At 64.8% G+C, this 225,433-nt stretch carries 208 protein-coding genes, 1 tRNA gene and 4 pseudogenes (2 of these 213 cut by a window edge); 110 read left to right on the top strand and 103 right to left on the bottom strand.

Annotated features, from left to right (window positions below; genetic code table 11):
• Positions 1-1,605, bottom strand: partial view of an acyl-CoA dehydrogenase C-terminal domain-containing protein gene (locus BRAGE_RS0141745; protein ID WP_027561945.1) — the 5' portion only. 186 nt of this gene lie to the left of the window's left edge; the window shows 1,605 of its 1,791 coding nt (coding positions 1-1,605); its start codon is at positions 1,603-1,605; its stop codon lies beyond the left edge, outside the window.
• Between the two features lie 39 nt (positions 1,606-1,644).
• The gene (locus BRAGE_RS0141740; protein ID WP_035730637.1) at positions 1,645-2,028 is read right to left on the bottom strand and encodes a nuclear transport factor 2 family protein; all 384 of its coding nucleotides are present in this window, start codon (positions 2,026-2,028) and stop codon (positions 1,645-1,647) included.
• Between the two features lie 204 nt (positions 2,029-2,232).
• On the opposite strand from BRAGE_RS0141740, the gene BRAGE_RS0141735 reads away from it, so the two are divergent.
• The gene (locus tag BRAGE_RS0141735; protein WP_027561943.1) at positions 2,233-2,823 is read left to right on the top strand and encodes a PadR family transcriptional regulator; all 591 of its coding nucleotides are present in this window, start codon (positions 2,233-2,235) and stop codon (positions 2,821-2,823) included.
• Between the two features lie 8 nt (positions 2,824-2,831).
• Here BRAGE_RS0141735 and BRAGE_RS0141730 read toward each other — a convergent pair whose 3' ends face one another.
• Positions 2,832-3,593, bottom strand: coding sequence for an outer membrane protein (locus BRAGE_RS0141730; protein WP_027561942.1), 762 nt, complete (start codon positions 3,591-3,593; stop codon positions 2,832-2,834).
• 455 nt (positions 3,594-4,048) lie between these two features.
• Between BRAGE_RS0141730 and BRAGE_RS0141725 the strand changes: the two genes are divergently transcribed.
• The 3 genes from BRAGE_RS0141725 to BRAGE_RS0141715 all read left to right on the top strand — a co-directional run bounded on the left by BRAGE_RS0141725 (position 4,049) and on the right by BRAGE_RS0141715 (position 9,544).
• Positions 4,049-7,510 carry a tetratricopeptide repeat protein gene (locus BRAGE_RS0141725; protein ID WP_028146501.1) on the top strand — a complete coding sequence of 1,154 codons (3,462 nt, stop codon included), beginning with the start codon at positions 4,049-4,051 and terminating at the stop codon, positions 7,508-7,510.
• A gap of 349 nt (positions 7,511-7,859) precedes the next feature.
• Positions 7,860-8,777 carry a sulfite exporter TauE/SafE family protein gene (locus tag BRAGE_RS0141720; RefSeq protein ID WP_027561941.1) on the top strand — a complete coding sequence of 306 codons (918 nt, stop codon included), beginning with the start codon at positions 7,860-7,862 and terminating at the stop codon, positions 8,775-8,777.
• A complete protein-coding gene (locus BRAGE_RS0141715) occupies positions 8,774-9,544 on the top strand; it encodes a TIGR02186 family protein (protein WP_027561940.1) in 771 nt (256 codons plus the stop codon). The genes BRAGE_RS0141720 and BRAGE_RS0141715 overlap by 4 nt, the downstream gene beginning before the upstream one ends.
• Positions 9,545-9,654: 110 nt before the next feature.
• Here the strand turns inward: BRAGE_RS0141715 and BRAGE_RS0141710 are convergent, their stop codons facing one another.
• Complete coding sequence (locus BRAGE_RS0141710; RefSeq protein WP_027561939.1) at positions 9,655-10,428, bottom strand: MBL fold metallo-hydrolase; 774 nt, start codon at positions 10,426-10,428, stop codon at positions 9,655-9,657.
• A 12-nt stretch (positions 10,429-10,440) separates the two neighbouring features.
• Complete coding sequence (locus BRAGE_RS0141705; protein ID WP_027561938.1) at positions 10,441-11,349, bottom strand: DMT family transporter; 909 nt, start codon at positions 11,347-11,349, stop codon at positions 10,441-10,443.
• A 96-nt stretch (positions 11,350-11,445) separates the two neighbouring features.
• Here BRAGE_RS0141705 and BRAGE_RS0141700 point away from each other — a divergent pair, with 96 nt between their 5' ends.
• Positions 11,446-12,309 carry a LysR family transcriptional regulator gene (locus tag BRAGE_RS0141700; protein ID WP_027561937.1) on the top strand — a complete coding sequence of 288 codons (864 nt, stop codon included), beginning with the start codon at positions 11,446-11,448 and terminating at the stop codon, positions 12,307-12,309.
• Between the two features lie 19 nt (positions 12,310-12,328).
• On the opposite strand, the gene BRAGE_RS0141695 is transcribed toward BRAGE_RS0141700, so the two are convergent.
• A complete protein-coding gene (locus BRAGE_RS0141695) occupies positions 12,329-12,562 on the bottom strand; it encodes a hypothetical protein (protein ID WP_027561936.1) in 234 nt (77 codons plus the stop codon).
• 209 nt (positions 12,563-12,771) lie between these two features.
• On the opposite strand from BRAGE_RS0141695, the gene BRAGE_RS51045 reads away from it, so the two are divergent.
• Both BRAGE_RS51045 and BRAGE_RS0141685 read left to right on the top strand, forming a co-directional pair.
• Positions 12,772-15,297, top strand: coding sequence for a glycogen/starch/alpha-glucan phosphorylase (locus BRAGE_RS51045; RefSeq protein ID WP_051378298.1), 2,526 nt, complete (start codon positions 12,772-12,774; stop codon positions 15,295-15,297).
• A gap of 129 nt (positions 15,298-15,426) precedes the next feature.
• A complete protein-coding gene (locus BRAGE_RS0141685; protein ID WP_027561935.1) occupies positions 15,427-16,242 on the top strand; it encodes an acyl-CoA thioesterase in 816 nt (271 codons plus the stop codon).
• Between the two features lie 208 nt (positions 16,243-16,450).
• On the opposite strand, the gene BRAGE_RS0141680 is transcribed toward BRAGE_RS0141685, so the two are convergent.
• From BRAGE_RS0141680 to BRAGE_RS0141670, 3 genes are all read right to left on the bottom strand, one after another.
• The gene (locus BRAGE_RS0141680) at positions 16,451-18,067 is read right to left on the bottom strand and encodes a phosphoenolpyruvate carboxykinase (protein WP_027561934.1); all 1,617 of its coding nucleotides are present in this window, start codon (positions 18,065-18,067) and stop codon (positions 16,451-16,453) included.
• A 296-nt stretch (positions 18,068-18,363) separates the two neighbouring features.
• Positions 18,364-20,952, bottom strand: a complete 2,589-nt coding sequence (locus BRAGE_RS0141675; RefSeq protein WP_027561933.1) for a CHAT domain-containing tetratricopeptide repeat protein — start codon at positions 20,950-20,952, stop codon at positions 18,364-18,366.
• 78 nt (positions 20,953-21,030) lie between these two features.
• Positions 21,031-21,765, bottom strand: a complete 735-nt coding sequence (locus BRAGE_RS0141670) for a HugZ family protein (protein ID WP_027561932.1) — start codon at positions 21,763-21,765, stop codon at positions 21,031-21,033.
• Positions 21,766-22,005: 240 nt separating this feature from the next.
• Here BRAGE_RS0141670 and BRAGE_RS0141665 point away from each other — a divergent pair, with 240 nt between their 5' ends.
• From BRAGE_RS0141665 to BRAGE_RS0141645, 5 genes and pseudogenes are all read left to right on the top strand, one after another.
• The gene (locus tag BRAGE_RS0141665; RefSeq protein WP_008542552.1) at positions 22,006-22,707 is read left to right on the top strand and encodes a response regulator transcription factor; all 702 of its coding nucleotides are present in this window, start codon (positions 22,006-22,008) and stop codon (positions 22,705-22,707) included.
• A 203-nt stretch (positions 22,708-22,910) separates the two neighbouring features.
• Positions 22,911-24,707, top strand: a complete 1,797-nt coding sequence (locus BRAGE_RS0141660) for a sensor histidine kinase (protein WP_027561931.1) — start codon at positions 22,911-22,913, stop codon at positions 24,705-24,707.
• Positions 24,708-24,718: 11 nt separating this feature from the next.
• Positions 24,719-25,186: pseudogene (locus BRAGE_RS0141655) on the top strand (HPr kinase/phosphorylase).
• Positions 25,187-25,376: 190 nt separating this feature from the next.
• Positions 25,377-25,778 carry a PTS sugar transporter subunit IIA gene (locus BRAGE_RS0141650; protein WP_024339151.1) on the top strand — a complete coding sequence of 134 codons (402 nt, stop codon included), beginning with the start codon at positions 25,377-25,379 and terminating at the stop codon, positions 25,776-25,778.
• Complete coding sequence (locus BRAGE_RS0141645) at positions 25,775-26,092, top strand: HPr family phosphocarrier protein (protein WP_027561929.1); 318 nt, start codon at positions 25,775-25,777, stop codon at positions 26,090-26,092. The genes BRAGE_RS0141650 and BRAGE_RS0141645 overlap by 4 nt, the downstream gene beginning before the upstream one ends.
• 128 nt (positions 26,093-26,220) lie before the next feature.
• On the opposite strand, the gene BRAGE_RS0141640 is transcribed toward BRAGE_RS0141645, so the two are convergent.
• Positions 26,221-27,846: a glycosyltransferase family 39 protein gene (locus tag BRAGE_RS0141640; RefSeq protein WP_027561928.1), complete on the bottom strand. Its 1,626-nt coding sequence runs from the start codon at positions 27,844-27,846 to the stop codon at positions 26,221-26,223.
• Positions 27,847-27,960: 114 nt separating this feature from the next.
• On the opposite strand from BRAGE_RS0141640, the gene lepA reads away from it, so the two are divergent.
• The 5 genes from lepA (at position 27,961) to BRAGE_RS58115 (ending at position 33,728) form a co-directional block, all read left to right on the top strand.
• Complete coding sequence (gene lepA, locus BRAGE_RS0141635) at positions 27,961-29,772, top strand: translation elongation factor 4 (protein ID WP_027561927.1); 1,812 nt, start codon at positions 27,961-27,963, stop codon at positions 29,770-29,772.
• A gap of 469 nt (positions 29,773-30,241) precedes the next feature.
• Positions 30,242-31,462 carry an MFS transporter gene (locus BRAGE_RS0141630; RefSeq protein ID WP_027561926.1) on the top strand — a complete coding sequence of 407 codons (1,221 nt, stop codon included), beginning with the start codon at positions 30,242-30,244 and terminating at the stop codon, positions 31,460-31,462.
• A 10-nt stretch (positions 31,463-31,472) separates the two neighbouring features.
• Positions 31,473-31,793 carry a hypothetical protein gene (locus tag BRAGE_RS55440; protein ID WP_141263303.1) on the top strand — a complete coding sequence of 107 codons (321 nt, stop codon included), beginning with the start codon at positions 31,473-31,475 and terminating at the stop codon, positions 31,791-31,793.
• Positions 31,794-32,141: 348 nt separating this feature from the next.
• Positions 32,142-33,326 carry a GNAT family N-acetyltransferase gene (locus tag BRAGE_RS0141625; protein ID WP_035732006.1) on the top strand — a complete coding sequence of 395 codons (1,185 nt, stop codon included), beginning with the start codon at positions 32,142-32,144 and terminating at the stop codon, positions 33,324-33,326.
• A 150-nt stretch (positions 33,327-33,476) separates the two neighbouring features.
• On the top strand, positions 33,477-33,728 hold the full coding sequence (locus tag BRAGE_RS58115) for a DUF6894 family protein (protein WP_028146499.1): 252 nt from the start codon (positions 33,477-33,479) through the stop codon (positions 33,726-33,728).
• Positions 33,729-33,872: 144 nt separating this feature from the next.
• On the opposite strand, the pseudogene BRAGE_RS57815 reads toward BRAGE_RS58115, so the two are convergent.
• A pseudogene (locus tag BRAGE_RS57815) lies at positions 33,873-34,004 on the bottom strand (LysR family transcriptional regulator); the annotation flags it as partial.
• 153 nt (positions 34,005-34,157) lie between these two features.
• Complete coding sequence (locus tag BRAGE_RS0141615; RefSeq protein ID WP_028146498.1) at positions 34,158-34,847, bottom strand: aspartate/glutamate racemase family protein; 690 nt, start codon at positions 34,845-34,847, stop codon at positions 34,158-34,160.
• Positions 34,848-35,019: 172 nt separating this feature from the next.
• On the opposite strand from BRAGE_RS0141615, the gene BRAGE_RS51040 reads away from it, so the two are divergent.
• Together BRAGE_RS51040 and BRAGE_RS0141605 are read left to right on the top strand one after the other, a co-directional pair.
• Entirely contained in the window at positions 35,020-35,472 is a 453-nt protein-coding gene (locus BRAGE_RS51040; protein ID WP_108914706.1) for a cupin domain-containing protein, read from the top strand.
• A gap of 192 nt (positions 35,473-35,664) precedes the next feature.
• Entirely contained in the window at positions 35,665-37,197 is a 1,533-nt protein-coding gene (locus BRAGE_RS0141605) for an FAD-dependent monooxygenase (RefSeq protein WP_027564250.1), read from the top strand.
• Between the two features lie 14 nt (positions 37,198-37,211).
• On the opposite strand, the gene BRAGE_RS0141600 is transcribed toward BRAGE_RS0141605, so the two are convergent.
• The 3 genes from BRAGE_RS0141600 to BRAGE_RS0141590 form a co-directional block, all read right to left on the bottom strand.
• Positions 37,212-37,628, bottom strand: a complete 417-nt coding sequence (locus BRAGE_RS0141600) for an SRPBCC family protein (protein WP_027564249.1) — start codon at positions 37,626-37,628, stop codon at positions 37,212-37,214.
• Positions 37,629-37,859: 231 nt separating this feature from the next.
• The gene (locus BRAGE_RS0141595; RefSeq protein WP_027564248.1) at positions 37,860-38,378 is read right to left on the bottom strand and encodes a hypothetical protein; all 519 of its coding nucleotides are present in this window, start codon (positions 38,376-38,378) and stop codon (positions 37,860-37,862) included.
• A gap of 6 nt (positions 38,379-38,384) precedes the next feature.
• Complete coding sequence (locus BRAGE_RS0141590; RefSeq protein WP_027564247.1) at positions 38,385-39,338, bottom strand: tetratricopeptide repeat protein; 954 nt, start codon at positions 39,336-39,338, stop codon at positions 38,385-38,387.
• A gap of 223 nt (positions 39,339-39,561) precedes the next feature.
• Here BRAGE_RS0141590 and BRAGE_RS0141585 point away from each other — a divergent pair, with 223 nt between their 5' ends.
• The gene (locus BRAGE_RS0141585; protein ID WP_027564246.1) at positions 39,562-39,831 is read left to right on the top strand and encodes a hypothetical protein; all 270 of its coding nucleotides are present in this window, start codon (positions 39,562-39,564) and stop codon (positions 39,829-39,831) included.
• 82 nt (positions 39,832-39,913) lie between these two features.
• Here BRAGE_RS0141585 and BRAGE_RS51035 read toward each other — a convergent pair whose 3' ends face one another.
• Positions 39,914-41,503: an amidase family protein gene (locus BRAGE_RS51035; RefSeq protein WP_231164164.1), complete on the bottom strand. Its 1,590-nt coding sequence runs from the start codon at positions 41,501-41,503 to the stop codon at positions 39,914-39,916.
• A gap of 79 nt (positions 41,504-41,582) precedes the next feature.
• On the opposite strand from BRAGE_RS51035, the gene BRAGE_RS0141575 reads away from it, so the two are divergent.
• From BRAGE_RS0141575 to BRAGE_RS0141565, 3 genes are all read left to right on the top strand, one after another.
• Positions 41,583-42,044 (top strand): GNAT family N-acetyltransferase, encoded by a 462-nt coding sequence (locus BRAGE_RS0141575; protein ID WP_027564245.1) that lies wholly within the window; start codon positions 41,583-41,585, stop codon positions 42,042-42,044.
• 278 nt (positions 42,045-42,322) lie between these two features.
• Complete coding sequence (locus BRAGE_RS0141570; protein WP_027564244.1) at positions 42,323-43,480, top strand: acyl-CoA dehydrogenase family protein; 1,158 nt, start codon at positions 42,323-42,325, stop codon at positions 43,478-43,480.
• A gap of 204 nt (positions 43,481-43,684) precedes the next feature.
• Complete coding sequence (locus BRAGE_RS0141565; protein WP_231164431.1) at positions 43,685-44,089, top strand: hypothetical protein; 405 nt, start codon at positions 43,685-43,687, stop codon at positions 44,087-44,089.
• A gap of 109 nt (positions 44,090-44,198) precedes the next feature.
• On the opposite strand, the gene BRAGE_RS0141560 is transcribed toward BRAGE_RS0141565, so the two are convergent.
• Positions 44,199-46,355: an EAL domain-containing protein gene (locus tag BRAGE_RS0141560; RefSeq protein WP_027564242.1), complete on the bottom strand. Its 2,157-nt coding sequence runs from the start codon at positions 46,353-46,355 to the stop codon at positions 44,199-44,201.
• Between the two features lie 491 nt (positions 46,356-46,846).
• Between BRAGE_RS0141560 and mepA the strand changes: the two genes are divergently transcribed.
• The 5 genes from mepA to modC all read left to right on the top strand — a co-directional run bounded on the left by mepA (position 46,847) and on the right by modC (position 51,055).
• Complete coding sequence (gene mepA / locus BRAGE_RS0141555; protein WP_027564241.1) at positions 46,847-47,791, top strand: penicillin-insensitive murein endopeptidase; 945 nt, start codon at positions 46,847-46,849, stop codon at positions 47,789-47,791.
• A gap of 389 nt (positions 47,792-48,180) precedes the next feature.
• Entirely contained in the window at positions 48,181-48,684 is a 504-nt protein-coding gene (locus tag BRAGE_RS0141550; protein ID WP_027564240.1) for a hypothetical protein, read from the top strand.
• Positions 48,685-48,869: 185 nt separating this feature from the next.
• On the top strand, positions 48,870-49,655 hold the full coding sequence (gene modA, locus BRAGE_RS0141545) for a molybdate ABC transporter substrate-binding protein (RefSeq protein ID WP_027564239.1): 786 nt from the start codon (positions 48,870-48,872) through the stop codon (positions 49,653-49,655).
• Positions 49,656-49,694: 39 nt separating this feature from the next.
• Positions 49,695-50,390: a molybdate ABC transporter permease subunit gene (gene modB / locus BRAGE_RS0141540; RefSeq protein WP_027564238.1), complete on the top strand. Its 696-nt coding sequence runs from the start codon at positions 49,695-49,697 to the stop codon at positions 50,388-50,390.
• 2 nt (positions 50,391-50,392) lie between these two features.
• Positions 50,393-51,055, top strand: a complete 663-nt coding sequence (gene modC / locus BRAGE_RS0141535; RefSeq protein ID WP_027564237.1) for a molybdenum ABC transporter ATP-binding protein — start codon at positions 50,393-50,395, stop codon at positions 51,053-51,055.
• A 160-nt stretch (positions 51,056-51,215) separates the two neighbouring features.
• On the opposite strand, the gene BRAGE_RS0141530 is transcribed toward modC, so the two are convergent.
• Positions 51,216-51,476: a PepSY domain-containing protein gene (locus tag BRAGE_RS0141530; RefSeq protein WP_027564236.1), complete on the bottom strand. Its 261-nt coding sequence runs from the start codon at positions 51,474-51,476 to the stop codon at positions 51,216-51,218.
• A gap of 173 nt (positions 51,477-51,649) precedes the next feature.
• Entirely contained in the window at positions 51,650-53,443 is a 1,794-nt protein-coding gene (locus BRAGE_RS0141525; RefSeq protein ID WP_027564235.1) for a potassium/proton antiporter, read from the bottom strand.
• A 207-nt stretch (positions 53,444-53,650) separates the two neighbouring features.
• On the opposite strand from BRAGE_RS0141525, the gene BRAGE_RS0141520 reads away from it, so the two are divergent.
• Both BRAGE_RS0141520 and map read left to right on the top strand, forming a co-directional pair.
• Entirely contained in the window at positions 53,651-54,967 is a 1,317-nt protein-coding gene (locus BRAGE_RS0141520; RefSeq protein WP_028146497.1) for a mechanosensitive ion channel family protein, read from the top strand.
• 120 nt (positions 54,968-55,087) lie between these two features.
• A complete protein-coding gene (gene map, locus BRAGE_RS0141515; protein ID WP_027564233.1) occupies positions 55,088-55,906 on the top strand; it encodes a type I methionyl aminopeptidase in 819 nt (272 codons plus the stop codon).
• 7 nt (positions 55,907-55,913) lie between these two features.
• On the opposite strand, the gene BRAGE_RS0141510 is transcribed toward map, so the two are convergent.
• Positions 55,914-56,528, bottom strand: a complete 615-nt coding sequence (locus BRAGE_RS0141510) for an Ada metal-binding domain-containing protein (protein WP_231164165.1) — start codon at positions 56,526-56,528, stop codon at positions 55,914-55,916.
• 40 nt (positions 56,529-56,568) lie between these two features.
• On the opposite strand from BRAGE_RS0141510, the gene BRAGE_RS0141505 reads away from it, so the two are divergent.
• Both BRAGE_RS0141505 and radC read left to right on the top strand, forming a co-directional pair.
• Positions 56,569-57,576 (top strand): DMT family transporter, encoded by a 1,008-nt coding sequence (locus BRAGE_RS0141505; protein WP_231164166.1) that lies wholly within the window; start codon positions 56,569-56,571, stop codon positions 57,574-57,576.
• Positions 57,577-57,617: 41 nt separating this feature from the next.
• Positions 57,618-58,331 carry a RadC family protein gene (gene radC / locus BRAGE_RS0141500; protein ID WP_027564230.1) on the top strand — a complete coding sequence of 238 codons (714 nt, stop codon included), beginning with the start codon at positions 57,618-57,620 and terminating at the stop codon, positions 58,329-58,331.
• A 101-nt stretch (positions 58,332-58,432) separates the two neighbouring features.
• Here the strand turns inward: radC and BRAGE_RS0141495 are convergent, their stop codons facing one another.
• Positions 58,433-60,064 carry a GMC family oxidoreductase gene (locus tag BRAGE_RS0141495; protein ID WP_027564229.1) on the bottom strand — a complete coding sequence of 544 codons (1,632 nt, stop codon included), beginning with the start codon at positions 60,062-60,064 and terminating at the stop codon, positions 58,433-58,435.
• A 142-nt stretch (positions 60,065-60,206) separates the two neighbouring features.
• Here BRAGE_RS0141495 and BRAGE_RS53890 point away from each other — a divergent pair.
• Both BRAGE_RS53890 and BRAGE_RS0141485 read left to right on the top strand, forming a co-directional pair.
• Positions 60,207-60,440, top strand: a pseudogene (locus tag BRAGE_RS53890) (JAB domain-containing protein); the annotation flags it as partial.
• 27 nt (positions 60,441-60,467) lie between these two features.
• A complete protein-coding gene (locus tag BRAGE_RS0141485) occupies positions 60,468-61,253 on the top strand; it encodes a DUF4239 domain-containing protein (RefSeq protein WP_027564228.1) in 786 nt (261 codons plus the stop codon).
• 18 nt (positions 61,254-61,271) lie between these two features.
• On the opposite strand, the gene BRAGE_RS0141480 is transcribed toward BRAGE_RS0141485, so the two are convergent.
• Positions 61,272-61,592: a hypothetical protein gene (locus BRAGE_RS0141480; RefSeq protein WP_027564227.1), complete on the bottom strand. Its 321-nt coding sequence runs from the start codon at positions 61,590-61,592 to the stop codon at positions 61,272-61,274.
• 339 nt (positions 61,593-61,931) lie between these two features.
• On the opposite strand from BRAGE_RS0141480, the gene BRAGE_RS51030 reads away from it, so the two are divergent.
• Positions 61,932-63,848 carry a PQQ-binding-like beta-propeller repeat protein gene (locus BRAGE_RS51030; RefSeq protein ID WP_108914704.1) on the top strand — a complete coding sequence of 639 codons (1,917 nt, stop codon included), beginning with the start codon at positions 61,932-61,934 and terminating at the stop codon, positions 63,846-63,848.
• 76 nt (positions 63,849-63,924) lie between these two features.
• Here the strand turns inward: BRAGE_RS51030 and BRAGE_RS0141470 are convergent, their stop codons facing one another.
• Positions 63,925-64,233 carry a hypothetical protein gene (locus tag BRAGE_RS0141470; RefSeq protein WP_027564226.1) on the bottom strand — a complete coding sequence of 103 codons (309 nt, stop codon included), beginning with the start codon at positions 64,231-64,233 and terminating at the stop codon, positions 63,925-63,927.
• A gap of 113 nt (positions 64,234-64,346) precedes the next feature.
• Positions 64,347-64,724 carry a hypothetical protein gene (locus BRAGE_RS0141465; protein ID WP_027564225.1) on the bottom strand — a complete coding sequence of 126 codons (378 nt, stop codon included), beginning with the start codon at positions 64,722-64,724 and terminating at the stop codon, positions 64,347-64,349.
• Positions 64,725-65,008: 284 nt separating this feature from the next.
• Here BRAGE_RS0141465 and BRAGE_RS0141460 point away from each other — a divergent pair, with 284 nt between their 5' ends.
• The 3 genes and pseudogenes from BRAGE_RS0141460 to BRAGE_RS55425 all read left to right on the top strand — a co-directional run.
• Positions 65,009-66,397: a peptidoglycan-binding protein gene (locus BRAGE_RS0141460; protein WP_027564224.1), complete on the top strand. Its 1,389-nt coding sequence runs from the start codon at positions 65,009-65,011 to the stop codon at positions 66,395-66,397.
• 170 nt (positions 66,398-66,567) lie between these two features.
• Entirely contained in the window at positions 66,568-67,722 is a 1,155-nt protein-coding gene (locus tag BRAGE_RS0141450; protein ID WP_141263356.1) for a hypothetical protein, read from the top strand.
• A gap of 549 nt (positions 67,723-68,271) precedes the next feature.
• A pseudogene (locus BRAGE_RS55425) lies at positions 68,272-68,634 on the top strand (peptidoglycan-binding protein); the annotation flags it as partial.
• Here BRAGE_RS55425 and BRAGE_RS0141440 read toward each other — a convergent pair.
• From BRAGE_RS0141440 to BRAGE_RS0141420, 5 genes are read right to left on the bottom strand one after another with little or no spacing between them, the layout of a single operon-like run.
• Entirely contained in the window at positions 68,618-69,310 is a 693-nt protein-coding gene (locus tag BRAGE_RS0141440) for an AprI/Inh family metalloprotease inhibitor (protein ID WP_027564222.1), read from the bottom strand. The pseudogene BRAGE_RS55425 and the gene BRAGE_RS0141440 overlap by 17 nt on opposite strands.
• Entirely contained in the window at positions 69,310-70,299 is a 990-nt protein-coding gene (locus BRAGE_RS0141435) for a 2-hydroxyacid dehydrogenase (RefSeq protein WP_027564221.1), read from the bottom strand. Before BRAGE_RS0141435 ends, BRAGE_RS0141440 begins: the two co-directional genes overlap by 1 nt.
• Positions 70,299-71,117 carry an ABC transporter permease gene (locus BRAGE_RS0141430; protein WP_027564220.1) on the bottom strand — a complete coding sequence of 273 codons (819 nt, stop codon included), beginning with the start codon at positions 71,115-71,117 and terminating at the stop codon, positions 70,299-70,301. Before BRAGE_RS0141430 ends, BRAGE_RS0141435 begins: the two co-directional genes overlap by 1 nt.
• Positions 71,114-71,929, bottom strand: a complete 816-nt coding sequence (locus BRAGE_RS0141425; RefSeq protein WP_027564219.1) for an ABC transporter ATP-binding protein — start codon at positions 71,927-71,929, stop codon at positions 71,114-71,116. The genes BRAGE_RS0141430 and BRAGE_RS0141425 overlap by 4 nt, the downstream gene beginning before the upstream one ends.
• A 10-nt stretch (positions 71,930-71,939) precedes the next feature.
• Positions 71,940-72,962 (bottom strand): ABC transporter substrate-binding protein, encoded by a 1,023-nt coding sequence (locus BRAGE_RS0141420; protein WP_027564218.1) that lies wholly within the window; start codon positions 72,960-72,962, stop codon positions 71,940-71,942.
• A gap of 139 nt (positions 72,963-73,101) precedes the next feature.
• On the opposite strand from BRAGE_RS0141420, the gene BRAGE_RS0141415 reads away from it, so the two are divergent.
• From BRAGE_RS0141415 to BRAGE_RS0141405, 3 genes are all read left to right on the top strand, one after another.
• Positions 73,102-73,908 carry a creatininase family protein gene (locus BRAGE_RS0141415; protein WP_027564217.1) on the top strand — a complete coding sequence of 269 codons (807 nt, stop codon included), beginning with the start codon at positions 73,102-73,104 and terminating at the stop codon, positions 73,906-73,908.
• Positions 73,909-74,047: 139 nt separating this feature from the next.
• A complete protein-coding gene (locus tag BRAGE_RS0141410; protein WP_027564216.1) occupies positions 74,048-74,311 on the top strand; it encodes a hypothetical protein in 264 nt (87 codons plus the stop codon).
• Positions 74,312-74,720: 409 nt separating this feature from the next.
• The gene (locus tag BRAGE_RS0141405) at positions 74,721-76,691 is read left to right on the top strand and encodes a carbohydrate porin (RefSeq protein ID WP_027564215.1); all 1,971 of its coding nucleotides are present in this window, start codon (positions 74,721-74,723) and stop codon (positions 76,689-76,691) included.
• Between the two features lie 6 nt (positions 76,692-76,697).
• Here BRAGE_RS0141405 and BRAGE_RS0141400 read toward each other — a convergent pair whose 3' ends face one another.
• Positions 76,698-77,429: a sulfite exporter TauE/SafE family protein gene (locus BRAGE_RS0141400; protein ID WP_027564214.1), complete on the bottom strand. Its 732-nt coding sequence runs from the start codon at positions 77,427-77,429 to the stop codon at positions 76,698-76,700.
• A 212-nt stretch (positions 77,430-77,641) separates the two neighbouring features.
• Positions 77,642-79,717, bottom strand: a complete 2,076-nt coding sequence (locus tag BRAGE_RS0141395) for a methyl-accepting chemotaxis protein (RefSeq protein WP_027564213.1) — start codon at positions 79,715-79,717, stop codon at positions 77,642-77,644.
• 226 nt (positions 79,718-79,943) lie between these two features.
• Between BRAGE_RS0141395 and BRAGE_RS0141390 the strand changes: the two genes are divergently transcribed.
• A complete protein-coding gene (locus BRAGE_RS0141390) occupies positions 79,944-81,239 on the top strand; it encodes a hemolysin family protein (protein ID WP_027564212.1) in 1,296 nt (431 codons plus the stop codon).
• A gap of 197 nt (positions 81,240-81,436) precedes the next feature.
• Here BRAGE_RS0141390 and BRAGE_RS0141385 read toward each other — a convergent pair whose 3' ends face one another.
• From BRAGE_RS0141385 to BRAGE_RS0141375, 3 genes are all read right to left on the bottom strand, one after another.
• Positions 81,437-81,676, bottom strand: coding sequence for a PilZ domain-containing protein (locus BRAGE_RS0141385; protein WP_027564211.1), 240 nt, complete (start codon positions 81,674-81,676; stop codon positions 81,437-81,439).
• Between the two features lie 108 nt (positions 81,677-81,784).
• Positions 81,785-83,473 carry an FMN-binding glutamate synthase family protein gene (locus tag BRAGE_RS0141380; RefSeq protein ID WP_027564210.1) on the bottom strand — a complete coding sequence of 563 codons (1,689 nt, stop codon included), beginning with the start codon at positions 83,471-83,473 and terminating at the stop codon, positions 81,785-81,787.
• 421 nt (positions 83,474-83,894) lie between these two features.
• Complete coding sequence (locus tag BRAGE_RS0141375; protein ID WP_027564209.1) at positions 83,895-84,668, bottom strand: ferredoxin--NADP reductase; 774 nt, start codon at positions 84,666-84,668, stop codon at positions 83,895-83,897.
• Between the two features lie 376 nt (positions 84,669-85,044).
• Here BRAGE_RS0141375 and BRAGE_RS0141370 point away from each other — a divergent pair, with 376 nt between their 5' ends.
• The gene (locus tag BRAGE_RS0141370) at positions 85,045-85,875 is read left to right on the top strand and encodes an ATP-grasp domain-containing protein (RefSeq protein WP_027564208.1); all 831 of its coding nucleotides are present in this window, start codon (positions 85,045-85,047) and stop codon (positions 85,873-85,875) included.
• A gap of 131 nt (positions 85,876-86,006) precedes the next feature.
• On the opposite strand, the gene BRAGE_RS0141365 is transcribed toward BRAGE_RS0141370, so the two are convergent.
• Both BRAGE_RS0141365 and BRAGE_RS0141360 read right to left on the bottom strand, forming a co-directional pair.
• Entirely contained in the window at positions 86,007-86,927 is a 921-nt protein-coding gene (locus BRAGE_RS0141365) for an amino acid ABC transporter substrate-binding protein (protein WP_027564207.1), read from the bottom strand.
• A 12-nt stretch (positions 86,928-86,939) separates the two neighbouring features.
• Complete coding sequence (locus BRAGE_RS0141360; RefSeq protein WP_027564206.1) at positions 86,940-88,235, bottom strand: dicarboxylate/amino acid:cation symporter; 1,296 nt, start codon at positions 88,233-88,235, stop codon at positions 86,940-86,942.
• A gap of 211 nt (positions 88,236-88,446) precedes the next feature.
• Between BRAGE_RS0141360 and BRAGE_RS0141355 the strand changes: the two genes are divergently transcribed.
• From BRAGE_RS0141355 to BRAGE_RS0141335, 5 genes are all read left to right on the top strand, one after another.
• The gene (locus BRAGE_RS0141355) at positions 88,447-89,448 is read left to right on the top strand and encodes an NADP-dependent oxidoreductase (RefSeq protein WP_027564205.1); all 1,002 of its coding nucleotides are present in this window, start codon (positions 88,447-88,449) and stop codon (positions 89,446-89,448) included.
• 211 nt (positions 89,449-89,659) lie between these two features.
• A complete protein-coding gene (locus BRAGE_RS0141350; RefSeq protein ID WP_027564204.1) occupies positions 89,660-90,460 on the top strand; it encodes a hypothetical protein in 801 nt (266 codons plus the stop codon).
• Between the two features lie 130 nt (positions 90,461-90,590).
• Complete coding sequence (locus tag BRAGE_RS0141345) at positions 90,591-90,806, top strand: hypothetical protein (protein ID WP_027564203.1); 216 nt, start codon at positions 90,591-90,593, stop codon at positions 90,804-90,806.
• Positions 90,807-90,996: 190 nt separating this feature from the next.
• Positions 90,997-92,151, top strand: a complete 1,155-nt coding sequence (locus tag BRAGE_RS0141340) for an FAD-dependent monooxygenase (protein ID WP_027564202.1) — start codon at positions 90,997-90,999, stop codon at positions 92,149-92,151.
• Positions 92,148-93,761, top strand: coding sequence for a benzoate-CoA ligase family protein (locus BRAGE_RS0141335; protein WP_027564201.1), 1,614 nt, complete (start codon positions 92,148-92,150; stop codon positions 93,759-93,761). The genes BRAGE_RS0141340 and BRAGE_RS0141335 overlap by 4 nt, the downstream gene beginning before the upstream one ends.
• Before the next feature lie 157 nt (positions 93,762-93,918).
• Here BRAGE_RS0141335 and BRAGE_RS0141330 read toward each other — a convergent pair whose 3' ends face one another.
• Together BRAGE_RS0141330 and maiA are read right to left on the bottom strand one after the other, a co-directional pair.
• A complete protein-coding gene (locus tag BRAGE_RS0141330) occupies positions 93,919-94,431 on the bottom strand; it encodes a MarR family winged helix-turn-helix transcriptional regulator (RefSeq protein WP_027564200.1) in 513 nt (170 codons plus the stop codon).
• The gene (maiA, locus tag BRAGE_RS0141325) at positions 94,421-95,053 is read right to left on the bottom strand and encodes a maleylacetoacetate isomerase (RefSeq protein WP_027564199.1); all 633 of its coding nucleotides are present in this window, start codon (positions 95,051-95,053) and stop codon (positions 94,421-94,423) included. Before maiA ends, BRAGE_RS0141330 begins: the two co-directional genes overlap by 11 nt.
• Before the next feature lie 174 nt (positions 95,054-95,227).
• Between maiA and gtdA the strand changes: the two genes are divergently transcribed.
• Entirely contained in the window at positions 95,228-96,268 is a 1,041-nt protein-coding gene (gene gtdA / locus BRAGE_RS0141320) for a gentisate 1,2-dioxygenase (protein ID WP_027564198.1), read from the top strand.
• A gap of 147 nt (positions 96,269-96,415) precedes the next feature.
• Here gtdA and BRAGE_RS0141315 read toward each other — a convergent pair whose 3' ends face one another.
• The 4 genes from BRAGE_RS0141315 to BRAGE_RS0141300 form a co-directional block, all read right to left on the bottom strand.
• Complete coding sequence (locus BRAGE_RS0141315) at positions 96,416-97,237, bottom strand: ABC transporter permease (RefSeq protein WP_027564197.1); 822 nt, start codon at positions 97,235-97,237, stop codon at positions 96,416-96,418.
• Positions 97,230-98,003 carry an ABC transporter ATP-binding protein gene (locus BRAGE_RS0141310; RefSeq protein WP_027564196.1) on the bottom strand — a complete coding sequence of 258 codons (774 nt, stop codon included), beginning with the start codon at positions 98,001-98,003 and terminating at the stop codon, positions 97,230-97,232. The genes BRAGE_RS0141315 and BRAGE_RS0141310 overlap by 8 nt, the downstream gene beginning before the upstream one ends.
• Before the next feature lie 109 nt (positions 98,004-98,112).
• Positions 98,113-99,117 (bottom strand): ABC transporter substrate-binding protein, encoded by a 1,005-nt coding sequence (locus BRAGE_RS0141305; protein ID WP_027564195.1) that lies wholly within the window; start codon positions 99,115-99,117, stop codon positions 98,113-98,115.
• Positions 99,118-99,149: 32 nt separating this feature from the next.
• Positions 99,150-100,514 carry an FAD-dependent oxidoreductase gene (locus BRAGE_RS0141300; RefSeq protein WP_027564194.1) on the bottom strand — a complete coding sequence of 455 codons (1,365 nt, stop codon included), beginning with the start codon at positions 100,512-100,514 and terminating at the stop codon, positions 99,150-99,152.
• 111 nt (positions 100,515-100,625) lie between these two features.
• Between BRAGE_RS0141300 and BRAGE_RS0141295 the strand changes: the two genes are divergently transcribed.
• Positions 100,626-101,510: a LysR family transcriptional regulator gene (locus BRAGE_RS0141295; RefSeq protein WP_027564193.1), complete on the top strand. Its 885-nt coding sequence runs from the start codon at positions 100,626-100,628 to the stop codon at positions 101,508-101,510.
• Positions 101,507-101,917, top strand: coding sequence for a hypothetical protein (locus BRAGE_RS0141290; protein WP_231164167.1), 411 nt, complete (start codon positions 101,507-101,509; stop codon positions 101,915-101,917). The genes BRAGE_RS0141295 and BRAGE_RS0141290 overlap by 4 nt, the downstream gene beginning before the upstream one ends.
• 3 nt (positions 101,918-101,920) lie before the next feature.
• On the opposite strand, the gene BRAGE_RS0141285 is transcribed toward BRAGE_RS0141290, so the two are convergent.
• Positions 101,921-102,724: an enoyl-CoA hydratase-related protein gene (locus tag BRAGE_RS0141285; RefSeq protein WP_027564191.1), complete on the bottom strand. Its 804-nt coding sequence runs from the start codon at positions 102,722-102,724 to the stop codon at positions 101,921-101,923.
• 168 nt (positions 102,725-102,892) lie between these two features.
• Between BRAGE_RS0141285 and BRAGE_RS0141280 the strand changes: the two genes are divergently transcribed.
• Positions 102,893-103,867 (top strand): ketopantoate reductase family protein, encoded by a 975-nt coding sequence (locus BRAGE_RS0141280; RefSeq protein WP_027564190.1) that lies wholly within the window; start codon positions 102,893-102,895, stop codon positions 103,865-103,867.
• Here BRAGE_RS0141280 and BRAGE_RS0141275 read toward each other — a convergent pair.
• Complete coding sequence (locus tag BRAGE_RS0141275; RefSeq protein ID WP_027564189.1) at positions 103,855-104,547, bottom strand: alpha/beta hydrolase family protein; 693 nt, start codon at positions 104,545-104,547, stop codon at positions 103,855-103,857. The genes BRAGE_RS0141280 and BRAGE_RS0141275 overlap by 13 nt on opposite strands.
• Before the next feature lie 126 nt (positions 104,548-104,673).
• On the opposite strand from BRAGE_RS0141275, the gene BRAGE_RS0141270 reads away from it, so the two are divergent.
• Entirely contained in the window at positions 104,674-105,819 is a 1,146-nt protein-coding gene (locus tag BRAGE_RS0141270) for an acyl-CoA dehydrogenase family protein (protein WP_027564188.1), read from the top strand.
• Between the two features lie 415 nt (positions 105,820-106,234).
• The gene (locus tag BRAGE_RS0141265; RefSeq protein ID WP_141263354.1) at positions 106,235-107,221 is read left to right on the top strand and encodes a hypothetical protein; all 987 of its coding nucleotides are present in this window, start codon (positions 106,235-106,237) and stop codon (positions 107,219-107,221) included.
• 57 nt (positions 107,222-107,278) lie between these two features.
• Here the strand turns inward: BRAGE_RS0141265 and BRAGE_RS0141260 are convergent, their stop codons facing one another.
• Entirely contained in the window at positions 107,279-108,163 is an 885-nt protein-coding gene (locus BRAGE_RS0141260; RefSeq protein WP_027564186.1) for a LysR family transcriptional regulator, read from the bottom strand.
• Between the two features lie 103 nt (positions 108,164-108,266).
• Here BRAGE_RS0141260 and BRAGE_RS0141255 point away from each other — a divergent pair, with 103 nt between their 5' ends.
• From BRAGE_RS0141255 to BRAGE_RS0141245, 3 genes are read left to right on the top strand one after another with little or no spacing between them, the layout of a single operon-like run.
• The gene (locus BRAGE_RS0141255; RefSeq protein ID WP_027564185.1) at positions 108,267-108,698 is read left to right on the top strand and encodes a DoxX family protein; all 432 of its coding nucleotides are present in this window, start codon (positions 108,267-108,269) and stop codon (positions 108,696-108,698) included.
• 19 nt (positions 108,699-108,717) lie between these two features.
• Positions 108,718-109,179 (top strand): DsrE family protein, encoded by a 462-nt coding sequence (locus tag BRAGE_RS0141250; protein WP_027564184.1) that lies wholly within the window; start codon positions 108,718-108,720, stop codon positions 109,177-109,179.
• A complete protein-coding gene (locus tag BRAGE_RS0141245; protein ID WP_027564183.1) occupies positions 109,172-109,756 on the top strand; it encodes a TlpA family protein disulfide reductase in 585 nt (194 codons plus the stop codon). The genes BRAGE_RS0141250 and BRAGE_RS0141245 overlap by 8 nt, the downstream gene beginning before the upstream one ends.
• A gap of 7 nt (positions 109,757-109,763) precedes the next feature.
• On the opposite strand, the gene BRAGE_RS0141240 is transcribed toward BRAGE_RS0141245, so the two are convergent.
• From BRAGE_RS0141240 to BRAGE_RS0141230, 3 genes are all read right to left on the bottom strand, one after another.
• Positions 109,764-110,903 (bottom strand): amidohydrolase/deacetylase family metallohydrolase, encoded by a 1,140-nt coding sequence (locus BRAGE_RS0141240; protein ID WP_027564182.1) that lies wholly within the window; start codon positions 110,901-110,903, stop codon positions 109,764-109,766.
• Positions 110,904-111,090: 187 nt separating this feature from the next.
• On the bottom strand, positions 111,091-112,551 hold the full coding sequence (locus BRAGE_RS0141235) for a catalase (RefSeq protein WP_027564181.1): 1,461 nt from the start codon (positions 112,549-112,551) through the stop codon (positions 111,091-111,093).
• Positions 112,552-112,666: 115 nt separating this feature from the next.
• Positions 112,667-113,308 carry an HD domain-containing protein gene (locus tag BRAGE_RS0141230; protein WP_027564180.1) on the bottom strand — a complete coding sequence of 214 codons (642 nt, stop codon included), beginning with the start codon at positions 113,306-113,308 and terminating at the stop codon, positions 112,667-112,669.
• A 105-nt stretch (positions 113,309-113,413) separates the two neighbouring features.
• Between BRAGE_RS0141230 and BRAGE_RS0141225 the strand changes: the two genes are divergently transcribed.
• Positions 113,414-114,397 carry a GlxA family transcriptional regulator gene (locus tag BRAGE_RS0141225; RefSeq protein WP_027564179.1) on the top strand — a complete coding sequence of 328 codons (984 nt, stop codon included), beginning with the start codon at positions 113,414-113,416 and terminating at the stop codon, positions 114,395-114,397.
• Between the two features lie 58 nt (positions 114,398-114,455).
• On the opposite strand, the gene BRAGE_RS0141220 is transcribed toward BRAGE_RS0141225, so the two are convergent.
• Both BRAGE_RS0141220 and BRAGE_RS51020 read right to left on the bottom strand, forming a co-directional pair.
• Positions 114,456-114,532, bottom strand: a tRNA-Arg gene (locus tag BRAGE_RS0141220).
• A gap of 230 nt (positions 114,533-114,762) precedes the next feature.
• Entirely contained in the window at positions 114,763-115,161 is a 399-nt protein-coding gene (locus BRAGE_RS51020; protein WP_027564178.1) for a hypothetical protein, read from the bottom strand.
• A gap of 458 nt (positions 115,162-115,619) precedes the next feature.
• On the opposite strand from BRAGE_RS51020, the gene BRAGE_RS0141210 reads away from it, so the two are divergent.
• Positions 115,620-117,149 (top strand): peroxidase family protein, encoded by a 1,530-nt coding sequence (locus tag BRAGE_RS0141210; RefSeq protein WP_159073974.1) that lies wholly within the window; start codon positions 115,620-115,622, stop codon positions 117,147-117,149.
• Positions 117,150-117,178: 29 nt separating this feature from the next.
• Positions 117,179-117,679: a hypothetical protein gene (locus BRAGE_RS0141205; protein ID WP_027564176.1), complete on the top strand. Its 501-nt coding sequence runs from the start codon at positions 117,179-117,181 to the stop codon at positions 117,677-117,679.
• A 9-nt stretch (positions 117,680-117,688) separates the two neighbouring features.
• Here the strand turns inward: BRAGE_RS0141205 and BRAGE_RS0141200 are convergent, their stop codons facing one another.
• Positions 117,689-119,728 (bottom strand): BTAD domain-containing putative transcriptional regulator, encoded by a 2,040-nt coding sequence (locus BRAGE_RS0141200; RefSeq protein ID WP_159073973.1) that lies wholly within the window; start codon positions 119,726-119,728, stop codon positions 117,689-117,691.
• 94 nt (positions 119,729-119,822) lie between these two features.
• Positions 119,823-120,866, bottom strand: a complete 1,044-nt coding sequence (locus tag BRAGE_RS0141195; protein ID WP_245161749.1) for a YcaO-like family protein — start codon at positions 120,864-120,866, stop codon at positions 119,823-119,825.
• A 487-nt stretch (positions 120,867-121,353) separates the two neighbouring features.
• Between BRAGE_RS0141195 and BRAGE_RS51015 the strand changes: the two genes are divergently transcribed.
• Complete coding sequence (locus BRAGE_RS51015; RefSeq protein ID WP_051378292.1) at positions 121,354-122,088, top strand: adenylate/guanylate cyclase domain-containing protein; 735 nt, start codon at positions 121,354-121,356, stop codon at positions 122,086-122,088.
• Between the two features lie 38 nt (positions 122,089-122,126).
• Here the strand turns inward: BRAGE_RS51015 and BRAGE_RS0141185 are convergent, their stop codons facing one another.
• From BRAGE_RS0141185 to BRAGE_RS0141170, 4 genes are read right to left on the bottom strand one after another with little or no spacing between them, the layout of a single operon-like run.
• Entirely contained in the window at positions 122,127-123,083 is a 957-nt protein-coding gene (locus BRAGE_RS0141185; protein ID WP_027564173.1) for a tripartite tricarboxylate transporter substrate-binding protein, read from the bottom strand.
• Between the two features lie 49 nt (positions 123,084-123,132).
• Positions 123,133-123,504, bottom strand: a complete 372-nt coding sequence (locus BRAGE_RS0141180) for a dimethylsulfonioproprionate lyase family protein (protein ID WP_027564172.1) — start codon at positions 123,502-123,504, stop codon at positions 123,133-123,135.
• Between the two features lie 28 nt (positions 123,505-123,532).
• Entirely contained in the window at positions 123,533-124,171 is a 639-nt protein-coding gene (locus BRAGE_RS0141175; RefSeq protein ID WP_027564171.1) for an RraA family protein, read from the bottom strand.
• 24 nt (positions 124,172-124,195) lie between these two features.
• Positions 124,196-125,713 (bottom strand): AMP-binding protein, encoded by a 1,518-nt coding sequence (locus tag BRAGE_RS0141170; RefSeq protein WP_027564170.1) that lies wholly within the window; start codon positions 125,711-125,713, stop codon positions 124,196-124,198.
• A 230-nt stretch (positions 125,714-125,943) separates the two neighbouring features.
• Between BRAGE_RS0141170 and BRAGE_RS56245 the strand changes: the two genes are divergently transcribed.
• The gene (locus BRAGE_RS56245) at positions 125,944-126,561 is read left to right on the top strand and encodes a hypothetical protein (protein ID WP_027564169.1); all 618 of its coding nucleotides are present in this window, start codon (positions 125,944-125,946) and stop codon (positions 126,559-126,561) included.
• Positions 126,562-126,715: 154 nt separating this feature from the next.
• On the opposite strand, the gene BRAGE_RS53885 is transcribed toward BRAGE_RS56245, so the two are convergent.
• Both BRAGE_RS53885 and BRAGE_RS0141160 read right to left on the bottom strand, forming a co-directional pair.
• A complete protein-coding gene (locus BRAGE_RS53885; protein WP_084334953.1) occupies positions 126,716-126,919 on the bottom strand; it encodes a hypothetical protein in 204 nt (67 codons plus the stop codon).
• Positions 126,920-126,936: 17 nt separating this feature from the next.
• Positions 126,937-127,944, bottom strand: coding sequence for a 2-dehydropantoate 2-reductase (locus BRAGE_RS0141160; protein WP_027564168.1), 1,008 nt, complete (start codon positions 127,942-127,944; stop codon positions 126,937-126,939).
• Positions 127,945-128,109: 165 nt separating this feature from the next.
• Here BRAGE_RS0141160 and BRAGE_RS0141155 point away from each other — a divergent pair, with 165 nt between their 5' ends.
• Both BRAGE_RS0141155 and BRAGE_RS0141150 read left to right on the top strand, forming a co-directional pair.
• Positions 128,110-128,712, top strand: coding sequence for a YidB family protein (locus BRAGE_RS0141155; protein WP_027564167.1), 603 nt, complete (start codon positions 128,110-128,112; stop codon positions 128,710-128,712).
• A 120-nt stretch (positions 128,713-128,832) separates the two neighbouring features.
• Positions 128,833-129,105, top strand: coding sequence for a GlsB/YeaQ/YmgE family stress response membrane protein (locus BRAGE_RS0141150; protein WP_027564166.1), 273 nt, complete (start codon positions 128,833-128,835; stop codon positions 129,103-129,105).
• 151 nt (positions 129,106-129,256) lie between these two features.
• On the opposite strand, the gene BRAGE_RS0141145 is transcribed toward BRAGE_RS0141150, so the two are convergent.
• The gene (locus BRAGE_RS0141145) at positions 129,257-130,042 is read right to left on the bottom strand and encodes an SDR family NAD(P)-dependent oxidoreductase (RefSeq protein ID WP_027564165.1); all 786 of its coding nucleotides are present in this window, start codon (positions 130,040-130,042) and stop codon (positions 129,257-129,259) included.
• 244 nt (positions 130,043-130,286) lie between these two features.
• On the opposite strand from BRAGE_RS0141145, the gene BRAGE_RS0141140 reads away from it, so the two are divergent.
• Genes BRAGE_RS0141140 through BRAGE_RS0141130 form a run of 3 tightly spaced genes read left to right on the top strand, consistent with a single transcriptional unit; the run spans position 130,287 to position 133,363 of the window.
• The gene (locus BRAGE_RS0141140; RefSeq protein ID WP_027564164.1) at positions 130,287-131,351 is read left to right on the top strand and encodes an acyl-CoA dehydrogenase family protein; all 1,065 of its coding nucleotides are present in this window, start codon (positions 130,287-130,289) and stop codon (positions 131,349-131,351) included.
• 16 nt (positions 131,352-131,367) lie between these two features.
• Positions 131,368-132,528, top strand: coding sequence for an acyl-CoA dehydrogenase family protein (locus BRAGE_RS0141135; RefSeq protein WP_027564163.1), 1,161 nt, complete (start codon positions 131,368-131,370; stop codon positions 132,526-132,528).
• 16 nt (positions 132,529-132,544) lie between these two features.
• Positions 132,545-133,363: an enoyl-CoA hydratase/isomerase family protein gene (locus BRAGE_RS0141130; protein WP_027564162.1), complete on the top strand. Its 819-nt coding sequence runs from the start codon at positions 132,545-132,547 to the stop codon at positions 133,361-133,363.
• Positions 133,364-133,472: 109 nt separating this feature from the next.
• Here the strand turns inward: BRAGE_RS0141130 and boxB are convergent, their stop codons facing one another.
• From boxB to BRAGE_RS0141105, 5 genes are all read right to left on the bottom strand, one after another.
• Positions 133,473-134,924 (bottom strand): benzoyl-CoA 2,3-epoxidase subunit BoxB, encoded by a 1,452-nt coding sequence (gene boxB / locus BRAGE_RS0141125; RefSeq protein ID WP_027564161.1) that lies wholly within the window; start codon positions 134,922-134,924, stop codon positions 133,473-133,475.
• Between the two features lie 100 nt (positions 134,925-135,024).
• Positions 135,025-136,713, bottom strand: a complete 1,689-nt coding sequence (gene boxC, locus BRAGE_RS0141120) for a 2,3-epoxybenzoyl-CoA dihydrolase (RefSeq protein ID WP_027564160.1) — start codon at positions 136,711-136,713, stop codon at positions 135,025-135,027.
• 118 nt (positions 136,714-136,831) lie between these two features.
• A complete protein-coding gene (locus BRAGE_RS0141115) occupies positions 136,832-137,356 on the bottom strand; it encodes a DUF309 domain-containing protein (protein WP_027564159.1) in 525 nt (174 codons plus the stop codon).
• An 18-nt stretch (positions 137,357-137,374) separates the two neighbouring features.
• The gene (locus tag BRAGE_RS0141110; RefSeq protein ID WP_027564158.1) at positions 137,375-138,187 is read right to left on the bottom strand and encodes an alpha/beta fold hydrolase; all 813 of its coding nucleotides are present in this window, start codon (positions 138,185-138,187) and stop codon (positions 137,375-137,377) included.
• Between the two features lie 252 nt (positions 138,188-138,439).
• Entirely contained in the window at positions 138,440-139,981 is a 1,542-nt protein-coding gene (locus BRAGE_RS0141105) for a benzoate-CoA ligase family protein (RefSeq protein WP_027564157.1), read from the bottom strand.
• A 150-nt stretch (positions 139,982-140,131) separates the two neighbouring features.
• On the opposite strand from BRAGE_RS0141105, the gene BRAGE_RS0141100 reads away from it, so the two are divergent.
• The 3 genes from BRAGE_RS0141100 to BRAGE_RS0141090 all read left to right on the top strand — a co-directional run bounded on the left by BRAGE_RS0141100 (position 140,132) and on the right by BRAGE_RS0141090 (position 142,431).
• Positions 140,132-141,040 (top strand): helix-turn-helix transcriptional regulator, encoded by a 909-nt coding sequence (locus BRAGE_RS0141100; RefSeq protein ID WP_027564156.1) that lies wholly within the window; start codon positions 140,132-140,134, stop codon positions 141,038-141,040.
• Positions 141,041-141,241: 201 nt separating this feature from the next.
• Positions 141,242-141,637: a group II truncated hemoglobin gene (locus tag BRAGE_RS0141095; protein ID WP_027564155.1), complete on the top strand. Its 396-nt coding sequence runs from the start codon at positions 141,242-141,244 to the stop codon at positions 141,635-141,637.
• Between the two features lie 113 nt (positions 141,638-141,750).
• A complete protein-coding gene (locus BRAGE_RS0141090) occupies positions 141,751-142,431 on the top strand; it encodes a transglutaminase-like domain-containing protein (RefSeq protein ID WP_027564154.1) in 681 nt (226 codons plus the stop codon).
• A gap of 25 nt (positions 142,432-142,456) precedes the next feature.
• Here the strand turns inward: BRAGE_RS0141090 and BRAGE_RS0141085 are convergent, their stop codons facing one another.
• The 4 genes from BRAGE_RS0141085 to BRAGE_RS0141070 all read right to left on the bottom strand — a co-directional run bounded on the left by BRAGE_RS0141085 (position 142,457) and on the right by BRAGE_RS0141070 (position 145,673).
• A complete protein-coding gene (locus tag BRAGE_RS0141085; RefSeq protein ID WP_027564153.1) occupies positions 142,457-142,723 on the bottom strand; it encodes a hypothetical protein in 267 nt (88 codons plus the stop codon).
• Complete coding sequence (gene ybaL, locus BRAGE_RS0141080; protein ID WP_027564152.1) at positions 142,674-144,410, bottom strand: YbaL family putative K(+) efflux transporter; 1,737 nt, start codon at positions 144,408-144,410, stop codon at positions 142,674-142,676. The genes BRAGE_RS0141085 and ybaL overlap by 50 nt, the downstream gene beginning before the upstream one ends.
• 84 nt (positions 144,411-144,494) lie before the next feature.
• Positions 144,495-144,827, bottom strand: coding sequence for a PRC-barrel domain-containing protein (locus BRAGE_RS51010; protein ID WP_027564151.1), 333 nt, complete (start codon positions 144,825-144,827; stop codon positions 144,495-144,497).
• Positions 144,828-144,887: 60 nt separating this feature from the next.
• Entirely contained in the window at positions 144,888-145,673 is a 786-nt protein-coding gene (locus BRAGE_RS0141070; protein ID WP_027564150.1) for an IclR family transcriptional regulator domain-containing protein, read from the bottom strand.
• 128 nt (positions 145,674-145,801) lie between these two features.
• Here BRAGE_RS0141070 and BRAGE_RS0141065 point away from each other — a divergent pair, with 128 nt between their 5' ends.
• Complete coding sequence (locus BRAGE_RS0141065) at positions 145,802-147,160, top strand: aromatic ring-hydroxylating dioxygenase subunit alpha (protein WP_027564149.1); 1,359 nt, start codon at positions 145,802-145,804, stop codon at positions 147,158-147,160.
• A gap of 130 nt (positions 147,161-147,290) precedes the next feature.
• Positions 147,291-148,727, top strand: coding sequence for a glutamine synthetase family protein (locus tag BRAGE_RS0141060; RefSeq protein ID WP_027564148.1), 1,437 nt, complete (start codon positions 147,291-147,293; stop codon positions 148,725-148,727).
• A 9-nt stretch (positions 148,728-148,736) separates the two neighbouring features.
• Here BRAGE_RS0141060 and BRAGE_RS51005 read toward each other — a convergent pair whose 3' ends face one another.
• Together BRAGE_RS51005 and BRAGE_RS0141050 are read right to left on the bottom strand one after the other, a co-directional pair.
• Complete coding sequence (locus BRAGE_RS51005; protein ID WP_084334951.1) at positions 148,737-150,182, bottom strand: MFS transporter; 1,446 nt, start codon at positions 150,180-150,182, stop codon at positions 148,737-148,739.
• Between the two features lie 3 nt (positions 150,183-150,185).
• Entirely contained in the window at positions 150,186-150,662 is a 477-nt protein-coding gene (locus tag BRAGE_RS0141050; protein WP_027564147.1) for a MarR family winged helix-turn-helix transcriptional regulator, read from the bottom strand.
• Between the two features lie 383 nt (positions 150,663-151,045).
• Between BRAGE_RS0141050 and BRAGE_RS0141040 the strand changes: the two genes are divergently transcribed.
• Positions 151,046-151,402, top strand: coding sequence for a hypothetical protein (locus BRAGE_RS0141040; protein WP_027564146.1), 357 nt, complete (start codon positions 151,046-151,048; stop codon positions 151,400-151,402).
• A gap of 4 nt (positions 151,403-151,406) precedes the next feature.
• Here BRAGE_RS0141040 and BRAGE_RS0141035 read toward each other — a convergent pair whose 3' ends face one another.
• The 9 genes from BRAGE_RS0141035 to BRAGE_RS0140995 form a co-directional block, all read right to left on the bottom strand.
• The gene (locus BRAGE_RS0141035) at positions 151,407-153,698 is read right to left on the bottom strand and encodes a TonB-dependent siderophore receptor (RefSeq protein WP_027564145.1); all 2,292 of its coding nucleotides are present in this window, start codon (positions 153,696-153,698) and stop codon (positions 151,407-151,409) included.
• 104 nt (positions 153,699-153,802) lie between these two features.
• On the bottom strand, positions 153,803-154,678 hold the full coding sequence (locus tag BRAGE_RS0141030; protein ID WP_027564144.1) for a helix-turn-helix transcriptional regulator: 876 nt from the start codon (positions 154,676-154,678) through the stop codon (positions 153,803-153,805).
• Positions 154,679-154,817: 139 nt separating this feature from the next.
• Entirely contained in the window at positions 154,818-155,531 is a 714-nt protein-coding gene (locus BRAGE_RS0141025) for an ABC transporter ATP-binding protein (protein WP_027564143.1), read from the bottom strand.
• The gene (locus BRAGE_RS0141020; RefSeq protein WP_027564142.1) at positions 155,524-156,291 is read right to left on the bottom strand and encodes an ABC transporter ATP-binding protein; all 768 of its coding nucleotides are present in this window, start codon (positions 156,289-156,291) and stop codon (positions 155,524-155,526) included. The genes BRAGE_RS0141025 and BRAGE_RS0141020 overlap by 8 nt, the downstream gene beginning before the upstream one ends.
• Positions 156,284-157,228 carry a branched-chain amino acid ABC transporter permease gene (locus BRAGE_RS0141015; RefSeq protein WP_027564141.1) on the bottom strand — a complete coding sequence of 315 codons (945 nt, stop codon included), beginning with the start codon at positions 157,226-157,228 and terminating at the stop codon, positions 156,284-156,286. Before BRAGE_RS0141015 ends, BRAGE_RS0141020 begins: the two co-directional genes overlap by 8 nt.
• Complete coding sequence (locus BRAGE_RS0141010; RefSeq protein ID WP_027564140.1) at positions 157,225-158,142, bottom strand: branched-chain amino acid ABC transporter permease; 918 nt, start codon at positions 158,140-158,142, stop codon at positions 157,225-157,227. The genes BRAGE_RS0141015 and BRAGE_RS0141010 overlap by 4 nt, the downstream gene beginning before the upstream one ends.
• A 490-nt stretch (positions 158,143-158,632) precedes the next feature.
• A complete protein-coding gene (locus tag BRAGE_RS0141005) occupies positions 158,633-158,851 on the bottom strand; it encodes a hypothetical protein (protein ID WP_027564139.1) in 219 nt (72 codons plus the stop codon).
• A gap of 1 nt (position 158,852) precedes the next feature.
• On the bottom strand, positions 158,853-159,512 hold the full coding sequence (locus BRAGE_RS0141000) for an acyl-homoserine-lactone synthase (RefSeq protein WP_027564138.1): 660 nt from the start codon (positions 159,510-159,512) through the stop codon (positions 158,853-158,855).
• Between the two features lie 88 nt (positions 159,513-159,600).
• Positions 159,601-160,329 (bottom strand): LuxR family transcriptional regulator, encoded by a 729-nt coding sequence (locus tag BRAGE_RS0140995; protein ID WP_027564137.1) that lies wholly within the window; start codon positions 160,327-160,329, stop codon positions 159,601-159,603.
• Between the two features lie 167 nt (positions 160,330-160,496).
• On the opposite strand from BRAGE_RS0140995, the gene BRAGE_RS55415 reads away from it, so the two are divergent.
• From BRAGE_RS55415 to BRAGE_RS0140945, 10 genes are all read left to right on the top strand, one after another.
• Positions 160,497-160,673: a hypothetical protein gene (locus tag BRAGE_RS55415; RefSeq protein WP_035730623.1), complete on the top strand. Its 177-nt coding sequence runs from the start codon at positions 160,497-160,499 to the stop codon at positions 160,671-160,673.
• Positions 160,674-161,060: 387 nt separating this feature from the next.
• Positions 161,061-161,999: a LysR family transcriptional regulator gene (locus BRAGE_RS0140985; RefSeq protein ID WP_027564136.1), complete on the top strand. Its 939-nt coding sequence runs from the start codon at positions 161,061-161,063 to the stop codon at positions 161,997-161,999.
• Positions 162,000-162,142: 143 nt separating this feature from the next.
• Positions 162,143-163,021, top strand: a complete 879-nt coding sequence (locus BRAGE_RS0140980) for a shikimate dehydrogenase (RefSeq protein WP_027564135.1) — start codon at positions 162,143-162,145, stop codon at positions 163,019-163,021.
• Positions 163,022-163,076: 55 nt separating this feature from the next.
• On the top strand, positions 163,077-164,207 hold the full coding sequence (locus BRAGE_RS0140975) for an ABC transporter substrate-binding protein (RefSeq protein ID WP_027564134.1): 1,131 nt from the start codon (positions 163,077-163,079) through the stop codon (positions 164,205-164,207).
• 237 nt (positions 164,208-164,444) lie between these two features.
• The gene (locus BRAGE_RS0140970; RefSeq protein ID WP_027564133.1) at positions 164,445-165,320 is read left to right on the top strand and encodes a branched-chain amino acid ABC transporter permease; all 876 of its coding nucleotides are present in this window, start codon (positions 164,445-164,447) and stop codon (positions 165,318-165,320) included.
• Positions 165,317-166,315: a branched-chain amino acid ABC transporter permease gene (locus BRAGE_RS0140965; protein ID WP_027564132.1), complete on the top strand. Its 999-nt coding sequence runs from the start codon at positions 165,317-165,319 to the stop codon at positions 166,313-166,315. Before BRAGE_RS0140970 ends, BRAGE_RS0140965 begins: the two co-directional genes overlap by 4 nt.
• Positions 166,312-167,055, top strand: a complete 744-nt coding sequence (locus BRAGE_RS0140960; RefSeq protein ID WP_027564131.1) for an ABC transporter ATP-binding protein — start codon at positions 166,312-166,314, stop codon at positions 167,053-167,055. Before BRAGE_RS0140965 ends, BRAGE_RS0140960 begins: the two co-directional genes overlap by 4 nt.
• Positions 167,056-167,067: 12 nt before the next feature.
• A complete protein-coding gene (locus tag BRAGE_RS0140955) occupies positions 167,068-167,805 on the top strand; it encodes an ABC transporter ATP-binding protein (RefSeq protein WP_027564130.1) in 738 nt (245 codons plus the stop codon).
• Positions 167,802-168,860, top strand: coding sequence for a Gfo/Idh/MocA family protein (locus BRAGE_RS0140950; protein ID WP_027564129.1), 1,059 nt, complete (start codon positions 167,802-167,804; stop codon positions 168,858-168,860). Before BRAGE_RS0140955 ends, BRAGE_RS0140950 begins: the two co-directional genes overlap by 4 nt.
• On the top strand, positions 168,857-170,728 hold the full coding sequence (locus BRAGE_RS0140945) for a bifunctional sugar phosphate isomerase/epimerase/4-hydroxyphenylpyruvate dioxygenase family protein (protein WP_027564128.1): 1,872 nt from the start codon (positions 168,857-168,859) through the stop codon (positions 170,726-170,728). The genes BRAGE_RS0140950 and BRAGE_RS0140945 overlap by 4 nt, the downstream gene beginning before the upstream one ends.
• Positions 170,729-170,784: 56 nt before the next feature.
• Here the strand turns inward: BRAGE_RS0140945 and BRAGE_RS0140940 are convergent, their stop codons facing one another.
• Entirely contained in the window at positions 170,785-171,957 is a 1,173-nt protein-coding gene (locus tag BRAGE_RS0140940) for an ABC transporter substrate-binding protein (protein WP_027564127.1), read from the bottom strand.
• A 310-nt stretch (positions 171,958-172,267) separates the two neighbouring features.
• Here BRAGE_RS0140940 and BRAGE_RS0140935 point away from each other — a divergent pair, with 310 nt between their 5' ends.
• The gene (locus BRAGE_RS0140935) at positions 172,268-173,533 is read left to right on the top strand and encodes an NAD(P)/FAD-dependent oxidoreductase (protein ID WP_027564126.1); all 1,266 of its coding nucleotides are present in this window, start codon (positions 172,268-172,270) and stop codon (positions 173,531-173,533) included.
• 164 nt (positions 173,534-173,697) lie between these two features.
• On the opposite strand, the gene BRAGE_RS0140930 is transcribed toward BRAGE_RS0140935, so the two are convergent.
• The 3 genes from BRAGE_RS0140930 to BRAGE_RS0140920 form a co-directional block, all read right to left on the bottom strand.
• A complete protein-coding gene (locus tag BRAGE_RS0140930) occupies positions 173,698-174,909 on the bottom strand; it encodes an ABC transporter substrate-binding protein (protein WP_027564125.1) in 1,212 nt (403 codons plus the stop codon).
• 69 nt (positions 174,910-174,978) lie between these two features.
• The gene (locus BRAGE_RS0140925) at positions 174,979-175,302 is read right to left on the bottom strand and encodes a 2Fe-2S iron-sulfur cluster-binding protein (protein WP_027564124.1); all 324 of its coding nucleotides are present in this window, start codon (positions 175,300-175,302) and stop codon (positions 174,979-174,981) included.
• A gap of 11 nt (positions 175,303-175,313) precedes the next feature.
• Positions 175,314-176,534: a cytochrome P450 gene (locus BRAGE_RS0140920; RefSeq protein WP_027564123.1), complete on the bottom strand. Its 1,221-nt coding sequence runs from the start codon at positions 176,532-176,534 to the stop codon at positions 175,314-175,316.
• Between the two features lie 83 nt (positions 176,535-176,617).
• On the opposite strand from BRAGE_RS0140920, the gene BRAGE_RS0140915 reads away from it, so the two are divergent.
• Complete coding sequence (locus BRAGE_RS0140915; RefSeq protein WP_027564122.1) at positions 176,618-177,124, top strand: MarR family winged helix-turn-helix transcriptional regulator; 507 nt, start codon at positions 176,618-176,620, stop codon at positions 177,122-177,124.
• 270 nt (positions 177,125-177,394) lie between these two features.
• Here the strand turns inward: BRAGE_RS0140915 and BRAGE_RS0140910 are convergent, their stop codons facing one another.
• Positions 177,395-178,336: an IS110 family transposase gene (locus BRAGE_RS0140910; RefSeq protein WP_028146490.1), complete on the bottom strand. Its 942-nt coding sequence runs from the start codon at positions 178,334-178,336 to the stop codon at positions 177,395-177,397.
• Between the two features lie 263 nt (positions 178,337-178,599).
• The gene (locus BRAGE_RS0140905) at positions 178,600-180,447 is read right to left on the bottom strand and encodes a feruloyl-CoA synthase (protein ID WP_027563164.1); all 1,848 of its coding nucleotides are present in this window, start codon (positions 180,445-180,447) and stop codon (positions 178,600-178,602) included.
• 149 nt (positions 180,448-180,596) lie between these two features.
• Here BRAGE_RS0140905 and BRAGE_RS0140900 point away from each other — a divergent pair, with 149 nt between their 5' ends.
• Both BRAGE_RS0140900 and atzF read left to right on the top strand, forming a co-directional pair.
• Positions 180,597-181,091, top strand: coding sequence for a MarR family winged helix-turn-helix transcriptional regulator (locus BRAGE_RS0140900; RefSeq protein ID WP_027563165.1), 495 nt, complete (start codon positions 180,597-180,599; stop codon positions 181,089-181,091).
• A 193-nt stretch (positions 181,092-181,284) separates the two neighbouring features.
• Positions 181,285-183,090, top strand: a complete 1,806-nt coding sequence (gene atzF, locus BRAGE_RS0140895) for an allophanate hydrolase (protein ID WP_027563166.1) — start codon at positions 181,285-181,287, stop codon at positions 183,088-183,090.
• 200 nt (positions 183,091-183,290) lie between these two features.
• On the opposite strand, the gene BRAGE_RS0140890 is transcribed toward atzF, so the two are convergent.
• From BRAGE_RS0140890 to ugpB, 12 genes are all read right to left on the bottom strand, one after another.
• Positions 183,291-184,013 (bottom strand): GntR family transcriptional regulator, encoded by a 723-nt coding sequence (locus tag BRAGE_RS0140890; protein WP_027563167.1) that lies wholly within the window; start codon positions 184,011-184,013, stop codon positions 183,291-183,293.
• A gap of 4 nt (positions 184,014-184,017) precedes the next feature.
• On the bottom strand, positions 184,018-184,410 hold the full coding sequence (hpxZ, locus tag BRAGE_RS0140885) for an oxalurate catabolism protein HpxZ (RefSeq protein ID WP_027563168.1): 393 nt from the start codon (positions 184,408-184,410) through the stop codon (positions 184,018-184,020).
• Between the two features lies 1 nt (position 184,411).
• Positions 184,412-185,806, bottom strand: a complete 1,395-nt coding sequence (locus tag BRAGE_RS0140880; protein ID WP_027563169.1) for an AtzE family amidohydrolase — start codon at positions 185,804-185,806, stop codon at positions 184,412-184,414.
• 7 nt (positions 185,807-185,813) lie between these two features.
• On the bottom strand, positions 185,814-185,993 hold the full coding sequence (locus BRAGE_RS0140875) for a DUF4089 domain-containing protein (protein WP_027563170.1): 180 nt from the start codon (positions 185,991-185,993) through the stop codon (positions 185,814-185,816).
• 14 nt (positions 185,994-186,007) lie between these two features.
• A complete protein-coding gene (locus tag BRAGE_RS0140870; protein ID WP_027563171.1) occupies positions 186,008-187,777 on the bottom strand; it encodes a dipeptide ABC transporter ATP-binding protein in 1,770 nt (589 codons plus the stop codon).
• A 94-nt stretch (positions 187,778-187,871) separates the two neighbouring features.
• Positions 187,872-188,771: an ABC transporter permease gene (locus tag BRAGE_RS0140865; RefSeq protein ID WP_027563172.1), complete on the bottom strand. Its 900-nt coding sequence runs from the start codon at positions 188,769-188,771 to the stop codon at positions 187,872-187,874.
• A gap of 9 nt (positions 188,772-188,780) precedes the next feature.
• Entirely contained in the window at positions 188,781-189,794 is a 1,014-nt protein-coding gene (locus tag BRAGE_RS0140860; RefSeq protein WP_027563173.1) for an ABC transporter permease, read from the bottom strand.
• Between the two features lie 115 nt (positions 189,795-189,909).
• Positions 189,910-191,532, bottom strand: a complete 1,623-nt coding sequence (locus BRAGE_RS0140855) for an ABC transporter substrate-binding protein (protein WP_027563174.1) — start codon at positions 191,530-191,532, stop codon at positions 189,910-189,912.
• Positions 191,533-191,815: 283 nt separating this feature from the next.
• A complete protein-coding gene (locus BRAGE_RS0140845) occupies positions 191,816-192,793 on the bottom strand; it encodes an aminoglycoside phosphotransferase family protein (RefSeq protein ID WP_027563175.1) in 978 nt (325 codons plus the stop codon).
• 18 nt (positions 192,794-192,811) lie between these two features.
• Positions 192,812-193,087, bottom strand: coding sequence for a protealysin inhibitor emfourin (locus tag BRAGE_RS0140840; RefSeq protein ID WP_028146492.1), 276 nt, complete (start codon positions 193,085-193,087; stop codon positions 192,812-192,814).
• A 31-nt stretch (positions 193,088-193,118) separates the two neighbouring features.
• Positions 193,119-194,150 (bottom strand): M4 family metallopeptidase, encoded by a 1,032-nt coding sequence (locus BRAGE_RS0140835; RefSeq protein WP_027563177.1) that lies wholly within the window; start codon positions 194,148-194,150, stop codon positions 193,119-193,121.
• Between the two features lie 237 nt (positions 194,151-194,387).
• Positions 194,388-195,716 carry a sn-glycerol-3-phosphate ABC transporter substrate-binding protein UgpB gene (ugpB, locus tag BRAGE_RS0140830; protein ID WP_035730616.1) on the bottom strand — a complete coding sequence of 443 codons (1,329 nt, stop codon included), beginning with the start codon at positions 195,714-195,716 and terminating at the stop codon, positions 194,388-194,390.
• A gap of 196 nt (positions 195,717-195,912) precedes the next feature.
• Here ugpB and BRAGE_RS0140825 point away from each other — a divergent pair, with 196 nt between their 5' ends.
• The 10 genes from BRAGE_RS0140825 (at position 195,913) to BRAGE_RS0140780 (ending at position 207,551) form a co-directional block, all read left to right on the top strand.
• Positions 195,913-196,908 carry a TRAP transporter substrate-binding protein gene (locus BRAGE_RS0140825; RefSeq protein ID WP_027563179.1) on the top strand — a complete coding sequence of 332 codons (996 nt, stop codon included), beginning with the start codon at positions 195,913-195,915 and terminating at the stop codon, positions 196,906-196,908.
• Positions 196,909-196,914: 6 nt separating this feature from the next.
• On the top strand, positions 196,915-198,993 hold the full coding sequence (locus tag BRAGE_RS0140820) for a sensor histidine kinase (RefSeq protein WP_231164168.1): 2,079 nt from the start codon (positions 196,915-196,917) through the stop codon (positions 198,991-198,993).
• Positions 198,963-200,708 (top strand): ATP-binding response regulator, encoded by a 1,746-nt coding sequence (locus BRAGE_RS0140815; RefSeq protein ID WP_027563181.1) that lies wholly within the window; start codon positions 198,963-198,965, stop codon positions 200,706-200,708. The genes BRAGE_RS0140820 and BRAGE_RS0140815 overlap by 31 nt, the downstream gene beginning before the upstream one ends.
• 40 nt (positions 200,709-200,748) lie before the next feature.
• Positions 200,749-201,486, top strand: a complete 738-nt coding sequence (locus BRAGE_RS0140810; RefSeq protein WP_027563182.1) for a response regulator — start codon at positions 200,749-200,751, stop codon at positions 201,484-201,486.
• Positions 201,487-201,927: 441 nt separating this feature from the next.
• Positions 201,928-202,539, top strand: coding sequence for a sigma-70 family RNA polymerase sigma factor (locus BRAGE_RS0140805; RefSeq protein WP_027563183.1), 612 nt, complete (start codon positions 201,928-201,930; stop codon positions 202,537-202,539).
• A 564-nt stretch (positions 202,540-203,103) separates the two neighbouring features.
• Positions 203,104-203,802, top strand: coding sequence for a cytochrome c biogenesis CcdA family protein (locus BRAGE_RS0140800; RefSeq protein ID WP_027563184.1), 699 nt, complete (start codon positions 203,104-203,106; stop codon positions 203,800-203,802).
• Between the two features lie 23 nt (positions 203,803-203,825).
• Positions 203,826-204,413, top strand: coding sequence for a thioredoxin family protein (locus BRAGE_RS0140795; RefSeq protein ID WP_027563185.1), 588 nt, complete (start codon positions 203,826-203,828; stop codon positions 204,411-204,413).
• A gap of 84 nt (positions 204,414-204,497) precedes the next feature.
• Positions 204,498-205,472 (top strand): hypothetical protein, encoded by a 975-nt coding sequence (locus BRAGE_RS0140790; RefSeq protein ID WP_027563186.1) that lies wholly within the window; start codon positions 204,498-204,500, stop codon positions 205,470-205,472.
• Between the two features lie 361 nt (positions 205,473-205,833).
• On the top strand, positions 205,834-206,427 hold the full coding sequence (locus BRAGE_RS0140785) for a L,D-transpeptidase family protein (protein ID WP_027563187.1): 594 nt from the start codon (positions 205,834-205,836) through the stop codon (positions 206,425-206,427).
• An 86-nt stretch (positions 206,428-206,513) separates the two neighbouring features.
• Positions 206,514-207,551, top strand: a complete 1,038-nt coding sequence (locus tag BRAGE_RS0140780) for an amino acid ABC transporter substrate-binding protein (protein WP_027563188.1) — start codon at positions 206,514-206,516, stop codon at positions 207,549-207,551.
• A gap of 221 nt (positions 207,552-207,772) precedes the next feature.
• Here BRAGE_RS0140780 and BRAGE_RS0140775 read toward each other — a convergent pair whose 3' ends face one another.
• Both BRAGE_RS0140775 and BRAGE_RS0140770 read right to left on the bottom strand, forming a co-directional pair.
• Positions 207,773-208,912, bottom strand: a complete 1,140-nt coding sequence (locus BRAGE_RS0140775; protein ID WP_027563189.1) for an acyl-CoA dehydrogenase family protein — start codon at positions 208,910-208,912, stop codon at positions 207,773-207,775.
• Positions 208,913-209,043: 131 nt separating this feature from the next.
• A complete protein-coding gene (locus tag BRAGE_RS0140770) occupies positions 209,044-210,243 on the bottom strand; it encodes an acyl-CoA dehydrogenase family protein (protein ID WP_027563190.1) in 1,200 nt (399 codons plus the stop codon).
• Positions 210,244-210,379: 136 nt separating this feature from the next.
• Here BRAGE_RS0140770 and BRAGE_RS0140765 point away from each other — a divergent pair, with 136 nt between their 5' ends.
• Positions 210,380-210,925 carry a carboxymuconolactone decarboxylase family protein gene (locus BRAGE_RS0140765; RefSeq protein WP_027563191.1) on the top strand — a complete coding sequence of 182 codons (546 nt, stop codon included), beginning with the start codon at positions 210,380-210,382 and terminating at the stop codon, positions 210,923-210,925.
• A gap of 90 nt (positions 210,926-211,015) precedes the next feature.
• Positions 211,016-211,510, top strand: a complete 495-nt coding sequence (locus tag BRAGE_RS0140760; protein WP_027563192.1) for a VOC family protein — start codon at positions 211,016-211,018, stop codon at positions 211,508-211,510.
• Positions 211,511-211,599: 89 nt separating this feature from the next.
• Here BRAGE_RS0140760 and BRAGE_RS0140755 read toward each other — a convergent pair whose 3' ends face one another.
• Entirely contained in the window at positions 211,600-212,835 is a 1,236-nt protein-coding gene (locus BRAGE_RS0140755) for an MFS transporter (protein ID WP_027563193.1), read from the bottom strand.
• 263 nt (positions 212,836-213,098) lie between these two features.
• Positions 213,099-214,346: an MFS transporter gene (locus tag BRAGE_RS0140750; RefSeq protein WP_027563194.1), complete on the bottom strand. Its 1,248-nt coding sequence runs from the start codon at positions 214,344-214,346 to the stop codon at positions 213,099-213,101.
• A gap of 197 nt (positions 214,347-214,543) precedes the next feature.
• Between BRAGE_RS0140750 and BRAGE_RS0140745 the strand changes: the two genes are divergently transcribed.
• Complete coding sequence (locus BRAGE_RS0140745; protein ID WP_027563195.1) at positions 214,544-216,610, top strand: prolyl oligopeptidase family serine peptidase; 2,067 nt, start codon at positions 214,544-214,546, stop codon at positions 216,608-216,610.
• Between the two features lie 122 nt (positions 216,611-216,732).
• On the opposite strand, the gene BRAGE_RS0140740 is transcribed toward BRAGE_RS0140745, so the two are convergent.
• Complete coding sequence (locus BRAGE_RS0140740) at positions 216,733-217,407, bottom strand: DUF938 domain-containing protein (protein WP_027563196.1); 675 nt, start codon at positions 217,405-217,407, stop codon at positions 216,733-216,735.
• A 259-nt stretch (positions 217,408-217,666) separates the two neighbouring features.
• On the opposite strand from BRAGE_RS0140740, the gene soxX reads away from it, so the two are divergent.
• The 7 genes from soxX to BRAGE_RS0140705 all read left to right on the top strand — a co-directional run bounded on the left by soxX (position 217,667) and on the right by BRAGE_RS0140705 (position 222,393).
• Positions 217,667-218,023 (top strand): sulfur oxidation c-type cytochrome SoxX, encoded by a 357-nt coding sequence (gene soxX / locus BRAGE_RS0140735; protein WP_027563197.1) that lies wholly within the window; start codon positions 217,667-217,669, stop codon positions 218,021-218,023.
• A 25-nt stretch (positions 218,024-218,048) separates the two neighbouring features.
• On the top strand, positions 218,049-218,540 hold the full coding sequence (gene soxY / locus BRAGE_RS0140730; protein WP_027563198.1) for a thiosulfate oxidation carrier protein SoxY: 492 nt from the start codon (positions 218,049-218,051) through the stop codon (positions 218,538-218,540).
• 15 nt (positions 218,541-218,555) lie between these two features.
• Positions 218,556-218,867, top strand: coding sequence for a thiosulfate oxidation carrier complex protein SoxZ (soxZ, locus tag BRAGE_RS0140725; protein WP_027563199.1), 312 nt, complete (start codon positions 218,556-218,558; stop codon positions 218,865-218,867).
• Positions 218,867-219,730 carry a sulfur oxidation c-type cytochrome SoxA gene (soxA, locus tag BRAGE_RS0140720; protein ID WP_027563200.1) on the top strand — a complete coding sequence of 288 codons (864 nt, stop codon included), beginning with the start codon at positions 218,867-218,869 and terminating at the stop codon, positions 219,728-219,730. The genes soxZ and soxA overlap by 1 nt, the downstream gene beginning before the upstream one ends.
• A gap of 8 nt (positions 219,731-219,738) precedes the next feature.
• Positions 219,739-220,044: a hypothetical protein gene (locus BRAGE_RS0140715; RefSeq protein WP_027563201.1), complete on the top strand. Its 306-nt coding sequence runs from the start codon at positions 219,739-219,741 to the stop codon at positions 220,042-220,044.
• 148 nt (positions 220,045-220,192) lie between these two features.
• A complete protein-coding gene (gene soxB, locus BRAGE_RS0140710) occupies positions 220,193-221,938 on the top strand; it encodes a thiosulfohydrolase SoxB (RefSeq protein WP_027563202.1) in 1,746 nt (581 codons plus the stop codon).
• A 2-nt stretch (positions 221,939-221,940) separates the two neighbouring features.
• Positions 221,941-222,393, top strand: coding sequence for a hypothetical protein (locus tag BRAGE_RS0140705; protein WP_027563203.1), 453 nt, complete (start codon positions 221,941-221,943; stop codon positions 222,391-222,393).
• 150 nt (positions 222,394-222,543) lie between these two features.
• Here the strand turns inward: BRAGE_RS0140705 and BRAGE_RS50995 are convergent, their stop codons facing one another.
• Positions 222,544-222,921 carry a VOC family protein gene (locus BRAGE_RS50995; RefSeq protein ID WP_035730611.1) on the bottom strand — a complete coding sequence of 126 codons (378 nt, stop codon included), beginning with the start codon at positions 222,919-222,921 and terminating at the stop codon, positions 222,544-222,546.
• Positions 222,922-223,296: 375 nt separating this feature from the next.
• On the opposite strand from BRAGE_RS50995, the gene BRAGE_RS0140700 reads away from it, so the two are divergent.
• The 3 genes from BRAGE_RS0140700 to BRAGE_RS0140690 all read left to right on the top strand — a co-directional run.
• Positions 223,297-224,334, top strand: coding sequence for an MBL fold metallo-hydrolase (locus tag BRAGE_RS0140700; protein WP_027563204.1), 1,038 nt, complete (start codon positions 223,297-223,299; stop codon positions 224,332-224,334).
• 80 nt (positions 224,335-224,414) lie between these two features.
• Positions 224,415-224,576 carry a hypothetical protein gene (locus BRAGE_RS55405; protein ID WP_035730608.1) on the top strand — a complete coding sequence of 54 codons (162 nt, stop codon included), beginning with the start codon at positions 224,415-224,417 and terminating at the stop codon, positions 224,574-224,576.
• 162 nt (positions 224,577-224,738) lie between these two features.
• Positions 224,739-225,433, top strand: the 5' portion of a protein-coding gene (locus BRAGE_RS0140690; protein WP_027563205.1) for an MFS transporter. 517 nt of this gene lie beyond the right edge of the window; the window shows 695 of its 1,212 coding nt (coding positions 1-695); it begins with the start codon at positions 224,739-224,741; its stop codon lies beyond the right edge, outside the window.

Raw genomic sequence — 225,433 nt, 5'->3', positions numbered from 1 at the left:
CATGTAGCCGAGGGCGACGAAGCCGAAGAGATGCAAATAGTCGGTCGCGGCCGCACCGGCATTGTCGGGCTTCATCATCGCATTCTGCATCAGCCAGGTGGTGGCCTGCTGGAGATGGCCGAGCGAAGCCGAGAGCGGCGTGATGAACGGCTTCATCGCCTCGTCGCCGCCGTTCTCCTTGGCGAAGGCCATGACCTCGCCGAAGAAGGCCATGATGGCGCGGCCGCCGTCGCGCGGCAGCTTGCGGCCGACGAGATCGAGCGCCTGGATGCCGTTGGCGCCTTCATAAATCATCGCGATGCGGGCATCGCGGACGAACTGCTCCATGCCCTGTTCGGCGATATAGCCGTGGCCGCCATACATCTGCTGCGCCTGCACCGCGTTGGCAAAGCCGTAGTCGGTGAGGAAGCCCTTCAGCACCGGCGTCATCAGACCCATGTGGTCGTCGGCGGCCTGGCGGTCCTTCGGGTCCTCGGAGCGATGGGCGACGTCGCTCTTCAGCGCGGTCCACATCACGAAGGCGCGCGCGGCCTCGTTGAAGGCGCGGATCGAGAGCAGCGTGCGGCGCACGTCGGGATGGACGATGATCGGATCGGCCATCTTGTCCGGCGCCTTGGCGCCGGTGAGCGCGCGGCCCTGGATACGCTCGCGGGCATAGGCAACGGCGTTCTGATAGGCGACCTCGGATTGCGCGAGACCCTGAACGGCGACACCGAGGCGGGCCTCGTTCATCATCACGAACATGCCTTGCATGCCCTTGTTCTCTTCGCCGATCAACCAGCCGGTGGCGTTGTCGTAGTTCATCACGCAGGTGGAGTTGCCGTGGATGCCCATCTTGTGCTCGATCGAGCCGCAGACGACGCCGTTGCGCTGCCCGACCGAGCCATCGGCATTGACCAGGAATTTCGGCACGACGAACAGTGACACGCCCTTGATGCCGGCGGGCGCGCCCTCGATGCGGGCGAGCACGAGGTGGATGATGTTGTCGGCGAGGTCATGCTCGCCGGCCGAGATGAAGATCTTGGTGCCCGTGATCTTGAAGCTGCCGTCGGCCTGGCGCACCGCCTTGGTGCGCAGCATGCCGAGATCGGTGCCGCAATGCGGCTCGGTCAGGTTCATGGTGCCGGTCCACTCGCCCGCCACCATCTTCGGCACGAAGGTCTGCTTTTGCTCCGGCGAGCCATGAACGATCAGCGCTGCGGTCGCGCCCATGGTGAGGCCGCCGTACATCGAGAACGCCATGTTGGCGGAGATCTGGAATTCGTTGACGGCTTGCGAGAGCGTCACCGGCAGGCCCTGGCCGCCGAGCTCGGTCGGCGCCGAGAGACCAAGCCAGCCGCCCTCGGCGACCTGCTTGAAGGCGTCCTTAAAACCCTTCGGCGTGGTGACGCTGCCGTCCTCAGTGCGCTTGCAGCCTTCGAGATCGCCGACGCGATTGAGCGGCTGGAGCACCTCTTCGGCGAGCTTGGCGGCCTCGCCCAGGATCGCCTCGCGCACGTCGCTCGAGGCATCGGAGAAGCCGGCGAGGTTGTCGTAGCGGTCGATCTGGAAGACGTCGTTGAGCAGGAAGTTCACGTCTTCGACGGGGGCTTTATAGATCGGCATTGCGTTCTCCCGGCATGGGGCTTGAAGTGGCGGAATTCTCTAGGATTGGGCGGCGAGCTGCTCCGCCATCAGGCGGTGCAGCATGTTGATCGCCTTGAGCGGACGCACCATCACCTTGAAATGGGTGATGCGTCCCTCGGCATCGAAGGTGATGATGTCGACGCCGTTGATCTCGATGCCGTCGATGATGGTCTTGAATTCGAGCACGGCGCCGCTCGCGTTCTTCCACTCCCCGACATAGGTGAAGCCGGGACCACCGAGCACCTTCTCGGCGCTCGCGAGATATTTGAAGGTGATGTCGCGGCCGCGCTGGGGTGAATGCACGACGGGGCTTTCGAACACGGCGTCAGGATGCAGCAGGTCCCAGAGCGCGGCGCGGTCATGGGACTTCATGAAGGCGTACCAGGAATCGAGGCCGGTCATGGTCAGGATGCCTCCCTAGATAAAAGCCTTGGCAAGAAACTCGAAAACAACCCCATGCACAGTAGCGAGGGGTTGATTCGGCTGGGTTTTCCGGTCGGGTCTCGAACCCCGACCTTGGGTCACCTCATATGCACATTGACGCATATGCACCAATGCGCATAAAGTCAAGTCAATTGGTCGGGACTTCAAGAAGGAGCTGGTGCCATGGCGCTGGGCGACGCAATCCTCGCATGCCTGACGGAACGTCCGATGACGGGCTACGAGCTCGCCAAGACATTCGACTCCTCGATCGGCTTCTTCTGGAAGGCCGATCACCAACAAATCTACCGCGAACTCTCCAAGCTGCGCGACCGCGGCTATATCCAGGGGCGCGAGGTCGTACAGTCCGGCAAACCCAATAAGCTCATCTATACGCTCACTCCGGAGGGCCGAACAGCGCTGCGGCACTGGGCCGCGCGGCCGAGCACCCCGCCCTCGATCAAGGACGACCTCTTGGTGCGGCTGCATGCGCTCGACAGCATCGATATCGAGCCCATGCGCACCGATTTGATGGACCGGCTGGAGCACCACCGCGACCGTCACGCCAATTACGAGCGCATCCTGAAGAAGCGTTTTCCGGACGGCACGGCGGAGGGCAGGCTCGACCTCGGCAATCTGCTGCTGCTCCGCCTCGGCGCCCGCCACGAGCAGATGGTGGCCGATTTCTGCGAAGAGGCGCTCGAGGCGCTGTCGGCCATGAGCGGCAAAGGCACGGTGGTGCCGCTGGAGGACAGCAAGCGCGAGGGCAAGGGCTAGGCCCAGGCTTAGAACTTCGTCACGACGGGCTTGTCATCCCAGTTGAAGCGGACGTTCACGCCGGCGCGAACGATGTCGTCGGTCAACCGGACATCGCGGGTGCTGACGGTGAGTGCACCAGTCGGGACGGCCGGGTCGACATATCGCTTGCTGCCGAAATCGACGTGAACGTATTCGAGCTTGAAGCTTACCGCGCCCCAGCTATCGGTCCACGCCGCCCATTCGCCGCCAAGACCAGCCGCGAGGCCGGTGCGGGTCTTGGAGTCCGTGACCTGCCCCTCCGGACTGGACACGGTGACCTCCGTGCCGGCGAATGCGACGCCGGCGGTGCCATAGATCAGGAACTGATCGATCGCATAGCCGATGCGGCCGCGAAACATGTCGATCCAGCGCTCCCGCGTGCTGCTCAAGGCTGTGCGATTGAAGGGTGGCAGGTCCTGCGCGGAGCCGTGCGTGTTGGTCCATGAGGCGTCGTTCTCGAATCCGAGCACCGTCTTCTCGATCTGAAAATCGCAGCCGAAAGCCCCGCCCGCGACCCCGCCGGTGAGATTGAAGGTACCTGTGAGCGTGGGACCGACGGCATCGCCGGCGCGCGCGACGTGCTCGCTCTTGCCCCAGGAGCCGCCACCCTGGACGCCGACATAGCAACTCGTCCAGTTGAAGCCTGCGGGCGCCGGCGCTTTCACCACGGGCTTTGCCGCCGGGGCATCGGCGGCAAAGGCGGACGATACCAGTCCGGCCGCCATCGCGGCCACGAGCAACCATTTCATCTCAGCAACAATCCGCTCAGGCGGAGCGCAAAACGCAGCGCTCGCTATCCCTGAGACGGGCCGGCGATGCCGGCGGCGAAATTTTTGTCGAAGGCACGCCGGTCGTTCACTCCCTCTCCCGCTTGCGGGAGAGGGTCGGGGTGAGGGCTTTCTCCTCTTGGGGGTTCTCGCCTAGAGGAGCCACCCTCTCCCCAACCCTCTCAGCGCGAGCGAAGCTCGTCGCGCCCCGCACACGGGGGAGGGAGCACACCGACCCCCGCGGTGGCGCCGCGGTTCCCGCCGCCCAACTTTAAGACACCGGCGCCGCATTCCTTAACCCGTTATTTACCGTAACAGGAAAAAGTCGGTTTTCGAGGCAGACGACCCGCGCCAAATCCGATTGTCTTTGCAACCGGCACGCGAGGGAAGGCTGGAGGCGCCGGGGTGGGGCGCTGAAGTCGGAACCGGACAGAGTCATGAATTCGCGCGTATCGTGGAGTGTTGACGGCATCGATCCATCCGTCAGGGAGCGGGCCGAAGCTGCTGCGCGTCGTGCCGGCATGTCACTCAACGATTGGCTGAACTCCACGCTCGGCGAGACTGCACCGCCGAGCTTTCGCCCGCCTTACGATCAGCGCCAGCAACAGCAGCACATGCCGAGTCAGGAGAGCCGCGAAGTCGCGGACATTCACCAGCGGCTCGACGCGATCACCCAGCAGATCGAACGGATCTCGAAGCCCGCGCCGCGCCAAGACTCTTCTCGTGAAAGAGACGTCGCGCGCGAGCAGGGCGTCGCGCGCCAGCTCAACGACGCGATCTCGCGGCTCGATGCGCGGCTGTCGCAAATCTCCCGCCCGCAGCAGCCGCAGCAAGCTCAAGCGCCGCGGCCCGCGCCCGCGCCGTCACCGGTCGAAATGCGCCAGCGCCAGGCCGATGCGGTCGAGCGTGCGGCAACACAGGTCTATCGCAGCTCACCACCCCTGAGCCCTGCCTCGTTCGACGTCGCGGTCGCCGAGATCACCGCACGCCAGAGCGAGCTCGACGGCTTTACGCCGAGGCAAATGCCGCCGCGCGCCGCGCCCTCGATTGCACCCGCAGCACCTTACGCGCCGGCCATGGCACCGCCCCCGCCCGCCTATGCGCCGCCGCAGCCGGCGCCGGATTTCTCGGCGCTCGAGCGCCATCTGCTCAAGATCACGAGCCAGATCGAATCGCTGCAGCGCCCCGACAATACCGAGCAGGCCATCTCCGCCTTCCGCGGCGAGCTCGCCGAGATCCGTCAGGCCATCACCGAGGCGATGCCGCGGCGCGCGATCGAATCGATCGAGAACGAGATTCGCTCGCTGCACCGTCGCATCGACGAGACCCGCTCCAACGGCACCGACGGCCAGGTGCTGTCGGGCATCGAGCGCGCGCTGTCCGACATCAAGCAGGTGCTGCGCACGCTGACGCCGGCCGAACAGCTCACCGGCTATGACGAGGCGATCCGCAATCTCGGCGCCAAGCTCGATCTGATCCTGCGCGCCAATGACGATCCCTCGACGGTGCGCCAACTGGAGGACGCGATCTCGGCGCTGCGCGCCATCGTCTCCAACGTCGCCTCCAACGAGGCGCTGGCACGGCTGTCCGAAGACGTGCAGCTGCTGTCGTCCAAGGTCGACCAGATCACCCGCGCGTCCGGCCACAGCGACAGCTTCGCGGTGCTCGAGCAGCGCATCGCCGCCCTCACCGCCGCGCTGGAAACGCGCGAGCGGCCGCAGCCGTCCGAAAGCACCGAGCATCTGGAAGCCGCGATCCGCGCATTGTCGGACCGCTTCGACCGCATGCAGGTCGGCAACGATTCCGCCTCGACTTTCGCTCATCTCGAGCAGCGGGTCTCGTACCTGCTGGAGCGGATCGAGGCCGCCGCCGATCCGCGCAACGGCAACTTGAGCCGCGTCGAGGACGGACTGCACGACATCCTGCGCCACCTCGAGCGGCAGCAGGCGACCTATTCCGCACTGGCCGAGAGCCGCAATTCGGCGCCGGCGGCCGATACCGGCGTGGTCGATCTCGTCAAGCGCGAACTCTCCGACATCCGCTTCAGCCAGGCCGAGACCAACCGCAGCACGCAGGACTCGCTCGAAGCCGTCCATAGCGCGCTCGGCCACGTCGTCGACCGCCTCTCGATGATCGAGGGCGATCTGCGCGCGGTGCGCTCGGCACCGCCGGCCCCTGCGCCGCAGCCGATGCCCATGTCGTCGATGCCCATGGCGTCGATGGCGATGCCGATGACCGCGCCCATGGAGTCCGCGCCGATGGTGCGCGAGCCGTGGCAACAAGCGCAGCAGCAGCCGAAATACGATCCGAAGCCCGAGCTGCCGAATCCCGCCGCCGCGCAGCACCCGCCGCATTCCGCCTTCGTCGCCGCGCCGCGCGAATTCCACGCCGCTGCTCCGGCCGCGCCGCCGCCGGTACCGGCTGCCCCACCCGTTCCGCCGCGCGCAATCAGCGAGATCCTGGAGCCGCACACGGCGCCGGCGCGCGCCGCGATCGCACCGGAATTGCCGCCGGATCATCCGCTCGAGCCGGGCACCCGGCCGGGCGGGCGCGCCGCGACGCCCTCGGAGCGCATCGCCGCCTCCGAAAGCGCGATCAGCGAAATCCCCGCCGCACCGAAAGAGCCGGTGTCGTCGTCGAGCTTCATCGCGGCCGCGCGCCGCGCTGCCCAGGCCGCAGCGGCGCAACCGCCGGAGAAGCCCGCCCGCGGCGTCAAGGCCGCGCTCGCGTCCCGTGCGAAGGACAAGGGCCAGAGCCAGGAAGGCGGCTCGACCATCACCTCCAAGATCCGCTCGCTGCTGGTCGGCGCGAGCGTGGTCGTGATCGTGCTCGGCACCTTCAAGATGGCGATGAACCTGCTCGAGGGCGGCGGTCCGGCGCCAGCGCCACAAGCGATGGAGAATTCGTCGCCCGCACCCGCGCCGCAGCCGGCACCGCCGCCGGTCGAGACCAAGCCCGCCGCGCCCGAGCAGATCACGCCGTCAATGACCTCGCCGACGCCGATCGGCCGGCAGTCGCAGAACAATGCCGCGCCGGCCCCCATGAATAATTCCGGCGGCACTGCTTCGGTCGAAATCCCGCCCGCGCCCACAGTGCCGCCTCCGCCCGCTGCGTCGAGCGATGTGACTGGCGCGCTGTCGGGCACGAGCCGCGCGAAGCTCGGAACGATCCAGGTGCCGCCGAGCGAAAAGCTGCCTGATGCTATCGGCGGTCCCGGCTTGCGCACCGCCGCCATGAAGGGCGATGCGACCGCAGCCTACGAGATCGGCCTGCGCTTTGCGGAAGGCAAGGGCGTCGCCACGAATTACGACGAAGCCGCCAAATGGTACGACCGCGCGGCGCAGGCCGGCGTGGTGCCCGCGACCTTCCGCCTCGGCACGCTCTATGAGAAGGGCCTCGGCGTGAAGAAGGACGCCGACATCGCCCGCCGCTACTACACCCAGGCCGCCGAGCGCGGCAACGCCAAGGCCATGCACAATCTCGCGGTGCTCGATGCTGACGGCGGCGGACGCGGCGCCAATTACAAGAGCGCGGCGCAGTGGTTCCGCAAGGCGGCCGATCGCGGCGTCGCCGACAGCCAGTTCAACCTCGGCATCCTCTATGCCCGCGGCATCGGTGTGGAGCAGAACCTCGCCGAGTCCTACAAATGGTTCAGCCTCGCGGCCGCCCAAGGCGATGCGGATGCCGCCGGCAAGCGCGACGATGTGGCCAAGCGCCTCGACCCGCAATCGCTCGCCGCCGCCAAGCTCGCGATCCAGACTTTTAGCGCAGAGCCGCAGCCTGACGATGCCGTCAACGTTCCCGCCCCGAACGGCGGCTGGGACAGCGCGCCGCAGGCGAGCGCCAAGCCCGCGCCGAAGCAGGTTGCGACGAAGCGTTCGGCCTCGGCGGCGCATTAAAGGCGCATCGTTTTAAGTCGACAATCGGGCCGCGTGCTCGGTGCACCCCTCCCGCTTGCGGGAGAGGTCGGCGCGTAGCGCCGGGTGAGGGCTTTCTCCTCTGGGGGAGTCTCACTGCGGAGACACCCTCTCCCCAACCCTCCCCCGCAAGCGGGGGAGGAAGCGCGCGCCTTTGTCCTGACAGCTATTGAACCCAATCTCTTCGCTCTCGCTTCACCCATTCACCACGCCCCAAATTCCCGGTCCCGCCCGGCGCCGAATTCCGCTATTGAGAGACGCGGCAATCGTTCCAACCTTCCCGCGAGCATTTCCGCGCACTCGATCCGTCTCGCCGGAGCGTGGTCCTTCGATGCAGCTCTATCTCCCGATCGCCGATCTGCCCGTCAACGTCTTCCTGGTGTTGGCGATGGGCGCGGCGGTCGGCTTCGTCTCCGGCATGTTCGGGATCGGCGGCGGTTTTCTCATGACGCCGCTCTTGATCTTCATCGGCATCACGCCGGCGGTGGCCGTCGCTTCGGTCGCGAGCCACATCGCGGCCTCGTCCTTCTCCGGCGCGATCTCTTATTGGCGGCGGCGCGCGATCGATCCGGCGCTGGCGAGCGTATTGTTATGCGGCGGCGTCACCGGGACGGCGCTCGGGGTGTGGACCTTCACGCAGCTGCGTGCGCTCGGCCAGCTCGATCTGATGATCGCGCTCTCCTACGTCGTGCTGCTCACCACGGTCGGCAGCCTGATGTTCTCCGAGGGCCTGCGCGCCCTAATGCGGACCCGGCACGGCGCGGTGCCGCCGCGGCGCACGCATAACTGGATCCACGGCCTGCCGCTGAAGATGCGGTTCAAGCGCTCGAAGATCTATCTCTCCGTGATCCCCGTGGTGATCGTCGGCATCGTGATCGGCTTCATCGGCGCCGTTATGGGGATCGGCGGCGGCTTCATCCTGGTGCCGATCATGATCTACCTGTTGCGCGTGCCGACCTCGACGGTGATCGGGACCTCGATGATCCTCACCCTCGTCACCATGCTGTTCGCGACCATGCTGCATGCGGTGACCAATCATCTCGTCGACGCCGTGCTGGCGCTGATCCTGATGGTCGGCGGCGTCACCGGCGCGCAGTTTGGCGCCCGTGCCGGCCAGAAGATCCGCGGCGAGCAGCTGCGGCTGCTGCTCGGCCTCCTGATCCTGTCGGTCGGCGTGCGCTTCGCGATCGAGCTTGTGATCCGGCCCGAGGATCTCTTCACCATCCGCGAGCTCGGGGTGACCGGATGACGCGCGCGCTTCTCGCAATCTTTCTCGTCCTGCTGCTCGGCTCGGCTGCGCGCGCCGAGCGACTGATTGTGTCGGTCTCCAACCACCGCGTCACCGTGACGCCGAACTATTCCGGCGAGGAGCTGGTGCTGTTCGGCTCGGTCGAGAGGGACGCCACGACGCCCACTGACCGCACCGCTTACGATCTCGTCGTCACCGTGATGGGCCCGCGCGCCGATATGGTGACGCGACGGAAGGAGCGCAGATTCGGCATCTGGATCAACACCGACTACCGGCAATTCCTGGAGGTGCCGAGCTATCTGGCGCTGTTCGCCAACCGTCCCTTCAACCTCATCACCTCGCCCGAGATCGCGCGCCGGCAGCAGATCGGGCTCAACAACGTGCTGCTGACCCAACGTGTCAGCGGCGACTATGCCGACGTGGTGCCGGACGATGCGTTCCGTTCCGCCTTCATCCGCCTGCGGACCGAGCGTGGACTCTATCGCGAGGATGCGAGCGCGGTGACGTTCCTGACGCCGACGCTGTTCCGCACCGGCATTCCGCTGCCGGCGGAAGTGCCGATCGGCACCTACGAGGTCGAGATCAAGCTGTTCGCGAACGGCACGCTGGTCACCAAGACCGAGACCGCGTTCGAGATCGTCAAGGTCGGCTTCGAGCAGTTCGTCGCGACCAGCGCCCGGCAGCACGGGCTGATCTACGGCCTCGTCACCGCAGCGATGGCGCTGATGACGGGATGGATGGCGTCGATCGTGTTCAGGAAGGATTGAGGGTCGTCATTCCGGGGCGCGCGAAGCGCGAACCCAGAATCCGTCCATCGGTGGAGTTGGTGGCGCGATGGATTCCGGGCTCGACGCTTCGCGTCGCCCCGGAATGACAGCTACGGCGGCTCGATCACTGTCGGCACGCCCGGCTCCAGCAGGCGCAGCCGCGTCCCGAAGCCGAGCACGTCAAACGTCTTGCGCAGGTCCTCGCTGTTCTGGCGGAAATGCGCCCAGCCCTCGGTATGCAGCGGCACGATCATCGCGTCAGGAAAGGCGCGCGCGGTCTCGATGGTGTCGTTGGTGTCCATGGTGAGATGGAACGGCCCGCGCGTTTGCGCCGCCCCCGCGAACGGCAGCACCACCCGACATTTGAAGCGGCGCGCGACCTCGGCGACGCCGTCGAACCAGGTAGTGTCGCCGCTGATATAGATGGAATGCGTGTCCTTGCGGCTCGACTGCACCACGAAGCCGATGACGTCGCCCGACAGCGGCTCGATGCCGGCCGGACCGTGACGCGCCGGTGTCGCGGTGATCGTGAGCCTGTTGCCGTCATCGTCCTTCAGATGCGCGGTGGCCCAGGGCGCGAGGCCCTCGACATGGCCGCCGAGGCGTTTTGCGCCGGCTTCGGTCGTCAATGCGCGCGGCGCTTTGAGGAGGAAGTCGCGGCCGGAATTGTCGAGATTGTCCGAATGCTGATCGTGGCTGAGCAGCACGGCATCGATCGGACCGATCGCATCGGGCTTCATTGCGGGACCGATGGTCTTCTCCAGCTTCACATGCGGCAGCTGGTAGGCGCCAGGCGCATCAAAGGTGGGGTCGGTGAGCAGGCGAAAACCGTCGATCTCGATCAGCGCAGTGGGGCCGCCGATCAGGGTGATGGAAATGGGCATGAGGAACTCCTCTTACGCGACGGCCTTTGCCGGCCGCGTCACCAGGTAAATGCCGAGCGCCACCGGAATGATCCCCAGGAGGTCGCGCATCTCGATGTGCTCGCCGAGCACGATGTAGGCGAACAGCATGCCGAGCGGCGGCATCAGGAAATGATAGGCGCTGGCGGCGGTCGCGCCACACACTTTCAGGAGATGAAACCAGAGCCAGTAGGCGAGGATCGAGCCGCCGAGCACCAGGAACGCGAAGGCGCCGATCAGGCTCGGCGTGAAATCAATCGCGTGGACGTCCGCAAAGGTGAGCGCGATCGGCGTCAGCACGATGCCGGCCGCGAGGTTCTGCACGCCGTTGCCGATCCACAACGAGCCCTTCGGCGCCAGCAGCTTGAACAGGATGGTGCCGGCGACGATGGAGGCAAGCGAGGCCAGCGTGAAGACGATGCCGTGGAGACTATCGGTGCCGACCGACAGGCGATGCCAGACGATCAGGGTGACGCCGATGATGCCGAGCGACAGGCCGCCCGCCTTGCGCCAGCTCATGCCCTCGCCGAGCAGCAGCGCGGCGAGCGCCGCGGTGAACACCGGATTGGCCGAGACGATCAGGCCGCCGAGGCCGGCGGAGACCGATTGCAGGCCGGTGTAGCCGAGCCCGAGATAGAGCGCATTGTTGGCGATGCCGAGGACGGTGAAGATCACCGCATCGCGCCATGACAGCGACCAGTCGCCGCGGACCATCGTGGCGCCGAGGATCAAAATGCCGGCGAGCGAGAAGCGCGCCGCGAGCAGGATCAGCGGTGGGCAATGGGTGACGCCGATCTTGCCGGCGACGAAGGCGTAGCTCCAGAGCAGGCAGAACAGGCCGATATAGAGCGGCAGCGCATTGAAGCGGCTGCGGGGGACGGACATCGAAGGGGCAAGCGACATGACATTTCTCCTGAGCCTTCGACATAGGGGGACGGCTTGCCATTTGGAAATTAAATGATTAACTGCCGATCAGTTGATTTTCGAATGGAGGCGGCCATGCTCGATCTGGAGCTCCTGCGCAGCTTCGTCTCGGTGGTCGAGGCCGGCGGCTTCACCCGCGCCGGCGAGCGCGTTCACCGCACACAGTCGACCGTCAGCCAGCAGATCAAGCGGCTGGAGGAGGATGTCGGCCAGGTGCTGCTGCACCGCGACGGCAAGGACGTGCGTCCGACCGAAGCCGGCGAGCGGCTATTGTCTTATGCGCGGCGCCTGCTCTCGCTCGCGGAAGAGGCGCGCGACATTCTGCGCGAGCCTGGCGGCGAAGGCGCGATCCGGTTGGGCATCCCCGAGGATTTCGCGGCGTATCGTCTCGCGAAGCTCTTGGGCGCGTTCTCGCGCTCGCATCCGGGGCTGCGCCTCGATGTGCGAGCCGACCAGAGCAAGAACCTGTCGCGCGATCTCGAACGCGGCGAACTCGACCTCGCGCTGTTCAAGCGCGGCGCCGGCGAGAAGGGCGCGATCGCGGTGTGGCCGGAGCGGGTGCACTGGGTCACCAGCAAGAGCCATCCGGTCGACGTCAATGTGTCGTCGGTGCCGCTGATCGGCTTCCCGCTCGGCTGTCTCTATCGCGCCGGCGCCATCCACGCACTGGAAAGCGCCGGTCGCCCCTGGCACATGGCCTATTCGTCATCGAGCCTCGCCGGCATCCAGGCAGCCGTGGCCGCCGGCATGGGCCTCAGCATCTTGTCCGAGATGTCGATCCAGTCCGATCACCGCGTGCTGACCGCGAAGGACGGTTTTGCTCCGATCAACAGGACCGAGGTCGCGCTGATGGCCGCGCCCGATGCGAGCCCGGCAACTCTGCGGCTTGCGGATCGTCTCGCCGAGTTCTGCGATACGGTGCAGGCGAAGGCAGCCTGAGCGCGCGAAGCGCCCGGCCTCAATTCGTCGCCGACACCAGCCTGTCGCCGCACGCATTGGCGTAGAACTTGCCGCCGCATTGACGCTTGATGACGGCGCAGCGGGCTTGGGGCGAGGCATTTTGCGGGACAGTAAAGCTGCAGCTGAGACCATCGGCGCTGCGGCCGGGCTTGCCGGCGGCGAACGCGGCGCTGGAGGCGGTGATGCAGACCACGAGCAGGGCCGCAGCGGCGATTTCGATCAGCAGTCGCATCATGGGCGTCTCTCTCCACACTGATGGCTGAATCCGACCGCAATCTAGCACGGAATCCAGGTTTCTCCGTGCATGCCCGGGTTCCCAAACCGGCCCATTCCTTGCATAATTTTACGCCAGCGCAGTGCATGCGCGCGCCGGCGATGGTTCCGGCGCAGCGGCAAGACGCGTAGGGTGAGTAGCAGTTTTTCGACCAGGAAGTGACGGCCTTGCAAGATCAATCGTTCCAGCCCAGTTTTCCCGCGCCCGGGCAGCCCATCGACGAACTCGCGCTGGCCGAGATCAAGGGCGCAATCCTGGCGAAGCTGCGCCTTGCCATCGGCAAGGACGCCGGCATGGCGACGAAGCACGACTGGTACCAGGCCGCGGCGCTGGCGCTGCGCGACCGCATCGTGCATCGCTGGCTCACCGCCGAGAAGCGCAGCTACGATGCCGGACGCAAGCGCGTCTATTATCTCTCGCTCGAATTCCTGATCGGCCGCCTCTTCACCGACGCGCTCAACAATATGGGCCTCTTGAAGATCTTCGAGGTCGCGCTCGGCGATCTCGGCGTGTCGCTGCCGGACTTGCGCAAGTGCGAGCCGGACGCGGCGCTCGGCAATGGCGGCCTCGGCCGTCTCGCCGCCTGCTTCATGGAGAGCATGGCGACGCTGTCGATCCCCGCGATCGGCTACGGCATCCGCTACGATTACGGCCTGTTCCGCCAGATCATCAATCAGGGCTGGCAGCAGGAATATCCCGACGAATGGCTGAGCTTCGGCAACCCCTGGGAATTGCAGCGGCCCGAGGTGATCTACGACGTCAATTTCGGCGGCGGCGTCGAGCATGTCGACGACAAGGGCCGCGACCGCGCGATCTGGCATCCGGCCGAGACCGTGCAGGCGATCGCCTATGACACGCCGATCGTCGGCTGGCGCGGTCAGCACGTCAATGCGCTGCGGCTGTGGTCGGCGCGCTCGCCCGATCCGCTCAAGCTCGATGCCTTCAACAAGGGCGATTACGTCAGCGCCAGCGCCGAGCAGGCGCGAGCGGAGGCGATCTGCAAATTCCTCTATCCCAACGACGAGAGCCCGGCGGGCCGCGAGCTGCGGCTGCGCCAGGAATATTTCTTCGTCTCGGCTTCGCTGCAGGATCTGGTGAAGCGGCATCTTGCGTCCGACGGCCAGCTGCGCAGCCTGTCGTCGAAGGTCGCGGTGCAGCTCAACGACACCCATCCGAGCCTTGCCGTCACCGAGCTGATGCGGATCCTCGTCGACCTGCACAATTTCCGCTGGGACGAAGCCTGGAAGATCACGGTCGCCACACTCTCCTACACCAACCACACGCTGCTGCCCGAGGCGCTTGAGACCTGGCCGGTCGAGCTGTTCGAGCGGCTGTTGCCGCGGCATCTCGAGATCATCTACCGCATCAACGTACAGCACCTCGCGCTCGCCGAAGCGCGCGCGCCCGGCGACATCGACTTCCGCGCCTCGGTCTCGCTGATCGACGAGAAGAGCGGCCGCCGCGTGCGCATGGGCCAGCTCGCCTTCGTCGGCTCGCACCGCATCAACGGCGTCTCGGCGATGCATTCCGACCTGATGCGCGAGACCGTGTTCCACGATCTCAACCATCTCTATCCCGGCCGCATCACCAACAAGACCAACGGCATCACCTTCCGCCGTTGGCTGATGCTGGCGAACCCCAAGCTCACCGACCTGTTGCGCGAGACCTGCGGCGAGGCCGTGCTCGACGATCCGACCCAGCTCTCGCTGATCGAGGCGCGCGCCAGCGACGTCGAATTCCAGAAGAAATTCCGCAGCGTCAAGCTGCACAACAAGGCCGCGCTGGGTCGCCTGATCGGCGAGCGGCTCGGCATCAAGGTCGACCCGAGCGCGCTGTTCGACGTGCAGATCAAGCGCATCCACGAATACAAGCGTCAGCTGCTCAACGTCATCGAGACGGTCGCGCTGTATCAGTCGATCAAGGACGATCCCAACGGCAATTGGGTGCCGCGGGTGAAGATCTTCGCCGGCAAGGCGGCGGCGAGCTACCGCTACGCCAAGCTGATCATCAAGCTGATCAACGACGTCGCCGAGGTCGTCAACAACGATCCCGCCATCGGCGGCAAGCTGAAGGTCGTCTTCCTGCCCGACTACAATGTCAGCCTCGCGGAAGTCATCATTCCAGCGGCCGACCTCTCCGAGCAGATCTCGACTGCCGGCATGGAAGCCTCCGGCACCGGCAACATGAAGCTGGCGCTGAACGGTGCCATCACCATCGGCACGCTCGACGGCGCCAATATCGAGATCCGCGACCAGGTCGGCAGCGAGAACATCGCGATCTTCGGCATGGAGGCCGGCGATGTGATGATCCGCCGCAAGCAGGGGCTGGATGCCTCCGACGTGATCCGCAGGTCGCCGAAGCTGCAGCGCGCCATCAACGCGATCGGCACCGGCGAGTTCTCGCCTGGCGATCCCGGCCGCTTCGAATCGATCGCACACGCGCTGCGCTATCTCGACCATTACATGGTCAGCGCCGATTTCGATTCCTATTACGAGACCCAGCGCGCGGTCGATGCGCGCTGGCTGGTCTCGCCGGCCTGGACGCGCGCCTCCATCCTCAACGTCGCGCGCATGGCGTGGTTCTCCTCGGACCGCACCATCCGCGAGTATGCGCAGGAGATCTGGAACGTGCCGGTCAATCCGATCACGCCGCCGTTCCAGGACGCAGAGGACCAGCGCGGCGCCACGGCCTGATTTTTCCGCGGCGTGAAATCGGCGTTACGCGACAGGTAATTGCACAGACAGGCGATGGCTGTGATATGACGACCGTCATTCCGAGGCGGCTCGCAGAGCCGAACCCGGAATCTCGAGACGGAAACGAACATGCACGCCAAGCTCCCGCACCCCTTCGACGACGCCACCCGCATCACGGCGGGTGACTCGAGTTGGCAGGGGCATACCAGCGACGATTACTGGGCCTTTGTCGGCCCGTTCGGCGGCGCCACGGCCGCGACCATCCTGCGCGCGCTGATCGAGCATCCGCAAGCCGCCGGCGATCCGCTGGCGCTGACCGTCAATTACTGCGCGCCGATCGCCAAGGGCCCGTTCGATCTCGACATCCGTCTGGTGAAAGCCAACCGCTCGAGCCAGCACTGGAGCGTCGAACTGTCGCAGGGCGGCGGCGAGGTCGCAACGCTCGCCACCGCCGTGTTCGCCGAGCGCCGGCCATCCTGGGAGCACAGGGTGGCGCAATATCCCGAGACAAAGCCGTTCGAGCAGACTCTGCCGTTCCCGAAGATCCAGGCGTCCTGGGCCAACCAGTATGAATTCCGCTTCGTCGAGGGCGAGATGCGCATCGGCCCGCCGCAGGCGGAATTCGCCAGCACCTATTCAAAGCTCTGGATCAGCGACCGCGAGCCGCGCAGGCTCGACATGCCCTCGCTGATGTCGATGTCGGACGCCTTCTTCGGCCGCATCTTCCACGCCCGGCGCGAGCTGGTGCCGTTCGGCACGGTGTCGCTGACGACCTATTTCCACACCGACAGCGAGGAGCTCGCCGCAGAGAACATCACGCGTGTGCTCGCGACGGTGGACTCGAAGATCATGCACAAGAGCTACGCCGACCAGAACGCCGAGCTGTGGTCGCCGAACGGCCGGCTGCTCGCGACCACGACGCAGATCGCGTATTTCAAGGCGTAGCTGCTCTTCCCCTCTCCCCGTTCTTACGGGGAGAGGGTTGGGGTGAGGGGCTGCTTCCGCGAATACAATAAAAGACGGACTCGCGGAAAGTCCCCCTCACCCGCCGCGCTACGCGCGTCGGCCTCTCCCCGCGCGCGGGGAGAGGCGAAGGTCCGCAAAACAAAAAGGGCGGCCTTGCGGCCGCCCTTTTGCATTGAAGACGGAGCGATTACTCCGCCGCGAGCTTCACGTCGGGCGCCGCGGCGCGCACTTCGGCGTCGACCTGGGCCTCGAACTTGGCAAAGTTCTTCTGGAACATGCCGACCAGCGCGCGGGCGGTCTTGTCGAACTCGTCCTTGTCCTTCCAGGTGTTCACCGGGTTGAGGATCTCGGCCGGCACGCCCGGCAGCGCAGTCGGGACCGCGAAGCCGAAATATTTGTCGGTGCGGAATTCGACGTTGCGCAAGGAGCCGTCGAGCGCGGCGGTGAGCAGCGCGCGGGTCACCTTGATCGGCATGCGCGAGCCGGTGCCGTACTTGCCGCCGGTCCACCCCGTGTTGACCAGCCAGCAATCGACATTGTGCTGGGCGATGAGGTCGCGCAGCATGTTGCCGTAAACGCTGGGGTCGAGCGGCAGGAAGGGCGAGCCGAAGCAGGTCGAGAATTCCGGCTGCGGCTCATTGCCGAGACCGCGCTCGGTGCCGGCGACCTTGGCGGTGTAGCCGGAGAGGAAGTGATACATCGCCTGCGCCGGCGACAGCTTTGCGATCGGCGGCATCACGCCGAAGGCGTCGGCGGCGAGCATCACGACGTTCTTCGGCTGCGGCGCACGGCCGGTGCGCGAGGCGTTCGGGATGAAGTCCAGCGGATACGCCGAGCGCGTGTTCTCGGTCTTGGAGCCGTCGTCGAAATCGACCACGCGGGTGTCTTCGTCGAGCACGCAATTCTCGAGCACTGCGCCGAAGCGGGTCGAGGCCGCGTAGATCTCGGGCTCGGCTTCCTGCGAGAGCTTGATGCACTTGGCGTAGCAGCCGCCTTCGAAATTGAAGACGCCGTTCGGGCCCCAGCCGTGCTCATCGTCGCCGATCAGCGTGCGGTTCGGATCGGCCGACAGCGTGGTCTTGCCGGTGCCGGACAGGCCGAAGAAGATCGCGGTGTCGCCGTTCGCGCCGACATTGGCCGAACAGTGCATCGGCATCACGCCGCGCTCGGGCAGATAGTAGTTCAGTGTGGTGAAGACCGACTTCTTCATCTCGCCGGCATAGTAAGACCCGCCGATCAGGACGATCTTGCGGGCGAAATCGATCGCGACGACGTTCTCCGACTTGCAGCCGTGCCGTTTGGGATCGGCGCGGAAGCTCGGCATGTCGATGATGGTGAGCTCCGGCGTGAAGCTCGACAGCTCGACCGCCTCGGGGCGGATCAAGAGCGTGCGGATGAACAGCGAGTGCCAGGCGAGCTCGGTGAAGACGCGCGTCTTGATCCGGTAGGCCGCATCGGCGCCGCCGTAGAGATCCTGCGCGAACAGGCTCTTGCCTTCGGCGTGCTTGAGGAAGTCCTGATAGAGCGTCTCGAACTGCTCTGCGGTGATCGACTGGTTGCCGGCCCACCACATCTTCTTGTCGGTGGTGGCGTCACGCACCGTGAACTTGTCCTTCGGGCTGCGGCCGGTGAACTCGCCGGTGTCGGCGCAGAGCGCACCGTCGGCGGAGAGCACCGCCTCGCCCGCGGAGAGCGAGTATTGATAGAGTTGCGGCGCACCGAGGTTCCAGTGAACCTGCTTGAGATTCTTTAAGCCGAATTTGTCGGCACCGAAGGCACCGTTGCGCACGCCCGTCTCTTGCACGAAAAAATCCTCCTAGAACCCGCGACACTCAGCGCGGCCAAGCTTTGGCACCATCGCGGTCACCGTTAATAATAGACCATCCGGCCTCGGCTGGGCGACCTAATACTGATGAACGCTGGCGTTGCCAAGCTGATCCCGCAGGATTTGGTTTATTCAAGGACCGCGCCAAACGTCGCGCATGTCAGCTCTGAGCAGGCGCATCATAAAATCGCAAATGATCGCGCAACCAAATACGCATTTCTGCGTTGTTTGAGGTTTTTGCGATGCACAACCCAAGCACGGACTTCAAGTCCGGCCTATCGTACCTCTCCTTCGCCGACGAGTGCGAACGGTCCCCACATCGCGGGGTAGGCATTGCGCGGTGACGAAGTGTCATCAACGTAGGTTAACATCGCGCGGCGCAAGGCTTCGGCACGCCCGATCTTTGGTTCGTTTTTGAGCAACTCGAAAGTCGACGTGGTCAGGCGGGTGGCAGCTTCCGAATCCACCGCCCAATGCGAGACCAGCAGCGCGCGGGCGCCGGCGTAGAAGAACGCGCGCGCCAGCCCCGACAGCGCCTCGGCGCCGGGCTTGTCGCCGGCGATCGTGTTGCACGCCGACAGCACCACCCAATCCGCATTGAGCTTGAGCTGGGCGACCTCGCTCGCGGTCAACAAGCCGTCGTCGAGCTCGGTGGGCTGATCGGGAATGGAGAGCGCGAGCGAGGGCTCACCAAGTCCCTTGATGTCGCCGGCAACGAGGCCGTGGGTGGCGAAGTAGATGATGCTGTATTGAGCAAGCGCTGCACGCTTCAGCGTCGTCTCGCTGGCGTCACGGCCGAGATGGATGTCGGCATCGGTGGCGCCGACATCCTTCGCCACCGCGTTCAGCTCGTCGGCGGTGTCGGGCAGCTGCGGCAGCGCTTTTGCAAGCTGCGCGCGATCGACGCCGGCACCGCGCCAGAAGTCGGTATAGGCGGTGGTCGCAATGTTGCGCGCGGCGACCTTGCCGCTTGCGGCGCGCCGATCGGCCGGGCCTTCCAGCGCCGGGTTGAAGACGGGATCGCCAAAGCCGGTCATCGGCTTGACTCCCTGATCCCGGCGCGCAAACGCACGCAGCGATTTCAGGCTGATCACCGACGGCAGCACCGACACCGCCTGACGCCGCAGCAGCCAGGCGGCGCTGCGATAGCCTTCGAGCGTGTCCGGGATCGCAGCCTGCGGCTTCTCCGTGACCAGCAAGTGAAACGGCAACGCGGTAAGCGCCGCCGACGGCACCACCAGCAGGTTGCGCTTGTCCTTCGTCAGCGCCTCGACCGGGCCGAGCAACGCGACATAGAGCTCGTTGGCAAGCGCAAGGTCGAACAGTCCCGATTTGCCCGAGCCATCGCGCGCCTTGCCGACGTCGAGCCCCTTGCGGAATGCGGTGACCTTTTGCGTCAGCGCGTCCGCACCGAGCGGAATCTCTTTCCAGTCGACGCCCTCACGCGTGATCGCGATGACATAGCTCTGCTTGTCGACAACGGAATAGAGCACCATCGCCTCGTCGGCAGACAGCAAGGGCTGGATGTCCTTCAACGTCAGCGGCAGCGGATTGGATAGCGAGGCATAGTCGGGAAACTCGACCGCGAGCGTGTTCTGCAAGCCCGCACGCTCCTTGGCGATCGCGGTGATCCGGGCGCGGCTGCGCTGCTCGGCGGCAAGATCCCGCTGGGCGGATTGCTTCGACACCGCGGCGATGATCGCCTTGTCGAGCGCCTCGGTCTCGGCCGCGAGGTCCTGGTCCTTGCGCACGAGTTCGGCGAGCCGGTCGCTGCCCGCGGCGAGCCGGACCGCAAGCTTGTTCACGGCGGAGGCGGCGGAGGATTGCGTGCCGCGCTGGATCGCGGCCAGCGCCTCATCGAGCGCCTTGTCGTCTGGCAGCAGGGATTGCTGGCGCGCCGCGAACAGGATCGGCAACACCACGCGCAGCTGCGCGCGGTTGGCCGCGAGCGTCTTTTCGGCGAGCGGCAGCGCATCGGCTGTTCGTCCCGACGCCTGAAGGAAGGCGGCGAGATTGCTGGTCGAGGTCGCGACATCGGGATTGTCAGGTCCGAGCGCACGCTCGCGGATCGCCAGCGCGCGGCGATAAAGCGGCTCGGCCTCGGCATAGCGCCGCTCGTGCTGATAGAGCCCCGCGAGATTGTTCAGCGAGCGGGCCACGTCCGGATGATCCGGTCCAAGCACCTTCTCGCGGATTGCGAGCGAGCGCTTGATCGGCGCTTCGGCCTCGGCATCGCGGTTGAGATCGCGATCGACCTGGCCGATGTTGTTCAGGACCGTGGCAACCGCGGGATGCTCGGGCCCGCCGACTTTCTGATAGATCGCGAGAGCGCGCTGGAATAGCGGCTCGGCCTCGGCATGCCGCTCCTGCTTCACATAAAGCGTGGCGAGATTGTTGAGGGCCCGGCCGACATCGGGATGCTCGCGCGACAGGCCTTTTTCGCTGACGGTAAGCGCGCGCTTGAACAGCGGCTCGGCTTCAGCGAAGCGGCCCTGGCGCTGATAAAGCGCGGCGAGATTGGTCAACTCCGCCGAAACCAGTGGCGTTTCGAGACCGAGCGCCTTTTCCATCAGCGCGATGGCGCGCTTGTAGAGCGGCTCGGCGAGGTCATCCCGCCCCTGGCCGGCATAGACCTGGCCGAGATTGTTGAGCGCGGCAGCGAGCTCGCGGCCGTTGTCACTCTCCAGGCGCGTGGCCATGCCTTGCGCGAGCGGCAGCGCTTCCGAATACTTCCCGGCACTGATGAGCGCGCTAATCCGCGCGCTTTCCGCGGCAAGGCCTTTCTGGGCAAGACTGGGAGTGGCAAGCGATATCGTGGTCGCGAGTGCCAAACCCGCAACCAGCGTCAAACGACGGCGTGTCATGAACCCTCTCGCGGCCGACTTCGAACCATTACGGTCTTGGGTCGCAGCGATGGGGGGCCGCGTTCAAACGGCTGCGCTTCAGTCCACCATTGTGCGCGCTTCGCCAGCGAGGCGGACCAGCATCTTGCGCAGGCCTGTGCCGTCGGTCACGCGCTCCGGAAAATCCAGCCGGAGCGCGGTCTGGCCATCCTGCATGTCGAGGCCTTCGGGATCGCAGCCGGTGCAGCGCCAGTCGCCGGCGGGGGCGCCGAGGAGCTTTGTTGCATAGAGGCCCATGGCGTCGCGATGGTCGGCGTTCATGTGCTCGACGGCCCCCTCCTCCGCCGCGAGCAGATCCTCGGCGCCAGTGAGGTCGGTGAGGAACTGTTCGGGCTTGAGGTCGACGATCCGGCCGAAGCCCGCAACCAGATGGGTTCCCGTCGGGCGAATCCGGAAGAAGGAGAAATCCTTAAATGAAACAAAAGCTTCCGCGGACGGATGGGCATTGAGATACCGTCGCTGGAGGAGATCCTTGTCCGCCCCGGCCCCTTCGGCCCGGCCCGACAGCATGATCCGGGCGCCTTCCAGGGGATCGCCGGCGGCGCGCTCGTCCAGCATCAGGGAGACCCTGTTGTCGGCCAGGATATTCCTGGTGTGCACGGCTAAACCGGAGATCAGCAGGATCGGCGAGCCGTCCGGATGGCTCGCCAGATTGACCAGGGAACAATAGGGATCGCCTGAGCCCGCCATCAACGTTGCGAGAGCGCCCTGCCGCGACCGCCGCAGCAGCGATTTGGCGAGCTTTTCGGGAGCGAAATCGGGGGTCGGTTGCATCGGCTTTCTCGGCTCAGGTGGTTGCAAGGTGGGTCTTTTTTCGGGTAAACGGGGGTCTGGTTATGGGTCGAGATGCGGCGAATCTGCCGTGTTTCGTGGAACTTGGTCACACTTCAGCCCAGCTTGCATTGCTCGGTGACAAGGTTCGTACGCCACTTTGGCACCCATGTATGCGGCGCATCACTGGATTGCTCGCCGTTTCAAGCCACGACCCAAACGGAAAGCAGAAAGCAGAGGCTCATGCCCACAATCGCTTTGGTCGACGACGACCGCAACATTCTCACATCCGTCTCGATCGCGCTGGAAGCCGAAGGCTACCGCATCATGACCTACACCGACGGTGCCTCCGCGCTTGACGGCTTCCGCACCACTCAGCCCGATCTTGCCATCCTCGACATCAAGATGCCGCGCATGGACGGCATGGAGACGCTGCGGCGCCTGCGCCAGAAGTCCGACCTGCCGGTGATCTTCCTGACGTCCAAGGACGAGGAGATCGACGAGCTGTTCGGCCTCAAGATGGGCGCCGACGATTTCATCCGCAAACCGTTCTCCCAGCGCCTCCTGGTCGAGCGCGTCAAGGCGGTGCTGCGCCGCTCGGCGCCGAAGGACCCGACCGTCGCGCCGAAGGAGAACGACGCCAAGGCGCTCGATCGCGGCCTTTTGCGCATGGACCCCGAACGGCACACCTGCACCTGGAAGAACGAGCCGGTGACGCTGACCGTCACCGAATTCCTGATCCTCCAGGCGCTCGCGACCCGGCCCGGCGTGGTGAAGAGCCGCAACGCGCTGATGGATGCCGCCTATGACGACCAGGTCTATGTCGACGACCGCACCATCGACAGCCACATCAAGCGGCTACGCAAGAAGTTCAAGGTGGTCGACAACGAGTTCGAGATGATCGAGACGCTGTACGGCGTCGGCTATCGTTTCAAGGAAGCCTGAAGCTCAGCGCGCCTTCGCGAAAGATTGAGAGCATCGCCGGTTCTCGTTTCATCGGGACCGGGATCGCTCCAAGGCGCGACCGGGACGACGCTTTGGATTGCTGTTTGAGGATGATCCTTTCGGAAAACCGCTGCACACTTTTCCGGATCATGTTCTAGGATGCGAGGACCCTTCGCACGAGATGCCTAACGCGGGCGTAAGCATTGCTTGACCGAACGCAGCCTGACGAGAACCAGAACGCCGGGGATATCGGATCCGACGGCGTTCCGGAGCACGTTGCCGACGACAAGCCGGCCGCGCAGGGCTGGCGGCCGCTGAACTGGCTGAAGCGCGCCGGGCAGTTCTTCTTCGCGCTGTCCTTCTCGAGCCTGACCCGCCGGATCGTCTCGCTCAACCTCGCCGGCCTGGTCGCGCTGGTGGCGAGCATCCTGTACCTGTCGCAGTTCCGTGCCGGCCTGATCGACGCGCGCGCGCAGAGCCTGCTGGTGCAGGGCGAGATCATCGCCGGCGCGATCGCAGCCTCCGCGACCGTGCAGACCAACGCCATCACCATCGATCCCGACCGCCTGCTCGACCTCAAGACCGGCGACAGCTATGGCGGGACCGACGATTCGCTCGATTTCCCGATCAACCCGGAGCGCGTGGCGCCGGTGTTGCGCACGCTGATCTCGCCGACCAAGACCCGCGCGCGGATCTTCGATCCTTACGGGACCTTGCTGCTCGACAGCCGTGACCTCGACAACGTGCTGAGCTTCCCGCTGCCGCCGCCGTCGCAGAAGCCCGGCCTCGTCGAGCGCGGCATGGTCGCGATCCGCACCTGGCTGAACCGCGGCGACCTGCCGCTGTATCGCGAGCTCGGGCGCGAGAACGGCAATGGCTATGCGGAAGTGAGCGACGCGTTGCAGGGACAGAAGCGCTCGATGGTGCGGGTCAATTCGCGCGGCGAGGTGATCGTCTCGGTCGCCGTGCCCGTGCTGCGCTCGCGCGCCATCCACGGTGCGCTGATGCTCTCGACCCAGGGCGACGAAATCGACCAGATGGTGACCGCGGAGCGCCTTGCCATCCTGAAGGTCGGCGGCGTCGCCGCCGCCGTCATGATCATGCTGTCGCTGCTGCTGGCGAGCACGATCGCCGGGCCCGTACGCCGGCTCGCCGACAGCGCCGAGCGCGTCCGCCGGCGCATCAAGGCCCGCATCGAGATTCCCGACTTCACCCGCCGCCGCGACGAGATCGGCCATCTCTCCGGCGCGCTGCGCGACATGACCAGCGCGCTGTACAGCCGCATGGAGGCGATCGAGATGTTCGCCGCCGACGTCGCCCACGAATTGAAGAACCCGCTGACCTCGCTGCGCTCCGCGGTCGAGACGCTGCCGCTGGCGCGCAACGAGAACAGCCGCGCCCGCCTGCTGGAGGTGATCGAGCACGACGTCAAGCGGCTCGACCGCTTGATCTCCGACATCTCCGACGCCAGCCGTCTCGATGCCGAGCTCCAGCGTCAGGATGCGATCCCGGTCGATCTGCGCCGTCTGCTGACGACGCTCGTCTCCGTCGCAAACGAGACCAAGCTCGGCCACGACGTCGCGGTCGAGACACGGTTCGAGGGCCGCGGTCCGACCGACACCTTTGCCGTGACCGGCCATGATTCGCGGCTTGGACAGGTGGTCTCCAACCTGCTCTCCAACGCGCAGTCGTTCTCGGAAGCCGGCAATAAGGTGCGCCTCACCTGCCGCCGCGTGCGCGGAGAGATCGAGATCGTGGTCGACGATGACGGCCCCGGCATCCGCGACGATGCGCTGGAGCGCATCTTCGAGCGCTTCTACACCGACCGGCCGCATCAGGGCTTTGGCCAGAACTCCGGCCTCGGCCTGTCGATCTCCAAGCAGATCGTCGATGCCCATGGCGGACGGATCTGGGCCGAGAACCGCGCAGGCCCGGTGGACGAGGACGGCGCACCGACCGTTGCCGGCGCGCGCTTCGTGGTGAGACTGCCGGCGCTATGAGCCAAGGCAGCTTGAACGAAGGCGGACCCAGCATTCACGCCTCCGCAGTCAAGGTCGGCAATCTGGCGGTGCTGATCCGCGGTCCGTCGGGCTCCGGCAAATCGCGCCTCGCCTTCGATCTGATCATGGCGGGGCGATCAGGCATGGTCGAACCGGCCGTCCTGGTCGGTGACGACCGTGTCCATCTGGCGACACTCGGCAAGGAAATTGAGGTCCGTCACGCACCGACACTCGCCGGCCTGATCGAGATCAGGGGCCTCGGAATCCGTCGCTGCGACTTCGTGGAGCGTGCGACCGTCGGTCTCGTGGTCGATCTGGACGCTCAGGACGCCGAACGGCTGCCTCGGGCAGAATCCCTGAAAACCAGCATTTTGGGTGTCGAAATACCGCGAATCCCCGTCGGCCGCGACTATTCGCCCCTCCCTTTGGTTGTCGCGGCCTTGACCACTACCAAGAGTTAACCTTCTGCTAAGCCCTGAGGCGATTGTTTGAAGGGAAATGGTAACCATATGAACCCCACTATCGCGGCCGAGTAGACCGGCGCAGCTCCCCTCATCCATCCGTCTAGATTCAGGGAGATACGCAACATCCCCTCTTGCGCGGGGGCTCTGGATGGTCAAAGTGGCGCGTTCGTGCGGTGCACCAAAAGCGCCCGCGAGGAGTTTTCCGATGATTGGTCTAGTACTTGTGACCCACGGGCGCCTTGCCGACGAATTCAAGGCAGCGCTTGAGCATGTCATGGGCCCACAAAAGCAAATCGAAGCGATCACGATCGGCGCCGAAGATGATTCCGATCTCTGCCGAAGCGACATCATCGAAGCGGTTAACCGCGTCGATTCCGGCGACGGCGTTGCGATCCTCACCGACATGTTCGGCGGCACGCCGTCCAACCTTGCGATTTCCTGCATGAGCCGGCCCAAGGTCGAAGTGCTCGCGGGAATCAACCTTCCCATGCTGGTGAAGCTCGCCAAGGTGCGCGAGGAGCGTTCGCTGCCCGACGCAATCGCAATGGCCCAGGAAGCGGGCCGCAAATACGTCACCATCGCCAGCCGCGTGCTCGCCGGCAAATGAGCGAAGAGGCGCCGCAAGCGGGGACGGGCGTGCCCGCGGGCGCGATTTCCAAAGAGCTTCTGATCATCAACAAGCGCGGCCTGCATGCGCGGGCTTCGGCGAAGTTCGTCCAGGCGGTCGAGCGCTTCGATGCGCAAGTGTGGGTGACGCGCGGCGGCGAGACCGTCGGCGGCACCTCGATCATGGGCCTGATGATGCTCGCTGCAGGCCCGGGTACGACGATCACGGTCGCGGCGGCCGGAGCGGAAGCGGAAGCTGCGCTTGCCGCGATCACCGAGCTCGTTGAGAGCAAGTTCAACGAGGAAGGGGTTTAGGCCCTCCACGCGCTCAGTGCCGTAGGGTGGGCAAAGCGAAGCTGCCCACCACGTCTCATGATTGTCGAAAGGTCGTGGGCACGGCGCTTCGCGCCTTTTCCCACCCTACGGCACTACGGCACCTTCGGTCACTTCGCCGGCGGGGCGATGTAGACGTTCCAGCTCATCGACGGGCCGGCCTTGCCGTGGGTGAAGCGGCGCGTCGTCATCACGATGCGCTCCGCATTCGGCGCGACCTCCGCCACCCATTTCTCGAACGCGGGCAGGCGGCCGTCGGTCGGGTCGAACACGCCGATGAAGCCGTACTTCTTCGCGTCCTCGCGCGAGGTCAGCCCGGAATCCCAGGCCTCCAGCGGCATCAACGCCGCCGGGTGATCCGCGCTGTAGAACACCAGCGGCTGGATCTGTTCCATGGTGCCGGCAACGACGGCCCAGCGCGAGCCGAAGCGGGTGTGCCAGGCCTGCGTCAATTCGCGCGCGAGATCCGAGCGCGCGCCATAGATCGCGGCGTTGCCGGCATTGGCCGCCATCTCGCGCGCGGCGATCCAGGGCGAAGCCGCCAGCGTCGCGACGCTCAGCACGAGCCAGATCGCGGCGATGTTGAACAGCACCGCGCTCTGCACCCGCAGCGCCGGGATCGCGACCAGCGCCACCGGCACCAGGAAGAACAGCGAGATGCCCCAGTCCGTCTTCATGTAGATGCTGAAGGCGAGCGCGCCGAGCGGCGGGCCGACCGCGACGATGATCTGGACGATCCAGACATTCAGCGCCTGCGCAACATTGACGCCGGGATTTTCGCCGCGCGCCCAGGCCCGCGTGACGATGCGCAAGGGCGCACGCACGAGCAGCCTGAGCCACGGCGGCACCAGCGCCATCGCGAGCGCAGCGAGCGCCACCGGCAGCGCCAGCAGCGCGAAATTATGCAGGGCATAGCCGGCCACGAGCTGATGCACGAGGCCAGCATCCTCGAGGCTGTAGGTGTCGCCGGCATAGGTCAGCGGCACGAAATGCGCCTCCGCCAGCCAGACGATGTGCGGGATCATCGCCACCACCATCGTCGCGATCGCCACCCACGGCGTCGGCGACAACAGGAACCTCATGCGATCCGGATGGATCAGCGCGGCAAGGCCGATGGCGCCGATCATGGTCAGCACCCAGTATTTGGTCATCAGCGCCAGCGCGCCGGCAAGGCCGAGCCAGACGCCGGATTGCCACGTCCGCTTCTCGAAGGCGTTGAGATAGGCCAGCACCAGCAGCGGCAGCGTGACGAGCTGGAGCAAATCCGCGTTGTACTTGAAACCCTTGAAATTGAAGATCGGGTAGAGCGCGACCATCACCACGACCAGGAACGCGCGCCGCGCATCCACCACGCGCAAGGCAACCAGCCAGCAGATCACCATGCCGACGCCGACGGTCGCCATCGCCAGCGCATAGGTCGCCCAATCCGCCGCCGGGAACACCTTGAACCAGAGCCCGGCGACCCAGCCCGACAGCGGCGGGTGCTTGCCGTAGCCCCAGAGGAATTTCTGGCCCCAGCCATAGGCTTCTGCGACGTCCATATGAACGTCCTGCGCTGCCTTGAGATTGATCAGGATGAAGGTCCACAGCACCGCGTGCAGGATCGCGAGCTGGATCACCAGCCACAGCCGCGCCTCGGGGCGGATCGCGCAGGCGACCAGCCAGGACCGGAAGCGGTTGTAACTCAAGCGGGTCTTCGCCCGCGCTCTGGCCGTGGGAAGAGAGGTGGTCGACATGGCCCGCTTGCTAGCGCGTTTTGGCCCCGCTTGGAATCAGCTTGGCGTGAACAAAGACCCTGAAAATACAGCAATATGGTTGCCGCACGGGGATGTGAGTGGTATCCCGCGCCCATGACGACCGTCCCCATTTCCAACATCCGCAATTTCTCCATCGTCGCCCATATCGACCATGGCAAATCGACGCTGGCCGACCGCCTGATCCAGATGACCGGCGGCCTCTCCGACCGCGAAATGGCGGGCAAGGAGCAGGTGCTCGATTCCATGGACATCGAGCGCGAGCGCGGCATCACCATCAAGGCGCAGACGGTGCGCCTGTCGTACCGCGCCAAGGACGGCAAGGATTACATCTTCAACCTGATGGACACGCCCGGCCATGTCGACTTCGCCTACGAAGTCTCGCGGTCGCTGGCGGCCTGCGAGGGTTCCCTCTTGGTGGTCGACGCCAGCCAGGGCGTCGAGGCGCAGACGCTCGCCAACGTCTACCAGGCGCTCGACAACAATCACGAGATCGTCCCGGTCCTGAACAAGGTCGACCTGCCCGCGGCCGAGCCGGAGAAGATCAAGCAGCAGATCGAGGACGTCATCGGCATCGACGCCTCGGATGCGGTGATGATCTCGGCCAAGACCGGCCTCGGCGTTCCCGACGTGCTGGAAGCCATCGTCACCCGCCTGCCGCCGCCGAAGGGCGACCGCGATGCAACCTTGAAGGCGCTGCTGGTCGACAGCTGGTACGACGTCTATCTCGGCGTCGTCGTGCTGATCCGCGTCGTGGACGGCGTCATGAAGAAGGGTAGCCGCGTGCGCATGATGGGCACGGGCGCGGCCTACGACGTCGAGCGCGTCGGCTTCTTCACGCCGAAGATGCAGCAGGTCGAGGAGCTCGGCCCCGGCGAGATCGGCTTCATCACCGCCGCGATCAAGGAAGTCGCCGACACCCGCGTCGGCGACACCATCACCGACGACAGGAAGCCGGTCGCCGACATGCTGCCCGGCTTCAAGCCGGCGATCCCCGTGGTGTTCTGCGGCCTGTTCCCGGTCGACGCCGACGACTTCGAGACGCTGCGCGCCGCGATGGGCAAGCTGCGCCTCAACGACGCCAGCTTCTCCTTCGAGATGGAGACCTCGGCCGCGCTCGGCTTCGGCTTCCGCTGCGGCTTCCTTGGCCTCTTGCACCTCGAGATCATCCAGGAGCGGCTGTCGCGCGAGTTCGATCTCAATTTGATCGCGACCGCGCCGAGCGTCATCTACAAGATGAAGCTCACCGACGGGACCGAGCTCGAGATCCACAATCCCGTCGACATGCCCGACGTGGTCAAGATCGCCGAGATCGACGAGCCCTGGATCGAGGCGACGATCCTCACGCCCGACGAATATCTCGGCAGCGTCCTGAAGCTGTGCCAGGACCGCCGCGGCTCGCAGAAGGAGCTCACTTACGTCGGCTCCCGCGCCATGGTGAAATACGACCTGCCGCTCAACGAGGTCGTGTTCGACTTCTACGACCGCCTCAAATCGGTCTCCAAGGGCTACGCCTCGTTCGACTATCATCTCACCGACTACAAGCCGGCCGACCTCGTCAAGATGCAGATCCTCGTCAACGCCGAGCCGGTCGATGCGCTCTCGATGCTGGTGCATCGCACCCGCGCGGAAGGGCGCGGCCGCGCCATGGTCGAGAAGATGAAGGAGCTGATCCCGCCGCACATGTTCCAGATCCCGATCCAGGCGGCGATCGGCGGCAAGGTGATCGCGCGCGAGACGGTGCGCGCGCTGCGCAAGGACGTCACCGCAAAGTGCTACGGCGGCGACATCACGCGTAAACGAAAACTTCTGGAGAAGCAGAAGGAAGGCAAGAAGAAGATGCGGCAGTTCGGCAAGGTCGACATCCCGCAGGAAGCCTTCATTGCCGCGCTGAAGGTGGACAGCTGAGACCGTCGTAGATCAGTTCGCCGACCTCGTGCCCGGGCCTGTCCCGGGCATTTTCGTTGTTGGAGCCGCGGAGAAGCCGACCGGACGACAAAAATGTCGAAAACAACCCCATGCACAGTAGACTTGTTCGGATTGATGATTTTTGATTTTCAGAATTGAGCTTGCTCCGTCGGGCAAAACAGGGGCATAATGCAATCCTCGCGGTGTGTGGCACATCGCCATTCCCAGGCACGCCAATTGGCGCGAGCCCGCAAGCCCTTCTCCGCATTGATGCTCCGCGATGGATTCCGGGCTCGCGCGTAGCGCGCCTGGCAATGACGATGCGGCGAAGAGCTTGATCATCGCGACGGGATAGATCGCGTTCACGGCAGGGTGGCAAAGCGCGTATAGCCGCCAGCCTTGCCCTCCGCCGCCCGATAGGCCACCATCCCAGCGCGCACCACCAACAAAACCAAGCGCGAGGAAACGCATGAGCAAGCCGTCGGGCTTCGACTATGGCTGGGTCATTGTCGCCGCGGGCGCGCTGATGACCTGTGTCGGGTTCGGCACGATGCTGTCGCTGGCGGTGTTCTTGCAGCCGATCTCGGAAGCGATGGGATGGTCGCGCGCCGGGGTGTCGGCAGCGGCGACGCTGGATTTCCTCTGCATGGGGGTGGCCGCGTTCCTGTGGGGCACGCTGTCGGACCGGTTCGGCACGCGCATCGTGGTTCTCGCAGGAAGCGTTCTGCTCGGGCTCGGTCTCGTCACCGCGAGCCAGGCGACGAGCTTGTGGCAATTCCAGCTCAGCTTCGGCGTGCTGATCGGGATTGCCGCCGGCAGTTTCTACGCGCCGATGATGGCGCTTGCGAGCGCGTGGATCGAGAGGAATCGCAGCCTTGCGGTGGCGCTGGTCTCCGCCGGCATGGGCGTGTCCCCGGTGACAATCGCGCCGACCGCAAGCTGGCTGATCACGGCCTATGACTGGCGCACCGCGATGCTGGTGATCGGCTGTGCTGCCTGGGCGCTGCTGATTCCAGCCTGCTTCCTGGTGCGTCCGGCGCCGGCAACGGCGGGCGCCGCCACCACAGACGCAGGACCCGAAGTCGAGCTGACAGCGGCGCAGGCGCTGCGCACGCCGCAATTCATCGCGCTCGCGGCCGCGCATTTCGCCTGCTGCGCCGCACATTCAGGCCCGATCTTCCACATGGTGTCTTACGCGATGGTATGCGGCATCGCGCCGCTGACAGCAGTGACGGTCTACAGCGTCGCCGGCGTCTCAGGCCTCGGCGGACGCCTGCTGCTCGGCGCACTCGCCGATCGCATCGGCGCAAAACCCGTGCTGGTCGGCGGCCTGTTCGTGCAGGCGATGTGCATCGCGACTTATCTCGCGGTGGCCCAACTCGGCGAATTCTATGCGCTATCGGTTGTGTTCGGTCTCGCCTATGGCGGCGTGATGCCGCTCTATGCGGTGCTGGTCCGCGAATATTTCGGCGCGCGCATCATGGGGACCGTGTTTGGCGCGGTGTCGGCGTTCGCGAGCCTCGGCATGGCACTCGGCCCCTGGGCCGGCGGGCTGGTGTTCGACAGTTTCCAGCAATACACGTGGCTGCATGTCGGCTCCTTCGCGATCGGGCTTGCCGCCGTTGCGGTGGCGCTGAGCTTTCCGACCAAACGGAGGCAGACACTCGGGCTTGGCCGCGCGACGGCGTGAGGAAGGACGCATGAGCAGGCGTTTGCTGCTGCTTTGGATCGTTCTTTCTTTGCTTTGGGGCTGTGTCGCTGGCTCGATGGCCATCCTTGTTTGGAAGGGAGATGCCCATGCGCGCGCTTACGAGCGCGCATCGGCTGCGGTCTGGGCCAAGTACGATAGTGACTGTGCGTCGTTCAAGACGAAGGCACCTTTGTGCGATTTTCCTCCCGCCAAGCCACCTGTTTCTGCGATTCCGAACTTCGCTTATCCAGCGGTGGTTTTGGGTCCTCCTCTCGTGCTCTTCTTCTTTGGCTGGGTGTGGCTCGGGGTAACTAGCGGCTTGCGCCGATAAACACACAGCGGCGAGCAAAGCGAAGTCCAATTACCGCTTTCTTCCCATCGAGGTAGCTCTAAATTTTTCACCCTGCATAGGAATATTTGCAACAATATAAGCGAGCGGCTGCCTCGCGATGCACGCCGACTTTCTGGGTGGCAAATGAGCAATTGGCGTGCATCCGTGCACCATAATTACAGGGTATTCATCCTCGACAACGAAGGCCACATCATCAACCGCGCGCACCTATCGTCGCAAAATGACGAAGCTGCAAAGGAACGCGCCAGGCACTTCGCCAGCTCCGGGCTGGCCGTGGAGTTGTGGGACGGCCCCCGCAGGATCGCGACCGCCATCGAAAGCCGGACGATGCGACCAATTGCGTGTTCGCGATCACGGCGCATCGCTACCGTCGACGTCGTCCACGATCTCGCTGCCGCTGAAACAGTCTGGCGCAGTCTTGAGAGTCCAAACCATTCCGCAACACCGTACCAACGGTTCGATTTTCTCGCCGCTTGGCAGCGGCAGGTCGGTGAGCGCGCCGGGCTTTCGCCGTTTCTCGTGATCGCCAGTGATGACGACGGCAGGCCGCTGGTCCTGCTGCCGCTCGTGTTACGAACGGTCCTCGGGATACGCTGCGCTTGCTTCATGGGCGGGAGCCATTCAACTCTCAATATGGGCCTGTGGGAACGCGACTTCGCGGCGGCAGCAACCGAACATGATCTCTACTCCTTGATAGCGATGCTCGCCGCGCGCGACGAAGCCGACGCGCTCGTGCTGCGCTCGCAGCCGACCTACTGGTTCGAACTGCAAAACCCGCTGAAACTGCTGCCTCACGAGCCCTCGACCTGCCCCTGCCCAGTGCGCACGATCGAGCCCCGCGCCACACCGGTGAGCCTGATCAGCGAAGCTCTCCGTCGCCGGCTGCAGCGCAAGGAGCGAAAGTTGCAACGGCTTGCCGGCTATCGCTATCATATCGCGTCTGATGACGCTGACATTACCCGCCTGCTCGACTGGTTTTTCCAGGTCAAGGCGCAACGAATGGCCCAAAGGAAGCAGCCATTCGTGTTCGCCGAACCTGGCGTGCAGGAATTCATTCGCGCTGCCTGCATAACTCGGCTGGCCGACGGCGGCCGCGCGATCGAAATCCATGCGCTCGAATGCGACGAGGAAGTGATCGCGGTCTTCGCCGGTGTCTCGGACGGCCACCGCTTCTCCATGATGTTCAACACCTATACCGTGTCGCAGAATGCGAGGTTTAGCCCTGGCCTGATCCTCATGCGCGAAGTTATCGATCATTTTGCGGGTCAGAACTATCGCGCCTTCGACTTCGGTGCCGGCTCGTATGATTACAAGCTGCTCTTCTGCAAGGACGAGGAGCCGATCTTTGACAGTTTCATCCCGCTCAGCGTGCGTGGCCGCTTCGCCGTCGGCGCGATGTCCGCCGTCAAGAAGGCTAAACGGTTTATGAGAAGTAATCCGGCGCTGCTCGACGTCGCTCGGAACCTGCGCAGCAGATTCCAGCGTGCAAGAACTTCCGAACAACTTCTCTGAGTTTCTTACTTCAACACTGCTAGTCAAGTTCTGACACACACGGACAGGCTGTCATCGACGCGACCATCGCCGCTACCCTGGGCAGATTGCAGGGAAAATACCTTCAAGGCTCTGGAAAACTCGGCGCTCACGTTTTTGGAGTGCTATGCGGTGCCGCGATACTTCTTCGACGTCAGGAGCGGATTGGCCTTCTACCCCGATGAGGAAGGCGTGGAATTGCCTTCGCAAGCAGATGCTGAGGCAGAGGCTCTAGATTCCCTGGCGCAATTGGCCCGCGATCTGGCGAAGGAAGCTCCAGGACAAGACCATCGGCCAGATGTTGCCATCGAGGTCAGAACAGCGTCAGGCCCGGTCTTTCAGGCTGCGTTGCTCTTCGCGGCTAATAGAACCACGTTGCAATAATGCGCTCGGGACGGAGTGATCGAGACTGGCGGCCGCACAGCGCTTCGGCGCGCTCACCGAAATCCGAACGAATGTCGGACCGGTCGAGCGGACATGTGACCTATGTCTGCAAGCGACCCAAAGCGGACGTCCAACGTCCGCCATTTATTGAGCTTCTACATAGCGAATAATGCTCTGGTTCTGAACGTTTGCGACCAGTTCATCCGCGCGGGACAAAAGCCGACGGAGCAAGGGTGATGGATTTGCCCGATTGTATCCCAGGGCGAGGTTCGTAGGATGGGTAGAGCGAAGCGAAACCCATCGCGCCGACGCGACATCTCACAGTTTTCGTCAAGTTGGTCCGATCGTGCGGATGGTGTTTGATGGGTTTCGCTTCGCTCTACCCATCCTACAAGTGCCAACGCCGGGATCCACCGAGTCAGATCATCCTCACCCGATCGCGAAATCGGCTGCGGTCTCCGCGTGGATCGCCGTCGTGTCGAATGTCTCGACCGTTGTGTCGTCCGCGCCGACCAGCATCGTGATCTCGGTGCAGCCGAGGATGATGCACTCGGCGCCCGCGGAGACGAGCGCCGCCATCACATCCTGGTAGCGGCGACGTGAAGGATCGGCGACGACGCCAAGGCACAGCTCGTCATAGATGATGCGGTTCACGTCGGCCCGCTCATCGGCGGGAGGCACGAGCACGTCGAGGTCGTGCGCGCGCAGCCGGTCGATGTAGAAGGTCTCCTCCATCGTGAACCTGGTACCGAGCAGCCCGACGCGCCGGTAGCCTTTGGACCGGATGCGCTCTGCCGTCGCGTCGCCGATGTGGATGAAGCGAATGGTCAGCTTCGACGTGATGTCGGGCGCCAGCTTGTGCATCGTGTTCGTGCACAGCGCGATCGCCCGCGCGCCGGCCTTTTCGAGGCGCCGCGCGACCTCGGCGAGGCTCCCCGCCGCTTCCGCCCAGCGGCCGGCATACTGCATCTCCTTGATCTCCTGGAAATCGTAGGAATACATCAGCAGCGGAGCTGAATGCAGCTTGCCCATGCGGTCGCGGACGCGCTCGTTGATGAGCTTGTAATAGAGCGCGGTGCTCTCCCAGCTCATGCCGCCGATCAGGCCGATGGTTCGCATCCTAGCGTCTCCGATGAATTGCGCGCTCGGATCGTAGACGAAGACGTGGAAGCTCGCCATCTCGATGCGGGGTGTAGGAACTTCCGCCAACAACCTTGCCGTTTATTAGGAATTCCGCGAAGCTGGGCAGCGTAAGGCGAGACGAACCATGATTTCAGGGAGGACGTATTCCATGAAGATCGTAGTGGCAGCCGATTTGGCGTCATCGTTGGTGTCGACCGCAAGTGCTCGGGACTCCCCGTTCCGCAAGGAGCTGAAGCGGGGCGACCTGACCGGCACCAACATGGAAATCATCACGAGCATCAGCGAAATAAAGCCCGGAGAGACGTCGACCCGGCACATCCACCATGGCGACGAATCGTATTACTTCCTCGAAGGCGGCACGATTGAGCTGCCGGACGGAAAGCAGGTGCCTATCCCAACAGGCTCTGTCGGCTTGAACGCAAGGGACGTACCGCACGGCGCCTACAGGGTCGTCGGTGACAAGACGATCAAGCTGCTGACCGTCCACATCGTCGACAAGGGCAAGCCGCTTTACGACACGCCGCCGAATAGCGCGGAAGATGGGATGAGCTCTGCGAAGCGCGGCCGGCCGCCCGTTGACGCAGCCGCGCCCCGACGCTAAATGGCCATGTCGGAAAAGGCAGACTTGGTCTGGTAAGCCCAAGTCCTCTCGGTAACGAAAGCTCTGGTCTTTGGCCTCGCGCCCGAGATCCCCACGACGAACAACGGTCGCCAGTCAGGCGATCCCTCGTTCGTCCGTGAGGTCCTCGGGTTCGGGAAACGCTCCGGTCGAACATCGACAACGGAGCGATTCATGCAAAATCCCGACACCATCCCCTATGACGTCATCATTGCCGGCGCAGGTCCGGTCGGCCTGTTCCTGGCCTGTGAGCTCAGGCTTGCGGGCTGCTCGGTGCTGGTGCTGGAGAAGGCGCAGGATCCGCATTCGCCGCTCAAGGGCCTGCCGTTCGGGCTGCGCGGGCTTTCGGTGCCGACCATCGAGAGCCTCGATCGCCGCGACCTGCTGGACGATCTCACACGCCGCGCCGCCGGCCGCGACACGCCGGCGGCCGCGCACTGGATGCAGCAGCAGCGCCGCCCGGGCGGCCATTTCGCCGGCATCCAGTTCTTCCACGACCAGATCGACAGCGCGCAATGGCCGTATCGCCTGCCCGGTCCGATCGGCAGCATCGCGGCCGACATGGCGAGCATCGAGGCCGTTCTCGCCATGCGCGCGGGGACGCTGGGCGTCGAGATCCGGCGCGGCTGCGGCGTCGAGGCTCTCACGCAATCGGACGATGGCGTCACCGTTGCAACGGCTGGCGGAATGGTCCGGGGTCGCTGGCTGGTCGGCTGCGACGGCGGACGCAGCATGGTGCGAAAGACCGCCGGTATCGGTTTCGCCGGCACCGATCCGGAATTCACCGGCTATTCCGCGCTGGTCGAGCTGGCCGACCCGGCCGCACTCGCGCCGGGCCGCCATTACACGGCGTCGGGCATGTACACCTATGCGGCGCCCGGCACGATCGCCATGGTCGATTTCGACGGTGGCGCCGCTCACCGTAGCGAACCGGACCGCGGCCATGTCGAGGCGGTGCTGCGCAAGATCTCGGGCCTCGACGTGAACGTGACGGCCCTTCAGCTCGCCACCACCTGGACCGACCGCGCGCATCAGGCGACCTGCTATCGCGAGCGCCGCGTCTTGCTGGCGGGCGATGCCGCCCATATCCATTCGCCGCTGGGCGGCCAGGGCCTGAACCTCGGCCTTGGCGATGCCATGAACCTCGGCTGGAAGCTCGCCGCGACCATTCGCGGCAATGCTTCGGCCGGCCTGCTCGACACCTATGCGGCCGAGCGGCAGCCGGTGGGAGCACAGATCCTCGACTGGTCGCGCGCCCAGGTCGCCCTCATGCGTCCGAGCAGGAGCTCGCGCGCGTTGGAGGCGATCATCCGCGACCTCATCGACACGCGCGACGGCGCGACCTATTTCGCCGAGCGCGTCTGGGGCGTCTCGCTCCGCTACGATCTCGGCGATGCCCATCCTCTGGTGGGCCGCAGCGCGCCCGATTTCGCACTCGCCGATGGAAGGCGGCTGGGCGAGCTGCTCAGGACAGGACGAGGGCTGCTGCTGGACTTCGGCGCCCAGCCATCGCTGCAGGCGCTTGCGCGCTGCTGGATCGGCCGGATCGATCATGTTGCAGGCGAGCCTGAGGATCGACTGGGGTTGAGCGCTTTGCTCGTGCGCCCGGACGGCATCGTGGCGTGGGCCGGCGGGGAGCCGCCTGACCTCGATGAAGCGGCTCGCGCTACGGTGCGATGGTTCGGTGAACCCGTGAGGCTACCGTAGCGCCCTGCAGGCCCTTACGACGCTTTCTGCTTCGCCGCGACGTAACGTGCAAAATTGTCGAGGATCGCCTGCCAGCCGCCCTTCTGCTGCTCGACCGAGTGAGTCTCTTCAGCATCGAAGACGACGCGGACGGTGACGCCCTTCGGACCGGGGACGAACTCGACCTCGGCCTTGCGATCGCCGAACGCATATTCGATCAGCTTGTGCTCGACGATCGTCGTGTAGGTGCCGGCGAAGTCAAAACCCATGCTGCCGTCCTTGGCCTCCATGCGCGACGAGAAGAGGCCGCCCTCCCGCAGGTCCACCGTCGCCTTGGTCGTGTGCCAATCGTCGGACGCGGCGTTCCACCTCACGATGTCGGCCGGCGTCGTATAGGCGCGCCAGACCTGATCGATGGGGGCGGCGACGCTGGTTTCGACGGTGATCCTCATGGGCATTGCTCCAGTTGCGGCTCTGATGGCTCGAATTGACGAAATCACTTTCACATGTGCCGGGTCCGTGTCCAGCACGTCCCGGGACGTGTCTCCCCAAGGACGATCGAGACCGGTCCGTGCCGACATGGTGCGGCCGTCAATTCGCAAAAAAGTTGGAAAAATGTCGTCGGCACGACTGCTCGCCGCCCGCTGGGGGCTGTCGGGGCGCATTGCGCTCCCCAGGCAACGCTATCGACGGGGCGCCGAGAGCTCGTAATTCACGCAGTCCATCTTGATGTCGTACGGACCCTGATAGATGCCGTCGCTGACCCACCGATAGACCTTGCGGTAGGTGGTGATCTGCTCCGAGCGCGGTTGATGGCCGGCCGGACGGTTGACATCGGAGATCGTCTTCGACGACGTCTCGGTCAGGGTCAGCTTCTCGTCGGGATGGTCGTCACGCTTGAACACCATCGTCGCGGCAAGCCCCGAATTGTTGTCGGTTGCGCTGAAGCTCGCGCTCAAAAGCTGATCGTTGACCGCCCCGAGCAGCGGCCCGCCGACCCAGCCCTTCGGCAACATGATCAGCGAGGAGCGATTGAAGATGATGACCGGTGCATCGCCGCTCGGCAGCACGCCCCGGCAGCCGTAACGCCATTCGCTGGCCGCGACCGGCGAAGCATTCGCCATGAACGCAAATGTGATCAGGCCAGAGAGAATGGAGCAAATCGGACGATTCTTGGCGATGGCGGAAATCAAGTCGCGCATGGCTGGTCAGATCGGCCTTGTCTTGCCTCGAATGGCCATCGACCGTTTCAGGACCTGTTGGGCATCGGCATAGCGCCCCTGATCCCGGTAGAGACCGGCGAGGTTCTCCAGCACCTCCGCCAGATCCGGGTGGTTCGGCCCGAGCATCTTCTCCATCGCGGCCGCCGATCGCTTGAACAACCGCTCGGCCTCGGTGTTGCGGCCCTGACGCGCGTAGAGCGCGGCCAGATTGTTCTGCGCCTGCGCGACGTCGGGATGATCGGGACCGAACGCCTTCTCGGTCACCGCCATCGCCCGCTTGAGCAGCCGCTCGGCATCGGCATAGCGATGCTGGTGGATGTAGGCATCGGCCAGATTGCTCATCAGCACGGTGGCTTCGGGATCGTCGGGGCCGAGCGCTTTCTCGAGGATGGCGAGCCCGCGCTTGAACAGCGGCACCGCCTGGTCGTACCGCCCTTCATTGCTGTAGACGGCGCCGAGATTGCTCAACGCCAGCACCACCGACGGATCATTGGTTTTCTCGCCAATGGCGATCGACCGCTTGAGCAGCGGCTCCGCTTCCGCGTAACGCTCTTCCGCGCGGTAGAGATCGCCCAGATTGTTCAGCACCATCGCGACTTCGGCATGATCCGGACCGAGCGTCCGCTCCCGGATCGCCAGCGCGCGCTTGTACAGCGGCTCGGCGACCGCGTATTGCCCGAGATTATAGTGGATCGTGCCGAGGTCATTCAGCGGCATCGCGACGTTCGCATCGTCGGGGCCGAACTCCTTCTCACGAAGGGCCAGGGATTTCTGGGCCAATGGCAGCGCTTCGGTGTACTTCCCGGCCCGGTAAAGCTGCTTCATCTGCCGCGTGAGCGTGCCCGCCTCGTCCTCTTCGGCATGGGACGGCGCGGCGAACGACAGGCTCAGGGCGAGCGCGGTGACCGCGACACGGATCGATGCTTTCAGGGCCTTCATCGCGCGCTCCTTCGTCGCGGCTTTTCGGGACTTACGCGCCGTTGGTGCGTCCGGAGGCCGGAGAGGTTCAATGCAGGCGCGGCGCCGGCGGACCCGATCACCGTCGGGGGACGCCGCGGCGGTTGAACCAACCGCAAATCCAGCCGCACCAAACCAGGTCGCACCAAAGCATCATCGTGCATCCCGCCGATCGATGCGCGACACCGATGAAACGGGTCCATGCATGCGGTTCTTCCTGTGTGAGGTCGTTGCTCGCATCGTCGCGATCTATCTGTGCGTCGATTGCGGCCGCATGCTGCGGGACGGCTATACGGAGCGCGAAATCAGGGCTTTCAGTCCCGATCTCGTGGACTGGCTGCTGGACTGGTCGCGACAGGTGGTCCAGAGGGACACCGCGCCGGTCTCCTACTGGATGGAAATGGGCCACCAGGCCGTGTGCCTCGCGGCGTGCCTCGTCGTTGCGATCTTCGGGTGGTGGCTGCCGAACGGCTGAGAGGCCCTTTGGCCGAACCCGATGTCACTGCACCTCAAGCGCGGGCAGACCGGGCGGCGGCTTGCGCATGTTCGACGCCTGTTCATAGGCGTAGGCGAGACGCAGCAGCTTGTGCTCGCTCCAGGCGCGGCCAGCGAAGGTGACGCCGAGCGGATAGTCGGGCGTGTCCTTTGCCGTCGGCTCCCGAGACGAAACCGCCCGGTACCGCGACGCTGGGATAGCCCGCCCTGGCGGCAATCGCCGCTCCGGTCGCGCCGGGGAACAGGACGGCGTCCAGCTTGTGCTGGTTCATGTAGGCGTCCATGCCGCGCGTCCTGGCGGTGAGGAGGTCCATCGCGCGCGCCGATTTGTACTCGCGCTCGCTCAAATCGCCCCTGGTGCTGTTGGCGGCGAGGAACAGGTCGTGGCCGAAGCGCAGCGCCTTGTCGGCATGAGCCTCGTTGAAGGCAACGATGTCCGCGATGGTCTTGATGTCGGTGTGGGTCGCCCAATCCTTCAGGTAGAGGTTGAGATCATGCTTCAGCTCGTAGAGGAAGACGATCCGCTGCACGACCGCATTGCCCTTGTTACCGCTCAGCGGATTGCGATTGAGCACGGCCATGATCGTGCCCGGTCCGCTCATCCAGCCCGCCGCCGACATGCTGGCCCGCACGATGACGGCGCCGAGATCCTCGAGCATCTTGATGGTCTCGGCCATTAACTTCGTAGCGTCAGGCGGAAGCTTGCCGTAGTAGGGATCGTTCAAGGGATCGGCGGGATCGCTCGGCACGCCGATGCGCGCGCCCTTCATCGCATCGCGTGCGAGGTCGGCGGTGTAATCGGCGGGCCTCTGCTGCCGCTCCGTCACGGGATCGAGGGGATCCTTGGCCGCCAGCACATTCAGCAGCATCGCTGCATCGCGCACGGTGCGCGTCATCGGCCCGGCGGTGTCCTGGCTGTGCGCGATCGGCACGATGCCGGCGCGGCTGATCAAACCAACGGTCGGCTTCACGGTGACGAGGCCATTGCGGCTGGCAGGGTGCAGCAGCGAGCCTGAGGTCTCGGTGCCGATCGAGGCCGCGCACAGGCCGGCGGCGACAGCTGCCGCCGAACCCGAGCTCGAGCCACCGGGGTCGACGACCGGGATGCCCCGATCATCCAGCAGCGTCGGCACGTAGGGATTCTTCACCTGGCCGCCGAGCGAGGAATAGCCCCCCGGCATATCGATCGCGAGGATGTTGGCGAACTCCGTCAGGTTCGCCTTGCCGAGGATCACGGCGCCGGCGTTTCGCAGCAGCTTGACGATGGTGGCGTCACCCTTGGCGCGCGCGCCGTCCAGCGCCAGCGAGCCCGCTGTGGTCGGCTGCTTGTCGCCGGTGGCGATGTTGTCCTTCAGCAGGATCGGCACGCCCGCGAGCGGCCGTTTGGCCGACGGCCTGACGCCGTCGAGCTTGCCCGCGATCGCGCGTGCGTCGGGATTGAGCGTGCGGACGGAATTGAGCATGAGCCCGTTGCGGTCATAGGCCGCGATGCGCGCAAGATAGGCCTCAGTCAGCGCCGTGGCGGTGACGTGCCCGCCCGCCAACGCATCGACGATGTCGCCCATGGATGCGTCCTCGAGCGTCAGCCCGGTCGCCACGGCGCGTGTGACGGCCGGGGCGGGGCGAGCGTCGCGTCGGGGTGGCTTCGTCATGCGGTGCCTCTTGGACGGTACCTTACGAATATGCTACCAACGGTAGCATTAACTGCGATTGCGCGACAAGCTCATGGCCATGAACTACACGATCCGGCCCGCACGCGAGGACGACGCAGCTGACATCAGCGGCGTGATCCTGCGCGCGCTGCGCGAAACCAACGCGAAAGACTATACCGACGAGATCATCGCGCGGGTCGCGCGCAGCTTCAGTCCGGACGCCGTGCGGCAGCTGATCGGAAGGCGCCGCGTTTTCGTCGCCAGCATCGGCAGCCGCATCGTCGGAACGGCAAGCCTCGACGGCAGCGTGGTGCGCACGGTCTTCGTCGCTCCCGACGTTCAGGCGCGCGGGATCGGCAAGCTGCTGATGGCGGAGATCGAGCAGACGGCGCGGGCGAGAAACATTCCCTCGCTGACCGTTCCTTCGTCGGTCACCGCCGAGGCTTTCTACGCAAAGCTCGGGTTCAGTGCCGTGCGCGACAGCTATCATGGTGACGAGCGCACGATCATCATGGAGCGGCGGCTGGATGATCCGACCTAGGCCGGTCTAAGCGCCGTCATCCTGAGGCGCGAGGCATGCGATGCGAACGCAGCGCAGGCCGAGCCTCGAAGGATGAACGGCCACGATGCAGCCGGGCCGTCGCCCTTCGAGGCTCGCCCAGCGGCGCATTCGCGCCGCTCAGCTCGCACCTCAGGGTGACGGGGGGGCAAGTTGGTGGCCTGCAAATCAGGCCCCGGATGTAATCTTGATCCCAGGCATCAAATAGATCACCATCGCGCATCTACCGCTCACGGCAGAAGGAGCGAGGAAGCGCAGCAATGAACGCAACTCCCGGAGTGGGCCTCATCGAGCGTACCCGCGCTCTCGCGCCGCTGATCGCGGGCGAGGCGGATGAGATCGAGCGGACGCGGCGGCTGACGCCGGCGGTCACCTCCGCGCTGATCGAGAACGGCCTCTATCGCGCGCTGCTGCCGCAAAGCCTCGGCGGCGCGGAAGCCCCGATCGAGAGCTTCATGCAAATGCTGGAGGAGGTGGCGAAGGCGGATGCGTCCACGGCCTGGTGCCTCGGCCAATGCAGCGTCTGCGCGATGATCGCGGCCTGGCTCGATCACGATACCGCGCAGGAGATCTTCAACACACCGCCCGGCATCCTCGCCTGGGGCGCGATCGCACACGAGGCGCGCGCCGTCGCGGGCGGCTATCGGGTCACCGCGCGCTGGGATTTTGCCTCGGGCTCGCGGCAGGCGAGCTGGCTGGGCGCGCATGTGCGCATCGTCGATGGCGACGGAGTGCCGCGCAAGAATGCCGAGGGATCGCCGGAGGTGCGCACCATCCTGTTTCCGGTCGCAAGCGCGGTGCTGCACGACGTCTGGCAGGCGATCGGGCTCGCCGGCACCGGCACGGATTCCTACGAGGTGCGCGACCTGTTCATCCCCGAGCGCTTCACCGCGTTCCGCGACGTGACGCCGGCGCTGCGCGAGCCGGGTCCGCTCTACAGGATCGGCACCGGCTCGACGTTCAGTCTCGGTTTTGCCGCGGTCTCGCTCGGCGTCGCGCGTGCCACGCTGGATGCGGCCATCGCGCTCGCGCGCGGAAAACATCAGTCGCTCGCGGCAAGCGCCATGCGGGACAACGGGGCGGTCCAGGGCCTGATCGGCCGCACCGAGGCGGATCTGCGCGCCGCGCGCGCCTATCTCTATGCGACGGCGAATGCGATGTGGCGCGATCTCGTCGCGACCGGCGAATTCAGCGCGGCGCATCGCAGCGCGGTGCGGCTCGCGGCGACCTGGACGATCCACCAATCGGCAAAGGTGGTCGACACCGCCTATCACATGGCCGGCGCGACGGCCGTGTTCCGCAGCAATCCGTTCGAGCGTCGCTTTCGCGACATGCATGCGATCGCGCAGCAGATCCAGGCGCGGGATACGCATTACGAGGATGTGGGGAAGGTGATCCTGTCGACGCCCGCGCCGTAGTCCGCTCGTCCTCTCAAGTTCGGCGCCATGTGGCGATCGCACCAGGGCGTGCAGGGCTGGATTTCCGGCGCTGCTCAACCCAATTTGATCATGCAGCTCAGCCGCTTGAAGTAGCGTATCGCAACGGCATCCGGTCCGGTGCATTCAGGGGATTGGCGACAAGCAAAGGGGGATGATATGCGTCGGATTCCAACCGTGATCAGTATGATCCTCTTCACGTTGGCCGTGGCAGATACCGCGTACGCGGAGCAGGTCTATTACCTTCACGACCCAGGCGGCAACACCGCCGCACACATCTACACATATACGCACGTCAATGCGGAATATGATCGCGTCGTGATCGATGGCCGCTGCAAATCGTCTTGCACGACGGTTCTTGGGGTCGTTCCGCTCAACAAGATCTGCATCACCCCGAGCGGCTACTTCATGTTTCACGCGGCGCATCACGGCGACCGCAGCATCAATCCGGGCGAGACTCAGCTGATGATGTCGTCCTACGCGCCCGAGGTTCGCGACTGGGTGATGAAGCACCACGCGCTCGACCAGGTTGACCCCTACACGTACCTGTACGCCAGGAACGTGACGTTCATCCGGCACTGTCCCCGGTAGGGTTGACGGCAACGCCGGTGAGATCGTCGGAAGACCTGTACCCCCTCACCCGGAATCCGCGCTATGCGCGCATTCCGACCTCTCCCCGCAGACGGGGAGAGGTGAAGCCTCACGCCACCAGCGCGGCGTCCTCGTCGACGGCATCGATGCCGCGTTGTGCGGCCAGGAGGCTGATGATCTCCGCATTCGGGCGGGCCTTGCTGAACAGGAAACCCTGCCCTTCGTCGCAGCCCTCGGCGCGCAGACAACTCAGCTCGGCTTCGGTCTCGACGCCCTCGGCGGTGATGGTGACACCCAAACCTTTGCCGAGACTGACGATGGAGCGGATGATCGCCTGCGCCTCGCGGTTGGCGCCGAGGTCGCGCACGAAGGACTGGTCGATCTTGATCTTGTCGAAGGGGAAGCTGCGCAGATAGCTGAGGCTGGAATAGCCGGTACCGAAATCGTCCATGGAGATGCGCACGCCGAGCGCGCGCAGCGCATGCAGCGTCGCCAGCACCTGGGCGCTCTTCTCCAGGAGCAGCGTCTCGGTGATCTCGAGCTCGAGCCGGCGCGGCGGCAGGCCGGACTGCTTCAGCGCGTCCGTCACCATCGAGAGCAGGTTGCCGCTGCGGAACTGCAGCGGCGACAAATTGACGGCGACGCGGACGTCGTCGGGCCAACTCGCGGCATCCAGGCAGCCCCGGCGCAGCATCAATCCGCCGAGCGGATTGATCAGGCCGGTGTCCTCGGCGACCGGGATGAACTCGGCCGGCGAGACCATGCCGCGCTCGGCATGCGGCCAGCGCACCAGCGCCTCGAAGCCGGTGATGCGGCCGCTCTGGAGATCGATCAGCGGCTGGTAATAGGGGCGCAGCACGTCGCTCTGGATCGCATCGCGCAGCTCGACCTCGATCTTGCGGCGGCTCTGCGCTTTCGCATCGAGCGCGGCCTCGAAGAAGGCGAAGCTGCCGCGCGCATCCTGCTTGGCGCGCGACAACGCCATGTCGGCGCTCTTGAGCAGCTTCTCGGAGTCATCGCCGTCGCCCGGCGCCATCGCGATGCCGATCGAGGCGCCGATCACCACGGAATGGCCGTCGAGCAGATAGGGGTCGGAAATGGCCTCCAGCAGGCGTTTTGCGAGGCCCGCCGCATCCTCGGGTCGCGTCAGCCCGCTCTGCACGATCGCGAACTCGTCGGAGTTGAGCCGCGCCAACGCGTCCTCTTCGCGCAGCGTCGAGCGCAGCCGTTTGGCGACGCCGCGCAAGAGCTTGTCGCCGATCGCATGCCCGAGCGTGTCGTTGACCGCCTTGAAATTGTCGAGCCCCAGCATCAACAGCGCGACCTTCTCGGCGCTGCGCCGTGTGTGCAGCAGCATCTCGTCGACCTGCTGGCGCAGCAGATTGCGGTTGGGCAGGCCGGTCAGGCCATCGTGCTGGGCCATGAAGGCGAGCCGCGCCTCGGCGCGCTTGCGCTCGGTGATGTCCATCAGCGCGAGCAGCACCGCGGGCCGCTCGGCATAGGTCAGTTCGCGCGAATAGATCGCAAGGTCGATCAGCGCGCCGTCGGCCTTGACGTGCTTCCAGGTGCGCGCGACCTGCTCGTCGCTGGAGCGATCGGAGGTCCAGGGTGGCTCGCTCTCGAAGGCCTGCAAGGCTCGGATCGTCAGCTTCTCGAACTCGGCGCGGCTATAGCCGTAATGCGCGATCGCGGCGTCGTTGACGCCGAGGATACGCTCGTCGTCCAGCGCACAGACGATCATGGGCACGGGATTGCCGTCGAACAGCAGGCGGAACGAGGCCTCGCGCCGCTTCAACTCGGTGATGTCGACGCGCAGGCCGACGACGCCGCCGTCCTCGGTGCGACGCTCCTCGATCAGGATGACGCGGCCGTCCGACAGCGTCTGCTCGTGGCGCTTGCCGGGCTCGTAGAGCTTTTTCAGCCGCTCGGCGATCCACTCGTCCTCGTGGCCGGCGGCTTCCGGATAGTCGCCGCGGGCGACGCCGACGCGCAGCGTGTCTTCCAGGCGCGCGCCCTCTTCGAACAGATCGGCGGTCTTGCTGTAGATCTCGGAATATTGCTTGTTCCAGAGGACGTAGCGGCCTTCGGGGTCGAGGATCACGATGCCCTGCGGCAGCAGGTCGACGGCCTGGCGCAGCCGCTCATGCGATTTACGCGCTTCGATGATGGCAGCTTCCGCGCGGCTCTGCACGAGCAGGTCTCGTTCGGCAGGGCGCACGCGCGTAAAGCGCGGCTTGCGAGGCTGTTGGCCAGCCCGGGCGAGCACATTGCGCTTTCGCTTTTTTGTTTTTTGGGACCCCAAACTCAACTTCACACGTCCTAGCCGCGCCCAGCGGCCGCAAGTGTTGGAGCAAGTGTCTGAAAAAAAAGTAATCTTGGGCGGCCCGGCCACGGCGGGCTCCGGTCCCGCATGCTCCCGTCTGCCTGTTTGCAGGGCGCAGGCCGCGTCTACGGACACACCAGGCCCACCGGCGCGTCGCAATCAGCACGCGATCTGGCGCAAAATTGCGCGCCTGCGTGAATCGTTTCCGGGATCGCGCGCGATTGCATGCGGGCCGGGTCTATTCCTCACGCCGCGCACGAATTTTGGTCAATGCAGTCTAAGGTTATCGGGCCGTTAAAAATCGGCCGACCGACACAGAATTTTGCAACGGCCTAGTTGGAAATGTGGATCGTGGTGTTGCGCGCGCCGTGAAGGCGGCGCCCACGAGCCTAATTCTTAACCCTGACGCGGCGTTGGGTTATAAGGATGTCAGCATGAGTCCCCGCCGCATCGCTCCCCTCCTGCTCGTCATGACGCTCCTGGCCGCCGGCGACGCGCTGGCCCAGGACAAGGGCAGCGTCACCCCGAAGCCGCTGCCGCCGCTGGCCAATCCCAACGATCCGCATCTCGGCGCCAAGGAGCTGTTCGCGCGAAAACTGCTGCCCTCGACGGGGCCGGCGCATGTCATCGGCTCCTACACCAAGGGCTGCATCGGCGGCGCCATGCAGATGCCGCTCAACGGCGACAACTGGCAGGTGATGCGGCTGTCGCGCAACCGCAACTACGGCTATCCTGACATGATCGCGCTGATCAAGCGCCTGGCTGCCAAGGCGCACAAGGACGCGGGCTGGCCGGGCATTTTGGTCGGCGACATCGGCCAGCCGCGCGGCGGCCCGGCGCTGTCGGGCCATGCCAGCCACCAGATCGGGTTAGACGCCGACATCTGGCTGACGCCGATGCCGGACCGGCGGCTCTCGCGCGAGGAGCGCGAGGAGATGTCGGCGGTGATGATGGTGCGGCCGGACCGGCTCGACGTCGATCCGAAGGTGTTCACACCTAGCCATGTGCTGGTGCTGCGCGACGCGGCACAGGAGCCGGCGGTGCAGCGCATCTTCGTCAATGCCGCGATCAAGAAGGCGCTGTGTCGCGAGGCCAAGGGCGACCGTTCGTGGCTGTCGAAGATCAGGCCGTGGTGGGGCCACGACTATCACTTCCACATCCGCATGCGCTGCCCGGCGGGCGCCGGCGACTGCGAGGGCCAGCCGTCGCAATCCGACGACGAGGGCTGCAAGCCGTCCGACCTCGCTTATTGGTTCTCGGACGCCGTGCTGCATCCAAAACCGCCGCCGGAGCCGCCGAAGCCAAAGCCGCCGATGACGCTGGCGCAGATGCCCGCGGCCTGCAAGGCGGTGCTGCATGCAGGGGATGCGAAGCCGTAGGGCAGTTGGGCGTGCTGCCGCCTCCCTCTCGGTGTCGTCCCGGGGCGCGAAGCGAGCCCGGGACCCCTGCGCGAGCGCTTGCGCTCGTCGCATAACCACAGGAAGACGTGTGGCCCGAAGCAGGTCACTCCGAATCCCCGTAACACACCTGACTGTGGCTATGGGTCCCGGATCGGCGCTCCGCTTCGCTGCGCTTGTCCGGGACGACAGTTGCGATTGGGCGCGCGACCCGAGATGACGAAGTAGTTGGTTGGTTCGCTCCAATCAAATGCGCTAAGATCGGTTTGCCGCCCTGGCCGTAAGCCCGCGGCATCCCGGGATGCGCATCCCGTTTCACGCGAAGACTTTCCGCAAGCCGCGCCCGCGCGCGGCCAACGATGAGATTTGACATGCGCATCCTCGCCCTCCTCGCTGTGCTTTCGCTCAGTGCGACCTCCGCTCTGGCCGCCGAGGAGCCGAGCGGCTGCGACAAGTTCAAATGGCCGATCGAGCGTGAGCGCGCGGCGCTGACGGCGCCGGACCGGACCAAGCTGGCCTCGGGGGCCGAGCAGGCTGCGCTGCCGGCGGCCGCCATCACGCTGGGGCTGGTCGCGCCTCAGGACGCCAAGCTGCCGACGCCGCCGGAGCGGGCGCCGAAGGACGGCACCTTCGCCGGCTTCACCAGCATCAAGGCGGCGAAGGCCGGGCTCTACACGATCAGCCTCTCCTCCGGAGCCTGGGTCGACGTGGTCCAGGACGGGCATTTCCTCAAGCCCGTGGCCTTCAGCGGCGCCACCGATTGCCAGGGCATCCGCAAGACCATGAAATATGAGCTCTCGGACAAGCCCTTCGTGCTCCAGGTCAGCGGCGCCAAGGACAATTCGCTGTCGATCGCGATCCTGCCGGCGCAATAGATTAGACAAACGGTCGCCTTTGACCTGAAGCCCCAGCCTGCTATCTTCGCAACTGCGATATCCCCGCCGGCCGTAAGCCGCTGCGGGGACGCGTGGAACAGCGCTTCCGCCCGTCGCGACCAGACTTAACCCAACGCCAGATTTGCGCGTGCGCCTGCGCGCGCGAGCTCGCACGGAGCGCATCCATGATTCGTATTGCCGGACTTTTCACCGCCTTCGTCATCCTCGCGGGCGCGAGCCTCTCGCCTGCCAGCGCCGAGGACAAGACCATCACCGTGTTCGCCGCGGCCTCGATGAAGAACGCGCTCGACGAGGTCGATGCCGCCTACACCGCCAAGACCGGCGTCAAGTTCAGCGTCTCCTATGCCGCGAGCTCGGTGCTCGCCAAGCAGATCGAGCAGGGCGCGCCGGCCGACGTGTTCGTCTCGGCCGATACCGACTGGATGGACTACGCGGCTTCCAAGAAGACCATCAACGAGCCTTCCAGGGTCAACCTGCTCGGCAACAGCATCGTGCTGATCGCGCCGAAGGATTCCAAGGTCGACAACGTCACCATCGCGCAAGGTTTTGATCTCGCCAAGCTCGCCGGCGACGGCAAGATCGCGACCGGCGACGTCAAGTCGGTGCCGGTCGGCAAATACGCCAAGGCCGCGCTGGAGAAGCTCGGCGCCTGGCAGGCCGCGGAGCCGAAATTCGCGATGGCCGAGAGCGTGCGCGCCGCACTGACGCTGGTCGCCCGTGGCGAGGCCGCGCTCGGCATCGTCTATTCCACCGACGCCAAGGTCGAGCCCGGCGTGAAGATCGTCGGCACCTTCCCGGCGGACTCGCACCCTGCGATCATCTACCCGGTCGCGGCGACCACGACCGCGAAGCCGGAGACGAATGATTATCTCGCCTTCCTCCGCTCGACCCCCGCCAAGACCATTCTGGAAAAATACGGCTTCAAGTTTCTGGTCAATCCGACAACCTGATTTTTGCGGCTTGATTTTGCCACCTGATATTACGACTTGATGCTCGACATCTCGCCCGCCGAATGGACGGCGATCCTGCTCTCGCTCAGGGTCGCCGTCATCGCCACGCTGGTCGCAACGCCGTTCGGCATTGCGCTGGCGTGGCTGCTCGCCCGCAAGGATTTCTGGGGCAAGTCGGTGCTGGATGCCGTCGTGCATCTGCCGCTGGTGCTGCCGCCTGTCGTCACCGGCTATCTGCTGCTGCTCACCTTCGGCCGCCGCGGCCTCGTCGGCGGCTTCCTCGCCGATCATCTCGGCATCGTGTTCGCGTTCCGTTGGACCGGCGCCGCGCTCGCCTGCGGCGTGATGTCGTTTCCGCTGCTGGTCCGGCCGATGCGGCTGTCGATCGAGGCGATCGACCGAAAGCTCGAGCAGGCCGCCGAGACGCTCGGCGCCGCGCCGTGGAAGGTGTTCTTCACGGTGACGCTGCCGCTGGCGCTGCCCGGGGTGCTCGCCGGCATGGTGCTGGGCTTTGCCAAGGCGATCGGCGAGTTCGGCGCGACCATCACCTTCGTTTCCAACATTCCCGGCGAGACCCAGACGATTTCCTCGGCGATCTATTCGCTGATCCAGACGCCCGACGGCGATGCCGCGGCGGCCCGGCTCGTGATCGTCTCGATCGTGCTGGCGATCGGCGCGCTGATCGCCGCCGAATGGTTCGCCCGCCGCGCGACGCAGCGCCTGCACGGGAATTGACCATGCTGCGCGTCGACATCGAAAAGAAGCTCGGCGAATTCTCGCTCTCGGCATCCTTCGCCGGCGAGGGCCGTGTCATCGGCCTGTTCGGCGCCTCCGGCGCCGGCAAGAGCTCGCTGGTCAACATGATCGCCGGGCTGTTGCGGCCCGATCGCGGCACCATCGTGATCGACGGCGACACCGTCGACGACACCGCTTCCGGCATCCATGTGCCGACCTATCGCCGCCGCATCGGCTATGTGTTCCAGGACGCGCGGCTGTTTCCGCATTTCAGCGTCGCGCAGAATCTCGACTACGGCCGTCGCATGAACGGGCTTGCGCCTGATCCCGGCCAGCACAAGCGCATCATCGACCTGCTCGACATCGGCGCGCTGCTCGACCGCCGCCCCGGAAAGCTCTCCGGCGGCGAGCGCCAGCGCGTCGCGCTCGGCCGCGCGCTGCTGTCGAAGCCGCGCCTCCTGCTGCTCGACGAACCGCTCGGTGCGCTCGACGAGGGCCGCAAGCTCGAGATCCTGCCCTATCTGGTGCGGCTGCGCGACGAGGCCAATGTCCCCATGGTCTATGTCAGCCACGACGTCGCCGAGCTGCGCCAGCTCGCCACGCAAATCGTGATGCTGAAGCAGGGCCGCGTGACGTCGTTCGGCGGGGTGAAGGTGCTGACGTGAGGCGACGTGCGTGTGCTGGTGAGCGTCGCCTCAACCACCGCAGTCATGCCCCGGCTTGACCGGGCATCCAGTACGCCGCGGCTTCTCCGTGTCCACGCACCGTCTCTGGAATACTGGATTGCCCGCTTTCGCGGGCAATGACAGCGGGGGTGTAGTGTGTCTACCAGCCGCGATCGACGTTGCGCACCTCGCCGGTCCGCGCATCGACATCGACCTCCATCCAGCGACCGGTGCGGTCGCGGCCTTCGATCTGCCATTCATCGCCGAGGAAGTTCGTGTGCGAGACCGTCGTGACGCCGATGTCCGTCGCGACATCGAGCGCGACTTGCATCGAGATCTGGTCGCCGGTGTCATAGGCCATCGCCGGCGCAGCCGATCCGAGACCGATCGCGACGATGGCAGGCAAGATGAAACTTCGCATGGAACTGCTCCTGTCAAAGACGTTGACCGTCACGCGAAGAACGGGCAACGCAGCGGAGCGTTCCGGAACCAGCGGTCACGAAGGCGCGCAAATCTTCGGCGGTTGCGGCGATCTGGTGGCGGTTTCTCGTCATTCCGGGGCGCCCGAAGGGCGAGCCCGGAATGACGGAGAGGTCAGACCCCCGCGACCGAGGTCCACACATCCGCCAGCTTGCGGCGCAGCGCCTGCCGGCGCGTCAGCGGCGCGGGCGGCTCCTCGTCTTCGGGCAAGCGCAGGCCTACGACATTGACGCGGCCGCCGGAGATGCTGCGCGCGACCAGCACGATCGCGTCCAGCGGCAGCTCGGCGCCCTCCTTCGGCGCGCGGTCGAGATGGACGTCGAAAAAGTCGGCGAGCGTCAGCTTGCTCTCGTCATCGCTCACCTTCACGCCGTAGATCTCGGCGAGCTCGGCCAGCGTATGCTCGGCCGACACCATGAAGTCGCCGAGCAGATGCGGATCCGGCGCCGAGCTCGGCTGCATGTCGACGAAGAAGCGGTCGAGCGCTTCGGCCTTTTCCGGCGGCGCCAGCAGGTAGATGTAGTCGCCGGGCGCGATCGGATCGGCCTCCGTCGGCGTCAGGATGTTCTCGTTGCGGATCACCAGCGTCGGCTTGGACCAGGACGGGATCAGGCCACGGCGGAAATAGAGGCTCTTGGATCGCACCGGATAGCCGACGAGCTGCTGCTCGAGCTGGCCGGGCAGGTCGAGCTCGACACGGCGCGGGCCGCGCTCGGCGCGCGGCAGCGCAACGTGCAGCTTGCGCGCGGCCGGCGCAAGCGTCCAGCCCTGCAGCAGCAGCGAGATGATCACGACGACGAAGGCGACGTCGAAATAGAGATAGGCCTTCGACAGGCCGACCAGCATCGGGATCGAGGCCAGGAAGATCGCGACCGCGCCGCGCAGGCCGGTCCAGGCGATGAAGATCTTCTCGCGCCAGTTGAAGCGGAATGGCGCGAGGCACACGAACACCGCGAGCGGCCGCGCCACCAGCATCAGCACCAGCGCGACGGCAACGGCCGGCAGCACGCTGGCGCCGAGCCGGATCGGCGAGACCAAAAGGCCAAGCAGCACGAACATCACGATCTGCGCCAGCCAGGTCGCGGCATCGAGGAAGGTCACCACCGAATTATGCGCGCGGGTCGGCCGGTTGCCGATGATGATGCCGGCGAGATAGACCGCGAGGAAGCCGGAGGCGTGCATGATCTGCGAGCCGCCGAAGATCACCAGCGCGCCGGTGGTGACGAACGGCGCATGCAGGCCCTGCGGCAGCGCCACCTGGTTCAGCGCGATGACGACGAGGCGCCCGCCGATGACGCCGACCACAGCGCCCAGCGCCGCCTCCTGCACGAACTCCATGAACACATGGCCGGGCGAGCTCGAGCCGAGCGAGATGTATTCGACCAGCATCAGGGTGAGGAAGATCGCGAAGGGATCGTTGGTGCCGGATTCCGCCTCCAGCGTCGCGCCGACGCGCGGGCGCAGGCGCAGGCCCTGGGTGTGCACCAGCAGGAACACCGCGGCGGCGTCGGTCGAGGCGACCACGGCGCCGACCAGCAGCGATTCCGCCCAGTTGAGATCGAGCGCGAATTTCGCGAACGGCGCCGTGACCAGCGCGGTCAGGAGCACGCCGACGGTGGCGAGCACAAGGGACGGGGCGAGCACGGTGCGGATGCTGGCAAAGCGCGTCTTCAGGCCGCCGTCGAACAGGATCAAAGCGAGGGCCACCGAGCCGACCAGATAGGTGGTGCCGACGTCGTTGAACTGGATCTGCCCGGGGCCGGAATCCCCGGCGAGCATGCCGATGGCAAGGAAGACGAGCAGCAGGGGCGCGCCGAAGCGCAGCGCGAGCAGGCTCGACAGGATACCGGCCATCACCAGGACGGCGCCGAGCAAAATGGCGAGGCTGAAGGAGTCGAGGGAGGCCATCCACCTTCCGGGTACAAATCGCTGGATTTGCATCCTTATCGTCGGCATTCCCCCACGCCAACCCATTTTCGCTACTCGCGGCAATGTGCCCGTATTTTGCTGCCTTAACGCGCTTCACTTCACGGTGTATCGATGGCCCGGCCGCACCCTTTGTGGGATTCTGCGGCACCCTCGAATCAATCCTCTCCCCGCCTTCCGACGAGACCTATGGACATGGACCTCAAAGACTTCATGGAGTTCGTGCAGACGACCGCGCGCAGCGTCGGGGCGGAGATTTCCTCACCCTGGTTCTACCTGCAATTTGGTCTCATTCTCGCGGCAGCCGGCCTCGCCTATGCCGCCGAAGCCGGCATTCGCAATCGCGTCGACATGACATCGCTGGCGATGGGCTGGCCGCTGCCGCTCCGGCACTTCTCGCGGGTGATGATGTCGAGCGCCTCGACGGCGGTGTTCACCCTGCTCGTGATCATTTCCCGCGTCGTGATGTACCATGCGACCTGGCCTAGCCGCAGCTATCTCCTGATGGTAGCCGCCAAGATGGGGCTGGCCTGGCTCGTGATCCGGCTGGTGACCTCGGTCCTGCGCAACGCCTTCATCGTCAAGCTGGTCTCGATCACCGCCTGGTTCGTCGCGGCGCTGTCCATCATCGGCCAGCTCGATTCGACGGTCGATCTGCTCGATTCCTTCGCCATCGTGCTCGGCGGCCTCAGGCTGACGCCGCTATTGGTGATCAAGGCCGGCGCGCTGCTGCTGATCGCGCTGTGGGCCACCAACATCGCGAGCAATTTCGCCGAGAGCCGGATCAACTCGACCACCGACCTGACGCCGTCGGTGCAGGTGCTGCTGGTCAAGATCATCCGCATCGGGCTTCTTGCCGTCGCCATCGTGATCGCGCTCGGCGCCGTCGGCATCGACCTCTCGGCGCTCGCGGTCTTCTCCGGCGCGGTCGGCGTCGGCATCGGTATCGGCCTGCAGAAGATCGTCGCCAATTTCATCTCGGGGATCATCCTGCTCGCCGACAAATCGGTGAAGCCGGGCGACCTCGTCACCATCGGCGACAACACCGGGCGCATCAGCGCGATGAAGACGCGCTATATTTCCGTCGCCGCCGGCGACGGCCGCGAATTCCTGGTGCCGAACGAGGACCTGGTGACGCAGAAGGTCGTCAACTGGACCTATACCGACAAGAACACGCTGGTGAAGATCGCCTTCGGCACCAATTACGATGCCGACCCGCGCTTGGTCACCAAGCTCGCCGCCGAGACCGCCGCCGCCCATCCGCGCGCGACGAAGGGCAAGCCGCCGAACAGCATCTTGACCGAATTCGCCGAGGCCGGGATGAAGTTCTCGCTGACCTTCTGGATCGCCGACCCCGACGGCATGGACAACGTCAAGAGCGACGTCATGCTCGCGCTGTGGGAGGCCTTCAAGCGCGAGGGCATCCGAGTTCCCTACCCTGTCCGCGAAATCCGCGTCCGCGGCGGCGCCCTGCCGGTCGAAACCACCGTAGAAGTCCCAAATTAGGCCCGCTTTCGGGCGCATGCTGCATGCTCGGCTTGCATGAACGCCGGCAATCATTAAGTTAGGACATGAAATCAAGCCTTTCCGCCGACATCGAGATTCAGCCCAGAAGACCGCACAAGCATGAGCTACGTCGAAGCCACCGATACCTCCCTGCGTAAGACCGGACAGATCAAGCTGCATGGGCCTGCCGCCTTTGCCGGCATGCGCAAGGCGGGAGCGCTGGTGGCAAAGTGCCTCGACGAGCTCACCGACATCGTCGCCCCCGGCGTGCCGACCTCTGTCATCGACGAATTCGTCCGCGACTTCGCCTTCAGCCACGGCGCCTATCCGGCGACGCTGATGTATCGCGGCTATCGCTACTCGACCTGCACCTCGCTGAACCACGTGGTCTGCCACGGCATGCCCGGCGACCGTCCGCTGAAAGAGGGCGACATCGTCAACATCGACGTCACCTTCATCGTCGACGGCTGGTACGGCGATTCCAGCCGGATGTATGCGGTCGGCCCGATCGCGCGCAAGGCGGAGCGGCTGATCGAGGTGACGTATGAGGCGATGATGCGCGGCATCGCGGCGGTGAAACCCGGCGCCACCACCGGCGACATCGGCCACGCCATCCAGAGCTTTGTCGAGCCGCAGGGCATGAGCGTGGTGCGCGATTTCTGCGGCCACGGCCTCGGGCGCATGTTCCACGACGAGCCGAACATCATCCATATCGGCCGGCCCGGCGAAGGCGTGCAGCTCAAGCCCGGCATGTTCTTCACCATCGAGCCGATGATCAATCTCGGCAAGCCGCATGTGAAGATCCTGTCCGACGGCTGGACTGCCGTGACCCGCGACCGCTCGCTGTCGGCGCAGTTCGAGCATTCGGTCGGCGTCACCGCCACCGGCGTCGAGATCTTCACGCTGTCGGAGCGGCACGGCGAGAAGCAGATCGGGTGATGGCCGCCTAGCGGCGCCGGCGGAACGACGATGGCGCCCGCTTGTAGGTCGCGGCAAAGGCGTCGTTGAAGCGGCGAACGCTGCCGAAGCCCGCCGCAAAGGCAATCTCCGCCAACGTCATCTCGGTCTGATCGATCAGGCGCTTCGCCTCCTGCACGCGCCGCGTCGCCGCGATCTCGCTCGGGCTGGCGCCGGCATGGCGCAGGAACAGGCGCAGCAAATGGCGCGGCCCGACGCCAAGCGCTTCGGCCAGCTCCGCGGCAGTGGCGCGATCCAGAAAACCGTCATTGATCAGGCGCATGCCGCGCGCGACGGTGGTGGCCGTGCCCATCCAGGCGGGCGAGCCCGGTGCCGTTTCCGGCCGGCAGCGCAGGCACGGGCGGAAGCCGGCCCGCTCTGCGGCCGCCGCGGTCGCATAGAAGGTGACGTTCTTCGAGCGCGCCGGGCGAACCGGACAGACCGGGCGGCAGTAGATCTTCGTCGACCGAACGCCGGAAAAGAACAGGCCATCGAAGGCACGCGCCCGCGCGAGGCGCGCCCGGTCGCAGGTCGCCCAATCGAGATGCGGTGGTAGCGCCGGTGGCTGCGCGGAAACCTTCGCCATGATGAAATGATAATTCATCTGACTTCGCCGGGTAGCTGAAATCGGACTCGGTCGGGCGATGAGGTCCGAATTCAGCCAGCCTGCGCCGGCGCGCCGGATCATGGTCCCGGTCTATCCGGAGAAGATTCGCATGAGCACGCAGGCGCAACGAACGACGTCAGGACAAATCACTCTCGTAGTCGAGATCGGGCTTCTGCTGCTGCTCTCGCTGATCTGGGGTAGCTCCTTCACGCTGATCAAGGTCGCGGTGCCCACGATTCCGCCGTTCACGATGGTTGCCGTGCGCGTGACGATCGCGGCCATGCTTCTCCTGCTGCTCGCCATCGCACAGGGACACGCCCTTCCCCGCCAGAGGTCGGTCTGGGCGGCCTTCTTCGTGCAAGGGCTGCTGCAAAGCGCATTGCCTTTCACCCTGATCAGCTGGGGCGAGGTCTCCATTCCGAGCGGTCTTGCCGGGGTGCTCAATGCCACCCCGCCGATGTTCGTGCTTGCGATCGCGATCACCACCGGACGCGGGCGGCAGGCCGTCACCAGGCGGAAGATCATCGGCGTCGCGCTCGGCCTTGCGGGCGTCGCGCTTTCGATCGGCACCGATGCGCTTTCCGGGGTCAGCACGACGGCGCCGCTGGCGCAGGCAGCCGTGCTCGGCGCCAGCCTCTGCTACGCACTCGCACCGATGTGGGGCCAGCGGTTCTCGAAGCTTCCCGCCATCGTCACAGCCGCCGGCGCCATGAGCTGTGCCGCGATCCCGATGGTTCCCGCCGCACTCATCCTCGAGCGGCCCTGGACGCTCGCGCCGACGTCGCAGGCGGTCGCGGCCGTCATCGTCCTCGCCATTGTCTGCACCGCGCTCGCGATGGTGATCTATTTCCGCCTGATCCGCACGCTTGGCCCACTCGGCACCACCAGCGGCAGCTATCTGCGCGCGGGATTTGCGGTGGCGCTGGGCACGGCATGGCTCGGCGAGCGCTTCACCCTGTCGAGCATGGCCGGAATGGTATTGATCCTCGCCGGCGTCGTCGCCATCACGTTGCCGCCATCGGCACGGACCAGCCGGGGCAATTGAAGGTTGCAAAAACGGCGATCCGCGGCGATGCTCCGGGCCCGATGCCCGCCAAGCCAGACCACGACAAGAGCAAGCCGGAGGATGCGCCGCATTATCACGGCCATCGCGAGCGGCTGCGCGAGCGTTTCTATAGCGCCGGCGCGGACGCGCTCAGCGACTACGAGCTCCTGGAGATGGCGCTGTTTGCGGCGCTGCCGCGACGCGACACCAAGCCGCTTGCGAAGACGCTGATCAAGACGTTCGGCTCGTTCGCCGAGGTCGTGCACGCGCCGGTGGCGCGCCTGCGCGAGGTCGACGGCGTCGGCGAAGCTGCGATCAACCAGCTCAAGCTGATCGCCGCGGCGGCGCACCGCGTCGCCAAGGGCGAGGTCAACAGCCGCAACGCGCTGTCGTCCTGGAACGAGGTGATCGACTATTGCCGCACCAGCATGGCCTTTGCCGACAAGGAGCAATTCCGCCTGCTCTTCCTCGACAAGCGCAACCAGCTGATCGCCGACGAGGTGCAGCAGACCGGCACAGTCGATCACACCCCGGTCTATCCGCGCGAGGTGATCAAGCGCGCACTGGAATTGTCGGCAACCGCCTTGATCCTCGTGCACAATCATCCCAGCGGCGATCCCTCGCCCTCGCAGGCCGACATCCAGATGACCAAGGCGATCATCGAAATCGCCAAGCCGCTCGGGATTGCCGTGCACGATCACATCATCGTCGGCAGAAGCGGGCATGCGAGCCTGCGCGGGATGCGGCTGATTTGAATGCCGTCGACGCTTGGGGCTAATCTTGGGACTAACTTTGGGGCTAACTCAAGCGAACCTGACCGCGAACCTCGCAGAACGACGCGATTGGAGAGCGTCCCTCAACAACCGGGCGTTGGAGCGAGGACTGGCCTGCCTCGCAAGACATCAGAAGCCCTTTCCGCGATCATGATGACTGCTGCGTTGATGTTACCGCCAATCAAGTCCGGCATGACCGATGCGTCGACAACGCAGAGGTTCTCAACCCCATGAACGCGCAACTCGCTGTCAACAACGGCCATTCCATCGCTTTCCGGTCCCATGCGGCAGGTGCCGAGCGGGTGATGGACGGTGATCCCCGTGGCCGCGATATGGGCGTCGAGCCCGGAGTCCGACCAGCTGTCCGGGCCCGGCGCCAGTTCGGCGGCAATGAACGGTTTCATCGCAAGCTGATGCCCGACGTCGCGCGCCAGCCGCAGGCCCTGGCGCAGGACGATGCGGTCGTGATCAGTCGCAAGATAGTTGCCGACGATCCGTGGGGCGGCTGATGGATCGCGCGAAACGAGGTCCAGATGCCCCCGACTCTCCGGCCTGAGCAGGACGACCCGGCAGGAGAAGCCGTCGGCGTAGGGCTGCACGACCGGGCTGAAGTAGGGTCCGGCCGTCATGGGAAGCGCGACGAACAGGAACTGCACATCCGGCACGTCGCCGCCGACCCCGGTGTTCAGGAACGCCATGGCGGCCGCGGGCAGGTCGCTCGCGATGCCGGTGCCGAACAGCTGTTGCCGCACCAGATCGATCGCGATCCGGTCGGCGCGCATGCGTCTGTGCAACGGACCGGCGCCGCGTCGAGCATAGGCGACCGGCGCGGAGATGTGGTCCTGCAAGTTCTGTCCGACGCCGCGCAGCACCATGCGGACCGGAATGTCGTGGCGCCGAAGAACGTCGGGATCGCCAATGCCCGACAGCATCAACAGATGCGGCGAACCGATGACGCCGGCGGCAAGGATGATCTCGCGATCGGCATGAGCTGTCTGCGTCCTGCCGCCGTGCAGGTACTCGACGCCGACCGCGCGTCGGCCCTCGAAGATCATGGAGCTTGCCCGGGCACCCGTGACGATGTCGATCCGGCCGCGCCGCAGCGCCGGCCGCAGATAGGCAACGGCCGCGCTGCATCTCCGTCCACGGCGGATGGTCGATTGCCAGCGGCCGAAGCCTTCCTGTTGTGCGCCGTTGTAGTCCGGTGTGGCCGGATGGCCGGCTGCTTCTCCCGCCGCCATGAAGGCGTCCACGAGAGGATCCTGGTAGCGGCAGAAGCGCGTGGTGAGCGGGCCGTCGCCGCCGCGCCAGGCGTCGGCACCTCCTTCCCATGACTCCTGCCGCCGGAAATAGGGAAGGACGTGCGCATAGGACCAGTCGGGAAGCCCGGCCGACGCCCACCGGTCATAGTCGCTGCGATGGCCACGCACATAGGCCATGGCGTTGGTCGAAGATGAACCGCCGATGACCTTGCCGCGCGCGAACTCGATGTGCCGGCCGCCCATGCTCGCTTCGGGCTCGGTGAAGAAGCCCCAGTCGTTCCGCTGCTTGAGAAACATCCGCGGCCACAGCAGCGGGACGTGGATATGCAGATCACGATCCCAGCCACCGGCTTCCAGCAGAAGCACGCGCGTGTCGGGGTCCTCTGTCAGACGGCTGGCCAGCGTGCAGCCAGCGGACCCGGCCCCAACAATGACGTGGCTGTATGTAACCATCTCGTTCTCCCTCGATATGGTTTAGTCCTTTGAGGTGAGAGCTGAAGTCCGCTGATGATCACTCGTGAGTGAAATGGCTTATACAGGCGCCTTCATGTGCTAACGTGATCATCACAATCGATCACGTCTTACACTCCCCTGTCCACGTCCCCTGCTACGACCAGCACTTGAAAATCGATCGTGTGTTCAATGTGACGCACGAAGGCATAGTGTCATGCACAATCATCCCAGTGGCGATCCCTCGCCCTCGCAGGCCGACTTCGAGATGACCAAGGCGATCATCGACATCGCCAAGCCGCTCGGGATTGCCGTGTACGATCACATCATCGCCGGCGGAAGCGGCCACGCCAGTTTGCGCGTAATGCGGTTGATCTAGGGCCGCAAATCAGGCGACAAGAACGGCATGAGCGACTGGCTGCACAATCTGCCGGTGCCCGTGATGGCGCTGGTGATCTTTGGGTTCACCTTTTCTCTGGCCGCGGCGATCTTCGCAGGCATCGCGCTGGCTGCGACGGAGGAGCGCGCCAAATCGCTGAAGGCGATCTCGCCGGGGATGCTGCCGGTGCTCGGCATCATCTTCGGCCTGTTCGTTGCCTTTACCGCAGCGCAGGTCTGGGGCGACAGCGACCGCGCCAGCGCCGCGGTGAGCCGCGAGGCCAGCGCGCTGCGCAGCGTCGTGCTGCTGTCCGCCGGCCTGCCGGCGGAGCAGGAGACCAGGCTGCGCGGCCTCGTGCGCGACTATGTCGGGCAGGCGGTGACGGTGGAATGGCCGTTGATGGCGCATCAGCAGGCCTCGCTGAAGGTGACGCCGCCGGCGCTCGCGGAAGCCCTGCAGCTCGTCGTCGCCATGACGCCTCAGGGTACGGGGCAGGCGAACGTGCAGCGCGAGCTGATCGCCGCGCTGGAGCAGGCGCTGGATGCGCGGCGGCAGCGGATCATCGTCAGCCTCGCCGCGGTCAACCCGGTCAAATGGTGGTGCCTGTATCTCCAGGCGGCCTGCGCGCTGCTGGTGATCGGGCTCGTTCATTGCGACAATCGCCTGGGATCGGCGATCGCGATGGGCCTGTTCGCGACCGGCGTCGCCACCTCGGTGCTGCTGATCGCCGCCCACGACCGGCCGTTCGCCGGGCAAATCTCGATCCAGCCGGAGCCGCTGCTCCAGATCATGCCGGCGGACGCGAAGAGTTAAAGCGCGAGCGCTCGAGCCTTAATAGCAATAGCGGGCATCGACCCGGACGTAATAGCCGTCGGGGCGCTGCATGTAGCAGCCGCGCTGATAGGCGTAATAGCCGGAGCGGCGGCGCTCGCCCTCGGAGGCGATGGCGGCGCCCGTGCCGGCACCGACGACGGCGCCGATTGCCGCGCCGCGGCCGCCGCCAAGCGCGCCCCCGAGGATCGCCCCGCCGACACCGCCGATGATCGCGCCGCCGAGGGCATCCTGGGCCGCCGCTTCATGCACCGGCATCGCCGCCGCGACCGTCAGACATGCCGCGATTGCAAAACCTCCAATACGAAGACCTCGAAGCATGGTTCGCCCTCCCTGTGGTGAGGCAAGTCTTAACGCCCGCGATGGATTCAAGCCAGATCAAATCGCCTGCCTTGCGGCTCCGGGCACCGGCAGAGGTTGCCCTGGGACGTGGACTGATCAAGACGCAGCCTTAGCCTGATTGCCGCGAGCTGAACGAAGGCAAGATAGTTGGCGGCGAGCCTGTCATGGCGCATCGCAACCGGGCGACATTGTTTGATCCCGATGGCCAGCCACCGGTAACCTGGCCCCGAAGCTCGCTTTGGTTGTTTATTCGTGGTACGCGTTGACGACCGCGCGCGCCGATCTTCTGTTGCCAAAGCACGCTTCGTTTATGCGAGGATGGCGAGAATGACGAGTACGGGCAGGCACCGCTCTGGATACACGCTCTTCGCACGTCTCCTGCTTGCAGTGGGCATATTGCTCACTGGCGTGCTTCCGGATCATGCGGAGGAGGCCCCAAGCTCGCGTGGCGAGACGCTCTACCGCACGCGCTGCTCGTCGTGTCACGAGGGTGGCGTGGCACGCGCGCCTGACGCCAAAGCGCTGCGGCAATTCAGGCCCGAGCGGATGAGCTTTGCCTTGATGTTCGGCATGATGAGCCAGCAGGGGCGCGACCTGAGCCAACAGGAAATTCAGGACATCGTTCGCTATCTCGTCGGGACACCATCGGAGCAGCAGCAGCCACTACCGGATTCCACGTGCGGTGAGCGGGGCCCCGCGCTTGCGGACGCTTCGTTGCCGCGCTGGAACGGCTGGGGCGTCGACATCGCTCAACACCGGTTTCAACCCGCTGTCATGGCCCAGCTTTCGCCGGACGATGTTCCGCGCCTGAAGCTCAAATGGGCGTTCGGCTTTCCCGGCGATACCAGAGCCTACGCGCAGCCGACGGTTTGGGGCGGCCGGGTCTTCGTGGGCAGCGCGGGGGGCAAGGTCTATGCGCTGGATGCCAGACTCGGCTGCCAGCGCTGGGTGTTCGACGCCGGCTTCGGCGTACGCACCGCGATCACCATCGGTGAGGATGAGCGGGGCACGACCGCTTATTTCGGCGATCAACGCGGCGAAGCTTATGCGCTCGATGCCGAGAGCGGGAAGCTGCTGTGGAGGAGACGTGTCGATGCGCATGCGGGGGCCCTGATCACGGGCGCGCCGACATTGGCCAATAATGTGCTCTATGTGCCGGTCTCCTCCATCGAAGAAGTGTTGGCGATCGATCCACGCTATCCTTGCTGCACCTTCCGCGGTCTGATTGCCGCGCTCGACGCCAGGACCGGCGAGGTGCTGTGGCGCGGCTATGTCAGCCCGCCGGCCCAGCCAATCCGCCTCAACGAGATCGGTGTCCAGCTCTTCGGACCCTCTGGCGGTGCGATCTGGTCGTCGCCGACCATCGACCTCAAGACAAACCGGATCTATGCGACGACGGGCGACAGTTACCTGGACCCGGCGTCCACGACCTCCGACGCGTTTGTGGCCTTCGATCTGGGCACCGGACGGCTCGCCTGGTCGCGGCAGATGACCGAGGGTGATGCCTACAACGTCGCGTGCGGCAGCCAGTATCGCGCTAACTGCCCCGGCACCAAGGGTCCCGATTTCGATTTCGGCTCCTCTCCGATCCTGGTCGATCTACCTGACGGACGTCGTGCGCTCGTTGCCGGCCAGAAATCCGGCATGGTGTACGCGGTCGATCCGGACCGCGATGGTGCCGTCATCTGGCAGCGCCGGGTGGGACTCGGCAGCACGCTCGGCGGCGTGCAATGGGGCTCGGCTGCGGACGATGCGAACGTCTATGTCGCGGTGTCCGATGTCGGCCTGAAGGCCGTGCCGCCGGACACGGCCGGCGCGCAAAAATCGGTCTTTGGGACACCCATGAAGCTCGATCCAAGTCAGGGCGGCGGGCTGTACGCGATGAACCAGGCGACGGGCGAGATCGTCTGGCACGCGGCACATCCGGGCTGCGGAGATCGGCCGGGATGCAGCCCTGCGCAGTCCGCTGCGGTCACCGCGATTCCTGGTGTGGTGTTCTCCGGCGGACTGGACGGCCACCTGCGGGCCTATGCCGCCAAGAACGGCGAGATCATCTGGGACGTCGACACCATGCGGGACTATGCGACCGTCAACGGCGTGTCGGCGCATGGCGGCTCGCTCGATGGACCGGGACCGGTGATCGCCGGGGGCATCCTCTACGTCAACTCGGGCTACACAAATTATGGTACCGCGCCCGGCAACATGCTGCTCGCCTTCTCCGTGGACGGACAATAGGCGGGAAGCGAAGCGGGCATGATTTATGAGTACGCACCCCGATCCCCGGCTTCGCGGGGCTTCGGTCGCGGCGGCCTCACTTGCCGAGCACGAAGGCGACGACGATGCGCTCCGGCGTCTGCTTGAATTCCGTGGTGACGGATTCGCGGACAAGTCCGGCGAGCTCGTTCAACGGCTTGTCTTCGTAGGGACGCGGGAATTGGACCGTCACCACCACCAGCCGCCCATTGTGCCAATTGAAGCCCACCGCCGGCTTGACGCCGGTCGATTGTTCGAGGTCGGTTTCCACCGCTTTCGATTGCTTGAGCCCCTCCGTCACCGTGCTGAAGGCATCGCAGCCCGCAAGTGTCGTTGCGCAAGCGAGCAGCAGCATAAATCTGGACATGAAGATTCCCACCGGTGACGATGGCGAACATGATTGGGCATAAAGCCTGCGTCGTCAACGGGCGGTTGCGCTACCGAATCGATACACGCCATCTTCGCGGCCGGCGCGAGCGGTCAGCCGGGCTCGATCCAGCGCTGTACGGCCTCCGCGGTGTCGGCGGGCGTGGTGTTGAAGCAGATCGCCGCGTCCGGCGCCAGGCGATGGACGAGGTTGAGCACCTTCTCGAACATCAGCAGCCGCTCCTTCGGCTCGCGCAGGCCCGCGCCGATCACGATGCAGTCGAAGCGCTCGTCGCGCAGCGCCGCGGTGACGGCGGCTTCCGCCGTCAGATCGAGGTCGATCAGGCAGCTCGTGACCTCGAAGCCGAGATCGCGCAGACGCAACAGCTGCGCCTCGATATAGTCGCGCACGAGCTCCGGTGTGAGCTGCGGGAACGCGCCGTAATCCGCATTGCCGGGTTCGATGCCGATCGCGAGGACGCGTTTGGCCATGCAGGGCTCCTTGCCGAACCTTCCGGCTCGTCAACCGACTGACGGCCCCGCCAGTTCCTTTGGGGCGGCCGCCCGGCCGGCGCCGATCCCCGCCCCATCCTGCCGCTCGTTTCCCGCCAAGGCTGTAAGCCAGTTCACATGCGCCGGGCGGACAAGGTGCCACATTCGAAGGGGATCACGCTGGAGTCACGCGCTGATCACGGCGCCTGATTCACTCTGATCTGCGCGACCCCCGGCCAATTTTCATCGATTTCGCAATTCATCGCTTTTCACGGGAGCAGGACATGAAGGTGTCATTCGAGGCCATCAAGGACGAATACGAACGAAACTGGTCCAACATGAGGATCCGGCCCGGGCGGGCCGACGCCGCCACCGAAGCGGCGCGCAAGGCCATCAGCCACAAGGACACGTACACCGAGATCCAGAACAAGACCGACGTGCCCTGGTGGTTCGTCGCGGTGCTGCACTCGCGTGAATCCAGCTTCAACTTCAACACCTATCTCGGCAACGGCCAGGCGCTCAATCGCGTCACGACCATCGTCCCCAAGGGGCGCGGCCCGTTCGCCTCGTTCGCCGAAGGCGCCGTCGACGCGCTCAGGCTGGAGGGATTCGTCGGCGCCCGCGACTGGGGCATCGCGAGGACGATGTTCCGCCTGGAGCAATACAACGGCTTCGGCTATCGCGGCCGCGGGGTCAACTCGCCCTATCTCTGGTCGGGCTCCAACGTCTACGGCCCGCCCGAGCAAAGGGGCGGCAAGTTCGTCGGCGACGGCTCGTTCGACCCGGGCACGGTCGATCCGCAGCTCGGCGCCGCGGTGATCCTCAAGGCGATGATGGAGCTGGATGCGTCGATTACCTTCGACGGCGGCCCGGCCATGCTGAGCCATCTCGAACCCGAGGAGCAGATGGCGTCGACGGCGCTGTTGATGCAGAAATGCCTCAACAACCTCGGCGCCAGTCCCATGCTGGATGAGGACGGCATCGTCGGACCGAAGACCAAGGCGGCGGTGGCGCAGTTTCAGCAAGAGCACGGCATCACCGAAACCGGCGTCCTCGACACGATGACGGTTGCCGCCATCACGCGCGCGGCGCAGCAGCCGGTCACCCCCGCGCCGACCGGCGACCTGTCGCAGATCCTGAAGCGGCTGGAGGATCTCGCCCAGATCATGCGGGGCGGCCCGCCGACGCCAAGCACGCCGCCCGTGACCACGCCGCCGGCTGCCAACGATCCGATCACGCTGTTCGAGCGGCTCTTCGCCCTCATCAACAACAAGACGGTGCCGGTGTCCGGAACGACCAATGCGGCCAACCCTGCTCCCGTCGACCAGTTGAAGCAGGTCGTCGATCTGCTCAGCACGTTGCTCAACAAGGACGGCAAGCCCGTCCTCGGCCAGGTCAACGGCGCGCTCGGCGAGACCATCGGCAAGCTCCTCAACGGCAAGAAGACCGCGCTCGGCCTCGGCGGCGCGGTGCTCACCGCGCTGCTCTCGGCGGTGACGGCGAGCCCCAATGCCGGAGGCATTGCCGGACTGCTCGGAACCATCGTGTCCGCGGTGCCGGGCCTCGGCCAGTTCGCGATGCCGATCTCGCTGGCGCTCACCGCCTGGGGCGTGCTCGGCAAGCTGGAGAAATGGGCGCAAGGCACCGCGCCGCCGCCGAAGCCGACGACCTGACCGCTTCCACGAAGCACTCCCAACCGCTCGGGTTCGACACCTTCTCGAGCGGTTGGAGCGCCGTCGATCGGGTGGCCGGAGACCCGGCCACCCGGAACGGCTGGACGGCCGAGCAAGTCATCGTGCCTGCGTCGTGTCGAACCAAGCAAAGCTAGGGGCTTCGAACGAAGATGGCCGCATCGCTAGAACCCGAAATCGGAGATGTCTTTGCACGATGTCAGTCCTATTACCTGGACAACGAAGGTTCATTGTCACGAACAGGCTCGGCGTACGAAGCCGTCCGTGAAGCGCTCACTGCGATGTTGGAAGTGATGGCCCTGCTTCACGCAGAGCTCTACAGAGATCAGGGCTACAAGGTCGACAAGCAACACCCCGGCTATCTCATCAAATCCTACAGGGGCCTGCTGTTTCGCATCCCCTATCACGTGCTGCCGACGTTCCCGTCCGACGAGTCTTTGCCCGCCATCTGGGATCTTTCTCGAAAAATTCGCAACAGCAGCAAGTCCACGATTTCAATCAGCGGAAGCAACGTGCTCAGGAAACTGTTCGAAATCGTCGGCGACATCGATTTTTGCGAGTACTTCCGGGTCGCCCATGGATTCGACCGCGTCGTCAGGAACCTGGACGGCGATGCCAACGTGATGTGCCTGAAGCTCACGGTCTCGAATCCGGATCCCGTCTGGAAGTGGGACGAGCAAAGACCTACGGCTGACGCCCTCGCCGAAGCGATCAAACCTGCTGTCCTTAAGCAATCCACGTTCAAGATGGATTATGTCGGCGACATCGCTCATTTCGGGATTACGGAGATTTCCAACATTGTCATCGCGCTCGACGGCGATGGAAAGTCGGCAGGTCTGGTGAAAACGCACGCCGGGCAGGAGGTGCCGCTGACTTCAGTCGATTGGCTGCCAAATCAGATGAACGATCCGATCGATATGGGCCGCTACATCGACTGGCTGGCGAGAGCGATCAAGTCGCTTCAGCGAGAGGGCGATATGCGGAAGTGTCTCAAACGATGCGCTTCACTCTCGCGCATTCTTTATCTGCCCAGAATAACCGACGACATCGCGGCACTGGTGGACGAGCACCGCCCGTTTCTTCTGAACTACCAACTCGGCCAACTTCAAAGGCTTTGCGCGATGTTGAATACCCTGGAGGGAAAGCGACAGACCAAACTCGCAGCCATTGCGGAGGCCCAGCAGACCAGGCTTTCCGCAGAATTGGAGACGCTGGGTCAGATCGAGCCCGAGGCCCCCCAGCGTTTCGCGAACGAAGCGCATTCGATTGCCAACAGGCTGCTGACATATGTTCAAACCGACGACTGAGAGCCACCCGGGGAGGGAGCCATCGGCACCGAGAACAGAAGATTGATGGACGCACTCGAAGCATGGCCGCTTGATCGTGAGCAGCGGAGCTTCATCGATGCGGCTGCGGGAAGCCTGGACAGCGGCAAATCCGACAAGCTTGCGGCTCTGCTGGAGCAGGCCGCCAACACCGTTATTCGTTGCATGGCTTCTGTGCGCGAAGCCGAAGAAAAGGAGATGCTCGAGCGGAAGCAAGCGGACAACCATCTTGCCGTGACCACTGGACTCGACGAAGTGAGGGAGCCCACCTTCGAAAGTTCGTCTCGTCCGACAGGCAACTATGCGATCTGGCCGAGCCCGCTTGCGCAGGCGGATGCACTGGCACACGCGGCGGCCTATCAGCAAATCGAACGGCGGCTCGACGAGGTCACACAATTGATGCTGCTGCGCGGCGGCGGGGCGCCAGCCGGCGCCTCGCCTGCTGTCAGCGATGTGTCCAACCTGGTCAGGCAGCTGGTCCCGTTCGGCGACAAGGCGGCGTCGTTACCTCAAGCAACGGCCTCGGCCAGCCCGGCCTCGCTCGATCAGCTGAAGCAGGTGGTCGATCTGCTCAGCGTCCTGCTCAACAAGGACGGCGCGCCCGTTCTCGGCCAGGTCAATGGCGCGCTGGGCCAGACGATCGGCAAACTGCTGGACGGCAAGAAGTCGGCGCTCGGCATCGGCGGCGCGCTCGTCACCGCGCTGCTGTCCGCCGTGACGGCGAGCCCCAATGCGGGAGGCCTAGCCGGACTGCTCGGCACCATCGCGACCTCGGTGCCGGGAATGAGCCAGGTGGCGATGCCGATCCTGCTGGGCCTCGCCGCCTGGGGCGTGCTCGGCAAGCTGGAGAAATGGGCGCAAGGCACCGCGCCGCCGCCTACTGGCGCAGCATGATCAAGGGATCGGCGGTATCGGGGACGCGCCGCCACTGCGCGTTGTCGTCGGCCTCGAACTGCCAGGTCTCGCCTGATTTCGACATCAGGATGATCTGGCCGCGCTCGAGCCGCCATTGCGTCGGGTTGAACTGCGCGATCGCCGCGTCGCATTTCGGCTTGAGGAAGACCTGGAAATTGTCCTGGCCGGCTTCCGTGTTGGTCAGCGTCAAACCGCAGATCGGCTGGCCGTTGCCGCGCACCATGGCCCAGTCGCCGATCATCTGGTCCATCGACTTGGCCATCGAGCGCGCGGCGGCGAGGTCCTGCAGGATGTAGACACCCTCGCCCTGGCGCAGGCCTTCGAAGATGCCGGCCTCGACCTCGGTGAAGTCGATCACGGCTTCGCCGGTCGCATCCTGCAAGCGGACGATGTCGAGGCCCTTCACGCTCCAGGCGACGATATCCTTGGTGAAAGGCAGCGCGGCCTTGCAGGCCGGCTCGAGCTCGAGCTTGTAACCCTGCCCCGCGGCGTCGGCCTTGAGCGTGACGACGCAAGTCTTGCTGCGCTCGGTGGTCGAGAGCTCCCACTGCCCGGGCATCGATTTCTTCAGGGTCGTCGCATCCTGCGCATGCACAGGGCCGATCGCGGCAATGCATGCCGCGATGGTGAATGCAACGACCCGAAGAGCTCTCATCAGCGCCCCTTGAACGGCGTTTCGGCAACCGGCGTCAGCGGCGGCTTGCCTGAGAACCATGACTTGAGATTGTCGACCACGAGCTGGTCCATCGCATTGCGCGTGACCACCGAGGCCGAACCGATATGCGGCAGCAGCACGACATTCTGCATGGTCTTGAGCTCATCAGGCACATTCGGCTCGGCCGCGAACACGTCGAGGCCGGCGGCGAGGATGGTGCCTGATTTCAGCGCCTGAACCAGCGCCGGCTCGTCGACCACCGAGCCGCGCGCCACGTTGATCAGCACGCCGCGCGGGCCGAGCGCCTTCAGCACCTCGGCATTGATCATCTTGTTGGTCGAGGCCCCGCCGGGCACGATCACCATCAGCGTGTCGACCGCCTTCGCCATCTCGATCAGATCAGGATAGTGCTTGTAGGTGACGTCCTTGGACGGATTGCGGGAGTGATAGACCACCGGCACCAACGAGGCATCGAGCCGGCGGGCGATGGCCTGGCCGATCCGACCCATGCCGACGATGCCGACCTTGCGGTCGCGCAGCGAGCCGACGCTGAGCGGATAGTTCTGGGTCTGCCAGAGCCCGGAGCGGACGTAACGGTCGGCCTTGATGAACTCGCGCAAGGTCGAGATCAGAAGACCCATCGCGACGTCGGCGACCTCCTCGGTCAGCACGTCGGGCGTGTTGGTGACGATGATGTTGTGCTCGGCGGCGTATTTGGCGTCGATATGGTCGTAGCCGACGCCGAAGCTCGCCACCATCTCGATCTTGGGCAGCTGCGACAGCGACTCCCTGTCGGCGCGCACCGTGTGATAGGTCACCGCCACGCCGCGGATCTTCTCCCGGACCGCCGGCGTCAGCCGCTCGAGGTCGCCGCGGGTCTCGGCCTTGTGCACGACGAAATGATCGGAAAAGCCATTCTCGAGGATCGGCCGGACCGGTCCATAAATCAGAAGATCGATCTTTTCGGACGAAATCGAACCGGTAGACATCAGCTTTCCTTTCCAAGCGCGCTTTCGTGCCAGCGCCGTAAAACGAGGTGGGAAACTAGCGCCAGCACCCCATAGATGACAATCCCGGCCAGCGACAACAAAAGCAGCGCCGCGAACATGCGGGGTATGTTCAACCGGTAACCCGACTCGGCGATCCTGTAGGCGAGGCCAGAGCCGGCCCCGGCCGTGCCCGCCGCGATCTCGGCCACAACCGCGCCGATCAGCGACAGGCCGCCGGCGATGCGCAACCCACCGAGGATATAGGGCAGCGCTCCCGGCAGCTTCAGGAAGCGCAGGGTTTGCGGCGCAGAGGCGCCATAAAGCTGGAACAGTCCGGCCAGATTGCGGTCGACCGAATTGAGCCCGAGCGTGGTGTTGGACAGGACCGGGAAAAACGCGACGATGAAGGCGCAGGCGACGACCGCGGTCTGCTGCTCCAGATAGATCAGGAGCAGTGGCGCAATCGCGATGACAGGCGTCACCTGGAGCACGACGGCATAGGGGAACAGCGAATATTCGACCCATTTCGACTGGTTGAACAGCAGCGCCAGCGCGATGCCGCCGATGCTGGCGGCCACAAATCCCTCGAGTGTCGTCAGGAGCGTGGTGGCGAGCGATTGTGACAGCACCGCCCAGTCCTTGATCAGCGTCAGGAATATGACGGAGGGCGCCGGCAGCACGTAAGGCGGGATCTCCTTGATGCGGACCACCAGCTCCCAGACCGCGAGGCCGGCGGCGAACACGATGACGGGGAGCACGAAACGCATCGCGCGCTGCGCGGCGGATGGTTTTGCGGTGATGGAGCTTTGCGCGTTCATAGCGTCGACTGCCCCGAATAGGACGGCGCCAGCGCGGCCGACACTTTCCGGCAATAATCGGAATAGGCGGCGGAGGTGCGGAACTCCTCGCCGCGCGGCTCGACCGTCTCGATGCGGATGTCGGCCTGGATGCGGCCGGGGCGCGCCGTCATCACCACGACGCGTTGCGACAGATAGACGGATTCGAACACCGAATGGGTGACGAAGATGACGGTCTTGCGGAGGCTGCGCCACAGCGCCAGCAGGTCGTTATTGAGGCGAAAGCGCGTGATCTCGTCGAGCGCGGCGAACGGCTCATCCATCAGGAGGATGTCGGGATCGGTGACGAGCGCGCGCGCCAGCGACACCCGCATCTTCATGCCGCCGGAGAGCTCGCGCGGATAGGCCTCGGCGAAATCGGCAAGACCCACGCTCGCCAGCGCCTCATCGGCACGCGCACGCGCTTCCGCCTTTGGCAGGCCTGCAAGCTTGAGCGGCAGCCGCACGTTCTCGCGCACGCTGGTCCAGGGCATCAGGGTCGGCTCCTGGAACACGAAGCCGATGCCATGGCCCGGCTGCGGCACGCCCTCGTGCCGTGCCACCCGCACCGTTCCTGACGAAGGTGCGCTGAGCTCTGCGATGATGCGCAGCGCGGTCGACTTGCCGCAGCCCGACGGGCCGAGCAGCGAGATGAATTCGCCCTTGCGCACGGCAAGGTCGAGCGGCCCGAGCGCGATGACGCCATTGTCATAGACCTTGGTCACGCCACGCAGGCTGACGGCGAGGTGCGTCAGGCCGGTCTCGACCACGGGCGAAGTTTTGGCTGACGACATCGCGCCTACGTTACGGCTTGCTCGGGCGCAGCTCGACGCCGACGCCCTTGTTGACGAAGCGCAGCGTGTAGGACTTGCGGAAGTCGAGATCGGCCTTCACCACGCCCGCCTTCACCATCTTGTTGAAGAAGGAGGTGTAGCGCTCGTCGCTCATCGCGCCGATGCCGTTCTTCAATGACTCGCCGGAATCGACGATGCCGTATTCCTTCATCTTGGCGACGGAGTATTTCAGCAACTCGTCGGTCATCTCCGGGTTGAGCTGCTTGATCATGGCATTGCCGGCGGAATTGTCGCCGTAGATGTAATTGTACCAGCCGATCATGGAGGCATCGACGAAGCGCTGCACCAGGTCCGGCTTCTTCTCGGCGATCTCGCGGCGGGTCTCGATCAGGGTCGAATAGGTGTTGAAGCCGTAATCGGCGAGCAGCAGCACGTTGGGCTTGAAGCCGGCGGCCTTCTCGACCGCGAACGGCTCGGAGGTGACGTAGCCCTGCATCGCGCTCTTGGGATTGGCGATGAAGGGCTGCGGGTTGAAATTGTAGGGACGCACATTCTTCTCGCTGAAACCGTATTCGGACTTCAGCCACTGGAAATAGCTGGTCATGCCCTCCTTGGAGACGAACAGCGTCAGCGGCTTGAGGTCCTCGATCTTGGCGACCTTGGCGTCGGGCTGCGTCAGCATCACCTGCGGGTCCTTCTGGAACACCGCGGCGATGGTGACGACGGGAACGTTGTTGGCGACCGCGTCGAACGACATCAGCGTGTTCGCGGCCATGAAGAAATCGATCTTGCCGGCGATCAGCAGCATCCGGTTGTTCTCGTTGGGCCCGCCGGGGACGATGGTGACGTCGAGGCCGTATTTCTTGTAGGTGCCGTCTGCGACCGCCTGGAAGAAGCCGCCATGCTCGGCCTCGGCGACCCAGTTGGTGCCGAAGGTGACCTTGTCGAGGGTTTCGGCGCGCGCCGGCGCAAGAGTGACGACAGCGGCCAACAAGCCCGCCGTTAACGCTCGCCGCAGATGAGAGGGGGTCATGATGGCACTCCGTCGATCGCTTCTAGCCGACACCAAACCAACGCGATAAAACCGCATGAAGTTCGGGGACGCGAGCCGGCCTGGCCCGCGTCCCCTCATAACCCCAAATTACGTGACAAATTCGGGCAAAGAAACCTTGATGACGCCGTCCCGCGACTGGACCGGGATCCGCTGGGCCGACGCTGCCCTCGCGGATGTAGCGCGCTGGATCGCGGTGATGCCGCTGGCCGCGACCGAGCAGCATGGCCCGCATTTGCCGCTCGAGACCGACGTGCTGATCGCCGACGCGTATCTCGCGCGCGTGCGCGAGCGTCTGCCCGCAAGCGTTCCGGCCAGCTTTCTTCCCGTTGAACCGGTCGGGATCTCCACCGAGCATATCGACTATCCGGGCACGCAGACCTTGCCGACCGAAACCGCTCTGAAGCGATGGACCGCGATCGGCGAGGACATCGCACGGCGCGGGGTGAAGAAGCTCGTCATCATCACCAGCCATGGCGGCAACAGCGCGGCCATGATGCTGGTGGCGCAGGATCTTCGCGCGCATCACAAGCTCTTCGTGGTGACGACGTCGTGGTCGCGGCTCTCAGGGGCGGACACATTGTTCCCGGCCGATGAGGTGCGCCACGGCATTCATGGCGGCGCGGTCGAGACCTCGATCATGCTGGCGCGCTATCCGGATCGGGTGCGCAAGGAAGCGATCGCGGATTTTCCCGCGAGCAGCATCGCGCTGGAGCAGCAATATCACTGGCTGTCGACGCAGCGGCCGGCGCCGTTCGCCTGGCAGGCGCAGGATCTCAACGCCAGCGGCGCCGTCGGCAATGCGACGCTGGCCGTCGCGGAGAAGGGCGAGCGGCTGCTCGACCAGGGCGCCACCGCCTTTTGCGAGCTGCTGAGCGAGGTCGATAACTTCGACGTGAACAGGCTCGCCAAGGGGCCCCTCGGCTAGCTCGCATCTTCCTGGAATCGCTCGGGAAAGAGCTTCGCGCCAGGCGCGCCTCTGGGGCGTTCGAACCGGACGCGACAAGCCTCCGTCCAATTGGGCACGCGGACCACAACGGACCGCCTCAACCCGGATGGAGTTTCACATGTCGATCAAGACCAAGATTGCCGCCGCAGCTCTCGCGGCCCTCGCCGTCACCGGCACCATGGTGTCCACCACCTCGCAGGCGCAAGCTAAGCCCCCCGGCTGGGTCTTCGGCGTCGGCGCCGGCATCGCCACCGCCGCCGTGGTCGGCTCCGCCATCGCCGCCAGCAACGACCCCTATTACTACGGCTATCACCGCTGCGGCTGGGTCGCCCAGTACAACGCCTTCGGCCAATACGTCGGCCGCGTTCGTACCTGCTACTGATCCAGGTACCTGAGGCCGATCTCACACGTGGATCCTGCGTCCGACACGGGCGCCTCATCCACCCCCGTGTCGTGCCCCCGACCCCGCCCGGCTGTCCCCCCGGGCGGGGTCATGCATTTGGGGAGCCCGGGAATTTGTTGCAGTGACGTCACACAGCGGTGCGAACCATCGTCTGCGGCAACGCGCGCCAGTTGCTATTGCGAATTAATCGCAATAAGGTTCCGAGCAGGCTCAGGGGCTTGGCGAAAAGCTCGGAAGAAATCGCGGCGAATCGCGATCATCTCCTCCGATCGCGTCAGCACCCGAGTCCTGATGACAGGGCCGCGGCGAATCGGCAGGGATAGTCCGGCGAGGCATATTCGCGTTTGGGGGCGTGCGCTTGACGTTGAGAGGTCACCGTTACAGGTACTTGCGGACGGCCGCGGCGATCGCTTCGGGCGTGCTGACTTTTCCCGCCGCGAGCTTTGCTGCCGATCTGCCGCTGAAGGCGCCGGCGCTGAGAGCGGTTTATGACTGGACCGGCTTCTATATCGGCGCGCATGCCGGCTACAGCCGCGGTTCGTCGCGCTTTGCCCTGAACGACGGCACCGCACTCAACGGCAGCGGCGACTTCAGCGGCATGATCGGCGGCGTGCAGGCCGGCTACAATTACCGGCTCAACTCCGGCTGGCTGGTCGGCGTCGAAGGCGATTTCTCGTTTCCCAACTACATCACCTCGAATTCGATCGTGTCGTTCCTGGCAACGCCGGCCAACACGGTCACGCAGCAATGGGACTACACCGCCAGCCTGCGCGGCCGCGTCGGCTACACCAGCGGTCCGTGGCTGTTCTATGCCACCGGCGGCTTTGCGTGGATGGGCGAACGCTATTTCGACGCGCCGGCCTCCGGCGAAGCGGTGCCGAAAATCCTGAACACGCGGCCCGGCTGGATCGCGGGCGCCGGCGTCGAGTACGGCTTCGCACCGCATTGGAGCGCGCGGCTCGAATATCTCTACAGCCGCTTCGACGGCGCCCACGTCGCCTTCTCCACGGGCGCCCAATACAGCTCGTCTTCGCTCGACGTCCAGTCGGTCAGGCTCGGCCTCAACCGCAAGGTCGATTGGCCGGGCATGCCGGGCTACAATCCGAACAGCTCGCTGATCGACACGGAATCGGATCGCTGGGAGATCCACGGGCAGAGCACGTATATCCCGCAGGGCTATCCGTCGTTCCCGGCCCTCTACAGTGGACCGAACTCGCTCTCGCCGTCGAGGCAGGCCAAGGCGACCTGGAGCAACAGCCTGTTCCTGAACGCGCGGCTGTGGGACGGCGGCGAGGTCTATTACAATCCCGAGCTGCTCCAGGGTTTTGGATTGAACGACACGGTCGGCGCCGCCGGCTTTCCCAACGGCGAGGCGCAGAAGTCGAACTTCCCCTACCCGCACTACAACACCTCGCGCCTCTTCGTGCGCCAGACCTTCGGCTTCGGCGGCGAGCAGGAAGAGCTTGCGAGCGGCCAGCTGCAGCTCGGCCAGAAGGTCGACGTGTCCCGCCTCACCGTGCAGGCCGGCAAGTTCGCGGTGGTCGACGTGTTCGATGGCAATGCCTATGCCAAGGACACCCGCAAGGACTTCATGAACTGGTCGATATGGGCGCCCGGTGCCTTCGACTATTCCGCCGACAAGGTCGGCCTCACCTATGGCGTCACCGCCGAGCTCAACCAGAAGCAATGGGCGCTGCGGGGCGGCTATTTCCTGATGGTCGCGGAGTCCAATTCAAATCATTTCGACACCAGGGTCGGCGAGCGCGGCCAGTACGTGCTCGAGCTCGAGACGCGCTATTCGCTGTTCGGCCAACCCGGCAAGCTCAGGACCATGGGCTGGGTCGACAGCGCCAACATGGGCAGCTTCCGCGAAACGCTCGACAATCCCGCGCTCAATCTCGACATCGCACAGACCCGGCGCGGCCGTCTCAAGGTCGGTTATGTCGTCAACCTCGAACAGGCAATCACCGAGGATCTCGGACTGTTCGGCCGCTGGAGCTGGAACGACGGCAAGACCGAAACGCTCGCGTTCACCGACATCAACCGCAGCCTGTCCGGCGGCTTGTCGATCAAGGGCACCAAATGGGGCCGGCCCGACGACGTGATCGGCATCGGCGGCGCCATCAACGGACTGTCGCAGGACTATCGCGACTTCCTCGCCGCCGGTGGCCTCGGCGTGCTGGTCGGCGACGGTGCGCTGAACTACCGCAACGAGCGCATCCTCGAAACCTATTACGCCTACGCCCTGAACAAGAACCTCACCCTCACCGCCGACTATCAGCTCATCGTCAATCCCGCCTACAACGCCGATCGCGGCCCGGTGTCGGTGTTTTCAGGACGGTTGCACGGCGAGTTCTGAGCGGGCTCAAAACAGCAGCGCAACGCCCGAGACGAACAGCAGCGCGAGCACGACCTTCCGGAACGTGGTCTCGTCGATGCGGCCGAAAAGTTTCAGGCCGAGCCAGGTGCCGGCGAACAGGAATGGCAGGCCGAGTGCAAACAGCTTCGCCGTGTCGAGCGTGAGCGATCCCTTGGCACCGAGCCAGAGCGCCGCCATGGCGAACACCACCACTGCGACGGGCTGGAACGTGGCGCGCTGGACGTCCTTGGGCAGACCGCGCAGATTGCACCAGATCGTAATGATGATGCCGGCAAGGCCGGTCAGCCCGCCGAGCAGGCCGCTGACGAAGCCGACCGTCATGTCGGCAGCCGGGGGTACGACGACGGCGAGCTTGAGCTGCGGGCGGAAGAATGCGTACAGAGTATAGGCGATCAGAATCGCCCCAACCGCGATACGGACACTCTTCGGATCAGCCCAGGTCAGAAGCGACACCCCGGCCGGCACACCGATGACCGCACCGACGATGAACGGCCACAACCGTCGCCAATCAAGCGCGCTGCGCAGCTTCCAGACCGAATAGCCTTGCACAAGAAGGCCAAAGCCGACGATCAGGCTGGCGCTCTGAAGCGGCGTCAGCACGTACAGCCACAGCGATGCCGCGACGAGACCGAAGGCGAAGCCGGAGAGGCCGGCAACGAACGCGCCGGCGAAGGTGGCCAACAGAAAAAGCGGAAGCTCGATTGCGATCCCATCCATTGCTCGCTCCATAAAACAGCGAGCAGCGCTTGCGTGGGATCACCACTTCACGGGGAGGCTGCGACATCCCCGGCGATGTCAGCCTAGGCGAAACCGCATCTTTCTACAACGGACCTCTAAAGCGCGATGAGATTTGGATGAATCATCGCGCTTTAGGTTGTTGTTTACGCATGATCTCCGGAAAACCGCTTCGCACTTTTCCGGATCATGCTTTAGGCGGCCCGGATCGCCTCCAAAAACTTTCCGACCTCAGCCTTGAGACGCGTGCTCTCGCCGGACAGCGATCTGGCCGCCGTGAGCACGTTGGAGGATGCCGATCCGGTCTGGCTCGCGCCGCGCTGAACGTCGACGATGCTGGCGGAGACCTGCTGGGTGCCGCGCGCCGCCTGCTGCACGTTGCGGGAAATCTCCCGCGTCGCCGCACCCTGCTCCTCGACTGCCGAGGCGATCGCGGAGGCGATCTCGGACATGCGGTTGATGGTGTCGCCGATCGCCTTGATGGCGCCGACTGAATCCTCCGTCGCCGTCTGGATTTCCGTGATCTGCTGGCTGATCTCGCCGGTGGCCTTGGCGGTCTGCTCGGCCAGCGCCTTGACCTCGGAGGCGACGACGGCGAAGCCGCGCCCGGCTTCGCCCGCGCGCGCCGCCTCGATGGTGGCGTTCAGCGCCAGAAGATTGGTCTGGCCCGCGATCTGGCTGATGAGCTCGACGACGTCGCCGATCCGGCCCGCGGCCCTGGCGAGCTCGCCGACATGGCCGTTGGTGCGCTCCGCCTGCTGCACCGCCTCGCCGGCGATGCGTGCGGAGTCCTGGACCTGCCGGCTGATCTCATCCACCGACGAGGCCATTTCTTCGGCCGCCGCGGCCACCGTCTGAACGTTGGTGGAGGCCTGCTCGGAGGCGGCAGCAACGGTCGCCGTGACCTTTTCCGATTGATCGGCCGAGCTGGTCAGCGTTCCCGCCGAGACCTCCAGCTCGGACGATGCCGACGAAACGGTGTTGATGACGTCGCCGATCATCGCCTCGAACTCGCGCGCGACCTGGTCCATGCGCTGGCTGCGCTTGAGCTTGGCCTCGGCCTCGATCGCGGCAGCCTCGTCGGCGGCCTTCTTGGCGAGCAGCGAATCCTTGAAGTGCTGGAGCGAGCCGGCCACCTGGCCGATCTCGTCGTTGCGGCCGGTCGCGGGGATCTCGACTTCATGCCGTCCGGCCGCGAGCGCTCCGATCACGTCCGCGAGCCGGCCGAGCGGCGTCACCACGCGTCTGCGCAGCATCATGGTCACGCCGCCGAGCGTCCCGAGCAGCGCCAGCACCGCAACGCCAGCGAGCGCGAGCATCGCCAGCGCGCCGTCGCGCGCGGCCGCGGCGCGCTCGGCCGCTTCCGCCAGCGCTGCATCACGCACGCCGTAGAACATCTGGATGGCCGGCACGATGACGCTGGCGAGCTCGTCGGCGTTGATCCCGTACTTGCCGTCGGCTCGCGCCGCAGGCATCTCCTTCTCGACCGCGAGCGCGGCCTTGCCGAAATAGGACTCCGTCGCCGCCTTCAATGCGGCGGCGATCCGGGGCGGATTTCCGAGCTGGTCGACACCGGCCTCGATGTGTTCGCGATCGGTCTCCACACGCCCCTGCATGCGGTCCATCAGCGAGAACTCGGCCGTCGTGAGCGGCCGTCGCGCGCTCAGCGCCGGCGACAGGGTGGCGGCCCGGCTGCCGGCGGAAACGCGCAGGTCCTGCGCCGTTCGCGCCAGGCTCAAGAGCGCCGCCAGCGAGGAGTCGGCATTGACGACCTTCCCCTCAAGCCGGTTCATGATCGGTTCGATATTGGCGATGACCTCGGCGACGCCGGGCAGGAAGCCCTTGATCACGGCGCCGTCGCGCGAAGCCAGAGGAACGCTCATCGCGCGATCTGCGGACGCGGTGATCTCCTTCAGCCGGCGCAGGGTGCGGTCGAGACCATCGGCCATGGATGCACCGTCATCCAGCATCATGATGGCCCGCCTTGCGCCTTCGAACGAAGCCTCGGCGGCTTTGGCAGCCTTCGCGGCGGCGTCGACCTGGGCCTGCGTCGCGGTGCCTTCCTGGAAGATCGGAGAGATGTAGGGGGCGCGAAGCCCGGCGACCTGCTGGCTGACCATCAGGGTCGCACCAAAGGCCTCGACCGTCTTGATCGCATCGGAGCGGTTCGTGAAGATGCGGGTCTGGGGTACGAGCACCTCGGCGCCGAGAATGACTGCAAAAACCGTCACCGTCAGCATCGACAGTGCGAAAAGCTTCCCGATCCGCATCCTTGGGTCCCCGAATACATTGCTGCAAATGTCGAAAACCTAGCTGCCGGCGGCTAAGAGCCCGTTAAACAACGGCAGGCCCGTAATTCCGCGGATATCGCGGGCGCTGACCTCCCAAAGGTTCCCGCAGGATGGATGCGACAGAATTGCCGGCAATTCCTCGCGAAATACCTATATCAATGCTTGTGCCGCCGGCCGGCTACACTTGCTTACAACCGGAACGTCAATGCTCTCCGTCGAACTCGTCATCGTCGTCGTCCTGATCGTCATCAACGGCCTCTTGTCCATGTCAGAGCTGGCCGTGGTGTCGTCCCGCCCGGCCCGGCTGTCGCTGCTCGCGGCGAAGGGCGTGCGCGGCGCCGAGCGGGCGCTGACGCTGGCGGCCGATCCCGGCAAGTTCCTCTCGACGGTGCAGATCGGCATCACGCTGGTCGGCGTGCTCTCGGGAGCGTTCTCCGGCGCGACGCTCGGACAGCGGCTGACGCAATGGCTGGTCGAGCTTGGCATGTCCGCCGGGATCGCCGACATCGTCGGCGTCGGCATCGTCGTCACGCTGATCACCTACGCCACGCTGATCGTCGGCGAGCTGGTGCCGAAGCAGGTGGCGCTGCGCGACCCCGAGAGCATCGCGGTCAAGGTCGCGCCGGCGATGCACGTGCTGGCGAAGATATCGCTGCCGCTGGTGTTCCTGCTCGACCTCTCCGGCAAGCTGATCCTCACGCTGCTTGGCCGCGGCGGCAAGGCCGAGGAGAAGGTCTCGGAGGATGAGATCCACCACCTCGTCAGCGAGGCCGAGAGCGCCGGCGTGCTCGAGCCGGGCGAGAAGGAGATGATCGCCGGCGTGATGCGGCTCGGCGACCGCCCGGTCGGCGCCGTCATGACCCCGCGCACCGAGGTCGACGAGATCGACCTCAACGATCCGCCCGAAGCGATTCGCGAGATCATCGTGAAGAGCCCGCATTCGCGCTTTCCCGTCTCGGACGGCGACCGCGACAAGCCGATCGGCGTGCTCCAGGCCAAGGATCTGCTGATCGCCTATATGAACGAGCGCACGCCGGATTTGCGCGCGCTGGTGCGCGAGGCGCCCGGCATTCCGGCCTCGGCGGACGCGCGCGACGTGCTGGCCATCCTGAAAGCCGCGCCGGTTCACGTCGGCCTCGTCTACGACGAGTACGGCGCGTTCGAAGGCATAGTGACTGCCGCCGATATCCTGGAATCGATCGTCGGCGCCTTCCATTCGGAGGAGGGACCGCCGGAACCGGCCTATGTCAGGCGCGAGGACGACTCGCTCTTGATCTCCGGCTGGATGCCGGTCGACGAATTCGGCGAGCTGCTCGGCATCGAACTGCCGCCGCACCGCTACAACACCGTCGCGGGCCTCGTGCTGCAACAGTTCAGCGTGCTGCCCAATGTCGGTGACGCCTTCGACTTCGGCGGCTGGCACATCGAGGTGGTCGACCTCGACGGTCGGCGCATCGACAAGATATTGGCGAGCCGGTTGAGTGAGGTGGAGACGGGTTAGCGCCAATCTCAAGTGTCGTCCAGGACAAGCGTAGCGAAGCGAAGCGCGATCCGGGACCCATAACCCCAGGGAGGAGTTTGGCGAAGACTCGGAGTTACCAGCTTGCGCCGCGACGTCTCCCTGTGGTTATGGGTCCCCGCTTTCGCGGGGACGACAGCGGAGTTGATGGCGCTAACTCACGTTACACGCGCCGAGCCTCACCCGAACTTCACCCCGATCCGCTTTTCCTTGCGCCAAACCACGGTGCAGGAATGATGCGTTCCGTCGGCGGTGACGAACAGGGTGAAGTGTTCGGGGATGCCGACCGGGCTGGTGACGTCGAGCGCGGCGCCGGTGCCCGAGAAATTGCGAATGGTGCAGTCGATCCCGCCGCCGCCGAACTCGATCGTTCCGGCCTTCAGCACACGATGCCTGGCTTTGTCGCGCCGCTCATCCATGGGTCTAATTTACACCCAAAGCTGACACAGACGTTAAAGCTCGCCCCTTCTCACAGACGAATTCGCGCCGCCGCGACGCGCGGCGATATCAATCGGCGGACCTGACAGTCACAGCGCCGGCTGGAATGTCTCCGCCTGCGCCATCCGCCAGGCGTCACGGAAGCGCGGGTCTTGCGTGCCTTCGAGCAGCTCGCCCGGACGCAACGCCGGATAAAGCTGCGCGAAGGATCTCACGTCGGTCGTCGAGGTGCGCTGGGTGAAGTGGATCGGGCGCAGCTCCTGCGGATGGGTCAGGCCGGCGGCGGCAATCAGCTCGGTCAGCGAATGCAGCGTGGCGTGGTGATAATTGTGCACGCGGTCGATCTTGAGCGGCACGTAGAGCGCGCGCGCCCGGGTCGGGTCCTGCGTCGCGACGCCGGTCGGGCAGCGGTCGGTGTGGCAGCTCAGCGACTGGATGCAGCCGAGCGAGAACATGAAGCCGCGCGCCGAATTGCACCAGTCGGCGCCGATCGCCATCGCGCGGGCCATGTCGAAGGCGGTGGCGATCTTGCCGGAGGCACCGATCTTGATGCGGTCGCGCGCATTGATGCCGACCAGCGCGTTGTGGACGAAATTGACGCCTTCGCGCATCGGCATGCCCAGATGGTCCATGAACTCCAGCGGCGCGGCGCCGGTGCCGCCTTCATTGCCGTCGACGACGATGAAGTCAGGATAGATGCCGGTCTGAAGCATCGCCTTGCAGATCGCCAGGAATTCCCAGGAATGGCCGATGCACAGCTTGAAGCCGGCCGGCTTGCCGCCGGAGAGGCGGCGCATCTCAGCGATGAACTGCATCATGCCTGTTGGCGTCGAGAAGGCGCGGTGCGAGGCCGGCGAGATGCAGTCTTCGCCCATGGCGACGCCGCGGATCTTGGAAATCTCTTCCGACACCTTGGCCGCCGGCAGCACGCCGCCATGGCCGGGCTTGGCGCCCTGGCTGATCTTGAGCTCGACCATCTTGATCTGGTCCTGGCTCGCGACGCGGGTGAATGCCTCGGGATCGAACGTGCCGTCGAGATGACGGCAGCCGAAATAGCCCGAACCGATTTCCCAGATGATGTCGCCGCCCATCTCCTTGTGATAGGGGCTGAAGCCGCCCTCGCCGGTGTCATGCGCGAAGTTGCCCTTCCTGGCGCCGGCATTCAGCGCGCGCACGGCATTCGGGCTGAGTGCACCAAAGCTCATCGCGGAGATGTTGAACACCGAGGCCGAATAGGGCTTGGCGCAATCGGGACCGCCGATGGTGATGCGGAATTTCTCCTCGGCGTGCGTCTTCGGCGAGACCGAGTGATGCATCCACTCATAGCCCTCGCGATAGACGTCCTCCTGGGTGCCGAACGGCCGCTTGTCGAGCTGCATCTTGGCGCGCTGATAGACTAACGAACGGGTGTCGCGCGAGAACGGCATGCCGTCCTTCTCGCTCTCGAAGAAATACTGCCGCATCTCGGGGCGGATCTCTTCGAGCAGAAAGCGCATATGCGCCGAGATCGGGTAATTGCGCAGGACCGCATGGCCCTTCTGCATGAGATCGCGGACGCCGAGCAGCGTCAGGGCGCCGAAGATCGCGATCGGGATCAGCAGGATGTCGAAGATCTTGCGGTCCGCAATGCCGACGCCGATCAAGAGCGCAGTGACCACCGCGCAGATCGTCAGCACGATGAAGCGCGGCGAGAACGGCAGCAGCAGGGTTTCCAGTACCCCCTCTTCCGCCAGTGCCAGACGTTTGGGCGATTCTTGCTTGTTGTTGTCGTCGGCCACGGTCCCATCCTCTCGTCAGCATGAGGGCGGTACGATACGCCCGCGCCTGTCATACGGATATGACGCGGCCGTTGTTTCAGGCTAGCGAATTCGTCCGAGGAAAATCAATCAGCCCGGTGGGCGGGTTTTGCAGTGCAGCAGAGGGGGATGGGGTTTGGACGGCGAGACGGGAACAAGCGGCGTAATCGAAAGTGGAGTCCGCGGGAGTGTCCACAAACTCAGGTGTCGTCCCGGGCAAGCGTAAGCGCAGACCCGGGATCCATAACCACAGGATGTCGTGGCTGAGAGAAGGCCGTCCCTCCGAGTCCTCGCATAACCACTCCCTGTGGTCATGGGTCCCGGATCGGCGCTCAGCTTCGCTGCGCTTGTCGGGGACGACGGGGTGGTGTGACGCGAAACCGCGCCACCCATTCAACCGCGCTTAGCGCTCGACGAACGCCTTCTCGATCACGAAATGGCCGGGCTTGTTGCCCGAGCCCTCGATGAAGTCGCGGCCTTCGAACATGACCTTCAGCTCTTCCAGCATCGCCGGGCTGCCGCACATCATGATGCGGTCGGTCGCGATGTCGAGGGGACCTTGCCCGATGTCGTTGAAGATCTGCTCGGAGTTGATCAGGTCGGTGATGCGGCCGCGGTTGCGGAACGGCTCGCGGGTCACGGTTGGATAGTAGATCAGCTTGTCGGCGAGCAGCTCGCCGAACAGCTCGTCCTCGCGCAGGGAGGCGACGAGCTTCTCGCCATAGGCGAGCTCGGAGACCTGGCGGCAGCCATGCACCAGCACGATGCTCTCGTACTGGTCGTAGACCTCGGGGTCCTTGATCAGGCTGGCGAACGGCGCAAGGCCGGTGCCGGTCGAGAGCAGCAGCAGCCGCTTGCCGGGGATGAGGTTGTCGGTGATCAGCGTGCCGGTCGCCTTGCGGCCGACCAGGATGGTGTCGCCTTCCTTGATCTTCTGCAGGCGCGAGGTCAGCGGGCCGTCCTGCACCTTGATCGAGAAGAACTCGAGCTCTTCCTCGTGGTTGGCGCTCGCCATGCTGTAGGCGCGCAGCAGCGGCCGGCCGTCGACCTCGAGGCCGATCATGGCGAACTGGCCGTTCTGGAACCGGAAGCCGGTGTCGCGCGTGGCGCGGAAGCTGAACAGCGTGTCGGTCCAGTGCTGGACGGAAAGAACCTTCTCTCGGTAAAACGCGCTCATGATTTTCGATATTCCGAATAATTGCGGTTTTTAGGGCAAAAGCGTTGCCCGGCCCCTGAAAGCGGGGCGGACACCATTGCCATGGCGGAGGATTTCGCGTGTGTGATCTACGCCATTGAGGCCAATAATCAACCTCGTTCCGGATACAATTGATGCTGGGCTATCAGGCATTTGCCGCAGAACTGGTCGCATTATTAACGGTTTTGCTGCCGAGCCTCGTTTAAGGGCAATTTCTTTTCCCTCCGGCGCTCGATGGCAGCACTTAATTTCCATCGCGCTCGCGAGAATTTCATTAAGAATAGCTCTGATTTTCACCCCGGAATGGCGCCGATACCCGCATTTTTGCGGCTTTTGGCGACAGGAACGATCGAGACAGATGGCGAGTGGCGAGCGGATCTTCGTCCAGGCGATCAGGCGCTATTGCGCGGACCATGGCATTGCGGTCGATGTCCGCTCCGGCGGCTGGCTGATCGCGATGCGCCGGGGCGAGATGCGCCGCTTCGCGTTCGGCTACGATATCGGTCTCAACAGCGCCATCGCCCATCGTCTCGCCAACGACAAGTCCGCGACGGCCGAGGCGCTGACGCTTGCGGGCGTGCCCTCTATTCCGCATCACCTCTTCCTCAATCCGAAGCTGGGCAAGACGATCGTTGGCGCCACCTGGCGAGAGGAAATGCTTGGGCTGCTTCGCGACCATCAGCAAGGCGTGGTGGTCAAGCCGAACGAGGGGACGTCGGGGCGCTCGGTGTTCAAGGTGACGAGCGAGACGGAACTCGACCACGCGGCCGGCGAGGTCTTTTCGATGAGCACAGGGCTCGTGATCTCGCCCTATGTCGCGATCGAGGACGAGGTCCGTGTGATCCTGCTCGGCGATGTGCCCCGCATCGTCTACAGCAAGCAGCGCGGCGCGGATTGGCGGCACAATCTCGATGCCGGTGCAAAGCCGGTGCTGCTGGAGGACGGCGAGGTCCGCGCAGCTTGCGTGAAGCTCGCGATCGATGCCGCGAGCGCCATCGGCATCACCTTCGCGTCGATCGACGTGGTGCGCGACGACGGCGCGTGGCGGGTGCTGGAGATCAATTCCGGCGTGATGATGGAGGCGCTGGGCAAGCTCCATCCGGAGCTGGTGCAGGCGACGTATGACGCGGCGCTGGATCGGGTGTTTGGCGATGCTCCCGCGAGCAGCAATCTATCACCGTCACCCTGAGGTGCCGGAGCGAAGCGGATGCCTCGAAGGGCGACGGCCCTGCTGTAGCTGCATCCCGGCCGTTCATCCTTCGAGACTCGCCCAGCGGTGCTCTGCACCGCCGGGCTCGCACCTCAGGATGACGGATGCCCTCAATTATTCGCGCTGGCGGAATCGTCCATGGCCTTGAACGCTTCCTCCAGCTGCAGCGAGATCGGCACGTTCAGCCGTTCGCCTGTGGGCAGCCTCGCGATGAACCATTTGTTGTAGAGCGGGACGAGGTCGCGGTTGGAGCCGAGCTTGCGGAAGGCGCGCTCGACCACGGCGGAGAGCTGCGGCTCGCCTTTCTTGAACATGATGCCGTAGGGATCGTAGGACAGATAATCGCCGGTGACGCGGAACTTGTCCTGCGCCTTGTGGCGCGCGATCAGGCCGAACAGCAGGATGTCGTCGGTGGCGAACGCATCGGCCTTGCCGTCGACGAGCATCTGGTAAGACTGCTCGTGATCGGCGCCGGTGAGGATGTTCAGCCCCAGCGAGAACTTCTTGTCGGCCGCCTGGATCGCCTGCTCGTTGGTGGTGCCCTTGGTCACCACGATGGTCTTGCCCTTGAGGTCGGCCAGCTGCCGGACGCCGGACGCCTTCGGCACCATCAGCTTGGTGCCGGCGACGAACATCAGCGGCGAGAACGCGACGCGCTTGCCGCGCTCGGCGTTGGCCGTGGTCGAGCCGCATTCCAGATCGATCTTGTTCTGGAGCACCGCGTCGATGCGGTCGTCGGAGGTGACCTTGACGTAGTCGATCTTCAGATTGGGATCGTCGACCTCGATGCCGATCTCCTCGACGATGGCCTCGCACAATTCGAGACTGTAGCCGATCGGCCGGCCCGACTGGTCGAGGAAGGAGAACGGCGGCGAGCTCTCGCGATAGCCGAGGCGCACGGTGTGACTGTTCTTGATCGCCGACAGCGTCGGGCTAAGCCCTTCGTTGCCGCCGGTCTGCGCGGTGGCGCCGGTCGCCAGCAGGCATGCTGCCAGCAACAGGCCACCCGATATCGCCAATGAGCGGCGCATGATGCACCTCCGTCAATGGCCGGCCATCGCGGGCAATTCGCCGGCCACCATGTCGGGCGTCGACGCCTCGCCGGGTCCGAGCTCATGCTCGGGCCCGAGCTCGCCTTCCCACTTCGCGACAACGGCCGTCGCCAGCGAGTTGCCGATCACGTTGGTGGCGCTGCGGCCCATGTCGAGGAAGGTGTCGATGCCCATGATCATCAACAGGCCCGCCTCGGGGATGCCGAACTGCGACAGCGTCGAGGCGATCACCACGAGGGAGGCGCGCGGCACGCCGGCAACGCCCTTGGAGGTGATCATCAAGGTCGCGAGCATCGCGAGCTGCGTCGCGAGCGACATCTCGATGTGATAGGTCTGCGCGATGAAGATGCTGGCGAAGGTGCAGTACATCATCGTGCCGTCGAGATTGAAGGAATAACCGAGCGGCAGCACGAAGCTCGAGATCCGCGACGAGGCACCGAACTTGGTGAGGCCCTCCAGCGTCTTCGGATAAGCCGCTTCCGAGCTCGCAGTGGAGAACGCGATCATCAGCGGCTCGCGGATCAGCTTCAGGAGATGGCTGTAGCGCGGCCCGATCACGACGAAGCCAACAATCACCAGGATGGCCCACAGGATCGCAAGCGCGAGATAGAAACCGCCCATGAACACGACGAGCTTCCACAGCACGCCGAGACCGTTCTTGGCGACGGTGGCGGTGATGGCGGCCCACACGGCGAGCGGCGCGAACAGCATCACGTAGCTCGTCACCTTGAGCATGATGTGGGCGACGTCGTCGATCATCGCCAGGATCGGCTTGGAGCGCTCGGGCATCGAGCCCATCGCCACCGAGAAGAACACGGCGAAGATCACGATCTGGAGGATCTCGTTCTGCGCCATCGCGTCCGCGATCGAGGTCGGGATCAGATGGGTGAGGAATTTCTCGATCGAGAACGCCGAGACCGGCAGTCCGGTCGATTGCCCCGCCGCCGGCAGTGTGCCCGGGAAGTTCGCGCCGGGCTGAAGCAGATTGACCATGACGAGGCCGAGCAGCAGCGAGACGAAGGAGGCGCTGATGAACCAGCCCATGGTCTTGGCGAAGATGCGTCCGAGCCGCGAGCCGCTGCCCATATGCGCGATGCCGCCGACCAGGGTCGCGAACACCAGCGGCGCGATGATCATCTTGATCAGGCGCAGGAACATCATGGCGATCAGGTTGATGGAGGACGCCCAGTCGGCGCGCGTATCGGGCAGGAAGTTGAAGATCGCCGCCCCCATGACGATGCCCAGCACCATCGCGGCCAGGATGTATTGCGTAAACCTGTTCGACATTGAAAGACCCCCACTACATCGGCCGCTTCATGATGTCGCAGATATGACAGCGACGCAACACGCTTCGCGTGCATTCGTATTGCGGGATGTTCCCATTGCGAAACAGAGGCGCGCGATCTAGCTTTCATGCAGCGCACAACGAATGCAGCTTGCACGTTTCCTTTGCGGCGGCTGCATCAATAATCGTCAAGCCAACGGAGAGGGAAACGCCATGAGCGGCACCATCAATCGCCAGATCCTTCTGGTGGAAAAGCCCAGCGGCAAGCTCGGCCCCGAACATTTTGGCATGATCGATGGTGCGATGCCGGAGCCGACGGACGGCGAGGCTTTGCTGCGCGTGCGTTACATCTCGCTCGACGCCGCCAACCGCGCCTGGATGCACGGCGCCACCTATCGCTCCGCCGTGGAGGCCAACAGCGTGATGGCCGGAGGCGGCATCGCCGAGGTCGTCAGCTCCAAGGCGCCGGAGCTGGCTGCCGGCGACATCGTGTTCGGCGACACCGGCTGGCAGGAATATGCCGCGGTGCCGGCGAAGCATCTGACCAAGATGCCGAAGCTGGAACCTATGACGCATCTGCTCAGCGTGTTCGGCATCGCCGGGCTCACCGCCTATTTCGGCTTGCTGGAGGTCGGAAAGCCCAAGGAGGGTGAGACGGTCGTGGTCTCCGCGGCCGCGGGCTCGGTCGGCTCGATCGTCGGGCAGATCGCCAAGATCAAAGGGTGCCGCGTGGTCGGCATCGCCGGCGGTGCCGACAAGTGCAACTGGCTGACCTCCGAGCTCGGCTTCGATGCCGCCGTCGACTACAAGGACGGCGCGGTGTTCAAGACCTTGCGCGCGGCGGCGCCGAAGGGGGTCGACGTCTATTTCGACAATGTCGGCGGAGACATTCTGGAAGCATGCCTGCCGCAGATGAACAATTACGGCCGCATCGCCTGCTGCGGCGCGATCTCGCAATATGACGGCACACCGGCGGCGCACGGCCCGCGCGGCGTGCCCGGCCTGATCGTGGTGAAACGGCTCGTGATGCAGGGCTTCATCGTGATGGACTACATGAAGGACAGCCGGCGCGCGCTCGCCGATCTCCAGGGCTGGGTGAAATCCGGCAAGCTGAAGGTGCAGGAGGACATTATCGACGGCCTCGAGAACACGCCGAAGGCGCTGATCGGATTGCTCGCCGGCGAGAACCGCGGCAAGCGCATGGTGAAGCTCTGACGACGTATTGTTTGAGCATGCTCTTTTCGGAAAACCGCTGCACACTTTTCCGGATCATGCTCTAGTTACGTCGCAATTGCGACGCTAATATCTACTTGCGGTAGAGGTCGAAGCGGCCAATGATGCCGCTCGCGACGCATCATCCGCGAAGATTGTTTGCATCACTTTTAATAAAGCGTCGGCGTTACCGACAGGGCAGGAATTCACCCCAATGTTCAACACGTTGAAACATGCTTCAACGCGCACCGCGCTGTTCGCGGCGGCGCTGTTCGCAACTGCAACAGCCGCATTCGCGCAAGCCCCGACCGAGGCCCAGAAGAGCGCGATCCGCTCTGCATGCCGCTCGGATTTCATGGCGCACTGTGCGAGCGTGACGCCGGGCGGCGTGGAAGCCTATCAATGTCTGGCAAAGAACATGTCCAGCCTGTCGGCGGGTTGCCAAACGGCAGTCCGCGCGGTCGAGCCCGCTGCAGCTCCGAAGACGGAAGCCGCGCCCGCAAAGTCTGAACCGGCGAAGTCCGAGCCTGCAAAGACGGAAGCTGCGCCCGCCGCCGAGCCTGCGGCCAAGCCGGCAGCGGCAGCCGCCCCGAAAGCCGCCGCCGTAAAGCAACCGAGCAGCGCACAGGTCGCCGCGGTCAAGAGCGCGTGCCGGGCGGATTATCCCAAGGTGTGCGCCAGCGTGCCGCCCGGCGGCGCCCCCGCGCTCGAATGCCTGGAGAAGAACAAGGCGAAGGTTTCGCCGGCCTGTGAGAAGGCCGTGACCGCCGCGGTTGGTGGTGGCGGCGGCGCGGCTGCAGCAGCGCCCGCCGCGGCGCCGGCCGTGATCGTGCTGCGCCCGCTGCGGCCGCGCGAAGAGCTGTTCATCGTCCGCTCCGCCTGCGGCGCCGACATCCGCTCGCTCTGCGCCGGCGTCGCGCCCGGCGGCGGCCGCATCATCCAGTGCGTCTCTAACAATGCGGCGTCGCTGTCGCCGGCGTGCAAGGACGTGCTGGCACCGTTCGCGGCGCGATAAACAACGCACAGCTCACGCGCCATTGCGCGTGTCGAGATTTGGCAGCGCGCGAATGAATTTTCGCGCGCCTGCCGCGACAAATCTTTTGCCGACATCCGATTTCGGATCACGACAAGACCGGGAGAACACCATGCGTTCGTTGCTGCTCATGGCTTCCGCGCTCCTCGCTTTCGGGGCGACCATGACCTTCGAGGCCAAGGATGCCAACGCAGTGGTATGCGCCCGCGGCGTCTATCGCGCCGGCTGCGCCGGCCCCAACGCCGCCGTCGTGGTCCGCAAGCCGGTTCCGGTGGTTCGTTATACCCGGGTGCTGGTGGACGGGGTCTACGTGAAGCGCTGCGTCTGACCCCCGGGTGGTCAATCCGGCCCGGTTTGGCTATGATTCCTATCTAGCGGTTTCGGACAGGCGCAAACGCGTGTCCGGAAACGGGCTTCGGCGCGCCACGCCTTGCCGATAATTCCGCTGGCGTGGGAGGCCGGAGCACACTAGTCTACCCCCAAGATAGTAAGTATACTGTCAATTAGGGAGGAAGACGTTGCGGATCGCCGTGATTGGCGGGGGGCCCGGCGGGCTCTACTTCGCCTATCTCTGGAAGAAGCGTCACCCCGAGGATCAGGTCGACCTGTTCGAACAGAACCCGGCCGACGCGACCTGGGGCTTTGGCGTCGTGTTCTCCGACCAGGCCCTGGAGTTCCTGCGCGCCGACGACCCCGAGACGGTCGACGCGATCGCCCCGCATATGGAGAGCTGGGAGAACATCACGCTGAGCCTGCATGGCGACAGCGTCGCCATCGACGGCGTCGGCTTCTCCTCGATCGGGCGGCTCGAGCTGTTGAGGTTCCTGCAGCAGCGCGCGCTCGATGCCGGCGTTACGCCGCGGTTCGACACGCAAATCCATGCCATAGACCAGCTCAACGGCCACGATCTGATCGTCGCCGCCGATGGGCTGAACTCGCTGGTGCGCCGCGCCTATGAGGGCGATTTCGGCACCTCGCTGTCCTACTCCTCCAACAAGTTCGTCTGGTACGGCACCTCGAAGCGGTTCGACACGCTGTCGCAGACCTTCGTGAAGACCGACCGTGGCGCCTTCAACGCCCATCATTATCGCTACTCGCCAAGCATGAGCACCTTCCTGGTCGAGTGCGACCACGCGACCTGGCAGGCTTACGGCTTCGCCTACAAGGACGTCGAGCAGTCCAAGGGCGTCTGCGAGGAGGTGTTTGCCGACACGCTCGGCGGCCATTGTCTCGTCTCCAACAAATCGGTGTGGCGCAACTTCCCGTGGGTCTGGAACGAGCACTGGTCGTTCAAGAACATGGTGCTGATCGGCGACGCGCTGCATTCGGCGCATTTCTCGATCGGCTCGGGCACGCGGCTTGCCATCGAGGATGCCATCGCGCTCGTCAAGGCGCTGGAATCGGACGCGCATATGTCGACCGCGCTGCATCGCTACCAGGCCGCGCGCAAGCCGATCGTGCAGAAGCTCGTCAATGCCGCACGCACCTCGGCCTTCTGGTACGAGCACTTCGCCCAGCACATGCAGCTCGAGCTGATGGACTTCGCCTACAGCTACATCACCCGCTCCGGCCGCATCGACGATGCACGCCTGCGCCACATGTCGCCCGCCTTCATGGCGCGCTACGAGGCCACCAGGAACGGCGGAGACGCCAGCGGCGAGGCAACCGCATGAGCAATGAGATTCGTGACCAGGTGCCGACCGACAGCGTCGGGGCACGCGAGATCGGCTTTGCCGTTCCGGACATTTACAACGCCAGCCGCGTGCTGTTCGACAATCTCGGCAAAGGCCATGGCGACAAGGTCGCGCTGATCGGGCCGGCGGGCAAGCGGACCTATGCCGAGCTGTGCGCGGAAGCTTGCCGCTGGGGCAACGGCTTTGTCTCGCTTGGCTTGAAGCGCGGCGACCGCGTGCTGCTGTTCCTCGACGACACGCCGGCTTATCCTGCCGCCTTCTTCGGCGCGGTGCGGGCCGGCTTCGTGCCGCTCTTGATCAACACGCTGACGCCGCCGGATCTGCTGCAATTCTATCTCGCCGATTCCGGCGCGGCCGTTGCGGTGGCGGACGCCGAGTTCTGCGCGCGCTTCAATGTGGGGGCCTGCAAGGACACGAAGCTGCATACACTGATCGTCGTCAATGGCGAGGTCGGCGAGCATGCTGCGCCCGCGGCGCTCGCGGCGGCAAGCTGGCTCGCGCAATTCCCGACCGAGCTTGCCGAAGCCGACACCGATCGCAACGAGATGGCGTTCTGGATGTACTCGTCCGGCTCGACCGGCCGGCCCAAGGGCATCGTGCATCTCCAGCACGACATGGCCTATAGCGATGTCGCCTTTGCGCAGAACGTGTTGAAGCTGACGCCTGACGACATCTGCTTCTCGGTGCCAAAGATCTTCTTCGCCTATGGGTTCGGCAACTCCGTCACCTTCCCGTTCTCGGCCGGCGCCGCAACGCTGCTGCTGCCGGGCCAGCCGAAGCCGGCTGCGATCTTCGCGGCGATCGAGCAGTACAGGCCGACGGTCTTCTTCGGCCTGCCGACGCTGTACACGTCGCTGACCAAGGCCGCGGGCGCGGACAAAACGAATTTCTCGTCGCTGCGCATGTCGCTCTCGGCGGCCGAAGTGCTCTCGGCCGAGGTCTTCAACGGCTGGAAGACGCTCACGGGCCTCGAGATCGTCGAAGGCCTCGGCTCGACCGAGGTGCTTCACATCTATCTCTCCAACCGCCCCGAGCAGAAGAAGCTCGGCGCCGCGGGCCTGCGCGTACCCGGCTACGAGGTCGCGCTGCGCGACAAGGACGGGCGCGACGTCGGCGACGACGAGGAAGGGATTCTGTGGGTGCGCGGCGATTCCAACACGCCGCTGTACTGGAACCGGCCGGACAAATCCGCCGAGACCATCCGCGAGGGCGGCTGGATCTACACCGGCGACCGTTTCGTCCGCGATAGCGACGGCTTCCATTTCTTCCGCGGCCGCGCCGATGATCTGATCAAGATCTCCGGCCAGTGGGTCTATCCGCTCGAGGTCGAGCTCTGCCTCGCCGACCATCCTGATATCCGCGAATGCGCCGTTTTCGCCGCCGAGCTGCCGGACCGGCGCATGACGCTGAAGGCGGTGGTGGTGATGAACAATCGCGCGGTGGACCAGGGCGAGGCGACACGGAAGCTGCAGGACTATGTGAAGGGCAAGCTGCTGCCCTACAAATATCCGCGCGAGGTGATCTTCATCGACGAGCTGCCAAAGACGGGAACGGGGAAGATTGACCGGCAGGCATTGTTGCGGATGTGAGGCCAGGACGCAGATCCACGCACCGCAATCGTAGGGTGGGCAAAGCGAAGCGTGCCCACCGTTGCCCATTAAGAGAGAGATCGTGGGCACGGCGCAAGAGCGCCTTTGCCCACCCTACGAGATCTGAGTGTGCGGCGCGACCATCGCCTCATTCCCCTCACCCCGCCTTCCCCAGATGCTCCAGCGCATCCTCGGCCCGGAGCGGCACGCGCGAGGCCTCGTTGTTGAGATCGACGAGCTGCGTGAGCAGCGCCATCAGCGCCTTGCGGTCGGCTGGCTTGAGCGGCTCCAGCATGCGGGCCTGGGCGCGCTCGACGGCGGGGATGATCTCGCGCAGGATCGCAACGCCGGCCTTGGTCAGATAGAGCAGCTTGATCCGCTTGTCCTCCGGCGCCGGCTTGCGCTCGACAAACTCCTTGGCCTGCAGACGCTCGATCACGCTGCCGAGCGTGGAGCGGTCGAACGCGATCACCGCCGACAGCCGCGTCGCGTCGATGCCGGGATGGGTGTGGATCGCGATCAGCGCGGCATATTGCACCGGCGTGAGGTCGAACGCCCTACACTCTTCCATGAAGATCGAGACCGCGATCTGCTGCATGCGCCGGAACAGATAGCCCGGCGCGGCATAGACCGCGTCGATCGTGATCGGAGCGGCAGGCTTACTCGGCATCGGGCTGCTTCTCCGGTGCGGCATTGGCGAAAGCCCGCTGCGCCTTGGCGGCGGCTTCCGCCTTCAGCAGGCGCGGATAGGCCGAAACATCGACGCCGAAGCGGCGCGCATTGGCAAGCTGCGGCACCAGGCAGAGATCGGCGAGCGTCGGGGCATCGCCGAAGCAGAACGGCCCCTTCTCGTCCTTGATCAGCGTCTCGCAGGCCGACAGGCCCTCGCGGTTGACCCACGCGGCCCAGTCCTGGACCTTCTCTTCGGCAAGACCGAGCTCGCGCAGCCGTGCCAGCACCTTCAGATTCTGCACCGGATGGGTGTCGCAGGCGATCGCCAGCGCGAACGCCCGCACCTTGGCGCGGTGCAGCGGATCCTTCGGCAGCAGCGGTGGATTGGGATGGGTCTCGTCGAGCCATTCGATGATGGCGACCGATTGGGTCAGCACTGCGCCCGCATCGTTCTCCAGTGTCGGCACCAGGCCTTGCGGGTTGATGGCGAGATAGGCTGGCGCGCATTGCTCGCCCTTGCGCAAGTGATGCGGCAGGTGCTCGGCGCCGAGGCCTTTGAGGTTCAGCGCGATCCGCACGCGATAGGCGGCGCTGGAGCGGAAATAGCCGTGCAGCTTCATCGAGACCCTCCCTGTTATTTCTGTCATTCCGGGGCGATGCGTCAGCATCGAACCCGGAATCTCGAGATTCCGGGTTCGGCTCTTCGGGCCGCCCCGGAATGACGTTTCCCTGTGCGTTGACGCTACCTAGATCGTCAGTATACTGTCAATCAACAAAACAAACGGGAGCGCACCATGGAAGCCGTGACCAAGACGCCCGAACGCGAGGCGTTTTACAAGAAGATCGACGGCGAGAACCTCACCGCGCTGTGGACGGTGATGAGCGATTTGATCACGCCGGAGCCGAAGAGCGCGTGCCGGCCCCACCTCTGGAAGTTCGACGTCATCCGCGACTACATGACGGAAGCCGGCAAGCTGATCACCGCCAAGGAGGCCGAGCGGCGCGTGCTGGTGCTGGAGAACCCGGGCCTGCGCGGACAGTCGAAAATCACGACCTCGCTTTATGCCGGCGTGCAGATGGTGGTGCCAGGCGATGTCGCGCCCGCGCACCGCCACAGCCAGTCGGCGCTGCGCTTCGTGCTCGAGGGCAAGGGCGCCCACACCGCGGTTGACGGCGAGCGCACCGCGATGGAGGCCGGCGACTTCATCATCACGCCGTCGATGACGTGGCACGATCATTCCAATGAAACTGATGAGCCGATGTTCTGGCTCGACGGGCTCGACATTCCCCTCGTGCAGTTCTTCGACTGCTCGTTTGCGGAGGGGTCGAAAGAGGACCAGCAGAAGATCACAAAACCTGCCGGCGACAGTTTTGCGCGCTACGGCCACAACCTCTTGCCGGTCGATGTGAAGCTGAGCTCGAAGACGTCACCGATCTTCAGCTATCCCTATGCCTACACCCGCGAGGCGCTGGAAAAAGCTCGCGCGAGTCAGGAGTGGGACGCCTGCCACGGGCTTAAGCTGAAGTTCAGCAACCCCGAGACCGGCGATTTCGCGATGCCGACCATCGGCACCTTCATCCAGCTGCTGCCGAAGGGTTTTAAGACCGCGCGCTATCGGTCGACCGACGCAACGGTGTTCTGCCCGATCGAGGGACGCGGCCGCAGCCGGATCGGCGATGCCGTGTTCGAATGGGGCCCGCGCGATCTGCTCGTGGTGCCGAGCTGGCAGTGGGTGACGCACGAGGCAGATGACGATGCGGTGCTGTTCAGCTTCTCGGACCGGCCAGTGCAGCAGAAGCTGGATCTGTTCCGTGAGGACCGCGGGAACGCGTGAGGGTCTCGTAGGGTGGATTAGCCACAGGTCTCGTAGGGTGGGCAAAGGCGCGGAGCGCCGTGCCCACGTCTTCGCGACTCATGAAGGAATGGTGGGCACGCTTCGCTTTGCCCACCCTACGGCAGCTACGGGTTGCGGTGGATTTGGCTACCGCCAGTGCAGCAGCCGCGTTTCCAGCCAGCCGATCACCTTCCCCACGACAAGCCCAAACACCGACAGGATCACCACGCCCGCGAGCAGCTGATCGGTCTGCATCAGATTGCCGGCCTGCAGCACGAAGGCGCCGATGCCGTATTGCGCGCCGATCATCTCGGCGCTGACGACGAGCAATAGCGCTACGGACGCGGTGATGCGGAACCCGGCGAGGATCGCGGGCAGCGCGCCCGGCCAGATCACCTTGCGCACGATGGTGGCGAAGGGAACGTTGAAACTTTGCGCCATGCGGATGAGGTTGCGCGGCACCGCATCGACGCCGCTATAGACCGAGATCGCGGTCGAGAAGAAAACACCGAGCGCAATGGTCGCGATCTTCGGCTCTTCGCCGATGCCGAGCCAGAGGATCAAGAGCGGCAGCAGCGCGATCTTCGGGATCGGGAACAGCGCCGAGATGAAGGTGATGCCGACGCTGCGCGCGAGCCTGGACAGGCCGATGGCGAAGCCGACGGCGACACCGGCGGCCGTGCCCAGCAGCCAGCCGACGCCGATGCGGAGCAGCGAGGCCGAGAGATGCTGCCAGAGCGCACCCGACATCGCGAGCTCATAGATCGCGCGCGCGATCGCCGATGGCGCCGGCAGGAACAGCGGATTGACGAGGCCTGTGCTGCCGGCGACCTGCCAGATCGCGATGACGAGGGCGAGCGCGATCCAGCCGCCGAAGCGGCTCGAGGCGGGCACGAAGCCGGCGCCGCGGAAGCGGACGCGCCGGGTCGTCTCGTCTTTCGTTGATGTGTGCGCCGCGCGGTCAAGCATGCTGGACCTCGCGCTCGGCATCGATCGCCTCGTTGCGGATCAGCGACCAGATCTGGTTCTGGAGCGCGAGCAATTTCTCACGCGCCGCCGCCTCGCCGCGCGCGGCCCGCGTCATCGGCACGGTGACGACCTCGCGAATGCGGCCGGGCCGGCGCGACAGCACCACGATGCGGTCAGCGAGGCGCGCCGCTTCTTCGAGATTGTGCGTGACATAGACCGCGCCCATGCCACCGTCGGCGAGCAGGCGAACAAAGTCTTCCATCAGCAATTCGCGGGTCTGCGAATCCAGCGCCGAGAGCGGCTCGTCCATCAGCAGGATCGCGGGCTTCACCGCCAGCGCGCGCGAAATGCCGACGCGCTGGCGCATGCCGCCGGAAAGCTGTTTCGGATAGGTCGTGCGGAAATCGGTCAGGCCCGTGCGGCGCAAGGCGTCGTCAACCAAAGCGCGGCGCTGCGCGGCCGAGAGCTGGGTGTGCAGCAGCGGAAATTCGACGTTCTCCTCGACCGTCGCCCAAGGCAGCAGCGCGAAATCCTGAAACACGAAGGTGAGCGGATTGAGACTGTCCGCCGGCGGCGCGCCGCGCAGCTCGGGTGTGCCGGAGGTCGGCTGCAACAGGCCACCGAGGATTGACAGCAGTGTACTCTTGCCGCAGCCGGAAGGGCCGACGATCGCTACCACCTCGCCGGCACTGAGGGTGAACGAGATGTCGTCGAGCACGGCGAGATCGCCGAAGCGGTGGGAGATGTGGTTGGCGATCAGGTCCATTCTATCTCGTCGATCCCTTGCTCTGTCGTTCCGGGATGGTCCGAAGGACCAGACCCGGAACCTCGAGATTCCGGGTTCTCGCTTCGCGAGCCCCGGAATGACGGATACATCAATCCGCCTTCACATAATCCTTGGCGATGATCGCGTTCGCGTCAAAGCCCTTGTCAGCGAATCCCTGCTCCTGGAGCCATTTGATCTGGTTGTCGACGTTCTTCACGTCGAGCTTGCCGTCGGGATCGATATAGGCGCAGTTGCCGACCACCTGCTCGACCGGCAGGTTGGTGTATTTGGCGATGATCTCCAACAGCGGCTTGGTCTTGTCGTTGATCGGGGCGACACCGTCCTTCATGGAGGCGAGGATGACGTCGTGATATTCGCGATCGGCTTTCGCGAGCACGCCGAGGAATTTCGTCACCAGCGCCTTGTTGGTCAGCGTCTTCGGCGAAGCGAACACCGCGCCCAGCTGCCAGGGTGTCTCGTCGCCGACCCAGCCCAGGAATTTAGCGCCGCCCTCATCCATCAGTTTTCGCGCGGTGGAGATCGGCAGCAGCGCCGCGTCGACGGTCTCACCCTTGAGCGCGGCAGCGGCGTTCGACAGCGATTGCAGCGGCACGATCTTCACGTCGGCAAGCTTGAAGCCGTATTTGTCGGCGAGCAGGCCGAGCGAATAATGAAACGACGAGCCGACCTGCGTCACCGCGATGCGCTTGCCGGCGAGGTCCTTCGGCGTCTTCAGGCCGGCCGCATAGGCATTGTTGCTGGCGAAATAGCCGATCAGGGGATAGCCGGCCTTCTCGCGGCTCATGCCGCCGATCACCTTCAGCGTGCCCTTGCCGGCGAGATTGTAGAGCCCCGCGGTGAAGGCGGTGACGCCGAAATCGACGTCGCCCGAGGTGGTGGCGACCGCGATCGGCTGCGCTGCGTCGAAGAATTTCAGCTCGACGTCGAGGCCGGCCTCGCGGAAATAGCCCTTGTCCTGCGCGATGAAGACGGGCGCGGAGGACGACAGGCGGAGCACGCCGACCTTGGCCTTCAGCGCGTCCTCGGCCCGGGCCGTGCCCATCGCCATGATCGCCAACAGGCCAGCAGCTGCGAGCCTTGCAATTCCGATCATCCCGTTTCCTCTCGTGCTTGTCTTGCAGTCCGTTACAGGCCCTCGGGCACCGCCTGGTCCCGCCCGATGAAGGCGCCCTGTTGTTTCAACGTTTCCTGCAATTTTTCAATGGGGATTTCGCGGGGGATCCGGTTTCCGGAAAGCGCCAGCGCGGCGGCGGAACCGGCGGCCTCGCCCATCACGAAACAGGCACCGGAAACCCGCGCCGCCGATTGGCCCTCATGGGTCATCGAGGCACAGCGGCCGGCGACCAGGAGATTGTCGACGCCTTCGGGCACCAGCATGCGGTACGGCAGCTCATTGTAACCGCGCGATTCCGGGATGGGCGGGAAGGTGAAGACGACATCGCCGGGAACGTGGGCCTCGATCGGCCAGCCGTTGACGCCGATGGAATCCTCGAACGAGGCGCAGCTGAGCACGTCCTCGCCGCCGAGCTGGTAGCCGCCTTTGATGCGACGCGTCTCCCGGATGCCGAGCTGCGGCGGCAAATCGACGATGTAGGATTTTTCAAAGCCCGGCACGGCGCTACGCAGGAACTCGTACGCGGCGAGCGCCTGCTTGCGGCCTTCGATCTCGCCACGGGTGAGATCGTCGGGCTCGACGCCGTTGATGGCGTGGCCGTCCTCACGCGCGACTTGCGTAAAGTTGACCCGCCATTCGATGCCGGATTTTTGCGGCCGGACGATCGCGCTCTTGCGCGGGAATGTGTGGGTGCCAGCGGCGAGCGCTTTCTCCATCAATTGCGGGATGGTGCGCCAGGCTTCGCCCGCCTTGTCGGGATCGATGCCGTTGAGGCGGAGCATCATCGAGGGATAGAGCGGATGGCCGTGCTCGTCGCCGATCTCGAACGGCGCGCCGGCCCAGACCGCGAGATCGCCGTCACCGGAGCAGTCGATGAAGATCTCCGCGCGCACCGCCTGCCGGCCGGCCTTGGTCTCGACCATCAGCGCGTCGATGCGGCGATCGTCGCCCATCACCACGCCGGCGCCGAGCGCGTGGAAGAGGATGTTGACCTTGTGGCTGGCGAGCAGCTGATCGGCCGCGATCTTGTAGGCCGCGGTGTCGTAGGCCTGCGCAAACACCTTGCCGAGGATCAGGTGCGGGGTGTTGAGGCCGTTGAGCAGATCGATCCGCGCCAGGAGCTCGGACGCCATGCCCTGCACCAGCCGGTGGGCCTTGCCGTAGACATTGCCGTGCAGGCCGCAGAAATTGGTGACGCCGGCGGCGGTGCCCATGCCGCCGAGAAAACCGTAGCGCTCGATCAGCAGCGTCGTCCGGCCCGCGCGCGCCGCGGAGGCCGCAGCGACGATGCCGGCCGGGCCGCCGCCGAGGACAACGACTTCATATTCGCCATAGAGCGGCACTTTCCGTGCCGGTTCTTCGATCATGGCCCGCATGGCGCGTCCGCTCCCAAAATCCCTTGCTTGCAGACGACTATGAATTAACGCGCAGCAGGCTACAATCCACCAAAATACGCGATCAGCTTTCGCGAATCGAGAAAGGTCAAAATGGACATCCTGGTGAACCTTCAGGCCTTCCTCGCCACCGCCGATGCCGCCGGCTTCTCCGCTGCCGCGCGAAAACTCAATGTCTCGACCTCGGTCGTCGCAAAACGCGTCACGCAGCTGGAGGCGCGGATCGGCACGCCGCTGTTTCATCGCTCGACCCGGCAATTGCGGCTGACCGAAGCGGGCCAGCGCTACGTCCATCGCGCCCGCGGCGTCGTGACTGACGCCACTGACCTGCTCTCGCGCATGGGCGAAAAAGGCCACGATCTCGTGGATCACCTCCGCATCAAGGCGCCGACCTCGCTGACGGTGGCGCGGCTCGCGGATGCCTTCAGTGCATTCCAGACCCAGAACCCGCGGCTGAAGCTCGAGATCGTGCTGATCGATCGCCCGGTCGATCCCGTCACTGAAGGATTCGACATCGCCATCGGAGCTTTTCCGCATTCCTTCGGCGGCGTAGTCGACGAGCCCTTGTGCCCGCTGAAGCGACTACTCTGCGCTTCGCCTTCCTATTTGAAGAAGCACGGCACGCCAAAGCATCCGCGCGACCTCGTCGAGCATCGCTGCCTTAGCTTCATGCCGACGGGTCCTGAATGGATCTTCGACGGACCGCGAGGGCGCATCAGCATCCAGGTCAGCCCGCGGCTCTCCTCCAACGAGGGACATGTGCTGGCGCGCAGCGCCATCGCCGGCAACGGCATCGCGCTGATGTCGCATTATCTCGTCGCGGATGCCTTGCGCGACGGCACGCTCAAGCCGGTGTTGCGCGACTTTCCGATTCCGGAATTGTGGGTCAAGGCGGCGATTCCGGAGCGCCGACGCAACGCGGCCGCGGTGCAGGCGCTACTGACGCTGCTGAAAACGTCACTGGCGCCGTCGCTGTGAGCCGCATCGTGTTACCGGCACAAGATGGCGGTTGCTCTCGGACAATGAACCTGAGAGAAGAGCCGCGCCATGAGCGCCGCGGCGTACTGGGTGGCCCGGTCAAGCCGGACGACGAGAGCAACCTGGTTCAACGAATGGATTCGACGCTTTTGAAATTCGCTCTGCCCGCCCTCGTCGCTCTCGCGATCTCCGCCACGCCCGCCGCAGCGCTGGGGCAGAACTGCCGCTTCATCCAGGCCAAGCCCGATCGCGAGGCCTGCTACAAGCGCCAGGAGGAAGAGCTTGCGGCGAAGCGCAAGCCCGCCGCGCCGACTGACGAGAGCAAGACGTTCGAAACGCTGCGCCAGATGCGGCAGGACGACGATGCCGTCTATCGCAGCATCAACAACATCTGCCGCGGCTGCTGACGTTCAGCTTTTGCCGCCGCCCCAGTTCGCCGCCCGCTTCTCCGCAAACGAGGCCAGCCCTTCCGCCGCCTCCGGGCTCTGGCGCTTGACCGAATGCAGGTGCACGAGCCGCTTGTAGGCGGCATCGTCCACCGCCATGCCGCCGAACGAGCTTTCGAGTGCAAGGCGCTTGGTCTCGGCCATCGCCTCCGGTCCATTGGCGAGCAGCTGTTCGACCACCTTGCGACCTGCCGCTTCGAGCTCGGCGAGCGGCACCACCTCGTGAGCGAGGCCGATGCGGCGAGCGTCCTCGGCGCCGAAACGCTCGCCGGTCAGCGCGTAGCGGCGGACCTGCCGCACACCGATGGCATCGCAGAGCTGCGGGATGATGATCGCGGCGGTCAGGCCCCAGCGCACCTCCGTGATCGAGAACAGGGCGTTGTCCGCGGCAATCACGACGTCGCAAGCCGCGATCACGCCGGTACCGCCGCCAAAGCAGCCGCCCTGCACCAAGGCGATGGTCGGGATCGGCAACGTGTTGAGGCGCTGCACGGCCTCGAACGTCGCGCGTGAGGCCGCCTGGTTGGCCTCGGCCGACTGCGGCCGCACGCCGTTGATCCATTTGAGGTCGGCGCCGGCCTGGAAATGCTTGCCGTTGCCCTTGAGCACGACGACACGCAGGTTCGGCTTCTGACCGAGATCGTCCATGGCCGCAAGCACGCCTGCGATCAGCGCGCCGTCATAGGCGTTGTTGACCTCCGGCCGGTTCAACGTGACGGTCGCGACCCCACGCTCATCGAGGGTCCAAAGGACGGGGTTGGCAGTCATTGGCGATCCTCCGGTCGTTCGTTGGGCGCGCACTATGGCCGAGGCAACGCATCCCGATCCATATCTTTCCAGCGTGGGGCGGCCGCGCCCATCGCATGGCGGCTTGTGTCATGCTGCCGCCGGACGGCATCCAGGGACCAGGCAAAGCGATCAGGGACGGGACATTACATGCGCATCTGCATTTTCGGCGCGGGCGCCGTCGGCAGCCATATCGCGGTCAGGCTGGCGCGCGCCGGCCATGAGGTCAGTTGCGTGATGCGAGGGGCGCATCTGGAGGCGGTCCGCGCCAACGGCCTGAAGCTGCGCGTCGGCGATTCCGAGGTCAGTGCGAAGGTGAACGCCTCGGGCGATCCGGCCCAGCTCGGCCCACAGGACGTCGTGATCTCGACGCTGAAGGCCACCGCGCTGACGGGACTGGTGTCCAGCATCAAGCCGCTGCTCCAGGACGGTACCGCCATCGTGTTCGCGCAGAACGGCATTCCCTGGTGGTATGGCATCGGCCTGCCGCCGCGGCATCCGACCCCGCCGGACATTTCCTTTCTCGACCCCGGCGGACGTCTGCGCGCCTGCATCCCAAAGGAGCGGATTATCGGCGGGGTCATCTTCTCGTCCAACGAGGTAACCGCGCCCGGCGTCGTGCAGAACCTGACGCCGGACCGCAATCGCCTCCTGATCGGCGAATGCGACGACCGCAATTGCGAGCGCATCACGAAGCTGCGGAGCGTGTTCAACGATGCGCGGCTCGAATCGCCGCCGGTGGCCGAGATCCGCGAGGCGATCTGGTCAAAGCTGCTGACCAACATGTCGCTCTCGGTGCTGTGCCTGCTCACCGGCCAGACCGCGCGCGGCGTGCGCGACGACCCGGCCTTCGCCGACGTCATCCCGCGCATGCTGAACGAGGCCAACGACATCGCCCAGCACTTCATCCCCGAGGTCAAGCGCGTGACCCGCAGCGGCCCCGCCCCCAACCACAAGCCGTCGCTGCTGCAGGATTACGAGCTCGGCCGCGCCATGGAGATCGACGTGCTGGTGAAGGCCCCCGCCGCCTTCGCCCGTACCGCCGGCCTGTCGACGCCGACGCTAGACCTGGTCGCCGCGCTCGCGATCCAGAAGGCGCGCGACAAGGGGCTCTATTCCGCCTGAGCTTTAGCCGAGATCGCGATCCAAGCGGCGAGCGTGTCGAGCACTTCGGCAAGCGCTTCGTCGTTGGTGCGGCCGGACTTCTTCAGCACCGCGAAGGAGTGATCACCACCTTCGATCTCATGTAGCGTCGCCTTCGCCCCGAGCGCTGCGATGACCGGCTTGAGATGGCCGAGATCGGCCAGCCCATCGCGCGTGCCTTGCAGGAACAGCATGGGGATCGCGACCTGAGCAAGGTGGTCGGCGCGCTCGGATGACGGCTTCTTGTCGGCATGAAGGGGAAAGCCGAGGAAGGCTAGCCCCTTTACGCCCGGCAGCGGAGCCTTGGATTGCGCCTGCGAGGTCATGCGCCCACCGAACGACTTTCCACCCGCGATGAGCTTCAATCCGGGACAGAGCCGCGCCGCTTCCGCGACCGCCGCGCGGATCGCGGCATGCGCGACCGCCGGCTGGTCGGGACGCCCGTGTTTCTTTTCCATGTAGAGAAAATTGAATCGGAACGTCGCGATGCCGCGATCCGCCAAGCCCGCTGCGGCCTTCTCCATGAAAGCGTGCCGCATGTCGGCGCCGGCGCCATGCCCCAGGACGTAGCAGGCGCGCGCGTTGTCCGGCTGCGTCAGGATCGCCGAGACCCTGCCGATGCGCTCGATGTCGAGCTTGAGCTCTTGCGTTTTGACAGCCACAATCAATCATCCCGACAGATGCTGTTACGGCCGCCTTGGTAGCGCCACCGGCGCAGCCTGAAAACACAATAATTGCCGCGGCCGACTAGCCTACCAAGCCGGAAAGCCGCATCAATCGAGGTAATCATGTCCTACCGCTCCTCCTGGATGACCGAAGAGCTCGACGTCTTCCGCGACCAGTTCCGGAAATATCTCGCCAAGGACCTGGCGCCGCACGCGGAAAAATGGCGCGAGCAGAAGATGGTCGATCGCTTCGCCTGGCGCGGTCTTGGCGAGATGGGCGCGCTGCTGGCGAGCGTGCCGGAGGCATATGGCGGGCTGGGCGCGACCTTCGCCTATGACGCCGCCGTGCTGGACGATCTCGAAAGCACGGTGCCGGAGCTGACCACCGGCGTCTCCGTGCACAGCGCCATCGTCGCGCACTACATCCTCAATTACGGCTCGGAGGAGCAGAAGAAGCGCTGGCTGCCGAAGATGGCCTCGGGCGAGATGGTCGGCGCCATCGCCATGACCGAGCCCGGCACCGGCTCGGACCTGCAAAGCGTCAAGACCACGGCGAAGAAGCAGGGCAATTCCTACGTCATCAACGGCCAGAAGACTTTCATCACCAACGGCCAGGCCGCCGATCTCGTCATTGTCGTCGCGCGAACCGGCGAGGCCGGGGCGAAAGGCATCTCGCTGCTCGTGGTCGAGACTGAAGGTGCGGACGGTTACAAGCGCGGGCGCAACCTGGACAAGATCGGCCTGCACGCCTCCGACACATCGGAGCTGTTCTTCGACAACGTCACGGTGCCGCCGGAAAACCTGCTGGGCAAGGAGGAAGGCCAGGGCTTCGTGCAGCTGATGCAGCAGCTCCCACAGGAGCGCCTTGCGCTGGCGGTCGGCGCCGTCGCCTCGATGGAGCGGGCGGTCAAGCTCACCACCGAATACACCAAGGAAAGAAAGGCGTTCGGCAAGCCGTTGATGGACTTCCAGAACACCGCCTTCACCCTCGCCGAGCGCAAGACCGAAGCCATGATCGCGCGCGTCTTCGTCGACTGGTGCATCGAGCAGCTGATCGCCGGGGATCTCGACACCGTGACGGCATCGATGGCGAAATACTGGTGCTCGGACAAGCAGGTCCAGACCGCCGACGAATGCCTCCAGCTGTTCGGCGGCTACGGCTACATGCAGGAATACCCGATCTCGCGCATCTTCATCGATTCCCGCATCCAGAAGATCTATGGCGGCACCAACGAGATCATGAAGCTGTTGATCGCGCGTTCGCTGTAGTCCGTAATATCATCATTCTATGGTTGTTGGCGTGGAACGGGAGTGATAATCTTCACAGAGAGCTGGCGAGGCCCGGAGTGTCCGTGTCATGCGAAAGCGACCCGCGTCAGGAAAGCGACCCCGGGGCAAGTCGCCTCCTGATACCACATCGCGTTCAGGCAAGAAGCGACCCTCGGATCACAAGAGATCTTCAGAAAAGAGATCTTCGGAAAAGAAATCTTCAGATGCGAGCTCTTCAAACAAGAGCTTGGAGACCGTCTACGTCTTCGATGCAGGCCGCGTTTGTCCCGGCGATATCCTGCTGACCAGGGTCCCACTGAAGCTCCTCGATCACTCGACATTCCAAAGCAGCGCGATTCAGGCCGGGACCAGGGCGCCCTTCAGCCACGCCGCACTTTGCATCGAGCACGGCTTGATGATCGAAGCCGTCGGCGCCGGCGTCTGCCGGTTCGCCCTCGGCCCGACCGGCGTACGATCGAAGGCCAATGTGAAGCTCCTCAGGCTCAACCTCGACGTGGTCAACGGGCCACAGCATGCTCAATTGGCTGCACATTTCGGCCACCAATATCTCTCGCGCGGCTACTCGCTGCCCGGAGCGCTCGGCACGCGGATCGCTCCTCTCCGCAAGAAGGCGCGCGGAGATCTGTTTTGCTCGGAGCTGGTCGCGCGAGCCTATGACGAGGCGCGCTGCCCACTCTTGCCCGGCAAGAAGCCGAACAGAATCGCACCCGGCGATCTCCTGAAGTCGGACGTCCTGCGCGACGTCACCAAGCTCGCGCTCGTCCCGATCCAGATCGACACGCCGTTGATGTATTATCTGGACGACGGTTCTCATTTCGAACGGGTGGCGCACTGGGAGGTGCGCACGAAGCTCAAGATCGTGCAGAGCCCGCCGGTCCAGCGTGAGCTGGCTGCACTCGGCGCCAGCGTGCCGGGCTTCTTCGAGCTCGAGAAGGTGTTGCGGCAAGCCTCGTCGTCCGGGCTCGACGACGCCGTCCATGACGAGCTGGTTCGGCACGATTTCAGCGCCGAATACACGCGTAGGACACTCGTCTCGGTCGATCTCAAGGAGCCCGGCGAAATCCTGAGTGCGGAATTCGCCGCGCGTTTCGAGCCGCCCGCGGACCAGCTCAAGAACCTGAACAAGGACACCCTGGAGTTCCTGCTGGAGGAGCGAAAGTCAGCAATCGTCTCGTTCCAGAACGACATCGCTTCGCGGAACACGGATATCGAGACATGGGATCGTCATCGAAGCAGCTGGAATTCACGAACATTCGACTATCTCACGACCATGCAGCGTCCATTGCTGGACGTCAGCGAGCAATTGCTCAAGCTCTTCCGCAAGGAGCTTGACGCCCTGACGGCGGAGCAAGAACGCAGAAGAGCATCCGCGGCACAATAACGGCTCCCATAGCGAGAGCACGAATCACACCGGCAGCCGAACCGCCGGTCCGCGCAGCTACTTCATCCGCTTGTCGGCGGCGACGAAGTCGATGAAGGTCCTCACCTTCGCGGAGAGATATTTGCGGCTCGGATAGACCGCGAACAGTTTTCCGACAAACATGATGTGTCCGGGCATGACGTGTTCGAGGCGTCCCGCGGCGATGTCCTCCGCGACCAGCCATTTCGGCAGGAAGGCGAGGCCCATGCCTTCGAGCGCGGCCATGTGCAGCAGCGTTTCGTTGCCGCTGCGCAGCACCGGATTGAACTTGATGGTTTCGGGACCGTGCTCCCCCGCGAACGAGAAGCTCTCGCCCGGATAAAGCGCGTAGTGCAGCACAGGGGCGCCGGACAGATCGGCGAAGGTCACCGGGCGGCCCGCGCGTTTGAGGAAGGCGGGAGCGGCCACCATGTAGAACGGGACGTTGGTGATGGGGCGCGCGATCAGCGCCTCGTCCGGTGCGCCGGTCGCGCGCAAGGCGAGGTCGAATCCTTCTTCGACCAGATTGACCAGCCGTCCGCTGAGATCGACGTCGAGCCGCACCTCCGGATAGCGCGCCTGGTAGTCCGCCAGCACGCTTGCGAAGATCGCATTCGCCATCCACACCGGCGCGGTCAGCCGCAGCGTGCCATGCGGAACGACGGTCGCGTTGCTGACGGCTGCCTCGACCTCGTCGAGCGAATCCAGCATCTGCCGCGCCTGCTCGAAGTAGAGCGCGCCGCTTTCGCTCAGGCTGACCCGCCGGCTGGTCCGGTTCAGCAGCCGCGTGCCGAGCCGCTTCTCAAGCTGCATCACATGCTTGCTCGCCATGGCTGGCGAGATGCGCAGGCGCTGCGCGGCGGTCACGAAGCTCTTGAGCTCCGCGACCAGGCAAAACACCCTCATGCTGACCAGGGTATCCATCAGATCATCAACATTTAGGAAAAGAACCTATCCTGGAACGCATAATGATCAAAAATGGAGAAACTATCAAATGGTGGCCACCCTCACATCTTGGAGAACCACCATGTCCGCCACCACCACTCTTGAGACCGCCACGCCCGGCCGCGCCCTTCGCATCGGCCTCTGGGCCGGCCAGGTCCTCATCGCCTTCGTCTTCATCTCGGCTGGGTTCGTCAAGCTGACCACGCCCATTCCGCAGCTGGCCGCGATGATGCCGTGGGCCGGGCAATATTCCGAAACCTTCGTCCGCTCCATCGCGCTGGTCGATCTCGCCGGCGGCATCGGCATTATCCTGCCCGCCCTGACGCGGATCCTGCCGCGGCTGACGGTGCTGGCCGCGCTGGGTTGCGCGGTGCTGCAGGTGATCGCGCTCGTCTTCCACCTCTCGCGCGGCGAGGCGCCGGTCACGCCGCTCAATGCCGTCCTGCTCGCGCTCAGCCTGTTCGTGCTGTGGGGACGCAGCCGCAAGGCGCCGATCGCGCCGCGTCAGTTCTGACCGGCAGGACGCCATCGCCATGATCTCTGCCAATGGATGGTCCCGCAGGGGCCTGCTCGCGGGCACCGCGATCCTCACGGCCGGCGGCGCTGCCGCGGCCAAGGAGGATCGTCTTGCCGACGGCGTCGTGATCCTGATCGACAGCAACGAGCCCTATGTCATGGGTCACGCGATCAGCTATTCGGCCAATCTCGCAAAGCACTTTGCCGAGAAGGGCATGCGATTGCTGATCGAGGTCGTCGCCAACGGCAAGGGCATCGACGTCTTCCGCGCGGACAAGACGCCGCTGGTCGAGCCGCTCGCAACATTGCGGCAGTCGGTGCCGAACCTCAGCTACAGCATGTGCGCATCGTCCAAGGCGATCGCGGAGGCCAAGGAGCAGATCTCGATTCCGCTGATCGCGGGCGCGAGCCTCGTCCCTTTCGGCATCGGACGCGTGGTCGATCTGCAACTGAAGGGCTGGGCCTATATCCATGCGTAGAAGCATCCCAGCGCTGTCGCGGCGGTCGGTCCTGATGGCCGCGGCAGCCTCTCTCGCTGTCCCGCGCGCAAGTGGCGCGCAGGACAGTTGGCCGCCGGTGTTCGAGGCCGGCCGCAGCCAATTCACCGTGGTGCGGCCGCGCGCGGTGATGCCGCAGCTGAAGCTCCAGGATCTGCGCGGCAAGGACGTCGCCGTGGCTGCCAAGCCGGGCCGCATCACGTTGGTGAACTTCTGGGCGACCTGGTGCCCGGCCTGCAAGCTCGATCTGCCCATGCTCGCAAGCCTCGCCGGATCGCGGCCCGACCGGCTCGACGTGGTCGCGATCTGCACCGATACCAAAGACCTGCGCAAGATCCGCAGCTTTCTCGGCGCCCTCGCCGTGCAGAACCTCGCTTGTTATGTTGACAGCTACGACGCAGCGGCCGAAGCATCGCGCGCGATGTTCTCGCTCGTCGGCATGCCCATCACCTATCTGGTCGGAACGGGCGGTCGCGTCGAAGGCTATATCGCTGGGGCGCCCGACTGGCTCTCGCCGACCGGCGCGCGGCTCCTGCAATTCTATCGCGAGCAGGGTTAGTGCTGTCTCAGTTCGGGTGCCACCAGCGGCCGCCGATGACGACGCCTTCCGAGACGATCTTGCGGTCGCCGATCAGATGCTCGCCGACGACGTCCTCATAGTCGAACTGGCCCTGCCTGACCGAAATTAGCGTGGCGTCGCCGACGCTGCCCGGCTTGAGGCTGCCGAGCTCGGGCCGCCGCAACGCCATCGCCGCATTCACCGTCGAGGCCGCGACCACGTCCGACAGCTCCATGCCCATGCACAGGAATTTCGACATGGTCGTCACCTGGTCGAAGGCGGGGCCGCCGATGCAGAGCTGATGGATGTCTGAGGAGATCGTGTCCGGATAGAAGCCGTTGGCAAGCATGGCGCGCGCGGTCTTGAACGCGAACGAGCCCTTGCCGTGACCGATGTCGAACAGCACGCCGCGCTCGCGCGCGTCCAGCACCGCCTTCTTCACCGTGCCCTGCGCCGTCGCGGGCGTATTGGGGAACGGACGGAACGCGTGGGTCAGCACGTCGCCGGGACGCAGGCGGGCGAGCACGTCCTCATAGCTCGGCGGCGGATGGTCGATATGCGCCATCAGCGGCATGCCGACCTCGTTGGCGACCTCCAGCGCGATGTCGAGCGGCACCGCGCCTGACGTGCCTGAGGAATGCAGGCCGACCCGGACCTTGATGCCGACGATGAGATCGCGGTTGGCATCGGCGACCTTGGCCGCCTCGATCGGATTCATCAGCCGCAGCTCCTCGCTCTCGCCCACCATGATCCGGTGCGAGAAGCCGAAGATGCCGGCATGGGAGACGTGCAGATAAGCGAGGATGCGGACCTGGCTCGGCTCGATCACATGCTTGCGGAAGCCTGCGAAATTGCCCGGCCCGGCGCTGCCGGTGTCCACCGCCGTGGTTACGCCGGAGAGGCGGCAAAATTCCTCGGCATCGATGCCGAGCGAGGTGCCGCCCCAATAGACATGGGTGTGGAGATCGATCAGTCCCGGCGTGACGATGAACCGCGAGACGTCGCGCACATCGGTGCCAGGATCCGCCTTGAGCCCGCTGCCGATCGCGGCGACCTTGCCGCCCGAAAATGCGACATCCGTCACGGCGTCAAGCTTTTGGGAAGGGTCGATCACCCGCCCACCGCGCAGGATCAGGTCGAAAGGCATTCTGGTCTCCGGATGTAGCAGTGAGGCGGCTGACCATCCGTCAGCCGAAAAGGAAGGAAGACCCGACTTCTAGCAATTTTTGCGCCGGAGTCCTTGGCAAACGGAGACGATGCCCATGACAAAATGGCGATCCCGAGAAGAGCTGCGGCATCGGACGCCGTTTCTCCCCGGGATCGCCTCGATACGGCTATTCGGAGCGGACCGTGGCGAGGCGCTCCAGCGCCTTGCGGACACCGGCGCCGTAGGCCGGATCGGCCTTGGTGCAGTTCGCGATATGCCGCTCCTGGATGTGGACCGCGGCACCGCCGACGGCGCGTGCCGTGTTGTCGAACAGGACCTGCCGCTGCGTCGCGTTCATCTTGCGGAACAGATCGCCGGGCTGCTGATAGTGGTCGTCATCGACGCGGTGATCCCAATGGGCGGCCGCGCCGTCGATCTCCAGCGGCGGCTCGTTGAGATCGGGCTGGTCGGTCCATTCGCCATGGCTGTTCGGGAAATAGGTCGGCGTCCGCCCGAGATTGCCGTCCGTCCGCATGGCGCCATCGCGGTGGTAGCTGTGATACGGACATTTCGGGGCATTGACCGGAATGAGGTGATGGTTGACGCCGAGCCGATAGCGCGCCGCATCGCCATAAGAGAACAGGCGCGCCTGCAGCATCTTGTCAGGCGAGAAGCTGATGCCGGGCACGACATGGGCGGGCGAGAACGAGACCTGCTCGACCTCGGCGAAGACGTTCTCCGGATTGCGGTTCAACTCGAAATAGCCGACCTCGATCAGTGGAAAGCTCGCCTTGGGCCAGACCTTGGTCAGGTCGAACGGGTTGAACGGAAACGCCAGGGCTTCCTTGTCGGTCATAACCTGGACGAACAGGGTCCAGCGCGGGAATTCGCCGCGGTCGATGCTGCCGAACAAATCGCGTTGATGCGACTCGCGGTCCTTGCCGACCAGCGTCTCGGCCTCGGCGTCCGTCAGGTTCGCGATGCCCTGCTGGGTGCGGAAGTGAAACTTGACCCAGGTCCGTTCGTTGGCAGCGTTGATGAAGCTGTAGGTGTGGCTGCCAAAGCCATGCATGTGGCGATAGCTCTTCGGAATGCCGCGCTCGCTCATGACGATGGTAACCTGATGCAGCGCCTCCGGCAGCAGCGTCCAGAAATCCCAATTGTTGTCGGCGCTCCGCATGCCGGTGCGCGGGTCGCGCTTGATCGCGTGATTGAGGTCGGGGAAGCGCAGGGGATCGCGGAAGAAGAACACCGGGGTGTTGTTGCCCACCATGTCCCAATTGCCTTCCTCGGTGTAGAATTTTAGCGCAAAGCCGCGGATGTCGCGCTCGGCGTCGGCCGCACCGCGCTCGCCGGCCACGGTCGAGAACCTTGCGAACATCGGCGTCTGCTTGCCGATTTGCGAGAAGATCTTCGCCTTGGTGTAGCGAGTGATGTCATGGGTCACCGTGAAGGTGCCGAAGGCGCCGGAGCCCTTGGCATGCATCCGCCGCTCCGGAATCACCTCGCGATCGAAATGGGCCAGCTTCTCGATCAGCCAGACGTCCTGGAGAAGCGCGGGGCCGCGGCGGCCCGCGGTCATGATGTTCAGATTGTCGCTGACGGGCGCGCCCGTCGCATGGGTCAAACGTTTCGGTTCATCGGTCATGGGATGGTCCTGGATATGGGGCTATTGGCTATGGCTGCCCGCGCGCGAAGTCTCACGATCGCACGTGTTCACGCCTGTCGGTTTCGAGATCGCACCTTGGTTGCGGGAACGCTGGTCATCCGTGCCAGTGAGAGGCGCGGATGACGCTGCAGAAATTGCCGCGATGGAAATGCGGCTCCTTGTCGGCGATGACATCAGCCTTGACGTTGCCGAAAGTCGTATCCGGCCTGTGCTTGATGCCGTCGTAGAACGCCTGGATGATGTCTTCCTTGAAGTACGGCGTTCGTGGAAACGCCTTCACCACCGCCTCGCGTTCCGCGTCGGAATAGTCCTTGTAGGTGAGGCCGAGGACATCCATCTCGACACCGGCGGTCACCAGCGCGACGACGGGATGCATGTGTTGCGGCACGCCCGGCGTGGTGTGCAGCGCGATCGCGGTCCAGACTGTGTAGGCGTCCGCTTCGGAGATGCCCTGGCTGCGCAGGAAGTTACGGGCGGCGTGCGCGCCGTCGACTTCGAACCGTTCATGCTTGCTGCCATGGCCCGGCATCAGCCCGATGTCGTGAAACATCGCGCCGGCATAGAGCAGCTCGCGGTCGAACTTGAGCCCGCGGCGGATGCCGGCCAGCGCGCCGAAATGATAGACGCGGCTGGAATGGTTGAAGAGCAGCTCCGTTTCGTTATCGCGGATGTACTCGGTGATGGCGCGCGCCAACCTGCTGTCGGGAATGGCGGCGGCCTCGGTGATCTCTTGCATGACGGTCTCCTGAAAATCTCGGGTCGCCGGCAACATAAATCTGGGCTATCCTGTCCTCAATCGACGTAATACGTCGAAAACGGACAAATGCCGACCGAGGCGGACATGAGCGCAAAGCCGAAACCGAGGACTGTCGTGATCGTGGCGCTGCCGGGCGTGCAGCTGCTCGACGTCGCGGGCCCTCTCGACGTTTTCGCCGAGGCGAATTTGCAGGCTGGCTATGAAGCCTATGCGCTGCTGGTCGCGGCAGCGGAGCCGGGCCCAGTCCACAGCTCCTCGGGGGTCCGGCTGATGCCTGACCGCATCATCGATCGCGGCTTCCAGGAGAGCATCGACACCTTGTTGATCGCGGGATGCCCGAACGCCGCCGATGTGCCGGCCGATGGCTTGGTGATCGATTGGCTTCGCCGGCGGGCGGCCAGGGTAAGGCGCTTCGGGTCGGTCTGCTCGGGCGCCTTCTTCCTTGCCGCAGCGGGCCTGCTCGATGGCAAACGAGTCACGACGCATTGGGCGGTGGCAGACCGGCTCGCCGAAAAATTCCCGTCGGTCAGAGTGGACAAGGACGCGATCTACGTCACCGACGGCAGGCTCCGCACCGCCGCCGGCGTCACCGCGGGACTCGATCTCGCACTCGCGCTTGTCGAGGAAGACCTCGGCCGCGAGATCGCGATGAAGGTTGCGAGCCAGCTCGTGATGTTCTTCAAGCGCCCGGGCGGGCAAATGCAATTCACCCGCAAGGGCGAGACAGTCCCCGCCGGTCGCGCCGCGCTGCAGGAGCTGCAGCGCTGGGTCGCCGCCAATCCCGGACTCGACCACAGCGTCGCGAGCCTCGCGGCGCGCATGGAATTAAGTCCGCGTCACTTCGCGCGGCTGTTCCGCGCCGAAGTCGGCATCACGCCCGCGACCTGGGTCGAGGAAGCCCGCGTCAACGCGGCGAGGCGCCTGCTGGAGCTCGGCAACGAAGCGCCCAAGCAGGTGGCCCTGCATTGCGGCTTTGCCGACGCGGACACCTTGCGCCGCGCATTCGCGCGCCATGTCGGCGTGACACCCGCCGAATACCGCAAGCGCTTTGCGCGGATCGTGGCTTGACGTGAGAACAGCCCGATCGCGGTAGCCGACAGACAAATGCGTTGGCGATCAGCGAGAATGGCGATCCCGGGATGACTCGAACATCCGACCTACGGTTTAGGAAACCGCCGCTCTATCCGGCTGAGCTACGGGACCGCGTTGAAGTTGTTGGCGAATTCTACGAGCATCAGATCTTGCTCCGAATTCGCCGCTTCACACGCCAATCTCTAATGAAAGAGCAGCCGCACATCAAGCGACCGCTTGCGGCAGCGAGGCCGGAACCATGCCGGACGCCGGCTGTCCGGAGCGTCTCGCCTGAAGCTGCCGCTTCGAGGCGACCTATCAGCGCACCCGCCCCGGTTGCCGGCCGGACTCGCCCCGTGCGGTCAATTTGAGCTTGACGCATCCTCGATTGCGTCAAAAATCCAACCGTGACATTGGCCGCTGTTGTTGTCCGTGCCAACCGCGCGCAGCTGGCGCTGTTGTCCTGGAGGCAGCTGCAATATTGCGACGGTGCCGAGCGCTGGAAAAAAAGCGCCGTCCCGAACGTGGGACGGCAGTTCAGGGAGGATCATGAAGAGTGACGTCTCTGGCAGGTCGATCGTGCGCTGCGCATAGACGCGGCTTCCGAGACTGCCATCCGCGCCAAGCGCGGTGATCATCAGAAGGTCGCCGCGCAACTCGACAAGAATGATCTCCTCGTGAGTTTTACTTGTCGGAACGTGCGGAGCGTCGCAGGTTGAGAAACGAAGTTTGTTCTTCATTCGGATTGAGAAGTCGACCATTCCGTTGCCCCGGCTGACTGGCTGGAATTGAAAGTGATTGCAGGGGCTGGCGGGTAAACTTTCCGGGCGATGTCCCGGTGCCGAAATATCTAGCTCTAGGTATCCCACCGTTGCCTCTTGGTGCTGTTGCATCCTGTTGGCCGGAATAAGGCTTGCGTGTGAGAGGATCGTGAAGGGCCTCATCGCGACAACGAAAGATCATTTCACGGTGAAATAACGGGACCTATCCTTAAGATCGGCGAGGTAGATGCGAGGACGCCATGGCATCACATGGGACCATTTCTTCTACGCAATTTCGCAGGACCGCTCATTTTCAGCCACGCTCAGGGGAGCCTGGGCAAGACCCCGGCGGCTTCTGCCACTTCATCTCGATGCCTACGGCGGACCAGCGCTTCACGCTTGGCGGCGAGCGATTTGACCCATCGGATCCCGACCAATGGGCGCGGGCCGAGAGCCTGATGAAAAGGCTCGCGCATCTGATCAGGTTCAATCCGGACGAGAATAAAACGAGGCCAAATCCCAACCTGCCGAGCGGCTACACCTACTTCCTGCAGATGGTCGCGCACGACCTCGTGCATAGTGCGATCTCGACCTCGCTCGGCGAGGGGCAGACGGCCGGGCTCAGCAACGTACGAAATGCCCCGTTACGCCTCGAGACCGTTTACGGCGGCGGACCGACCGAACGCCCGCACGCCTATGAGGCCGCCCCGGTCGCATTCCGCAGCAAGCTCCGGCTGGGCAATTCGCGGATCGACCGGGACGATCAGGACCATCGCGGCCCGAGAAAGGACATCGCGCGCGGCACGACGAGCAGTGCCGCCCAGCTTGCCCGAACGGCGAGCTATCCCGAAGCCCTGATCGCCGATCCGCGCAACGATTCCCATGCGATCATCTCGCAGATCGTGGTTCTCTTCCACGAACTGCACAATTGCATCGTGGATGAACTGGTGCGAGGGGGTAATCTGCTCCCCACGGCCAATCCGTTCGCTGACGCGCAACGACTGTTCACGACCGCACGGACTGCCTGCGTTCTGATCTACCGGAATCTGATCCGTCAGGACCTGCTTCCGCGCATTCTGCATCAGGACGTCTGGCAGGCTTACACCACCGATCAGAAACCGTCCTCCTCGCTCGACGGCGGCGAATGGCGGGCTCCACTCGAGTTCACCAACGGGTTCTTCCGTTTCGGCCATTCCATGATCCGGCCGATCTATCGCTTCAACGGCGGCCCGGGCAACGCCTTCACCATCGAGCAGATCCTGGCGCGCACCTCCGACAAGTCGCCCTCCGACGTTCCTCTGGAAACCGCATGGCTGGTGAATTGGGATCTGTTCTTCACCAGCGACCCCAATGCCGGAAACGTCAGCATCCGGATCGGCCCGTGGTCTCAAGTCGGAATCGGGGAGGAGGTCCCGGGCGAAGGCGATCTGATCGCGCGCGACCTCCTGAGCTCCATTGCGATCCAGCCCTGGTCGATCGGGCCTCTCGTCGACCGCCTCAGGACCACGCACGGATCGCTGCTCGACAAGTCTGAATTGCTGGCAGGAAATATCGGTTCGCGGCCATGGGCTGCGCGCATCTCCGAATGGTTGGCCAAGCGATCGGACGCGACCTTCGGCTCCTTCAACAAGCTCTCGGAGAAGGAAATCAAGACACTCGCGAACGATCCGCCGATCCCGCTGTTCGTCCGCTTCGAGGCAGGACTCGACTCCGGCAACCAGGGCGAACGGCTAGGTATCCTGGGCTCGATCGTCGTGGCCGACGTGATCTGCGGTGTCTTGCAGTCCGATCGGCTGCTGCCAGACAATCCCGCAGGCGGGTTGCAGAGCGAGCTCGCGTCCTTGTCGGCGGCAACGCTCGGCAAGGCCGGGAACGGTCAAGCCAACATCTTCGCGTTCCTGGCGGACATCGAGAGCCCCGGGCCAAAGATCAGCCTGACCACCGTTCGGCGGTTTCTCAACGACAGACAACGCGTCACCCAAGCATGACAACCATGTAGCGTGAAAGGAGAGAAGCGATGGCCTATCCGAGAATCAACGTCAGAAACATTCCAGGCAATCACGAGAATTGGGGCAAGCTGGTCAAGACCTGGTCCACCGGCAAGAACTACGTCCGCCATGTGATCACCGACAAGGATCCGTTTCCGGCTGACGTCGACCCCAAGAACGAATTTCCCAAGCCGAAGGACTTCCGCGAGTTCGTCGCGCAGGCCCAGGCTGCCGGTGTTCAGCTGTTCTTCGACGACGGCGAGCAAAATGCCGACGTCACGGGCAACGAAGGCCTGAAGCTCGAGATGATCGACGTTCCGCTAGATACGCACTACGTGAAGCTCCCGCACCGCGACAGGATCGCGGAGTCCGAAGCTCGGCAGTTGGCCGGCCCGCCCTATCCGTTGCCGCTCTTCTACGAGCGCATCCACGGGACAAAGCCGCTGCCTGGAGAGACGAGCAGCCCGAGCCAGAAGGCGAGGCTCCACGCCGAGCGGGTCGGCGAATACACCATCAATACCTGCGGCTGAGTACCGAGCTCACCACGGTCCGAACTCGATACCCTCGACGGGAGCGCCGGCCGCGGCAAGACCTACGGCCAGACGCTCCCAATCCGAGCGGATCGCGATCGGAAAGACGTGCAACAGCCAGCGCGTGATGCTCTCGCGCGTTGGTTTCTGCTGGCCGTGCCAATCTGCAGCAACCCGCTCCATCGCCATCGCCAGATCCGCCCTCGCCTCGTCGAGGCGACCGAGATGCGCCTTGGCCGCGCATTCCCATATGATGAAGGCTGGCGACATCCCGAGATCCTCGCGAGAGGCATCGCAACATCCCGCATAGTCGGAGCATAGAAACTTGATCGCGCCAGAATAGGCGATCTGCGGCGCCGTGGGGACCGGCGTGATCCGGAGCGATGTGGCCGAGAGCTTCGCTGCACGCTCGTATTCGCCGCAATACGCACAGATCTGGCCCGACGCCATCAAGGTCCAGGGATCATTTTCGTTCAGATCGACCGCAAGCGCCGCGTGCAGCGTCGATTCGTCCATGCGGCCGAGCAGCTGGTAGGTCCATGCCAGCGCCAGCTGCGCACGCGAATCCAGCGGATCGAGCTGGATCGCACGCTGCGCTATGCGCAGCGTCTCGGGATGCTTGGCCCGATCGCGAAATTGTCCTGGAAGCGCGATATGCGCGATGTTGCGATATTGGACGAGGCCGCTCAAGGCGGGAGAGAAATCCGGCGCATCGGCGAGCAGGCTCTCGATCAAGGCGGCGGCCGCCGGCCAGTCCTTTGAGGCCATTTGCAGCAGCAGGGCCTGGCCGCGCAACCATCGATCGTGGATCTCCAGCGTGATCTCGCCTCCGGCTGCAAGGCGCCGCAGCCGCTCGGCCGAGACATGGATGTTCAGCGCCATCGCGATCTGGCGGACGATCCGCTCCTGCGTTTCGAACCACTCGGTCAGCGTGATCGAATGGCGCTCGCTCCAGATGCAGACGGAATTGGCCGCATCGCGCAGGGTGACGACGAGCCGAACCGTGCCGTTCAACTCATAGGTACTGCCCTCGACGATGTATTCAGGCGGGGACGACCAAGTTCTCGGCTCCGATTCCCAGACCGGCGGCAATGTCCGCACCGACCATTCGCGAAAACGCGCGAGACAGGCAACGAACTCGTGGCGAAATCCGTCGACCAGGTGACGCATCCCCTCAGGCACGCCGCTCGCCTGGAACGCGCAGACGGATATGAGCAGTCGCTTCGGGGCGGGGGCCAGCATTTGCGACACTCCGTGCAGGCTCTGGGCAATCGCCGGGGCCTGCTGTTGCTCGCCTGGACTCGGCATCTGCTTGATGCGAACGATCAGCTCTTGAGTCTCCTTGGATGGCTCGATGTCGTAGTCGGCCTCCAGCAGGTCCCAGAGAGATTTATAGATCTTCAGGGCTCCGCCGACGTCGCCACGCGCCGCGCGCGTCCGAATGAGGTGCTGGCAGGCGATTTCGTGCGTTGGATCGAGGTTGAGCAGAGCCAAAGCCGCGTCACTTGCTTCACGAGAGTCCCCCTCGCGGGGCAACAAGCGCTCGAGCGCGAGCGTCAATCTGTCATGGAGCAGCTGGCGCTTGGTCAGCAGCCAGACCTGGAAGGCCGGATCGAGATTGTCGAGACCGGACAGCAGGGTCTCGGTGATGCGCTGGGTATCGAGCAGGCGCGGATGCACCGTGCCTTGCGCTGCAGCCGCAAGTACCTCGTCGACGTCGCAGCGGCGCCGGTCGCGGGAGAGCGCCAGGTTCTGCTTGTCGGCCCGGAATCCCTCAAAGCCGGCATTGTCGAAGGCAAGCCTGAGGTCATGGACGACCTGCCGCAACGAAGCCCGCGCATGTTCTTCGTCGCTCTCGCTCCATAAGAGCCCGACCAAGCGTTCGCGCGTATCCTGCGTGTTGTCTGAAAGAGCAAGATAGGCTGTCAGTGCCTTGGCCTTGCGCGTCGCGAGTGAAATCTCACGCTCGTTGACCTTGGCGGCGAAATCGCCAAGAAGGCGCAGGGCCAATTGACCGCTCGCCAGCGCTTCCTGAATCCCCGTTGCCACCTCTGAGGCTCCACCAATTGCCGGAGTCATGGTCAACCACGCTTACCCAATCTTACGAAACGCAACCGACAGGCGTCCAGCGATATCTTGGCTTCTAAAATAGCGGAATCTCCTGCCCGGCAAGAGCCGAGCTCCCGCGCACTTGGGAGAATCGCTTCGTCGAAACTGCTGCCGAAAAAGGTTGCAAATCAGGCGAAACGGCCCTTGCGACGGCAACGCCAAGCTCGTGCCGGGTATGATCGACAAGAAAGAGCCGGATACCTCGGTCCCGCAGATGGCTCACCAGCCCCTTTAGTCCGTCAGCCGCCGTCGGCAGGCTCGCAGCCTCCGCCGACATCGCCCGCGGTTGAAGCAATGCGCAATCCTCTGCCGCGAACGCTGCGCGACGCAGATGGCGACGATCCGCTTCATTGAGTGCGGCATCGCCACTCTCGGCCCGCTTGGCTGCCGCGACCGGTGCAGCCAGCTCCATCTGACACATCTCGAGCACCGCGGCCCTCGCCGCGTCGCTCGCGGCCAGCCTTGACGACAGTCCACATGCCATTTCCCGGCCGTCGCGCCCCAGAGATACGGCCGCAACGACGGGAACGCCGATGTCGGTCGTGATATCGAGCAACATGGTACGCCGCGTTGACTCGCCCTTGCGCAATCGCCCGATCAATTCAGCCCCGGCTTTGGTAACCGGATGCTCCAGCGCAAAGCCCTTCGGGCGATGGCCACCCAGCCACCACATCGCGGCCGCGTCACGCTCACAGAGCTCCAGAACCGCGCGAAGCGCGGCGGCTTCAAAGCTCGGTCCCGCAGCTGCACCCGACGACAATGCGACGACCGGATCGATCGCCCTTCGGTCCTGTGGGCGCCGCAAGCAGAGATCGGCCGGCAAAAGTCCGGCTTCTCCGGTTGCAGCGTCAACCGCGTTGACGCAGTCGATGGGTCGGTTCGCGCCTGACACGGCCTGGCCGACCCAGCCGTCGGAGACGAGGCGCGTTCGATCGCACGCAGCGACCGTTGCCGCGATGTCGCCCGGCCGTTCGAACTGGGAAAGATACTCGGCTGCCTCACCCAGACATGACACCAGCGCTGTCGCTTGCGTCTCGCCATTTCCTGTGACGCTTAGTCGCGCCCCCACGCCAGCCATCGCGCTCGGATCGGGGACGATGACGATCTCGCCGCCGATGCAGTGAAAGCCCGGGGCAAAGGGCGATGCGATCGAGAATGCGCGGCTCAGACGTCCCGTAAGCGCGACGAGCTCGGCCGATGCGAGACCAGCAATGCTGTCCAGCATGGCTTCAGATTGGGAACGCAAATCCAGGGCAGCGAGATTCATGAATCGATCCCGGCCAGTTTTCGGTCATTCGCACCGCCATACTAGCTTAAGACGCACGCAAGCCAAACAACCCGCCCAAGTGCGCGTGTCGTCATCGTATCCCACAACCTCAATTTGGCCGCTGAAAACAAGCGAGTTCGTCAAACCAGCGTGAAAAATCGTGCTGAATGGCAATTCTGACTGCTTCCCGGGATCACCCCGTCTCTCGTGACAGGTCACGCTGCAATGACGCCTGCCTGCTTAAGGTGCCTGCATCCGACGCAAACGATTGGTCGCAACACCAGTCAGGAGGCGCACCATGAAGTTGAGAATGTTGACAGAATCGCGCGTTGCGATGCCGGAGACACCGGACCGCCGCGCTCGACGAGATCTGCCGGCACTCGAACGCAGGTGGGGCGCGGTCCTCGCGGTCGACATCGTCGGCTATTCCAGGCTTACGATCCTGGACGCGGAATTGGCCTATTTTCTATACAAATCTCATCGACGTGAGCTGCTCGACCCGAAGCTTGGGGAGTACGGAGCTCGTTTCTTCAAATCGACCGGCGACGGAATCCTGGCTGAATTCGAGACCGCAATTGATGCGACCTGCTGTGCCGTCGACATCCAGAAGGGGATGATCGAGCGCGGCCGAGGTGCCGCCAAGGACAAGCAGATTATCTTTCGCATGGGCCTGAGTTGCGGACCAATCCTCGCCGACGTCGAGGATATCTATGGCCACGATGTCAATGTAGCGGCGCGTCTGCAAACGATCGCACCAGCAGGCGGGATCGCGATGACCGACGAAATCGCAACCCGCGTCGAGAGTGTGCTCGCCATGCAACTCGATGACGTCGGGGAGCAATATTTTCACAACATGGGACGCCCCGTGCGCGTCTTTCAATGTAGCTTCGATGATGATGCCATCGAGCCTCGAACGAGGACGAAGCAGTTGAAAGGATCTCAGCCGCTTCGGCGTTCGGTTCGGCGCGTCATGCGCTCCGCCCTCTCCGACAAGGAGAGCAACAGGAGCGGGCGGGTCATGCGACTGTCATAAAGACCGGCTGTGCGCATCCATTTGGATCATGCGCGCGCTCACGCCCTGATATTGTTGTCCTTCACCACCTTGCCCCAATAGGTGACCTGCTTGTCGAAGAAAGTCTTGAAGGCGGGGCCGTCCTGGAGCAGCAGCGTCATCTGCTGGGTCTCCTTGAGCTGGGCGGCGGTCGCGGGCTCGCTCAGGATCTCCTTGGACGCCGTCGCCATGGCTGAGATGACGTCGGGCGGCGTGCCCGTCGGCGCGAAGATGCCCCACCAGGCCAGCGTCTCGAAATCCGGAAAGCCGGCCTCGATCGCGGTCGGCGTGTCCGGCAGCGCCGGCAGCCGCTCGCGCCCGAGCTGCAGGATCGGCCGCAGCATGTTGGTGCCGAGCTGGGCCGCGACCAGCGCCGCCGATCCCGCGATCAGATCGACATGACCGCCGAGCACGTCGTTCATCGCCGGCCCGCCGCCGCGATAGGGCACGTGCATGATCTCGACGCCGGCCTTGTTGCCGAGCACGGTCATGGCGAGATGGCCGAGCGTGCCGATGCCGACGGAGGCGAATTTCACCGCACCGGGCGTCGCCTTGCAGGCGGCGACCACATCGGCAAAGCTCTTGTAAGGACGGCCGGCGCCGGCTGCGATCACGTAAGGCGCGGTGCCCACCAGCAGCACCGGCATGAGCTCGCGCTCGACATCGACCGGCGGCTTGTCGAGGATCGACGGGATCACCGCGTGCGAGTCGAACGTGACCAGGAATGTCGAGCCGTCGGCCGGGCTCTTGGCGACCTGCGCCGCGCCGAGTGCGCCGGCCGCGCCCGACTTGTTCTCGACCACGACGATGCGGTTGAGTTTGGTCTGTAGATTGCTCTGGAGCAGCCGCGCCATCGCATCGGTCGAGCCGCCCGGCGGGAACGGCACGACCAGCGTGATTTTCGAGGCCTGTGCGCTTGCCGGTGCCATCGCGAGGATGGCGGGCGCGGCCAGCAGCGCCCGTCGTGTGATCGTCATCGTCCCCTCCCTTGTATTTGCGCTTTGCTTTTTTTTGCTTTTGAGCGCTTCAGGTCGTTCCGAAGCCCGACCCCGCTTTTTTGTATTCTGGCCGAGGCGGACTAAAGATGTCCAGCACGCGGGCGCCATCGGGGCCGGCGCGCATGGTGTGCGGCACGTTGCCCGGCGTGCGCCAGAAATCGCCTTTCTTCACCGGAATTTCCTCATCGCCCTGGACGCGGATGGCGGAGCCGTCGAGCAGCACGCCCCATTGCTCCTCGGGATGATGATGCAGCGTGCCTTGCGCATGCGGGGCCAGCGTCACCACCGACAGCATCGCCTGCTCGCCGGAGAAGATGCGCGTGGTCACGCCGGCGGCGAGCTCACGGAACAGGCCGTCGCTCGGATTATCGATATTGTGAAATTCGTCCTTCTGGCTCACGCCGTCCTCCCCTTTGTTCTGATCATGCTCAGGACTTGCCGTAAGACCCCTGGTAGCGGCCCTCGCGGATCGCCTTCATGGTTTCCTCCTCGCGCGCGACCTGGGCGCGCACGGCATCAAGCAGCGCAGCCGCGCCGGCGGCAGGGAACGACACGACGCCGTCCTCGTCGCCGACCACGATGTCGCCGGGCGAGATCACGCTGCCGCCGATCGTCACGGGCACGTTGATCTCGCCGGGGCCGTTCTTGTAGGGGCCGCGATGGATCACCGCGCGGGCGTAACAGGGGAAGTCGTCGGCCGCGAACGCCGCGACATCGCGGATCGCACCGTCGATGACGTAGCCTTCGGCTTTGCGCCACTGCGCGATGTTCTTCATGATCTCGCCGACCAGCGCGCGCGTCTCGTCGGCGCCGCCGTCGACCACGATGACGTCGCCGGGACCGACAAGCTCCAGCGCACGGTGGATGGCGAGATTGTCACCGGGCCGGGTGCGCACCGTGAAGGCCGTCCCCACCAGCTTGCCGCCGCGATGATAAGGCTTCAGCCCGACGGCGCCCGGCAGCCGGGCGAGATTGTCCGAGATGACCGAGGTCGGCGCGCCGCGAAAGCCCTCGATGATCTCGGCCGGCGGCTTCGGCACGCTGTTCGCTGCGATGGTGATGGTCATGGCATGAGTCCCTTCGTGAATTTTCTATTCGGCGTGCGCAAGCGCCTTCGCCGGCATGATCCGGAAGGCGCGTCCCTGCTTCATCCATGCTGCGCGCTCGTCGCGCAACAATGTTCTGCGAACCTTGCCTGAATCATCACGCGGCGGGGCGCTGACGAACTCGAAACTCTCAGGGTGCTTGTAGCGGCTGAGCCGGTCCTTCAGGAAATCCGCCATGGCGTCGGCGATCGCCTGATCGTCGGTATCGGGCTCCGGCTCGATGATGGCGTGTACGCGCTGGCCCAATTCCGGATCGGGCAGTCCCACCACGACGCACGACCGCACGCCCGGACACTCGGAGACGGCAGCCTCGACCTCGGCCGGATAGATGTTGGCACCGCCGCGCAGCACCATGTCGGCGAGACGGTCGCCGAGATAGAGGTAACCTTCCGCATCCAGCCGGCCGATGTCGCCGAGCGACTCCCAGCCATCGGCACGACGCTTCGGCTCGGCGCCGAGATAGTGATAGGTGGCGTCCTTGCCGTCATTGTTGAGGAAATAGATCTCGCCAGTCTCTCCCGGCGCGACATCGTTGCCGTCCTCGCCGACGACGCGAAGTTTCGCCATCTCGCCGATCTTGCCGACCGAACCCTTGTGCGTCAGCCACTCCGTGCCTGATATGATGCAGGAGCCCTGCCGCTCGGTGCCGCCATAGAGCTCCCAGATCCGCTCGGGTCCGAGCCAGGCGATCCAGTTCTCCTTCAGCCAGGGCGGCATGGGAGCTGCCATGTGGAACACCGTCTGCAGGCTCGACACGTCGTAGGCATTGCGCACGTGCTCGGGCAGCGCCCAGATCCGGTGCATCATGGTCGGCACGAAATTGACCCACTGCACGCGCTCGCGCGCGATCTGGCGCAGCGTCTCCTCGGCGTCGAACTTGGTCAGGCCAGTGAGCTTGCCGCCCAAGAACAGCGCGTAGTGCGACACGATGAACGGCGCATTGTGATAGAGCGGACCGGGATTGAGCAGCGAAACCCCAAAGGGAATGTTGAGCGGCGGCGCGGCAGCCGTGTCGATCACGGCCGGTTGATGATCGAGGATCACCTTCGGCCGGCCGGTCGAGCCGCCCGAGGTCATGGCTTTCCAGTAGCGCGCCACCGGCGGCGTCAGCGGCTCGTCCGAAAAACCGTCCGGCACGAAATCCGCAGGCAAGCGGTTCGGCGCGTTCCAGTCGGCCTCGCCGCCGACCACCAGCGCCGGCTTGAGGATGTCGAGCACGGCGGCGGCTTCGCCGCGCGGCAGCCGCCATGACAGCGAGGTCGGCGTCGCCCCGCACTTCCACACCGCGAAGGACGTCTCGAAGAACGCGTTGCCGTTGGGCAAACCGATCGCGACGAAATCGCCGGGCTTGACGCCCTTGGCCGCAAACGCCCGCGCGCGCCGGTTGGCACCGCGCTCGAGCTCGTCCCATGTCAGCCTGTCCTGTCCATGCTGGACGGCGATCGTGCCTTGCGGTTTACGTTCAGCGTACCAGCGCGGCACATCGGACAGGGGCAGCAGCATCGGGCGTTTCCACTTTATCTTCTTGGCGTCGCCTCATGACGAGGCCTCGCGGCATGAACTGTAACAGCGAGCCGACAGGGCGCTGTAACTTCGGGGCCACGTCAAGCAAAAAATGTCAGCATTCCAGCCATGAAATTCCCGAGTTCCATGGGTGACAACCCGGCGATAAAGGGGCAAAAATCCGGCTCGACTCAGTTCGGGTTGAGTCGTGTAAGGAATGCTCTCGTAAAATGTCAGTTGTAGTTGCATCGCGTCGTGCGGCGCCGCTCGTTGCCGCAGCAGGAGTTTTTCTGCTGATGGCGTCGCATGCCGAGGCGCAATGGTGGAAGCGCGCGCCGGTCGATTTCGAGGAATGCGCTGACGCTGCCGAGAAGGCCGCAAACAAGACCGAGAAGACCGCCCAGCTCGCCGACTGCAACGCCAAATTCGCCGGCCGACGCAAACCGGGCGGCGGCTATTCCTATTACGACTTCCTCCAGGACCGCACCTTCGACATCGCCGGCCCCAATCCGACGCCGGAAGAGCAGAAGAAGATCGACGAATCCTACACCGCCTATCTCGCCAAGCAGCGCCGCAGCAACGAGGCGGCGCAAGCCACCGCGCGTCAGCAGCGCGAGCAGCAGGAACAGCAGGTGCAGCAACTCCAGCAGGTCGCGCTACGCACCGAGGCCGAGCGCGTGCCGATGCCGGTCGAGCGGCCCAAGGTGCAGCAGGCTGTCGGCCAGCGAAAGGGTGCGCCCTGCACCAAGGGCTCGTTCTCCTGCGAATGGCCGCGCCTGTCGGAAAGCTTGAATGAACTGAAGAAGCTGTTCAATCCGGCGCCGAGCAAGCCGGCGAAGAAGGGGTGAGCTTCTCGCACTGACTGGTAGAGTGGGCAAAGGCGCGCCTTTGCGCGGCGTGCCGACCACATTCTGACGAGACAGAGAAGGTGGGCACGCTTCCGCCTTCGCTCTTCGAGCTTTGGCGGACAAGTCGCTTTGGCCACCCTACGAGAGCGTCACTTCAGCTCGGACGCTTCTTCTTGTTTCGCTTCGGTACGACGACCGGCGTAGTCGCGGGCGGTGTTGGACTGCCCAATTGCGACCTGCTCTCCTGCAATCGCCGGTCATAGCCGGGTGAGTTCATGACGGTCGGCGGCCTTGCCTCGGCGAATGTCGAAGCGGCGAGCGCGACGAGCGCAAACCCGATCAGCAAACAACGCCTCATCGCGCACCTCCTGGCACTCAAGCCGTCCCGCGGATCTGCTGCGGCGTCAGCCGGGGCGGGCCATTGCCTGCGGCTTCCGCCTCCCTGATCAGCGCAACAATGCGGCGCATCAGCGGCACCTCGACATGGTTCTGCTCGGCGAGCGCGATGACCGCGCCCTGGAGATAGTCGATCTCGGTCTTGCGGCCCTGCTTCAGATCCTGCCACATCGAGGAGCGCGCCTCGGGATCGATCTTCATCGTGCGTCCGAGGATCGCGTTGAAGATCATGTCGGGCAGCCGCAGCAAGGTCGGAGACCAGTTCATCGGGATCGGCGTCGACGACACCGGCGTGATGCCGGCTGCCTTCAGCGCGGCCAGGCCCTCCGCCATCTGGTCGGCGAACAATCTCCGCCAGTTGCGGTTCGCCAATTGCGCAGCGAGCGGCATATCGGACAATGCGCTGAGCGCGTTGTTCAGATTGATGATCAGCTTGCCCCATTGCACGCCGGTGATGTCACCGCTGGCGCGCATCGCAAGACCGGACACCGAGAGCGCCGCGGCGGTGTTCGCCTCATCCTCTCCGATATGGATGTCGCCGGAGGTCGAACGGTGGAAACGCCCCTCGCCCATCGCGATCACGTTGAACGGAACCATGCCCGCGAGCACGCGCCGGCCGCCGAGGCGCTCGCGCAGCACAGCGACATTGCCGATGCCGTTCTGAAGCGAGACGATCACCGCGTCCTGCGGCGCATGCTGCGCGATCTGGTCGGCGACATCGGCGGTGTCGGCACTCTTCACCGTCACCAGCACGATGCCGGCGCTGTGGAAGATGGCGGGGTCTTCCGACAGCGCGAGCTGGCCGGCACCGAGCCTTGTCTCGGACCCGTCGAAGTCGGTCAGCCGCAGGCCGAACCGCTCGATCTCGGTCTTCACCCGCGGCCGCACCAGCAGCGCGACGCGGCGGCTTGACGCGGCCAGCATGCCGCCGACGAAACAGCCGATGGCGCCCGCGCCGGCCACCACGATCGGTCGATCCGTAACCACTGGAGCTTGCTCCCCTCAAAGACCCGCCTTCGATAGCAGAGGCAGCGCCGGCTGCCCATTGGTTGCGATGCATTCGCCTTGTAACCGTCATGAGAGCCTCATATGTTTTCGCCCCGGGGGCTGTCAGCGGCGAGCGCTCGCCGACGGAGAACGAAGGAGAGCACCATGGGTCTACTCGACGTCCTCAACGGCATGCAGAACGGCCCCCGTGGCCCGAGCACGCCAAGCTCCGAGCAATCCTCCGGCGGCATGTCGCCGATGACCATGGCGCTGCTCGGCCTGCTTGCCTGGAAGGCTTTCAAGCACATGACCGCAGGCCAGCCCGACGCAGCGCCGGCATCGCAGCAGCGCTCGCCGCTGCCGCCTCCGACGCAGGTCAATACCGGCAGCAGCGCGCTTCCCGGTGGCCCCGGCGGTAGCGGCGGTCTCAGCGACCTGCTCAAGGGCGGCCTCGGCGGCCTGCTCGCAGGCGGCGCGGCCGGCACCGTGCTCAGCGGCGGGCTCGGCGATCTCCTCAACCAGCTTCAGCAGGGCGGCCACGGCGAGGCCGCGAATTCCTGGGTCGGCAAGGGTGAGAACAAGGCAATCGCGCCCGGCGATCTCGCCAATGCGCTCGGTGCCGACCAGATCGAGAGCCTGTCCTCCCAGAGCGGCCTGTCGCGGGAAGAACTGCTCTCCGGCCTCAGCCAATATCTGCCGCAGGTAGTCGACCATCTGACGCCGGACGGACGGCTGCCGACGGAGAACGAGCTGTCGGGCAGAATTTAATCGAACTGGTCTGCCTGGCTTGAGCATGATCTTTTCGGAAGGCCGCTGCACACCTTGCGCTAAGGCGGCCCTCCGGGTCCGGATCATGCTCTCTACACCTTCACGAAGGGGAGCACTGTCATGAGTTTCGGCGGCCTGTTGTGGATCATCATCGTCGGCTTCGTCGCCGGCCTCATTGCGCGCTGGCTGGCACCGGGACCGAACAACCCGAGCGGCTTCATTCTCACCACCATCCTCGGTATTGCCGGCGCGTTCCTCGCCACCTTCATCGGCCAGGCCATCGGCCACTACAGCCCCGACCAGGGCGCCGGCTTCATCATGGCCACGATCGGCGCGGTGGTGGTGCTGTTCATCTGGCACCGGCTGGTCGCGAGCGGCGTGATAAAAGGGTAGCGGGCTAAGGCGCCAATAATAGAGAGAGGCAAACTGCCTCCTCGCCGTCATGCCCGGGCTTGACCCGGGCATCCACGTCTTTCGGTTCGCGCGGCGACACGTGGACGGCCGGGTCAGGCCCGGCCATGACGTGGAGAGAGTGCGATAGCCATCACGTAATCAAATGCATCCCCGCATCCATGCGCACGACCTCGCCGGTCATGTTGCTGGAGGCCGGCATCGCCAGGAAGCAGACGAGCTGCGCGATGTCCTCGGCGCTTGATGCGACCTTCAGCGGCACCTTCGCGATCACGCTGTCGCGCACCTGTTTTGCCTGTTCCTCGCCACGGCCCTTGGTGAACCAGGGGGTGTCGATATAGCCGGGGCAAACCGTGTTGACGCGGATCAAGGGCGCCAGCGCACGCGACAGCGACAGCGTCATCGTGTTGAGCGCGCCCTTGCTCGCAGCATAGGCGATCGACGAGCCGACGCCGCTGATCCCGGCGACGGAGGAAATGTTGACCACGGCGGATGGGCGCCCCGACGCGTTCGCACCGGCCTCAAGCAGGCTGCGCGCCGCGCGCACCATCTGGAACGGGCCGATGGTGTTGACGCCGTAGAGTCGTTGGAAATCTTCCGCCGAGAGCCCGTCGAGATTGCCATGGGCGACATGCTTGGTGATGCCGGCATTGTTGACGAGGATATCGAGCTTGCCCCAGCCGCCGGCTGCCGCAACGATCTTGCGGCAATCCTCGTCCTTCGAGACGTCGCCCTGCACGACCAGCACCTCAGCCGCGCCCGCCTTGCGGCACACTTCCGCCGTTGCCTCGGCTTCCTTCTGGCTCGACGAATAATTGATGACGAGCCGCGCCCCGCTCCGCGCGAGAATTTCCGCGGTTGCGGCGCCAAGGCCGGAGGCCGATCCCGTCACGATCGCGTACAGACTGTCTTGAGCCATCCGGATGTCCTTCCCCTGTATCTGATGCAAGCCTTCGTTGGCCCTCTTTAGCGAGTTTGCCGCGCCCTGCAAATCGAGCAAACTCCGCTAAGCGGAATTAGCTTATCGCCCATGCCCGCGCCGCAGGTTGACCTGCGATCAACGCTTGTCAGGGCCATGGCTTTTTCCGATCATCGGGCGCAAGAAGACACTGCGCGCCGCCCCGTCAGGCCGGACGCGCCAATGGCAAAACACGGGGAACGCTGTGGCGGAGAGTGACAATATCGTCGTCGATACCGCGGAGAAAATCTTCGCCGATCTCGCCGATCCGCAAACCATCAACAACGACAAGACGAAATCCTGGCAGGCGCCGCTGTGGCAGGCGCTGAGCGAAGCCGGCCTGCCGCTGTCCTGGGTGCCCGACGATCTCGGCGGCTCCGGCGCGAGCCTTGCCGACGGTTTTGCCTTGCTGAACGCCGCCGGCCGTTTCGCGGTCGCGGTTCCCCTGGCCGAAACCATGCTCGCCGGCTGGCTGCTGGCGCAGGCGAAGATCGCCTCGCCCGAGCGCGAGATGACCGTGCTGCCGGCAAGCCCGAAGGATCGCATCACGATCGATGCCGACGGCGCGCTCTCCGGCCGCAGCCGCGGCGTGCCCTTCGCCAAGGCGGCGAAACATTTCGCGGTGCTGGCGCACGGCAAGGACGGTGTTTCCATCGCGCTGGTCGATGCGAGCAAGGCGCGGATCGAGTCCGGGCTCAATGTCGGCTACGACCACAGCGATACCGTGACGCTCGACAAGGTCCAGCCGGTCACCATCAAGGCCGCGCCTGATGGCGTTGACCAGACCAATCTGATGCTGATGGGCGGCGTCGCGCGCAGCCTCCAGATTGCGGGCGCACTGGAATCGATGCTCGACATCTCCGTGCGCTATTCCAACGAGCGCGTCGCCTTCGAGAAGAAGATTTCGAAATTCCAGGCGGTGCAGCACAATCTCGCACGCCTCGCCGGCGAATCTGCCGCAGCGCTCGCGGCAGCAACGTCCGCAGCCGACGCCATCGCGAATGCAAAATCGTTCAACGACGAGGTCTACCTCGAAGCCGCCTCGGCAAAGATCCGCTGCGCGGAAGCTGCAGAGAAAGGCGGCGGCATCGCCCATCAGGTTCACGGCGCGATCGGCTTCACCATGGAGCACATCCTGCACCGCTATTCGCTGCGCGCGCTGGCCTGGCGCGACGACTTTGGTTCGGAGAGCCACTGGGCGGTCGAGCTCGGCAAGCTGGTGGCAAACCGCGGCGCCGACGAATTGTGGCCGCTCGTGGCTTCGCGTTGATCGGGAGACGAAACACATGACCGCTGCCCTCCGTTTCGATCCGATCCGCCTGCCCGAGAAGTGCGAGCAACTGCGCAAGGAAGTGCGCGCGTTCCTCGCCGAAGAGATCGCCGCCGGTACCTTCGATCCGCACAAGCCCAACCGCGAGGACACCGACGCGCCGGAATTCTCTCGCCGGGTCGGCGCCAAGGGCTGGCTGGGGATGACCTGGCCGAAGAAATATGGCGGCCAGGAGCGCTCCTTCCTCGAGCGCTACGTCGTCACCGAGGAGATGCGCGTCGCCAACGCGCCGACGCGGCGCTTCTTCGTCGCCGACCGCCAGAGCGGGCCGGTGCTGCTGAAATACGCGCCCGAGCACATCAAGATGGAGATCTTGCCGCGCATCTGCCGCGGCGAGATCTGCTTCGCGATCGGCATGAGCGAGCCGAACTCCGGCTCGGACCTGTTCGCGGCGAAGACGCGCGCGACCAAGACCGACGGCGGCTATCTCATCAACGGCACAAAAATCTGGACCTCGTCGGCGCATATCGCCGATTACATGATCGCGATCTTCCGGACCTCACAGCCGACCAAGGAAAACCGCCGTCACGGCCTGACACAATTTCTGGTCAAGATGAAGCAGCCGGGCATCAAGGTGAATCCGATCGGCCAGATCACCGGCCAGTACGAGTTCAACGAAGTCGTCTTTACGGACTTCTTCGTGCCAGAAGATCACGTGCTCGGTGAAGTCGACGGCGCCTGGAAGCAAGCGACGAGCGAGCTCGCGTATGAACGCAGCGGTCCCGAGCGCTTCCTCGAGACCTACTATGTGCTGACCGAGTTGGTTCGCGCGGTCGGCCCCAACCCGGACACGCGCAGCGCCGAAGGCATCGGCCGTCTCGTCGCCCAGCTCCACACCATGCGGCGCATGTCGGTCTCGGTGGCCGGCATGCTGGCGGCCGGCAAGGAGCCGGTGGTCGAGGCCTCCATCGTCAAGGACATCGGCACGGTCTGGGAGCAACAGCTTCCGCACCGTGTGCGCGATCTCGCCGCCTTCGTCGAGGAGACCGCGACCAACCGCGAGACGCTGGAGCGGCAGCTCGACTTCGCCATCAAGACCGCGCCGAAACTCACCATCCAGGGCGGCACCACCGAGGTGCTGCGCGGCATCATCGCCCGCGGATTGGGCCTGCGCTAATTCAATCGAGGACACCATGAGCACGTATACAGATATCGGCGTCGAGAAGGTCGGACACGTCGGCACCATCGAAATCCGCCGTCCGCCGCTCAATTTCTTCGACATCTCGCTGATCAACCAGATCGCGGACGCGCTCGACGAGTTCGACCGCGACATCGAGATCCGCGCCTCGGTTCTCTCGGCACAGGGCAAGGCATTCTGCGCCGGCGCTAATTTCGGCGATCCGGCGCGACAGGCGCAGGAAGCGCGCGAGGCCGAGAAGAAGGCAAAGGGCGATCCGGCTGACAATCTTGGGCCGATCAGCCATCTCTACATCCAGGCCGTGCGCATCTTCCGCGCCAAGAAGCCGATCGTTGCCGCCGTGCAGGGCGCGGCCATCGGCGGCGGCCTGGGCCTTGCGGTATCGGCGGACTTCCGCGTCACCTGTCCCGAAGCGCGCTTCTCTGCGAACTTCACCAAGCTGGGCTTTCATCCCGGCTTCGGCCTGACCGTGACGCTGCCCGAGCTGATCGGCAAGAACAACGCCGAGTTGATGTTCTACACCAGCCGCCGCGTCACCGGCGAAGAGGCGGTGAAATGGGGTCTCGCCAACGAGCTCGTCCCGCAGGACCAGGTCAAGGCGGCCGCGATGAAGCTCGCCGGCGAGATCGCTGAATGCTCGCCGCTCGGCCTGCTCTCCACCCGCGCCACGATGCGCAATGGACTTGCCGACCGCGTGATGGCCGCGACCAATCACGAGCTCGCCGAGCAGACCCGCCTGCGCGCGACGGAGGACTTCAAGGAAGGCGTGAAGGCCACGGAAGAGCGGCGCGCGGCGAATTTTAAGGGGCGGTAGCTCGCCTCATCCCGCCACTTCGGCCACCGAACTGCAAAACGCCTGGCAACGAGGTTACCAGGCGTTTTTGTTGTCCGGGACGACCGTCGAGTGCGGCCGCGCCCTCGCCTTACGACTCGATCTTCACGTATTCGAAATCGCCCGGCTTGTTATCGATGCCGACCTTCGGCGGCGAGATCCAGGAGGCGAACTTGCCGGTCTCGGTGACGGGCTGCATCAGCGAGGTGATGAAGTCGCCATCGGCCGTCGACGGCAGCCACTCGTCCTTGCGCTTGGACCAGGTGGCCTCGTCGATCAAAATGCCGTCCGGCGTGGCGTGGATGTCCTTGAACTCGCCGATGTGGCGGTGGAAGGCGACGTTGGGCAGCGTCAGCTTGTAATCGTAGCCGGCGGTCGAGATCACCTTGTTCCAGCGCAGCATGCCCTTGACGCAATCCTGGCTGTAGTCGTCGCGCAGGCGCATGTTGAGCGCGGTCAGCGCCGGCTCGTCGACCAGCTTGATCTCGCCGTTGATGAACTTGAGCACCGGATAGGTGGCGTTCTTGAGCTGGTGATCGTCCTCGATCTGGGTCTCGTGATAACGGCCCTTGATGCCGGCGTTGAAGGCGTTCGCCGCGTTGGTCGAGACTTCCGAGCCGAACAGATCGAGCGACAGGGTGTAGTGCAGGTTCAGCTTCTTCTGGATGGTCGGCAGATCGATCACGCCGAGTGCGCGGACTTTTGCGATGTCGGTGGGATCGGTGATGCCGGCTTCGCGCATGGCATCGCAGGTGCGCTGCACGACGCGGGTGATGCCGGTCTCGCCGACGAACATGTGGTGCGCTTCCTCGGTCAGCATGAAGCGGCAGGTGCGCGACAGCGGATCGAAGCCGGACTGCGCGAGGCTGTGCAGCTGCATCTTGCCGTCGCGGTCGGTGAAGTAAGTGAACATGAAGAAGGACAGCCAGTCCGGCGTAGCCTCGTTGAACGCACCCAGCATGCGCGGCGCGTCGGCGTCGCCTGAACGGCGGCGCAGCAAATCATCCGCTTCCTCACGGCCATCGCGGCCAAAGTACTTCTGGAGCAGATAGACCATGGCCCAGAGATGGCGGCCTTCCTCGACATTGACCTGGAACAAGTTGCGCATGTCGTAGAGCGAGGGCGCGGTCTTGCCGAGATGGCGCTGCTGCTCGACCGAGGCCGGCTCGGTGTCGCCCTGGATCACGATCAGGCGACGCAGCATGGCGCGGTGCTCGCCTGGGACTTCCTGCCAGGCCGGCTCGCCGTAGTGCTCGCCGAACGGAACGACGCGATTCTCTTCCTGCGGCGCAAGCAGGATGCCCCAGCGATATTCGGGCATGCGAACATAGTCGAACTTGGCCCAGCCGCGGGGATCGACGGAGTAAGCGGTGCGCAGGTAAACCAGCGATTCCTGGAAACCCTCCGGCCCCATGTCGCTCCACCAGTCCATGTAACCGGGATGCCAGCCTTCCAGCGCTTTGAGCACTTGGCGGTCTTCAGCGAGATTCACGTTGTTGGGAATCTTGGTCGAGTAGTCGACGTTCATGATGTTCATGTTCATGGGGGACCTCCCGTGGGGGACTAGCTCGTTTGCAGGACGCGAATGGCGAATGGCGAGTAGCGAATGGAATCCCCATTCGCCATTCGCTACTCCCTATTCGCTAGACTCTCGTCATATCGAATTTCGGCTTCTGCCCGCTGCCATAGCGGCGTAGTGCGCCTTCCTCGCCGACCGCGTTCGGACGCTGGAAGATCCAGTTCTGCCAGGCGGTGAGGCGCGCGAAGATCTTTGATTCCATCGTCTCGGGGCCAACGAAGCGAAGGCTCGCTTCCATGCCGGTGAGGCTGTCGGGCGAGAAGCTGGCGCGCTCCTCCAGGAACACGCGGACCTCGTCGTCCCAGTCGATGTCGTCGAGCGCGAAGGTGACGAGCCCGAGCTCTTCCGCCTGCTCGGCGTCGAGCGCGGTGCCGAGCGTTGCTTCCGCGCGCTCGACGTCCGCAGGATCAGCCTGGAAGCGCGACTCCAGCCGCGTCAAACCATGGCTCATCGGATACGGGCCGAAGTTCATCGCGGAGAGTTCGATCGACGGCGGCGGGCGGTTATCGCCCTGGCGCGTGCCGATCAGCATGTAGGAGCGGTCGGCAGCGAACACGAGTTCGGCGAGCGTGCCAGCAAAGCAGGAGCCGGGCTCGATCAGCGTCACCAGCGTGCGCGAGGTGACGTCGATGCGCTTCAGCACACGCTTCCAGTAATGCCTGATCTCGTTGACCAGCCAATGCGCCTTGTTGGCTTCGAGGAAAGCGTCGTTGGCGAGCACATGGGCGCGATCGCCATGGCTCTTGAACACGAGCATCGCGATCTCGAGCTCGTTGATGCGCAAATGCAGGATGGCATCGTCGAGCTCGCGCGCCACCTGCAGCGGCCAGAACGACGTGCCCTGCGCCATCATGCCGTCGATGTCGGCGGGCGGCGCGGCTTCCGGCGCCTTGATCGAGATGGTGGCGATGCGGGCGGCGCGGTCGATGTCCACGCTGACGAAGCCGTAGCGGATGCTGGTCTCGTCGATGTTCCGTTTCAGCGGAGAGAGCGCGATGCCCTTGCCGCTGCCGGCGCGCTTCGATTTGCCGGCGAACTCCTTGGCGCGCTCGGTGATCTTGGCCTCCAACTTCGAATTCGGCGCGATCTCGTCGACCAGGCGCCACTGCACCGCGCGCTTGCCCTTCACGCCTTCCTCGATGGTGCAGAAGAAATCGGCGTGGTCGCGGCGCACCTTGCGCTTGTCGACGACGCGGGTGAGGCCGCCGGTACCCGGCAGCACCGCGAGCAGCGGCACTTCCGGCAGCGCCACGGCAGAGGCGCCGTCGTCGGCGAGGATGATGTGGTCGGTCGCAAGCGCGAGCTCATAGCCGCCGCCGGCGGCCGAGCCGTTCACCACGGTGATGAAGCGCTGGCCGGAATTCTCCGAAGAGTCTTCCATACCGTTGCGGGTCTCGTTGGTGAACTTGCAGAAGTTCACCTTGTGGGCATGGGTCGAGCCCGCGAGCATGCGGATGTTGGCGCCGGCGCAGAACACGCGGTTCTTGGCCGAGCGCATCACCACCACCTTCACCTCGGGATGCTCGAAGCGCAGGCGCTGGATCGCGTCGGCCAGCTCGATGTCGACGCCGAGATCATAGGAATTGAGCTTGAGCTGGTAGCCCTCGAACAGGCCGCCGTTCTCGTCGACATCCATGGTCAGCGTCGCGACGTCGCCATCGACCGCGAGCTTCCAGTGCTTGTAGCGGGACGGATCGGTCTGGAAATCGATGAATGTCGCGCCGCCTGCGAGGCGCCGATCTTCCCCGGCCATGGGTCACCCCTAAGCTTGATTATGCATTTTCGCCGTAGCGTTAGATGCACAATAGTGCATCTTTTGGAAGGCGTCTAGCCCTTAACGACCGGTGCATGCACTTTGTTTCATGCGTCGCTCAAGACCGTCCGATGGCGCCGAGGGCGATCCAGTCCGCCTTGGAGAGCTCGGGACCATCGAGCTTGGCCTGGAGCTGCGCCGCCAGGGCCGCGACCGGAAAGCTCTCGACGAAGCCGTCGCCGCCCGCGGCCACCTTGCGCGAGTTCAGCGCCTGCAACTCGCCGAGCGCATCTCCGAACAGGCGCGCGGCCGAGCGCGACCGCTGCATGCGCAGTCGCAGATTGGCGTTGGCGATGTGGACGCAGGCCCGCAGCAGAATGCGCTCGCGGCCGCCTTGGGGAGCGGCCGCCCACACCGCCTCCAGCACCTCCTGCGCTTCCCAGAAATAGCCGCGGTCGTTGAGCGCGAGGCCGTAGCGCAGCGCCGGATGCCGCGCCGGCACGAAGCCGCGGAAGGCCGCAGGCACCAGCGCCTTGGCCATGTCCAGCGTTTCGTAGTCGGCCTCGGCCCCGCCCGCCTCGCCGGGCACATAGGCCCATCGCGGCCATGACAACTGGCCGCCTGCATGTGAAGGCACATTCATCGATGTGTCTCCGCAATGTCATGCGGCGTGAAGTCCCTGATCGTGGCGCAGGGCCGCCTTTGCAAATTGCTCGATCGCGTCAAGCGTCACCCCTGGCGCTTCACGATGCGGGGAATGCCCCGCGTCTGAAATAATTTTCAAATCTACCGGACAGTAACATTCTTCCTGCGCAATTTCGACCTGGCGCAGTGTCCCATATTGGTCATCGACACCTTGCAGGACCAAGACGGGAACGCGGATATAGGCGAGGTATTCCGAGATGTCCCAATCGCGGAACTTGGGGTCGAGCCAGGCGCCGTTCCAGCCATAGAAGGCGTTGTCGACGTCCTTGTGCCAGCGCGCGAGCTTTGCCTTGAGGTCTGTGGTCTCAAAGGTGGTCTTGATCGCGGCGATCGACTGCACCGAGACGTCCTCGACGATGAAATGCGGCGCGATCAGCACGAGGCCGCTCAGGCGATGATCCTGATGCGCACCGGCATAGATCGTCGCGATCGAGGCGCCGTCGGAATGGCCGAGCAGGAGGCCGCGCTTGAAGCCGATCGCATCGAGCAGCTTCGGCAGCACGTCGAGCGCCTCGCGCTGCATGTAATCTAGCGGCCGCGGCAAGGTCACCGGGCTCGACTGGCCGTAGCCCGCGCGCGAATAGACGAAGATGCCGGCGCCGGTGGCCTCTCGAAGCTTTTCGGGGAAGTCACCCCAGAGGCCCACCGAGCCGAGGCCTTCGTGCAGCATCACGATGGTCGGCGCGTCGGCGGCCTGCGGCGCGAGCCATTTGTATTCGAGGCTGGCGTTGCCGATGGTGAGGTGGCCGGTGGGGGTGAGGTTGGTCATGCTGTCACTCTTCTTCGATCGCGCAGTAAGAACGAGCTGTGTCCGCTTGCTCAGTCGTTCCCTCCCCCCTTGCGGGGGAGGGCTAGGGAGAGGGGTGCCACACGGGGACTCCCGCTGTGACGAAGAACATCTGGCGCGCGACATGAAGACCGGTTGCTGGGCTACCCCTCTCCCCCGCCCTCCCCCGCAAGGGGGGAGGGAGCGCAGCGGAGTTCGCGGCGATAGCGCGAGTCACACGCCGCACGGTCACGCTCAACCCGCCCCTTCCCGCAGCTTGAAGCGCTGGATCTTACCTGTCGCCGTCTTCGGCAGGGACTCCACCACATCGATCCAGCGCGGATATTTCCACGGGCCGATCTTCTGCTTGACGTGCTCCTTCAGCATCTCCTGCAAGTCCGTCGTCTTGGCGCCGGGACGCAGCACGACGAAGGCCTTCGGCTTCAGCAGCCCTTCCGCATCGGCCTCGGGCACGACGGCGGCCTCCAGCACGGCGGGATGCGTGATCAGCGCACTCTCGACCTCGAACGGCGAGACCCAGATGCCGGAGACCTTGAACATGTCGTCGGCGCGGCCGCAGAAGGTGTAGCGGCCATCGGCGTCGCGGATGTATTTGTCACCGGTGCGGGTCCACGGTCCTTCAAACGTGCGGCGGCTCTTGTGGCGCTGGTTCCAGTAGCCCTCGCCGGCGGAGGGCGCATCGACCAGGAGTTCACCGACCTCGCCATCGGCGACGTCCCGGCCGGCTTCGTTGACGAGCCGCACCGCATAGCCGGGCACCGGCTTGCCGGATGAGCCGTATTTGATGTCGCCCGGCGCATTCGACAGGAAGATGTGCAACAGCTCGGTCGAGCCGACGCCATCGAGGATGTCGACGCCGAAGCGCGATTTCCAGCTGTTGCCGACAGACTCGGGGAGCGCCTCGCCGGCCGAGGTGCAGATGCGCAAGGCCTTGCCGCCGCGCTCGGCCTTCATCGTCTCGTCGTTGAGCATCGCGGCAAACAATGTCGGCACGCCGTAGAAGATCGACGGATTGTATCTGTTCATCAGGTCGAACATGCGCGCCGGCGTCGGGCGCTCGCTGTTGAGCACCACGGTGGCGCCGACCGACATCGGGAAGGTCAACGCATTGCCGAGGCCATAGGCAAAGAACAGCTTTGCCGCGGACAGACACACGTCGCTCTCGCGGATGCCGAGCACTTGCCTGGCATAGGTATCCGCGGTCGCCTGCAAGTTCGAATGCAGATGGCGCACGCCCTTGGGCATGCCGGTCGAGCCCGACGAATAGAGCCAGAACGCCGGCTCGTCCGGATGCGTCGCGGCGGTCGTGAACTGATCGCTCTCGCCCGAGATCTCCTCGGCGAGCTGCTTGTGGCCGTTCTGCTTGGCGCCGGACACCACGACATGCTCGAGATCCGGCATGCGGCCGACGACGTCCTTGATGACAGGGTAGAGCGCCTCGGACACGAACAGCACGCGGGCGCGGCAGTCGGCGAGGATGTAGGCGTACTGGTCCGCGGTCAGCAGCGTGTTGAGCGGCACCGGCACGATGCCGGCGCGGATCGCGCCCAGGAACACGATCGGGAAATTGACCGTGTCCAGCATGATCATCGCCACGCGCTCCTCGCGGCGGACGCCGAGGCGGCGCAGCATGTTGGCGGCGCGGCGGGTGTCGCGCTGGAGCTCGCCATAGGTGAGCCGCGAGACGGTGTCGTCGAAGACGAGCTTGTTGGCTCGGCCCTCCTCGACGTTGCGGTCGAGCAGCCAGGTCACCGCGTTATAGGATCCCTCGCTCACGGACATCTCCCCCGAATTTAGAATTATAATTCATAGAAAGACACTGTGACAGCTTGCTGTCAATGCCAGCAGGCACTATGTTTCATTAAAACGCGCCGCAAGACCTCTTGAAGAAGGCATCCGCTAAAGAAGGTCCATGATCTGTAATCCATGACCGACAGTCCCGACGCCGAATCCCGCTTTCTCGAACAGCTCGGCCAGCGCGTGCGCACCATGCGCGCGCTGCGCGGCATGTCGCGAAAAGTGCTCGCCAAGGTATCAGGAATTTCGGAGCGCTACATCGCGCAGCTCGAGAGCGGCAAGGGCAATGTTTCCATCGTGCTCCTGCGCCGCGTCTCCGACGCGATGGGTGCGCATCTCGAAGATCTGCTCCCCTCAGCCGATCCGACGCCGGACTGGCAGATGTTTCGCGATCTCCTGCGCAAGGCGACGCCGGCGCAGATCGCGCAGGCAAAAGATCTGCTCACTGGGGGCAGTGCGTCCGCGCCACGGCGCGCGCCGTTCTGCGGCATCGCGCTAATCGGCCTGCGCGGCGCCGGCAAATCGACGCTTGGGCGAATGCTGGCGAAGAAGATCGGCTGGAGCTTCGTCGAGCTCAACAAGGAGGTCGAGCAGCAGAACGGCCTTTCGGTCGCCGAGATCATCGCGCTTTACGGCCAGGAAGGCTTTCGCCGCATGGAGCAGGCGGCGCTGCAACAGCTGCTCGCGCGCAACGAGCTGATGGTGCTGGCGACCGGCGGCGGCATCGTCTCTGAGCCGCTGACCTTCGACCAGATCCTGACCTCGTTCTACACGATCTGGCTGAAGGCCGAGCCCGAAGAGCACATGGCCCGCGTCCGCCGCCAGGGCGATCTGCGCCCGATGGCGGATGATCGTTCGGCCATGGCCGAGCTGCGCAACATTTTGCTGAGCCGCGAACCGTTGTACTCGCGCGCGACGGCGGTGGTGGATACGGCGGGGCTGTCGGTCGACGCCGCGGCTGCAAGGCTGATCGATGCGGTGCGCCCGGTGCTGCAGAACGAGGCCCGCAGCTTTGGGCTGCGGAGCGTGGCGCTGTAGGCCTCGCTGTCGTCCCTGCGAACGCAGGGACCCATACCGCGTGATCCCTCGATTGTTCGCGCTGCTAATCCCGAACGACCAATCTTCGCCAAACTCCTCCCTGGGGTTATGGGTCCCTGCGTTCGCAGGGACGACAGCGGAGTTTGTGGGCGCGCCACAAGATCACTATATCGGAGCCGAACAGTAGCCTTGGGACTCACGATGACCTCCAGCGACGTCGCCATCTCCATGTTCGAACGAATTGGCGGCAGGGCCACGATCGACGCCCTCGTCGACCGCTTCTACGACCGCATGGACACGCTGCCGGAGGCAAAAGTCGTCCGCGCGATGCACGCGGACGACCTCGACCTGATCAGGGACGTGCTGAAGCGCTATCTCACCGAATGGACCGGCGGGCCGAAACTCTATTCGCCCGAGATGGGCCATCCGCGGCTGCGCCAGCGGCATATCGGCTTTGCCATTGGGGACGCCGAGCGCGACGCGTGGATGCTCTGCATGCGCGGTGCGATGGAAGAGACAATCACCGACGCTGCCGCGCGCGCCGATCTCGACCGCGCGATATCGGGCCTCGCCGACTGGATGCGCAACCGGCAATGATCGCATCGGCGCGATGGCAACCAGCGTCTCGACGCAAATGGATCGCTTGCGCGCAACGCTCCATGCGTCAGGCGATTTGAGTTCCGCGCGGATCAACTGTTAAGCTGTCGGCCATGGCAGACATTCTCCCGGATACCATCCGCCGCCTCTACACCGATCCAGGCGAGTACATCGACAGCGATCATCCCGCCGTGAAGAGCTTCGCCGAAGCCGCCGTGCGCGCAGATGCGGGCGCGCGCGAGAAGGCGAGCGTGCTCTACAAGGCGGTGCGCGATGGCATCCGTTACAACCCGTACGTCAGCATGCGCATCGCCGAGACGTTTCGTGCCTCGAGCGTGCTCGCCGCCGGGCAAGGTTACTGCGTCGGCAAGGCCTCGCTCTATGCCGCCGCCTGCCGCGTCCACGGCATCCCCGCCCGGGTCGGCTTTGCCGACGTCAAGAACCATCTCACCACCGAAAAGCTGCGGGCGAGCATGGGCACCGACATCTTCACCTGGCACGGCTTTACCGAGCTGCATGTCGACGGCGCCTGGCGCAAGGCAACGCCGACCTTCAACGACACACTCTGCGCCAAGGTCGGCGTGGCCCCGCTCGACTTCGACGGCCACACCGATGCACTGCTACATCCGTTCGACGGCGAGGGTCGTGCTTACATGCAATACGTCAACGACCGCGGCACCTATCACGACGTGCCGGCAAAGTTTTTGATGCGCGAGATGGCGAGGGACTACGCCAACATGCAGGGCGAGGATTTATCGGGGCGCGATATGGAGCGGGAGGCGGAGGAGCGGTAGAGGCGAACAAGGTGCGCAGGGCGGGTTAGCCGAAGGCGTAACCCACCCCACGCATCCGATCATTGCACGCGTCAAACACCGACCGATCGAACGCCTCGGCCGCAAAGCCCGCGACATAGATCAGTGCCAGGATCGCCGCCGAGATCGCCATCGTCTCCGCGTGCCCAACCGCCCACCGCAACAGCCGCTGCAGCAGGGTCGGCGGCGGAAAGCGGTAGGTGCGTCCATCAGGCGTAATCAGGTCATACGACCGAACCTGCCGCGAGCGCGCGGGAATCTTGCTGGGCAGCATCCGGAACTCTCCTTTCCAGCTCCTCGATCATGCCGCGCGCGATTTCCCGCTCGCCCATGATGACGACATCTGCCCCCAGCCCCTTCAAATGATCGACCTCGGCATCCGCATGCGCCCGCGCGATGATGCGGATATCCGGATTGGCCGCCCGCGCCTGCTGCACGATCTGCCCCGCCTCGAACGCCTCGGGGATCGCAATCACCAGATGCCGCGCCCGTGACGGATTGGTGGCGTCGAGGATTTCCGGCTGCGCGGCGTTGCCCGTAACCGTCTCGATGCCGCCCTGCTTCAGCTTCTCGAGCGCGCTCTCTCCGACCTCGGCGACGAGGAAAGGCAATCGCCGCTGCTTCAGGGCATCGCCGACCAGCGCGCCGACGCGGCCATAGCCGATCACGATCGTATGGTCGGTGAGATCGGTGGTGCGGATCGGCTCGGGCACGGCGGCCGCGGCTTGTGGCGTATCCCGCCTGGGATCGAGGCGCGGCGCGAGCCAGGTGGCGGCCGCGAACATCAACGGGTTGAACATGATGGAAAGGATCGCGCCGGCCATGATCAAATCGCGGCCTTCACGCGGCAGGATCTGCGAGACGACGCCGAGCTCGGCCAGGATGAAGGAGAACTCGCCGATCTGCGACAGGCTCGCCGAGATCGTCAGGGCGGTTGCGGCCGGATGCCGGAATATGACCACGATCAGGAACGCGGCGAGCGATTTTCCGAGCATGATGATCGCGAGCGTCGCCAGCAGCGGCCAGGGCTCGCGGACCACGCTCATCGGATCGAACATCATGCCGACCGAGACGAAGAACAGCACGGCAAAGGCATCGCGCAGCGGCAGCGATTCCTGCGCGGCCCGCGCGCTGAGCGGCGATTCCCGCAGCATCATGCCGGCGAAGAAGGCGCCCAGCGCCAGCGACACGTCGAACAGCTTGGTCGCCCCGAAGGCGATGCATAGCGCGATCGCCAGCACGGCGAGGCGGAACAGTTCGCGCGAGCCGGTGTGCGCGATGTAATGCAGGATCCAGGGGATCACCCGGCGTCCCACCACCAGCATCAAGCCGATGAACACGACGATCTTGAGGAGCGTCAGCATCACGATGCCGGCGAGCCCGAGGCCAGCCTGCGCGGCCAGCGGCTCGAACGCCGGCTTGCCGTCGGCGCCGCCCTGAAGGCTCGCGATCGCCGGAAACAGCACCAGCACGAGCACCATCGCGAGGTCTTCGACGATGAGCCAGCCGACGGCGATGCGGCCGCGGTCGGTCTCCATCAGGCGCCGCTCCTGCAGCGCGCGAAGCAGGACGACGGTGCTCGCGACCGACAGGGCGAGACCGAACACGAGACCGGCACTGACGCTCCAGCCCATCAGCAGCGACAGGCCAAGCCCCATTATTGTCGCGACCGCGATCTGCACCACGGCGCCGGGCACCGCGATGTTGCGGACGCTGAGCAGATCCTGCAGCGAGAAATGCAGGCCGACGCCGAACATCAGCAGGATGATACCGAGCTCCGAAAGCTCGGTCGCGAGCGCCTGGTCGGCGACGAAGCCGGGCGTGAACGGGCCTACCGCGACACCCGCAAGGAGATATCCGACCAGCGGCGGAATACGGAACCGCTGCGCGAGAGTTCCAAGTACGAAGGCTAATCCAAGCCCAACGACGATGGTGGCGATGAGAGGTGTGTCATGCGGCATTTTTGCCTTTTGACACAGCAAGCACGTTGGCGCACCGTGACCTGTGCGCGCGGGTCAACGCGCGACGCTTGCCCCATCGGGCCGTCAGATCGACCAATAGTTCGGATGCTGGTACGGCCGCGAGCGGTCGCCCCAGTCGAATTCATCGCCATCGACTTCGCAGGGGCCGCTGCTCAATTGCTCCGACGTCAGATCGACCTGAAAGGCCTGACGTCCCGGATCATATTTCAGCGCGCTCCACTGCACGGGATAATGGTGGTGCGTACCGAGCAGCCTGCCGGTCTTGATCACGGCGTAGGCGACCGTTCCACTTACCTTCTCGAGCATCAATCGTTCGATCGTGCCGAGCTTCGTGCCGTCGCAACCATAGACGGCGACGTGCTCGACGCGGTCACTGGGAACCATGGTGTGTTGCATGGCGTGCTCCCTGATCTTGCGTGGAACGCATTATAGCACAGGCGGCAGGGATTAGGTGGGCTACAGCAATTGCGACCGCACCGCCTCCGCGCCTTCGCGCAGCAGCGGCAGGAAACGGTCGATCAATTCCTGCGCCGGCACGCGATCGACATGGGCGCCCATGTTGATGGCGGCGACGATCACGCCGTCGTAGCGACGCACCGGCACCGAGATCGAGCGGAAATGCGGCTCGGCCTCGCGGTCGACCAGCGAATAGCCCTGCTCGTGATCGGCGGCGATGCGCGCCAGCAGCGCCTTGGTATCGGTCACCGTCTGCGGTGTCAGCGCTTCGCGCTTCATCGCCTTCAGGCGCGCGGCGAGATCGGCATCGTCGAGCTGGCCGAGCATGGCGCGGCCGACCGAGGTGCAGAAGGCCGGCAGGCGGTAGCCGATTTCGAGGCCGCCCGAGAACATCCGCGCCGGGCTGCTGCGCGCGATGAACACGACCTCGTCGCCATCGAGCACAGCGAGCGAGGAGATTTCGTTGGCCGCAGTCGCGACACGGTCGAGCACGGGCTGGAGCACGGAGACGAGCTGGTTGGATCGCAAATAGGACGCCGCGAGTGTCAGCACATGCGGCGTCAGCGAGAACAGTTTTCCATCACCGGAGACGTAGCCGCCGCGCTGGAGCGTGAACAGCATGCGCCGCGCGGTCGCACGCGGCAGATCGGCGGCACGGGCGAGATCGCTCAGCGTCATCGGACCGGTCGTCATGCCGAAGCACTGGAGCAGGCGCAGGCCGCGATCGAGGGCTTCGACGAAATCCGTCGCGCGCTCCTCGCTATCGCTTCGCTTGAGCTTGGGCATCGCCGGGACAATCCTGCAAAATAGTGCTTGCTGCTGATCCAAGGCATGTCATAATTCGCCCATTCGTTCAATAGACGAACAAAACGTCTCTCCAGAAAAGCGCTTTCCAGAAAAAGGACGCGACCGCCATGATGAGCCAGGAGCAGAACGACCTGATCACCCGCACCGGGCCGAAAGACCCATGCGGCAAGCTGATGCGGAGCTACTGGCAGCCGGCGGCGCTGGTCGACGAACTCGAGGGCGAGCGGCCGATCCGTCCGGTCAAACTGCTCGGCGAAAACCTGGTGCTGTTTCGCGACGAGACGGGACGTTACGGCCTGATCGACCGCCATTGCGCGCATCGCGGCGCCGACCTCGCTTTCGGGCGGCTGGAGCATGGCGGCCTGCGCTGCGCCTTCCATGGCTGGCTGTTCGATGCCACCGGCCAGTGCATCGAGACGCCGGCCGAGCCGAAGGACTCAAAGCTCTGCCAGAACATCCGCCAGCGCTCCTATCCTGTGGTGGAGAAGAGCGGCATCCTCTGGGCCTATCTCGGCGAAGGCGAGCCGCCGGCATTTCCGGAGATCGACTGCTTCGTTGCACCTGACACGCACACCTTCGCGTTCAAGGGCCACATGGCCTGCAACTGGCTGCAGGCACTCGAGGTCGGCATCGATCCCGCGCACGCCTCCTATCTGCACCGCTTCTTCGAGGACGAGGACACCTCCACCGCCTATGGCAAGCAGTTCCGCGGCGCGTCCGCCGGCAGCGACCTGCCGATGACGAAGATCCTGCGCGAATACGATCGCCCGATCATCAATGTCGAGCACACCGAATACGGCCTGCGCCTGATCGCGCTGCGCGAGATCGACGAGGAGCGCACCCATGTGCGCGTCACCAACCAGCTCTTCCCGCACGGCTTCGTCATCCCCATGAGCACGGAGATGACGATCACGCAGTGGCACGTGCCGGTCGACGACGAGAACTGCTACTGGTACGCGATCTTCACGAGCTATTCGAACCCGGTCGACAAGCAGAAGATGCGCGACCAGCGGCTAGAGCTCTATGAGCTGCCCGACTACAAATCGCGCAAGAACAAAGCCAACGATTACGGCTTCGATCCGCATGAGCAGCAGACCGCGACCTATACCGGCATGGGCACCGACATCAACGTCCACGATCAGTGGGCGGTGGAATCGATGGGCGCGATCCAGGACCGCACCAAGGAGCATCTTGGGCAATCCGACAAGGCGATCGTGCAATATCGCCGCCTGCTGCGGCAGGAGATCGAGAAGGTCTCAGGCAGCGAGAAGCCGATGCTGTTCCTGGACGAGGCCAGCGCGCGCAGCATCCAGGGCCCGGCGACCATGGATGGCATCGGCCCAACGCGCGGCTGGGAGACTTACTGGATGGAAGTCGACGTCAAGCGCCGCCGCGGCGCGCCGTGGACAGCGCCGGTGCCGAAGGAGATCGCTGACAACGTGCACCGGCTGACGGCGGCGGAGTGACGACTTTGCCCGGCTCTCGTAGGGTGGGCAAAGGCGCAACGCGCCGTGCCCACGATTCTTCCGTTGCGACGATAGACGCGGTGGGCACGCTTCGCTTTGCCCACCCTACGGCAGTTGAGGGAGTGGTGAAGTGACTTTCGTCGTGCGTCATGGGCTGTGGTCGGATGAGCAGAAGGACGCAGCCCAGCGCATGCGTCGTCTCGTCGAGGAAAAGAACCTCGAGGTCATCCGCCTCGCCTTCCCCGACCAGCACGGCATCCTGCGCGGCAAGACCATCATCGCCACTGAAGCGATTGCCTCGTTGGAGAGCGGCTGCTCCATCACCACCACCATGCTCGCCAAGGACACCTCGCACCGCACGGTGTTTCCGGTGTTCACGGCAGGCGGCGGCTTCGGCATGAAGGAGATGGAAGGCGCGGCGGACGTGCTGATGGTCGCCGACCCCACCACGTTTCGCGTGCTGCCGTGGGCGCCGGCGACGGGCTGGGTGCTGTGCGACCTGTATTTTGGCGATGGCCGCCCGGTGCCGTTCGCGACGCGCAACCTTTACCGGCGCGTGCTCGATGAGCTCGGCGCGCGCGGCCACGATTTTGTCGCAGGCCTCGAGGTCGAATTCCACATCTTCAAGCTCGACGATCCGCATATGCGCGCGGAAGACGCCGGACAGCCGGGCACGCCGCCCTCGGTGAGCCTGCTCAGCCACGGCTATCAATATCTCACCGAGCAGCGGTTCGATCAGATGGAGCCGGTGCTGGAGATCTTGCGCCGCGACATCGTCGCGCTCGGGCTGCCCTTGCGCTCCGTCGAGGTCGAGTTCGGCCCCAGCCAGTGCGAGTTCACCTTCGCGCCGAGGAAGGGCCTGGAGCCCGCCGACAACATGGTGCTGTTTCGCAGCGCCGTGAAGCAGATTGCGCGTCGCCACGGCTACCACGCTACCTTCATGTGCCGCCCAAAACTGCCGAACGTGTTCGCGAGCGGCTGGCACCTACACCAGTCGATCGTCTCGCGCGCGACCGGCGAGAATCAGTTCATGGCGAAGGACGGTGCGGAGCCGCTCAGCGCGTTCGGCAAGTCCTACCTCGCCGGCCTGCTCGACCACGCCCGCGCCTCGACCGTGTTCACGACGCCGACCATCAACGGCTACAAGCGCTACCGCTCCTATTCGCTGGCACCGGATCGCGCGATCTGGGGCCGCGACAATCGCGGCGTGATGATCCGCGTGCTCGGCGGCGCCAATGATGCCGCGACGCGCCTGGAGAACCGCATCGGCGAGCCCGCCGCCAATCCCTATCTCTACATGGCCTCGCAGATTCTCTCGGGCCTCGACGGCGTCGACCGCAAGCTCGATCCCGGCCCCTCCGCTGATACGCCCTACGAAACCAAGGCGCCGCTGCTGCCGAAGTCGCTGCGCGATGCGGTCGGTGCGCTGAAGGACGATCCGTTCTTCCGCGAGAAGCTCGGGGCCGAGTTCGTCGACTACTACACCCACATCAAGAACGCCGAGATCGACCGCTTCCTCGCAGAGGTGACCGACTGGGAGCACCGCGAATATTTCGAGGTGTTTTGAGGCGCCCCGTCAGGGCGCCTTCGGCTTCTGCCTGAGGTAGAAGTAGGTTGGCACGAGGCCAAGGGCGACGATCGCGACCATCACCCACCATCCGCGCTGGAACGCCACGAGGCGCTCCGGCAACGATGAAGGTGAGCCGATGATGGCGACGAAGATCGCAACGCCGATCGCGAGCGAGGCCTGACGGATCATGTTGATCACGCCCGAGCCCGTCGCAAACGACGAGGGCGGCAGGCCCGCGGCGCTGACGCCCATCAAGGTCGGGAACGTCAAGCCGACGCCGATGCCGGTCGGAATCATGCCCAGGATCACGAAGGCCGGATGCGGCTCGGGGCCGATCAGGCTCGCCCAGGCGACCAGACCGGCAGCGAACACCACGATGCCGGCCGTGACGACGGGCGCAGCACCGAAGCGCGCGATCAATCGCCCGGCGAACAGCAGCGAGGTGATCGGCACCATCAGCGGCCCCGGCGCGATCGCAAGCCCGGTCTGCAACGCAGACCATCCCCACGCCGTCTGCTCCCACAGCGCGACCGACAGCAGCATGGCGCCGAAGGCGGCCGAGTACGGCGCCATCACCAGGGCCGCGCCAGTGAATTGGCGGATGCGAAACAGCGCCGGATCGACAAAGGGATTTTTCAGGCGAAGGCAACGCCAGACGAACAATACGAGCAGGATCGCGGCAGCCGCAAAGCTGTAGCCGATGGCCGGCGCGCGCAGGCCCCAGTCGCTGACCTTGACGATGGCGAAAGTCAGCGCGCCGATGCCGCCGGTCACCAGCACCGCATCGAAGAATTTGGGACGAGGCGCGTCATGGCCCTCGATCTCCGGCAGCTTCCACCAGCCGATCGCCATGGCCACGAGACCGATCGGCACGTTGACGAAGAAGATCCAGCGCCAATTGACGGCGACCAGCACGCCGCCGACGACCGGCCCGAGCGCGGCGGCAAGGCCGCCGATCGCCGTCCAGGTCCGCACCGCGCCGCCGCGCTTTTCCGGCGCAAACACCGCCAGCAGCAGACCGAGTGAGGTCGGCGTCATCAATGCGGCGCCCGCGGCCTGCACAATGCGAAACGCGGTCAGCATCTCTACATTGCTGGCGGCGGCGCAGGCGGCCGATGCCACCGTGAAGAGGCCGACGCCGAGCAGGAAGCTGAGATTTCTGCGATGACGCTCGGCCAGGCGGCCGAAGAACACCAGCAGCGCCGCATACGCGATGGCGTAGCCGTTCAGGACCCACGACATGTCGTCGAGGGAGGCACCCTTGAAATCCTGCCCGATGCTCGGGAGCGCGACGTTGACGATGAAGAGGTCGAGATTGGCAAGGCAGATGCCGACACAGACGATCGCCAGCACCGTGTTCGGCGACGTCGGCGGACGGGGAGGTTTGGGCCGCAGCGAGAGATCGTCAAGCGGCACGGCGCGAGCAAACGTCGCGCGTTCGATACTGTTCATGGATTATGCCTCTTCTTGCCGGTCGGCGATCAGCGACTGATCGCCGGCGATACCGGCGAGCACGTTCCGCAGCTCGGCAGCAGCCCGCTTGCCAAACCCGTTTTCGAATTTCTCCTGCGCCGCCAGCCAGAGCGGCCGCGCATCGGCAAGGCGCGAGCGCCCTGCCCGCGTCAGCTTCGCCAACCGGCTCCGGCGATCGGCCTCGTCACGCTCGAGCGTAACCAGGCCGTCGCGCTGCAGCGGCCGCAGGTTCTGGCCGATGGTCGACTGGTCCATCACCAGCGCTTCCGCGAGGTCGCCGATCGAGGGGGGAGCATCGCCGCGCCGATGGATCTCGGTCAGAAGGGCATACTGCGTCGAACGAAGGCCCGAAGGCTCCAGCGCGGCATCGTAGAACAGCGTCATGTGGCGCGATGCCTTGCGCAGGGCCAAGCAATTGCAGCGGTTTCGTTCGACAACAGGCAGATCTTGCTCAGCCATCTCGCCTCCAATAGCGGGATATCCCGATAAATTGGATAGATGGATATCCCGATATTATTCCGACGTCAACTGGGGCTGGGTTTTTCTGCGCTTGGCGGTTCACGCCTCACGCCCCTGTGAGACGACTTCGTCAACTTGTTCCGACGACATCACGCCGGTCGCGGACGAAGCCATTTTCCTCAAGGCGTGAAAACGGCCGGAAAGACACGAGGGCTATTGGTAGCTTTGATGATCAACACTGGAGTTCGATCATGTTCGGCCAATTGTTCAGCCTGATCTATCGCCTGTCCTGTCGGGCCACCCTGATCGAAATCGGGACGCACCGGCTGGCGCGGTAGCAAAGCGATTTGGGTAAGACCGACTGTCCGATAACGGGGATTGCCATGCGCAAGCTGATCCTGATCGCCGCAATGTCGGTGCTGGCAAGCCAAGCCTATGCGGGCGGATCGCGAAGTCTGAGCCTTGCCGCCACCAATGCGAGCCAGCAAGCGACCGAGCAGTCCGCGGCAGCGGTCTCACCGCAGACCTCTCAGGCGCCATCGCAGCCGGCAAATGCCCAGACAGCGACCACCGCGCCAACGTCCGCTCCGGCGGCCACGACGTCACCGGCCGCAACGGGTCCAGCTGCACAATCACCGGCGGCGGCGAGCACGACCGGAACCACCAAACCGAAGCGCCGCCAGCCTTCCGTCGAAACCCGCGTGGTGCGTGAGTTGCACCGCCACGGGATCTATTGGTGATCGCTCACCAGCGGTAGCCGAGCGTTGCGATGACGGTCAGCGGCGCGCCGCGGTAGCAATATCCGACCTGGCACGTGGTGTAGTGCAGATTGAACAGGTTCTTCGCGTTGACCTGGAACTGAAGTCCCTTCAGCTCCTTCGCCGCCTGGCCGAAATCATATTTCAGCGCCGCGTCGACCAGGGTCACCGAGCTGTTCTTGAACGTGTTGGCGTCGTCGCCATAGCTCCAGGACATGTAGCGCACACCAGTGCCGACGCTCAATCCCGCGAACGGGCCGGCCAGCGGCAGGGCGTAATTGCCCCAGAGCGTCACGGTATGCGGAGGATTGCCCGAGGGAAACTTGCCGACCAGCGAGCTGTCGCCGGCCTGCTTGGTCACCATGTCGAGATAGGTGTAGGACGAGGTGATGTCGAAGCCATTGCCGAGGCTCGCGAGCCCCTGCAATTCGAAGCCGCGGCTTTGAATCTCGCCGCGCTGGACCGTCACGCCCGTGCCGGTCGTGACCAGGCCGCCATCCTGGGTCAGGTCGAAGACCGCAGCCGTGATGAAGCTCCGCGTCCCCTGCGGCTGATACTTGACGCCGATCTCGGTCTGCTTGCCCGTGGTCGGCTTGAAGAAGGCGCCCGACGGATCGACGCCGAGATTGGGAAAGAACGACGTCGAATAGGCGACGTAGGGCGCAACTCCGGAATCGAACACATAGGTCAGCCCGGCTCGCCCGCTATAGGCCTGATCGGACTGCGTCTGATGGGTCAGCGCGAACAGATCCTCGCCCGTGGTGCGGACCCAGTCGCTGCGGCCGCTTAGTGTCAGGATCCAATGGTCGAGCTTGGCCTGGTCCTGGACGTAGACGCCGGATTGGGTCTGCCGCTGGGCTGTGGAGGACGAGATTACGGGATCGGGAATGGATTCCGGCGCATAGACCGGCGCGGCCAGATTGAGCGAGGAAACGCCGAAGCCGAAGCCCTGCATGTCGTTGAACGTCGACGCGGTGTAGTCGGTGCCGACCAGGAGGGTGTGCTGCACGGGGCCGGTGGAAAGCTTCGCCTCGACCTGGTTGTCGATGATGGCCGATTGCAGCGTGTCGTGGACGTAGCCGGTGTAGCGTGAGACCACGTCGCCCACGGGAGCGCCGAGAAAGCCCACGTAGCGGGTGACTGCATCGACATCGACGTAGCGGAATTTCTGACGAACGGTGACGGCGTTGTTGAACGCGTGCTCGAACAGATAGCCCACGCGTCCCTGCTCCTGGTCCAGCGAGTTGTAGGATGGACTGCCGGTGAAGATGTCGGTCGTCGTCCCTGTCCCCGTCGAGTAGGTGAACATGGATCCGGGCGTCTTCGATTTCTGGTAGGCGCCGAGAACCGTCAGGGTCGTCGATTGATCCGGCTTCCAGGTGACGGCGGGAGCGACATAGACACGATTGTCCTTGCCGCCGGGCACGAACACGTCGGCGTCGCGTACCACGCCGGTCAGCCGATAGGAAAATTGGCCGCCAGGATCGACCGGACCCGACAGATCGAAATTGCCCTGAACGCGATCACGGTCGCCGAACAGCGTCTGCACCTCGTGGAACGGTTGGCTGGTCGGCAGCTTGCTCTGCAGGTCGATCAATCCACCGGGCGAGCCGAGGCCATAGAGCGCCGAGCTCGGCCCGCGCACCACCGTGATGCTGTCGACGCCGTAAGGCTCGGTCTTGAACACGCCGAGACCGGCCCCGACGAGGCGTAAGCCGTCGAGATAGATGCCGTTGTAGGTGATGTCGAAGCCGCGGATCGAGATAGCGTCGAAGCGTGGATCGTAGCCGGCGGCATCGATGCGGACGCCCGGCTCATAGCCGACCGCTTCCGTCAGCGTCTGCACGGCGCGGTCGTTGAGCTCTTTGCGCGTCACGACCGAGATCGACTGTGGCGTCTCGAGCAATGGCGTGTTGGTCTTCGTGCCTGCGGAACTGCTGTTCGCCACATAGCTGTGCTCGCTCGACGCGTTGCCGCGACCGGCATCGCCCTCGCGCGTGTCCGGATTTCTGGCTGGGCCGGAGCCGGCATTGCGCTGTGCCGCGACGCGGCCGCGCTGCGATTGCGACGTGCGCTGTGAAGACTGGGCACGCGGACGCGGCTGGCTCGGTGTCTCCACCGTGACCGGCGGCAATGTCGCCGCCGTCTGACCCGAATTGGCCGTCGAGACCTGTGCGGCCGACGGGGCCGCGTGCAGGAGCATTCCCAGGCCGGCCGCTCCCAGACCAGTTCTCACCATCCATTCCCAGCCGAGCGTCTGGCCGTCGTTCCGCTTCATCGTCTTCCCCGAGCTCCGTGTTCGAACAACCGGGGAGTAACCAGATCGGGGCAGCCGCCGCCTTTGCGCGCGCGCAAATCACCTTTGATCGCGCGTGGAGGCTTTCAAGTCTGCTGACAGCGGCTCGGCGAATAGCCAAAGCGCCTGCGGAAGGCCGTCGCGAAATTTGCCGGATGGGCATAGCCAACCCGATAGGCCGCCTCGGTGACCGACAGACGCTGGCGAATCAGGAGGGCACGCGCGGCATCGAGCCGCTGGCCCCTCAGATAGTCGATTGCGCTGACGCCATAGGCCATCTGGAATTTCTGATTGAAGGACCGGCGGCTGAGCCCTGCGCTCCGCGCCAGCTCGTCGATGCTCCAGGGGTAGGCGAGATCGGCGTCCATCCGCTCCTTCACCGATTGCAACCGCATCCGCTGGAGGTCGGCCGCCGGATCGACCGCAATCCGGCCGCGCTCGCCGAACAAGGCGTGGACGACGATCTCGGCCGCATGCGCCGACCGCAGCAATTGCGCCGCGTTTCCGGCGACCGGCGGCGAGAACATCTCGGCTGCAACGGTCTGTATGCGCGCAGACGCCGTCAAAGCGACGGTGGCTGTATCCGACCCGTCGCTCGCGAACAGCGCTCGAAACTCGTCCCCGAGTCCAAGCTCGTCGATGGAGGCCCGGGGAAGCGCCAGGCCGATCGCAGGATGCTCGGCACAGTGCACCGAGCGTTCGACGGCGAGAGCTTCGCGTACGGCGATTGCCGTCATCTGCCTTTCACCGCCGGGCACGCGCGTCAGAATGCCGCGGCCAGCGCCGTCGTCGAACGTCACGGTGATGAACAGGCCGGGGGCCACGACCGCGCGCCCGTCAGGGTCGGCTCGAAACTCACCTTTGACGAACACACAGCCCGGAAAATTCAGCCATTGGGCTGCTGCGGAGCCGATGATGTCATCTTCAGGCCGTCCGACAATTTGATCGTAGAAGTCCTGCATTGCATCCGCTTACGCCGCGGACTTTGGCCGCTGGCGGCGACGCGCTCAAGACCTCTGCGTCCAGTTTGGAGAGCTTCTGGATTGTGCTCGACCTCTACGCCTGCGGCAGATCGGCGCGCGCTGCGGATCAGGAGACGCGTCAGATGCCCAGATATTTGTGCTGCAGATCCTGCTCGGCCATCAGCTCGTTTGACGTGCCGCTCCACACCGTCTTGCCGCGCTCGATGATGTAGTGGCGGTCGCAGATGCGGGCGAGGTGATCGACGTTCTTGTCGACGACCAGGATCGACTGCCCGCGGCTCTTGAGCAGCGACAGGCAGTTCCAGATCTCTTCGCGGATCAGCGGCGCAAGGCCCTCGGTCGCTTCATCGAGGATCAGCAGTTTGGGATTGGTCATCAGCGCGCGGCCGATCGCGAGCATCTGCTGCTCGCCGCCGGAGAGCTGGTTGCCCATGTTGGCAGCGCGCTCGGCAAGGCGCGGGAACATCACGTAGATGGCGGCAAGCGTCCAGGGATTGGGGCTATCGAAGCGATCGGCGGCGGCTGCGACCAGGTTTTCGCGCACGGTGAGGTTCGGGAAGATCTGGCGTCCCTCGGGGACGAGGCCGACGCCGAGTTTTGCGATCCGATACGACGGAAGCTGCCGCACTTCGGCGCCTGCAAATCGGATCGCGCCCGATCGCGCCGGCGTCAGGCCCATGATGGAACGGATGGTGGTGGTCTTGCCCATGCCGTTGCGGCCCATCAGCGAGACCATCTCGCCTGCTTTGACCGACAGCGACAGGCCGAACAGCACCTGGCTGAGGCCGTAGCAGGTCTCGATGCCGTCGACGTCGAGCAGGGTGTCAGCCATGGTGCGTCACCACATGCTGGTCGCCGAGATAGGCGCGCTTGACCTCGTCATTGGCGCGGATCGCGGCCGGATCGCCGGAGGCAATGACGCGGCCATAGACCAGCACCGAGATGCGATCGGCCAGCGCGAACACGGCCGGCATGTCGTGCTCGACCAGCACGATCGAAACCTCTTTGCGCAGCTCCTGGAGCAGTTTCACCATGCGTTGGGATTCGGTGACACCGAGACCCGCCATCGGCTCATCCAGCAGCAAAAGCTTTGGCTTGCTCGCCAGCGCGACGGCAAGCTCGAGCTCGCGCCGCTCGCCATGGCTGAGCTTGTTCACCACGACATCGGCGCGATGGCCGAGGCCGACGCGATCGAGCGCGGCGTGCGCGGCATCGCGCAGGCTCCTCTCCTTGCGCGCATTGGCGAAGAAGCGGAACGAGGTGCCGGCATGCGCCTGTGCCGCCAGCGCGACATTGTCGGCGGCGGTGAAGTCGAGCAGCAGCGAGGTGATCTGGAACGAGCGTGCAAGCCCCAGCGCGCAGCGGCGATAGGCCGGCAAGTAGGTGATATCGCGTCCCGCCAGCGAGACACTGCCGGAATGCGGTTCGAGATGCCCGGTGAGCTGGCTGATCAGCGTGGTCTTGCCGGCGCCGTTCGGGCCGATGATGGCGTGCAGCTCGCCGGCCGAAACGTCGAGCGAGACGTTGTCCGTCGCAGTGATGCCGCCGAAGCGGCGCACCAGCTTCTCGACGCGGAGCAAGGGTTCAGCCACGGCCCGCCCTCCCCAGCATGCCCATGATGCCGCCGCGGCCGAACAGCACGATCAGGAGCAGCAGCGGCCCCATGATCAGCGCCCAATATTCGGTGATCTGCGACAGGAATTCTTCTAGCAGCAAAAACACCACCGCGCCCATGACAGGACCGAACAGCGTGCCCATGCCCCCTAAGATCACCATCACCATGAGGTCGCCGGAGCGCGTCCAGTACATCACGGCCGGGCTGACGAAATCGGTGTTGTTGGCGAGCAGCGCGCCGGCGAGGCCGCACATGGTGCCCGATATGACGAAGCAGACCAGCTGGTAGCGCTTGGCCGGGAAGCCGATCGCCTGCATGCGCTGCTCGTTCGAGCGCAGGCCCTGCACCACGAGGCCGAAGCGCGAATTGACGATGCGCCAGATCAGGAAGATCACGGCGAACAAGCAGGCGAGACACAGATAATAGAACTGCGTGCGGTCCGACAGGTTGATCAGCCCGGAGAAGTCGCTGCGCTTGTAGACGGTGAGGCCGTCATCGCCGCCGTAGCGCGCGAGGCCCGAGGCGACGTAATAGGCCATCTGCGCAAAGGCGAGCGTGATCATGATGAAATAGACGCCGCGCGTGCGCAAGGAGAGCGCGCCGATCACGAGCGCGTAGATCGCGGACGCTGCCAGCGCGACCGGAAACTGGATGAAGCCGGAGCCCACGCCTTCCTGCGCCAGCATGCCGACCGCGTAGCCGCCGATACCGAGATAGGCGGCGTGGCCAAAGCTCATCATGCCGCCAAAGCCCATGATGAGGTTGAGGCTCGCGGCCGCCAGCGCCAGGATGACGATGCGGGTGAACAGGGTCAGGATGAAGATGTTGCCGGAGAGGTACGAATAGAGCGGCAGCAGCACGAGACCCGCCAGCATCAGGGCCGTGACGGCCTTGCTCACGCTCAAACCCTTCATCGACGGTTGGCCGGAAACAGCCCCTCCGGCCGCACCACCAGCACGATCGCCATCAGGAGATAGATCAGCATGGACGACAGCGCGGGGGCGGCAGTGGAGGCGGCGGCGCCGCTCAGCACCTGCCGCAGCAGATTGGGCAGGAAGGCGCGGCCGAGCGTATCTATCATGCCGACGAAGATCGCGGCGAGGAAGGCGCCGCGGATCGAGCCGATGCCGCCGATCACGATGATGACGAAGGCGAGGATCAAAATGTTCTCGCCCATGCCGATCTGCACAGTGAGGATCGGCGCCTGCATCAGCCCGGCAAGGCCGGCGAGCGCGGCACCCAGGCCGAACACCAGCGTGTAGAGCAGCTTGATGTTGATGCCGAGCGCCCCGATCATCTCGCGATTGGAGGCGCCGGCGCGAATGAGCATCCCGATGCGCGTGCGCATCACGCCGAGATAGAGCAGCAGCGCCACCAGCAGCGCCACGATGATGATGGCGAGTCGATAAGCGGGATAATGAATGCCGGGCAGGATCGGCACCGGCACGGTGAGCCAGGCCGGCAGCGGCAGCGCGAGGCCCGCCGGCCCCCAGATCAGCCGCACCGCTTCATTGAAGAACAAGATCAGACCGAAGGTCGCGAGCACGTGGTCGAGATGATCGCGGCCGTAGAGATGCCGCAGCGCCGTCATCTCCAGCACGATGCCGAGCACGAGCGTCGCCCCTAACGCCATCAGTGCGCCGAGTAGGAAGCTGCCGGTCCACGCCGCGAAGGTCGCGGCGAAATACGCGCCCATCATGTAGAGCGAGCCGTGCGCGAGGTTGACGAGATCCATGATCCCGAACACCAGCGTCAGGCCGGCGGCGAGCAGGAACAGCAGCAGGCCGAACTGCAATCCGTTCAAGAACTGTTCGACGACCAGCAGCATCAAAACTCTTTCAGGCGCACGCGATATCGCGCCGATGTTCGAACACAGTCGCCATCAGTGAAAGAGCTCCCCCTGCCTCTTCAAGGCGGAAAAATGGGTAATGGCAGTATCGTTCCGAGGCAAGAGCGATTCGACACCAAACATGCACTTTGTTGCATGCCGATGCATGCGATCAAATGCTGCCTTGCAAGAAGGCTGCCGCGCAGGATGGGTCAACCTGCCGCAGGCTTACCGCGGACGAGAAGCGGGTTCTTCCCTGCGGTCCATCCTTCGAGACGCCCGCTTTGGCGGGCTCCTCAGGATAAGGACGGCGTGCGCGGCAACCATCTCAACGGGCACCGAGGCTGCCCAGCCTCATCCTTGGGAGCTTGCGAAGCAAGCGTCTCGAAGGACGAGGCGCGCGAAGACTGTCGCCGGAAACCATATGCGATCGCCCTCTCCCGTTGCCGGGGAGAGGGCGTGTGCTTCGTCGGAATGTAGGGCGATGCGCCTAGTGCGACGTCATCTGCTGGGGAAGATCGTCCGGTTCGGCGAGCACGCTGTTGGCCGTCGAAGCCTCCAGCGCCGCCATCCGGAACAGATAGGCGAGCGTCGCCAATCCGGAATCGTCCGCCATCTGCGCCAGCTCGAGCGCCATGTCCGACATGTAGCCGAGATTCTCGTCCTTGGTCTGCGCCACGATCTGGCTGTCCCGCATCATGTTCGACATCTCAGGCGCTCTTTCGTTGCGCGGCAGCGAGGCCGCAAAGGTTGGCACGGGCGATGCAGTCGATCCGCGGACCGTCCTGGCGCACGACATCCTTCATCCCGATCCGCTCGCGCACGACATCGAGCGATTCCTGGCGAACCTCGATGGTCGCCGCCATGGTCCAGGAATCCTCGATCAGCGCCGGTAATCCCAGCGGGGTGACGACGAAGCCGATGTCGTGGAAGCGCGGCAGCCACCACGTCTCCATGACGAGACAGAGCCGCTCGATCCCCTGATCGAGACAGAACTCCTGCGCCGCCGCCATCAATTGCAGATTGAGCGCGCCGTCGCGGCGCTCGCGCGACACGAAGAAGCGCGACCACTCCCAGACCAGCGCGTCCGCCGGGCATCCCCGCACCGCGGCCAGATGCGGGAACACCTCGCTCATCATGGTCGGCTTGGTAGTAGGGTACAGCCGATAGCCGCCGAGCACGCGGCGGTTCTCGAGCGACAGCAGGTAGATCGAATCGTCATTGTCGTAGGCGTCGATCTCGCGGCCGTCGGGTTTGCGCAGCGCCTCCCACTTCCGTTCCTCGACAAAAATCTCGTGGCGCAGCCTGAAATGCTGCTCGAGGACATCCTCGTAGAGGTGCCGGTTTGCGGCAGAGATCACATGAATCATCGACTCCCCCATGGCTTGAAATAATGGGGGAATCCTCATGGAAAACGCCGGGAGCGACTATTGGGAAATTTCCCAGTACGCGCCGATTTCAGGGCGTGATGATTCTTTGCCGGATCGCGAGCGCAACCGCGTGCGTGCGGTTGACGGCGCCAAGCTTGCGCGCGGCAGTTGCAAGATGCTCTTCGGCGGTGCGCTGCGTGATGTGCAGGATCTCGCCGATTTCCCAGGCCGACTTGCCCTGCGAGGCCCAGGCGAGCACCTCGCGCTCGCGCGGGGTGAGACGCGCTGACGGATGCGGCGCCGGCGCGAGCAGACGACGAATGTGGTCGAAGCCATACATCGCGATCAGGTGCAGCGCCGGCTTGCTGCGGGCGTTGAGATCGAGGTGGACGCCGCCGAGCGAGACGCCCGCTTCATAGCCGGTCAAGCCGTGGATCGGCACCACGAAACCCCGCGACATGCGGAAATCGGCCGCCCGCCGCATCACTTCCGCAGCACCCGGCTCGAACTCCGCATCGTAGGGGGCTTCCGACCATTCGAACGGATTCACTGTGTGCCGGCACTTGCGGATCACGGGATCGACGCGGTCGTAGCTCTTTTCCGTGTAGAGGCTGAACCACTCCGCCGGCCAGCGCTTGGCAAGCACCATCTGGGCGAAGCGCTGATCGGGATTGGGCAGACCGGTGACGATGATGTGCTCGAAACCATACCGGCTGAACGCGGTCGCAAGCGCGTCCATGGTGTCTGGAACCTTGGTATGGGCTCCCAGACCCTCGATGAAGTCGAGCGCTTCCCGGCCATAATCTACGGCGGACATCGGTGCGTTTCCTGACCCTCGACGTCCGCTATAGCACGTATTTGGGGGCTCCCTCAATTCGCCGCTCCCGTAGTTTTCCGGTGCCCACGCGCTCTGAACATTTAATCTACTTGTGGAAGAAGTGACGTCAAGATACACCTGCAAGCGTCTGAAGCGGGAAAACCACGATGGAAGACGAGGACATCGCCCTCAACAGCGTGCTCGGCCTGGAATTGAACCGCGTGTTTTTCGCCGTCCGTGAAACGGCAAACAAGCAGAAGATCATCGAGTTCGCGCGCGAGGTGCTGCAAAGCGAGCGCACCAAACCGGCAGACACCGCCTCGCCCGAAGGCCCGGCGAGCTAGTCCACGCAGTTGAAGCAACGACGCCGATGGAACAGATCGCGCGACGACGCCACCCTTCCATTTGAACGCGCAGATTTTAGTCGAAACACTCTGACCGCGAAGTTATCCCTCCTTCTCCCCTTGTGGGAGAAGGTGGCGCGAAGCGCCGGATGAGGGGCCTCTCTCCACGAATCCAAACCCGCATCTGAATGTTGCGGAGAAATACCCCCTCACGCGTCTCGCCGCTCCGCGGCGAGCCACCCTCTCCCACAAGAGGAGAGGGTAAGCGAGCGCAACGCGCCATCATCCACACCACCACACACTTGCCGCTGGATGACACCGCGGCTCTCGTGAGATGATCGCCGCCACGATCTCTTTCGGATGCCAATCCTCTCGGATGCCACGACCATGATGACGCTGCGCCAGGTGGAAGTGATCCGTGCCGTGATGGTGACGGGCACCATCGGCGGCGCGGCCAAGCTGCTCAACGTGTCGGCGCCGGGGATCAGCCGCCTCGTCAAATACACCGAGCGCTCGCTCGGCATTCGCTTCTTCCAGCGCCAGAACGGGCGCTACTTCCCGACGCCGGAAGCCGAGAATATTTTCGAGCAGATCAACGGCGTCTACAAGAAGGTCGACGATCTCTCCGAGATCATCTCCAAGATCGGCCGCGGCGGATTGTCGGAGCTGCGCATCGGCTCGGTGCCGAGCATCTCGCAGGTGATGGTGCCGCGCGCGATCGAGCGGGTCCGACGTCGCTATCCCGATCTCGGCATCGACATCAACATCCTCAAGCTCGAGGAAGCGATCGACTATCTCCTGCTCGGCCGCGGCGAGTGCGTGGCGATGAGCTACCGCCTGGAGCATTCCGGGCTCGACTTCATGCCGCTCGCCTCGGGCGAGCTCTACTGCATCGTGCCGCCCGGCCACGAGCTGGCCGGCCGCAAGCAGGTCTCCGCCGCCGAGATCACCCGCTATCCGCTGATCGGCATCGATCCCAACGACCCCTACGGCCGGATCATGGCCGAGATCTTCGCGCGCCACCGGCTCGACTACAACATCACCATCCGCGCGCGCTTCGGCACCACGGTCTGCGCGCTGGTGAAGGCGGGGCTCGGCATCGCCATCATCGACCAGTTCACCGTGGCCCATGGCGGCTATCCCGGCATCGAGCTGTTGAAGATCACCGAGCCGACGCGCTTCGATACCTATATCGCAGTCAAACGCGGCGCACCGCTGTCGCTCCATGTCGAATATTTCATCGAATCCCTGCGCGCCGAGATGCGCGCGGTCGAGCCGTCCCGCGGCAACGGCAAGACCGCCTCGGCACGCGGACGCAAGAAATAACATGATGTTAGGTTTGCTGGATAAATGGGTAATTGTGTTAGGCGGAGGAAAGGCTATCGTTACGGTTGGAAGCCCCTTGGAATTGCGCGGGTTTCCCCGCTAATGGCCGATACCGAACGCTCCCAACGAGACGATAGCGAACCATGTCAAAGCGCGGATACGCCGCCAGCAAGAAGCTCCTCACCGGCCTGATCGGCGCGCCGATCGCGCATTCCGCGTCCCCTGCGATGCATGAGCGCGCCGCCGAGGCGCTTGGGCTGCGCGGCCATTACCAGCTCATCGAGGTCGCCGGTGCGGACGCGACCGGCCTCAGCATGATGCTCGAGGGCGTGCGCCGGCTCGGCTTTGCCGGCGTCAACGTCACCTTTCCTTACAAGGAGGCCGTGGTGCCGCTGCTCGACGAATTGGCACCGGCTGCGGCGACCATGGCGGCGGTCAACACCGTCGTCGTTAGGGAGGGCCGACTGATCGGCCACAATACCGACACGACAGGCTTTGCGCGCGCCGTCAAACCGCTGCTGGCTCCTGCCGGAAATGCCGTGGCCGTCATCGGCACCGGCGGCGTCGGCAAGGCGATCGCCTTTGCGCTGGCAAGCCTGAAGGTTGCGGATCTCCGCATCTTCGACAGCGAGCCGGCGCGGGCCGAGAAACTCGCCGCGCTGCTGGCCAGGCATGGCGGCGCGCGGGTGGCCGGAAGTGTCGAGGAGGCGCTCGACGGTGCAACCGGCCTCGTCAACGGCACGCCGGTCGGCATGCTGCCGAACCGGGACACCCCGGTCGCGCCGGCGCTTTTGCGCGAAAACCTGTGGGTCGCCGACGCCGTCTATTCTCCGCTGATCACGCCGCTCCTTGCCGCAGCGCAAGAGAAGGGTGCGAAGATCATGACCGGCCGCGAGCTTGCGATCTACCAAGCCGCTGACGCATTCGAACTGTTCACAGGCCTTGCCCCCTCGACTGAAGTCATGGGAGAGGCTTTTGACGCCGTGATGGCCGCGCGCAGCGCCGCGTATCAGGCCGCTTGAAGCGAAGCGGCCGGACACAAGGCCGCTTGCAAAATTGAACCGGGAGGAGAGGACGATGAAATCAACGCTACTGGTGGGCGCGCTGCTCACCGCAATCACGACGGCGGGCGCCTTCGCCCAGGCGATCAAGCTCGCCGACGTCGCCGAACTCTCGGGCGGCGGCGCCACCGTCGGCACCAACTGGAAGAACGGCATCGACCTCGCCATCGAGGAGATCAACGCCAAGGGCGGCGTGCTCGGCCGCAAGCTCGAGGTCACCCACGCCGACTCGCAGTCCAACCCCGGCGTCGCCCGCGCCCAGGTGCAAAAAGCGCTCGATGCTGAACCCTACGTGCTGCTCGGGCCCGGCTATTCCGGCTCGGTCAAGGTCACCGCCCCGCTCGCGGCCGAAGCCGGCATCGCGCAGATCATGGGCGGCGAAGCCGCCGAGCTGACACAGGCCGGCAACAAGTTCCTGTTCCGCACCTCGTTCGGCCAGCAATCCTCGATGCCGAAGGTCGCCAAATACATCCACGACGAGATGAAGGCGAAGTCGGTCGCGGTGGTCTGGGTCAACAATGATTTTGGCCGCGGCGGCCGCGACGTCGTCGTCAAGGAGCTCGACCGGCTCGGCTCCAAGGTGGTCGCCGACCTCTCGACCGAAGCCGGCCAGGCCGACTTCGCCGCCGACGTCGGCAAGATCAAGGCGGCCAATCCCGACGCCGTCTTCGTCTATCTCAACGAGGAAGAGAGCGCGCGCATCCTCAAGGAGCTGAAGCGCCAGGGCGTCACCGCACCGCTGATGGGCGAGACCACGCTGATCGGCCAGAAGGTGATCGAGCTCGCGGGCGATGCTGCCAACGGCGCGCGCGGGCATGTCGGCCTCACCACCGACGCGCCGGTCGACCTGATCAAGGCGTTCCGCGAGAAGTTTTCGAAGAAGTACAATTACGTCCCCGATCATAACGGCCTGAAGGGCTATCTCGCCGTCTACATGGTGAAGGCCACCACCGAGAAGATGGGCAAGGTCGATTCCAAGGCGTTCGCCGACACGCTGCATGGATTGACGATCAAGGCCTCGGAGGAGCCCGGCATCCTGATGGACGTCACCTTCGATGCGAACGGCGACATCGATCGCCAGAGCTTTCTGGTCGAGGTGGTCGAAGGCAAGCAGGTCGTGAAGCAGGTGCTGCCGAAGGTGAAATGAGGCTCTTCGCCTCTCCCCGCGCCCATCTCGCCGAAGCTTTAGCGAAGGCGGATGCGGGGAGAGATCTCTGCTCTCCCTCTCCCCGCTCTTCGCGGGGCGAGGGTGGGGTGAGGGGTGCTTCCGCAGTCACGGTGACAATCGAATTCGCGGAGAGAGGCCCCTCACCCCTGCCCTCTCCCCGTAAGAACGGGGAGAGGGAGAAGAAAGAGCAGGGAGAGGGAGAGGAAAGAGGGGAACATGTCCAACCTATTCGATCTACTGGTCGCAGGACTGGCCACCGGCGCCATCTACGCGCTGGTTGCGGTCGGCTTCACGCTGCTGTGGCAGACCTCGCAGACCATCAATTTCGCGCAAGGCGAGTTCGTGATGCTGCCGGCGTTCCTGATGCTGGCGGCGATGCATGCCGGTGCGCCGTTCTGGCTCGCCATCATCCTCGGCATCCTGCTCTCGATGATCCTGCTCGGCCTCGCCTTCAAGATGCTGCTGGTCGATCCCATGATGCGCCACGGCGTGTTGCCGCTGGCAATCGCGACCATGGCGCTCGCCATCGGTATCAAGGAAGCCGTCAAACAATTCTTCAGCGCCGAGGCTTCGCCCTTCCCGTCGATCGTGCCGACCGGTGACATCTCCATCCTCGGCCACGCCGTTTCGCTGCAAAGCATCGGCGTCCTCGTCGTCGCCATCCTTGCCGTCCTCGGACTGACGACGCTGCTGAACCGCACCTCGCTCGGCCACCAGATGCAGGCAGCAGCGCAGAACCCGACGGTGGCGCGTATCATCGGCGTTCCGGTCGAGCGCATGATCCTCCTGACCTTCCTGATCAACGCCTTCCTGGTCGCACTGGCTTCGCTGCTGATCACGCCGATCTACCTCGCAAAATTCTCCTCCGGCGAAGTGCTGGGCCAGGCCGCCTTCATCGCGGCGATCGTCGGCGGTTTCAACCAGGTGCGCGGCGCGATCGCCGGCGGCCTCCTGATCGGCGTGCTCGACAATCTCGCGGCAAGCTATGTCTCGACGCAGTACCGCGCGGCGGTGCCGCTGATCTTCCTGATCGTCGTCATCCTGTTCCGGCCGCAAGGATTGCTCGGCCGCGCCGAGGAGCGCACGGTATGAGCGGCTTTGCCAAACCCCTGAAGATCGCGCTCGGCCTCATCGTCATCGCCGGCCTGATCATCGTCCCCATGAACTTCAACCGCTACGGTCTGTTCATCCTGAGCCAATGGGCGGTGATGACCATCGCCGCGATGGGCCTCAACCTCACGCTCGGCTATGCCGGACAGGTCTCGTTGGCGCAGGGCGCCTTCGTCGGCATCGGCGCCTATGCAGCGGCGATCATGACCACCCATGGCTGGCCGCTGCCGGCTGCGATCCTGGTCGCGATCATCCTTAGCTTCGCGGTCGGCTGGGTGCTCGGCTATCCCGCGCTGCGCGTGCAACACCATTACCTCGCTTTCGTCACCCTCGCCTTTTCGACGCTGGCCTTCCTCGTGTTCCGCAACGAGAGCTGGCTCACCGGCGGCATCTACGGCATTTCCAACATCCCGCGGCCGCACATCTTCGGGATTGCCACCAACAAACCGCTGCCGTTCTACTATGTCTGCCTCGGCTCGCTCGCGATCGTCTCGCTCGCGGTGTGGTGGCTGATCCGCTCGCCCTGGGGCCGCGCCTTCATGGCGCTGCGCGAAAATCCCTTGCGCGCGCAATCGCTCGGTATTGACACGCGGCGCTATACGCTGATGGCGTTCGCGATCGGCTCGGCACTCGGCGGCGTCGCCGGCGCGCTCTATGCGCCGCTGACGCAATATATCGACCCTGTTCCCTTCAACCTGTCGCTCTCGCTCGATCTTCTGATGATGGTGATCGTCGGCGGTGCCGGCTTCTATTTCGGCCCGTTCCTGGGGGCGATGATCGCGGTGCTGCTGCCGGAATGGCTGCGCTTCACCGAAGGCTATTACCTGATGCTCTATGCGGTCGCGGTGATGCTGCTGCTGATCTGGTCGCCGACCGGCATTCTGGGGATCCTCGATCGCTACATGGCCGCGCGGCGCACCAAGGCGGCGTCCGCGCTCCGCGCCGTCGCCAAATCCAGGCTGGAGACGGCGCAATGAGTGCGGTCCTCGAAGTCACTGACATCAAGAAGAACTTTGGCGGCATCAGCGCCGTCGACGGCGTCTCGTTCGACGTGCGCGAGGGCGAGATCCTCGGCCTGATCGGTCCGAACGGCTGCGGCAAGTCCACGCTGTTCAACTGCATCCTCGGCCAGCTCACGCCATCAGGCGGCGAGGTCAAGCTCGACGGCAAGACCGTCACGGGCCTCCGACCTTCCGAGCTCAACAAGCTCGGGGTCAGCCGCACCTTCCAGCTGTTGCAGGTGTTCCCAAAGCTCTCGGTGCGAGAGAACCTGATCCTCGCCGGGCAGGAGCACCAGGGCAACATGGCCTCGCGCCTCGTCGGCCGTTCCGATGCCGGGCTGACCGACGCTGCCAACCAGATGATCGGTTTCTTCAAGCTCGATCATCTCGCCGACGAGCCGGCCGGCGGCCTCTCCTATGGCCAGCAAAAGCTGCTCGACGCCGCCATGGCGTTCATGGGCGGGCCGCGCCTGGTGCTGCTCGACGAGCCCGCCGGCGGCGTCAATCCGTCGATGCTGGCGGACCTCAAGGACCGCCTGGTCGCGATCAACCGCGAGAAGAACGCGACCTTCGTCGTGATCGAGCACAACATGGAATTCGTGATGTCGCTGTGCTCGCGCGTGATGGTGATGGCGGAGGGCAAGGTGCTGGCGATGGGACGGCCCGACGAGGTGCGCAAAAACCCCGCCGTGATCGAAGCCTATCTCGGACATTAGGGAGAGCGAGCCATGAGCGCCCCGATCCTGTCGGTTCACAATCTCGTCGGCGGCTACGGCAAGATGACGATTTTGAACGGCACGAGCTTCGCCGTGCCGCAGGCGACCATCACCACCATCATCGGCCCGAACGGCGCCGGCAAATCGACGGTGTTCAAGGCGATCTTCGGCCTTCTGAAGCTGCGCGAGGGCAAGATCAACTTCGCCGGCCGCGACGTCACCAATTTGAGCCAGCGCGCACTGCTCAACGCCGGCATCTGCTACGTGCCGCAGGGCCGCAACATCTTTCCGGAGCTGTCGGTGCGCCACAATATCGAGCTCGGCGGCGTCGCCGCCGGGAAAGGCATCGACCTGCCGATGCGGATAGAGGCCGCGCTCGACCTGTTTCCCGCACTGCGCCGCAAATCGACACAGCAGGCCTCGACGCTCTCGGGCGGCGAGCAGAAGCAGCTCGAGATCGCCCGCTCGCTGCTGCTCGAACCGAAGTTGGTGCTGATCGACGAGCCCTCGATCGGCCTGTCGCCGTTGATGGTGCAGCAGACCTTCGATATCCTCAAAAGCCTGCGTGACCGCGGCGTCACGATCCTCATGATCGAGCAGAACGCGCGCTCGGCGCTGGAAATCTCCGATTTCGGCATCGTGCTCGAGCTCGGCCAGACCCGCATGGTCGACAAGGCCGACCGCATCCTGAACGATCCCCGCATCGGCCAGCTCTTCCTCGGCGGCGCGATGGAGGAGAGTGCGGCATGAGCGCGCGAATGCGCATCGCGGTCGCCGGCGCCGGCCTGATCGGCCGCCGCCATATCGAATTGATCGCGGCATCGCCGGATTGCGTGCTGTCAGGCATTGCCGACCCCTCGCCGGCCGCGAAGGACTATGCGCGGTCGCACGGCGTGCCCTGGTATGCGGACCACCGCGCGCTGCTGGAACAAGCGAAGCCCGACGGCCTCGTCATCGCCTCGCCTAACACGCTGCACCTGCCGATGGCGCTCGATTGCGCGGCGGCGGGCGTGCCGGCGCTGATCGAGAAGCCGGTGACTGAGACCGTTGCCACCGCGCAGCGCCTCTGCGCCGCGATCAAGCGCACCGGTGTGCCGATGCTGGTCGGTCATCACCGCCGGCACAATCCGATCATCAAGGCCGCACGCGAGGCGGTGACGACCGGCAAGCTCGGCCAGCTCACCGCCGTGGTCGGCCTATGGCTACTTAAAAAGCCCGACGATTATTTCGAGGTGGCCTGGCGGCGCGAGCAAGGCGGCGGACCGCTGCTGATCAACCTCATCCACGACATCGACAATCTCCGCTTCATCTGCGGCGAGATCGCCGAGGTGCAGGCGCTGACCTCGAACAAGGCGCGCGGATTTACCGTCGAGGACACCGCAGCGCTGCTGCTGCGCTTTGCAAGTGGCGCGCTGGGGACCGTCACCGTATCGGATACGACGCCGGCGCCGTGGAGCTGGGAGCTCTCCTCGGGCGAGAACGCTGCATACCCCAAGCAGGATCAGCCCTGCTACATCTTCTCCGGCACCGCGGGATCGCTGTCCGTGCCGAATATGGAGCTGTGGTCCTATGTGCGAGAGCCCGGCTGGTACGCGCCGCTGTCGCGCGAGAGCGTTGCGCCGCCTGCCTTCGATCCGCTGGTCGAGCAGCTCCGCCATTTCTGCGCGGTCATCGCCGGCCACGAACAGCCGCTGATCTCAGCCGAGGACGCGATGGGAACGCTCGCCGTCGTCGAAGCCGTCACCGAGGCCGCGCGCACGGGCCAGACTATCTCACCGGGGCGGATCATGGAGCAGGCAGCATGAACAAGCGCTCGATCGCGACCGTCTCTCTCTCAGGGGCGCTGGACGAAAAGCTCCGTGCCATCGCGTCAGCCGGCTTCGACGAGGTCGAAATCTTCGAGAACGATTTGCTGTCGTTCGGTTCGGGCCCGCGCGACATCGCAAAGCTCTGCGGCGATCTCAATCTCAAGGTTTGCGCATTCCAGCCGTTCCGCGATTTCGAGGGCATGCCGGAGCCGCAGCGTACGCGCAATTTTGCCCGCGCGATGCGCAAGTTCGATTTGATGCAGGAGCTCGGCACCGATCTCTTGCTGATCTGCTCGAACGTGTCGCCCGCCTCGCTCGGCGGCATCGACCGCGCAGCTGATGATTTCCGCGAGCTTGGCGAGCAGGCGGCCAAGCGTGGCTTGCGCGTTGGCTACGAGGCGCTGGCCTGGGGCCGCCATGTCAACGACTACCGCGATGCCTGGGAGATCGTGCGCCGCGCCGATCATCCCGCGATCGGCGTCATCCTCGACAGCTTTCACGCGCTGGCGCCGGGCTTCCCGGTTCGCGCGATGGCCTCGATCCCCGGCGACAAGATCTTCCTGGTGCAGCTCGCCGACGCACCAAAACTCGAGCTCGACATCCTGTCGTGGAGCCGGCACTTCCGCTCCTTCCCCGGCCAGGGCGACCTGCCGGTCGGCGAGTTCATGAAGGCGATCGCGGCGACCGGCTATGCCGGGCCGCTGTCGCTGGAGATCTTCAACGACCAGTTCCGCGCCGGCTCGGCCGCACAGACCGCGGTGGACGGCCTGCGCTCGCTGATCCTGCTGGAGGACCAGCTCGCGCCGGATTGGCCAAAGTTCGCCGGCGAGCCGCTGGCACCGAAAGCGAAAAGCGGCGGCACCGGGTTCATCGAGTTTGCCGTCAATGAGACCAAGGCCGGCGACCTCGCCCGCCTGTTCTCGCAGCTCGGCTTCCGCAAGAGCGGCAAGCATCGCAGCAAGGCGGTGGAGCGCTGGTCGCAGGGCAAGGTCGAGCTCGTGATCAATTGCGAGACCGACGGCTTTGCGCATTCGCACTACGTCACACACGGCCCCGGCGTCTGCGCCATCGCGCTCGACGTTGACAATGCCGGCCTTGCCATGCAGCGCGCCGAGACGCTGAAGGCGCGGACGTTCTACCAGCCGGTCGGTCCCGGCGAATTGGAGATTCCCGCGATCCACGGCGTTGGTGGCAGTCTCCTGTATTTCCTCGACCAGGCCGGCAAGAACTGGGACACAGATTTCGAGCCGGTGGCGAGCGATGCCGCCAAGGATGCCCTGCTCGCCGTCGACCACATCGCGCAGTCGATGCCCTATGACGAGATGCTGTCGTGGCTCTTGTTCTACACCGGCATCCTCGACCTGAAGCGGCTGCCGCAGATGGAGATCGCCGACCCCCGCGGCCTCGTGCAAAGCCAGGCCATCATCAACGCCGACCAGAGCCTGCGCTTCGTCCTCAACGGCTCCTCTGCCAACCGGACGCTGCCGGCGCGCTTCATCTCGGAGTTCTTCGGCTCAGGCGTGCAGCACGTCGCGTTCTCCTGCAACGACATCTTCGCGACGGTGGCGGAGATGCGCAAGCGCGGCGCGGATTTCCTGGACATCCCCGACAACTACTACGACGACATCGAAGCCAAATACGATCTCGCCCCCGAGCTGATGGCGCAGCTGCGCGCCAACCACATCCTCTACGACCGCGAGGGTGACGGCGAGTTCTTCCAGGTCTACACCCACATCTTCGATGAGCGCTTCTTCTTCGAGATCGTCGAACGCAGGAATTACCAGGGCTTTGGCGCGGCCAATGCCGGCATCAGGCTCGCGGCGCAGGCCCGCGAGGTGCGGCCCGCGAGCATGCCGAGGGTGTAAGGTCCTTTACCTCTCCCCGCCTGCGGGGAGAGGGGAAGAGAGAGCGTCGCTCGTAGCTACTTCATCTGACACTTGTCGTGGAAGCGATCCTGGTCGTTCTCGACGATGGTGGCGACGGTCTTCAGCGCGAGCTGGCCTTCGGCATCCTTCACCACGTCCTGGAGGTAGAAGCTCTGCACCGGGATGTGGTTGTTGCCGTATTTGAACGCACCGCGCAGCGACTTGAAGTTGGCCTTTTCCATCTCGGCCTTCATCGCGTCCTTCTTGCTGGTGTCGCCCTTCACGGCGACGACCGCACTGTTGATCAGCTGGGCCGCATCATAGGCCTGTGCGCCGTAATAGGTCGGGCGGAGACCGGTGTACTTCTTGCGGTAGTCGGCGACGAAGCGCTTGTTCTGCTCGTTGGGGAGGTCGTTGACCCATTCCTGCGCGCCGGGGACGCCGAGGGCGTTCTCCTTCTGCAGCGGCAGCGACAGCTCGTCGACGGTGAAGGCGGTGTAGAGCGGCATCGTGCTCTTCAGGCCGGCTTGCGCATATTGGTTGAGGAACTGCACGCCGGCGGCACCGGGATAGAACACGAAGATCGACTCCGCGCCCGAAGCGCGCGCCTTCGAAAGCTCGGCAGAGAAGTCGAGCTGGCTCGGCCACACCGTGTATTCCTCGCCCTTGATCTCGCCCTTGAACGTGCTCTTCACGCCCGCCAGCATGTCCTTGCCGGCCGCATAGTTCGGGCCGATCAGGAACACGCTCTTGACGCCCTTCTGGTTCATGTAGAGGCCCATGGCGGCGGGCGTCTGGTCGTTCTGCCAGGAGGTCGAGAACACGTAAGGCGAGCAGAGCTCGCCCGCGAGCTGCGACGGGCCGGCATTGGCCGAGATCAGGAAGGTCTTCGAGTCCACCGCGGTCTTGAGCGAGGCCAGCAGCACGTTCGACCAGATGTAGCCGACGATGAAATCGACCTTGTCGGACTGCACCAGCTTCTCGGTCTTCTGCTTGCCCACGTCAGGCTTCTGGCCGTCGTCCTCGTAGATCACCTCGACCGGCTTGCCGTCCATCTTGCGCCCGAGGTGATCAAGCGCCAGCTCGAACGAGTTGCGCATGTCGTTGCCGATTACGGCGGTCGGGCCGCTGAAGGTCGAAACGAAACCGATCTTGATGGTGTCGCCGGCGAATGCCGGGCTCGCCAGCACCAGCGCCGCTGCGCCCGCCAGCCAGAATGCCGTCCTCATAACCACTCCCCTCCTTATTATTGATCCCGGAAACGGGGTGATCGCCGCCCCGGGCCAGTCTCTATTGAACGCAAAATCTGTCGCGCCGCCAATGGCTCAGCGCCCGCCCCTGCACCATATTTCGCCCCAATCGCCGATGGCAAGAAATATAATTCTACTCACTTCGGCCAAGGCCTGGCCGAGCCTGCGGCGCTTTTTCGCGGCCGATCGATACATCCGGCCTATGCGACGATTGATGACGGCTATTGGACCGCGGCGCCCGATCCGCACTTAAATGAAGGAAGAGAGCAGCTAGATTCGAGGGCGCATCATGACCACGACACCGCATCGCGTCGTCATCGTCGGAGCCGGCTTCGGCGGGTTGGAGACGACCTACCGGCTCGCGGGCGCGCCGGTCGAGATCACACTGATCGACCGCCGCAACCATCATCTGTTTCAGCCGCTGCTCTACCAGGTTGCGACGGCCTCGCTCGCGACCAGCGAGATCGCCTGGCCGATCCGGCACCTGATGCGCGACCGGCGCGAAGTGACGACACTGTTCGCTACGGTAAGCGGCGTCGATGCCGCACGCCGCTGCGTGCTGATCGACGACGGCAGCGAGGTGCCCTACGACACGCTGGTGCTCGCGACCGGCGCGCGCCACGCCTATTTCGGTCACGACGAGTGGGAGACATGGGCACCCGGCCTGAAGACTCTGGAGGACGGCACCACCTTGCGCCGCCACATCCTGGTGGCGTTCGAGCGCGCCGAGCGCGAGACCGATCCGGCCAAGCGCGCCGCGCGGCTCACCTTCGTGATTGTCGGCGCCGGCCCGACCGGCGTCGAGCTTGCCGGCACCATCGCCGAGATGGCGCATCACACCCTGCCCGCCGACTTCCGCAACATCGACACGACGAAGGCGCGCGTGGTGCTGATCGAGGCCGGCCCGCGCGTGCTCGCGGGCTTTGCTGACGATCTCTCCGCTTATGCGCAGGCCTCGCTGGAGAACATCGGCGTCGAGGTCGTGCTCGGGCAGGCCGTCACCGAGATCAACCGTGAGGGCGTTGTGTTCGGCGGCAAGCTGCTCGAGGCAAAGACCCGGATCTGGGCCGCCGGCGTGCGCGCCTCGCCCGCTGCGGAATGGCTCGGTGCGCCAGCCGATCGCGCCGGGCGCGTAGAGGTCGAGGCCGACCTCACCATTCCCGGCCATCCCGAGATTTTTGCGATCGGCGACACCGTCAGCATCAATGCCTGGGAAGGCAAGCCGGTGCCCGGCATCGCGCCGGCGGCAAAGCAGCAGGGCCGTCACGTCGCCGAGACCATCAAGGCGCGCCTGCGCGGCGAGAACAAGGGCGCGTTCCGCTACAAGCACGCCGGCAGCCTCGCCCAGATCGGCAAGCGGCTCGCGGTGATCGATTTCGGCAAGGTCAAGCTGCGCGGCACCATCGCGTGGTGGATCTGGGGCATCGCCCACATCTACTTCCTGATTGGCCTGCGCCACCGCCTCAGCGTCGCGCTGAGCTGGCTGTGGATCTACGCGCGAGACCAGCGCGCGGCGCGGCTGATCACGCAGGGGTCAAGCAAGGTGGTGGGATGACTCTTCTCCCTCTCCCCGTTCTTACGGGGAGAGGGTTGGGGTGAGGGGCCTCTCTCCGTGGGTGGCTTGGACGTAAGACCTGTACCCCCTCACCCGGATCGCAAGAGCGATCCGACCTCTCCCCGCGAGCGGGGAGAGGTGAAGGAGGATCGCGCCAGCGGCCCCTACTTCACCAGGTCACACCCGCCCTCCGCCAGCGGGCGGAAGGCCTGATCCGCGGGAATCGTCGAGACCAGCTTGTAGTAGTCGTAGGGATATTTCGACTCCTCCGGCTTCTTCACCTCGAACAGATACATCGGATGCACGACGCGGCCGTCCTGGCGGATCGTGGTGTCGCCGAACAGCTTGTCCTTGCCTTTGAACTTCTTCATCTCGGGCACGACGTCCTTGGCATTATCGCTGCCAGTCGCCGCAACCGCGTTGAGATAGGCGAGCGTGGAGGCATAGACGCCAGCCTGGTTGCCGCTCGGCATCTTGCCGTTCATGCCGGGCCGCGCGGCGAAACGTTTTGCGAAAGCGCGGGTATCGTCGTTCATGTCCCAGTAGAAGGCTTCCATCAGCTGGAGGCCTTGCGCGACCTTGATGCCCATACCGTGGATGTCGTTGATGAAGAGCAGGAAGGCGACGAGCTTCTGCCCACCCTGCTGGATGCCGAACTCGGCGGCCTGCTTCACCGCGTTGATGGTGTCGCCGCCGGCGTTGGCAAGGCCGATCACCTGCGCCTTCGAGCCCTGTGCCTGCAACAAGAAGGAGGCGAAGTCGGAGGTGCCGAGCGGATGTTTCGAGGAGCCAAGCACCTTGCCGCCGTGGCCCTCGATATACTTTTGCGCTTCAGCCTCGATGCCCTTGCCGAGTGCGTAGTCGACCGTGAGGAAATACCAATCCTTGCCGCCGCGCGACATCATCGCGGCTGCGGTAGTGTTCCCGGTCGCCCAAGCGTCATTGACCCACTGAATGGTGTTCGGCGAGCAGGCCTTGCCGGTGAGATCCGAGCTTGCCGTGGATGACGCCAAAAAGGTCATGCGGCTGTCGCGCAGCAGCGTGTTGATCGAAAGGCCGACGGCCGAGTTCGGCACGTCGACGATGGCATCGACGCCCTCGACATCCAGCCATTTGCGCGCGATGGCGTTGCCGACGTCGGCCTTGTTCTGGTGATCGGCATAGACGATCTCGACCTTGATGCCTTTGCCGCCGCCGTTGAAATCCTCCGCCGCCATGCGCGCGGCCTCGACCGAACCCATGCCATTGGTGTCCTGAAAGATGCCGGAGATGTCGTTGAGCACACCGACGCGCACGACGTTGTCCGAGATCTCGGCGCTCGCCGCTCCGCCCATCAGGCTGGCGGCCAGCGCAAGCGTCCACTTCAGATGTTTCATCGTTCCCTCCCCTTTGGATGTCGCACCGGTCGTTGCCGGCCTATGTTTTGAAAATTAGATCCTTGAGCGTCAGACTTGCCGCTCCGGCAGTCTCAGCACGAGCCCGTCGAGCGCGGGCGTGATCGCGATCTGGCAGGACAGCCGGCTGTTCGGCAGCCGCTCGGCCGCGGTGCCGTCGAGCAGCGCGTCCTCGTCGTCGGCGACCGCGGGCAGACGCGCCAGCCAGGCTTCGTCGACATAGACGTGGCAAGTCGCGCACATGGCATTGCCGCCGCACTCCGCCAAAATGCCGTCGAGGCCGTGGCGGGTCGCGGCCTGCATGGCGCTTTCGCCGCCTGAGGTCTCGACGCGGTCGGACTTTCCATCGGGATGAATGAAGGTGATGGCAGACATGAAACTCCTCGTCAGGCGGGGGTGACGGTGACAGGCAGGCTGTCGAGCCCGCGCAGCGTGTTGTTGAAGCGGCGCTTCGGCTCGCCCGTGATCTCGATCTTTGCGACGCGGCGCGCCAGCGCAGTCAGCATCACCTCGCCTTCGAGACGGGCAACGAGCTGGCCGACGCACATGTGGATGCCGGAACCGAAGCCGACATGGCCGGAGGCGCGGCGGGTGATGTCGTAGCTATCAGGCTTGTCCCAACGCCGCGGATCGCGATTGGCGGCGGCGAGGAACATCAGCACCTTCTCGCCCTCGCCGATCCGCGCACCGGAGATCTCGACATCGCGCGTCGTCGTGCGGAAGAAGGTCTGCACCGGGCTCTCGAACCGCACCGCCTCCTCGAAGGCGCCACGCGCCAGCGAGAGATCATCGCGCAGGCGCTGCCACTGATCGGAAAAGCGCGCGAGGCAATAGACCGCTGCGCCGATGCCGTTGACCGTGGTATCGAGACCGGCAGAGAGCAGCGAGCGCACCAGCAGGGGAGCCTCGGTCGCCGTGATGGCGCCTTCGTCGACCTGCGCATGAATGCAGGCGCCGAAGCCGCCGGGCGCGAGATTGTCACGCTGACACTGCTCGGCGACATAGGCCTGGTGCGGCATCGAACGTTCGATCGCCTCCTGGCGCAACTGGTTGGGCGGGCCGAATGCGTTGAACACGACGCTCGCGTAGGGAATGAGATGCTCGCGCCCCTCCGGCTTCAGCCCGAGCGCATCCGGAAAGATCGACAGCGGATAGGCCTCCGCGAGATCCGTGATCGCATCGAAGCTGCGCTTGTCCAGCAGCGCGTCGACCCGCTCCTCGGCCGCTGCAGCGAAGCGATCGCGCACCTGCTTCATCACGGTCGGCGACAGCACCTTCGACAGCACCGCGCGGGTGCGGGTGTGCGCCGGCGGATCGGCCTCCAGGATCAGGCTCGGCGGCCGCCATGGCGTCTCCTTCTTGAAGTCGGACAGGCCGACGCCGCGGCTGGAGCAGAAGGTGGCGGGGTCGTTCAGGACGGCATGGACCTCGGCATAGCGCGCCACGCCGTAGACGTTCCACTTGTCGAGATAGACCACCGGTCCCGTCTCCCGCAGCAGCTCGTGTGTGGGATAGGGATCTGCAAAAAACTTCATGTCGAACGGATCGACGTCGAGATGCGGGACGGCCGATGAACCACTCGCCGCTGGGGAGCCGATTGCGCTCATTGAAGTCCTCCCTCACTTTGATCTTGTGAAACGCGGCCGCATGCCCTTAGGTCTCAAGGCAGCTTGCGAGTCAAAATCCCGACATGCCGACGCCTTCGACCCGATCCCGCCCAAGACCCGCGTCCGTCGAAGCCGGACCGACGCTCGACCTCGATCGCTACGTCCCGGCTCTCATCACCTTCATCGCCAACAAGCTGTCGAACAGCGCGACCGCGTTCTACCAGCGGCAGTTCGGCGTCAACGTCACGGAATGGCGGATCATGTCGCTGCTGGCGATCGAGCCCGGCATTCCGGCCTCGCGCATCTGCCACGTCATCGGATTTGACAAGGGTCCGGTGAGCCGGACGCTGGCGGGGCTCGAGAAGCGCGGGCTGGTCTCGATCCGCACCGACCCCAACGACGGCCGCACCCATTCGATTTCGCTGACGGCAAAGGGCCGCTCCACCCATGACAAGGTGATCGTCGCGGCGCTGGACCGCGAACGGCGCCTGCTGTCCTGCCTCAACAAGGACGAGCGCGAAGTGCTGATCGGCCTGGTCCGCCGCCTGCACGAGAATCTCGGCGCGGTGACCGGCGGCACCGAGACCTGACAGGCCGCACGCCGGGCGCCATCCCCCGTCATTCCCAGGCATGCGCCGGCATTTGCCGACGGCACCATTCCGGCCGCGCATCGTTTCCTCCAGGATCAGACGCGGCGGTTCCCCCGCCGTCGTCCTTGGCCGGAATGGTTCGCACAAATTAGTTGCTTAGGCAACAAAAGAATCAGGCAAGATATTGCGGCAGGATGGCTGGCGTAGTTTGCCCACTCGCGTGTCCCGGGCGCTGCAGCGTGAAACGCTGCTGCGCAGAGCCGGCAACTGTTATGTTGGGTTGGCTTTCAGGTACGGCTTTCTGTCACGCATCATGGCATTGAGGACCGTTAGCAGCTTCCTGGCGACGGCAATGAGGGCGAGCTTGGCTGGTTTGCCGGCCCGTCGCAGCCGTGCGTAGAAGGCCTTGAACGGATCGGCCCTGCGAACCGCGTTGAGCGCAGCCATGTAGAGGGCGTCACGGACGCGCTTTCGGCCGCCGGCAATCTTGCGTTTGCCGCGGAAGGCTCCGCTGTCGACGTTGAAGGGAGCCAGGCCGGCGAGCGCCGCGATCTGCTTGGCTCCCACATGTCCGAGTTCCGGCATCTTCGCGATGAGTTGCATGCAAGCCACGGGACCCACGCNAGGCAGTGAGCGCATCAATCGCGCATCGTCCGCAATCTCTCGCTCGGCTTTGATTAGTCCCCTGATGTCGGCCTCGATCTCGGCGATCTCGCCGTCGAGGACTTCAATGAGGCGACCGATGCGCTCGGCCATGGCACGGTCGTCGGTCTCGCTGCGCCGGTTCTTCTCCTGCGCGCGCATGCGAACCAGCTGATCTCGCCGTTTTGCAAGTCCCGCCAAGGCGTTGCGGGCGGGATTGGCAGTCGGCTCCGTTGCTGGCTGCATGGCCCGCGCAAAGGCTGCCAGCATTCGCGCGTCGATCGGGTCGGTCTTGGCGAGCTGCCCGCTGGCGCGCGCGAAGTCACGAGCCCGGGCCGGGTTGATCCGGGCGAAACGGATGCCGGCCTCGCTCAGCGCTTCGCGAAGCTCGAGGTCATAAACACCCGTGGCCTCGAAGACGACCAGCACATCGCATCGCCAACGCGCCGCGATCTGGGTGATGGCCTGCGTCGCGTTGGCGATGCGCTCCGGCACGCCCAGGCCTTCATCGAAGATATCGAGATATTGTTTGGAGACGTCGATTCCGACGCAACGAAGGGGTATGATCACGGTGCCTGTCCCTGTGATGCGAGGTCTGTTGGCGCAGCCTCGTGCAACTGTTCAGGTTGGTAATGGAACGGGCGGGAGACCGAGCCGGCTCACGGCGTCAAGCGCCAAGGACCCAACGGCTTCCCGCCCAACCCATCCTGACAGACTTCCAAGACACAGGGACCCATGCAGCTACGCGCTATGAGAGATGGGCCCCGGCTCAGCAGCGCAACACTGCGTGCTGCGCTGCGCCCGGGGCACGAGAGCTTTTATTGCGTCGACCGCTACAGCCCCACCCACGCTCCGGACACATCATCGTTCAGCCGCGCCACCGCATCCGCCCGCCGCGTCAGCACGGCGCGCTGATTGATGTAGCCCTTGTCGGTGATTTCGCCGCCATCCACCGAGGGCGGCTCGGCGAGCAACAGGGCGCGAGTGGCGTGGCCGGAGGAGTTTGCGCCCTGCTGCTTCAGTCTTGCGAGGCCCTGCGCGATCGCGACTCTCACCTTCTCGTGTCCGAGCACGTCATTCACGCCTGCCGTCTCGGGCAAACCGGCATGGGCGCGGCACGCCGCGACGTTCGGGAACACCAGGAAGCGCACCTCGTCGCCGCCGTGGCCGGTCACGACGATGTCCTGCGCGAGCGGCGCCAGCGCGGCGATGCCGGCGACGCGCAGCGTGCCGACGCTAACCCAGGTGCCGGAATTGAGCTTGAAGTCCTCCGCGACGCGGCCGTCGAAGAACAGGCCCTGCTCCGGCCGCGCGCTATCGGCAAGCTTCACGGCATCGCCGATGAGGTAAAAGCCTTCCTCGTCAAAGGCCTGCTTTGTCAGCTCGGGCGCCTTCCAATAGCCCGGCGTGACGTTGGGGCCGCGCACGCGCACCTCGAGCTTGTCGCCCGACGTGACGAGCTTCAGCTCAGTGCCCGGGATCGGCACACCGATATTGCCGGAGCGCTCGGCCAGGAAATGGCAGTCGGTGGCGAGCGGTGACGTTTCCGTCGAGCCCCAGGCCGAGACCATCGGCAGCGCGCGGCCGACGGTCTCCATCGAGAGCTGCTCGAGCGCATCCCAGAGATTCTGCGGCAAGGCTGCGCCGGCATAAAAGGCGAACTTCACCTCACTGAAGAAGCGGCGGCGCAGCTCTTCATCGCCGCGCAGCGCCGCGATCAGCATGTCGAACCCGCGCGGCACGTTGAAATAGACCGTCGGCATCACGCTTTTCAGATTGGCGAGCGAGGTCGCAAAGAGACCGGGCGCAGGCTTGCCGCCGTCGATATAGAGCGAGCCGCCGTTACGCAGCACGAGGTTGAAATTGTGGTTCGCGCCGAAGGTATGGCTCCAGGGCAGCCAGTCGAGGATGACGAGATCATCGCGGCCTTGTTCGAGAAAAGTCCAGGTCTGCGCCTTGGCCTGCTGACTGGAGGTCAGCATGCGCTGGGTGTTGATGACGGCTTTCGGCGTGCCGGTCGAGCCTGACGTGAACAGAAATTTTGCGATGGTATCGGGCGTCACGGCGGCGAAGGCTTTCTCGACATCGCCCGCCTCGGGCGTTGCCGCGATATCGCGGAAGGCGAGCGCATCGGCATCACCAGCATTGCCGCTGATGATGTGCGCGTTGTGCAGCGGCTTGATCGCGGCCAGCGCCGCGGCAAACGGCTTTGTCGCGGAGACATAGATCGCGCCCGGCTGAAGCAGCGAGATCATGCTCTTGAGCTTGTCAAAGTCCTTCGACATCAGCGAATAGGCCGGCGAGATCGCGGCCGAGGGAACGCCGACATGCTGGGCGGCCAGCGCGAGCAGTGCATGATCGATGCTGTTGTCGGAGAGGATGACGACGGGACGCTCCGCGCTGAGGTCTTGCGCCAGAATCCAGGACGCCGCCGCACGGACTCGCCGCAGGGCACCCGCGTAGGTCATGGTGGCCCAGGGCGTATCGGCGCTGTCCCGCTCGGCGAGGAAGATGGTGTCAGGCGTCAGCCGCGCCCACTGCTCCAGCCAGTCGCCGATGCAGCGCGCGCTGTCGCGCAAGGGCTCGGGCGAGCGCAGCACGATGCTGCCGTCGGCGCGGTGCTCGGCGACGGTTTTTGGCGTTGCGAACAGGCTTGTGGCGTCACCGCGGGTGGCGGTCATGGTCTCCTCCTCGCCCGGACGTCCGGATCGGTCGCAGCCTCGTTCCGGGCTGCTTTGGCCATAATGTTGGGCAGGGCAATTGTTGTCGTCAACAACAATCTCCCGCTCTGGCAGTCGGGGCGCTAAGGTTGAGCGGCAGGAGACCCCACGTGACAGCCACCGCAGCCCAGACCTCTCCCCGCAAACGCGCCGGCAACGGCACCGCGCGGCTGATCGACGCGGACGAGATCGGCCTCGACGCCCTGGTCGGGCACGCCGGCTACGCGGTGCGGCGCTTCCAGATCTGGATCTTTCAGGACTTCATCAGGACGCTTCGCGCGGTCGACATCCGCCCGACGCAATATTCGGTGCTGACCGTGATCGGCGCCAATCCGGGCCTGTCGCAGATGGCGGTGGCGAAACGCCTCGGCATCGAGCGTGCCCGGCTGGTGCACCTGCTCGACAGCCTCGAACAGCGCAAGCTGGTGAAGCGGGTCAAATCGAAGGCGGACCGGCGCTCGCACGCCCTGCACCTCACGTCGCAGGGAGAAACCGCGCTGGCAAAATTCAAGCGGCTCGCCGCCGAGCACGAGCGGAATGTCGAGGCCAGGATCGGCAAGGAGAACCGGGAGCGGCTGCTCCGGATCCTCGCTGACTTCACCTGATCAAGACTGCCCATGATCTAGGCAAATGCTCGCTACAGGGCGCTGGCACGGCGGTCTGCCCGCCTATCAGCCTAGCTACCAAGTCACTGATCTCACGATAATATCCGGAGCGACTGCGCTGCCCGGATATTGTACACAATGGCACATCGCTTGCTTCAATCCGGGTGAGACAAGTTGCCGGAGTTTTGCGACCATGGGGGCTGAGCAGCCTGAAACGATCGCCGCGATCGTGGCCGCGCATCGCGCGGGCACGATGACGCCGGCGCAGACGATCGCGCGGACCTATCAGCGCATCCGCGACCACAACGATCCCGCCGTGTTCATCAGCCTGCGCGACGAGAAGGACGCGATCACAGAGGCCGAGAGGCTGGCCGCGAAGGATGCAGCTAACCTGCCGCTCTATGGCGTACCGGTCGCCGTGAAGGACAATATCGACGCGCTTGGTTTTCCGACCACAGCGGCCTGCCCCGCCTTCTCGTACACGCCGACGCACGACTCGACCGCGGTGGAGCGCTTGCGTGCCGCCGGCGCGATCATCATCGGCAAGACCAATCTCGACCAGTTCGCAACCGGCCTCGTCGGCGTGCGCTCGCCCTACGGCATCCCAAAGAACTCGATCCGCGAGGACCTGATTCCCGGCGGATCGAGCTCGGGATCGGCGGTCGCCGTTGGCGCTGGCCTCGTGCCGCTGTCGCTGGGGACTGACACGGCCGGCTCAGGTCGCGTGCCGGCGATGCTCAACAACATCGTCGGGCTGAAGCCGAGCCTCGGCATGATCTCGACCGCAGGGCTCGTGCCGGCCTGCCGCACGCTCGACTGCATCTCGGTCTTCGCGCTGACGGTGGACGACGCTGCACTCGCGCTGTCAGTGATGGCCGGGCCGGACCAGGCCGATCCGTTCTCGCGCGACCGGCCGCTTGGCGCGATCACGGCGCTCCCCGCCAGCTTGCGTCTCGGCGTGCCGCGCAACGGGCAGTTGATCTTCTTCGGCGACAAGAAGGCGGAGGCCGCTTATGCCGACGCGCTGAAGCGCTGGACCGCGCTGGGTGCAACGCTGGTCGAGTTCGATCTCGAGCCCCTCTACGAGACGGCGCGGCTGCTCTACGAAGGTCCCTGGGTCGCCGAACGCTATCTCGTGATCAAGGATCTGCTGGCGTCCGCGCCTGATGCAATTCATCCCGTAACACGCGAGATCACCGCGGCCGGCGCGCGGCTGTCTGCGGCGGAGACTTTCTCCGCGCTATACCGTTTGCAGGGCCTGCGCAAGATCGCCGAGCGCACGTTTGCCAACATCGACGCGCTGGTGCTGCCGACGGCGCCGACCGCCTATACGACGGCGCAGGTGCTGGCCAATCCGATCGAGCTCAACAGCCGGCTCGGCACCTACACCAATTTTGTCAATCTGCTCGACCTCTGCGGTCTCGCCGTGCCTGCGGCGATGCGCGCCGACGGCATTCCGTTCGGCATCACGCTGCTCGCGCCGGCAGGGCGCGACGCTATGCTTGCAAGCATTGGACGCGTGTTCCATGCGGATACGAAGCTGACCGTTGGCGCCAAGGGCGTGGCGCAGGCGCCGCTCGCACCGCTGCCGGCAAGCGGTGACGATGAGATCTCCATCGCCGTGGTCGGCGCGCATCTCTCCGGCATGGCGCTGAATGGAGAATTGACGGCGCTGAACGCCAAGCTGATCGAGGCGACGAAGACTGCGCCGGACTACAAGCTCTATGCGCTCAAGACCACGCCGCCGAAGCCGGGCATGCTGCGCGTCGCGGCCGGGACGGGTGCGTCGATCGAGCTGGAGATCTGGTCGCTCTCGGCGGCTGCGTTCGGCAAGTTCGTGAATGCGATTCCGGCGCCGATGGCGATCGGCACGGTGCGGCTCGCCGACGGCCGCAGCGTGAAGGGGTTCCTCGTCGAGCCGGAGGTGCTCGGCGAGGCGCGGGACATCACGGCATATGGCGGCTGGCGGAAGTTCATGGCGGAGAAGGCGACGGCATAGCGCGTGTGAACGGCGCGAGCTTCATAAAGACTGTCGTCCCGGACAAGCGCAGCGAAGCGGAGCGCCGATCCGGGACCCATAACCACAGGGAGTGGTTTGGCGAAGACTCGGAGTGGGAGCTTTGCCTCACACCACTGCCTGTGGTTATGGGTCCCCGCTTTCGCGGGGACGACACCGAGTATGCGGCATCCGCCTTCGGCCTACACCGACACCGCGTAAATCTCATACTCCCCGCGCACCAGCTCGATATGCGCGCGCATGGCGGCGGCGGCGCCCTGCTTGTCGCCGCGCATGATGGCGACGACGACGCGGTCGTGCTCGGCCTGCGACTTGGCCAATCGGCCGAGATTGCGGAACTGGGCGCGGCGAAACGGCTGCACGCGGACGCGCGTCGCCAGCGTGATTTCGGCGATGTAGCCGTTCTGCGATCCCGCATAGATCGCGTTGTGGAAGCGCTCGTTGACCTCGTGGAAGCGGTCGGGATTGCCGGCGTAGCTCAGCACCCGCAGCTCTTCGTGGATGGCTTCGAGACCGTGACGCTCGGCCGCGGACATGCGCTCGGCGGCAAGGCCGGCGCAAAGCGCCTCGAGCTCGGCCATCGCCTCGAACATGCTCTTGAGACGCTCGATCGAGGGCTGCGCCACCACCGCGCCGCGATGAGCACGCGCTTCGACGAGGCCGCTCGCCACCAACTGGCGCAGCGCCTCGCGCACCGGCGTGCGCGAGACGCTGAATCGCCGCGCGATGTCGGTCTCATCCAGCGGCGCGCCGGGCGCGAGAGTTCCGCGCACGATCTCGTCGGCGAGCTGGAGACGCAATTCCTCGGCGCGCGTCACCTTCTGCAGCGACGGAAGTGCGCGGTCGACGCGGGGCACCACCGGCTCGGCCGGCAGTGTCCCGGGCGGAAGATCGTCAAGCGTCATGCGGTCAGGTCTCGTTCGACTCGTCGATGATGCTGACATGGGCGGCGACGACGCGCCAGCCCTCCGGGAAGCGAATCCAGGTCTGCATCTGCCGGCCGACCTTGCCGGGAGCCGTGTCACGATAGAACAGGGTGGAGGCCACGGCCGTGTCGCGGCCATAGCTGGTGATGACGGTTTTCGTGGTGCGGCGGTTGAGGCCGACCGGCGAGCGCGCGGCGCGGAAGCCGGAGATCGCCTCATAGCCATAGAGGTTCTCACCGATGCCGTAGCGCAGCGTGCGGGGATCATTGCGGAACAATTCGCCGAGCACGGCGACGTCATTGGTAATGAGGGCCTGCTCATAGCGCTCGAACGCGGCTTTGACTTCCGCGATCACCTCGGGGAGATCGATCTCCATTTCACAATCCTCTCGGCGCGGGCGCGGATACGACGCCCATCTTTTCCAGTGCGTGCGCGACGCGGAGCGCGATGTCCTCTCGCCAGGGCGCGGCAATGATCTGCACGCCGATCGGCATCGGCTCGAGCGGCACCGGCACCGCGACCACCGGCAGGCCGATGAACGAGATCGGCTGAGTGTGAATACCGATATTGGCGCGCACCGGCAGCTCGACGCCGTCGAGATTGAAGTTCACCTGGCCGAGCTTCGGCGCGGTGCAGGGCGTTGCCGGCGCGAGCAGCACATCGACGGATTTGAAGATCTCGGCGAGCTGGCCGCGATACCAGCGGCGGAATTTTTGCGCGCGGTCGACCAAGGACGCCGGCACCATCGCGCCTGCGATCAGGCGATCGCGCACGGCCGGATCGAAATCGTTGGGACGCTTGCGCAGGCGATCGAGATGCAGCGAGGCGCCTTCGGTGGTGGTGATGACATAGGCCGCGGCGCGGGCGCGCGCGGCTTCGGGAACATCGACCACTTGCGTTGCGCCAAGCGCCTTGGCGACGCGGCTGACCGCCTCGACGGCTTCCGGAAAGAGGTTGTTCTGAAAATAGCCGCCGGCGATCGCGATGCGCAGATCCGAGACCGGATTGGCGATCAGCGGCAGCGTCGGCTCCAGCCCACGCGTCGTGCAGGCACTGTCGTCGGCATCAGGGCCCTGCATCGCGTCATAGGCGAGCGCGAGATCGGTGACGGAGCGCGCGAACGGGCCGAGGTGGTCGAGGCTTGCCACGAACGGGAACGAGCGCGCCCGCGACAGCCGGCCATAGGTCGGCTTCAGCCCGAAGATACCGCAGAACGAGGACGGCACGCGGATCGAACCGTTTGTGTCCGAGCCGAGCGCGATCGGCACCAGCGCGCCGCCGACAGCGCTGCCGGAACCGCCAGAGGAACCGCCGGTCATCCGCGTAGTGTCATGCGGGTTGCGCGAGGGGCCGTCATGGACGTTCTCGCCGGTGAAGTCGTAGGCGTATTCGCCCATGTTGAGCGCACCGACCAGCACGGCGCCGGCGGCTTCCATGCGCTCGATCAGCGTGGCGTCGCGCCTGGCGGGCGCGAGGTCGCGGTTGATCTTCGAGCCGGCGCGCGTGGGAAGGCCAGCAACGTCAAACAGGTTCTTCACCGCGAAGGGGACGCCGGCGAGCGGGCCGATTGTCTTGCCGGCGGCGATGTCGGCATCGATGGCGCGCGCCTTGGCGCGGGCGCGATCGGCGGTGACGTCGGTGAAGGAATTGAGAATACTGTCGTGCTGCTTGATGCGCGCGAGGGCCGCCTCGGTGGCATCGAGCGCCGACATCTTGCGGGCCGCAACCGCGCTCGCGATTTCCGCGGCCGTCATCTCTGGCTTGGTGGTCATGGCAGCATCAGGCCGTGAAGATCGGCGCCGGCTCGGTCTCGTCCGGCAGCGCGAGTTCGTCGACGAGGCGGGCGAGCCGCAGCGAGACTTCGAGATTGGCGCGCACCGCCGGCCGCCAGGCCTCCTCGACCGGCAGCGCCAGCGCTTTCGATACGGCGTCGATGTAATCGTCCAGGGGTTCGGCCATCACGCTCCCAACAATCAGTGCACCGGCAACGGCGGATGCGGGATCGCCGTCAGCAGCTCCTTGGTGTAGTTGTCCTGCGGATCGCTCAAGACCTGCTCGGAAGAACCCTCTTCGACGATCCGTCCCGTCCGCATCACAATGACACGATCGCACAGCAAGCGCACCACATTCAAATCATGCGAGACGAACAAATAACTCATGCCTAGCCGCTGCTTGAGATCCTGAAGCAGGTTCAGCACCACGGCCTGCACCGAGACGTCCAGCGCCGCGGTCGGCTCGTCCAGGATGACGAGCTTTGGATGCAGCGCGATGGCGCGGGCGATGCCGACGCGGGCCTTCTGGCCGCCGGAGAGCTGGTGCGGGAAACGGTCGAGCAGATTATGCGGCAGGCCGACCATGGTCGCCAGTTCCTCGCAGCGGGCGCGGAGCGCGTCGCGGCCCTTGACGTCGCCGAGCTGCAGAATCGGATCGGCGATGGCGCGGGCGGCGGTGAAGCGAGGGTTGAGGCTGTCGGTCGGATCCTGGAACACCATCTGGATCCGGCTGCGCTGCGGCAGGCGGGCGAAGGCTGACGGCGCGATGCCGGAGATGTCCTCGCCGTCGAACTGGATCAGGCCCGAGGTCTGGTCCAGGAGGCGCATCACCATCATCGAGGTCGTCGATTTGCCGCAGCCGGATTCGCCGACGAGGCCGACGCTCTCGCCATGGCCGATCGAGAAGCTGATGCCGTCGACGGCGCGGAACACGTCCGGCTCGACAGGCGGCTTGCGGCCGAAGAGCTTGCCGAGCACGGCGGTGGCGCCCTGACGGGGATACTCTTTCACGAGCTTGTCGATGAGGAGGAGCGGCTTTGGATTCTCGTCACCCCCGGGCTTGACCCGGGGGTCCATCGACCGAGACGAATCTTCCGAAGCGTGATGGACGGCCGGGTCAGGCCCGGCCATGACGGCTGCGCCCTCTTCCTCCGGCAGCAGATCCCGCAGGCTCACGCCGAGCCGCGGCGTCGCGCGCATCAGCTTTTTCGTGTAGGGGTGCTGGGGGTTGGCAAAGATGTCGGCGGCCTTGGCGGTCTCGACGACGCGGCCCTTCTCCATCACCACGACACGATCGCAATAGGCGGCAGCCAACCCGAGATCGTGCGTGATCAGGATGGTCGACATCGCACGGCGCTTGGTCAGCTCGACGATCAAATCCATCACCGCCTTCTGCGTGGTGACGTCGAGGCCGGTGGTCGGCTCGTCCGCGATCAGCAGCTGCGGATTGCAGGCGAGCGCGAGCGCGATGACGACGCGCTGGCACATGCCGCCTGATAGCTCGAATGGATAGGCATGGTAGCGCTCGCGCGGGCGCGCGATCTTGACCTGCTCCAGCGCCTCGATCGCCTTCTCGCCGCCATCTGTGACCTGGGCCTGCTGCACATGCGTGCGCAGCACGTCCTCGATCTGGTCGCCGACTTTCCGGATCGGGTTCAGCGCGGCGCGCGGGTTCTGGAAGATCATCGAGACTTCGCGGCCGCGCAAATCGCGCATCTGGTCTTCGCTCGCGGCCTTGACGTCAATGCCGGAGAACATCACCGAGCCTTCGGCGATCCGCCCCGCCCGGTCGAGGATGCGCATCACCGCGTAGGACGTCACCGACTTGCCGGAGCCGGATTCGCCGACAATGGCGAGCGTCTCGCCCTTGGCAACGGAGATGTTGACGTGCTGCACGGCTTTGACAATGCCGCGGCGGGTGGTGAATTCGACGGTGAGGTCCTGCACGTCGAGGAGCGGCTGGGCGGTCATGCAGGCCTCACGTCACTCAAGCGTTCGAAAACAACCCCATGCACAGTAGAACGGTGATTAGAATCATTGGAGAATTTCGACCGAACGTTCGCCATCACGTCCTCCGCTGCGGATCGACAATGTCGCGCAGGCCGTCGCCGAGGAGATTGAAGCAGAACACGGCGATCATCAGCGCGAGGCCGGGGAATAGCGCGATCCACCATTCGCCCGAGACCATGAAGCCCGCGCCTTCGGCGACCATGATGCCCCATTCGGCGGTCGGCGGACGGACGCCGAGGCCGATGAAGGACAGGCCGGCGGCATTGAGGATGGCGTAGCCCATGGTCAGCGACATCTGCACGATCATGATCGGCATGATGTTCGGCAGGATATGCACCAGCAGGATGCGGAATTCGCCATTGCCGGAGAGGCGCGCGGCCTGAACGAAGCCGGCGTTGCGGCGGACGTTCGCTTCGGCGCGCGCGACGCGGGCGTAGAGCGGAAAGTTCACGATCGCGGTGGCGAGGATGATGTTCTGCACGGTATTGCCGAGGGCCGCGACGATGCCCATCGCCAGCACGAACAGCGGGAAGGCCATGATGGTGTCGGCGATGCGGCCGACGATGCGGTCGGTCCAGCCGCCGAAATAGCCCGCAGCGATGCCGGCGAGGCCGCCCATCAAGAATACCAGGGCGACGGAGGCCACCGCGATGAACGTGTCGAGCCGTGTTGCGACGATGACGCGGCTGAAAATGTCGCGGCCAAGCTGGTCGGTGCCGAACCAGTGCGCTGCGGATGGCGGTTTCAGCGCGGCGGCGGTGTCGGAGGCTAGCGGATCGTAGGGCACCACATAGGGGCCGAAGATCGCGGCTATCAGGATCAGGATCAGCAGCGCGAAGGCAAAGCCCGTAACCTTGTTCTCGCTGAGGACGTAGCGGGTCTGTTCGAGGATGGCAGCGAGTCCAGAGGTCCGCGCGGGACCGACGGGTTCAACAGCAGGCGCAACGGAGCTCATTTCGTCCCCCTAGCCTTCGAGTCTGACGCGCGGATCGATTACGCCGTACAAGATGTCGATCACGAGATTGAGCAGAACGTACATGACCGCCATGGTCAGCACGAAACCCTGCACCGGCGCGAAGTCTGAGGAGATCAGCGCTTCCACCGCATAGGAGCCGATGCCGGGCCAGGCGAACACTTTCTCGACCAGGACGTTGGCCCCTAACAGGAACGAGAACACCATGCTGAGCGTGGTAATCACGGGCAGCATGGCGTTGCGGAAGGCGTAGGTGACGATGACGGTCGTCGGCGACAGGCCACTGGCGCGCGCGGTGCGGACGAATTCGGATGCCAGCACCGCCAGCATCGAGGCGCGGGTCATGCGCGCAATCGGCGCCAGCGAGAAGATCGCGAGCGTCGTCGCCGGCAGGATCAGCTGGCTCAGCGCCGAGCGGAACGCCTCAAAGTCGCGCGCGATCAGCGTGTCGATCAGATAGAAGCCGGTCACGGTCGGCGGCGCGCTGTAGAACACGTCGAGACGGCCGAGCGGCGCCGGCGACCAGCCCAGGCGGAAATAGAAGACGTAGACCAGCACGAGGCCGGTGAAGAACACAGGGAGCGACACGCCGGCTGTCGTCGTGACGCGGCAGAGATGATCGATCCATGAGCCCGGCCGTGTTGCAGCCAGCACGCCGAGCGGAATGGCAATCACGATCGAGACGATCAGGCCGAGCAGTGTCAGCTCGGCGGAGGCGGGCAGGCGGTTGCGAATTTCGGCGGCGACCGGCTGGCCCGTGGTCAGCGAGTTGCCGAAATCGCCATGGGCGAGATCGTTGGTGTAGCGGAAGAACTGCTCGATCAGCGGCCGGTCGAGACCCAGCTTCTTGCGGATCTGCTCGACCGCTTCCTTGGTGGCGGCGGGGCCGGCGAAGTACGCGGCGGGATCGCCGGGCAGCGCGCGCGTCAGCAGGAAGGTGACGATGACGACGCCGATCAGCGAGGGAATCGCGAACATCAGGCGCTTGCCGATCATGGTCAGCATGGGGCGCGCTCCGCTTGTGCGAATGGCGAATAGCGAGTGGCGAATGGATTCTCAGAGCCAACCATTTGCATTCGCCACCCCCTATTCGCTACTCGCCATTCACCATTCGCCCTGCTCACCCCTTCGCCATCGCGCGATAATCGAGCCTGCGATGGAACCAGTACTGGTAGCCGCTGATGTTCTTCTGCATCGCGACGTTGACGAAGGGCTGGTACAGCGGGATGCGCGGGATGTCGGTGTAGGCGAGATCGACGAAGCCCTTCACGTCGGCATCGTAAGTTGCGGTGTCGCCGGTGGCGGCGGCAGTGCGCGCACCATCGATCAGCTTGTCCATCTCCGCCGACTTGTAGCTCATGGTGTTGAAGACGGAATTGTTGCCGTGATAGCACCAGTAGAAGAAGTATTCGGGGTAATCGAGCCAGCCCGAGAACACGTTAGTGAAGAGCGGCATCTCCTTCTTGTTCAATTCGGTGCGCCAGTTGGCGCCGGGCACCTTGTTGATGGTGGTCTTGATGCCGATCTGCGCGAGGCTCTCCTGCACCAGCACGCAGAGCGGCTCGTTGACGCCGGCGAAATTGAGGTCGAACGAGATCGTGGTCTCGAAACCGTTGGCGTAGCCGGCTTCCGCCAGCAGCGCCTTCGCCTTCTCCATGTCGGTGTTGTATTTGTGCGGCTGCGGCCAGGCGACTTCCGTCGCCTTGTCCTTGGGCGCGCCGAACATGGGATTGCCGAGGCCGAACAGCACCGCATCCATGATCTTCTGATAGGGCAGCGCGTAGGCGACGGCCTGCCGGACCTTGGGATTATCGAATGGCGGCTTGGTCACGTTCATGCCGATATACTGGATGCCGTTGGAGAACGGCAGCGACACCACGTTGAGCTTGCCGTTCGCCTTCATCTCCTGGAAATCCTTGAACGGCAGCTCATAGGAGATGTCGGCATCGCCGCGCTCCAGCAGCGCGCGGCGGTTGCCGGCCTGCGGCACCATGCGCCAGATCACGCGCTTGATCTTCGGCAGCGGACCACCGACCCAATCCTCGTTGCGCTCCATGACGACTTCGGTGCCGGCGGTCCACTTCGTCACCTTGTAGGCGCCGGAGCCCGCGGTCTGCTGCTTCGTGAACTCGAGACCCCAGGGATCCTTCTCGCTGGCGTTCTTCTTCACCAGCTCCGAGTTGACGATGCAGGGCACGATCACCGCGAGATCGGGAATCGTCAGCTTGTCCTTCTTCAGGAAGTCGACGCGCACGGTATGGTCGTCGATGACGACGAACTGCTCCGGCTTGGTCAGTGAGCCCGCGCTCATCTGGAAGGTCGGAAAGCCGCCGACGCTCACCGCGCGATCCAGCGACCACTTCACGTCCTTGGCCGTGACGGGCGCGCCGTCGTGGAATTTGGCGTTCTTCTTGAGCTTGAAGGTGACCGACATGTCGTCGATCTTGAAGTCTTCGGCGAGCTCGCCCTTGAACTTGTCGCGGTCGTAATAGGGCACGCCGCCGGGGCCGCTCTTCATCTCGTGGCTGATCAGGCGGTCGTAGCAATTCCACGAGACCTCATAGCCGGGCACGTTGGTGCCGACGCCGTGGATGTCGAGATTGTTGGGGCCGCCTTCCGAGACGATCAGCAGCGTCTCCGAGCGGGCATCGGCGTAGGCCGAAGAGATCACCTGCGGCATCGCCGGAAGCGCCGCGCCAGCGGCCAATCCGGACACGGATTTGAGGAAATCGCGGCGCTTCATCGGGATGCTCCAACTCAGAGGTTTCTGGTTGGAACTGGATTCGCAAGGTTCGTGCCAAGGCTTAACGAGGTGTTACGCTCGCGACAACATACTGAAATATCTGATGATTTTCTATTTCCGCCGGATATTGCAGGAAGCGACCATGTCCCCGCTTGCATACAAAGATAGGAGATTGCTCAGAAATTGAGCTGATAGAAATGGAAGCCCATTCGAGAGGCGATTGTCATTCCGGGGCGATGCGTAGCATCGAGCCCGGAATGACGGAGAGGTGCGGCCGGAGCGCTCAGCTCGCCCAGATCAGATCCTGCAATTCGACCAGATCTTTCGCCTTGTCCTGCCAGCCCTCGAGGCAGATGTGGCTGTTGAGGTCGCTGGCACGGTGCAGCAGCATCAAGGCCATCAGCCGTCGCTTCAGCGCGTGGTCCGGCCTGGCATAGCCGAAGCCTTCGAGCAGGCTGCGCACCCTCCCCGGCCGGCCCGCGGCCATGAAGGCGCTGGGGCCGAGCAGATCGTAGTCGCGCCAGCCGGCGAGCACGTCGCCGAAGTCGAACAGGCCGGCCAGCGACCATTCGCCGTCATCGCAGGCGAGCAGGAAATTTTCCGGAATGTATTCGCCGATCAGAATCACCGGCGGCGCATCCATCGGAATCAGCTCGGCTGCGTCGCGCAGGAGATCGTCGAGACCGGCGAGGAATTTCGGCGCAAGGCCGAGACACTCGTGCCGCGCGCGGCAACCCTGCATCTGGGCGCGCATGAACGCGTCCCAGCGCGGCTCGATGCTCGCGAGAGGACCGAGCGGCGCGCGCTGCACGGCGGCGATGGTGTCGCCGATCTGGCGCAGCACGCGCTCCTTCTGCTCTTCCGGCAATTGCGGCCACACCTCCGAGCCGAGCGTACCGGCAAGGCGCGTGATGACGAGATAGGGCCAGCCGTCACGCTCGCCTTCGGCGACGATCTCGGGAATCGGCAGATCCAGATGCCCCCTAAGCTGCGTCAGCGAGCCGCGCTCTGAGACGAACTGCGCGCGCAGCATCGGCGGGAAGATTTTCAGGATCAGGCCCTCACCGAGCCCGACCACGAGATTGGTGCCCGTCGCAAACACATGAGGCGCGCCGACATCGAGACCGTGGCCGCGCGCGATATCGAGTGCGACCGGCAGCCATCGCGCGCGGTCGGCGCGCAGGGCGCGGTAGGCCTGAAGGTCGGTCGAAGCCGCGGCATCCCGGGCCGCGAGCGAATCCGGCGGCGGCGTCTCCTTCATCACGGCGCCAATCTGATCCTATTCCAGGACATCCTTGACGCTGTTCCTGACGGGCGCGGGGACCGCGTGCTCGGGGACCTCGATCGTCCTGGCGCCGCGCGTGATCTTGTAGGTGAACGCGTCGGCCTGGCCCGGATGCGCGGCGGGGATCTTGCCCGGATCGGCAAACAGCTGCTCCATCGTCTGCTGATCGGCTGGCGACAGATCCGACAACGCCACTTCACCACGGCTCTTCAGGTGAGGGCCGCCGAAGCCGGCAAACCCTCCGACGCGCTCGATCTTCAAGCGATCCACGCTTCCTTCCTTTCGTAGCGCTGCAACCGGTTTACAGCCCGACCTTCTTCCATCCCGCATCGACGGCGGCGAAGACCGGAGGCTCGCCGGGATACAACGTCTGGGCACCCTGCCGGGTCCGCGCTGCAAACGCCTTCATCGTCATGTGCGGCGCCGGCCCGAAACCGGTCAGCGCAAGGTACCACACCTGCCCGATCCTGGCCCAACTGTTTCCGCCGAGCGTGGTGCAGGCCGTGTAGAAGGCGAGGTTCGGCGGGCCGCTGGAATAATGCGGATCCATGCCGGGCGTGATTTGCGAATATTTGGTCGGCTGCGGCGCGAGGCAATGCTTGGCGGCGGGATTGGCCATGTCGCGCAGGCAGCCAAAACCCTTCTTCTTGGCGGCCGGCCCCATGATGTCCTTGCCGATCAGCCAGTCGGCCTTCTTGACGTCCTGCTTGGCCTCCCACTGCCGGAACATCGAGCCGAAGCAGTCGGAGATGCTCTCGTTGAGGCCGCCGGCATCGCCGCTATAGGCGAGCTGCAGACTGTGCTGGGTCACGCCATGGGTGAGCTCATGGCCGATGACGTCGTTGCCCCTGGTGAAGTCGACGAAGATACTGCCATCGCCGTCGCCATAGATCATCTGCGACCCGTTCCACATCGCGTTGTTGTAGTTCTCGCCGAAATGGACCGACGACATCATGGTCATGCCGTGATCGTCGATCGAATTGCGGTTGAAGACCTGCTGGTAGAATTTCGCGACCTTGGAAGTCTGGTTGAAGGTGCGCTTGACCGACCCGTCGGAGGACGTCTTCGGCTTCGACACCGGCGTGCCCGGCAGCGTCTGCGTGTGCTTGCAGTCGTAGACCGTGACGGCCGGCACTGTAGCCAGTGTCACGAGGCCGGCCGAACGCGCCGCCGCAACGCTGGTCAATCGCGCGGCCTGATTGCGCAATTCGCGCAGTTCATGGCTGATCTGGACCGTGTCGACCAGCTGCTTGCGCAGCGGGGCGGACAGCTTCTTGTCCTGGGAAAGCTTGGTCAGAACGTCGTTCGGGATGATGCAACATGTGCAGGGCATTGAGGATCTCCATTGCACTTTCCGAATATGGATGGATGAAACAATCTCGAGATCATTCGTGCCGGCGAGCGGCATGCGCTGGCGCCGGCCTGGCGTCACGCATGCGGGATTATCGCAGGCGACGAAGCCGTTGCGTGTGAGATCGCGCACACTTCCGGGTTGCGTGATATCCGATCAGGTTCGGCCGGCGAATGATGGTCCCCCCGCGCGGGAGCAGTCCGGCGATCCGCGTTGCGGCTAGCGGTCCGGGCTGGCGCGCTCGAACTGGCGGAGCAGCTTGTTGCCGCGCTCGACCGCGGAATCGAGCGCGGATTGCGCGCTCTTCTGGCCGGCGAAGGCCTGCTCCAGCTCGTCCTCGATCGCGCCGCGGATCAGCACGAAGGAGCCGAGCCTGATGCCCTTCGAATTCTCCGTCGGCGGATGCAGCGTAATCTCCTCGAACGAGATCGCCGAGCCCGGATTGCGCTCGTAAAAACCTTGCGCGCGCGTCAGCTCGTAGGCGGCGCGGGTGATCGGCAAATAGCCGGTGTTCTGGTGCCAGGCGGCCTGCACGCCGGGCTGCGACAGATAGGCGAAGAACCGCGCCACGCCCTTGTATTCCTGGCGCGGCCGGTCGCGCAGCACCCACAGCGTGGCGCCGCCGATGATCGAGTTCTGCGGCGCGTCCTTCACGTCGGGCCAGTACGGCATCAGGCCATAGCCGATCTCGAATTTCGAATTTGCCTTGATGTCGGCGCGCGTTGCCGAGGAGCCGATGAAGATGCCGCACTCGCCCTTCTGGAAGCGCGGCTCGGCCGCCTGCCCGCGGCCGCTATAGTCGAACGCCTTGGTCTGCTGCCATTCAGCGAGCTGGGCGACGTGCTTGACGACAACGGGATTGTTGATGGTGAGCGCCGCATCGAGGCCGGCAAAGCCGTTGGTGCGGGTCGCCAGCGGCAGATTGTGGAAGGCGGAAAGATTCTCGACATGGATCCAGGACGGCCAGGACGTGGTGAACCCGCACACCGCGCCGCGCTCGCGCAGGCGCTTTGCGGCGGCACCGAGCTCGGGCCAGGTTCTTGGCGGCGTCTCCGGATCGAGGCCGGCGTCGCGGAACATGGTCTTGTTGTAGTAGAGGATCGGTGTCGAGGAATTGAACGGGAAGGACAGCAGGTTGCCGCTCGCGTCGGTGTAGTAGCCGGAGACCGCGGGCAGGTAATCGTTCAGCGAGAACGGCTCGCCCTGGTCCCGCATCAGGCTGAACACCGGATAGATCGCGCCCTTGGCGGCCGTCATGGTGGCGGTGGCGACCTCGTTGACCTGGACGATCGCGGGCTGGCTGCGCGAGCGGAAAGCGAAGATCGCCGCCGTCACCGTCTCGGTGTAATTGCCCTTGTAGGTCGGGACGATGCGGTAATCGGATTGCGAGGCGTTGAAGTCGGCGGCGAGCTTTTCGAGCTGCTTGCCGAGCTCGCCCGACATCGCGTGCCACCAGGCGATGTCGGTTGCCGCTTGTGCCCGTGGCGTGAATGCGAGGACCGCAGCGGCGGCAACGACCTGCAAAAGGCGCAATGCTGAAGTCACCATGGCTCTTCCCGTGCCCGCACGACCAAAGCGGCAGCCTTTGCTTAAGGCCCGGCATTGGCGGTTTCAACCGCCAATGCGCTTCGACCGCGCCGCACAATCGGCAGCGGTTCCGCCGGGATGGCCTTCCCTTAACCATCTGCTAGATTGCATTGAACCTTTTGCTCCTGCCATAGACTCCATCTCTGAGGGGTTGAGTGTGCCAGTGCTAAACCGTGCCGAACTCTCGCGGACCGGGGTGATCTTCGTTGCGCTTCTGCTCGCCATCTGTGCGACGGACGCCGCGGCGCGCGAATTCCGCGCCGCCGACACCCAGACCGAAGACTATCCGACCGTCCAGGCGCTGCGCTACATGGGCGCCCTGATCAGCGAACGCACGGGCGGCCGGCACGAGATCAAGGTATTCCACTCCCGCCAGCTCGGAGAGGAAAAAGAGACCATCGAGCAGACCCGGGCCGGCGCGATCGACCTCAACCGGACCAATGTGGCGCTGATCGGCAATTTCGTTCCGGCCATGAACGTGCTCGCCATGCCGTTCTTGTTCCGGTCCATCGAGCACATGCAGAAGGTGCTGGACGGACCGATCGGCAACGAGATCCTCGGCAGCTTCGAGCCTTACGGCTTCGTCGGGCTCGCGTTCTACGATTCCGGGGCGCGGTCGATCTACAACGGCGACCGTCCGGTGACGAGCATTGCGGATCTCAAAGGCCTGAGGATCCGGGTGCAGCAATCGGAGTTGATGAGCGACATGATCCGCTCGCTCGGCGCCGTGCCGGTCGAGCTTCCCTACGGGCAGGTGCTCACCGGGCTTGCGACGCATCTGATCGACGGGGCGGAAAACAACTGGCCATCCTTCGTGACGACGGACCATTACAAATATGCGGGCCATTACACGCTGACCGAGCACACGATGAGCCCGGAGGTGCTGGTGATCTCGCTCAAGGCCTGGCGGAGCCTCTCGGTGGACGATCAGAAGATCTTCCGCGAGGCGGCGCTTCGCTCCAGCCGCTTCATGCGCGAGAAGTGGCGCGACCTCGAGGAACAGTCGCAACGCAAGGCGGAAGCCGCCGGCATCACCGTCGTCAAGGACATCGACCGCAAGCCGTTAGAGGACGCGATGGCGCCGATCTACGCCAAGGCCGCGCGCGATCCCGCCGCGGCCGCGCTGATCGAACGCATTCGCAAGGTGGAGTGAGCCGCGTTGGCCGCGCTTGGACACAGCGATCATCCAGACCGGGCCCCCGGCCCGATCGGGCGGCTGCGCGCGCGTCTCGTCGGCCTGCTCCGGGCGGTGCCGATCCGCTGGCGCATCCTGTCGATCGCGGCCCTGAACTCCGCCGTGGTGGTGGTGCTGGTCGGGATGATCTGGAACGGCGCGCAGGTGCTGGGCTCGGCCTGGGGCGACGTCCGCCAGGTGCGCGAGTCCGACCGCATCCTGGCGCTGCTCGAGAGCGAGACCGGGCGGCTGCAGAACCTGATCCACCGCTACATCAACCAGCCGAGCCCGGACCTGTTCGCCGAGATCCTGCTGCTGCGCGAGGCGGTGCTGGGCACGCTGACCAACCGCGCCGCCAAGGACCCGATGCTGTCCGGCTCGGTCGAGGAGCTCGAGCGCACCACCGACCGCTTCCTCAACGGCTTTGGCGAGCTGCGCAGCGTGCAGGCCACCATTGCCAAAACCTATGAGGAGCAGGTGCAGGGCCCGGCCAAGGACATGGCCGGCCTCTATTCCATCATCGAAGGCGCCACCGGCCATCGCGACGCGCTGATCTGGCCCTCACTCGGCAAGTCCCGCGAGGCCTTCACCGCGATGCTGGTCGCCGCCAATTCCTACTATCTGTCGCAGTCGTCAGGCGCCGCCGACGACGCGCGCCACAACACCGAGACGATCGAGAAGACCATCCCGGTCATGCTCGATCTCGCCGACAACGACCTGCAGAAGATGGCGCTTGAAAAGCTCGCGACCCGCACCACGGCGCTGCGCGAGGGCTTTGCAAAGCTGTCCGAGCAGCTCGCGAGCCGCACCGAGCTGCTCCGCAACACCATCGACGCCAGCCAGGCCGAGGCGATCGGCGCCATCGACGATCTCTCGACCAAGATGCGCCAGCGCGAGCAGAAGGCGCAGGAGACCTTCGACCGCACGCTGGCCGACATCTCCCGCCGCGTGCTGTCGATCGCGGTGATCTTCCTCGGCATCATCCTCACCGCCGGCGTGCTGATCGCGCTGTCGATCCGCCTGCCGCTGCAGCAGATCATGGCGGCGATGCGCGCCATCACGCTCGGCGATCTCGATCGCGAGGTGCAGGGCACCAAGGCGCGCGACGAGGTCGGCGCCATGGCGCGCGCGGTGGAGGTATTCCGCGAGAACGCGATCGCCAAGCGCCAGACCGAGGACGAGCTGCGCGCCTCCAAGGAGAAAGCCGAGAGCGCGCTGCTCGAGCTCAACGCTGCGCAGCAGAACCTGATCGACGCCGAGCGGCTCGCAGCCCTCGGCGGCCTCGTCGCCGGCGTCGCGCACGAGGTCAACAACCCGATCGGCATCAGCCTGACGGTGGCCTCGAGCTTTGCCCGGCGCACCGAGATCTTCGAGGCCCAGCTCAAGGGCGAGGGCGGTCTGCGCCGCTCGCAGCTCGACGAATTCGTGCAGTCCTCGCGCGATGCCTCGCAGCAGCTGGTCGCCAACCTCACCCGCGCCGGCGAGCTGATCCAGTCGTTCAAGCAGGTGGCGGTCGACCGCTCCCATGCCGAGCGGCGGCAGTTCTCACTCAGCGAAGCAACCGAGCAGATCATCGCCAGCCTGAGGCCGGTGCTGAAGCGCTCGCCGATCACGCTCAAGGTCGACGTGCCCGAGGGGCTGCTGCTCGACGGCTATCCCGGCTCCTACGGCCAGATCCTGACCAATCTCTTCCTCAACGCTGCCAACCATGCCTTCGCCGACGGGCGCGCCGGCACCATCACGATCTCGGCGCGACCGCGCGGGACCGAGGACATCGAGATCATCTTCACCGATGACGGGGCCGGCATGACCCCCGACGTGCAGCGCCAGGCCTTTGACCCATTCTTTACCACCCGGCGCAACGAAGGTGGCACGGGACTCGGCCTTCATATCGTCTATAACCTGGTGACCCAGCAGCTTGGCGGACGCATGATGCTGGAATCCAAGCTGGGACAAGGCACTACTTTTCGGATTATCATGCCGCGGGTCGCCAAGGGCGGCGCGCAAAGCACAGAGACTGACGGGACTTCTCAATGGCCGAACAGGACGATGTCCTCCACCTGATCGACGACACCGGTACCGCGCCGGAGGACCAGAACGCACGGAGATGGAAGATCGCCGTCATCGACGACGATCCGGCCGTGCACGACGGCACCCGCTTCGCGCTGTCCGACTACAGCCTCAACGGCCAGAGCCTGGAGATCCTCTCGGCGCATTCCGCGGCCGAAGGCCGCAAGCTGATGGCCGAGCACGGCGACATCGCCGCGGTGCTGCTCGACGTCATCATGGAGACCGACGTCGCCGGCCTCGAGCTGGTCGAGTTCATCCGCAACGAGCTCAAGAACGAGACCGTGCGCATCATCCTGCGCACCGGCCAGCCCGGCCAGGCGCCGGAGCGGCGCGTGATCGTGCAGTACGACATCAACGACTACAAGGCCAAGACCGAGCTCACCGCCGACAAGCTGTTCACCTCGCTGACCGCGGCGCTGCGCTCCTATCAGCAGCTCGAGCGCATGGTGCAGACGCGGCGCGGGCTCGAGATCATCATCGACGCGGCCTCGACGCTGTACGACTTCAAGTCGATGCAGCGGCTCGCCGAGGGCGTGCTGACCCAGCTCGCCTCGCTGCTCAATGTCGACTGCGCCGGTATACTGGTGCTGCGCGACAATGGCGGCGTCGATCCCGAGCTCTCGGTGCTTGCGGGGAGCGGCTGCTACAGCCGCTTCATCGGCACCACCTCGTCGCGGGCGCTCGACCCTGACTTGCGCGAGCTCGTGGAAGCCGCGTTCCAGCGCCGCAAGAACGAGTTCGCCGACCATCGCAGCGTGATCTATCTGCGCACCGGATCTGGCCGCGAGGTGGTGGTGCTGCTGCAGGCCGAGCGCGAATTGTCCGAGACCGACCGCTCGCTGGTCGAGATCTTCTCCAGCCGGCTCTCGATCGCCTTCGACAACGTGATCCTCTACCAGCAGCTCCAGGACGCCAACACGCAGCTGGAGGATCGCGTCGCCCAGCGCACCCGCGCACTGATGCAGGCCAACCGCCGCCTCTCGGCGCAATGGCTGCGGCTGCAGCGCGCCAACGGCTTCAAGAACGAGATTCTGGGCACCGTCGCGCATGATCTGAAGAACCCGCTCGGCGTCATCCTCGGCCGTACCGAGATGCTGAAGGAGCTGATCTCGACCGGTGCGTCGGCCAGCGGCGTGGTCTCCCAGGTCGATCACATCCGCGACGCCACCAAGCGGCTGACCACGATGGTCGACCATCTGATCTCGGACGCGATGGCCGATGCCTTCGACATCACCATCCGCCGCGAGCCGGTCGACGTCGCAGCGCTGGTGAAGGAGGTCGCCGACGCCAACCAGCCGCTCGCGGTCAACAAGCAGCAGATGATCAGCGTCACCGCCCCGCCCAACATCGTCACCATGTGCGACACCGACCGCATCCGCGAGGCGATCGACAACCTCATCAGCAACGCGATCAAGTATTCGCCGATCGGCGGCAAGATCGGCGTCGCCGTCACCCATGAGGGCAGCGACACCATCATCCGGGTCAGCGACGAAGGCGCCGGCCTGTCGCCGGAAGATCTCGGCCGCCTGTTCGGCCGGTTCCAGCGGCTGTCCGCCAAGCCGACCGCGGGCGAGAGCTCGACGGGGCTTGGGCTTTCCATCGTCAAGCGTATTATCGACATGCATGGCGGCGAGGTGACGGCCGAGAGCGAGGGCCCCGGCAAGGGCGCGACCTTCACCATCACCCTGCCCGCGACCGAGATGCCGTGATTTGAGTACCGAGATCCAAGATCCTGGATTCTGAAGTGACATGACCCAAAGCCAGCACATCATGATCGTCGACGACGAGGCCCCGGCCCGGGAGATGGTCGGCGATTACCTCAAGATGCACGGCTTCACCGTGACGCTGTGTGACGGCGGCAAGTCGCTCCGCGCCGCGATCCAGGGCAGCATGCCCGATCTCGTCGTGCTCGACCTCAACATGCCGGAGGAAGACGGCCTCTCGATCATCCGCGACCTCAAGAGCCGCATCAACGTGCCGGTCATCATGCTCACCGCGACCGCGAGCCCGATCGACCGCGTCGTCGGCCTCGAGCTCGGCGCCGACGACTATGTCGCAAAGCCCTGCGAGCTGCGCGAGCTGATGGCGCGCATCCGTTCGGTGCTGCGCCGGAGCACGCCGGTGAAGGCGGCGGCGGCGGAAGCCGCGGCGGCGAAATCCGACAAGGACCAGCTGGTGCGCTTCGGCACCAAATGGCTCGATCTCGAAGCGCAGGCCTTGCGCGACGACGAGGGCAACGAGCATCCGCTGACCGCGTCCGAGTTCGGGCTGTTGAAAGTGTTCGCGGCCAATCCGAAGCGCGTGCTGTCGCGCGAGCGCCTGCTCGAGCTTGCCAATGCGCGCGACGCCGAAGCCTTCGACCGCGCGGTCGACCTGCGCATCATGCGCATCCGCCGCAAGATCGAGCCCGACCCGACCAAGCCCGCCGTGATCCGCACCATCCGCGGCGGCGGCTATCTGTTCTCGCCCGCGGGCGAGAAGGCGTAAGCAGGCTCACACTCCGCTGTCGTCCCCGACAAGCGTAGCGCAGCGAAGCGCTGATCCGGGATCCATAACCACAGGCCGTGGTTATGACGCGGAGCTCGTAACTCCGAGTCTTCGCCAAACCCCTCCCTATGGTTATGGGTCCCGGGCTCGCTTCGCGCCCCGGGACGACACCTCGTAGGTGCCGCGCGACCGAACGCAAGAGCCGCAAATTCGTTCCTAACGACACAAGGCGCCGCCAAATCGTCACCCCCGTATTTTCCCTACATTGAAATTCCACGATTTTTTGCCGCGAATGTTTCGTCGTGCCCTTTTCGACGAAACAATTTGGCGGCGCACGAAACCATTTTCCGCTTTTCGTGCAGACGTCCCGAAACGTTGGCTGATTAACACTTTGGTCCAAGGAAACGCCGCTCGGTTGCGGCGCACCGGGGAGCTAAGTCAATGCCGAACGTCATCGCCATCAACGCCCAGGCCAGCCAGAGCATCATTGCCGCTCAAGCGACCTCGGACGATATGCTTCTGGAGAGCATTGCCGACGGCAACCGGACGTCCATGCACATCCTTTATTGCCGACACAATGTGCGGGTCTATCGCTTCATCCTGCGCATCGTGCGCGATGCCACCACAGCGGAAGACCTCGTCAGCCAGGTGTTCTTGGACGTGTGGCGGACTGCCGGCCAATTCCAGGGTCGCTCGCAGGTCTCGACCTGGCTGCTCTCGATCGCACGCTTCAAGGCGTTGACCGCGATGCGCCAGCGGCGCTTCGAGGACATCGACCAGGAGGACGTGCGCCAGATCCCTGACGACACCGACACGCCGGAGACCTCGCTCGACCGCAGCGACACCAGCGCCATCCTGCGCGCCTGCGTCGCAAAACTGTCGCCCGCGCATCGCGAGATCATCAACCTCGTCTACTACCACGAGAAGTCGGTGGAGGAGGTCGGGCAGATCATCGGCATCCCCCAGAGCACGGTGAAGACCCGCATGTTCTACGCCCGCAAGCAGCTGGCCGATTTGCTTAAGGGCGCCGGCGTCGATCGTTTCGCCGCGTAAATCCAAGGAATTCAACGGGATAGGACCGAAACCCAGGCCCTGTCCCCGGACACGGAAGTGTTACCGCCGACGAAACAATTGAAACGAAGCACAACATCAGGCGGAAAAACTTCCCTCCTATAAAGCCCACATACGGTTTTCGTTAAACCTCCCAAGGACCTCCAGCGACCCGGACGATGCCCCCGTCCGGGTCGTTTTCTGTTTGGGCCTGAGGCGCTGCCGCGGACTCCTGCCTCTCCTGCTGGGTTAGGTGGGCACCGCTCTCTCATTCCCTCCCCCCCTTGCGGGGGAGGGGCAGGGAGAGGGGTACCGCACGGGGACTCCAACGATTCGTGCCCGCGGCACGATCGCAGGCGGATAGACCGTTTCCTGGGCCACCCCTCTCCCCCGCCCTCCCCCGCAAGGGGGGAGGGAGCGCACCGTCGCTGCGGCTGGCGGAGTGCCCCTGCATCGCCGCCTGCGAGCTACACTGGAAACAACCGCCCCGTCACGAACGTGTGACACGGCGTAACGACCGCCTCACCCACTCCGAACTGCCCTCGTGACCTCCATCACGAGGGCTCCATGCTCGAACTGCTCTTCGCTCTCCTCGCCGGCATCCTCACCATCGCCGCGCCGTGCACCCTGCCGATGCTGCCGATCCTGCTTGGCGCCTCGATCGGGCGCGCGGGGCATCTGCGGCCAGCGATGATCGCGCTCGGCTTCGTCGTCTCGTTCTCCGCCGTCGCGCTGCTGCTCGGCGCGCTCACGCGGGCATTCGATTTCGATCCGAATGTGCTGCGCGAGGCCGCTGCGATTCTGCTGCTCGGTTTCGGCCTGCTGATGTTGTGGCCGGCGCCGTTCGAATGGCTGTCGATCCGGCTCAATGGCTGGCTCGACCTTGGCGCTGCGAGCGCCACGCAGCGCGAGGGCGCGCTTGGCGGGCTCGTCCTCGGCACCACGCTGGGCCTGGTCTGGACGCCCTGCGCAGGGCCCGTGCTCGGCTCGATCCTGACGCTGGTTGCGACCTCGAAGAATCTGGCCTGGGCCGGCACGCTGCTGGTCGCCTATGCGATTGGCGCGGCGATCCCGATGCTGGCGATCGCCTATGGCGGACAGGCCGCGACCACGCGGGTGCGCAGCCTCGCGCGGATCTCGCCGCGGCTGCAGCAGGGCTTTGGCGTCGTCGTGATCGGCTTCGCGGTCGCCGCCTACTTCCAATACGACACGCTGATCGTGGCGTGGCTCACCGGCTTCTATCCCACCGGCCAGATCGGCCTGTGATCATCCCAACGGAGAACACGTCCATGACTGTCAAACTGCTCGCCGTTTCCGCCGCCCTGGTCGGCATGGCCGTCACCGGCGCCGTCATCCCCGGCATCTGCGACGAGGCCGCGCGCGCAACGCCTGTCGTCGCCGCCGCGGCAACGCCGGTCCAGGTGGCGGCCGCGAGCCAACAGGCCGCGCCTGACTTCACCGGCATCAACACCTGGTTCAACTCGAAACCGCTTGGCATCGCCGACCTGCGCGGCAAGGTCGTGCTGGTCGACTTCTGGACCTATGGCTGCGTCAACTGCGTCAACACGCTGCCGCACGTCACCGATCTCTATGCCAAATACAAGGACAAGGGTCTCGTCGTGGTCGGCGTGCACACGCCGGAATTCCCGTTCGAGCGCTCCGCCTCCAACGTCCAGGCCGCGCTGAAGCGCCACGGCATCACCTATCCGGTGGCGCAGGACAATGACTCCAAGACCTGGAACGCCTATCGCAACCAGTATTGGCCGGCGCAATACATCATCGACCAGAGCGGCAAGATCGTGTTCCAGCATGAGGGCGAAGGCGCCTACGACCAGATCGACCGCACCGTCGCCGGGCTGCTGAACGTCAACAGCTGATACCGCATCAGCGGCTTTCGGTTGCAGCTTGACTCCACGGACCCGTCCGTGGAGTTTCGCGGGCGACGGAATCAGCCGCCCGCAATGGCCGACGCGACCACCAGCACCGACATCCGCCTTCGTGAAGGCTCCTCGATCGCGCAGCGGCTGGTCATGGCCGGCTCTGCCGCCGCCGTCGCGCTGTGCTTCACGCCGGGCCTGTTCACGCACGATCCCCTGGAAATCATCATCTCCGTGGTCGCGCTGCTCGTGGGAACAGGGTTCGTCATCGGCATCATGATGGCGCCGGCGGTGGTGTGGATCATCACACCGAACGAGATCTTGATCGGGCGGCAGCGTCCGTTCGGAAAGCTCCAGACGCGGGTCGTCGGGAAGGACGACATCAGCGGACTGCAAGTTCCCGGCAGCAAGCGGGTGAAAGCCCGCTTTCAGCTCGTCTTCACGCTCGCTTCGGGCGAGCGCCTTACCTCCCCGCCGATCTCCGACGTCACGCATGTGCATGACACCGTGGCGCGGATCGCCGCGCAGTTCGAGGTCCCCAATGTCGAGGCACCTCGCAATCCACTCGATGCCAGCAATCCCGAGATGCTTCTTGGCGAGCCGCTCGAGCCGTTTTCCGCGCGAGACATCCGCATCGTCGCGCTGATCGCCGTCGCACTGTCCGCCGTGCCCTACGCCTACAAGCTCTGGCGCGGGTGGCCGCCCAGCCATGTCGACATCCTGCTGCTGCCGCTCGGTGCGCTCGCGGCGTTCGCCGTGTACCGCTACGCCAATCTCGTGACCGGCGCGTTCTGGATCATCCGCGAGAGCGATATCCGCGTCGAACGCTTGTGGGGCGACGGTACGCCGCGCGTGGACCATATCGAGGGGCGCGACGTGAAGACGATCAGCGTGGACCGTCGCGGCCGCTCGGAGGACGAGCACTGCATCGTCACGATCCGCCTGCGCTCGGGACGACGGTTTCGCAGCCCGCGCATCGGCTCGCGTATCGAGGCCCGCGCCGTCGGGGCCGAGATCGTGCGGCGGCTGGGGATCGCGGCGGAGAGCAATAAGATCTGACTCGATGCATCTTGATGCAGGTGGTCTGGCCCCGGGCTCAGCCTCTCCCGCTTGCGGGAGAGGCCGACGTGCTCGAAGAGCACGGCGGGTGAGGGTTCTCTCCTCTGGGGGAGTGTCCCATCGCGGAGGTACCCTCTCCCCGACCCTCCCCCGCAAGCGGGGGAGGGAGTGCACCGCCTTCGCCGCGACAAATACGGCTTTTCGCGCCATCCCCTGTTTGTGGCATTGCCCGGGGCCCGTCAAAAAACCATAGCCATTCTCGTGACATACCTGCCGGGCGTGCCATCAACTTGCCATGAACTTGCCCCTGAGATTTGATGGTTCCGAATGATTTGCGCTGTGGCAGCGGGGAGAGCTTCACATGACCGATTTTCGTCGCCTGACCGGGACGTTCTTGGCTGCGATGGGACTGATCCTGTCCGCGCCGCAGGCCTTCGCCCAGCAGCCGGACCGCGGCGACGAGCCGGGCCTGGTCGCCGATGACAGCTATCAGCTCGATCCGGAATGGCAGAAGCAGGTGGTCTATTTCCGCACCACCGAGGCGCCCGGCACCATCATCGTCTCGACCGCCGAACGGCACCTCTATCTGGTTCAGCCCGGCGGGCGCGCGATCCGCTATGGCATCGGCGTCGGCCGCGACGGTTTCCAATGGCAAGGGCTGGTGACCATCACCAACAAGAAGGAATGGCCGGACTGGACGCCGCCGCCGGAGATGATCCAGCGCCAGCCCTATCTGCCGCGCTTCATGGCCGGCGGCCCCGGCAATCCGCTCGGGGCGCGCGCCATGTATCTCGGCACCACCGTCTACCGCATCCACGGCACCAATCGCCCCGACACGATCGGGACCAAGGTGTCCTCGGGCTGCTTCCGTCTCGTCAACAACGACGTCGCCGATCTCTATGATCGCGTCCCTGTCGGCACCAAGGTCGTCATCCGGCAGAAGCCTGAACTCTAAGGCTACCGTCAGGGCATGATCTCCCCGATCATGCCCTGCGCCCTCCCCCAAGATTCCTTTTCCCGATTTTTCGAGAGAGCAACATGATGCGCACATTTCGAGGCGGCCTGCTGATCGGGCTCGCGGTCGCCGTGCTGGTCGCCGTTCTGGCCATCGTCTACGAGTTCTACGACACCCGCACGCTGAAGCGCACGGTTCGCCGCGGCGAGGTGCTGTGCGGTGTCAACAAGGGCCTGCCGGGCTTCTCGATCCCCGACGACAAGGGCAACTGGACCGGCTTCGACGTCGATTTCTGCCGTGCCGTCGCGGCCGCGATCTTCAACGACCCGAGCAAGGCCAAGTTCGTGCCGCTCGACGCCAGCGAGCGATTCAAGGAATTGCAGAGCCGGAAGGTCGACATCCTCTCCCGCAACTCGACCTGGAGCATGGCGCGCGAGCTCGACTACGACCTCTATTTCCCGGCGGTCGCCTATTACGACGGCGCAGGCTTCATGTTGCCGCGCTCGCGCAACAAGGAGACCGCGCTGGACCTGACCGGGAGCAAGGTCTGCGTGCAGACCGGCACCACCACGGCGCTCAACGTCGCCGACTACTTCCGTGCCAACAACATGAAGTATGAAGAGGTGAAGTTCGACAAGCTGGATGACGTCGTGAAGGGCTACGACACCGGCAAGTGCGACACGCTCTCCGCCGACGTCTCCCAGCTCTATGCGCTCCGGCTGAACCTGTCGAAGCCCGGCGACCACATGATCCTGCCGGACATGATCTCCAAGGAGCCGCTCGCCCCCGTCGTGCGCCAGCGCGACGACGACTGGATGATGATCGTGAAGTGGACGCTCTACGCCATGATCAACGCCGAGGAACTCGGCGTGTCCTCCGAGAACATCGACGAGGCGCTGAAGTCGAAGAAGCCCGAGGTGATGCGCCTGGTCGGCACCGAAGGCAATTACGGCGAGCAGCTCGGCCTCACCAAGGACTGGGTGGTCCGCATCATCCGCAACGTCGGCAATTACGGCGAGATGTACGAGCGCAACATCGGCGAGAAGTCGAAGCTGAAGATCCCGCGCGGCATGAACCAGCTGTGGAACGCGGGTGGCGTGCAGTACGCGCCGCCGATGCGGTAACGGTCTCGCCGTCGTCATTGCGTTGACGGTGTTGCCAAAGCGTACGCTGCGTTCCCTCCCCCCTTGCGGGGGAGGGTTAGGGAGAGGGGTGCCACACGGCACACTCTATCCCTTCGTCCTTCACGTGAGCTGACAGACCTTTTCCTGGGCTACCCCTCTCCCCCGCCCTCCCCCGCAAGGGGGGGAGGGAGCGCAGAGTGCCTTGTCGCACGCGCCTCGCCTCAATACCCCCGCGCCCGCGCGAGCTGCTCGGTGTGGTAGTTCGCGTCGCCGAACAACTCCTCGCACACCCGTGCGCGCTTCATGAAAAAGCCGATGTCGAACTGGTCGGTCATGCCCATGCCGCCATGCATCTGCACGCCCTCCTGCACCGCGCGGGTCGCGGTGGTGCCGGCGCGCGCTTTTGCGACGGCCACGGCTGAGGCGGCCTTGGCGACATCCGCATCCAGCGCCTGTAGCGCCTTCATCGTGGCGGCGCGGGTGATTTCGATGTCGACATAGAGTTCGGCGGCGCGGTGTTGCAACGCCTGGAATTCACCGATCAGCTTGCCGAACTGCTTTCTGTTCTTGAGGTACTCGACTGTGCGGTTGAAGACTTCGTCGCTGAGGCCGACCATTTCGGCTGCGACCGCGCCGCGCCCGATATCGAGCACGCCGTCGAGCAGGCCAGCGCCCTGATCGACCTCGCCGAGCACGCTGTCGGCATTGACCTCGACATTGGCAAGCTCGATCCGCGCCGCGTTGTGCGCATCGACCATAATGGTGCGCTCGATCGCGACGCCCTTGGCCTTCGGGTTCACCAGGAACAGCGTCAGGCCGTCGCGCTCGCCGGCGGAGCCAGAGGTGCGCGCGGCGACGATCAGGAGATCGGCGACGTGGCCGTCAACCACCAGCGCCTTGGCGCCGGAAAGTTTGAAACCGTTGCCGGCGCGCACGGCCTGCAGGTTGGTCTGGAGCGGGCGGTGCTTGGCCCCCTCGTCGATCGCAAGCGTCGCAAGCAGCGAGCCGTTCGCGATCTTCGGCAAATAGTCCGACTTCTGCGCGGCATTGCCGCCGCGGTTCAGCGCCGAGGCCGCGACCACGCTGGTGGCGAGGAAGGGCGACGGCATCAAGGTGCGGCCGATCTCCTCCATGACGATTCCGGCCTCCATGACGCCGAGGCCGCTGCCGCCGAACTCTTCAGGCACCAGGAGGCCGGCAAAGCCCATCTCGGCGAAGGACTGCCACAGCTCCTTGGAGAAGCCGGTCGGGTCCTTGGAGTCGCGCAAGGATCGCAGGTGCGACACCGGCGCCTTGTCGCTGATCAGCCCGCGCGCGCTGTCGCGGAGCATGGATTGTTCTTCAGTGAGGACGAGGGCCATGGTGTTCAGTCTCTAACGTCTGGCGGAATGCATATTTGTCGAAGTCATTCCGGGGCGATGCGCAGCATCGAACCCGGAATCTCGAGGTTCCGGGTTCGTCGCTTCGCGACGCCCCGGAACGACGGAAAGCCTCACGCCCCCGGCAAATCGAGGATGCGCTTGGCGACGATGCCGAGCATGACCTCGCTCGTGCCGCCCTCGATCGAGTTGGCCTTGGTGCGCAGCCAGGCGCGCGGACGAGCGCCCTGCTTGGAGCGCTCGCTCTCCCACTCCAGCGCATCGACGCCGCCGGCCGACATCAGGATCTCGTAGCGGCGCTTGTTGAGCTCGGTGCCGTAATATTTCATCGCCGACGAGAACGCCGGATGCGCCTGCCCGGCCTTGGCGAGATCGACCGCGCGCTCGGCGCAGGCGGCGAGCGCGGCTTCATCGACATCGAAGGTCGCGATCTCGGCACGCAGCATGGCATCATCGAGCTTGCCTTGCGCGTCGGAGCCAACGGAGTCGGCCGCGATCTGGCCGAGCGGACGGCCGACGCCGCGCTCGCCCATCCCTGAGATCATCGCGCGCTCGTGCTGGAGCAGATATTTTGCGACGTCCCAGCCGCGATTGATCGTGCCGACCACATGCGATTTCGGCACGCGGACGCCGTCGAAGAAGGTCTCGCAGAACGGCGAGTAGCCGGAGATCAAGAGGATCGGCTTGGTCGTCACGCCCTTCGAGGTCATGTCGAACAGGATGAAGCTGATGCCGTCGTGCTTCTTGGCCGCGGGATCGGTGCGGACGAGGCAGAAGATCCAGTCGGCGTAATTGGCGTAGGAGGTCCAGATCTTCGAACCCGTGATGACGAAATCGTCGCCGTCGCTCTCGGCGCGGGTCTGGAGCGAGGCGAGATCGGAGCCGGCGTTCGGCTCGGAATAGCCCTGGCACCAGCGGATCTCGCCCGCCGCGATCTTCGGCAGATGCTCCTGCTTCTGCGCGTCGTTGCCGTATTTCAGGAGCGCCGGCCCGAGCATCCAGATGCCGAAGCTCGACAGCGGCGGGCGCGCGCCCATCTTGGCCATCTCGGCGCGCAGCACCTTGTGCTCGGCGGCGCTGAGGCCGCCGCCGCCATATTGCTTCGGCCAATCAGGCACGGTCCAGCCCTTGTCGCGCATGCGCTCGAACCAGATGCGCTGCGGCTCGGACGAGAACTTTGCGTTGCGCCCGCCCCAGAACACGTCGGTGTCCGACGTCACGGGCTTGCGCATCTCCGGCGGGCAGTTCGCGTCCAGCCAGGCGCGCGTCTCGTTGCGGAATTGTTCGAGATCGGCGTTGTCAGTGTCGCTCATGGTCGTTTCCATCAATCAAAATCGACTTGTTGGCGGCGACTCTGGGCCATCGCACTGCGGAATTCAACCACTTCCGTGCCGCGCATCGGCTATAGTCTCCCTCACGGCGAGGCTTGAAAACAAAGAGGAAACGAGAATGCGCCTAAAGCTTCTTTCGCCTGGCGAAATGAACGAGAGCCAGCGGCAGACCTATGACGAGTCGATTGCCGGCAAGCGCGGCAAGCCGCCGGCGCCGATGATGGCCTGGCTCAACAGTCCCGACATGGCCCGTCACGCCACAAGGCTCGGCGAGGTGCTGCGCTACGACACGATCTTCCCGGCCAAGCTTTCGGAGATCGCCATCCTGGTGACGGCGCGGCACTGGACCGCGCATTATGAATGGTATGCGCATAAGCGCCTCGCGCTCGCGGGCGGCATGGATCCTGATATCATCGACGCGATCCGCGACCGCCGCACGCCCGAGTTCGACGATCCCAAGGGCAAGATGATCTACGATCTCGCAAAGTCGCTGCATGAGGGCCACGGCGTCGAGAAGGGTCTCTATGATGCGGCGGTGAAGCTGCTCAGCGAACGCGGCGTCGTCGAGGTGATCGGGCTGTGCGGCTATTACACGATGGTGTCGATGACGCTGAACACGTTTGAGTTCGGCCTGCCCGAGGGCGAGGCGCCGGAGCTCGCTTAGTTTCCCATTCGGAAACGATGGGTTTCGGGATGCGCTGGTAGCGCCGTCCCGAAGCCGAGCCTATGTGGAGTTCAGAAACGGAGCAGCCACATGTCGCAATCATCCGCCGTCGCCGCCGGCACCAGGATCGGCCACGTCCACCTCAAGGTCGCCGATCTCGATCGCGCGCTCGGCTTCTATTGCGGCGTGCTCGGATTCGAGCTGATGCAGCGCATGGGCTCCGGCGCGGCCTTCATCTCGGCGGGCGGCTATCATCACCACATCGGGCTCAACACCTGGGAAAGCAAGGGCGGCTCGCCGCCGCCGCCGGGCACGACCGGGCTCTTCCACACCGCCATCCTCTATCCGACCCGGCCAGCGCTGGCGGATGCGCTGCATCGGGTGCTGACGGCGGGCATCGCGCTGGACGGCGCCAGCGACCACGGCGTCAGCGAGGCGCTGTATTTGCGCGATCCCGACCAGAATGGCGTGGAGCTGTATTGGGACAAGCCCAGGGAGCAATGGCCATTCGGACCGGATGGGAAGCTCGCGATGTTCACGAAGCGGCTCGATGTGGAGGCGTTGCTGAAGCAGCGGGAAGCGTAGTCTCGTAGGGTGGGCAAAGGCGCACAGCGCCGCGCCCACCATCCGTCCGTGATGGATACAGATCGTGGGCACGCTTCGCTTTGCCCACCCTACAAGATTTTCGCTCTGGGCTTCCCGCGCACCATGATCAGCGCTGCGGCGGCCATCTCCAGCGCGATGCAGAGATAGAAAGGCAGCGAATAGCCACCGGACCAATCGCGCAAGGCCCCGACGATTCCGGGCCCGAACGCATACGTCACCTGGTTGATCGCCGTATTCAGGCTGATCAACACGCCGAACGAGGCGGGATCGAACTCCTGCTGCACGATTAGCGATGGCAGCGTGATGAGGTTGCCGACCGAGAAGCCGAACACCGCGCAGGCTGCGATCAGCGCGTAATCGTTGTGCAGGTTGATGACGACGACAAGCGCGGCAGCCTGGCTGAGGAACGACAGCGCCGACGCAAGCCGCTGGTTGAGGCGGTCGATCACCAGCGAGAACAGCACGCGGCCGACCACGGCCATCGCGGTCAGCACCGCGACCGCAACCGCGGCGCGCTCGCGGCCGATGACGGGGTCGAGGAACGAGATCAGGTGCACGATGAAGCCGACCTGGGCGAACAGCACCAGCGCGAACGCAATGGTCACCGTGAGGAAGCCGAGATCGCGCAGCGCCCCGGCGCGGATCTCTGTCGAGGATTGCGGCTTCGCTTTCGCTGTCGCCTGCCAGCCATGAAGATCGGGCGGGCGGCCTACGAGAATGAGGATCACCGGCACCAGCAGCACCAGCATGGCGCCGGCGGCGGCATACATCGCGCTGGCAAAGCCGATATGGCCGATCAACATCACCAGCAAGGGCACCCCGACGATGCCGCCGAAGCTCGCGCCATTGAGCGCAAGACTGATCGCCATGCCGCGCTTCTGGTCGAACCAGAGACTGATCGTGTTGGTGATCATGGCGAGACTCGTGCCGGCCCAGCCGAAGGCAAGCACGGCATCGGCGAGATAAAGCTGCCAGGGCTCGCGCACCGCGCCGATCGCAACCGCAGCGGCCGCCATCGCCAGCGTCCCGGCGATCAGGCAGAGCCGCGGGCCATATTTTCGGACGGCCTCGCCGACGAAGACGACCAGCAGCGCGCCGAACAGATAGAAGAACGTGGTGCCGGACGAGATCAGCGAGGCCGGCCAGCCCCGCGCGCGCTGCAGCTCGGCGACATAGACGCTCTGGCCGTAGAAGCCGAGCCCCCAACCGAAGGTCGCGAGCAGGAAGCAGACGGCGACAATGCGCCAGCCTTCGTAGCGGAGTGAGGATTCGTCGATGGGTGGCTGTTGAGGATTATCGAGCATCGCCGCTTACTCCGTCATGTCCGGGCATAGCCATCTGAAGGACGGCGTCGCTTCCGCTCGCCTATGCCCGGGCATCCACGTTCTTTCTTCAGCGTCCTAAGACGTGGATGGCCGGGACAAGCCCGGCCATGACGACATTTAGTAACCTACTCCCGAAAATCACTTCGACCTGGATCGAAGTATCGATGCTGCTGACAATCTCCCGCCAACTTGTTGCGCATGATCTAGTCGGAAAACCGCTGCGCACTTTTCCGGATCATGCGTCACACCGCGTCCGGGAACTCGCCCATCGCCGTCTCCAGCCGCGCCTTGCGGCGGCGCGCCCAGGAGACCAGTGAGAGCACGGCAAGGCCCAGCACCACCGGCGGGAACACGACCATGTTCACCGCGGACCAGCCGAAATTGGCAAGCAGCTGGCCCGAAGAGAACGAGCCGATCGCCATCATGCCGAACACCAGGAAATCGTTGAAGGCCTGCACCTTGTTGCGCTCCTGCGGGCGGTGCGTCTCCAGCACCAGCGCGGAGGCGCCGATAAAGGAGAAATTCCAGCCCACGCCGAGCACGATCAGCGTCGCCCAGAAGTGCATCGCGGTGAGACCGGAGAGGCCGATGCCGGCGGCGCCCGCTTCCAGCAGCAGGCCGGCAGCGACGATTCTGGGAGCACCGAAGCGCGCGATCAGCGCGCCGGTGAAGAAGCTCGGGCCGTACATGGCGACGATGTGCCATTGAATGCCGAAATTGGAATCGGAGACGGACAGGCCGCACATCTTCATGGCGAGCGGCGCCGAGGTCATCACCAGATTCATCACGGGATAGGAGATGACGCCGCACAGCGCGGCGGCGATGAAGCGCGGCTGCGTCACGATCTCGAGCAGCGGCCGGCCGCCGTGCAGATCGGCCGGCGCGGGCTTGGGCATATCGACGCCGGCGACGATGCCCATCGCGACCAGTGCGACGGCGGCCTGCACCAGGAAGCTGAAGGCGAACAGATAAGGCGACCAGACATCCATGGTCCATTGCACGAGCTGCGGACCGAGCACGCCGGCGAACACGCCGCCGGCCATCACCCACGACACGGCCTTGGGCCGATACGCGGCACTGGCGCCGTCGGCGGCGGCGAAGCGATAGGATTGCGCCACTGCGCCATAGAGGCCGCCGAGGAAGGTCGCGAGGCAGAACAGCGCGAACGAGCCGTGCAGGATGGCGAAGCAGCCGAGCAGGCCCGTCAGCGCGCCAAGGCCGGTGCCGACGACGAAGGCGGCGCGGCGGCCGAAGCGGCGCGAGATCGCGCCGGTCGGCAGCGTGCCGGCGGCGAGGCCCACCACATACATCGAGATCGGCACGGTCGCGAACGACATGTCGGGCGCGAGCGTGGCGCCGACGATCGCACCGGTGGCGAAGATCACCGCGGAGTTGGCGCCGGTCAGCGCCTGCGCCGCCGCAAGGCGCACCACATTGGCACGCACGCGCGAATCGTCGGCGATCTCGTTGGCTGAAGTCACTTCTAGCATCGGCATTTCCGCCCCAAGGGGCTCTCGAGGAGCGCGTTGATTCCCGGCACTATGGAGGGGCGCGGGAGGGCGGGCAACCGGCGCAAACGGGCGCGGGCCATGCCTCTGACGCAATCAGGCCGATGATACCGGAGCGCGGCCTTGACGGCTTGCGCTCGATCAAATCCTATCCGCCGCGATTTTTCGGAGTTTCGTTCATGTCCGTTGATGACAGGCCCACGCTAAGCGCTCCCGACGACGATCCCTGGCTGTGGCTGGAGGAGATCGAAGGCAAGCAGCCGCTTGATTTCGTCGAGCGGCAGAATCAGCTGACGCTCGCCGCCTTCGGCGGTGCGGCGTTCGAACGCGACCGCGACATCCTCGCAGCGATCTATGATCGTCCCGACAACATCCCCTATGTCAGCCGCCGCGGCAGCGATCTGCACAATCTCTGGAAGGACGCCATCAACCCGCGCGGGCTGTGGCGGCGAACCACGCTGGCGGAGTTTCGCAAAGCGAGCCCTGCGTGGGAGACGATTCTGGATATCGACCAGCTCGCAGCGCACGAAGGCGAGGACTGGCTGCTCAGCCAGATCGCCACGATGCCGGGCAGTACGCGGGCGATCCTGAGCTTGTCGCGCGGCGGCAGCGATGCCGTCACCTTGCGCGAGTTCGACCTCGCCACGAAGAGTTTTGTCACGGACGGCTTCACGCTGCCGGAGGCCAAGGGCGGCGTCGACTGGCTCGATGCCGACACGCTGCTGCTGTCGAGCGCGCATGGCGAGGGCATGGCGACGAGCTCGGGCTATGCGCGGACGGTCCGGCTGTGGCGGCGCGGACAAGCGGTCGAGCAGGCGCAGGTGATCATCGAGACCGCAGCCGATCACATGATGATCTACGGCATGAGCGACGACACCGGAGCAGAGCCGCGGGTCTGGATCATCGACCAGATCGACTTCTTCAATCACGCAATCTGGCTGCGCGATGCGGCCGGCACCCCGACGAAGCTCGATCTGCCGACCGGCATCTGGATGCAGGCGCATGGCGACTGGTTCGCGATCAAGCTGCGCAAGGACTGGACGGTCGAGGGCCGCAGCTATGCCACCGACACCGTGCTCGGCATCTCGCTCTCGGCTTTCCTCGCCGGCAGCCGCGATTTCGCGGTGCTGTTCGAGCCGGCGCCGCGGCGCGCGCTGCAAGGTCTGTTCTGGGCCGCGGGCAAGCTCGTGCTCTCGATCCTCGACGAGCTCCAGCCGCGCTTCGAGATCTGCACGCCGTCCGCTGGCGGCTGGAGCCGCGAGACACTTGGCGGCTTGCCGCAGATCGGCGTCGTCGACATCTGGCCGCTCGATCGCCATCCCAGCGAGAGCAATGGCGATCTGCTCGCCAATGTGCAGGATCCGCTCACCCCGCCGTCGCTGCTGCTGCTCGAACGCGGCGTCGAAAGCCCGATGGTGCTGAAGCAGGCGCCGAAGACGTTCACCGCCGACGGTCTCATCGTGACCCAGCACGAGGCGATCTCGGTCGACGGCGAGCGCATTCCCTATGTGCAGACGGGTCCGGCGACCGACACCGGCGATGCGCCGGTCTACATGAGCGCCTATGGCGGCTTCGGGCATTCCGTGAAGCCGTACTACAACGCTTCGCTCGGCAAGCTGTGGCTGGAGCGCGGCGGCACGAAGGTGCAGGCGAACTTGCGCGGCGGCGGCGAGTTCGGCACGCGCTGGCACGATGCCGGCCGCCTCGCCGGCAAGAAGCTCTCGCATGACGATTTCGCCGCCGTCGCCGCCGATCTCGTCCGCCGCGGCGTGACGAGTGCAAAGCGCATCGCCGCGCAAGGCGGATCGAACGGCGGCATCCTCATCACCAACATGCTGGTGCGCTATCCCGAGCGCTTCGGCGCGTTGTTCTGCACCATCCCGCTGATCGACATGCGCCGCTACACAAAGCTACTCGCGGGCGCGAGCTGGATCGCGGAATATGGCGATCCCGACAAGGCGGAGGAGTGGGAGTGGCTGAAGACCTACTCCGCCTATCACAACGTCAAGGCCGGCCAATCCTATCCGCCGATCCTGATCGCCACCACGCGGCGCGACGACCGCGTCCATCCCGGCCACGCGCGCAAGATGGCGGCGAAGCTGCAGGCGATGGGCTATGAAGCCTGGTTCTACGAGCCGGCCGCCGGCGGCCACGGCTACGGCAAGGACAACAAGGAGCGCGCCGGGTTCGAGGTGATCGGCTTCCGGTTCTTGAAGGAGAAGATCGGGTGGCGGGATGAAAGCTAGCGTTGAAGCGCTGACGCCTCCCCATCGTCATGGCCGGGCTTGACCCGGCCATCCACGCCTTGCCTTTGCCGCCTAAAGAACGTGGATGCCCGGGACAAGCCTGGGCATGACGACGTCCCGAGCTAGCCTCTAGAAAACACCAGCGTCAGATTGTTCGCGGGCATCTCGATGGTGTCGACCAAGCGAAGGCCCACGGCCGTTGCGAGCTTCTCGACATCGCCGACATCACGCACGCCCCATTCGGGATTGCCTTCGCGTAAAGACGTGTCGAACACGGCGTTGCTGAGCGCGGTGTGCTTGCCGTCGCGCTTGAAGGGGCCGTAGAGGAACAGCTTGCCGTCGGCGCGCAGGTAGCGGCCGGCGCCGGCGAACAGGCCCTCGGCCACGCTCCATGGCGCGATATGGATGACGTTGGCGCAGAACAAGGCGGCAAGGCTGGTCGGCGCCTGCCCGCTTCGCATCTCCGGGCACCAGTCGGGATCGGTGAGATCGATCCGCAGCGGCGAGCGGATGTTTTGCAGGCCCGAATGGACCCGCCAAGCCTCGATGCTCTTCAGATGCCGCTGGTTGAGATCACTCGGCCACCAGACGAGGTCCGGCGTCTGGCGGGCGAAATGGACCACGTGCTGGCCGGTTCCGCTGCCGACCTCGACAACGTTGCCGGTGAGACCAGCAAGATGCTGCTCCAGCGCCGCCCAGAGCGGCTCGTGATTGCGATGAAATGCCGGCGCATCGAGCCGCCCGTCCGGTTCGACCCGTCCGCCGTCCCTGCCAAATTCGACGACATAGTCAGCCAATTGAGGTCCCCTTGAAAAACGAGAACGAGATAAAAAACAGAACGAGCGCCCAAACGCCCCGAAAACAGCGACCCGCGCCCGTTGACCTTACCCTTGGGTCCGAATCCGCCGAACAAATAATCTCTTTAGTTGCAATGCGGAAGATATTAACTCCATTTTGCCGCGTGCATAGTCCTGATTGTCAGGCGATGCCCTTTGTGCTTTGGAACGCTATATTTTCGCGAACGAGATCATCGACATAACGCCTCGGAATGACGCCTTGACCGCCCTTCCCCGGACCCCCGTCCTTTACCTCCTGCTGGCACTCGCCGCCGGCCTTGCCGCAAGCCCTGCGCGGGCGCAATCCGCTGTCGCCGAGGGCCAGAAGCTCGCCTTCGACCGCGGCAAGGGCAACTGCCTGACCTGCCATGTGATCAAGGGCGGCGACCTGCCGGGAACGATCGGCCCGGAGCTGAAGGACATCAAGTCAAAATACCCTGATCGCAACGAGCTGGTCGCGATCATCTTCGACGAGACCAAGCGCAACCCGCAGACCATGATGCCGCCGTTCGGCCGGAATCGGATTTTGACCGAACAGGAGATCAGCGCGATCGTTGATTTCCTGCAAACCCTGTGACTTCCGGCATCCCAGGAGATTTGAGATGACCACCACCACCGGCCCTCTTCCGACGCGGCGCCTGATCCTTCAAGGCGCAGCCGGCGTCGCGCTGCTCGGCCTCGGCAATCTGCCGTTCGGCGCTACGTCGGCGCTCGCGGCGGCGAACGACAAATATCCGGAAGAGGCGTTCAAGCTGAAGAACGAAGCCGACGCGATCAAGGCGCTGTACGGCAAGACCGCCGAACTGTCCGACAAGATCAAGCTCGATGCGCCGGAGATCGCCGAGAATGGCGGCGTGGTGCCGATCTCGGTGACGACGACGCTCGACAAGGTCACCTCGATCTCGTTCTTCGTTGCCGAGAACCCGAACGCGCTCGCGGCGTCCTACAGGATTCCCGAGGGCACGCTGCCGAGCGTTGCCAATCGCCTGAAGATGGCCAAGACCACCAACGTGACCGCGATCGTGGAAGCCGACGGCAAGCTCTACAGCGCGACCAAAGAGGTCAAGGTCACCGTCGGCGGCTGCGGCGGCTAAGCGAGGACAATCGACATGGCATCCAGCATTCGCGTCCGCGCCACCGCCAACGGCGACATCACCGAAGTGCAGACACTGATCCAGCACCCCATGGACACCGGTCTCGTCAAGGACTCCAAGGGCGAGCTGATCCCTGCGCACTTCATCCAGCGGCTGAAGTTCGAATGCAACGGCAAGGACGTCTTCGTCGCCGATTGGGGCACAGCGGTCTCCAAGGACCCCTACGTCAAGTTCAGCTTCAAGGGCGCCAAGAAAGGCGACGAGCTCAAGATCTCCTGGACCGACAACAAGGGTGCGTCGGACACGACCACCGCGAAGATTTCGTGATGAAGGCCCGCACCTCGCTCCTGCTTGGCTCGCTCAGCGCCGCGCTGGTCGCGTTCGCGCTGACCTCGCCGCGCGTGGTCGCGGCCGACAAGGTCGATCCGGTTGCCGATGCCAAGGCGTTCCAGAACTTCTTCTTTCAGAAGTTTCCGGACGTGAAGCACGAGGACTTCGTCAACGGTCCCTACTCCATGAACGCCGACATGAAGCGGCAGTGGCAGGAGAAGGAGGAATTCCCGCCTTACGAGTTCGCGCTCGATGCCGGCAAGGAGATGTTCGCGACGCCGTTCAAGAACGGCAAGACCTATGCCGACTGCTTCCCGAACGGCGGCATCGGCATCCGCCAAAACTATCCCTATTTCGACACCGGGGAAGGCAAGGTCGTCACGCTGGAGCTTGCGCTCAACCGCTGCCGCGAGGCCAATGGGGAAGCCCCCTATTCCTACGTCAAGGACGAGATGGCCTCGCTGACCGCCTACATGGCGTTCACCTCGCGCGGCAAGCCGATGGACATCAAGATTCCCGACGATCCCCGCGCGCTCGAAGCCTTCGAGAACGGCAAGCGCTATTTCTACACCCGCCGCGGCCAGCTGAATTTCTCCTGCGCGAGCTGCCATGTGCAGAGCCCGGGCGAGCGCATCCGCGCCGAGATCCTGGCGCCCGCGCTCGGCATCCTCAACGCGATGCCGATCTACCGCTCCGAATGGAGCGGCATGGGCACGATCAGCCGCCGCTTCGTCACCTGCAACAGCCAGACCCGCGCGGTTCCCCTGGAGCCGCAGTCGGATGAATATCGCGACGTCGAGTATTTCCTCTCCTACGTCGCCAACGGCCTGCCGATTTCAGGCCCAGGGGCACGACCATGAGCGCGGCCATGAAGCTGTCACTTGCCTTGGCCATGCTACTCGCCGTGAGCCTCGCGCCATCCGCGCGCGCGGCCAATGAGGTGGACTACAAGGCGGCCTATGCTGCCGCCGAGGCCGCCTCCAAGGAGGCAGCCGGCATGCGCAACCAGTGGACCGTGACCGTATCGGCGCTCGCCGCCGCCAAGAAGGCGGCCGATGGCGGCGATTTCGACCGCGCGGTTGCCGCCTCGAAGGAAGCCGAGGCGCTGGCGAAGGCGTCGATTGTCCAGGCGACGTCCGAAAAAGAAGCCTGGAAGGCCATGGAAATCCGCTAGAGCGCGATGCGATTAGGATCGCCATGGCGCTTGAGCTGTTTGTTTGAGCATGATCTTTTCGGAAAACCGCTGCGCGCTTTTCCGGATCATGCTTTAGACTTGAGCACGTTGAACTGTCGTAGCCGAGCATAGGCGCGGAGAATCTGGGATGGCCATCCGCCGCCGCGATTTCCTGAAGAGTACAGCCGCTGTCGCCACCTCGCTCAGCCTGCCCCGGCTTGCGCGCGGCGCCGAGACCGCGAGCATTTACGACCTCGAACGGTTCGGCAATGCGCGGATCCTGCACACCACCGACACGCATGCGCAGCTCAACCCGGTCTATTTCCGCGAGCCCAGCGTCAATATCGGCATCGGCGAGATGGCGGGGCGACCACCGCATCTGGTCGGCCGCGCTTTCCTGGAGCGGTTCGGCATCCGGTCCGACAGCGCCGATGCCTACGCCTTCACCTGCTTCGAGTTCGAGAAGTCCGCGGGCCGCTTCGGCAAGCTCGGCGGCTTTGCCCATCTGAAGACGCTGATCGACCGTTTGCGCGGCGATGCCGGCGAGAAGCGCTCGGTGCTCGTCGACGGTGGCGATCTCTGGCAGGGCACCGGGCTTGCCAACACCATGCAGGGCCGCGACATGGTCGAGGTCGCCAACCTGCTCGGCATCGAGGCGATGACCGGCCATTGGGAATTCACCTATGGCGAGCAGGCGCTGCGCGACAATCTCGAGCGCTTCAAGGGCGAGTTTCTGGCGCAGAACGTTTTCCTCACCGAGGAAGCCGCGTTCAACGATGCGCTCGCCTTCGACAAGGCCAGCGGGCGCGTGTTCAAGCCCTCGGTAATCAAGGAGCTCGGCAGCCATCGCGTCGCGATCATCGGCCAGGCGTTTCCCTATGTGCCGATCGCGCATCCCAAGCGCTTCACGCCCGACTGGACCTTCGGCATCCGCGAGGAAGAGCTGCAGAAACACGTCGACGGCCTGCGCAGCACCGACAAGGTCGATGCGGTCATCCTGCTCTCGCACAACGGCATGGATGTCGATCTCAAGCTCGCAAGCCGCGTCACCGGCATCGACGTCATCCTCGGCGGCCATACCCATGACGCCGTGCCGCAGCCGATTGCCGTGACGAATGCCGGCGGCACCACGCTCGTCACCAATGCCGGCTCCAACGGGAAGTTCCTGGGCGTGCTCGATCTCGCGCTCGAGAAGGGCAAGGTCGGCGACGTCAGATATCATCTGCTGCCTGTTTATTCCGAGCTGCTCAAGCCCGATCCGGCCATGGCCGAATTGATCGGCCGGCTGCGCGCGCCGCATGTGACCGACTGGGCGGAGAAGATCGCCACCCCGGATCGCCTGCTCTATCGCCGCGACAATTTCGCCGGGCCCATGGACGAGCTGATCTGCACTGCGCTGCGCACCGAGCTCGACGCCGAGATCGCGTTGTCGCCGGGTTTCCGCTGGGGCGTCACCGCGCTGTCGGGCCAGGCGCTGACCATGGAGGACGTGCTCGCGGAGACCGCGATCAGCTATCCCGAGACCTATGTGCAGGAGATGACCGGCGCAGAGATCAAGAACGTGCTGGAAGACATCTGCGACAATCTCTTCAACGCCGATCCCTATTACCAGCAGGGCGGCGACATGGTGCGCGCCGGCGGGCTCAGCTACACCTGCAGCCCGACGAACGCGATCGGCAGCCGCATCTCCGAGCTGAAGCTCAGTGGCAGCAAGGCGATCAATGCGAGCCACCGCTACAAGGTCGCGGGCTGGGCCTCGGTCAACGGCCAGCAGGGCGCACCGGTGTGGGATGTCGTCGCCAAATATCTGCGCTCGGGCCGGATGCTTCAGGAACGGCTCGGCAGCGGCGTCACGCTGAAGGGCGTCGAGGGCAATCCGGGCATTGCGGGATAGGGATGATGCGGTCGCAAATTCTTCGCGTGCTGATGCTGCTCGCCTGGATGACGATGCCGCAGGCTTTTGCCCAGCAGGTGCCGCTCCAGGACAAGCCGTTCGCCGAGCACAAGATCGTGCTCCAGCTCTCCGACGGCGATGCGAAGAAGCAGGCGCTGGTGCTCAGCGTAGCCAACAATCTCCTGAAAGCCTACGATCCCGACAAGGTTGCGATCGAGGTCGTCGCATTCGGTCCCGGCATCGATCTGTTGCTGTCAGGCAGCGAGCGCCGCAAGCAGGTCGAGAGCCTGATCGCGCAGGGCGTGCGCTTCGACATCTGCCTCAACACGGTCGACACGATCGAGCGGGAGACCGGGAAGCGGCCGGAGTTCATTCCGGCGGCGACACCGGTGCAGGTCGGGGTCGGGCAGATCCTGTTCCTGGCGGAGAACGGGTACACGGTGGTGAGGCCGTAGGGGCCGCTGTCCCGCCGAACACTCCCCTGTCGTCCCTGTCTAGGGCGTGTACCCATAAATCCGCCCGCCGGACGACGTCCGCATTACCACCGGAAACGCACAAAAGAGGCGCGCCTGGTCATGTCGGCCAAGGGCCCAACTGCGGACGAATTATTGAGCACCAGCGCGGAGACGGGTTGGCCAGCCGACACGGACCAACGTTTCATCTGGATCAGACACGGCAAATTCGTACATCCCCCACGGCTTGTCTTCGGGTGATTGCTGAAATTCGCGCGCCGCAGCGTCAACATCCTCAAGGTAAAGATAAAGCCCAAAAGGGTTTCTGCCCGGTGTCAACCATCCCTCGACCGCGTCCGTCAGATGTAGATATCCGCCTTTCGAGTTCGACAGCATGCGATAGGTGTCGCGTTCTCCTGGAGCAGGCCTTTCGCTGTCCGGGCGCGCAAAGCCCAATCGATTATAGAACCGCTCCGACGCATCAAGGTCATTACACGGCAGGATCGCGATCAAAGATCCGGAAGGGCTCATTCGTGCACTCTGACTTCATGCAGTAATTCTCGACCGCTCTTCTCAAGAGTCCGAAATTTGTCACCTTTAAGGTGGGAGTTCTAATTGGGACAGCCGGATCACCGTTCCGGATCGCAAGGCGAAATCCTTGAGGCCGGATGCATGTCCGCTTCGCTCCAAACTCCTTCTGGGATCCCTGCGCCCCGTGTGCGCAATTGCGCACTAGGCAGGGACGACACTGAATTTGTGGGCAGGCGGTTGCCCCAAACTGCCTCGCCGCCCCATCTCGAGGAATAAAAATCTTCCAAATTTTACCGTCTACACAGTGAATTGCTTCTCTTTCTGCCCCGCCCCGTAGTAGAATCCTCGAAATCAGTTCCACACCGGGGCCTGCCCATGATCTTCCGCCAGCTCTTCGACAGCGTTTCGGGCACTTACAGCTATCTGCTCGCGAGCCGCCCCGGTGGCGAGGCGTTGATCCTCGATCCCGTGCTGGAGAAGGTCGATCGCTATTGCCAGCTGCTGCGCGAGCTCGACCTCAAGCTGGTCAAGGCGGTCGACACTCATCTGCATGCCGACCACGTCACCGGGCTCGGCGAGCTGCGCGACCGCACCCATTGCATGACCGTGATGGGCGACCAGACCAAGGCCGACGTGGTGGCGATGCGGGTTGCCGATGGCGACAAGGTGACGATCGAGGGCCTGTCGCTCGACGTGATGTACACGCCCGGCCACACCGACGACTCCTATTCCTATCTGATGGGCGACCGCGTCTTCACCGGCGATACGCTGTTGATCCGCGGCACCGGCCGCACCGATTTCCAGAACGGCTCGTCGCGCGCACAATACGAGTCGATCTTCAATCGCCTCTTGAAGCTGCCGGACGAGACCATGGTGTTTCCGGCGCACGACTACAAGGGCGACACCGTCTCCACCATCGGCGAGGAGAAGCGCTACAATCCGCGGCTCCAGGTGCGCTCGGTCGACGAATATATCGAGCTGATGGCGAACCTGAAGCTGCCCAATCCGAAGATGATGGACGTCGCGGTGCCCGCCAACATGCGCGTCGGCCTGCATCAGGAGGAACTGGAGAAGGAAGGCCGCGCGCTCAGCGCCGCGGAGGCGATCCGTTCGCTCCACCGGCCCGACATCCTGCTTGTCGATCTCCGCGAGACCAATGAGCGCATGAAGCACGGCATGCTCGAAGGCGCGCTGCACACGCCCTATCCGTCGGTCGAGGAGAGCCTGAAGCCCGGCGGCATGCTGCGCGAGGTCGCCGCCGCCACGGGCCGCCGAGTCGTGTTCTTCTGCGCCTTCGGCGAGCGCTCGGCGATGGCGGTGGCCGCCGCGAAGGATGCGGGATTATCGAACACCGCGCACATTGCCGGCGGCATCGATGCCTGGAAGAAGGCGGGCGGGCCGGTGGTGCGTTGACACCCCGTCTTGCGGCAGATCAGGAAGCCCACATATTTTCCGGATAGAATCGGGTGCAGCATCACCATCCGGGACCAGCCATGGCCAAAACCGCCAAGCCAAGCGAGCCGCCGAAGACGAAGACGGCTGACGACAAGGCAAAGACACCCCCGCCTCCGCGCGATTTCGACGACGACTACGAGGACGGCGACATCGCCACGCCGAAGCGGGATCGCTACGGCAATGACGACGAGCCGTTGTGAGGGGGTAGCCCCAAACACCGCTGTCGTCCCCATGAACGCAGGGACGACAGCGGGGATGCAGCCCCCACCCGCACTACCTGCCATGCGCCTGCGTTCATGGACAAATAACCGCTCTCCCCGATAGTTTGCCCATCCCCTCCAGGATGTGAAAACGGAACTGCAATGGCCGATGTTCTCGCCGCACCGCAACAAGGCAAGGCGGACAGCGCGCTGCGTACCCTGACGGGAATCTCGATCGCGCATTGGGTCAGCCATTTCCATCTGCTGGTCCTGCCGATGCTGTTTCCGTTCCTGAAGGAGAAGCTCGGCGTCGGCTATGTCGAACTCGGCTTTGCGCTGACCGTGTCCGCGGTGGTGTCGGGGCTGACGCAGGCGCCGACCGGCTATCTCGTCGACCATTTTGGCGCGCGGAAGCTTCTGCTGTGCGGCCTCACGCTCGGCGGCCTCGCGCTGATCCTGCTCGGCCTGCATCTCAGCTACCCCGCGCTGATCGCCTGCGCGGTGCTGCTCGGACTCGCCAACAGCGTCTATCACCCCGCCGACTACGCCATCCTCGCCGAGCACATGGACGAGGCACGGATGGGCCGTGCCTTCTCGGTCCACACCTTTGCCGGCTATCTCGGCGGCGCGGTGACGCCGGCGATCGTGGCTGCGCTGGTCACGGTGTCGGGCGGTGTCGGCGCGCTGATCGCCTCGGGCGCGATCGCCATCCTGGTGGCGCTGCTGCTGGTGGCCATGGGCATCCCCGAAGCCGGCGCGCACAAGAAGAAGCCGGGCCACGCAGCCGCGCCGAAGCAGGCCGTGATCACGCCGGCGCTGATCATGCTCACTGTGCTGTTCACGCTGCTCAGCCTGTC

Origin of the sequence: Bradyrhizobium genosp. SA-4 str. CB756 (assembly GCF_000473125.1) — a bacterium.
GTDB classification, from domain to species: domain Bacteria; phylum Pseudomonadota; class Alphaproteobacteria; order Rhizobiales; family Xanthobacteraceae; genus Bradyrhizobium; species Bradyrhizobium arachidis.
Note: the sequence above shows the minus strand (reverse complement) of the source record. Positions and strands in the feature narration are given on the sequence as shown.

Coding starts and splice junctions, on each gene's coding strand:
- BRAGE_RS0141065 (WP_027564149.1), top strand. CDS start 145,802: ATGATGAGCCAGGAGCAGAACGACCTGATCACCCGCACCGGGCCGAAA.
- BRAGE_RS0140950 (WP_027564129.1), top strand. CDS start 167,802: ATGAGCGCGCGAATGCGCATCGCGGTCGCCGGCGCCGGCCTGATCGGC.
- BRAGE_RS55415 (WP_035730623.1), top strand. CDS start 160,497: ATGGAAGACGAGGACATCGCCCTCAACAGCGTGCTCGGCCTGGAATTG.
- BRAGE_RS51010 (WP_027564151.1), bottom strand. CDS start 144,827: ATGCAACACACCATGGTTCCCAGTGACCGCGTCGAGCACGTCGCCGTC.
- BRAGE_RS0141510 (WP_231164165.1), bottom strand. CDS start 56,528: ATGAATTATCATTTCATCATGGCGAAGGTTTCCGCGCAGCCACCGGCG.
- BRAGE_RS0141050 (WP_027564147.1), bottom strand. CDS start 150,662: ATGGCTGAGCAAGATCTGCCTGTTGTCGAACGAAACCGCTGCAATTGC.
- BRAGE_RS0140995 (WP_027564137.1), bottom strand. CDS start 160,329: ATGTCCGCCGTAGATTATGGCCGGGAAGCGCTCGACTTCATCGAGGGT.
- BRAGE_RS51030 (WP_108914704.1), top strand. CDS start 61,932: ATGGCGAGAATGACGAGTACGGGCAGGCACCGCTCTGGATACACGCTC.
- BRAGE_RS0141000 (WP_027564138.1), bottom strand. CDS start 159,512: ATGATTCATGTGATCTCTGCCGCAAACCGGCACCTCTACGAGGATGTC.
- BRAGE_RS0141725 (WP_028146501.1), top strand. CDS start 4,049: ATGAATTCGCGCGTATCGTGGAGTGTTGACGGCATCGATCCATCCGTC.
- BRAGE_RS0141585 (WP_027564246.1), top strand. CDS start 39,562: ATGCGGTTCTTCCTGTGTGAGGTCGTTGCTCGCATCGTCGCGATCTAT.
- BRAGE_RS0140925 (WP_027564124.1), bottom strand. CDS start 175,302: ATGTCTGCCATCACCTTCATTCATCCCGATGGAAAGTCCGACCGCGTC.
- BRAGE_RS0141250 (WP_027564184.1), top strand. CDS start 108,718: ATGATCTCTGCCAATGGATGGTCCCGCAGGGGCCTGCTCGCGGGCACC.
- soxA (WP_027563200.1), top strand. CDS start 218,867: ATGAAGGCCCGCACCTCGCTCCTGCTTGGCTCGCTCAGCGCCGCGCTG.
- BRAGE_RS0141205 (WP_027564176.1), top strand. CDS start 117,179: ATGGCCTATCCGAGAATCAACGTCAGAAACATTCCAGGCAATCACGAG.
- BRAGE_RS0141310 (WP_027564196.1), bottom strand. CDS start 98,003: ATGGACCTGATCGCCAACCACATCTCCCACCGCTTCGGCGATCTCGCC.
- BRAGE_RS0141235 (WP_027564181.1), bottom strand. CDS start 112,551: ATGACCGATGAACCGAAACGTTTGACCCATGCGACGGGCGCGCCCGTC.
- BRAGE_RS0141440 (WP_027564222.1), bottom strand. CDS start 69,310: ATGAGAGCTCTTCGGGTCGTTGCATTCACCATCGCGGCATGCATTGCC.
- BRAGE_RS0140755 (WP_027563193.1), bottom strand. CDS start 212,835: ATGCTCGATAATCCTCAACAGCCACCCATCGACGAATCCTCACTCCGC.
- BRAGE_RS0141645 (WP_027561929.1), top strand. CDS start 25,775: ATGAGCGAAGAGGCGCCGCAAGCGGGGACGGGCGTGCCCGCGGGCGCG.
- BRAGE_RS0141450 (WP_141263356.1), top strand. CDS start 66,568: ATGGCCGCATCGCTAGAACCCGAAATCGGAGATGTCTTTGCACGATGT.
- ybaL (WP_027564152.1), bottom strand. CDS start 144,410: ATGCCGCATGACACACCTCTCATCGCCACCATCGTCGTTGGGCTTGGA.
- BRAGE_RS0141210 (WP_159073974.1), top strand. CDS start 115,620: ATGAAAAGGCTCGCGCATCTGATCAGGTTCAATCCGGACGAGAATAAA.
- BRAGE_RS0141425 (WP_027564219.1), bottom strand. CDS start 71,929: ATGTCGTCAGCCAAAACTTCGCCCGTGGTCGAGACCGGCCTGACGCAC.
- BRAGE_RS0141110 (WP_027564158.1), bottom strand. CDS start 138,187: ATGACCAACCTCACCCCCACCGGCCACCTCACCATCGGCAACGCCAGC.
- BRAGE_RS0141705 (WP_027561938.1), bottom strand. CDS start 11,349: ATGTCGCTTGCCCCTTCGATGTCCGTCCCCCGCAGCCGCTTCAATGCG.
- BRAGE_RS0140845 (WP_027563175.1), bottom strand. CDS start 192,793: ATGAAGGAGACGCCGCCGCCGGATTCGCTCGCGGCCCGGGATGCCGCG.
- BRAGE_RS0141335 (WP_027564201.1), top strand. CDS start 92,148: ATGAGCAATGAGATTCGTGACCAGGTGCCGACCGACAGCGTCGGGGCA.
- BRAGE_RS0141130 (WP_027564162.1), top strand. CDS start 132,545: ATGAGCACGTATACAGATATCGGCGTCGAGAAGGTCGGACACGTCGGC.
- BRAGE_RS0141435 (WP_027564221.1), bottom strand. CDS start 70,299: ATGTCTACCGGTTCGATTTCGTCCGAAAAGATCGATCTTCTGATTTAT.
- BRAGE_RS0141390 (WP_027564212.1), top strand. CDS start 79,944: ATGCTCTCCGTCGAACTCGTCATCGTCGTCGTCCTGATCGTCATCAAC.
- BRAGE_RS0141115 (WP_027564159.1), bottom strand. CDS start 137,356: ATGAATGTGCCTTCACATGCAGGCGGCCAGTTGTCATGGCCGCGATGG.
- BRAGE_RS0140955 (WP_027564130.1), top strand. CDS start 167,068: ATGAGCGCCCCGATCCTGTCGGTTCACAATCTCGTCGGCGGCTACGGC.
- BRAGE_RS0141505 (WP_231164166.1), top strand. CDS start 56,569: ATGAGGTCCGAATTCAGCCAGCCTGCGCCGGCGCGCCGGATCATGGTC.
- BRAGE_RS0141465 (WP_027564225.1), bottom strand. CDS start 64,724: ATGGCCAAACGCGTCCTCGCGATCGGCATCGAACCCGGCAATGCGGAT.
- BRAGE_RS0141145 (WP_027564165.1), bottom strand. CDS start 130,042: ATGGCTCAAGACAGTCTGTACGCGATCGTGACGGGATCGGCCTCCGGC.
- BRAGE_RS0141195 (WP_245161749.1), bottom strand. CDS start 120,866: ATGGCTGGCGTGGGGGCGCGACTAAGCGTCACAGGAAATGGCGAGACG.
- BRAGE_RS0140930 (WP_027564125.1), bottom strand. CDS start 174,909: ATGAAACATCTGAAGTGGACGCTTGCGCTGGCCGCCAGCCTGATGGGC.
- modB (WP_027564238.1), top strand. CDS start 49,695: ATGCTCGACATCTCGCCCGCCGAATGGACGGCGATCCTGCTCTCGCTC.
- BRAGE_RS0140945 (WP_027564128.1), top strand. CDS start 168,857: ATGAACAAGCGCTCGATCGCGACCGTCTCTCTCTCAGGGGCGCTGGAC.
- BRAGE_RS0140800 (WP_027563184.1), top strand. CDS start 203,104: ATGCTCGAACTGCTCTTCGCTCTCCTCGCCGGCATCCTCACCATCGCC.
- BRAGE_RS0141240 (WP_027564182.1), bottom strand. CDS start 110,903: ATGCCTTTCGACCTGATCCTGCGCGGTGGGCGGGTGATCGACCCTTCC.
- BRAGE_RS0140975 (WP_027564134.1), top strand. CDS start 163,077: ATGAAATCAACGCTACTGGTGGGCGCGCTGCTCACCGCAATCACGACG.
- BRAGE_RS0141360 (WP_027564206.1), bottom strand. CDS start 88,235: ATGTCGAACAGGTTTACGCAATACATCCTGGCCGCGATGGTGCTGGGC.
- BRAGE_RS0141025 (WP_027564143.1), bottom strand. CDS start 155,531: ATGGCTGACACCCTGCTCGACGTCGACGGCATCGAGACCTGCTACGGC.
- BRAGE_RS0141520 (WP_028146497.1), top strand. CDS start 53,651: ATGGACATGGACCTCAAAGACTTCATGGAGTTCGTGCAGACGACCGCG.
- BRAGE_RS53885 (WP_084334953.1), bottom strand. CDS start 126,919: ATGAGGCGTTGTTTGCTGATCGGGTTTGCGCTCGTCGCGCTCGCCGCT.
- BRAGE_RS0140785 (WP_027563187.1), top strand. CDS start 205,834: ATGACCGATTTTCGTCGCCTGACCGGGACGTTCTTGGCTGCGATGGGA.
- BRAGE_RS0141255 (WP_027564185.1), top strand. CDS start 108,267: ATGTCCGCCACCACCACTCTTGAGACCGCCACGCCCGGCCGCGCCCTT.
- radC (WP_027564230.1), top strand. CDS start 57,618: ATGCCCGCCAAGCCAGACCACGACAAGAGCAAGCCGGAGGATGCGCCG.
- BRAGE_RS0140745 (WP_027563195.1), top strand. CDS start 214,544: ATGTCCGTTGATGACAGGCCCACGCTAAGCGCTCCCGACGACGATCCC.
- BRAGE_RS0141740 (WP_035730637.1), bottom strand. CDS start 2,028: ATGACCGGCCTCGATTCCTGGTACGCCTTCATGAAGTCCCATGACCGC.
- BRAGE_RS0141720 (WP_027561941.1), top strand. CDS start 7,860: ATGCAGCTCTATCTCCCGATCGCCGATCTGCCCGTCAACGTCTTCCTG.
- BRAGE_RS0140915 (WP_027564122.1), top strand. CDS start 176,618: ATGCCGACGCCTTCGACCCGATCCCGCCCAAGACCCGCGTCCGTCGAA.
- BRAGE_RS0140790 (WP_027563186.1), top strand. CDS start 204,498: ATGGCCGACGCGACCACCAGCACCGACATCCGCCTTCGTGAAGGCTCC.
- BRAGE_RS51040 (WP_108914706.1), top strand. CDS start 35,020: ATGAAGATCGTAGTGGCAGCCGATTTGGCGTCATCGTTGGTGTCGACC.
- BRAGE_RS0140750 (WP_027563194.1), bottom strand. CDS start 214,346: ATGCTAGAAGTGACTTCAGCCAACGAGATCGCCGACGATTCGCGCGTG.
- BRAGE_RS0141640 (WP_027561928.1), bottom strand. CDS start 27,846: ATGTCGACCACCTCTCTTCCCACGGCCAGAGCGCGGGCGAAGACCCGC.
- BRAGE_RS0140715 (WP_027563201.1), top strand. CDS start 219,739: ATGAAGCTGTCACTTGCCTTGGCCATGCTACTCGCCGTGAGCCTCGCG.
- BRAGE_RS0141700 (WP_027561937.1), top strand. CDS start 11,446: ATGCTCGATCTGGAGCTCCTGCGCAGCTTCGTCTCGGTGGTCGAGGCC.
- BRAGE_RS0141100 (WP_027564156.1), top strand. CDS start 140,132: ATGACCGACAGTCCCGACGCCGAATCCCGCTTTCTCGAACAGCTCGGC.
- BRAGE_RS0141495 (WP_027564229.1), bottom strand. CDS start 60,064: ATGGTTACATACAGCCACGTCATTGTTGGGGCCGGGTCCGCTGGCTGC.
- BRAGE_RS0141470 (WP_027564226.1), bottom strand. CDS start 64,233: ATGTCCAGATTTATGCTGCTGCTCGCTTGCGCAACGACACTTGCGGGC.
- BRAGE_RS0141345 (WP_027564203.1), top strand. CDS start 90,591: ATGCGTTCGTTGCTGCTCATGGCTTCCGCGCTCCTCGCTTTCGGGGCG.
- lepA (WP_027561927.1), top strand. CDS start 27,961: ATGACGACCGTCCCCATTTCCAACATCCGCAATTTCTCCATCGTCGCC.
- BRAGE_RS0141085 (WP_027564153.1), bottom strand. CDS start 142,723: ATGCTGCCCAGCAAGATTCCCGCGCGCTCGCGGCAGGTTCGGTCGTAT.
- BRAGE_RS0141135 (WP_027564163.1), top strand. CDS start 131,368: ATGACCGCTGCCCTCCGTTTCGATCCGATCCGCCTGCCCGAGAAGTGC.
- BRAGE_RS0140935 (WP_027564126.1), top strand. CDS start 172,268: ATGACCACGACACCGCATCGCGTCGTCATCGTCGGAGCCGGCTTCGGC.
- hpxZ (WP_027563168.1), bottom strand. CDS start 184,410: ATGGAGATCGATCTCCCCGAGGTGATCGCGGAAGTCAAAGCCGCGTTC.
- BRAGE_RS0141685 (WP_027561935.1), top strand. CDS start 15,427: ATGCACGCCAAGCTCCCGCACCCCTTCGACGACGCCACCCGCATCACG.
- BRAGE_RS0140965 (WP_027564132.1), top strand. CDS start 165,317: ATGAGCGGCTTTGCCAAACCCCTGAAGATCGCGCTCGGCCTCATCGTC.
- BRAGE_RS0140855 (WP_027563174.1), bottom strand. CDS start 191,532: ATGAAGCGCCGCGATTTCCTCAAATCCGTGTCCGGATTGGCCGCTGGC.
- BRAGE_RS0140770 (WP_027563190.1), bottom strand. CDS start 210,243: ATGAGCGACACTGACAACGCCGATCTCGAACAATTCCGCAACGAGACG.
- BRAGE_RS0141395 (WP_027564213.1), bottom strand. CDS start 79,717: ATGCGGATCGGGAAGCTTTTCGCACTGTCGATGCTGACGGTGACGGTT.
- BRAGE_RS0141480 (WP_027564227.1), bottom strand. CDS start 61,592: ATGCTTCGAGGTCTTCGTATTGGAGGTTTTGCAATCGCGGCATGTCTG.
- BRAGE_RS0141090 (WP_027564154.1), top strand. CDS start 141,751: ATGGCAGACATTCTCCCGGATACCATCCGCCGCCTCTACACCGATCCA.
- BRAGE_RS0141280 (WP_027564190.1), top strand. CDS start 102,893: ATGCGCATCTGCATTTTCGGCGCGGGCGCCGTCGGCAGCCATATCGCG.
- BRAGE_RS0141035 (WP_027564145.1), bottom strand. CDS start 153,698: ATGAAGCGGAACGACGGCCAGACGCTCGGCTGGGAATGGATGGTGAGA.
- BRAGE_RS0141005 (WP_027564139.1), bottom strand. CDS start 158,851: ATGTCGAACATGATGCGGGACAGCCAGATCGTGGCGCAGACCAAGGAC.
- map (WP_027564233.1), top strand. CDS start 55,088: ATGAGCTACGTCGAAGCCACCGATACCTCCCTGCGTAAGACCGGACAG.
- BRAGE_RS0141375 (WP_027564209.1), bottom strand. CDS start 84,668: ATGAGCGCGTTTTACCGAGAGAAGGTTCTTTCCGTCCAGCACTGGACC.
- BRAGE_RS0141155 (WP_027564167.1), top strand. CDS start 128,110: ATGGGTCTACTCGACGTCCTCAACGGCATGCAGAACGGCCCCCGTGGC.
- BRAGE_RS0141015 (WP_027564141.1), bottom strand. CDS start 157,228: ATGAAGGGTTTGAGCGTGAGCAAGGCCGTCACGGCCCTGATGCTGGCG.
- BRAGE_RS0141385 (WP_027564211.1), bottom strand. CDS start 81,676: ATGGATGAGCGGCGCGACAAAGCCAGGCATCGTGTGCTGAAGGCCGGA.
- BRAGE_RS0141650 (WP_024339151.1), top strand. CDS start 25,377: ATGATTGGTCTAGTACTTGTGACCCACGGGCGCCTTGCCGACGAATTC.
- BRAGE_RS0141600 (WP_027564249.1), bottom strand. CDS start 37,628: ATGAGGATCACCGTCGAAACCAGCGTCGCCGCCCCCATCGATCAGGTC.
- BRAGE_RS0140890 (WP_027563167.1), bottom strand. CDS start 184,013: ATGACGCTTGACGATCTTCCGCCCGGGACACTGCCGGCCGAGCCGGTG.
- soxY (WP_027563198.1), top strand. CDS start 218,049: ATGACCACCACCACCGGCCCTCTTCCGACGCGGCGCCTGATCCTTCAA.
- BRAGE_RS0141590 (WP_027564247.1), bottom strand. CDS start 39,338: ATGAAGGCCCTGAAAGCATCGATCCGTGTCGCGGTCACCGCGCTCGCC.
- BRAGE_RS0141420 (WP_027564218.1), bottom strand. CDS start 72,962: ATGACCCCCTCTCATCTGCGGCGAGCGTTAACGGCGGGCTTGTTGGCC.
- BRAGE_RS0141095 (WP_027564155.1), top strand. CDS start 141,242: ATGACCTCCAGCGACGTCGCCATCTCCATGTTCGAACGAATTGGCGGC.
- BRAGE_RS0141315 (WP_027564197.1), bottom strand. CDS start 97,237: ATGCTTGACCGCGCGGCGCACACATCAACGAAAGACGAGACGACCCGG.
- BRAGE_RS0140960 (WP_027564131.1), top strand. CDS start 166,312: ATGAGTGCGGTCCTCGAAGTCACTGACATCAAGAAGAACTTTGGCGGC.
- BRAGE_RS0140920 (WP_027564123.1), bottom strand. CDS start 176,534: ATGAGCGCAATCGGCTCCCCAGCGGCGAGTGGTTCATCGGCCGTCCCG.
- BRAGE_RS0141615 (WP_028146498.1), bottom strand. CDS start 34,847: ATGCGAACCATCGGCCTGATCGGCGGCATGAGCTGGGAGAGCACCGCG.
- maiA (WP_027564199.1), bottom strand. CDS start 95,053: ATGAAGCTGCACGGCTATTTCCGCTCCAGCGCCGCCTATCGCGTGCGG.
- BRAGE_RS0140700 (WP_027563204.1), top strand. CDS start 223,297: ATGATCTTCCGCCAGCTCTTCGACAGCGTTTCGGGCACTTACAGCTAT.
- BRAGE_RS0140765 (WP_027563191.1), top strand. CDS start 210,380: ATGCGCCTAAAGCTTCTTTCGCCTGGCGAAATGAACGAGAGCCAGCGG.
- BRAGE_RS0141525 (WP_027564235.1), bottom strand. CDS start 53,443: ATGGCCTCCCTCGACTCCTTCAGCCTCGCCATTTTGCTCGGCGCCGTC.
- atzF (WP_027563166.1), top strand. CDS start 181,285: ATGGGGGCTGAGCAGCCTGAAACGATCGCCGCGATCGTGGCCGCGCAT.
- BRAGE_RS51035 (WP_231164164.1), bottom strand. CDS start 41,503: ATGACGAAGCCACCCCGACGCGACGCTCGCCCCGCCCCGGCCGTCACA.
- BRAGE_RS55405 (WP_035730608.1), top strand. CDS start 224,415: ATGGCCAAAACCGCCAAGCCAAGCGAGCCGCCGAAGACGAAGACGGCT.
- BRAGE_RS0141410 (WP_027564216.1), top strand. CDS start 74,048: ATGTCGATCAAGACCAAGATTGCCGCCGCAGCTCTCGCGGCCCTCGCC.
- BRAGE_RS51005 (WP_084334951.1), bottom strand. CDS start 150,182: ATGAACAGTATCGAACGCGCGACGTTTGCTCGCGCCGTGCCGCTTGAC.
- soxZ (WP_027563199.1), top strand. CDS start 218,556: ATGGCATCCAGCATTCGCGTCCGCGCCACCGCCAACGGCGACATCACC.
- BRAGE_RS0141370 (WP_027564208.1), top strand. CDS start 85,045: ATGGCGAGTGGCGAGCGGATCTTCGTCCAGGCGATCAGGCGCTATTGC.
- modC (WP_027564237.1), top strand. CDS start 50,393: ATGCTGCGCGTCGACATCGAAAAGAAGCTCGGCGAATTCTCGCTCTCG.
- BRAGE_RS0141730 (WP_027561942.1), bottom strand. CDS start 3,593: ATGAAATGGTTGCTCGTGGCCGCGATGGCGGCCGGACTGGTATCGTCC.
- BRAGE_RS0140835 (WP_027563177.1), bottom strand. CDS start 194,150: ATGCCCTGCACATGTTGCATCATCCCGAACGACGTTCTGACCAAGCTT.
- BRAGE_RS0140940 (WP_027564127.1), bottom strand. CDS start 171,957: ATGAGGACGGCATTCTGGCTGGCGGGCGCAGCGGCGCTGGTGCTGGCG.
- BRAGE_RS0141350 (WP_027564204.1), top strand. CDS start 89,660: ATGTTCAACACGTTGAAACATGCTTCAACGCGCACCGCGCTGTTCGCG.
- BRAGE_RS0140775 (WP_027563189.1), bottom strand. CDS start 208,912: ATGGCCCTCGTCCTCACTGAAGAACAATCCATGCTCCGCGACAGCGCG.
- BRAGE_RS0141030 (WP_027564144.1), bottom strand. CDS start 154,678: ATGCAGGACTTCTACGATCAAATTGTCGGACGGCCTGAAGATGACATC.
- BRAGE_RS0140880 (WP_027563169.1), bottom strand. CDS start 185,806: ATGACCACCAAGCCAGAGATGACGGCCGCGGAAATCGCGAGCGCGGTT.
- BRAGE_RS0141295 (WP_027564193.1), top strand. CDS start 100,626: ATGGACATCCTGGTGAACCTTCAGGCCTTCCTCGCCACCGCCGATGCC.
- BRAGE_RS0141150 (WP_027564166.1), top strand. CDS start 128,833: ATGAGTTTCGGCGGCCTGTTGTGGATCATCATCGTCGGCTTCGTCGCC.
- boxC (WP_027564160.1), bottom strand. CDS start 136,713: ATGGCCGGGGAAGATCGGCGCCTCGCAGGCGGCGCGACATTCATCGAT.
- gtdA (WP_027564198.1), top strand. CDS start 95,228: ATGGAAGCCGTGACCAAGACGCCCGAACGCGAGGCGTTTTACAAGAAG.
- BRAGE_RS0141485 (WP_027564228.1), top strand. CDS start 60,468: ATGAGCGACTGGCTGCACAATCTGCCGGTGCCCGTGATGGCGCTGGTG.
- ugpB (WP_035730616.1), bottom strand. CDS start 195,716: ATGGTGACTTCAGCATTGCGCCTTTTGCAGGTCGTTGCCGCCGCTGCG.
- BRAGE_RS0140815 (WP_027563181.1), top strand. CDS start 198,963: ATGGCCGAACAGGACGATGTCCTCCACCTGATCGACGACACCGGTACC.
- BRAGE_RS0141175 (WP_027564171.1), bottom strand. CDS start 124,171: ATGACCATCACCATCGCAGCGAACAGCGTGCCGAAGCCGCCGGCCGAG.
- BRAGE_RS0140980 (WP_027564135.1), top strand. CDS start 162,143: ATGTCAAAGCGCGGATACGCCGCCAGCAAGAAGCTCCTCACCGGCCTG.
- BRAGE_RS0141260 (WP_027564186.1), bottom strand. CDS start 108,163: ATGGATACCCTGGTCAGCATGAGGGTGTTTTGCCTGGTCGCGGAGCTC.
- boxB (WP_027564161.1), bottom strand. CDS start 134,924: ATGAACATGAACATCATGAACGTCGACTACTCGACCAAGATTCCCAAC.
- BRAGE_RS0140905 (WP_027563164.1), bottom strand. CDS start 180,447: ATGACCGCCACCCGCGGTGACGCCACAAGCCTGTTCGCAACGCCAAAA.
- BRAGE_RS0141715 (WP_027561940.1), top strand. CDS start 8,774: ATGACGCGCGCGCTTCTCGCAATCTTTCTCGTCCTGCTGCTCGGCTCG.
- BRAGE_RS0140805 (WP_027563183.1), top strand. CDS start 201,928: ATGCCGAACGTCATCGCCATCAACGCCCAGGCCAGCCAGAGCATCATT.
- BRAGE_RS0140860 (WP_027563173.1), bottom strand. CDS start 189,794: ATGCTGACCATGATCGGCAAGCGCCTGATGTTCGCGATTCCCTCGCTG.
- BRAGE_RS0140705 (WP_027563203.1), top strand. CDS start 221,941: ATGATGCGGTCGCAAATTCTTCGCGTGCTGATGCTGCTCGCCTGGATG.
- BRAGE_RS0141040 (WP_027564146.1), top strand. CDS start 151,046: ATGCGCAAGCTGATCCTGATCGCCGCAATGTCGGTGCTGGCAAGCCAA.
- BRAGE_RS0141630 (WP_027561926.1), top strand. CDS start 30,242: ATGAGCAAGCCGTCGGGCTTCGACTATGGCTGGGTCATTGTCGCCGCG.
- BRAGE_RS0141595 (WP_027564248.1), bottom strand. CDS start 38,378: ATGCGCGACTTGATTTCCGCCATCGCCAAGAATCGTCCGATTTGCTCC.
- BRAGE_RS50995 (WP_035730611.1), bottom strand. CDS start 222,921: ATGAGCCCTTCCGGATCTTTGATCGCGATCCTGCCGTGTAATGACCTT.
- BRAGE_RS0141675 (WP_027561933.1), bottom strand. CDS start 20,952: ATGACACGCCGTCGTTTGACGCTGGTTGCGGGTTTGGCACTCGCGACC.
- BRAGE_RS0141365 (WP_027564207.1), bottom strand. CDS start 86,927: ATGCGCCGCTCATTGGCGATATCGGGTGGCCTGTTGCTGGCAGCATGC.
- BRAGE_RS0141695 (WP_027561936.1), bottom strand. CDS start 12,562: ATGCGACTGCTGATCGAAATCGCCGCTGCGGCCCTGCTCGTGGTCTGC.
- BRAGE_RS0141565 (WP_231164431.1), top strand. CDS start 43,685: ATGATCCTCTTCACGTTGGCCGTGGCAGATACCGCGTACGCGGAGCAG.
- BRAGE_RS0141185 (WP_027564173.1), bottom strand. CDS start 123,083: ATGACGATCACACGACGGGCGCTGCTGGCCGCGCCCGCCATCCTCGCG.
- BRAGE_RS55440 (WP_141263303.1), top strand. CDS start 31,473: ATGAGCAGGCGTTTGCTGCTGCTTTGGATCGTTCTTTCTTTGCTTTGG.
- BRAGE_RS0141605 (WP_027564250.1), top strand. CDS start 35,665: ATGCAAAATCCCGACACCATCCCCTATGACGTCATCATTGCCGGCGCA.
- BRAGE_RS0140780 (WP_027563188.1), top strand. CDS start 206,514: ATGCGCACATTTCGAGGCGGCCTGCTGATCGGGCTCGCGGTCGCCGTG.
- BRAGE_RS0141300 (WP_027564194.1), bottom strand. CDS start 100,514: ATGCGGGCCATGATCGAAGAACCGGCACGGAAAGTGCCGCTCTATGGC.
- modA (WP_027564239.1), top strand. CDS start 48,870: ATGATTCGTATTGCCGGACTTTTCACCGCCTTCGTCATCCTCGCGGGC.
- BRAGE_RS0141230 (WP_027564180.1), bottom strand. CDS start 113,308: ATGCAAGAGATCACCGAGGCCGCCGCCATTCCCGACAGCAGGTTGGCG.
- BRAGE_RS0140810 (WP_027563182.1), top strand. CDS start 200,749: ATGACCCAAAGCCAGCACATCATGATCGTCGACGACGAGGCCCCGGCC.
- BRAGE_RS0140875 (WP_027563170.1), bottom strand. CDS start 185,993: ATGGCCGAACCCCTGGACGATTACATCGACGCCGTATCGAAAGCGCTG.
- mepA (WP_027564241.1), top strand. CDS start 46,847: ATGAGTCCCCGCCGCATCGCTCCCCTCCTGCTCGTCATGACGCTCCTG.
- BRAGE_RS0141285 (WP_027564191.1), bottom strand. CDS start 102,724: ATGACTGCCAACCCCGTCCTTTGGACCCTCGATGAGCGTGGGGTCGCG.
- BRAGE_RS0141625 (WP_035732006.1), top strand. CDS start 32,142: ATGCGACCAATTGCGTGTTCGCGATCACGGCGCATCGCTACCGTCGAC.
- BRAGE_RS0141735 (WP_027561943.1), top strand. CDS start 2,233: ATGGCGCTGGGCGACGCAATCCTCGCATGCCTGACGGAACGTCCGATG.
- BRAGE_RS0141010 (WP_027564140.1), bottom strand. CDS start 158,142: ATGCTGCTGGTCGTCGAACAGTTCTTGAACGGATTGCAGTTCGGCCTG.
- soxB (WP_027563202.1), top strand. CDS start 220,193: ATGGCCATCCGCCGCCGCGATTTCCTGAAGAGTACAGCCGCTGTCGCC.
- BRAGE_RS0141170 (WP_027564170.1), bottom strand. CDS start 125,713: ATGCTGCTGCCCCTGTCCGATGTGCCGCGCTGGTACGCTGAACGTAAA.
- BRAGE_RS0141430 (WP_027564220.1), bottom strand. CDS start 71,117: ATGAACGCGCAAAGCTCCATCACCGCAAAACCATCCGCCGCGCAGCGC.
- BRAGE_RS0141415 (WP_027564217.1), top strand. CDS start 73,102: ATGACGCCGTCCCGCGACTGGACCGGGATCCGCTGGGCCGACGCTGCC.
- BRAGE_RS0141245 (WP_027564183.1), top strand. CDS start 109,172: ATGCGTAGAAGCATCCCAGCGCTGTCGCGGCGGTCGGTCCTGATGGCC.
- BRAGE_RS0141330 (WP_027564200.1), bottom strand. CDS start 94,431: ATGCCGAGTAAGCCTGCCGCTCCGATCACGATCGACGCGGTCTATGCC.
- BRAGE_RS0141665 (WP_008542552.1), top strand. CDS start 22,006: ATGCCCACAATCGCTTTGGTCGACGACGACCGCAACATTCTCACATCC.
- BRAGE_RS51020 (WP_027564178.1), bottom strand. CDS start 115,161: ATGGTCGACTTCTCAATCCGAATGAAGAACAAACTTCGTTTCTCAACC.
- BRAGE_RS56245 (WP_027564169.1), top strand. CDS start 125,944: ATGTCAGTTGTAGTTGCATCGCGTCGTGCGGCGCCGCTCGTTGCCGCA.
- BRAGE_RS0140870 (WP_027563171.1), bottom strand. CDS start 187,777: ATGACCGCCCAGCCGCTCCTCGACGTGCAGGACCTCACCGTCGAATTC.
- BRAGE_RS51015 (WP_051378292.1), top strand. CDS start 121,354: ATGAAGTTGAGAATGTTGACAGAATCGCGCGTTGCGATGCCGGAGACA.
- BRAGE_RS0141530 (WP_027564236.1), bottom strand. CDS start 51,476: ATGCGAAGTTTCATCTTGCCTGCCATCGTCGCGATCGGTCTCGGATCG.
- BRAGE_RS0141670 (WP_027561932.1), bottom strand. CDS start 21,765: ATGCAACCGACCCCCGATTTCGCTCCCGAAAAGCTCGCCAAATCGCTG.
- BRAGE_RS0141225 (WP_027564179.1), top strand. CDS start 113,414: ATGAGCGCAAAGCCGAAACCGAGGACTGTCGTGATCGTGGCGCTGCCG.
- BRAGE_RS0140760 (WP_027563192.1), top strand. CDS start 211,016: ATGTCGCAATCATCCGCCGTCGCCGCCGGCACCAGGATCGGCCACGTC.
- BRAGE_RS0141710 (WP_027561939.1), bottom strand. CDS start 10,428: ATGCCCATTTCCATCACCCTGATCGGCGGCCCCACTGCGCTGATCGAG.
- BRAGE_RS0141550 (WP_027564240.1), top strand. CDS start 48,181: ATGCGCATCCTCGCCCTCCTCGCTGTGCTTTCGCTCAGTGCGACCTCC.
- BRAGE_RS0140985 (WP_027564136.1), top strand. CDS start 161,061: ATGATGACGCTGCGCCAGGTGGAAGTGATCCGTGCCGTGATGGTGACG.
- BRAGE_RS0141400 (WP_027564214.1), bottom strand. CDS start 77,429: ATGGATGGGATCGCAATCGAGCTTCCGCTTTTTCTGTTGGCCACCTTC.
- BRAGE_RS0141270 (WP_027564188.1), top strand. CDS start 104,674: ATGTCCTACCGCTCCTCCTGGATGACCGAAGAGCTCGACGTCTTCCGC.
- BRAGE_RS0141570 (WP_027564244.1), top strand. CDS start 42,323: ATGAACGCAACTCCCGGAGTGGGCCTCATCGAGCGTACCCGCGCTCTC.
- BRAGE_RS0141305 (WP_027564195.1), bottom strand. CDS start 99,117: ATGATCGGAATTGCAAGGCTCGCAGCTGCTGGCCTGTTGGCGATCATG.
- BRAGE_RS0141070 (WP_027564150.1), bottom strand. CDS start 145,673: ATGCCCAAGCTCAAGCGAAGCGATAGCGAGGAGCGCGCGACGGATTTC.
- BRAGE_RS0141355 (WP_027564205.1), top strand. CDS start 88,447: ATGAGCGGCACCATCAATCGCCAGATCCTTCTGGTGGAAAAGCCCAGC.
- BRAGE_RS0141575 (WP_027564245.1), top strand. CDS start 41,583: ATGAACTACACGATCCGGCCCGCACGCGAGGACGACGCAGCTGACATC.
- BRAGE_RS0140795 (WP_027563185.1), top strand. CDS start 203,826: ATGACTGTCAAACTGCTCGCCGTTTCCGCCGCCCTGGTCGGCATGGCC.
- BRAGE_RS0141460 (WP_027564224.1), top strand. CDS start 65,009: ATGAAGGTGTCATTCGAGGCCATCAAGGACGAATACGAACGAAACTGG.
- BRAGE_RS0141265 (WP_141263354.1), top strand. CDS start 106,235: ATGATCGAAGCCGTCGGCGCCGGCGTCTGCCGGTTCGCCCTCGGCCCG.
- BRAGE_RS0140970 (WP_027564133.1), top strand. CDS start 164,445: ATGTCCAACCTATTCGATCTACTGGTCGCAGGACTGGCCACCGGCGCC.
- BRAGE_RS0140865 (WP_027563172.1), bottom strand. CDS start 188,771: ATGAGCTCCGTTGCGCCTGCTGTTGAACCCGTCGGTCCCGCGCGGACC.